Origin of the sequence: Pseudomonas sp. G166, from assembly GCF_037027455.2 — a bacterium.
Taxonomy (GTDB): Bacteria; Pseudomonadota; Gammaproteobacteria; order Pseudomonadales; family Pseudomonadaceae; genus Aquipseudomonas.
On record NZ_CP146985.1, the window covers coordinates 5096545 to 5327230 of the forward strand.

Below are 230686 nucleotides of genomic sequence, written 5' to 3' on the forward strand. Positions count from 1 at the left end.
CTGCAGCGGGATACGCTGGCGCTCGCCACCCTCACGGATGCGCTCGACCACCAACTCTTCCGACACCGCACCGGCCAGTTCCGCGCCATGATCGCGCGCCAACACCGCCAGCAACAGGTCAAGCACCGACATGCCGCCGCAAGCGCTCAGGCGATCACGGTCCCAGTCGAACAGATGGCTGGTGGCGATGACCTTGGGGAAGCGTTCGGAGAAGTCGTCCTGCCAGCGCCAATGCACGGCGGCCCGGTAACCATCGAGCAAACCCAGCTGGGCCAAGGGATAGACCCCGGCGGACAAACCACCGATCACACAACCGGCACGCACCAGCTGCTTGAGGGCACTGCTCAGAGACGAGGCCAGCGCGGTCGGTGGCTCATCGGCCAGCAGGAACAGCTTCTGGAAACCCTCGAGCTTGCCGGCCCAAGGCTCGCCCGGCAGTTGCCAGGCGCCGTCGACCGGCGGCTCGGCCTGCAAGAACGACAGTTCGTAGACCACGTCCGGATGCACCCGCTGAGCGACACGCAAGGCCTCCTCGGCCAGCGCCAGCGTCAAGGCTTTAGTGCTGGGCCAAATCAGGAAACCAATTCGATGGGCAGTCATGGCGGGCAATCCGAAGCGAAAACAGTGTTAAAGCCAAAAGCGGCTGCAACCAAATTAGACCATCTGGCGCGCGGTGCGCAGCATGACCCAAATCAGGTGCGTAACGGGAGCGATTACTTGAGGCTGCCCGAAAGAAATTGTTGCAGACGCTCCGATTGCGGATTGACCAGCACTTCGCGCGGGTTGCCGCTTTCTTCGACGAGGCCTTTGTGCAGGAACACCAACTGGTTCGACACTTCCCGGGCAAAGCCCATTTCGTGGGTCACCACCACCATGGTCCGGCCTTCCAGGGCCAGGGCCTGCATCACTTTGAGCACGTCACCCACCAGCTCCGGGTCAAGGGCCGAGGTCGGTTCGTCGAACAGCATCACCTCTGGCTCCACCGCCAGCGCCCGGGCAATCGCCACGCGCTGCTGTTCGCCGCCGGACATATGGCCCGGATAAGCGTCCTTGCGATGCGCCACGCCAACCTTGTTCAAGTAATACTCGGCCTTTTCGCGAGCCTCGGCCTTGGCCACGCCCAACACATGCACCGGCGCTTCCATGATGTTTTCCAGCGCGGTCATGTGGGACCACAGGTTGAAATGCTGGAACACCATCGACAGCCGCGAACGCATGCGCTGCAGCTGCTTGGCGTCCGCAGCCTTCAAGGCGCCATCCTTGCCGGCCACCAGCTTCAGCTCTTCATTGTTGAGCAGAATCTTGCCGGCGTGGGGTTGCTCAAGCAGGTTGATGCAACGCAGAAAGGTACTTTTGCCGGAGCCACTGGAGCCGATGATGCTGATCACATCGCCGGCGGCGGCTTTCAGGGACACGCCCTTGAGCACTTCGTGACTGCCATAGCGTTTATGCAGGTCTTGGACTTCAAGCTTGTACATGCGGTCGGTTCTCACAAAACGTCAGTCGTTGAGCAGTCGATCGGATCGATGCGTTATCAGTGCTTGCGCGGGGCCAGGTAACCCAGCCAGCGGCGTTCGGCCAGTTTGAACAGGCGCACCAGGATGAAGGTCAGGCACAGGTAGAAAACGCCGGCCGTGATGTAAGCCTCGAACGGCAAGTAGTACTGCGCATTCACCGTGCGCGCGGCACCGGTGATGTCGATCAGGGTCACGATGGACGCCAGGCTGGTGGTCTGCAGCATCATGATCACTTCGTTGCTGTATTGTGGCAGCGCCCGGCGCAAGGCCGACGGCAGCAGGATCCGGCGATACAACTTATAGCGCGACATACCCATGGCCTTGGCCGCTTCGATCTCACCGTTAGGCGTGGCCCGCAGGCTGCCGGCGATGATTTCGGCGGTGTAGGCACTGGTGTTGATAGCGAACGCCAGGCATGCACAGAAGGTCGCACTGGACAGCCACGGCCAGAGGAAACTCTCGCGCACGAACTCGAACTGCGCCAACCCGTAATAGATCAAGAACAGCTGCACCAGCATCGGCGTGCCGCGAATCACGTAGGTGTAGAGCCACGCCGTCATGTTGACGAGCGGCTGCTTCGAGACGCGCATCAGCCCCAGGGGCAACGCCGCCAGCAGACCGAAGAACAGCGACAGTGCCAGCAGCTTCAAAGTGGTCAGCAGGCCACTGAAGTACAGCGGCAAGGCTTCATAGATGACGTTGTAGTCGAAGATCATAGATCAGCCGCCCTTACGCCTACCGAATAGCGCTTCTCAAGGTGACGCAATGCCAGCAACGAGACACTGGTGATCACCAGGTACATCGCCGCCACTGCCAGGAAGAAGGTGAAAGGCTCGCGCGTGGCATCCGCCGCCTGCTTGGCCTTGAACATCATGTCTTGCAGGCCCACCACCGAAATCAGCGCGGTGGCCTTGGTCAACACCAGCCAATTGTTGGTGAAGCCCGGGATGGCCAAGCGAATCATCTGCGGCACCAACACCCGGAAAAACACCTGGAAGCCATTCATGCCGTACGCCATGCCCGCCTCGGCCTGCCCCTTGGGGATCGCCATGAACGCGCCGCGAAAGGTTTCCGACAGATACGCACCGAAGATAAAGCCCAGGGTACCGATACCGGCCGCCAGCGGGTTCAGGTCGATGTAATCGTCATAACCGAGCATTGGTGCCACGCGATTGAGCAGGTCCTGGCCGCCGTAGAAAATCAGCAGGATCAGCACCAGGTCGGGAATGCCGCGAATGACCGTGGCATACAGGTCGCCCAGCCACGCCAGCCAACGCACCGGCGAGAGGCGCAAGGCAACACCGATCAGCCCCAGGACGATGGCCAGGGCCATGGACGACAAGGCGAGCTGAAGCGTCAACCATGCGCCATCGAGGATGACAGCCCCGTAGCCTTTCAACATGATTCAGGTCCTCGAAAGTGGGATGAAAAAATGGCGCAAACCGCAGAGACCCTGTTGCTTGCGCCATTTCGCACGAGTGGCGGGACGTTGTTACTGGCCGTAGATATCGAAGGCGAAGTACTTGTCCTGGATTTGCTTGTATTTGCCGTTCTGGCGAATAGCGGCGATCGCGCTGTTGATCTTGTCTTTCAGCGCATCACCCTTGCGAACCGCGATCCCTACGCCATCACCGAAGTATTTGACGTCGGTGAAGGCCGGGCCCACGAAGGCAAAACCCTTGCCGGCGTCGGTCTTGAGGAAGCCGTCATCCAGCAGGGTGGCGTCGGCCACGGTGCCGTCGAGACGGCCGGCGGACACGTCCAGGTAGATCTCGTTCTGCGAACCGTATGGCTTGATCTCGGCACCCAGCGGGGCCAGGACTTCACGGGCGAAACGCTCGTGGATCGAACCGCGCTGCACGCCGATGTTCTTGCCCTTGAGCTCGGTCAGGCCGTCGCTGACCTGGGTACCCGCCTTCATGACCAGGCGGGCCGGAGTGTTGTAATACTTGTTGGTGAAATCAACAGACTTCTTGCGATCTTCAGTGATCGACATGGACGACAGGATCGCGTCGATCTTGCGCACCTTGAGTGCCGGGATCAGGCCGTCGAACTCCTGCTCGACCCACACGCACTTGACCTTCATCTCTTCACACAGCGCATTGCCGATGTCGTAGTCGAAACCGACGATGCTGCCATCCGGAGCTTTCGAGGCAAACGGAGGGTAGGCCGCTTCGATACCGATCTTCAGAGGCTTTTCATCGGCGAAGGTCGGCAGGGACAGCACGGACAGTGCCAGGGCGCCAAGCAGCACAAGTTTCTTCATCTTGGAACTCCATCGGTATAGGGCGAAAACGGCAGAGTGAGCAACAGCCCAATATGCGAATGGGTGAAACGAACTTTGGTGCTGCGTCCTAGGAAGCTCACGCTTTATTCAACGCGAGCCACGACGAGCGAGTGATCGGCATTCTAACGACAGGCCCGAAGCCGATATTTCTTCAATGCGACAACAAATTACAGAAGCACCGAGAAAGCGGCTCGAGCTCATTGACAGCTTCGCAAATTCATGCAAGAGCAAAAGAAGGGAAACCGATCTATGCTGCAAATAGCGGGCCCATTATTCGCAAACCCTTCTAATCCGGCAAGCACAGCGTGTCGGCTTATTTTATGAGGGGTGCGCAAAGGCCCTGAAACGGGGCTTTGCGTTTCCCGTTGCCCCGTTGTGGCGCCTTTGGTTACACATTTCGAAACATGGGTAACGTTCGGAAGCGTCCGACTTTGAAGATCGATATTTATTCGTAGATGATGTCAGCCATGCACAAAACCTGTGGCGAGGGGATACCCCCCCCTCGCCACAAAGGTCTGCGCCGGATACAAAAAAGCCCCGCCTGGAAAATTCCCGGCGGGGCTTTCGGTGTTACTGGCTACCGTCAGGCGACGTTCATGGTCTTGTGCGTCTCGATCAGATGCGCCACCACACTCGGATCGGCCAGGGTGGAGATATCACCCAACCCGTCGTACTCCGCCGTGGCGATCTTACGCAGGATGCGGCGCATGATCTTGCCGGAACGGGTTTTCGGCAAGCCTGGCGCCCACTGGATAACATCCGGTGAAGCAATCGGACCGATTTCCTTGCGCACCCAGTTCTTCAGTTCCAGGCGCAAGGCCTCGCTGGTTTCTTCGCCGGCATTGAGAGTGACATAGACATAAATGCCCTGCCCCTTGATGTCGTGCGGCACACCTACCACCGCCGCTTCGGCGACTTTCGGGTGGGCGACCATGGCGCTTTCGATCTCGGCGGTGCCCATGCGGTGACCGGACACGTTGAGCACGTCATCCACCCGACCGGTGATCCAGTAGTAGCCGTCCTCGTCACGACGCGCACCGTCACCGGTGAAATACATGCCGCTGAAGGTCTTGAAGTAGGTGTCGACGAAACGGTCGTGGTCGCCGTACAGGGTACGCGCCTGGCCTGGCCACGAATCGAGGATCACCAGGTTGCCTTCGGCCGGGCCTTCGATCAGGTTGCCAAGGTTATCCACCAGCGCCGGCACCACACCGAAGAATGGACGGGTGGCCGAGCCTGGTTTCAACGCCGTGGCGCCCGGCAGTGGGCTGATCAGCACGCCACCGGTTTCGGTCTGCCACCAGGTGTCGACGATCGGGCAACGTTCCTTGCCGACGTTCTTGTAGTACCAGTCCCAGGCTTCCGGATTGATCGGCTCGCCCACCGAACCCAACAGGCGCAGGCTGCTGCCATCGGCGCCTTCGACAGCGGCGGTGCCCGAGGCCATCATCGCGCGGATGGCAGTCGGCGCGGTGTAGAGGATGCTGACCTTATGCTTGTCGACGACCTTGGCCACCCGAGTGATATCCGGGTAGTTCGGCACGCCTTCAAACAGCAGCGTGGTCGCGCCGTTGGCCAGCGGGCCGTAGACGATGTAGCTGTGGCCGGTGACCCAACCCACGTCAGCGGTGCACCAATAGACCTCGCCCGGCTTGTAGTCGAACACCCGCTCATGGGTCAGCGCCGCATACAGCAAATAGCCGGCCGTGGTGTGCTGCACGCCCTTGGGCTTGCCGGTGGAACCGGAGGTGTAGAGGATGAACAGCGCTTCTTCGGCGCCCATTTCCTTCGGCGCGCAAACGGTGCCGGCCACCTTCATCAGGTCTTCGTACCAGATGTCGCGGTGCTGGTTCCACTTGATGTTGCCAGCGGTGCGCTTGCACACGATGACTTTCTGGATGCTGCTGGTTTCCGGGTTGGTCAACGCGTCATCGACGTTGGCCTTGAGCGGAATCTTCTTGCCGGCGCGAACCCCTTCGTCGGCAGTGATCACCACTTTGGATTTGCAGTCGATGATCCGACCAGCCAGCGCTTCAGGCGAGAAACCGCCGAACACCACCGAGTGGATCGCACCGATCCGGGCACAGGCCAGCATCGCGACCACGGCTTCGGGGATCATCGGCATGTAGATCGTCACCACGTCGCCGCGATGCACGTCCTGGCCACGCAAGGCGTTGGCGAACTTGCAGACTTCCTCATGCAGTTCACGATAGGTGATGTTGCGGCTCTCGGCAGGGTCGTCGCCTTCCCAGATGATCGCAACCTGATCACCGCGCTCGGCCAGATGGCGGTCGAGGCAGTTGTAGGAAACGTTCAAGGTGCCATCGGCAAACCACTTGATATCGACATGGTGATCGTCGAAGGACGTTTGCTTCACCGTGGTGAAAGGCTTGATCCAGTCCAGGCGCTTGGCCTGCTCGCGCCAGAAGCCGTCCGGGTTGACCACCGACTGCTGGTACATCGCCTTGTAGGTCGCCTCGTCAGTCAGCGTATTGGCCGCAACCTCGGGACGAACGGGATACACAGAAGCCGCACTCATCTTTCTTACCTCGGTGACAATAGTTGTTTTTGTATGGTCCCGTTGTAGCCCGGGGCGGGCCTATAGAACCATTCGACGATGGTAGTAACAAGTCCCTACAAAATGTCGGTACTAACGTGCAAGGCCCTGCCTGCGGGCATTCTCCTGCGGGAGCGAGCTCGCTCGCGATGGCGGCGGCAAATCCAACATAGATGCAACAGACAACCCCCGCCACCTGCAGCGATTATTACCAGATCAACCAACAGTGTTTATCAAAACCCGGTCTTTTTGCGATTAACGCCACCTCCTAGAATTCACCTCGCCAACCGGCAAACACGATTAACGCAACACAGCCCCCACGAAGGCCGTTAATCCAACCTCCAAAACCAAGCTCCACACGCAACCCCAAAAGGTTGCGTGACCCCACTCGACCTCAAGAAAGGTGAATTAGATGAAAGCTTTATGGGTTCTGGTCCTCGGCAGCCTCTGCGCCAGCGCGATGGCAGACGAGGCCCCGACCGATGTCGCACAGCAAAAACCGGCCATTGAGGAGTACACCTACTCCACCCACCTGGACATCGCCAAAGTCATCTCCATGAGCGAAATCCCCAATGTCTGCGAAGTGGTCCCGGCGAAGATGGAATACGACGACTCCAAGGGCCAGCGCCACATCCTGCGCTACAGCGTCATGGGCAACGGCTGCTCCAACGGCTGATTGACTACATAAAGGAATTTGGAGCAACCACCATGAAAACCAAACTGATCCTCGCCCTGACCTTGTCCGTACTGGGCACCAATACCTTCGCCGCCGACGGGTTCGATCGCACCGGCTCCGCCGCCGCGATCAGTCGGTACGACGTGGCGGATTCCGCCAGCATCGCCACTGACGACTACAACACCGCGGGACCAACCACCATCGCCTCCGATGGCAGCGATCACACCGGTTCCGCCCATACCGATTGATCATTACTGGCATTTTCCACGGCCCGATTTCGATCGGGCCTGGTTGTGTCTGGAAGCGCTCAAAACCCGCCGAAAACACAACATGTAGTGCAAAACCGCAAAAAACGCTGGTTTTTTGATCAAAAAAAACCGTCAGCCGACCCATGCAAAAAAAATCTTCGGCGGCCAAAGCCTTGTAAATACTCGCTCCCAAGCGGATATGCCCGTCGCTCCCCCTTCTGTGAGCCATTTCGCCGCAGCACGTAGGCAAAAAAGTCCTTATAATGCCGCCTCAAACGGGCCTGCAATATTCCCTTACAGGGGATCACGCCAGCCTGGAGCCCACGCGAGGGCCAATCATCGCCTCGCGTTCACAGCAGCTCCGGAATGACCCGTACATTTTTCTGTTTATTGCCTGCGTCAGCTGCTGCAACAAACGTTTTTTCAAGATCCACCGCGGCCAGTAGGCCTTCATCGGGCATCTGGCCCTCACGCAGGAGACGACACGTCATGCTGAGCTGGGACGAATTCGACAAAGAAGACGGCGAAGTCGCTGTCAAAGGCGCCAACGCCGGCCACGCTTCTGAAGCCAACATGGACCGCCTCGACAGCGCCGGCGGTGCCGCCGCCCTCGAAGCCCGGGCCGTGACGGCCAGCGACTCGGCCGCGATCATTCGCGCCAAGGCCGCCCTCGACAAACTCGACGTCGCCGAAGGCCTCGCTGAACTCGAAGGCGCCTCTGCCCGTGTCGCCGTCGATGAAAAGCGCATGATCAACTGCCGCGCCGACCTCAACCAGCTCGTGCCGTTCAAATACGACTGGGCCTGGCAGAAGTACCTGGACGGCTGCGCGAACCACTGGATGCCGCAAGAAGTCAACATGACCGCCGACATCGCCCTCTGGAAAAACCCGGAAGGCCTGACCGACGACGAACGCCGCATCGTGATGCGCAACCTGGGCTTCTTCTCCACCGCCGACTCCCTGGTTGCCAACAACCTAGTCCTGGCCGTGTACCGCCTGATCACCAACCCGGAGTGCCGCCAGTACATCCTGCGCCAGGCCTTCGAAGAGGCGATCCACACCCACGCCTACCAGTACTGCATCGAATCGCTGGCCATGGATGAAGGCGAGATCTTCAACATGTACCACGAGATCCCATCGGTCGCGAAAAAAGCCGCCTGGGGCCTGAAATACACCCGTTCAATCTCCGATCCGAAGTTCGAAACCGGCACCCCGGACACCGACAAAGAGTTGCTGCGCAACCTGATCGCCTACTACTGCGTTCTGGAAGGCATCTTCTTCTACTGCGGCTTCACCCAGATCCTGTCCATGGGCCGTCGCAACAAGATGACCGGCGTCGCCGAGCAGTTCCAATACATCCTGCGCGACGAATCCATGCACCTGAACTTCGGCATCGACGTGATCAACCAGATCAAAATCGAAAACCCGCACTTGTGGGATGCCGAGATGAAGGAAGAAGCGACCCAGATGATCCTGCAAGGGACCCAGCTAGAGATCGAATACGCCCGCGACACCATGCCTCGCGGCGTGCTGGGCATGAACGCGGCGATGATGGAGGACTACCTCAAGTTCATCGCTAACCGTCGCCTGTCGCAGATTGGTCTGAAGGAAGAGTACCCAGGGACGACTAACCCGTTCCCTTGGATGAGCGAGATCATGGACTTGAAGAAAGAGAAGAACTTCTTTGAGACGCGAGTGATTGAGTATCAAACGGGTGGGGCTTTGAGCTGGGATTGATTCGAAAGAAAAACCCTAGGCTGCACGCTTGACTGAAAACCCCGTGAAAACGGGGTTTTTTGTATCCTACAGAACCAAAGTCGCATTTAACCCAAAGCCAACTCTCAAACATAGACAAGATGTCATCTCAGACTGTTGCCCACTGACCCATGCATTGCTGCGGGTTTTGCGCTGTGGCAAAAACATTCAGTGCAACCCACTCCGCCTCCCGCTATTAATACCCTTCCCCACTCAAGGACCCGAGCCCACCATGAAATTCGACCTCGCCTACTGCCTCAGCCTCGACGATAAGCTGTCGATCTATGACGTGCGCGATTTGAATTTCGACGAGACGATGGCGTTCGACTCCGCGAAAGAACAGTTCCAATGCCCCAACGATGCCTGTCGAACGGCGTTTGACGCGATGAATGTGTTGGGGACGTTCAACGCCAAGAATGTAAATTACGTGCGCACGCCGCACTTCAAGAATATTCCCAGTACGCGGCATATCGAGGGTTGTCCTTATGCCAGCCTGAAAACTCCGGCGTCGGGCCTAGAGGCGGATGGAGGGGAAACGGATGACAGTCGGGAGGAACATTTCCCGTCAGAGTTGTTGCTGACTCGGCGTGAGTATGTGCGTAAGCCGTCCAGCCCGACGGTAGCGGCGGACGTTCTGCGCGACGAGCGAGTGCCCTCGGTCGCCAACCATGTCGAGTACCCGAACCGCGACTCGTCGCCGGACAAGACCAGCGTCTTCGCCCATCCAGTGGAGTGCTTCGTATCGAACTTCGACAACAAGGACCTGCTCAAGCGCATGCCGCTGAAGATTGGCGAGCACACGGCGCCCTATGCCTCGTTCTTCAAGAAGATCGATTACCTGCTGGACAACAAGGGGTTGATTTACTGGGGCAAGATCAAGGAGATCAAGGATTACACGCAAAGCTTTCGAATCGACTTCGAAGCCAAGGTCTGGTTCAAGCAACCGGACGAGGCGAAGAAAAAGCCATACTCGGTCAACGTTTACCTGAGCAAGAAGCTGATCGACAACTACCGCAAGCGCAAAGCGTTTCTGGAAGAGATCAAGCATGCCGTCGACAGTGAGCGGGATTTGTATTGCTTCTTTTATGGCGTGACGCCGGAGTTGAAACAGGTGCCGAGCAAGAAAAAACCCGAGCAGACGTTCGGGGTGTTCAGTGCCAATATCGAGAACCTGGATCACTTCATTATTCGAGAGGCACCGGGGTTGGCTGAGGGCTAGTCCAGGGGCAATTGCAGCTTGACCGCACCGGGGTGTTGTTTTACGACGGCGTACGGCAGCACCGACCAGCCGGGGTCATCACAGACGCGTTGCGCGCGGGCGAAGAACGGTCCCAGGTACAAACCTTTTTCGGTGAAGTACCAATTGGAATAGCCCCAGACGCCTTCATCGGTGTAGTCGCAGCTGTCCTCATCCGTTGGTTTCAGCATCTCGTCGGGGTACAGCGTGGTGAATTGCTTGATCAGCCATGGCGCGAATACTTCGCGTTGGTAAGTGTATCGCGCCCTGCTCTCTTCATCGGTCAACGAGGCATCACCCGCGTCGTCGTGGCCGGCGTGCAGCGGTGGCTTGTCTGTGCCAGCCCAGAGCACGTCTTCCAGCGACAGAGTGTGGCCGGTGTGCGCGTCGAGCGTGAGCGGCGAATTGCCAAAATCCGGGTGGACGCCGCCGCAGTAATAGCTGGTGGAAATGTTCAGGCTGATCACATCGGGCGATAGGTATTTGGGCGCGACGCCTTGGTCGAACTCGGCATTATCGGCACCCTGCAACAGACAACCGTAGTAGCTGATGACTTCGGTCCAGAGGCGCCCCAACAATTGTCGATTGACCCGCTGTAGCTCGTCTTTCGAGTAGCCGGACTCGACGCTGAACATGGAAATACCGGATTGTGGCTCCGTCCACCATTGCAAGTCATGGCCCATGAAAGATTCTTTCTTGCCCGGTTTGAGTTTCAAGCCTTGCAGGCGGAGATACTCATAAGGGTCACTTTTTTGCAGCTCGGCGATAACGGGGAGAAGATCGGCCCCAGGTGCCGGGAGCCTGGCTTCGGTCAACTGCACGGGCAGAACTTTGCCCTTGAGACTTTTCCATTCACCCTGCCAGCCGTTGGCCGTTTTTTGCAGCGTCAGGGTCGGCAGCGATTGGCCGTCGTCGTAACGGGTACCGCCCTCGACCAGCGTCAGGGTCTTTTCTTTCAGCGAGCCACTCAACCCCAAATCACGATGGTATTTCTCATAGAAATAGCGACCGATGACTTCGTCCTCTTGAGCGGTGTTGAGCCCCAGCACAATCGGCATCTTGCCCAAGGTGCCGGTAAAGACGCGACTGCCTCCTTCGGCACTGGCTGTCGAACAGAGCGCGAGCAGGCACGTGACACTGGATGCAAGAAGCAACAGTCCTTTGAACATAGAATCTTCCTGGAAAGCAGCGAGCGTTCGCTCGGGAAAAGAGTGGCGCGAAGTATGGCGAATCTGCATTCGGGAATCGATATGTCACTCTTCATCGTGGGAATTTAAACAACGCCGAGTAGCGAGTTACTGTGCCGATACGCCCAGCATCACGACCACTAGCAAGCCGAGATAAACCCGCGCATGAAGTCGATCCGACATGCGCCCGATCCAAGGCGTAGCAAGGCGAATCCCCACTAACGATCCTATCGTCAAAACCGCGAACGCCTGCAAATCCACATACCCGACAAGCCAGGGCCCCAAATCCCTGGTACCCCCCGCCACGGCCATGTAAGTCAGCGTTCCGGCCACCGCAACCGGCAAACTCAATGGGTTCGCCATAGATGTTGCCTGGGACATACTCAGCCCACGACGGCGCAGCAACGGCACAGTCATGACGCTACCTCCTACGCCCAGAAACGTAGCAATGGCGCCGATGACAACTCCACCTCCCCCTACTTCTGCCCTGCCCAATGGGCGTGGGGCTACAGCGTCAGAGTGTGTAAGAAAACCGCGTCTGAACAGGCAGTCCAGAATCGTGATTCCCAGATAAACGATGAAACCATAGCGAATCACTTCGCCGCTCACCCATATCGCTGCCACGGCTCCTACGACTGCGCCCAGGCCGATATAGCCGGCCAACGGCCAAAGGTAATAGCGAATGAGGTTACCGGCGCGGTGATGCTTTGCGGTGGCAATCAGCCCGTTGACCACCATCACGCAGGTGGAGGTGGCCACAGCAATGTGCATCGCCGATTGGCCGATGGGGTCGTCAACACCGTGGCTGGCTGTGAGCATGCGATACATCAAGGGCACTACGACGAAGCCACCACCGAAACCGAACAGCACCGCCGTCACGCCACTCAGGCAGCCGAAACACGCGAGCAATACATAGAACATCGAGGCGAATCCATGAAAAGGGAGGCGCCCACGATAGGTAAGCGAAGCCTGGCCTGCTGTAGCAAATAGGCCAATAATGTTCGCGTTTACGCCAATCACGAGTGGCTCATCGATGCGCAACACTTCGATCGACTTATTGGATGCGATACCCAGGGAAGTCGTCGCGATTGGCACCGATTACCCCCACGGACATTTATTGCCATTGCACCACCATCGCCGGGCGCAGTTACTGTACGGCGCCACTGGCGTGATGCAGGTGAGCACCGAGGATGGCAATTGGGTGGTGCCACCGCAACGGGCGGTGTGGATTCCGCCAGGAGTGGCCCATGAAGTGCTGATGCTGGGGGTCAGCACCCGCAGTTTGTACATCGAACCGGCAGCGGTAGCGGCCATGGACGCCCGCTGCCAGGTCATCAACGTGTCCCCCCTGATGCGCCAGTTGCTGTTGGAAGCCGTGGAACTTGCGCCTGATTACGACGAGGCTGGGCGGGACGGTGCGCTGATCAATCTGTTGCTGCACGAACTGTTGCGCAGCGCTCATTTGCCGCTGCACCTTCCACTGCCCAAGGACCCGCGCCTGCTTGGCTTGTGTCAGGCGTTTCTGAAATACCCGCACGCCCACGCCTCGCCCGTACAGTGGGCGGCGCAATTACCTGTCAGCTTGCGCTCATTCAATCGCCTGTTCAGCCGGCAAACCGGGTTGAGTTTCAGCCAATGGCGGCAGCAGGCATGTGTGATGTCGGCATTGTCCCGATTGGTCGTAGGAGATTCGATAACCCGTATCGCTCTGGATCTGGGCTACGACAGTCCCGCCGCGTTCTCCACCATGTTCCGCCGGGTACTGGGCCACGCCCCAAGTGCCTGGTTGGCGAATACCACTGGTCATCGATCAAAAAAATGAGATTGATCCGGGTCCAAAACAACTGTACAAAAACACAGTATTTTTTGAATCCACAGCTTTGGAGAACTCCCATGGCCTCTCTCGCAATCAAAACCACTCTGGAACGCATCGCTGTCTATCAGTTCACCCCCGCCCACAGCGCACAGGCCCGAGCCATGCTGGGCTGGAGTGTCGAGGAGCTGTCCCGGCAGTCCGGTGTTTCGGTCCAGGCCATCCGGCGCTTCGAGGCCGGCGGCGAACTGCTCGACGTGACCCGCCTGGCCCTGGCCTTCCGGCTGGAAGCCGAAGGCCTGGTGTTCTTCCCCGGGTTCGCACCGGGACGCGGCATGAATATCAAGGGCGCCACGCCGGATCCGATGGGACGGGCAGACTACTCAATGATCGAATAATCGATAATCAGGCCATGTCGGGCTGATCCTGATAAACCGAAGGCTCCACATCCAACCACCAGGCTCGGCCGCGTTGCGGCTGCGCCAAGGTGAATGCTTCGCCCATTTGCGGCGTGGTGATGCAAATGTTGCGCTCCCAGGCCAGGGCCAGGATGCGGTCGAAGGGTTCGTACCAAGCGTGCATCGCCAGGTCGAACGTACCGTTGTGGATCGGCAGCAGCCAGCGGCCCTTGAGGTCGATATGAGCCTGCAGGGTTTGCTCCGGTTGCATGTGGACATGCGGCCAATCGACGTTATAGGCGCCGGTTTCCATCAGCGTCAGGTCAAAGGGCCCGTATTGTTCGCCGATGCGTTTGAAACCGTCGAAATAACCAGTGTCGCCGCTGAAGAAAATCCGGCTGCCGCCGTCGATCATCACCCACGAGGCCCATAACGTGCCGTTACTGTCGAACAGGCCACGACCGGAAAAGTGCTGGGAGGGCGTGGCAATGAACTCGATTCCGTCCACTTCGGTGCCTTGCCACCAGTCCAACTGACGTACCTTGCTGGCGTCGATGCCCCATTTGACCAGCGTGTCACCCACGCCAAGAGGGGTGAGGAAGTGGCGAGTTTTAGCGGCCAGTTTGAGAATGGCCTGATAATCGAGGTGGTCGTAGTGATCATGAGAAAGGATCACCGCTTCAATCGGCGGCAGCTCTTCCAGGCTGATGGGCGGCTGATGAAAACGCTTGGGGCCGACCCATTGCACGGGGGAGGCGCGATCGGAGAACACCGGGTCGGTCAGCCAGAATTTGTCCCGCAGCTTGAGCAGAACAGTGGAATGGCCCAGGCGCCAGACGCTGTTGTTCGGCGCGGCCAGCAGGGCGGCGCGCGTCAACGGTTGAACCTCGATGGTGCCTGCAGGCCGGGTGGTGCGCGGCTTGTGGAAGGTCATGTTCCAGATGATGCGCAGGGTGGTGCCAAACCCTTGCCGCGGAGTGAAAGCGTGATTGCGATACTTACCCTGTTCCTGCCGGGATGAAGGGTGGGCAGACGGATTGTCGGTGGGAAAAGAAGGGATGGTCATGGTGCGATAACTCCAAGGGCATCGTCGGAACTCCGATTCGCCGTTGTGGGACGCTGGATGGCCGTTGCATGCACGCTCAGCCGCTCGAGGCACAAACTACACCGCTCGGTGTAGTTTCTAGATTGCATGAGTCCCGGGAGCAAGTAAACTGCCGAGTGTAAGTTCCTCTTCCCTGCCGACGAATGCCCATGACCGTACCGCAGCGCCTCACCGAGCGAAAACGCGAAGCCATCCTTCAGGCCGCGATTGCTGAATTTCGTAGCAGCGGTTTCGAGATCACCAGCATGGACAAGATCGCGGCGACGGCCGGCGTATCGAAGCGCACGGTGTACAACCACTTCCCGAGCAAGGAAGAACTGTTTGCCGAAATTCTGAATCGGTTATGGAACAGCATTACCGCAGAACAGGACACTCCCTACAATTCAAAAAAGCCCTTACGGGAGCAACTTCGAACGTTGCTGCAAGCCAAATTACACATGCTGGCGGACGATAACTTCCTCGACCTGGCACGCATCGCCATCGCCGCAACGATTCACTCCCCTGAGCGGGCGCAGGATATGGTCGCGCGCATGGGCCAGCGCGAAGAAGGCTTGACCGCCTGGATTCGTCTGGCTCTGGCTGATGGTCGATTGAAACCCGTAGAACCGGCATTTGCCGCCCAGCAAATGCATGGTCTGCTCAAGACATTCGCCTTCTGGCCGCAGATCTCCATGGGCCAGCCCAGCCTGACCCAGGATGAACAGACACAGGTGATTGAATCGGCCCTCGACATGTTCCTGGCCCGCTACCAGGCCTGAGCATCAGTTGACTGCGAAAAGGACTACTGCAGCGAAGGCTTGCTGACAAATTTCTGGTGCATTTCAGTGGTCAGGCTGTCGATACGCTCGGTCAATGCCTTGGTCATTTCCGTCAGGCGGGTGTTCTGCTCCAACAACTCGAGCAACTGTGCGGTGTTCTGCGCGGCCTGGGCCTGACGCTCACTGTTAGCAATCGCCAAGGCTTCACGATGTTGAGCGTCGGCTTCCGCCTGGGCTTTATCCCGAGCAGCCTGTCGGGTTTGCGCCAGCAGGATCAGTGGGGCGGCATAGGCCGACTGCAGACTGAACGCCAGATTCAGCAAAATGAATGGGTAGGCATCGAAATGAAAGACGCCCATCAGGTTCAGGCTGATCCATAGCAGCACGATCAGGGTTTGCGCACCGAGGAACATCGGCGTCCCGAAAAAACGCGCGAACGCCTCCGCGCGCAGCGCAAAGCGGTCATTGCCAAAGGTCGGCGCCAGATGAGCGTGAGGGCGATGAAAACGCAAGTGGTCAACTGGAGCGGTGGTAGGAGGTTGCGAGGGTTTCGTCATCGTGATGATCTCCGCCTGGGGCTAGGGCTTAAGGCACTATAACCGCTGGGGGATCATCCTCCATTGAGTCAAGCACGCCCTGCTCGTTAAAAATCAGCATCTGCGCAGATTTCGCCCCAGTTCGTCGAACAAGGTCACCACCGAACGCAAGGCTCGGCAGTCCGGGCGGGTCAGGAGCCAAAGTGCCGTGTCATATCCCTCCAACGGTTCGCCAAGAGGCATCAGGCCCTGGCTTTCATCGATCAGAAAGTCCGGCAGCGCCGCAACCCCCAAGCCGGCCCGCACCAGCTCGGTGACCGAAAGCATGCTGTTGCAGCGATAGGCAGGCACCACGCCGGGTAGCGATTGACGGCGCCAGGCCACGGTAGGGTGATCGGGAAGAAAATCGTCCGGCGCGATCCAGGTCATGGAGGCCAGATCATCCGGATTCGCCGAGCGCAGATACGCCGCGCCGGCACATACCCGGTAAGTCACACGGCCCAGATTTCGCCCAACCAAGTGTTCCGGCGGCGTACGGGTCAAGCGCAACGCAATGTCGGCATCACGGCGACTCAGGTTGGCGAAGTCGTTCGAGGTGCTCAGCTCAAGGGTCAATGCCGGGTAGTCGGGCATGAACCGCGCCAATGCGGGCAGCAGCAATGCTTGCAGGACTGAGTCGGTGCACGTCAGTCGTACCGTGCCGCTGACAACCTCGCCCCCCTGCTCCACACCGATCCGCGCTGCTTCCAAGGCCTGCTCGGCACGCTCGGCCTGCTCAGCCAACGCCTGGGCCAGACTCGTAGGCAAGTACCCGGAACGACTTTTTTCGAACAAGGGTTGGCCTAGCGCTGCCTCGAGCCGGCGTACCGAGCGGAATACCGTGGACACGTCCACATGCAGCAGTCGCGCGGCTCGGGCCAACGAGCCGCCACGGACCAACGCCAGGATCAGGGACAGATCGGGGTAGTCCAGACGATAGTGCGCCGATGCATTGAACACTTGGGTAAACGCCAATATTGATTGCGTGAACGCCAATCTATATTGGCCACCAAGAATCAACAAGCGGCGAGTCTCTCATGGAAAACCAGCGTCCTTTACACATTGCTTTGGTCGGCGACTATGACCCACAGATAACGGCTCATCGGGCAATCCCCCTCGCCCTTGAGCTCATTGCCAGGCAGACCGGCCATGACATTCGTTTCCAATGGTTGGCAACCGGCTCCATCGCTGACAAAAGCGTTCTAAATGACTTCAACGGCGTCTGGTGCGTGCCCGGCAGTCCTTACCGAAGTGAAGACGGTGCCGTGCAAGCGATTCGTTTTGCCCGCGAACAGCGTCGCCCTTTCCTCGGCACCTGCGGTGGTTTTCAGCATGCGATGCTGGAATACGCTCGCAATGTGATGGGTTGGGCCGATGCCGCCCACGGTGAAACCGCTCCCGAGGCTGAACGGGCGCTGTTGACACCACTCAGTTGTGCCCTGGTCGAAACCATCGATAGCCTTCAGCTTGATGGGGACTCGTTGATTGCCAGGGCTTATGGTCGGAGGACGATTTTCGAGGGTTATCGTTGCAGCTATGGGGTCAATCCACAGTTTGAAAAGGATCTGTTGAGCGGCGGACGACTGCACGCCGTTGCCCGAGACTCGGCCGGCGACCTGCGGGCCGTGGAACTGCGTGACCATCCTTTCTTTGTCGCGACGCTATTTCAGCCGGAACGTGCTGCGCTGGAGGGTCGCATACCACCGCTGGTCAATGCGTTTGTCGAAGCCTGCGCCAGGACAACGCCATGAGCGCCCATTACTACGCGGTGATTTTCACCTCCCTGCGCACCGAGGGAGATCAAGGCTACGCCGAAGCCGCCGAACGCATGCTGGCCCTTGCGCGAGAGCAGCCGGGGTTCGTCGGCGTCGAGTCGGCCCGTGGCGAAGATGGCTTGGGCATCACCGTGTCCTACTGGAGCAGCGAAGCAGCAATCCTGGCCTGGAAACAACACCCCGAACATAGCGCAATCCGCGAGCGCGGCCGTTCTACCTGGTATGCCCATTGCCACACGCGAGTATGCAAGGTTGAACGCGATTATGCGTTCCAACGCCAAACCTGATGCTTGAATCGGTGCTGAATGTTCCGCCGTCTTAGCGAGCAAGCCCGCTCCCACACTGAATCTCGGGTGTTCACAGAGCCTGCCTTCACCACAATCCACTGTGGGAGCTGAGCTTGCTCCCACAGTGTTTCTTGTTCAACTCAAGATCCCGGCTTCAGCCTGTCACCAACTGCCGCACCGCCACGATCTCCGGCAGGTCGCTGCGCGCCATATACACCCGCAAAGGTTCGGTAAGGTTGATTCGGTCGTCGATGTGCTGGTCCAGCAGCAACTGGATCCGCTCGCGCTTGAGGGCCATGGTGCCGTCCGCCACAGGGGCCCAGACAAATTCGCAGGTGGGGATGATGCCGTCGTCGGCCACGTCCATGCCGAAAGCGTCTTCGCTGAAACGTACGATGTATTGGCCGGTCTTGCGGTTCAGGCCAACAAAACCCTTGAGCTGGTCGGCGGCCTGGCAGATGAATGTCGAAGTGGTGCGCATGGTAAACCTCACGGATGCGTCTCGCAGGACGTCTGATCGATGGTTTACACACAAGGCAAGTGAACGATGGTTTCAGGTTTCCCTCTGCCGGGGAAACTGGTGCGGCTAAGGGTACTGCAAAGCATCCCGAAAATGCGTGAGAAAAATCTGCTTTACACATATTTATGTCGGTATAGCGATAGCGCCGATAGCCTTCAGTTGTTAAAAGATAGGTCTTTGCAAAACCTACGAAAGGATCTCGAGCATGCCAGTCACCTTCACCCGCAGTGCGTTGATGCTGAGCCTGTTGCTCGGCTTCGGCCAGACACAGGCCTCCGAGGCCCCAAGCCCCAAGGCCTTGGCGGCCCTACAGGGCATCCCCCACCCGGCAGTGATCGCCCACCGCGGCGCCTCGTTCGACGCGCCGGAATCCACCGCAGCCTCCTACAAACTGGCCCGAGACCTGGGCGCCGACTACTTGGAACTGGACCTGCAACGCAGCAAGGATGGCGTCTTGTTCGTCCTGCATGACGACAGCTTGCTGCGCACTACAGATGTCGCGACCAAGTTTCCCGAGCGCAAGGACAGCGCCGCCAACCAGTTCACCATGGCGGAGCTCAAAACCCTCGACGCCGGCAGTTGGTTCAACGCGGCCTATCCGGACCGCGCCCGCCCTTCGTTTGTGGGCCTGAAAATCCTGACCCTCGATGAAGTGATCAATATCGCCGAGGGCAACCCTCAGCAAAAACCCGGGCTGTACATCGAAACCAAGGAGCCGAAGCTGTTCCCCGGCATCGAACGCGACCTGAAGGATAAATTGCAAGACCGCGGCTGGCTGAGCCCGGCCGGCTCAAAACTGGCCAAGCGCGCCACCGGAGTGGGCCAGGGCAAGGGCAAAGTGGTCTTGCAGACCTTCGAAAAGAGCAGCCTCGAGTTGCTGCACAAAGAGATGCCGAAAGTGCCGAAGATCCTGCTGCTATGGGTGGGCGAAGGCAACATCGAGCCCAAGTCCAAGGTGCCTTTTGCCGAGTCCGGCGAAACCGACAAGGCAGTTTATTACGCCAAGCAGGAGCCCAAGGACAGGGCTGAATTCGAAAAATGGGTACAGTCCGCCAAGGCTCTGGGCGCCATCGGTACCGGACCATCCGCAGCGTTGACCCATGGCGGCAGCCAGAGCTACTCGGACCTGGTGCAACCGTGGATGAACCAGTACACCCATGACCAGGGCCTGCTGGTGCATGTCTACACCGTGGATGAAGCGGTGGACTTCAAGAAAGTCATGGATGCAGGCGTCGATGGCATCTTCACCAACCGCACCAGTGAACTGCTCAACTACTTCAAGCGCCCCGAGACTGGCAGCGTCGCGCAGTTGCTGGAAAAGAACGGCTACTGACCACCCCAAACATGCCTATGGGGTAAAGACTTTTCCCCATAGGCCCTACTCGGCACTTCAGATGTTTTTTCGAATTAAGGGTGAATTAAGTTGCCAGAGATAATCTGGCCCCACTTGAACGACTCACCCCTTAATGACACCAAGGAAAGAACTTATGAAAACTTTGACTGCCCTGTTCACCGCTGCCGCCCTGACCCTCACCGCTGGCCTGGCCCAAGCGGATGTGCGAGTTGACCAGATCCCACAACTGGTCAAGGAAGGCAAGATCAAGTCGCTTGAGTCGATGAACGAAGAAGCCCTGAAGTTGCACCCGGGCGCGACCATCACCGACACCGACCTGGATAACCACTTCAACGGTTATGAGTATGAAGTCGAACTGAAAACTGCCGATGGCAAAGAGTTCGATGTTGATTTCGATGCCACGACCGGCAAAGTCTTGAGCAACAAGCAAGATACTTGATCCGTCAGAAAAAAAGAGCCGCGCAACTTTAGGGTTGCGCGGCTCTTTTGCATTTTTCGATAACTAACGAAAACGACCGTCAGGCGCTCAACCGAGCCGTCACTTCGTTCAACTGCCCCGACAAGCCGTGCAGATCCCGACTGGCGGCTTCGGTGCGTTGCACATTGTCCAGGTTAGTGCTGGCGATGCAGGTGATTTCAGTCAGGTTGCGCGAAATGTCTTCGGCCACGGAGGTCTGCTCTTCGGCTGCGGTGGCGATCTGGCGGTTCATGTCGCGAATCGCTTCGACAGCCTGGGTAATGCGTTCGAGCATCGCACCGGCCTGGGTCACTTGCTCCACACTTTCTTCGCTGCGGGACTGCCCGCTCTCAATGGCGTGGGCCGCGTCCACCGCACCCGTTTGTACTGTCTGGATGATCTGGTTGATCTCGATGATCGACGAGGCCGTACGCTGGGCCAGGCTGCGTACCTCATCGGCGACCACCGCGAAACCGCGCCCCGCCTCCCCGGCCCGCGCTGCTTCAATGGCAGCATTGAGGGCCAGCAGGTTGGTCTGTTCGGCGATCCCGCGGATCACTTCCAGCACCTTGCCGATACGCCCGCTGTCGGTTTCCAACTGACGGATGACCGTGGCTGTGTTGGCGATTTCGCCACGCATCCGGGTGATGGTGTGGATGGTCCCTTGCATGACCTTCTCGCCCTGTTGCGCCGATTGGTCGGCGTCATCGGCTGCCCGCGCCGCGTCGGCGGCATGACGGGCCACTTCTTGGGCCGTGGCGGACATTTCGTTCATCGCCGTCGCCACCTGATCGGTGCGTTCGAATTGCTCGCTGGTGCCCTGGCTCATCAGGCTGGCGATGGCATTGAGCTCACCGCTGGCACTGTCCAGCTCCGTGGCACTGCGTTGCAGGCGGGTAAAGGTTTCGGCCAGGAAATCACGCAATGTGTTGGCCGCTACCGCCAGATTGCCCAACTCGTCCTGACGGTTGCTCGTCACACGCTCGGCGAAACGCCCATGACTCAGTCGGGTCACGTATTCGATCAGGTTACGGATCGGCTGAACCAGGTTGCGATTGACCAGCCACAAGCTGAACAATCCAATCAGCGCACCCGACACCAGCATGACCACGGTGCCGAGCATAATCGTGCGATCGGCACCGGCGCTGATCAGCATCGATTGCTCGGTGCCCAACTGGCGCAACTGCACCACCAACGCACTCATCTGTTCACTGGCCGCACGGTCCACACCCTTGACCGCCGCATCGCCCGCCGCCGGATCGCCACCGGAGGCGATAAAGGCATCACGGCCCTTTTGGTAGGCCGCGCCCAACTGACGATGCTCATCGCGCAGCGCCTCGATACGCGTCTTGATTGGCGCCGGCACGCCTTCACGCCCGCTCAATTCGCCCAGGATGCCTTGGACATCACGCTGACGCTCCTCGAACTGCTTCCAGTATTTATCCAGGTCCGCTGGCTGCTTGCCGCGCAGCAGGACGTTTTTCCATTCCTGCACCTGCACCTTGAACTGCAGGTTGGCCTCGTCGATCAACTGCGAGGCGCGCAACGGTCCATCGATCAGGTTGCGATAGCTCTGGACACCGTTGGAAAGGAAATGAAAGGACGCCAGGGCGATCAGCAACATCGCCAACAGGCTGCCGCTCAGCAGGGCGAGAATCTGGGCTCTCAGGGATTTTTGTAGAAACATGGAGGGGATCTCTTGAGAAGAAAAAACAAACGAACTCACGGAACGACGCGCCCCGACCTCCATGTCCGTGTCGCAACCGAATGCGCGGGAATATGTACACACCATCGGCCTGTCAGGGGCGTTCTTGAGCCTTCCCGACCATCGGTAGCCAGCGGGAGTGGTCGGTTGTCTGACCTCAAAAAAACGATGCGACAACCAAAGCGCAGCGATCTGCGCCATCCATCATCGATGGACATTGCAACTCCCGGTAACTGCCGGTTTGGCGGCGCTGCACAACTGTCACAAAACCATCAAGAAAGCTTGCGAAGATGGCGCTCAAGTGAACCTGTAGCCGCGACAGGCACTTCCCGCCAGCGAGACTTCATGAACCACAGCATCGATCAAAGCCACCGCGATCCGGACCTGTTCGGCCTGCTCTACGGATTCCGTTTCCAACCCGGCGAGCGCGGGCAGGAGATAGACTCGGCTCAGGCCTTACGGAGCCTGCAACACCCGCAAGAGGCCGATGAGTTCCTCTGGCTGCACCTGAACCTGGCTCATGCCGCGTGCGAGCGCTGGATGAAAAGCCATCTGACCTTGCCAGATGAGTTTTTCGAAGCCCTGCACGAAGGCTCGCGCTCGACCCGCATCGAGCATGTCGACTCGGCATTGCTGGCCGTGGTGAACGATGTCGTGTTCAACCTCAGCAACATGGTGTCCTCGGATGTCTCCACATTGTGGGTTTGCGTGCACAGCCGATTGATCGTCAGCGCGCGCCTGCAACCCCTGCACTCGGTCGACAAGCTGCGCTCGTCGGTCAAGGCCGGCGAGCGTTTTCGCTCGCCAGTGGAATTACTCGTGCACCTGCTGCGCGACCAAGGCGAAGTACTGACCCAGATCGTGCGCAAGACCAGCCTCAGCGTCGATCAGGTCGAAGATCAGTTGCTGTCCTCGCGGCTGTCCACCAACCGCGCCGAGCTGGGCAGCAACCGTCGGGTACTGGTGCGCCTGCAACGCTTGCTGGCCCTGGAGCCAGGTTCATTGCTGCGCCTGCTCAACCGCCCGCCGCAATGGTTGCAGAAAGAAGACGTCAAGGAGCTGCGCAAATCCACCGAGGAATTCGCCCTGATCATCAACGACCTCACCGCGTTGAGCGAACGGATCAAACTGCTGCAGGAAGAAATCGCCGCCAACCTCAACGAACAGAGCAACCGCACCCTGTTCACCCTGACGGTGGTCACGGTGTTGGCGTTGCCCATCAACATCATTGCCGGTTTCTTTGGCATGAACGTCGGTGGCGTGCCGCTTGCTGGTGATCCAGAAGGCTTCTGGATCCTGGTGGCGCTGGTCGCAACCTTCACGCTGATTGCTGGCCGCTGGGCATTTCGCAAGCGCCGCGACTATTGAACATGACCTGTCCAGACAACCCCTTTTGTCGGCACAGCGGGATTTAAAAGTCTTTTTGTCATTTCTCCTGGGGTATCCTGCCCAGGCTTTTTAAAAGCGCGGATCTACCAGATCTATCAACAGACTTTGCGAGGAGCGCGATATGCACGAGATCCCTAATCTCCCCTTCCCAAGCCTGCACGACACTGAGCAGACGACCACGCTACAAGCCGGGGGGCAACCAGACGCCCAGCAACCCGAGCCGAAAGAAGCCACTGAACGCCGCCAGGCTGACAGCGAAGACTGATTGACCCGCACCACCAGACCGTGTGGAAAGCGCTAATATGCGCTTTCCACACTGCCTGAATCCTGAGCCCCGCACCATGACCGATGACTCCCCGACCTTCAGCGAAGCCCAAGCCAGCGTCCTGATCGGCACCGCCGAGAAAATGGTCGATATCTGGACACGCCTTTCTCCCGAGAAGCAAACCGCCCTGCTGGCTCGTTTCGGCACCGAAGAAAACGCCCTTGCGGCACTGGTCACCACGCACCTGGTCGGCGGGCAAAACGACCGCTGAACAACCATTGGGCAAATAGTTTTACTTTTCCACGCGCAGCCATCACGGTCGCCGTTATCATAAGCAGCCTATCTATCCTGCTGCTCCGTGGACCTTTACCCCATGACAGATTCCCAGCGCCCCCTGGCGGTCACGCTGCAAGTCGTTTCCATCGTCCTGTTCACCTTCATTGGCTACTTGAATATCGGCATTCCCCTGGCCGTGCTGCCTGGGTATGTCCACGGCGAGTTGGGTTTCGGCGCGGTGATCGCCGGGCTGGTGATCAGCGTGCAGTACCTGGCCACCCTGCTCAGCCGTCCTTACTCAGGAAAAATCATCGACAACCTGGGCAGCAAGCGTGCGGTCATGTTCGGCCTCGCCGGCTGCGGGCTGAGCGGTGTGTTCATGCTGGTGTCTGCCTGGACGCCCCACCTGCCAACGTTCAGCCTGATCAGCCTGTTGATCGGGCGCCTGGTGCTGGGCAGCGCGGAAAGCCTGGTGGGCTCCGGCTCGATTGGCTGGGGCATCGGCCGGGTCGGCGCGGCGAATACCGCGAAGGTGATTTCCTGGAACGGTATTGCCAGCTACGGCGCGCTGGCCATTGGTGCACCGCTGGGGGTATGGCTGGTCAATCGCCTGGGCCTGTGGAGCATGGGCGTCAGCATTATCATGCTAGGTCTGTTGGGCTTGGCACTGGCCTGGCGCAAGACCGCCGCGCCCATCGTCGCTGGCGAGCGCCTGCCGTTCATGCACGTGCTGGGGCGCGTCCTGCCCCACGGCTGCGGCCTGGCCCTGGGCTCCATCGGGTTTGGCACCATCGCCACGTTCATCACCCTGTATTACGCAACGCAGCACTGGGACAACGCGGTGCTGTGCCTGAGCCTGTTTGGCGCCAGCTTCATCGGCGCGCGCTTGCTCTTTGGCAACCTGATCAACCGCCTGGGCGGCTTTCGCGTGGCGATTGCCTGCCTGTCGGTGGAAACCCTGGGGCTGTTGCTGCTGTGGCTCGCACCGGACGCCCATTGGGCCCTGGCAGGCGCGGCGTTGAGCGGTTTTGGCTTTTCCCTGGTGTTTCCGGCGCTGGGCGTGGAGGCCGTCAATCTGGTGCCGGCCTCCAGCCGTGGTGCGGCGGTGGGCGCTTATTCGCTATTCATCGACTTGTCGTTGGGGATCACCGGGCCACTGGCCGGTGCAGTCGCTGCGGGCTTCGGCTTTGCCTCGATCTTTCTGTTCGCCGCTCTGGCGGCCCTGGGTGGGCTGGCATTGAGCATCTACCTGTACCGGCAGGCGCCGAAGTATCGCGAAAAACGCGAGAAAAACTAGAAGTCCACCTTGCCACGCCCAGCCTTGATCGAGCCGCGCTTGGTCTTGGATTCCAGGCGACGCTTTTTCGAGCCCAGGGTCGGCTTGGTCGGGCGACGCTTCTTTTCGACCTTGGTGGCGCTGAGGATCAACTCCGTCAGGCGCTCCAGGGCATCGGCCCGGTTCTGTTCCTGCGTGCGATATTGCTGGGCCTTGATGATCAGCACGCCGTCGCTGGTAATACGACTGTCGCGCAAGGCCAGCAAGCGCTCCTTGTAGAACTCGGGCAAGGACGAGGCCGGAATGTCGAAGCGCAGGTGCACGGCACTGGACACCTTATTGACGTTCTGCCCCCCGGCACCCTGGGCGCGGATAGCCGTCAGCTCGATCTCGGCGTCCGGGATGTGCACAGCGTTGGAAATCACCAGCATGGAAAGCGTCCGGTATCAGGCCCTACAGGATACCGCGAATCCCCCAGCCAACGATCAACCTTGTGGGAGCGAGCTTGCTCGCGATAGCGGTGTGTCAGTGGTGAAGATATAGGCTGCTGTACCGCTGCCATCGCGAACAAGCTCGCACCCACAAGGGGGATTGTGTCTTGCCTTAAAACAACAAACCCGGCGCCAGGCCGGGTTTGTCATGTTCCCAGGACGTTTTTACTTGGCAGCCGCTGCCACAGCCAGTTCATGCCGGGCACTGCGCTTGTTCTTGATCAAGTAGCACACCCACATGAACACCACCCACACCGGAATCGCATAGACCGATATCTGGATGCCGGGGATCAACAACATCACGCCCAGGATGAACACCACGAACGCCAGGCAGACGTAGTTGCCGTACGGGTACCACAGTGCCTTGAACAGCGGTGTCTGACGGGTCTGGTTCATGTGTTGGCGGAACTTGAAGTGCGAGTAGCTGATCATCGCCCAGTTGATCACCAGGGTCGCGACCACCAGGGACATCAGCAGCTCCAGCGCGTGCTGCGGGATCAGGTAGTTCAGCAACACCGCCACCAGCGTCACGGCCGCCGAAGCGAGGATCGAACGCACCGGCACGCCGCGCTTGTCGATCTTGGCCAGGACCTTGGGCGCATCGCCCTGCTCGGCCATGCCCAACAGCATGCGGCTGTTGCAGTAGGTACCGCTGTTGTACACCGACAACGCGGCGGTCAACACCACGAAGTTGAGGATATGGGCTGCGGTGTTGCTGCCCAGCATCGAGAACACCTGCACGAACGGGCTACCACTGTAGGCATCGCCGGAGGCATTGAGGGTGGTCAGCAGGCTGTCCCAAGGCGTCAGGGACAACAGCACCACCAGGGCACCGATGTAGAAAATCAGGATCCGGTAGATCACCTGGTTAATGGCCTTGGGGATCACCGTTTTCGGTTTGTCCGCCTCGGCGGCGGTGAAACCGAGCATCTCCAGGCCCCCGAAGGAAAACATGATGATCGCCATCGCCATCACCAACCCGCTCACGCCGTTGGGGAAGAATCCACCGTGGGACCACAGGTTGGTCACCGACGCTTGCGGGCCGCCATGGCCGCTGACCAGCAGGTAGCTGCCCAAGGCAATCATGCCGACAATCGCCACGACCTTGATGATCGCGAACCAGAATTCGGCCTCGCCAAAGACTTTGACGTTGGCCAGGTTGATGGCGTTGATCAGCACGAAAAACGCAGCGGCCGACGCCCAGGTCGGAATGTCCGGCGCCCAGTAGTGAATGTACTTGCCGACCGCGGTCAGTTCCGACATACCCACCAGGATGTAGAGAATCCAGCAGTTCCAGCCCGACAGGAAACCGGCAAAACCGCCCCAGTACTTGTGGGCAAAGTGACTGAAGGAACCGGCCACCGGCTCTTCGACAATCATTTCACCCAACTGGCGCATGATCATGAAGGCGATGAAGCCGCAAATGGCGTAGCCGAGGATCATCGACGGGCCGGCTGACTTCAGCACCCCCGCCGAACCGAGGAACAGGCCTGTACCAATCGCGCCGCCGAGGGCGATCAGTTGAATGTGGCGATTTTTCAGGCCGCGCTTCAGCTCGCCTGAATGCGAATTTTGTCCACTCATGAAAGGGTCTCACGCAAGGTTTGATGATGTTCGTTAGACGTTGCCACTCGAATCGGATCTCAAGCAGCGCCGATCAAACCCCAGCGCAGGCACCAGGAGTTCAGCGTTTTTTCAACGGTCATGCGTCACCTGTTTGTTTTTATCTGTGACGAAATCGAACCCGACACGCTTGTGGCGTGGCGGAGTGAACAAGGCGGATAACCTTGAAAGTGCGTGGGTACGCGAAGGGTCACAGTAAAACGCGGCGCATTGTACACCGCCGACCCCCTGCTGCCAGACACCACCAGATCAGCGTGTCATTCGCCGGGATTGCGCGTGTCCGCCTCGAAGGTTTCGGGCGGCTGCAAAAATGCGTCCAGGCTCTTGCGAGCCCTCGATGGGTATGGCGTGAAAAACGCCACGACGGGAGAAATGGAATTGAGCTACGGCGTTCATTGCGCCTCCTTCTTGTTATTCACCTGCACGACAGGCATGGGGCGCATCTCACCCTTCCCGGCGATTTGAAACAAGCGGGCCAGGGCCTTGGAAGGCCCACTACGACGGACGCGGCGGAAGCTTTTTCTTACACCATCTGGAATCGTCATTTGCGGCCAACTCGACAAGGCGAAATCGTCAGTAATTCTTTACAACCTGTAACGCAGAATTTCCAAGTAGGAATTTTCCGTCAACTGCCTGCAAATTGACGGTAGGTAGCTACCTATTAAAAAAAATCGCCAGACAGCTGTTTTTGAATGAGTAAATTCCCCACCCGAAAATGGAATAAAAAATTCAAAAGAAAAAAATAAAATAATTTTTTGCATTCCAAAAAACCCTGGACTAGGTTTCAGCGACTTGCCCACGCATCGTGCCGGCAAGTTCTGCGGCGCCGCTTCTGGCCAGTTTTCACTCGCTGACTCGCGCCGCATTTTCCGTAAAAGTCATCTAGGAGATTCACTATGCAAGCACTGGACAAAGACTTGGAAACCGAACTGCAACTGGACGAATGGTTTGAAGCACCGACCCATGAAGCCGCCGTTAAAATGATGCAAGCCGACGCCGTCGTTCCATTCGGCACGGCCATGTGGCCTCTGTAGGCATTAACCCGCGGAGCTGATCCGGCCGGTCAGCTCCGCCACTGTTACTGATGTGTCAGGGAAGCCAATTACATTTGTCAGGGGAAGAATAAGCATGGACACACAACGAGCCATCTCACATTTCCTTTACTACCTCGAACACCATCCCGCCCTGGCCGGCATCCAGCCCGCCAAGGTGTTGCTCGGCCATACCGTCGACTACGAAGCACTGACCGGGGCCATTGCCGAACAGGCTGGCAGCGCCTCGCCCTTTCGGTTCAGCACCATGCGCCTGGACCTTGAATCCACCGAGCGCCTGTCCAAGGCCATTGCCGAAAGCGATCTGTATATTTTCTTCTACGACTCCTCCACCCTGCCCAACCCGCGCCCCGACGGCCCGGACTTCGTTCGTGCATTGCAAGGCGTGATGGCAGACAACTGGAAGAAATCGCTGCTGTTCAAGGACTACGGCGATTATTTCTACGACACCTTCAGCGTCATTCCCCAACGCATCGCGGGGCTCAACAGCCACCTGATCCGGCGTATGTCCCAGGCAACGACCTTGAGCTTCCAGGATGACCACGGCTCGTATTTCGATACGGCCCTTTCCAGCGTCAAGAAATGGACCGACATCAACGGCCTTGGTAACTACGACCTGGCCCCCGGCGAAATCGCCACCCACAGCGACACCATCAATGGTCGGGTGAATTTCCTCGGCACGTTCCTGGGCACCATCCCGTTCGCGCGCAAATATGGCGTGCTGCAATCGCCGCTGGAGCTGTGGATCGAAGATTCCACCATCCAGAAAATCGCCACCGATGTACCGGGCCTGGAGCACGATTTCAACAAGTACCTGGATGCCAATCCATCCAACCGTCGCATCGAGGAACTGGGGATCGGCACCAACGAAGGGGTCAAGGGCCTGTATGCCCGCAATGCCGGCTTCGAGGAGCGCCATTGCGGCCTGCACCTGGGGCTGGGTGGCGGGGCCAAGGGGAGCCATCACCTGGACCTGATTTTCGAGGGGGGCATGTTGGCCCTGGATAACGAACCGATGTTTGATGGGCGGTTTGTGCTTTAGCTTGGGATTTCTGCAAGGCTGATGCCGCCATCGCGAGCAAGCTCGCTCCTACAGTTGGTTTTCAGTGAATAGAACAACTGCGGTCGGCACCGCACCAGTGTGGGGGCGAGCTTGCTCGCGATGGCGGACTATCTGCACCGCATCACTAAAGCCAAGCCAAAAAAAAACGCCAACCACAAGGGGTTGGCGTTTTTTCTTGCAGCTAGAAACTCACAGCTGCCTCACTCCGGCTTACGACGCCCAAACCCCGGACGTTGTCCCGAACCTGCCGGTGCCCCGCGGCGCTTGCCCGATGGCGTGTCACGGTCGACCAGGACGATGCCCGGGCGCTTTTTCGGCGCTGGCTTGGCCGGGCGCTTGGTGTCGGCCGGGCGATCGGCCACTGGCGTACCACGACCAGCAGGAGCACCGCGACCTTCGCCGCGTTCAGTCCGACCGTTGGCCGGGCGTGGCGTGCGCGGGCCGCGTTCGCCGTCCTGACGTGGCGCCGGCTTGCGGGCCGGGCGTTCGCCTTCGATCTGCGGCTCGCGGGAAGGACGTGGGCCGGTCGGCGCACCTTCAGCAGCCGGACGCAGGGTACGCACGCGCTCGGTCTTGCCCATTGGGCGCGAGGACTTACGCTGCATCCGCTCCAGCTTGTCCTTGCTCTTGGCGGTCATCTGCGGCATCGCCACCGGCTTGAGACCCACTTCGGCCGCCAGGATGTCGACTTCGTACTGGCTCATTTCGCGCCAGCGGCCCATCGGCAGGTCGGAATTGAGGAACACCGGGCCGAAACGCACGCGCTTGAGGCGGCTGACCACCAGCCCTTGGGATTCCCACAAACGCCGCACTTCACGGTTACGGCCTTCCATCACCACGCAGTGGTACCAGTGGTTGAAGCCTTCGCCGCCCGGTGCCTGCTTGATGTCGGTGAAACGCGCCGGGCCGTCTTCCAACACGACACCAGCCTTGAGGCGCTCGATCATCTCGTCGTCGACTTCGCCACGTACGCGCACGGCGTATTCGCGGTCCATCTCATAGGACGGGTGCATCAAGCGGTTGGCCAGCTCACCGTCGGTGGTGAACATCAGCAGACCGGTGGTGTTGATGTCCAGGCGACCGATGTTGATCCAACGGCCTTCTTTAGGACGCGGCATCTTGTCGAACACGGTCGGACGGCCTTCCGGGTCATCACGGGTGCAGATCTCGCCGTCGGGTTTGTTGTACATGATCACGCGGCGCACCGTTTCGGCGGCCTCTTCGCGCTTGATCACCTTGCCATCGATGGTGATGGCGTCGTGCATGTCGACACGCAGGCCCAAGGTGGCATCTTTGCCGTTGACCTTGATCCGGCCCTGGGTGATCCAGGCCTCTACGTCGCGGCGCGAGCCGACGCCGATACGGGCAAGGACTTTCTGCAGTTTCTCGCCTGCTGGGCCGATTTCCTGGCTGTCGTTCTGGTCTAGGTCTTTCATTCTGGGCACCTCCCGGTGTGGTCGGGTCAGGCCTGGCCTGACACTTTGAAAACGGGTCCTTGGCGAAGGGATCGCCAAAGGGTCGCGAATCATACGCTCGTTGCGGCATTTGCGCATCAGAGACTAGTTGATCGATGCGCGCTCAGCGCTTTTTCCGCCGACCGGTGGTGCCCAGTTTGATCAGGCGCAACGCCGCTTCGGCCAGCACCGTGCGTTTGTCATCCTTGTCGAGTTTTTTCCAGGCCTTGATCTCGCGCTTGCTACGCCCGCAACCGATGCAGATGTCGTCGTCGAATTTGCAAAGGCTGATGCAGGGGTCTTTGGTGGAGCTCATGATCATTGGACCGCACTACTTGATGTGGGAGTGGCGGTGTGTCAGACGGGATTAATCGTCGAACTGGCGCCGTTCGTTTTCAATCGCTTCAGCCAAAGCCCGGGCTTCGGCTTCTTCGTCGCTCAGTTCCGGCTCGGGTTCGCGCGGTTCGAGGGCGGCGACGGCGGCCAGGAGTTTCTCCCGAGCTTCGGCAACACCAAGAATGTCTTCTTCAGGCTCAGGCTCAGGTTCGGGTTCAGGCTCGGTCTGGAGTTCAGCTTCACCGTCGGGCTGCAAGGGCTCATCCGTCTCGCCTTCAGGCCCCGGCCCCTCACGCAGCAAGTCGTCGAAGTCGGTCTTCAAGCCTTCTTCCATGGTGTCCAGCTCCAGCAACAACGAGTGGAAACTGGTCTCCTCCTTGGGCTCCTCAGGCTCGGCGCTGGCGTCGGCCAGTTCCTGCAAGCCCTGGGGCACCGGGGCGTCGTCGAACTCCAGCATCGGTTCGGGTTCCAGCTCCCGCAACTCGGCCAGCGGCGGCAAATCATCAAGATTTTTCAGGTTGAAGTGATCGAGAAAGGCCTTGGTGGTGGCGAACATCGCCGGTTTGCCCGGCACATCCCGGTAGCCGACGACCCGGATCCACTCACGCTCCAACAGCGTCTTGACGATATGGCTGTTAACCGCCACGCCCCGCACATCTTCGATCTCGCCCCGGGTGATCGGTTGGCGATAAGCGATCAACGCCATGGTTTCGAGCATGGCGCGCGAGTAGCGCTGCGGCCGTTCCTCCCACAGGCGCCCGACCCAGGGTGCGAACTTCTCGCGGATCTGCAGGCGATAACCGGAAGCCACTTCCTTGAGCTCGAAAGCCCGCCCCTCGCAGGACTTGCCCAGGAGTGTCAGGGCTTTCTTGAACACGGCCGGCTCAGGCCGCTCGCCTTCTTCGAAGAGTTCGAACAGCCGCTCCATCGATTGCGGTTTTCCCGAGGCCAACAGGAAAGCTTCAAGCAAGGGGGCCAGCTCGCGGGGTTCAGTCAGATTCATTGATTTGCTCGTTATTCGGCTCGTGCCCGCACGTGGATCGCTGCGAACGGCTCATTCTGCACCAGCTCGACCAAGGATTCCTTGACCAATTCCAGGACCGCCATAAACGTCACCACCACGCCCAGCCGCCCTTCCTCGGCGGTGAACAGCTCGACGAACGGCACAAAGCCGCCGCCCTTGAGCCGCTCCAGCACATCGCTCATGCGCTCGCGGGTGGACAACGCTTCGCGGCTGACCTGGTGACTTTCAAACATATCGCCGCGGCGCAGGACCTCGGCCATCGACATCAACAACTCTTCCAGGCTGACATCCGGCAACAACTTGCGCGCCCGCGCTTCGGGGGCGTCGAGCTTGGGCACTACCACATCGCGGCCGACCCGGTTCAAGCCATCGAGGCCTTCGGCCGCGACCTTGAAGCGCTCGTATTCCTGCAAGCGGCGGATCAGCTCGGCCCGAGGGTCGTCCTCTTCCGCTTCGACCTCGGCCGAGCGCGGCAACAGCATCCGCGACTTGATCTCGGCGAGCATGGCCGCCATCACCAGGTATTCGGCCGCCAGCTCCAGGCGCACCGACTGCATCAGCTCGACATAGCCCATGTACTGGCGGGTGATTTCCGCCACGGGGATATCAAGGATATTGATGTTCTGTTTGCGGATCAGGTACAGCAGCAGGTCAAGCGGCCCCTCGAAGGCTTCGAGGAACACTTCCAGCGCATCCGGCGGAATGTACAGGTCCAGGGGCATTTCCATGACCGCCTGGCCATAGACCATGGCGAACGGCAGCTCCTGCTGGGCGCCGGCCTGGCTATCTGCGCTGTCCACGGCGGTTTCCACAGCCGACATTCAAGCCTCGACCATGAAGGGCGCCGGATCGCCACACCCGACACGCACCACCTGCGGCTCGCCGTCGGCCAGGTTGATCACGGTAGACGCTTTCATGCCACCAAAACCGCCGTCGATGATCAGGTCGACCTGATGTTCAAGCATCTGGCGCATCTCGTAAGGATCGGTCAGCGGCTCGGTCTCGCCGGGCATGATCAGCGTCACGCTCATCAGCGGCTCACCCAGTTCCGCCAACAGTGCCAGGGCAATGGGATGGCTTGGCACCCGCAGGCCGATGGTGCGTTTTTTCGGGTGCAGCAACAATCGCGGCACTTCCCGGGTGGCGTTGAGGATAAAGGTATACGGCCCAGGCAAATGGGCCTTGAGCAGCCGGAACGTTCCGGTGTCGATCTTGGCGAACAGGCCAAGCTGCGACAGGTCGCTGCAGATCAACGCAAAGTTGTGCTTGTCGTCCAACTGACGCAGGCGTCTTACCCGCTCCACGGCGTTCTTGTCACCGATCTGGCAACCAATGGCGTAGGCGGAATCGGTGGGATAGATCACCACACCACCGCCTCGGATGATTTCCACGGCCTGTTTGATCAGGCGCGCTTGCGGGTTTTCCGGATGAATCTGGAAAAATTGACTCACGTGTTCTACCTGTTCAGACGGCGGCGGTAACGGGATCATGTTTGAATCTACACCATAGTGGTGGCAGATCTTCCGGCAACGGGCGATATTCGCCGATCTCGGACCAGCCCCCAGGGCCATGGAAATCACTGCCGGCGCTAACCAGCAGACCGAACTCGCGGGCCAGGATCGCCAGGCTGCCAACCTGCTCGGCCGGCTGATGGCCGTTGACCACCTCGATGGCATGGCCCCCTGCTTGAATATAGTCGGCAACCAGGCGACGGCGCTTGCTGCGGGTGAAGTCATAGTGCCACGGATGCGCCAGGCTGACCCAGGCGCCGGCGGCCCGCAGGGTTTCGACGGTCTGCTCCAGCGTCGGCCAATGCTGCTTGACGTCCCCCAGCTTGCCGGCCCCCAGCCATTTGCGAAACGCTTCGGCGCGGTCCTTGACGAACCCTTCGCGCACCATCCAGTCGGCAAAGTGCGGCCGGGCCGGTGCGTTGCCACTGTCACCCAGCTCCTGCTGGATCTGCCGGGCGCCTTCCAGCGCTCCGGGCATGCCCTTGAGGGCCAGCTTGCGGCTGATCTCCTCGGAGCGTAGCCAGCGACCATCGCGCAGGTCGGCGATGGCCTGGACCAGCGCCGGCGCATGCACATCAAAACCGTAGCCCAGCACGTGGATGGTTGCCCCACCCCAGGTGCAGGACAATTCGACCCCGTTGACCAGCTGCATGCCCAGCGCCGTGGCGGCGCTGCGGGCCTCGTCGAGGCCTTCGAGGGTGTCGTGATCGGTCAGGGCCAGGACTCGCACGCCGTGCTCGAACGCCCGCGCCACCAGAACCGCAGGCGCCAGGGCGCCATCGGAGGCCGTGCTATGGCAGTGCAAATCAACATTCACGAGAGTTTGTTACCTCAAATCAGCTGGCCCTATCGCGGCCAAGGATGTTTGTTATTATGCCGCCACATCCTGCTTCTGGCTGCCACTGTGAAACAATTCATCGACTTCATCCCGCTCCTGCTGTTTTTCATCGTCTACAAACTTGATCCACGGGCCGTCGACATCGCCGGTCATTCCTTGACTGTAGGCGGTATTTACAGCGCCACCGCGGTGCTGATCATCAGCTCGCTGGTGGTCTACGGCGCGCTGTTCGTGTCCCAGCGCAAGCTGGAGAAGAGCCAGTGGCTGACCCTGATCGCCTGCCTTGTGTTCGGCAGCCTGACCCTGGCCTTCCATAGCGAAACCTTCCTTAAATGGAAAGCTCCGGTGGTCAACTGGCTGTTCGCCCTGGCCTTCATCGGCAGCCACTTCATCGGTGATCGCCTGCTGATCAAGCGCATCATGGGCCACGCCATAAGCCTGCCAGACCTGATCTGGACCCGGCTGAACATCGCCTGGATCGCCTTCTTCCTGTTCTGCGGCGCCGCCAACCTGTTCGTCGCATTCACATTCCAGGACTACTGGGTGGACTTCAAGGTCTTCGGCAGCCTGGGCATGACGCTGCTGTTCCTGATTGGCCAGGGCATTTACCTGTCCCGTCATTTGCATGATGCCGACTCCACCACGCCAAAAACCGAGGACTGACATGCTCTACGCAATCATTGCCACCGACGTCGCCAACTCCCTGGAAAAACGCCTGGCCAACCGCCCGGCGCACCTGGAACGCCTGCAGCAGCTCAAGGCCGAAGGCCGTGTCGTCCTGGCCGGCCCGCACCCGGCGGTAGACAGCAATGACCCGGGCGCCGCTGGCTTTACCGGTAGCCTGATCGTGGCCGAGTTCGACTCGCTGGTCGCCGCCCAAGCCTGGGCCGAGGCAGACCCGTTCGTCGCAGCCGGCGTCTATGCCAATGTCGTGGTCAAACCGTTCAAGCAAGTCCTGCCGTAATCCTCCACGCGCAATGAGCCTTCGCGGCTCATTGCGTTCAGTTGCTCATTTTTCTCGCTCGCCGGCCGACAACCTGTCTAATCTCGATTGGAATTCAGGAGTTGCAATGCGCAAAGGTCCGTTGTGCCTGTTATGGGTCACGTTGGCGATCGGGGCACCCGCCCATGGCGAGGAGAGCACCGAGGGCAGTCATTCGACCCCCTTGTCCCTGAGCGCCGGCAGCCAGATCGCCGAATTGCAGCAACGCTTGAAAGACAGCGAACGCCAGCGCGAAGAACTGAGCAAACAACTGCAAAGCGCCGACAGCGAACGCGAGAGCGCCTTGCTGGCGCGGTTGCGCCAGGAGAATCAGCGCCTGAAACTGCAACTCAAGGAAGCCCAGGCCAACCCCCTGCCACGCCTGTTGACCGATCAACAGCAATGGTTCGTCATTGGCGCCGGGGTAGCGCTATTGGCCCTGCTCTGCGGTATCTTTGCCAGCGGTGGACGTAGACAACGTCGGCAATGGCTAAATTGAGTGAGTCATGAGCGAGCTGTTACTGATTGATGATGACCAGGAGCTGTGTGAGCTCCTTGGCAGTTGGCTGGGCCAGGAAGGTTTCCAGGTCCGCGCCTGCCACGACGGCCAGAGTGCCCGCAAGGCCCTGGCCGAAACCGCCCCGGCGGCGGTGGTGTTGGATGTGATGCTGCCCGACGGCAGCGGTCTGGAACTGCTCAAGCAGCTACGCAACGATCACCCGGAGCTGCCGGTGCTGATGCTCTCGGCCCGTGGCGAACCGCTGGACCGCATCCTTGGCCTCGAACTGGGGGCCGACGATTACCTGGCCAAGCCCTGCGACCCGCGAGAACTGACCGCCCGCCTGCGCGCTGTGTTGCGCCGTAGCCACCCGGCGGCGGTGTCCAGCCAGATCGAACTGGGTGACCTGACCTTCAGCCCGGTGCGTGGCGTGGTCAGCATCGACGAACAGGAACAGACCCTCACCGTATCCGAAAGCCGTCTGCTCGAAGCGCTGCTCAAGCAGCCGGGCGAGCCGCTGGACAAGCAGGAACTGGCGCAGATCGCCCTGGGTCGCAAGCTCACCCTGTACGATCGCAGCCTCGATATGCACGTCAGCAACCTGCGCAAGAAAATCGGCCCCCACCCCGACGGCCGCCCACGCATCGTGGCCCTGCGCAGCCGTGGCTATTACTACAGCCTCTGAACACGGCACCGATTACTTGTGGCGGGGGGATAAATCCCCTCGCCACGGTAATCCTCTCGCCACGCTTTTTGTGTTTGGCCCACACTGTTTTGTCAGGCCTGCACCAAATCGTCTTTACCCAAGCTTTACCCACCCCTGACCGCCGCTGACCTTGATCTCCGTAATCTGCACTCATCCGGAACTGACCGGGAATGAGACAAGGAGATACCCCATGCGCAAGACCCTTATCGCTCTGATGTTCGCTGCCGCCCTGCCCACCGTCGCCATGGCCATGCCTGGAGATGCAGGCCCGATGGGGCCGATGGAGGGCCCGCGCCACGGCGGCATGATGCATGACAAAGGTCCCCTCAGTGACCTGGACCTGAGCCGCGAACAGCGCCAGCAGATCCGCAAGATCATGGGCGAGCAGCGCCATGAACGTCGCGAACTGGTAGAGAAATACCTGGCCAAATTGTCGCCAGCCGATCAGAAAGCCATGAAAGACGAAATGGAAGCCCGTCACCAGAAAGTCGACGCCCAGATCCGCAGTTTGCTCAAGCCTGAACAGCAAAAAGAGTTCGACGCGATCCAGAAGAAGCAAGCCGAGCGCCGCGCCGAGTGGGCCGAGTTCAAGGCCTGGAAAGCGCAGCAACCGCAAAAAGCGCAATAATGCACTGAGATGCCCCCAGCCCAACGGCAACCGCCGTTGGGCTTTCTTTGTTTTCGAGGATTTACCGTGCGTTCATTGTTCTGGCGCATCCTGGCCAGTTTCTGGCTGGCCATCGCCCTGGTAGCAGGGCTTTCGATTCTCATGGGCCACATGCTCAACCAGGACGCCTGGATCCTCAGTCGCCATCCAGGTCTCAACACCCTGCCCGAAGAGTGGACGCAAACCTACGAAAGCCAGGGCGAAGACGCGGCGCAGGAGATCCTGCAACAGCGCAAGCGCCAGTATCACATCGACGTCCAGGTGCTCAACGAGAGCGGCGACCCGGTGGTGCGTGGCACCTTCCCCCGCCGCGCCGCGGCCTTCGAGGCGCGGCAGAACAATGACGACCGACGCCTGCCCTGGCGGCGCCTGACCGATGAATTCACCAGCGCCAAAACCGGCGACACCTACCTGTTCATCTACCGCATCCCCCATCCCGAATTGGACGCCTGGCACCGCGACAGTTTGCTCTGGCCCCTCAGTGCCTTGGGAATCGCCCTGGTGGTGTTGACCTTGTTCAGCCTGTTGGTGACCCTCTCTATCACCCGCCCGCTGAGCCGCCTGCGTGGCGCCGTGCATGACCTGGGTCAAGCCACCTACCAGCAGAACAGCCTCGCCAAACTGGCCAATCGCCGGGATGAGTTCGGCGTACTGGCCACCGACTTCAACCGCATGGGCGCACGCCTGCAGAGCTTGATCGGCAGCCAACGGCAGCTATTGCGAGACGTGTCCCACGAATTGCGCTCGCCCCTGGCCCGACTGCGCATCGCCTTGGCATTGGCTGAACGGGCCAACCCCGAGGAACGGGAAAAGCTTTGGCCGCGCCTGACCCGCGAATGCGATCGCCTGGAAGCGCTGATCAGCGAAATCCTGGTCTTGGCCCGGGTCGATGCCGACAACGCCAGCGCCGAAGAGGTGGACCTCAATGGTTTACTGGTCACAGTGCAAAAAGATGCGCAACTGGCCTCACCGGAACAAAGTGTGCAACTGGAAGCAGAGCCAAACCTGACCCTCAAGGGTTGGCCGACCATGATCGAGCGGGCTGTGGATAACCTTCTGCGCAACGCCCAGCGGTTCAACCCAACCGGGCAATCGATCGAGATGCGCGCGGTGCGCCAGGGCGAACGGATTCTGGTGAGCGTGCGCGACCACGGGCCGGGGGTAGAGGCCGAGCACCTGGGTCAGCTGGGGGAGCCGTTCTATCGTGCGCCCGGCCAGACCGCCGCCGGCCATGGCCTGGGCCTTGCCATTGCGCGCCGTGCCGCCGAGCGTCATGGCGGCACGCTGGTGCTGGCCAATCACCCAGGCGGCGGATTCATCGCGACCTTGGAGTTGCCGTTGGTGCCGGGAGCTGTTGTCCAGCCTTAACCCCGCGGCGGAAGAAAACCAAACAGTGGCAGAGGATTTATCTGTGGCGAGGGGATTTATCCCCGCTAGGGTGCGCAGCGCCTCCAAATGTGTCTGTCACCGCGGTGTAGCAGATAAACCAGGGGGTCGCTGCGCGGCCCCACGGGGATAAATTCCCTCGCCACAATGGGATCAAACCACCCTTGAGTGAGCCACATTTTCCTCTCTCATATCAAAGCAGCCTTCATCAAACTAAACGATAATTCCTCTTATTCAAACTGCCCCGTCCTGTTAGACTTTGCGCCCTCGTTTCACTCATCTTCCAGGATGCCCGATGCCGTCGTTGCCTCTTCGTTTATGCGCTCTGTTCATGGCCCTGGGCCTGAGTGCCTGCGATGATGCCCCGCGTTTTACCCAGGCCGAACCCGGCGAAGCCCGGTCCGGTGGCGCCGCGACGGTACGCAAGACCGATCAGAACGCCTTCTCCCTGCCTTCGGCCAACCTGCCACCGTCGCGGCGCGTGGACTTCAGTGTCGGCAACAGTTTCTTCCGCAGCCCCTGGGTGATCGCTCCCTCGACTACCACGGCCCGGGACGGCCTCGGCCCCTTGTTCAACACCAATGCCTGCCAGAACTGTCACATCAAGGATGGTCGCGGTCATCCGCCGGCCCCAGACGCAAGCAGCGCAGTGTCGATGCTGGTGCGCCTGTCGATCCCCGATGCGCCGCCCTATGCCAAGGTCATCGAACAACTGGGGGTCGTGCCGGAACCGGTTTACGGCGGGCAATTGCAGGATATGTCCATCCCGGGCGTAGCCCCCGAAGGCAAGGTGCGGGTCGACTACAGCCCCGTCCCCGTGCGTTTCAAGGACGGGACTGTCGTGGAACTGCGCAAGCCGAACCTGCAGATCAGCCAACTGGCCTATGGGCCGATGCACCCCGACACGCGCTTTTCCGCCCGCGTCGCCCCGCCAATGATCGGCCTCGGGCTGCTGGAGGCCATCCCTGACGAGGCCATCCTGGCGAACGCCGAGGCCCAGGCGCGGGAGAAAAACGGCATCGCCGGCCGCCCCAATCAGGTCTGGGACGATGCCCAGCAAAAAACCGTCCTGGGACGGTTCGGCTGGAAGGCCGGGCAACCCAATCTTAATCAGCAGAACGTCCACGCCTTCTCCGGCGACATGGGCCTGACCACCAGCCTGCGGCCGTTCGACGACTGCACCGAGACCCAAGTCGACTGCAAGCGCGCGCCCAGCGGCAACGGCCCGGACGGTGAGCCGGAAGTCAGCGACAACATCCTGCGTCTGGTGCTGTTCTACAGCCGCAATCTCGCGGTGCCGGCCCGTCGCGAAGTGAACTCGCCCCAGGTGCTGGCCGGCAAGAATCTGTTTTTCCAGGCCGGTTGCCAGTCCTGCCACACACCGAAATACACCACCTCCGCCAACGCTGCCGAACCGGAGCTGGCGAACCAGGTCATCCGCCCTTACACCGATCTGCTGTTGCACGACATGGGTGAAGGCCTGGCCGACAACCGCAGCGAATTCAAGGCCAGCGGCCGTGACTGGCGAACCCCGCCGCTGTGGGGCATCGGCCTGACCGAAACCGTCAATGGCCACACCCAGTTCCTGCATGACGGTCGCGCCCGCAACCTGCTCGAAGCCGTGCTGTGGCATGGCGGTGAAGCGCAAGCGGCGCAGCGCCAGGTTTTATCGTTCAATGCCCAGCAGCGTGCCGCGCTACTGGCGTTCCTCAATTCCCTTTAAACGCACTTTCCAGAACCGGGAGCCCGACATGTTCCGTCCCAAGCTGTTGTTCACCAGCCTCGCCGCCCTCGCCCTCGGAGCCTGTTCGCCCCAAGACCCGCAAGCGATCACCTCCGCGGCTATCGCCAAGCAAGTGATCCTGCCGACCTACAGCCGCTGGGTCGATGCCGACCGGCAACTGGCGAGCAGCGCCCTGGCATTCTGCCAAGGCAAGGAAAACCTGGAGACCGCCCGCGCCGATTTCCTCAAGGCACAAAAAGCCTGGGCCGAGTTGCAACCGCTGCTGATCGGTCCACTGGCCGAGGGCAACCGTGCCTGGCAGGTGCAGTTCTGGCCGGACAAGAAAAACCTCGTGGGCCGTCAGGTCGAACAACTGGTCAACAGTGAGCCGCAGATCGACGCCGCCGGCCTGGCCAAGTCCAGCGTCGTGGTCCAAGGTCTTTCTGCCTACGAGTACCTGCTGTTCGACGCCAAGATCGACATGGCCGACAGTGCGCAAAAAGCCAAATACTGCCCGCTGCTGACCGCCATCGGTGAACGCCAGAAGCAACTGGCCGAAGAGATCCTGTCGCGCTGGAACACCAACGACGGCATGCTCGCCCAGATGAGCAAGTTCCCGAACCAGCGCTACGCTGACTCTCACGAAGCCATCGCCGATCTGCTGCGGGTCCAGGTCACCGCCCTCGACACCTTGAAGAAAAAACTTGGTACGCCGATGGGCCGCCAGAGCAAGGGCGTGCCGCAACCGTTCCAGGCCGATGCCTGGCGCAGCCAGTCGTCGCTGCAAGGCCTGGAGGCCAGCCTGAGCGCGGCCAGGACCGTCTGGGTGGGCGTGGACAACAAAGGCCTGCGCGGCCTGTTGCCCAACGACCAGAAACCATTGGCTGACAAAATCGATGCAGCCTACGAGGCATCCTTGAAGTTGTTCGCCAGCAGCCAGCGCACGCTGACCGAAATGCTCAACGACGACGCCGGGCGCCAGCAACTCAACGATCTGTATGACAGCCTCAACGTCGTCCATCGCCTGCACGAAGGCGAACTGGCCAAGGCGCTGGGCATTCAACTGGGCTTCAACGCCAACGACGGTGACTGATCATGTTTCGACGTCAGGCCCTGGCATTGGGCAGCTTGCTGCTCGGCGCCATTACCCTGGGCGGCTGGACGCTGTTCAAGCAAAAGGACAAGAGTCCGCTCCTGCTTTCGGCACGGGACGATGGCGACGGCAAGCACTACGCCGTGGGCTATCGGCTGGACGGTAGCCGGGTGTTCGCCACCCAGGTCGGCCAGCGTTGCCATGACATCATCAACCACCCGACGTTGCCGGTTGCGCTGTTCGTCGCTCGTCGTCCAGGTACCGAAAGCTACCTGATCGACCTGCGCGACGGTGCGCTGCTGCAAACCATCAGCTCGTTACCGAACCGGCATTTCTACGGCCACGCGGTCATCCATAAAGGTGGCGAATGGCTGTACGCCACCGAGAATGACACCACCGACCCAGGCCGCGGCCTGTTGGGTGTGTACCGTTTCGAAGGCGAGCGGCTGGTGCACAGCGGTGAGATTTCCACCCACGGCATCGGCCCGCACCAGGTGTCCTGGATGCCTGACGGCGAGACGCTGGTGGTGGCCAATGGCGGCATTCGCACCGAGGCCGAAAGCCGGGTCGAAATGAACCTCGACGCCATGGAGCCGAGCCTGGTGCTGATGCAACGCGATGGCACCTTGCTGAGCAAGGAAACCCTCGCCCAGTCAATGAACAGCGTGCGTCACCTGGGTATCGCCAGCGACGGTACCATCGTTTCGGGCCAGCAGTTCATGGGCCCTGCCCACGAGCCCTCGGAGCTGCTGGCGATCAAGCGGCCAGGCCAACCGTTCCAAGCGTTTGCGGTGCCCGAGCAGCAATTGCAAGCCATGGGGCACTACACAGCCAGCGTTGCCGTGCACAGCGACCTGCGCCTGGTGGCCCTGACCGCTCCGCGCGGCAACCGCTTCTTCATCTGGGACCTGGACAGCGGCGAAGTGCGCCTGGATGCGCCTCTGCCAGATTGTGCCGGCGTGGGCGCGGTGGCCGACGGTTTCGTCGTGACGTCGGGCCAAGGGCGGTGCCGCTATTACGATTGTCGGCAGACACAACTGGTTGCAAAGCCGCTGGATCTACCAGCAGGGCTCTGGGACAACCATTTGCATCTGGCCTGAGCAAGGGAGCGAAGCCTCTCGGCGCCGAGCTCCCTGGTTTTTCGGAAAAGTCCCACACTCCACCGGCCCTGCAGGATCTGGAATAGCCCGCACACTCGGAGTAATGTGCCCGCCTATCTGTATTTTCTCTCAGCTCTTTTCCAAGGAAGTGGAACATGCTGCGACGCCGCATGCTGATCATGTTGGGTGTTGTCCTGCTGGTGGTGCTGTTGCTCGCCGGCTACAAGGCCTTCTCCATTTACCAGCAGATCCAGATGTTTTCCGTACCGAAACCACCCGTCAGCGTCGCCGTGGCCACAGCCGTCGAGCAGCCCTGGCAAGCACGCCTGCCCACTGTTGGCAGCCTCAAGGCATTGCAAGGCGTGGACCTGAGCCTGGAAATTGCCGGGACGGTGCAAAAGGTGCAGTTCCAGTCCGGACAGAAGGTCAAGGCTGGCCAGCCGCTCCTGCAACTGGACAGTGACGTCGAAAGAGCTCTGCTGGAAACCGCCGAGGCCGACCTTGACCTGTCACAACTGGACTTCGGTCGCGGCCGACAACTGGTGGGCAGCCAGGCGATCTCCAAGGGCGAGTTCGACCGGCTCTCGGCGCAACTGAAAAAGAACCAGGCCACGGTCAATCAGCTCAAGGCTTCCCTGGCCAAGAAACAGATCCTGGCACCGTTCAGCGGCACCATCGGCATTCGCCAGGTGGACGTCGGCGACTACCTGGCCAGCGGCACGGTGATCGCCACCCTGCAGGACCTCAGCAGCCTTTATGTGGACTTCTACGTTCCCGAGCAAACCGTGCCCAGGCTCGCGGTTGCCCAGCCGGTCGACGTCAGCGTCTCGGCCTATCCCGGGCAGAACTTCGTCGGCACCATCAGTGCGATCAACCCCAAGGTCGAGGACAGCACTCGCAACGTGCTGGTGCGCGCCACCCTGGCCAACCCCGACGGCAAACTGTTGCCCGGCATGTTCGCCAACCTGCAGGTGATCCTGCCGGACGTGACTGCCGCCATTGTCGTGCCGGAAAGCGCGGTGACCTACACCCTCTATGGCAACTCCATGTACGTGGTGACGCAGAAAAAAGCCGCCGACGGCAGTGTCGAGAAAGACGACAAGGGCCAGCCGATCCTGATCGCCGAACGGCGCTCCGTCGAAACCGGCGAGCGACGCGACGGGCAGGTACTGGTTTCCAAGGGGGTGAAGAGCGGCGAACAGGTGGTGATCGCCGGCCAGATCAAGCTCGACAACGGTACGCCCATCGCCATCAGCGACGACAAGACCCTGACCGAACAGAACAGCCCGCCGCGCGCGGACTGATCAAGGAACCCCCATGGCTTTTACCGATCCGTTCATCCGCCGTCCGGTGCTCGCCACCGTGGTCAGCCTGCTGATCGTGCTCCTGGGCTTCCAGGCCTGGAGCAAGCTGCCCCTGCGACAGTATCCGCAGATGGAAAACGCCCTGATCACGGTGACCACCGCTTACCCCGGGGCCAACGCCGAGACCATCCAGGGCTACATCACCCAACCGATGCAACAGAGCCTGGCCAGCGCCGAGGGCATCGACTACATGACCTCGGTCAGTCGCCAGAATTTCTCGGTGATATCGGTTTATGCCCGTATCGGCTCCAACAGCGACCGACTCTTTACCGAACTGCTGGCCAAGGCCAACGAGGTCAAGAACCAACTGCCCCAGGACGCCGAGGACCCGGTCCTCAGCCGCGAGGCCGCCGATGCTTCGGCGCTGATGTACATCAGTTTTTTCAGCAAGGAACTGAACAACCCGCAGATCACCGACTACCTGTCACGGGTGATCCAGCCCAAACTGGCGACGTTGCCGGGCATGGCCGAAGCGGAAATCCTCGGCAACCAGGTCTTCGCCATGCGCCTGTGGCTGGACCCGGTCAAGCTCGCCGGTTTCGGCCTGACTGCCGCTGACGTGACCAATGCCGTGCGCCATTACAACTTCCTCTCGGCGGCCGGCGAGGTGAAAGGCGAGTACGTGGTCACCAGCATCAACGCCAACACCGAACTCAAGTCTGCCGAGGCCTTTGCCGCGATTCCGCTCAAGACCGACGGTGACAGCCGCGTGTTGCTGCGGGATGTGGCCCGGGTGGAAATGGGCGCCGAGAACTACGACACCATCAGTTCCTTCGGCGGCACGCCCTCGGTGTACATCGGGATCAAGGCCACACCCGGCGCGAACCCGCTGGATGTGATCAAGGAAGTGCGCAAGATCATGCCGGAGCTGGAGGCCCAACTGCCCACCAATCTCAAGGCCGAGATCGCCTACGACGCCACCCTGTTCATCCAGGCGTCCATCGACGAAGTAGTAAAAACCCTGTTCGAGGCAGTGCTGATCGTCATCGTCGTGGTGTTCCTGTTCCTCGGTGCCCTGCGTTCGGTGGTCATCCCCGTGGTGACCATCCCCCTGTCGATGATCGGCGTGATGTTCTTCATGCAGTTGATGGGTTACTCGATGAACCTCCTGACACTGCTGGCCATGGTATTGGCCATCGGCCTGGTGGTGGACGATGCCATCGTGGTGGTGGAAAACATTCACCGGCACATCGAGGAAGGCAAAAACCCGTTCGACGCCGCGATAGAAGGTGCTCGGGAAATCGCCATGCCGGTGGTCTCGATGACCATCACACTGGCGGCAGTCTACGCGCCGATTGGCCTGCTCGAAGGGTTGACCGGGGCGTTGTTCAAGGAGTTCGCCTTGACCCTGGCCGGCGCGGTGGTGATTTCCGGAATCGTCGCCCTGACCCTATCCCCCATGATGTGCGCCCTGCTGCTGCGTCATGATGAGAACCCTTCGGGGCTGGCCCATCGGCTGGATACGGTCTTCGAACGCTTGAAGAGTCGCTATCAGCGCCTGCTTCACGGCACGCTCAATGCCCGGCCGGTGGTGCTGGTATTCGCCGCAATCGTACTGCTGCTGATTCCGGTGCTGATCATGTTCACCAAGTCCGAACTGGCGCCCGACGAGGACCAAGGCATCATTTTCATGATGGCCAATGCGCCGAAGACGACCAACCTTGACTACCTGAACGCCTACACCGATCACTTCATCACGATCTTCAAGGAATTCCCCGAGTACTATTCCTCGTTCCAGATCAACGGCTACAACGGTGTGCAATCGGGCATCGGCGGCTTCCTGCTCAAGCCCTGGAACGAACGCAGCCGCACCCAGATGGAAATCCTGCCTGAAGTCCAGGCCAAGCTGGAGAGCATTCCCGGCTTGCAGATTTTCGGCTTCAACCTGCCCTCCCTGCCGGGCACTGGCGAGGGCCTGCCATTCGCCTTCGTCATCAACTCGCCGAAGGACTACACCACACTGCTGCAGATTGCCGAACGCGTAAAAAAACGCGCCATGGAATCCGGCAAGTTCGCCTTCATGGACATAGACCTGGCGTTCGACAAACCCGAGGTGGTGGTCGACATCGATCGCGCCAAGGCAGCCCAGATGGGGGTTTCGATGCAGGACCTGGGCGGCACCCTGGCAACCCTGCTGGGTGAGGCCGAAATCAATCGCTTCACCATCGAGGGGCGCAGCTACAAGGTCATCGCCCAGGTCGAACGACCATTTCGGGATAGCCCGGGCTGGTTGAATAATTACTACGTGAAAAATACCCAGGGCGAACTGCTACCGCTTTCGACCCTGGTCAAGGTCAGCGACCGGGCGCGACCACGACAACTGAACCAGTTCCAGCAGCTCAACGCAGTCACGATTTCGGGCTTTCCCATCGTGAGCATGGGCGAGGCGATCGAGACGGTTCGCCAGATCGCCCGGGAAGAAGCGCCAACCGGGTTCGCCTTCGATTACGCGGGGGCTTCGCGGCAGTTCGTACAGGAAGGCAGTGCACTATGGGTGACCTTTGCCCTGGCCCTGGCGATTATCTTCCTGGTACTGGCAGCCCAGTTCGAAAGCTTCCGGGATCCGCTGGTGATTCTGGTGACAGTACCGCTATCCATCTGCGGAGCGTTGATTCCGCTGTTCCTCGGCTGGTCGAGCATGAACATCTATACCCAGGTGGGGCTGGTGACGTTGATCGGCCTGATCAGCAAGCATGGGATCCTGATAGTCGAATTCGCCAACCAGTTGCGCAAGGAACAGGGACTGACGCCAAGGGACGCAGTGGAGCAAGCGGCCTCGATTCGCCTGCGGCCGGTGCTGATGACCACCGCGGCGATGGTGTTTGGCATGGTGCCGTTGATCCTGGCCACCGGTGCCGGCGCGGTGAGCCGTTTCGACATCGGTACGGTAATCGCCACCGGGATGTCGATTGGGACCTTGTTCACGCTGTTCGTGCTGCCCTGCGTCTATACCCTGCTGGCCAAGCCGGACCAACCCTGAGGCTGTTGGAGAGATTGTGGGGCTTCTGTGGCGAGGGGATTTCTGTCGTTAAAAAACAAAGGCCTCGCATATGCGAGGCCTTTATCCAGGTTTCGTGATGCTCAACTCTGCGGCCTCATCCCCTGGGAAAGACTGAACATGAACAGCAGCAGATCGTTGTCCGGTCGGATCGCCTCGCTGGCCTTGGCCACCCTTGGCAAAGGGCAATGAGCGTCAACGGTGGAAGCGCTGAGGATCTGCGAACGTGGCTGCTCCCATACAGCCACCGCCATCGATGCAACTGCCAGGGCCCCTACTAAAAACAAACCTCTAGCAATTTCTAATTTCATCGCTATAAACCTTTGATAGCGCTGCCAAACGCCGCCTCGTAAAGGTAGACGAGTTTTTTCCAGTCAGCGTCGCTGAACGACGAATGGCGCCGCAACTGCTTCATGTCATGGGAGGCCGCACGCCGGGCGGTCAGGCGCTGGCGGCACTTCTCAAAATCGAGCAAAGCCACTTCGGCCTTGGCCGCCTCACCTTCTCCGGTCACGCGCACAAAGACGTGCTTGATGTAGATACAGCCATGTTGCCAACGGCCCTTGTGCATGCGGGCCAGGTTTTCCGCCAGCGCCAGGAGGATTTGATCATGCACTGCTTCGCCATGGCGCTCACGGCCACCTGCGGCATACCAGTGCTCGATCTCTTCAAAACCTTCCAGCGCCTGGGTCACCAGCAGCGCGCGCCACTTGTGAACCGGGTCCCGCTGGGCGCCACAGAAAATGAGTTGGGGGACGCGGACACCCAGTCGGGTCAACGCCAGGAGTGCGTCTTGCTCCCGCAGCACGGTGGGTCTACCAAACGGGTGCAGCCAACTGCGATAGATATGGCCGGTCTGACGCTTGGCATAAAGCAGCTTGCCGTCCTTGCCCTTGATTCGTTGCACACCGCTTTCACCGCCGCGACGCACATTGGGCTCTTCCACCCACTCCCCCTGCTGACTCCAGAAATGTTCGAAGTCGTCGAGGAGAATCGTTGATGTCCCTGCTGCCTGTACACCCATGCCTTTACCTCTTGCGTAATACGTAAACTCGCCACATGGCATAGAGCGGTAGAAAGTCCAGTCGTTCCTGAATACGAAACCCTGCCTGCCGAAACTCTTCCTCTACTGTAGCAACCGGTAACACAAAGCGATTCTGGTAGCCTTTTTGCCCACGAGTACGTTCTTGGCGTTTGCGTTTCCAGGCCTTGAAATTGCCATCGACCCACAATGAAACGATCACGCTATCACGGGTAACGCGTTCGAACTCCCTAAGAATCGCCAGTCGATGCTCGGGTTCACCAATGTGGTGCAACAGGCGCATGCAAAAAATGCTGTCGACGGCGCTATCAGGTAAGGCAATGTCGAACGCGGAAGTGTGCAAGGGTTGTACCCGTTTCACGACATCGGCCGGCTGAGACTCCATTGCGGTCTTGAGCATGGCTTCGGAATTGTCCGCGCCGATGATGACCCGATTCGGCTTTTCGGCCAACAAGGGCCAGAATCGCCCCGCACCGCATGGCAGGTCCAACACTAGGCCGGGGTCGCCCACAAGGGCTAATGCGCGGCGGGCCAGTTGCTGGTCTCGTTGATTGGAAAGGCGGCGACTCAAGCTGCCTCGATGCTTACGAAAATATCTTTGGGCATGCTGCTCGTCGTACTTCTCGGAAAAATCGAGCTTGATGGGATCGGGCATTGATGGGGGCCTCCATGTCTGAATAGCCCCCACCTTATGAATTGATACGTCAGAGTCAGGTCATCACTTTGTGAAAACTTTGTCATGTAAATGACCGAATCTTTACAAGATTTTTCCAACCCTGGCGATCACGTCTTCGGATTCAACTCCACCTCGAAATGGCAACCGTTGGGTTCCATCGTGCTGAGACTCACCGTCCAGCCCTGGTTCTCGCAAATCCGTTGCACCAGTGACAGCCCCAATCCCAGGCCCTCACCGCGCTTTTCGTTGCCGCGCACGAATGGCTCGAACATCGCTTCGCGCTTCTCCTCCGGGATGCCCACACCGCTGTCCTCGACCACGAACCCGGTGGCAGTCAACGAAAGACGGATGAAGCCCTGGTCGGTGTAGTGCAAGGCATTTCGCAGCAGGTTGCCCATGACGGCAGTCAGGAAGGTGGCGTTATACAGGGTATCGAGGGTTTGTCCCGGTTCGAAGATCAGCGTCAAGCCTTTGGATTCGATGGGACTGCGCCACACTCCGAGGAGGTTCTCGGCCACCTGTTCCAGGGTCAGTCGAGGCGACATGCCGTTGTCTTCGCGCTGGGCCCTGGCGAGCATCAGGAAGGTTTGCACCAGCTCGCGCATCTCTTCACTGGCCCGGTTAATGCGCTCGACCTGGGTGCGGCCACGCTGATCCAGGGCTGAGTTTTCCAGCAGCAGCTCGCAAGAGGTCGCCAGGACCATCAACGGCGTGCGCAATTCGTGGCTCACGTCGCTGGTAAACAAGCGTTCGCGGGTCAGGGCCTGGCGCAACCGCCCCAGTGTCGCGTCGAACGCCACGGCCAGTTCACCCACTTCATCGGCGGCGTAATCCGGAGCCAGCGGAGGGGCAAGCCCGAGGAGTTGGTCGCGATGTCGTACTTGCCGGGCCAGGCGAACCACGGGGGCCATCACCCGGCGTGCCAGGATCCACCCCAGAAATACCGCCAGTGCCAGGCTGAGCACGAAGCCCACCAGCACCACGGCAAACAGCACCCGCTCACGCTCCTCGAAGTCGCTCTGGTCTTGCAACAGCACGTAGTGCCGACCGTCCACGATCTCGACCATGGCGTGATACGACAGTTGTTCGCGAAACACCTCGTGGAAGCCACGCTCCAGATGCCGTAGATCCTTGGGTAACTCGAAGTCTCCCGGGCCGCCACTGAAATAAAACAACTGGTCGGGCTCCGGACGATGGTTCCAGTCCGAGACGCTGTCCATCAATAGCAAGCGTTGAAGGTCGCCCCCAAGCCCGGCGGAAATCAGTTTTTCTTCCACCAGGTGGACTGTCGCCACGATGCCCATGGCAAATGCCCCGGCCACCAACGCGCTCATTAGCGCAAAGGCGATGATGATCCGTTGGGCAAGGCTCTGCTTAAACTCCATCACGGCCCTCGGCCAGGCGATAACCCACGCCGTGCACGGTATGCAACAACGGCTTGTCGAACGGTTTGTCGATCACCTGACGCAGTTGATGGACGTGGCTGCGCAGGCTGTCGCTGTCCGGGCAATCGTCGCCCCATAACGCTTCTTCAAGGATTTCCCGGCGCAACACGTGGGGGCTTTTCTGCATCAATACCGCCAGCAGCTTCAGGCCTACGGGGTTGAGCTTGAGCAGCTTGCCTTCACGGGTCACCTCCAGGGTGTCGAGGTCGTAACTCAGGTCGCCAACCTGCAAGGCCCGCCGGCCACCACCTTGGGCCCGGCGCATGACGGCTTCGATCCGCGCCGCCAATTCCGACAACGCAAAGGGTTTGATCAGATAATCATCGGCCCCGGACTTGAAGCCCTGCAGACGATCGTCCAACTGATCCCGGGCGGTGAGCATGATCACCGGCGTATCACGTCGAGCATCTTCGCGCAGGCGCTTGCACAGGGTGTAGCCGTCGATGCCCGGTAGCATGATGTCGAGCACGATCAGGTCGTAGTGTTCGGTAGCGGCCAGGTGCAACCCCGACAAACCATCCTGGGCGCAATCGACGGTATAGCCCTTGAGCCCCAGGTAATCGGCCAGATTGGCCAGGATGTCACGGTTGTCTTCAACCAATAGAATTCGCATGGGCATCTCCTCTGCGCACGTAGACAGTCATCGTGGCCCGCGCAGCTTAAGGCCAAGTGTGGCTCACGGCTAGAGTTGTATCGGCGCCCCTGGCGAGCTAGCCCGCGTCCACAAAGATCGAATGCCCAAGGAACGGGACTGCGTGGGGATTGACGAGTTTTTCACCCAACATTCACACCTCTCCAACGCAATGCCGAGCACACTGCGGGCAACGCGCCGCTTACGAAAATTCCCAGCCAAGGTAATGTCATGCTTTCCACCACCATCCGCCCCGCTTCCAGGCCCCTGAATTTCCGGATCGCCCTGGGTTTGCCCGCCGCTGTCGCGGTGATTCTGGTGCTGTTGGAGCTGACCACACTGGACATGGACCTGGCCAAGTTGTTCTACGACCCGGTAGGCGGGGAATTCATCGGCCGGCACAGTTTTTTTCTGGAAGACATTCTGCACGACCGAGCCAAAGAGGTGGTCATCGCCTTTTCCGTACTGGCGGTCCTCGGGTTCATCAGTTCGTTGTTCGTCGCCCGGCTCAAGCCATTCAAACGCGAGCTGGGCTGCCTGGTGCTGTCCCTGGCCCTGGCGACATCCTTCGTCACGCCGATGAAAGCGGTGACGGCGGTGCAATGCCCCTGGAGTTTGAAGGAATTCGGCGGCAAGGAAACCTACAGTGAGTTGCTGAGCCCGCGTCCGGCCACTGACAAACCTGGCCGCTGCTGGCCCGGTGGGCATGCCGCCACCGGCTTCACGCTGTTTGCGCTGTTCTTCGCGCTGCGTGACCGCCGCCCGCGCCTGGCCCGCCAGACCCTGGTATTCGCCTTTGCCCTGGGCACGGTCTTCTCCGTGGGCCGAATGATGCAAGGGGCGCACTTCTTTTCCCACAACGTGTGGACCGCGGTGTTCTGTTGGCTGATTTGCCTGGGATGTTACTACTACGTGCTGTATCGGCCGGCCTCCGTCACTGAAGGTGTCGCTGCAACCAGCCCCGCCAGTGCCTGAACTGAAATATCCGGGAGCGATCTCACACCGGGGAAAACCAAGGCAATAAAAAACCCCGCCTGCTTTCGCAGGCGGGGTTTTTCGCTACAGGGGTAAGGCTGGCTTACATCATGCCGCCCATGCCACCCATGCCGCCCATGTCTGGCATGCCGCCGCCAGCTGGAGCGTCTTCCTTGATTTCAGCGATCATCGCCTCGGTGGTGATCATCAGGCTAGCAATCGACGAAGCCGCTTGCAGGGCCGAACGAGTCACTTTGGCTGGGTCCAGGATACCCATTTCAATCATGTCGCCGTATTCGCCGGTAGCAGCGTTGTAACCGTAGTTACCCGAACCCTGCTTGACCTTGTCGACCACAACGCTTGGCTCGTCGCCGGAGTTGGCAACGATCTGGCGCAGAGGGGCTTCTACAGCGCGACGCAGCAACTGGATGCCGACGTTCTGGTCATCGTTGTCGCCTTTGAGTTCGCTGATGGCTTGCAGGGCACGAACCAGTGCCACGCCGCCGCCAGGCACCACGCCTTCTTCGACGGCTGCGCGGGTAGCGTGCAGGGCGTCTTCAACGCGGGCTTTCTTCTCTTTCATTTCAACTTCGGAACCGGCGCCAACCTTGATCACTGCAACGCCGCCGGACAGCTTGGCCAGGCGCTCTTGCAGTTTTTCACGGTCGTAGTCGGACGAAGTCTCGGCCACTTGGGCGCGGATCTGAGTAACGCGGGCCTGGATATCAGCCTCGACGCCAGCACCGTCGATCACGGTGGTGTTTTCCTTGGACAGGATCACGCGCTTGGCGTTACCCAGGTGCTCCAGGGTGGTGCTTTCCAGGCTCAGGCCGATCTCTTCGGAGATAACGGTACCGCCGGTCAGTACGGCGATGTCCTGCAGCATGGCCTTGCGACGGTCGCCGAAGCCAGGAGCCTTGACGGCTGCGACTTTAACGATGCCGCGCATGTTGTTCACAACCAGGGTCGCCAGGGCTTCGCCTTCAACGTCTTCGGCCACGATCAGCAGTGGGCGGCCGGCTTTGGCAACGGCTTCCAGCACTGGCAGCATTTCGCGGATGTTCGAGATCTTTTTGTCGACCAGCAGGATCAGCGGGCCGTCGAGCTCGGCGGTCATGGTGTCTGGCTTGTTGACGAAGTACGGGGACAGGTAGCCACGGTCGAACTGCATGCCTTCTACAACCGACAGTTCGTTTTCCAGGCCCGAGCCTTCTTCAACGGTGATCACGCCTTCTTTACCGACTTTTTCCATGGCTTCGGCAATGATGTCGCCGATGGAGCTGTCGGAGTTGGCCGAAATGGTGCCGACCTGAGCGATTGCCTTGGTGTCAGCGCAAGGCTTGGACAGACCTTTGAGTTCCTTGACGATGGCGATGGTCGCCTTGTCGATGCCGCGCTTAAGGTCCATCGGGTTCATGCCGGCAGCGACGGCTTTGAGGCCTTCGTTGACGATCGATTGAGCCAGGACGGTAGCAGTGGTGGTGCCGTCGCCAGCGTCGTCGTTGGCACGGGAGGCAACGTCTTTGACCAGTTGCGCGCCCATGTTTTCGAAGCGGTCTTTGAGCTCGATTTCTTTGGCTACGGAAACGCCGTCCTTGGTGATGGTCGGAGCGCCGAAGCTCTTCTCGATGATCACGTTACGGCCTTTCGGGCCCAGGGTCGCTTTTACTGCGTCAGCCAGGACGTTGACACCGGCGAGCATTTTCTTGCGGGCGGAATCGCCGAATTTAACTTCTTTAGCAGCCATGATCGATATTCCTTAAATACTTTGTAGTCGCGGAAAAATGAGCGGGGAATCAGCCTTCGACAACAGCGAGGATTTCGCTCTCGCCGATAACCAGCAGGTCTTCGCCATCAACTTTCACAGTGTTGCTACCGGAGTAAGGGCCGAAAACAACCTTGTCACCCACTTTCACGGACAGCGCACGTACTTCACCGTTTTCCAGTGCTTTGCCTGGGCCTACAGCGAGGACTTCACCCTGGTTTGGCTTCTCAGCAGCCGAACCTGGCAGGACGATACCGCCAGCGGTTTTCTTTTCTTCTTCGCTGCGACGGACGACGACGCGGTCATGCAGAGGACGAAGCTTCATTGTCGATCTCTCCTAATTGTGGTTTTCATCGGCCGGTGTAGTCCCGGCGGGTTTAACGAATCCGGCGGTGCCGGGTGCGGTTCGTCAAGCGAACCGCAGAAGTCTGTCCGGTGTTGCCACCGGAAACCTTGCGGTGACCCATACATAAGGGCGGACAAGCCGATTACAAGGGCCGGGTATGAAATTTTTTACTTCACGCAGCCAAAAACGTACACGGCACCTGAAGGTGCCGTGTCGCTGGTTTTTACCGAGGGTCGCGGTGTTCGAATTCGCCTTCGATCACGTTGGGCTCGCGGCCCAGAGGTTCGCGCGGAGCTGGCCCGCCACGGGGCTGCAGGTCGTCGGCAAAGGCCCGCTGGCGCATCGCCTGCTCTTCGGCGCGCTGGCGCATTTTATTGGCCAGCACCCGACGGGTGAATGGCAACAGCATGACCAGGCCCAGCACGTCGCTGATGAAGCCAGGCAGGATCAACAGACCGCCACCCAGGGCCAGCATCAGGCCTTCAAGCATGGTCTGGGCAGGCAGCTCGCCTCGGTTCAAGCTTTCACGGGCACGCAATGCCGTGGCGAGGCCGGCGATACGCAGCACGAACACGCCGAGCATCGAGCCGAGAATGACCAGCAACAGCGCCGGGAAAAACCCGATCGCACCGCTGACCTTGACGAATACGAACAGCTCCAACACCGGGAACAGCAGAAAGAGCAACAAAAAAGGGCGCATCAAATGGTTCCTCAACGCAAGAATGCCTTGCTAGTAGGCCTTAAATGACGTCGCCCTTTCGTGAATTCAAGCGTCGGCCACTGTATTTTTCGGCCATTGCTCGGCGTGAGCCAGATAAACCAAGGCTTCGCGAACTTGTGTCGGCGTGTTGCAAGTCTCTTGAAACGCCAGCCAATGCAGGCCCTGGCCGATGCGCAGGTGCATGCCTTCACTGTCGATGCCCACCAGTTGCGCCGCTTCGGTTTTCGGCAGCCCGGCCAACTCCACGTAATGGGCGATGGCCTTGGCATGATCGGCGTTCATGTGCTCGATCATGCTCGCCTCGGCCTTGCCAGCGAAGGGGTTGGCCAGGGTGATCTGGTCGATCCAGTGAATGGCGCCGAAGCCGCCGATGTAACGATGGCGCACCGGATCGAGCACCCAGAAATCGAAATCATGGGCCTTGTGATAGTTCTGCGAATCAGGGAAATAGCGGTAGTAACGCTCAGCGGCAGCGTCGATAGCGGCGCTGTCGTCCAGTTTCCGGGCCTCGGCCAAATAGGTCAGGCGCCCGACGGCCTGCACGTCTTCAGCGCCCCGCTCACCCACCAACATCGAGCACTTGGGGTCTTTTTGCAGATTGTGGGTGTGCTGGGCAATGCGGCTGATCAGGATCAAAGGCCGGCCCTGGGCGTCCAAGCAATATGGCACTACGGAACCGAACGGGAACCCGGGCATGGACTTGGAATGGGTGGAGAGCATTCCACGGTATTCCTTGAGCAGTAATTCTCGGGCATGCTTGGCAGCTTCAACGCTCAATTTATGACTCCTTTGATGAAAGCCGTCTAAAAAACGGTCAGGCAGCTGGGCTGTGTTCCAGTACGCCTTGGGCAAGTCTCGTGCAGCCGGGCTATACCGTCAGATCGAGAAGCCTTCCAAAAGGACATCCTTCACCGCTCTGCACCGGGACATGAGAATGCAACTCACCGACAAAGTAATCATTATCACCGGCGGTTGCCAGGGTTTGGGGCGCTCCATGGCCGAGTATTTTGCCGGCAAAGGCGCCAAGCTGGCCTTGGTGGATCTCAACCAGGAAAAACTCGATCAAACGGTTGCCGCGTGCACGGCCAAGGGCGTCGAGGCCCGGGCATACCTGTGCAACGTGGCCAACGAAGAGCAGGTGAGCGACATGGTCGCCCGGGTCGCCGAGGACTTTGGCGCGATCCATGGGTTGGTCAACAATGCCGGGATCCTGCGCGACGGCCTGCTGCTCAAGGTCAAGGATGGCGAAATGACCAAGATGAGCCTGGCCCAGTGGCAGGCGGTGATCGACGTCAACCTTACCGGGGTGTTCCTGTGCACCCGTGAAGTGGCGGCGAAAATGGTCGAGCTGAACAATAGCGGCGTGATCATCAACATTTCGTCGATCTCCCGCGCCGGCAATGTCGGCCAGACCAACTACTCGGCCGCCAAGGCCGGCGTGGCCGCTGCCACCGTCACCTGGGCCAAGGAACTGGCACGCTATGGCATCCGTGTCGCCGGCATCGCCCCGGGCTTCATCGAAACCGAGATGACCCTGGGCATGAAACCCGAAGCCCTGGAAAAGATGACTTCGGGGATTCCGCTCAAGCGCATGGGCAAGCCGGAGGAGATTGCTCACTCGGCGGCGTATATCTTCGAGAACGACTATTACACCGGTCGGATCTTGGAGATGGATGGCGGGTTGCGGATCTAAAGTCGCCGCAAACCAAATGTGGGAGCGAGCTTGCTCGCGATGGCGTCGGATCAGTCAGTCTTGATGTGACTGATACACCGCTATCGCGAGCAAGCTCGCTCCCACATTGGATGGTGTTTCAAGCATCAATCGTCGCTGACAGTGATATTCGGCATCGCCGGTGATGCTGCCTCTTGCAACACGATCCGTGCGCCCACATGGCGGGCCAGTTCCTGATAGACCATGGCGATCTGGCTGTCCGGCTCGGCGATGACCGTTGGTTTGCCGCCGTCGGCCTGTTCGCGGATCAACATCGACAACGGCAGCGAGGCCAGCAGTTCGACGCCGTACTGGCTCGCCAGTTTCTCCCCGCCCCCTTCGCCAAACAGATGCTCGGCATGCCCGCAGTTCGAGCAAATGTGTACGGCCATGTTTTCCACCACGCCCAGCACCGGGATGTTGACCTTGCGGAACATCTCGACGCCCTTGCGCGCGTCCAACAGGGCCAGGTCCTGAGGCGTGGTGACGATCACCGCACCGGCCACCGGGACTTTTTGCGCCAGGGTCAGCTGGATATCGCCAGTGCCTGGCGGCATGTCGATTACCAGGTAATCCAGGTCGCCCCAGGCGGTTTGCGTCACCAGTTGCAGCAGGGCACCGGAGACCATCGGCCCGCGCCAGACCATCGGCGTGTTGTCATCGGTCAGGAAGGCCATGGACATGACTTCCACACCATGGGACTGGATCGGCACGAACCACTTCTGGTCCTTGACTTGCGGCCGGGTGCCCTCGGCCACGCCGAACATGATGCCCTGGCTCGGACCGTAGATGTCCGCGTCGAGAATCCCGACCTTCGCCCCTTCACGGGCCAGGGCCAGGGCCAGGTTGGCGGCGGTAGTGGACTTGCCCACGCCGCCCTTGCCCGAGGCCACGGCGATGACATTCTTCACATTCGCCAGCCCCGGTACCTGCGCCTGGGCCTTGTGGGCCGCAATCACGCTGGTGACTTCAACCTTGGCGCTGGCGACACCGTCCAGGGACTCGATCGCCATTTGCAGCATCTGCGCCCAACCGTTCTTGAACAGATCGGCGGCGTAGCCGATCTCCAGCTGGACGCTGACACGCTCGCCCTGGATGTCGATGGCGCGCACGCATCCGGCGCTGACCGGGTCCTGGTTCAGATAAGGGTCGGTGTACTGGCGAAGGACGGCTTCCACCGCTGCGCGATTGACGGCGCTCATGGGCAACTCCGATAGCAAGACTTGAAAAACAGGCCGCTATCCTACGCCCCACGCTCCCGCGTGGCGACCCGATTACAGCAGGGCGAACACCTTTTGTGGCGACGCCGTTCACAGACGATGCATCCCGAAACAGCCCCGAAAGGTGAAAAAAAGCCGCCAGCGCTTTATAGTGGCCGACCTCCGTTTCATCAAGTAGCCGAGCCCCATGTCCGAGCCACGCAAGATCCTCGTCACCAGCGCCCTGCCCTATGCCAATGGTTCGATTCACCTCGGCCATATGCTGGAATACATCCAGACCGATATGTGGGTGCGCTTCCAGAAGCATCGCGGCAACCAATGCATTTATGTCTGCGCCGACGACGCCCACGGTTCGGCCATCATGCTGCGCGCGGAAAAGGAAGGCATCACCCCGGAACAACTGATCGCCAACGTCCAGGCTGAACACAGCGCCGACTTTGCCGAGTTCCTGGTGGACTTCGACAACTTCCACTCTACCCACGCCGAAGAAAACCGTGAGCTGTCGAGCCAGATCTACCTGAAGCTGCGTGACGCCGGACACATCGCGACCCGTTCGATCACCCAGTATTTCGACCCGGAAAAGAAAATGTTCCTGGCCGACCGTTTCATCAAGGGCACCTGCCCGAAATGCGGGACCGAGGACCAGTACGGCGACAACTGCGAAAAATGCGGCGCCACCTACGCACCGACCGACCTGAAAGACCCGAAATCGGCGATTTCCGGGGCCACTCCAGTGCTCAAGGATTCCCAGCACTTCTTCTTCAAGCTGCCGGATTTCCAGCAAATGCTGCAAACCTGGACCCGCAGCGGCACCCTGCAGGACGCCGTGGCCAACAAGATCGCCGAATGGCTCGACGCCGGCCTGCAACAGTGGGACATCTCCCGCGATGCGCCGTACTTCGGCTTCGAGATCCCCGACGAACCGGGCAAGTATTTCTACGTGTGGCTGGATGCGCCCATCGGCTACATGGCCAGCTTCAAGAACCTTTGCAACCGCACGCCGGAGCTGGACTTCGACGCGTTCTGGGGCAAGGACTCCACCGCCGAGCTGTACCACTTTATCGGCAAGGACATCGTCAACTTCCACGCGCTGTTCTGGCCCGCCATGCTTGAAGGCGCCGGTTTCCGTAAACCGACCGGCATCAACGTCCATGGCTACCTGACCGTCAACGGCCAGAAGATGTCCAAGTCCCGCGGCACTTTCATCAAGGCCCGGACCTACCTGGACCACCTGTCGCCGGAGTACCTGCGCTACTACTACGCAGCCAAGCTCAGCCGCGGCGTCGACGACCTGGACCTGAACCTCGAAGACTTCGTGCAGAAAGTCAACTCCGACCTGGTGGGCAAGGTGGTCAACATCGCCAGCCGTTGCGCCGGTTTTATCCACAAGGGCAACGCCGGTGTCCTGGTCGCCGGCAACGCCGCGCCAGAGCTGACCGACGCCTTCCTGGCCGCTGCTCCCAGCATCGCCGAAGCCTATGAAACCCGCGACTTTGCCCGCGCCATGCGCGAAATCATGGCCCTGGCCGACCGCGCCAATGCCTGGATCGCCGACAAGGCCCCTTGGTCGTTGAACAAACAGGAAGGCAAGCAGGACGAAGTCCAGGCGATCTGCGCCCTGGGCATCAACCTGTTCCGCCAGTTGGTGATTTTCCTCAAGCCGGTGCTGCCGCTGCTGGCTGCCGATGCCGAGGCGTTCCTCAACGTCGCGCCGCTGACCTGGAACGATCACCAGACGTTGCTGAGCAACCATCAGCTGAACGAGTTCAAGCCGTTGATGACCCGTATCGACGCCACCAAGGTGCAAGCCATGAGCGACGCCTCCAAGGAAGACTTGGCCGCCAGCCAGACCGACACCGGCGCGCCGGCCGGTAACGGCGAACTGGCCAAGGACCCGCTGTCGCCGGAAATCGACTTCGACGCCTTCGCCGCCGTAGACCTGCGCGTGGCATTGATCGTCAAGGCTGAAGCCGTGGAAGGTGCCGACAAACTGCTGCGCCTGACCCTGGACATTGGCGACGAGCAACGCAACGTGTTCTCCGGCATCAAGAGCGCTTACCCGGACCCAGCCAAGCTCGAAGGCCGGCTGACGATGATGATCGCCAACCTCAAGCCACGCAAAATGCGCTTCGGCATCTCTGAAGGCATGGTGATGGCAGCGGGCCCTGGCGGCGAGGAAATCTACCTGCTGAGCCCCGACAGCGGCGCCAAGCCAGGTCAGCGGATCAAGTAACACGACCACACGCTGCACCGATCCCACAGTCGCCTCACAGGCGGCTGTGGGATTTTCATATCTGGCCCGCCCTCCCGGCGTGCCGGATAATGCCTAATCTTGTAACAGGCTCTTTGTCGCCGGCACGCCCATGACCGAAATTGTCCTTACACTGTTCAGCGCCGCCCTGATCAACAACCTCGTGTTGCATTGGCCGCTGGGCGTCGATCCGCTGCTGGCGGCGAACGGTAGAAGACAAATACACGCCCTGGGCCTGGCCACCGCGTGCCTGATGCCGATTGTCGGCACCTTGGGCTATCTGCTGGATCATTGGTTGCTGGTCCCGGCAAACCTGACATCCATGCGTCTGTTTGCTTGGCTGCCGCTGAGCGTGCTGTTGATCGGGCCATTGCTGCGCTTGCTCGCGCGCTGGCTGCCGGCGTTGCCGTTCGAGGGGTTGTGGCCGCTGTTGCTCGGCAATGCCGGCATCCTCGGCGTCACGCTGCTCAACGGTCAGGAGGACCAGGGCCTGGGCCACGCCCTCGCCGCGAGCCTGGGCGCCGGGCTGGGATTCTGGCTGGTACTGAGCCTGTTCGATGATTTGCGCCAGCGCACCTTCAATAACGATATTCCCTTGCCCTTTCGGGGCCTGCCGATTCAGTTGATCAGCGCCGGGCTGATGGCGGTGGCATTTCTCGGATTGCGCGGGTTGGTCAAAACATGAGTCTGATTCAACGTATCGATGCCCTGCTGCCGCAGACCCAATGCGGCAAATGCGGCCATCCCGGGTGCAAGCCCTACGCCGAAGGCATCGCCCAGGGCGAACCGATCAACAAATGCCCGCCTGGCGGGCGCGAAACCATCGCCGCCCTGGCCGAGCTGATGAAAGTGCCGGTAGTGGAGCTGGACACCAGCCGCGGCAGTGCCCCGGCGCAGATTGCCTTTATCCGTGAAGACGAATGCATCGGTTGCACCAAGTGCATCCAGGCCTGCCCGGTGGACGCGATTGTCGGCGCGGCGAAGCTGATGCACACCGTTCTCATCGACGAATGCACAGGCTGCGATCTTTGCGTGGCGCCCTGCCCGGTCGACTGCATCGAGATGCGGCCATTGCCGCTGGCCACGGTGCTGCCGATTGTCGGCGGCCTGGCCTTCAGCACCGAGGAACAGCAGGCACGAACCGCCAAGCGTAATCACGCCCGGCAGCGTTTCGAACGGCGCAATGCGCGTTTGCGGCACGAGGAAGAACAGCGTCTGGCCGAGCGCCTGGCGCGTAGCCAACGCGCGGCCCAGGTCCAGCCCCAAGCCCTCGACCCCGTACAAGCCGCACTGGAACGTGTGCGTGCGCAGAAAGCCGCCAACGCCGATGCGGCCCTGAAGAAAGCCAAAATCGACCTGGCCATGAGCCGGGCGCAGTTGAACAAATCCTTGAAAGCGTTCGGTCACCCACCGACCTTTGAGCAGCAGTCGCAATTGATCCTGTTGCAGCGCCAGTTCGAAGCCGCGGAGCAGGCCCTGGCGCAACTGGAAAACACCGCACCGCCGGCCATTGAAGCCCCCGCACCGGCGCAAAACGCCGAACTGAAGCGGGCCAAGATCCAATTGGCGATGCGCCGCGCCGAACTCAGCAAAGCACGGACAGGCGGGGCATCGGATGAGCACATGCAGTTGCTGGAACAAGCGGTGAAAGAGGCCGAACGTCAGGTGGACGCCCATGCCAGCCCCTGAGCCCGTGGACGAACGGCTGCGCCAAGCGATGAAGCGAGTGTTGCTGGCGACGCTGCCCGGCGCGCTGGCGTTGCTGTGGTTCCATGGCTGGGGCGTAGCGCTCAACGTGCTGTTGTCCGGCCTCACCGCCCTGGCGGTCGAAGCGCTGGTGTTGCGTGTGCGGCGTCGACCTCTGATGCCCGACCTGAACGATGGCAGTGCGCTGGTCACCGCCACTCTGCTGGCCCTGGCGTTGCCGGCCTATTGCCCCTGGTGGTTGACCGTCACTGCGGCCGCCTGCGCCTTGTTGTTCGGCAAGCACCTATGGGGTGGTGTCGGTACTAACCCGTTCAACCCGGCAATGCTCGGATATGCCTTGGTGCTGGTGGCGTTCCCTTCACAGATGAGTCAATGGCCAAGCCTTCATGGCATGGGCTTGCTCGAAGGCCTGCAACAGGTGTTTGGCGCTCACCCGTCCCCCGATGCCTGGGCCGGCGCGACCGCACTGGATAGCCTGCGCATCAACAGAAGCCTGACGATCGATGAACTGTTCGCCAACGACCCGGCGTTCGGGCGTTTCGGTGGCCGCGGTGTCGAATGGGTCAATCTGGGGTTCCTGGCGGGCGGCCTGTTTCTGCTGCAACAACGCGTGTTCAGTTGGCATGCGCCAGTGGGCATGCTGACCAGCCTGTTCATCGTCAGCTTGCTGTGCTGGAACGGCTCGGGCTCCGACTCTCATGGCTCGCCACTGTTTCATCTGCTCACCGGGGCGACCATGCTCGGCGCATTTTTCATCGTGACCGAACCCGTCTCTGGCGCCAAAGCCGCGCTTGCCCGGCTGCTGTTTGGCGCAGGCGTGGGGCTGCTGGTCTACCTGATCCGCACCTGGGGTGGTTATCCTGATGGCGTGGCATTTGCGGTGCTGCTGATGAACCTCGGTGTGCCGGCGCTGGATCGGTTTGCCGAGGCACGACAACGGCGGCAACTGACATGAACAACCCCGGCGGCGTTGCGATCCTGATCATTCTGGCAGCCCTCGGCGTAGGAGCCACTTACGTCACGCAAATCAGCACTGCCGGTCACATCGAGGCCCAGCGACAGGCCATCGCCAGCAGAAGCTTGCTCGACGTACTGCCAGCCGACCACTATGACAACCAGCCGTTGACGCAGCCTGTCGTGACGACTCCGCAGACCTTGGCCCATAGCACGCTGCTGAGCGCTTACCTGGCGACCCGCAACGGCCAGCCCAGCGCCGTGTTGTTACGCAGTCAGGGGCTGGGTTATGAAGGCAGTATCGAGTTGCTGATCGCCATCGACCCTCAGGGCCGGTTGCTGGGCGTGAAAACCCTGCGCCAGTCCGAAACACCCGGGCTAGGCGCGGCGATTGCCGGTTGGCCAAACGCCTGGTTGCAGACGTTCAATGGGAAATCGCGCCAAGCCCCGGACGACAACGGTTGGGCCTTGAAAAAGGATCAAGGGCAGTTCGATCAACTGGCCGGCGCAACGGTCACCTCCCGGGCGGTGCTCCAGGCGGTTCACGATGCGCTGCGTTATTTCGACGAGCACAAGGCTCAACTGACCAGAGTGGCCGCAAATGAATAAGCCATGGGTACTGACTCGCGGCCTGCTGCTGGTGCCCTTGGTCGGCGCAAGCGACTCGCTGGTAAACGCACTGGGACTGTGGCTGGCCTGGGCTTTGATCAGTCTTGCCCATGGCTTGGCAATGGCTGCTCTACGGTCCCGCCTGACAGCACCTCAGCGCTTGCTCGCCTCGATTGTGCTGGCCGCGACCCTGACCGCCTGCGCAGGCTTTGCCTTCCAGGCCTGGGCGCTGGAACTGTATCGAGCGCTGAGCCTTTACATTGGCTGGGTCGCCTTGAGCTGCGTGGCGCTGGAACACGAAGATCACTGCATCGACTCCCGTTTGCCTGGACACCTCAGGCTCGCGGGGCTGTTTGGCCTCTGGATGATCGGCCTGGGCACCCTGCGCGAGCTGATCGGCAGCGGCATCCCCCTGGCCAGGCTCGCCCCCGGCGGGTTCATCCTGCTCGGTCTGCTGTTGGCGGCTTACCAGGCTTGGACGGCCGCCAAACCCCATTCATCCGTTGAGGAAACGCCGCGCCCATGAACGCCGCAAAACGCCTGGAAATATTTCGTCGCTTTCACGAAGACAACCCGGAACCGAAAACAGAACTGGCCTATACCTCGCCGTTCGAGTTGTTGATCGCGGTGATCCTGTCGGCCCAGTCCACCGATGTCGGCGTCAACAAAGCCACGGCCAAGCTGTTCCCGGTGGCCAATACGCCAGAGGCGATCCATGCCCTGGGCGTCGAAGGACTCTCCGAGTACATCAAGACCATCGGCCTGTTCAATAGCAAGGCCAAGAACGTGATCGAAACCTGCCGCTTGCTGATCGAGCGTCACGCAGGTGAGGTCCCGCAGACTCGCGAAGCACTGGAAGCTCTTCCAGGTGTGGGCCGCAAAACCGCCAACGTCGTACTCAATACCGCATTTCGTCAGTTGACCATGGCGGTCGACACCCACATCTTCCGCGTGAGCAACCGCACCGGGCTGGCGCCTGGGAAAAACGTCGTGGAAGTGGAAAAGAAACTGATGAAGTTCGTGCCCAAGGAATTTCTCCTGGATTCCCATCACTGGCTCATCCTTCACGGGCGCTACGTTTGCCTGGCGCGCAAGCCCCGCTGTGGCAGCTGCCGAATCGAAGATTTATGCGAATACAAGCACAAGACGTCTGACGATTGAGACACTATTGATTTTATTGATCCATCGATTGAAAAAATCTTTTTTACCCGCCCGTGGTTTATCGATATAAGGAGCGCCAATGGCAGTCTTAGCCTGGAGTCGAACCCATGAGTACTGGCAAAGAACAACTGGATGTAGAAGACGATTTCATCGCCGTTGAGGCCGACGACGCGGAACCTGTGGTAGTGGAAGTGGCGAAAACCAATCTGAGCAAACGCCGCACCATCGATAACCTGCTGGAAGAGCGCCGCCTGCAGAAGCAACTGGCCGATTACGATTTTGACCTCTGACACGTAAAAGCCTCCCTAACGGAGGCTTTTTACTGAGTACGCGTGACCGAACAACTCACACCAACCCATTGCGCTGTGCCAGCTCGATCAGATCGACCAGCGAACGGGCATTGAGTTTCAACAACAAGCGCGTCTTGTAAGTACTGACCGTCTTGTTGCTCAAGAACATCCCATCGGCAATTTCCTTGTTGGTTTTTCCACGCGCCAGTTGCTGCAGGACCATCATTTCTCGCCCGGATAAACGATCCACCATATCGGACTCGCTGGCGTTTCCAAGGCTCGAACGTACCGTATGCAGTGCCTGGTTGGGAAAGTAGCTGTAACCTGACAATACCGCCTTTATCGCACTCAACAGTTCCGTGAGGTCCTGTTGTTTGCACACATAACCAGCGGCCCCCGTCTGCATACAACGCATCGAGAAATGCCCAGGAGCCTGAGAAGTAAGTACCAGTACTTTCAGGGGCGAAGAATTGGCGGTCAGGCGCGCGATAACCTCCAACCCGTCCAGTTTCGGAATGCCGATATCGAGAATGACAATGTCAGGCGCAAGTTCACGAGCAAGTTGCAAGGCATCGACACCATTATCTGTTTCGGCAACAACTTCATAGCCATGACGCTCCATTAGTAGACGTACAGCAAGACGAATGACGGGATGATCATCCACGATCAGCACTTTATTCATGGGCAAATCCAACTTCGCTGTTCGAATTTTTAGAGCACGCACAATAGCCTAGTCATTTCTACCTTGGCATGCTGCCCCCCCCTGAGTGCTCGCACCGAGAGACGCAACCTACAAGCAATACAGAAAAATCCTACAAATTCCCCTGGAAATAATGTGCCATGAATTTTCTCACAGGGATCAGCCTCCCCTTCCTAACGACCCGCCCCCCCTTCGGATATTGTGACTTTCCCCTCCAGGCTGTCGCGCGGGAAGGAAATAGAAGTGACTGCACTCATAAAAAGTAACTGAATTATCTATCGATAAAACAGCAACAACCTCATTAATCCAGCTAAAACCTATATAAAACCAACGTGCTTAATGCAGGGCATACCCGTCTTCAATTAGCAAACCCGAACGACTAACACTCAGCCAATCCATTCAGTCATCGAGCTTACATAACCATGAGTTTTCACCATGAACAAACCTTTGAAAACCATCACCAACCCAATGACCCTTATCGCTATATTTGCCACGTTATCTGAAACGTCCGCGGCGATTTCCCTGCCGTTCCTAGATGATCAGGATCGTGAATATTATCTGTGGTTCCTGATCAGCTTTCCGTTCTATCTACTGCTGCTTTTTTTTATCACCCTAAACTTCAACTATCGCTCGTTATATTCACCGTCCGACTTTCACAAGAGCAAGCACTTCATAAAGACCATGGATGACTCGACCTGCCGACGTAGACGAGTGTTACGTCGGGCCGACAAAGTCAGAAAGTCAGTCATGCGCTGTCATCGACGCAAACACGATCCACAACGGGTCATTCTTCTGGTGTGCAGCCCATCGGGAGAGCTGATTGCTGCCTATCGGGCCAAACTCTTGAAGCGCGCCACGGGACACACCGAAATTGTCCTGTACGTCATTTACAGCCGCGACGACGCAGACGTGGTACCGGACAGGCAGGAGGGTGGGCGCTCAGGGGAATAGCGCCGCATAACAGGGCGATCGCAAAAAAAAACGGCCTGCTCATGGCAGGCCGTTTTCACGTCGCCAGGGTCAGAACAGCTTGCGACCCTTGTTCGCCGCGATACGCATGCGCAGGGCGTTGAGCTTGATGAAACCGGCTGCGTCGGCCTGGTTGTAGGCGCCGCCGTCTTCTTCGAAGGTCGCGATGTTGGCATCGAACAGCGACTCATCGGACTTACGCCCGGTGACGATCACGTTGCCCTTGTACAGCTTCAGGCGCACCACGCCATTCACGTGGGCCTGGGATGCGTCGATCATCTGCTGCAGCATCAGCCGCTCTGGGCTCCACCAGTAACCGGTGTAGATCAGGCTGGCGTACTTGGGCATCAGCTCGTCCTTGAGGTGAGCCACTTCGCGGTCCAGGGTGATCGATTCGATCGCCCGGTGAGCGCGCAGCATGATAGTGCCGCCCGGGGTTTCGTAGCAGCCGCGGGACTTCATGCCCACATAGCGGTTCTCGACGATGTCCAGACGACCGATGCCGTGCTCGCCACCGATACGGTTCAGGGTCGCCAGCACGGTGGCCGGGCTCATTTCCACGCCGTCCAGGGCAACGATATCGCCATTGCGATAGGTCAGCTCCAGGTATTGCGGGGTATCGGGAGCCTTCTCCGGGGACACGGTCCAGCGCCACATGTCTTCTTCGTGCTCGGTCCAGGTGTCTTCCAGCACGCCGCCTTCATAGGAGATGTGCAGCAGGTTGGCGTCCATCGAGTACGGGGATTTTTTCTTGCCGTGGCGCTCGATCGGGATCGCGTGTTTCTCGGCGTAGTCCATCAGTTTTTCACGGGACAGCAAGTCCCACTCACGCCATGGGGCAATGACTTTCACGCCAGGCTTGAGGGCATAGGCACCCAGTTCAAAACGCACCTGGTCGTTGCCTTTGCCGGTAGCGCCGTGGGAAATGGCGTCGGCACCGGTTTCATTGGCGATTTCGATCAGGCGCTTGGCGATCAACGGACGGGCAATGGAAGTACCCAGCAGGTACTCGCCTTCGTAAACAGTGTTGGCGCGGAACATCGGGAACACGAAGTCGCGGACGAACTCTTCGCGCAGGTCATCGATGTAGATCTCTTTGACGCCCATGGCCTGAGCCTTGGCGCGTGCAGGCTCGACTTCTTCGCCCTGCCCCAGGTCAGCGGTGAAGGTCACCACTTCGCAGTTATAAGTGTCCTGCAGCCACTTGAGGATCACCGAAGTGTCCAGGCCGCCGGAATACGCCAGAACGACCTTGTTTACGTCCGCCATGCCATCACTCCACGGGTTGTACGGAAAGCCGGGAAGTTTAACGTCCAATGCGGATAATTTACAGGGGCGCGACAGCTTATGACGACGAAGCGACAGATTATGTCGAGCGAGCGACGGGTATCGCGGATCAGGATGTCCGCGCAGCGGTGGCAGCGGGCGCCTTGACCGGAGCCGCGACCGGTGCCGGGACCTTGCCAGGGGCTGCCGCAGGTGCCGGCGCTGTTGTCGGTTGCGGTGCCGGTGCCTCGGTTGGCGCCACCCGCTCCAGGCGCACGACCACCCGACGGTTCTTGGCCCGGTTGGCGGCATTGGTATTGGGTACCAGCGGATAACGCTCGCCGTGGAAACGCACCGTGATCTGCGACTCCTGGAAACCATTGGCCTTGAAGAAGTCCTGGACCGCCAGGGCCCGGCGCCGTGACAACTCACGGTTGGTCAAGCGGTTGCCACTGTTGTCGGAGTGACCATCGAGCTCGACATGATTGACGCTAGGATCAGCCTTGATGAAGTCGAGCATCACCTGCAACTGAGCCTTGGCCTGCGCATCCAGCTCGACTTCTTCGCCGGGGAAACCGATCTGGGTTTGCTTCACCTGTTCGAAATTCTTCGGCAGCAACTTGGCCACGCAGCTCTGATAGTCGCTGAAGGCCTTGTTGAAGCGCACCGGCAGCAGGCGGACTTCCGATACCCGCCCGTCCTCGGTGTTGCGTCGTACGACCGGGCTGCGACCGTCCATCAGCCCGCTGATCAAGCGACCGGCCTGGACCTGGGAGCTGTTGAACAAGACATCGCCACTGCCAATGTTGACCGAGCCCAGGTTGATGTCACCCCTCCCCGGTTGCCAGGGCGCCGCGGCCGCCAGCAAAGTCGCCGAACCGCCTCCGAGCATCGGGTTGTAGGCCTTGAGCCGAAATGTGGCCTGCTCGCCCGCCCGACGCACGAATTCGCCACTGCCAAAGTCGGTAATCGGCTGGCTCAGCCGACACTCGAACTTATCGCCTTCGACCGTCCACTCAATGCTCTCCAGACGGGTCTGGAAAGTGAGCGCCATGGCGGGAAAGCTGGCAAACACACTGAGCAAGGCTAGATAACGCTGGCGCACGGGAGGCTCCACTGACTTTTATACAAAGATCGACGCATGCCGAGGGCATGACGCTTGTCCGGGGCACTGCACGGATTCGTGGCACACCTGTAGGGGCTATCGGTAAGTTGCGGCAGAACTTGATAGCGGGTGCCTGAATCGGTCTTTTCCGGTAGCATTCCCCAGAGTTTGACCCGCCTGGAAGCCCCCCCATGTCCGACCGCCTGACCCTGCTGCGTCCCGACGACTGGCATATTCATCTTCGCGATGGTGCTGTGTTGACCCATACCGTCGCCGATGTCGCGCGCACCTTCGGGCGCGCAATCATCATGCCTAACCTGGTTCCGCCCGTGCGCAACGCCGCCGAGGCCGATGGCTATCGCCAGCGCATCCTCGCCGCACGCCCGGCTGGCAGCCGCTTCGAACCGCTGATGGTGCTTTACCTCACCGACCGCACCCAGCCCGAAGAAATCCGCGAGGCCAAGGCCAGCGGCTTCGTCCATGCCGCCAAGCTGTACCCGGCCGGTGCCACCACCAACTCCGATTCCGGTGTCACCAGCATCGACAAGATCTTTGCGGCGCTGGAGGCGATGGCCGAAGTCGGCATGCCGTTGTTGATCCACGGTGAGGTCACCCGGGGCGACGTCGACGTGTTCGACCGCGAGAAAATCTTCATCGACGAGCACATGCGCCGCGTCGTGGAACGGTTCCCGACGCTCAAGGTGGTGTTCGAACACATCACCACCGGCGATGCCGTGCAGTTCGTCAACGAGGCCCCGGCCAACGTCGGCGCGACCATTACCGCCCATCACCTGCTGTACAACCGCAACCATATGCTGGTGGGCGGGATCCGTCCGCACTTCTATTGCCTGCCGATCCTCAAGCGCAATACCCATCAGGAAGCTCTGCTCGACGCCGCCACCAGCGGCAGCGCCAAGTTTTTCCTCGGCACGGACTCGGCGCCCCACGCCCGCCACGCCAAGGAAGCCGCCTGCGGTTGCGCCGGTTGCTACACCGCCTACGCGGCCATCGAGCTGTACGCCGAGGCGTTCGAACAGCGTAACGCGCTGGACAAACTCGAAGGTTTCGCCAGCCTGCACGGCCCAAGCTTCTATGGTCTGCCAGCGAACATCGATCGTATTACCCTGGTCCGCGACGAGTGGACCGCCCCCGCCAGCCTGCCTTTCGGCGAGCTGACTGTCATCCCGCTGCGCGCCGGTGAAAAACTGCGCTGGCGCCTGCTGGAGGAAAACGCGTGAGTGAAGATCATTTCGACGACGAACAGGACGGCAACGGTGGTTCGGGCGGCGCCCGTCACCCCATGGCTGCCCGGTTCCGGGGCTATCTGCCGGTCGTCGTCGACGTAGAAACCGGCGGCTTCAACTCCGCCACCGATGCGTTGCTGGAAATCGCCGCGACCACCATCGGCATGGATGAAAAAGGTTTTGTGTTCCCTGACCACACCTATTTCTTTCGTGTCGAACCGTTCGAAGGCGCCAACATCGAAGCGGCGGCCCTGGAGTTCACCGGGATCAAGCTCGATCACCCTTTGCGCATGGCAGTGAGTGAAGAGACCGCCCTGACCGACATTTTCCGCGGTGTGCGCAAGGCCCTGAAGGCCAACGGTTGCAAGCGAGCGATCCTGGTCGGCCACAACAGCAGCTTCGACCTGGGCTTCCTCAACGCCGCTGTCGCGCGCCTGGACATGAAGCGCAATCCGTTTCACCCGTTCTCCAGCTTCGACACAGCGACCCTGGCCGGCCTGGCGTATGGCCAGACCGTCCTGGCCAAGGCCTGCCAGGCGGCCGACATCGATTTTGATGGCCGTGAAGCCCACTCGGCCCGCTACGACACCGAGAAGACGGCCGAGCTGTTCTGCGGCATCGTCAACCGCTGGAAGCAGATGGGGGGCTGGCAGGATTTCGACGACTGACATCGGACCAGCTTTGGCTCTTGTGGCGAGGGGATTTATCCCCGTGGGACTGCGCAGCAGTCCCACGAAAGGTGAGCCAGGCCAAATCAATTGGCGGGTTTTGGGTCGCTTCGCGGCCCAGCGGGGATAAATCCCCTCGCCACAAAGCTTCGTGTTCCAGCAGATGATCCGGTTTGAAACACCCATAAAAAAACCGGCCCTATCGAGGGCCGGTTTTTTTATGCCTTGTGCGATTACAGCTTGTCGCTGTGCTCACCCAGGTAGGCGGCAACGCCTTCAGGCGATGCAGTCATGCCCTTGTCGCCTTTCTTCCAGTTGGCCGGGCACACTTCGCCGTGCTCTTCGTGGAATTGCAGGGCGTCGACCAGACGGATCAGCTCTTCCATGTTACGGCCCAGTGGCAGGTCGTTGATGATCTGCGAACGGACAACGCCTTTGTCGTCGATCAGGAACGCGCCACGGAAAGCCACGCCGCCTTCGGACTCAACGTCGTAGGCCTTGGCGATTTCGTGCTTCATGTCGGCAGCCATGGTGTATTTCACCTGACCGATACCGCCATTGTTGATCGGGGTGTTGCGCCAGGCGTTGTGGGTGAAGTGCGAGTCGATCGAAACAGCGACCACTTCAACGTTGCGGGCCTTGAAGTCGTCCATGCGGTGATCCAGTGCGATCAGCTCGGACGGGCAGACGAAGGTGAAGTCCAGCGGATAGAAGAACACCAGGCCGTATTTGCCTTTGATGGCCGAGGACAGGGTGAAGCTGTCGACGATTTCGCCGTTGCCGAGCACGGCCGGGACGGTGAAGTCAGGGGCTTGTTTGCCTACGAGTACGCTCATTGGATATCTCCTGGTGTAGTAACGTGAAAACAAGGTCCGGGCCAGCCTGCCACCCTCAGGCGACAGCCCTGTGACACGAACCCGCTTGCAAGGGCCGATCATCATACACCGCGAATTTAGACTGTCTTCAACGGTTTTTCGGCGGTATTGAAAAATCGCTGTGGCATTTCATGACACCTCACGGGCCAAGGGCAGAAACCGTTCGTCAGCCAGGCGCCGCTCTGGCGCAAGGGTTTCAGAAACCACTTTGACAATCATTCTCGTTAACATTAAGATCCGTCTCAATTGAGTCACAACCAGCGACGGTTCTCACTTATGTATGTATGCCTCTGCACTGGCGTCACCGACGGGCAAATCCGCGAAGCGATCTATGAAGGTTGCTGCAGCTACCGCGAAGTCCGCCAGGCCACCGGCGTAGCCAGCCAATGCGGCAAATGTGCCTGCCTGGCCAAGGACGTGGTCCGCGAAACCCTCGCCAAAGTACAAACCGCCCAGGCCTCGATCCCCTACCCGGTAGAATTTACCGCCGCGTAATAAACAGCTTTCAAAGGAACCGGACTCAATGTCCGGTTTTTTTATGCCTGTAAATCAATTGCTTAGCGTTCAGACGCGGAACACAAACATTCTTATTCCGATTAATTTTCATTTATTATTCAACAACTTAGGTTTGACACTCGCAAGTACGCGGCTCAAACTCCGCCTTATATACAGCTATTACAGGGCAGGTCTCATCATGAAAGGCGACGTCACAGTCATCCAGCATCTCAATAAGATCCTCGGCAATGAGCTGGTCGCGATCAATCAATACTTCCTGCATGCGCGCATGTACGAGGATTGGGGCCTGAACAAGTTGGGCAAGCACGAGTACCACGAGTCCATCGACGAGATGAAACACGCGGACAAGCTGATCAAGCGCATCCTGTTCCTCGAAGGCCTGCCGAACGTCCAGGACTTGGGCAAGCTGCACATCGGCGAACACACCCGGGAAATGCTTGAGTGCGACCTGCGCATCGAGCGCACTGGCCACGCCGACCTGAAGGCGGCCATCGCCCATTGCGAGACCGTTGGCGACTTCGGCAGCCGTGAACTGCTTGAGGACATTCTCGAGTCCGAAGAAGAGCACATCGACTGGCTGGAAACCCAATTGGGCCTGATCGACAAAGTCGGCCTTGAGAACTACCTGCAATCGCAGATGGGTGAAGAGTAATTCTTCGCGGCTAACCCATTAAAAAGCCCCGCCCTCTTTCGAGAGGCGGGGCTTTTTAATGCCTGAGTTTCAGACCATACCGAAATCCACTGTGGGAGCGAGCAAGCTCGCTCCCACAAGGTTCTTGTCCACCACAACTTGTGTGGTGAACAGAACCATCACACATCAGGCTTCAGTCTTGTTCGCCGCAGCTTTTTCTACCGCTTCCTTGATCGTGGCCTGCAGAGAGCCGTCAGCGGCCATCTCGGTCATGATGTCGCTACCACCGACCAGCTCACCACCCACCCACAGCTGTGGGAACGTTGGCCAGTTGGCGTACTTGGGCAGGTTGGCGCGGATTTCCGGGTTCTGCAGGATGTCCACGTAGGCAAACTTCTCGCCACACGCCATCACAGCCTGAGCAGCCTTGGCCGAGAAACCGCACTGTGGCGCGTTCGGCGAGCCTTTCATGTAAAGCAGGATGGTGTTGTTGGCAATCTGGTCTTTAATCGTTTCGATGATATCCATGGAGCACCTCGGCTTAAAACTTTTGCGACTTAAGTTGTCGACACGGTGATGCATTGTAACGGAAAGCCGAACGTGCTCCAGAGACAATTTTACGCAGCCGCCACCTTCACCGGTACGCCGTTGAGCGCCGCATTACCGGACAACTCATCGAGCTGACAATCATCGGTCAGGTCATTGGCGCTGGAACCCGGCTGGCCGCAGGCGATGGTCATCTGCACGCCCGGCCGGGCATGGCCCCAGCCGTGGGGCAAGCTGACCACACCCTTCATCATGTCCAGGCTGCCCTGCACCTCGACTTCGATCATACCCACCCGCGAACTGACCTTCACCCGCTGCCCGTCGACAAGACCGCGACTGGCGAGGTCATCCGGATGCATCAGTAGCTGATGACGCGGCTTGCCCTTCACCAGCCGATGGAAATTGTGCATCCAGGAATTATTGCTGCGCACATGGCGACGACCAATCATCAGCAACTCATCCGCCGCTGGAGCCCGCAACGCGGCAAAACGCTCCAGGTCGGCAAGTATCACCGCCGGCGCGGCTTGCACCCGTTGGTTTTCGGTTTTCAACCGTGGGGCCAGGTTGGGCTTCAGAGCTCCGAGGTCAATGCCATGGGGATGGTCGAACAAGGTCGCCAGGGACAGTTTGTGTGGCGAAGCATCGCCATAAGCCCCGGCCCGCAGACCGAAATCGATCATTTGCGCTGGCGGCATGGTCGGTTTGAGTTCCTTGCCGGTTCTGGCGGCAAAGGCCTTGGCCAGCCCGACAAAAATCTCCCAGTCATGCAGCGCCCCTTCTGGCTTGGGCAGAATAGCCCGGTTGAAGCGGGTCACGTTGCGCACCGCGAACAGGTTGAACGTGGTGTCGTAATGATCGTTTTCCAGCGCCGAGGTCGAGGGCAGGATCAGGTCGGCATAGCGCGTGGTTTCGTTGATGTACAAGTCGATGCTGACCATGAACTCCAGCCCGTCCAGCGCCTGCTCCAGTTGTCGCCCGTTGGGCGTGGACAGTACCGGATTGCCGGCCACGGTAACCAGCGCACGAATCTGGCCTTCGCCTTCGGTGAGCATTTCCTCGGCCAGGGTCGACACCGGCAACTCCCCGGCGTACTCGGGACGCCCGGACACCCGGCTCTGCCAACGGTTGAAATGCCCTCCCGAGGTGGTGGCCACCAGATCCACTGCCGGCTCGGTGCACAGCGCCCCGCCCACCCGATCGAGGTTGCCGGTGACCAGATTGATCAGTTGAATCAGCCAGTGGCACAGCGTGCCAAATGCCTGGGTCGAAACCCCCATCCGCCCGTAACACACCGCGGACGGCGCTGCGGCAAAGTCCCGGGCCAATCGGCGGATCTGTTCCGCAGGCACTGCGCAAAGCGGACTCATCGCCTCAGCCGTGAAGGTGGCAACAGCTTGGCGCACCTCTTCCAGGCCATCCACCGGCAGGTGGCTGTCACGGGTCAGGCCCTCGCTGAACAACGTATTGAGCAAACCAAACAGCAACGCGGCATCACCACCAGGGCGCACGAACACATGCTGGTTGGCGATGGCCGCCGTTTCGCTGCGGCGCGGATCGACCACCACCACTTTACCGCCACGGGCCTGGATAGCCTTGAGGCGCTTCTCCACGTCCGGCACGGTCATGATGCTGCCGTTGGACGCCAGCGGGTTGCCGCCCAGGATCAGCATGAAGTCGGTGTGATCGATGTCTGGAATCGGCAGCAGCAGGCCGTGGCCATACATTAGATGACTGGTCAGGTGATGAGGCAGTTGATCCACCGAGGTCGCCGAGAAACGGCTGCGGGTTTTCAACAGGCCCAGGAAATAGTTGCTGTGGGTCATCAGCCCATAGTTGTGCACGCTGGGGTTGCCCTGGTAGACCGCCACCGCATTCTGGCCATGGCGCGCCTGGATACCCGCCAGGCGCTCGGCTACCAGCGCAAAGGCATCGTCCCAGGCAATGGGCTGCCACTCGCTGCCAATCCGCTGCATGGGCTGGCGCAGGCGGTCGGGGTCATTCTGGATATCTTGCAGGGCCACTGCCTTGGGACAGATATGCCCTCGGCTGAAGCTGTCCAGCGCATCGCCCTTGATCGAGGTGATCGCCAGGCCCTGGCCGTCGGTTTCGGTGGTTTCGAGGGTCAAGCCGCAGATGGCTTCACACAGATGGCACGCACGGTGGTGGAGAGTCTTGGTCATGGCCAGTCTCTGTTTTATTCGTGGCGGGCGCTTTCGGCCGCGGGAACAAAACTATGGCGCGCGATCCCCGGCAGCGCCAGCGACGTTCGTCCTGTGAATTGCCGGGCATCAGGCCCGCCGATGAAGTGGCATCAAGGGCGCTCGGGAGGCGGCGCCAGCAACTGGATTTCTTCGACGGTTTCCACCTGCTCCTGGGCGATGGGCACGCCCGTCAGCTCGCCGATCAGCCGCCAATGCTCGTCGAGCCCGTTGCTGATAGTGGCCATGCGATCGATCATTCTGCGGCCTGCGGCCTTGGTCACTTCGTCGTCGCTGCGCAACAATTCGAATGACATGGACGTCACCGAAGCGGTCAAATGAGTCAGGGAACGTGCCGTCAGCCCCAGTAGTTCCATCAATTGTTGCTCTTTCGAATCCATTTCGGGGGCTCCTGCGTCTAGAGGCTCATTTATAACCCAGCCCCTTGCATTAGGAAATGTTTCACACCTGACAACAAGCAGGCAAACCCCGGCAATGACGGGCCAAAGGCCGACTATCAACCACGCCATGCCCGCCCGGCTTGATTGCCAAGCTGCGCAACGCCAGTGTACAAATGGGGCACTGCTATCAGGAAACCGGCTTCATACATGTCATCGCAGACCTGTGATGACCTCGCTGAAATCCCCTAAAACTGTAGCCCTATTGGTAAGACGCGACATTTCCTTATAAGATCGCGCCTTCCTCTATTTCGTCGCCCCGTGCGGCTTTTGCCGCAGGTCTCGCCCGTTTTTTGAATAAACAAGGCTTTGAGCATCTGCGGTCAGTTACAAAAAGGTAGTCAATCATGAGCGCAAGGCACTTTCTCTCCCTGATGGATTTCACGCCCGATGAGTTGCTCGGCGTGATCCGTCGAGGCGTGGAGCTCAAGGACCTGCGTAACCGCGGCGTACTGTTCGAGCCCTTGAAAAACCGCGTGCTGGGGATGATCTTCGAGAAGTCATCGACCCGCACCCGCATCTCTTTCGAAGCCGGCATGATCCAGCTGGGCGGCCAGGCGATCTTCCTGTCGCCGCGCGACACCCAGTTGGGCCGCGGCGAACCCATCAGCGATTGCGCCATCGTCATGTCGAGCATGCTGGATGCCGTGATGATCCGTACCTTTGCCCACAGCACCCTGACCGAATTCGCGGCCCACTCCCGCGTGCCGGTGATCAACGGTCTGTCCGACGACCTGCATCCCTGCCAATTGCTGGCCGACATGCAGACGTTCCTCGAGCACCGTGGCCCAATCCAGGGCAAGACCGTGACCTGGATCGGCGATGGCAACAACATGTGCAACAGCTATATAGAAGCGGCGATACAATTCGACTTCCAGCTACGCATCGCCTGCCCTGAAGGCTACGACCCGAATGCCGAACTGGTCGCCAGGGCCGGGGATCGGGTGACCATCGTTCGTGATCCGAAACAGGCCGTGGCCGACGCACACCTGGTGAGCACCGACGTCTGGACCTCCATGGGCCAGGAAGAAGAAACCGCCAAGCGCCTCAAATTGTTCGCGCCGTTCCAGGTCAACCGGGCCCTGCTCGACCTGGCGGATGCCGAAGTGCTGTTCATGCACTGCCTGCCAGCCCACCGTGGCGAGGAGATCAGCTTCGATTTGCTGGACGACCCGCGCTCGGTGGCCTGGGACCAGGCAGAAAATCGCCTTCACGCGCAAAAGGCCCTGCTCGAGTTTCTTGTCGAGCCGGCGTACCACCACGCATGAGCCATTCGCTGCTACTGAATTTGCATAACCTGGCTTGCGGCTACCAAAACCAGCGGGTCGTGCAGAATCTCAACCTGCATCTCAATGCCGGCGACATCGGCTGCCTGCTCGGTTCGTCCGGGTGTGGCAAGACCACGACGTTGCGCGCCATCGCCGGTTTCGAACCGGTGCACGAGGGCGAGATCCAACTGGCCGGGGAAACCATCTCCCGCGCCGGCTTCACCCTCGCCCCGGAAAAACGCCGAATCGGCATGGTGTTCCAGGACTACGCGCTGTTCCCTCACCTGAGCGTGGCCGAGAACATTGCCTTTGGTATTCGCAAGCATCCAAACAAGGACCGCGTCGTCGAAGAACTGCTGGAACTGGTCAACCTCAAGAGCCTGGGCAAGCGTTTTCCCCATGAGCTCTCTGGTGGCCAGCAACAGCGCGTGGCATTGGCCCGAGCCCTGGCACCGGAGCCACAGTTGCTGTTGCTCGACGAACCGTTCTCCAACCTCGATGGCGAGCTGCGACGCAAGCTCAGCCATGAGGTGCGGGATATCCTCAAGGCCCGCGGCACCAGCGCGATCCTGGTCACCCACGACCAGGAAGAAGCCTTCGCCGTGAGTGACCATGTCGGGGTGTTCAAGGAAGGTCGGCTGGAGCAGTGGGACACGCCTTACAATCTCTACCACGAACCGCTGACGCCTTTCGTCGCCAGTTTCATTGGCCAGGGCTATTTCATTCGTGGCCGGCTCGAAAGCCCGGAATCGGTGCAGACCGAGCTGGGCATCCTGCGCGGCAACCGGGCCTATACCTGGCCCATTGGCGGCGCGGTGGACCTGCTGCTGCGCCCGGACGATATCGTCTACGCACCGGACAGCCCGCTCACGGCTCAAATCGTCGGCAAGACGTTCCTGGGGGCTTCCACGCTGTATCGCCTGCAATTGCCGACGGGGGCGCAGCTGGAATCGATCTTCCCAAGCCACGCCGACCATCAGGTCGGGGACCATGTCGGCATCCGCGTGGCGGCTGAACACCTGGTACTGTTCCAGGCCTCGGGCAGTACCGCGGCGCATATACCACCGGTGGAGAGTGGAGTGCGGCGCTACAGCACCGCCAGCTGACCATTGTGGGAGCGAGCTTGCTCGCGATGGCGTAGGCACATTCAGCATCGATGCAAGCTGAACCACCGCTATCGCGAGCAAGCTCGCTCCCACAAGTAACCTCATTGGCTTGAGGTTACCCCAGCATCAACGTCCCACTGGCCACCAACGTCGCATTCCCGCCGATCTTCACCCGCTCACCCTCCAATCGGCAGAACAACGCCCCGCCCCTGGCCGAGCACTGGTAAGCCGTCAGCCCATGCTTACCCAAGCGCTTGGACCAGTACGGAATCAGGCTGCAATGGGTCGAACCCGTCACCGGATCCTCATTGATACCAATGGCCGGGGCAAAATAGCGGGAGACAAAATCATGCTTGCTGCCCGGGGCGGTCACGATAGCGCCCGGCCACGGCAGTTTCGCCAAGGCCGCCATGTCCGGCTTGCAATCGAGCACCGCTTGCTCCGACTCCAGCACCACGAACAGTTCGCGGGAGCTCAGCACATCCACCGCTTCGACACCCAGGGCACTCTGCACGGCCAGGGACGCTCCCAACTCGCTAGGCATCACGGCTGGAAAATCCAGCCACAACCGATCGCCTTCGCGAGTGACGCTCAGCGGCCCGGATTTGCAGATGAAATCCAGCTGCCCAACCGTTTCGTCATAGACCTCGAACAGCACATAGGCACTGGCCAAAGTGGCATGCCCACAGAGCGGGACTTCGGTGGTGGGGGTGAACCAGCGGATATGCCAATACTGGCCTTCGCGAACCAGGAAAGCGGTCTCAGCCAGGTTATGTTCGGCGGCGATCTTTTGCATCAAGTCATCGGCAAGCCAGGCGTCGAGCCGATAGACCATCGCCGAATTACCGCCAAACGGCCGATCACTGAACGCATCGACTTGATGAAACGCAAGCTGCATGGCACTTCTCCTTTTTATTGATGCGCCAGCATGAGGGCCCGAGCTGCCGAATTTCCAGTGACAGATCAGCGCAATTTTCACCCTACAGCTTAGCGTGAGAATCCTGCCAGGCTTGAGCCCTGCACTCTTGTGGCGAGGGAGCTTGCTCGCGCTGGGGGGCGAAGCGGCCCCCTGGATTCAGACCCGCCCGATATCCGCAAACGTCGCCCCGGTATGCTCCGCCAGGACCGCAGGAGCTAGCTCCACCTCCAATCCCCGGCGTCCGGCGCTGACAAAAATGCTCGCAAGTGGCTGGGCCGAACTGTCGATAAACGTGCGCAGACGCTTCTTCTGCCCCAGCGGGCTGATGCCGCCGAGCAAATAACCCGTGGAGCGCTGCGCGGCGGACGGGTCGGCCATTTCGACTTTTTTCACCCCGGCGGCATGGGCCAGGCCTTTCAAATCCAAGGTCCCTGCCACCGGCACCACCGCCACCAACAACTCACCTTTTTCGCTGGCCGCCAACAACGTCTTGAACACCTGCGCCGGGTCCAGTCCGAGCTTTTGCGCCGCCTCCAGCCCATAGGACGCGGCCTTGGGGTCGTGTTCGTAACTGTGAATGCGATGCTCGGCACGTACTTTCTTCAACAGATCCAACGCGGGGGTCATGACCGCTCCTGGCAAGGAAATCAAAAAGAATGGGCGGATTCTAAGCCATCGCCAGCAAAAAAAGCGCGGGGCAGCACGGCCAGTCATGGTGAGGCCGTGTCGAAGAGGCGTCATTCACGCTACGAATAGTTGAAATGTGACCGACGGTTCACTTTCGACCTTTGACACCAGCGTTTCTTGTCTATATTTTTTCGAAACTGAAAGCAATAACGCATGTCTCAAGCAACACCCCGAAATCAGGACCGCCCTCCTGCTTCGGTAAAATCGCGCTATCGAGCTGTATATCGAACGCGCCAGACAACAACAAAAACTGAGGTTTGAATGACAATTGCTTTACAACAACCATCCCTTTCCAGCCAATGCCTGGCTGAATTCCTTGGAACTGCCCTGCTGATTTTCTTCGGTACCGGTTGCGTCGCGGCGCTCAAGGTCGCGGGTGCGAGTTTCGGCCTGTGGGAAATCAGTATCATCTGGGGCGTGGGCGTCAGCATGGCGATTTACCTCAGCGCGGGTGTTTCCGGCGCACACCTCAACCCCGCCGTCAGCATTGCCCTGTGCCTGTTCACCGACTTCCAGAAGCGCAAATTGCCGTTTTATATCATCTGCCAAGTGGCCGGCGCCTTCTGCGGTGCACTGCTGGTCTACACGCTGTATAGCAATCTATTCTTCGATTTCGAACAATCCCGGCACATGATCCGGGGGACTGAAGCCAGCCTCGAACTGGCCTCGGTGTTCTCGACCTATCCGCACCCGGCACTGTCCACCGGCCAGGCCTTTGTGGTGGAGATGATCATCACCGCCATCCTGATGGGCGTGATCATGTCGTTGACCGACGACAACAATGGCCTGCCCCGCGGCCCACTGGCGCCGCTGCTGATCGGCCTGCTGATTGCAGTGATAGGCAGCTCGATGGGCCCGCTGACCGGTTTCGCGATGAACCCGGCACGAGACTTCGGCCCTAAACTGATGACTTTCTTCGCTGGCTGGGGTGAAATTTCCTTCACGGGTGGACGCGACATCCCGTACTTCCTGGTTCCGATTTTTGCACCGATTGTGGGTGCGTGCCTGGGTGCTGCCGCCTATCGCGGGCTGATTGCCCGTCATCTGCCCAGCGCCACAACTGCTACAAAGGATGCAACACCCGCCATTGACGGCAAGCCCAGAACGTCCTGAAACGTGGGCGCATGCTCCTGCCCTTCGGGCGTGCGCCATGGCCTCCCCTCTTTTTACGTCCCAAGGCAATCGACATGACCGACATACAGAACAAGAACTACATCATTGCCCTCGACCAGGGTACGACCAGCTCGCGCGCGATCATTTTCGACCGTGACGCCAACGTGGTCTGCACCGCCCAGCGCGAATTCGTCCAGCATTATCCGCAGGCCGGCTGGGTCGAACACGACCCGATGGAGATCTTCGCCACCCAGAGCGCGGTCATGGTCGAAGCCCTGGCCCAGGCCGGCCTGCACCACGACCAGGTCGCCGCCATTGGCATCACCAACCAGCGTGAAACCACCGTAGTCTGGGACAAGACCACCGGTCGGCCAATCTACAACGCCATCGTCTGGCAATGCCGCCGCAGCACCGAGATCTGCCAGCAGCTCAAGCGCGATGGCCACGAGCAGTACATCAGCGAAACCACCGGCCTGGTCACCGATCCGTACTTTTCCGGCACCAAGCTCAAGTGGATCCTGGATAACGTCGAAGGCAGCCGCGAGCGTGCACGCAACGGTGAATTGCTGTTCGGCACCGTCGACAGCTGGCTGATCTGGAAATTCACCGGCGGCAAGGTCCACGTCACCGACTACACCAACGCCTCGCGCACCATGCTCTTCAATATTCACTCGCTGGAGTGGGACGCGAAGATGCTCGACATCCTCGACATCCCCCGCGAAATGCTCCCGGAAGTGAAATCGTCCTCGGAAATCTACGGCCGCACCAAAAGCGGCATTGCCATCGGTGGCATCGCCGGCGACCAACAGGCTGCCCTTTTCGGCCAGATGTGCGTGGAGCCAGGCCAGGCGAAAAATACCTATGGCACCGGTTGCTTCCTGCTGATGAACACTGGCGCCAAGGCCGTCAAATCCAATCACGGCATGCTCACCACGATTGCCTGCGGCCCTCGCGGCGAAGTGGCCTACGCCCTGGAAGGCGCGGTGTTCAATGGGGGCTCTACGGTTCAGTGGCTGCGCGATGAATTGAAAGTCATCAACGATGCCCACGACACCGAATACTTTGCCAACAAGGTCAAGGACAGCAACGGCGTGTACCTGGTGCCCGCCTTCACCGGCCTGGGTGCGCCGTACTGGGACCCCTACGCCCGTGGTGCGCTGTTCGGCCTGACCCGTGGCGTACGGGTCGATCACATCATCCGTGCGGCGCTGGAGTCGATTGCCTACCAGACCCGCGACGTGCTCGACGCCATGCAGCAGGACTCAGGCGAACGCCTCAAGGCCCTGCGGGTGGACGGCGGCGCGGTGGCGAACAACTTCCTGATGCAATTCCAGGCCGACATCCTGGGCACCCAGGTCGAACGTCCGAAAATGCGTGAAACCACCGCCCTGGGTGCGGCCTACCTGGCCGGCCTGGCCTGCGGCTTCTGGGGTAGCCTGGAAGAGCTGCGCGGTAAAGCGGTGATCGAGCGCGAATTCGAACCGCAACTGGACGAACAGGCGAAGGAAAAACTCTACGCTGGCTGGAAAAAAGCGGTCAGCCGCACCCGTGACTGGGAGCCTCACGAAGACGCCGAATAAACCGAAGCTGGAGACGAGAACGGTCAGAAACTGGTCGGGAGTGGATTCCTGCGGCATCATGGGCAAATTTTGTACGGCAGCCCAAAGGAAGCCCCATGAATCTGCCTCCCCGTCAGCAGCAAATCCTCGAACTGGTTCGCGAACGCGGCTATGTCAGCATCGAGGAAATGGCGCAGCTCTTCGTCGTCACCCCGCAAACCATCCGCCGCGACATCAATCAACTGGCGGAAGTGAATCTGCTGCGCCGCTACCATGGCGGCGCCGCCTACGATTCAAGCGTGGAAAACACCGCCTACGCCATGCGCGCCGACCAGATGCGCGACGAGAAACAACGCATCGCCGAAGCCATCGCCGCGCAGATCCCCGATCACGCCTCGCTGTTCATCAACATTGGCACCACCACCGAATCCATCGCCCGAGCGCTGCTCAATCACAACCATCTCAAGGTCATCACCAACAACCTGCACGTGGCTTCGATCCTCAGCGCCAAGGACGACTTCGAAGTCCTGATAGCCGGCGGTAACGTACGACGCGACGGGGGCGTGGTGGGCCAGGCCAGCGTAGACTTCATCAACCAGTTCAAGGTCGATTTTGCCCTGGTAGGCATCAGCGGTATCGATGAAGACGGCAGCCTGCTGGACTTCGACTACCAGGAAGTACGGGTTTCCCAGGCGATCATCGCCAACGCCCGGCAGGTATTGCTGGCGGCGGACTCCAGTAAATTCGGGCGCAACGCCATGGTTCGACTGGGGCCTATCAGCCTGATCGATTGCCTGGTGACGGACCAGCAACCGGTGCCGGCTTTGGCGCAATTGCTGAGCCAGCACAAGATTCGCCTGGAAGTGGTCTGACTTCACCCCCGGTCCCGTGTGGCGAGGGGATTTAGCGAAGCGTCGCACCGCCCCGCTGGGTTGCACAGCAACCCAATGCAGTCACTCAATTTGCCTGATGCGCCGCCTCGCCCGGGATTTAGGGCTGCTTCGCAGCCCAGCGGGGCGGTGCGACGCTTCGCTAGCCTCCTTGCCACAACTGCCTCCCTGTAGGCCTCAATATCTCTTTATGTTCGAAAATTTTCCTTTCAGCTTCCTTTGATCAGTATTTTCAATCGAAGCCGACTGGCTGTTGCCGAGTTTATGGGCTAGTATTTTCGCAAATGAACATTAATGTTCGAATTCAAATATTGCAAAAAGAGCCCGAGGCCAGCCGATGCCCACTTCTACCTTGCCTACGCCCCCTCTCGCCGAGGTTTACGACATCGCCGTCATTGGTGGCGGTATTAACGGCGTGGGGATTGCCGCGGACGCTGCCGGTCGCGGTCTTTCGGTGTTCCTTTGCGAAAAGGACGATCTGGCCAGCCACACATCGTCGGCCAGCAGCAAGCTGATCCACGGCGGCCTGCGCTACCTCGAACATTACGAATTCCGCCTGGTGCGCGAAGCGCTGGCAGAGCGCGAAGTGCTGCTGACCAAGGCCCCGCACATCGTCAAGCAAATGCGCTTCGTGCTGCCCCATCGCCCACACCTGCGTCCGGCCTGGATGATTCGCGCCGGCCTGTTTCTCTACGATCACCTTGGTAAACGTGAGCAACTCGCCGGTTCCAAGAGCCTGAAATTCGGTGCCGATAGCGTATTGAAAAGCGAGATCACCAAGGGCTTCGAATACTCCGACTGCTGGGTCGATGACGCACGACTGGTAGTGCTCAACGCCATGGCCGCCCGGGAAAAAGGCGCGCATGTCCACACCCGCACCCGCTGCGTGAACGCCCGCCGCAGCAAAGGCCTGTGGCACTTGCATCTGGAACGTGCCGACGGCAGTCTGTTTTCGATTCGCGCCAAGGCACTGGTGAACGCCGCTGGCCCATGGGTCGCCAAGTTCATTCGCGATGACCTGAAGATGGAATCGCCTTACGGCATCCGCCTGATCCAGGGCAGCCACCTGATCGTGCCGAAACTCTATGAGGGCGAGCATGCGCACATTCTTCAAAACGAAGATCAGCGCATTGTGTTCACCATTCCATACCTGAACCAGTTCACCCTGATCGGCACCACCGACCGCGAATACACCGGCGACCCGGCCAAAGTGGCCATTACCGAAGGTGAAACCGATTACCTGTTGAAGGTGGTCAACGCTCACTTCAAAAAGCAGCTCAGCCGCGACGATATCCGGCACAGCTATTCCGGCGTGCGCCCACTGTGCAACGACGAATCCGACAATCCATCAGCCGTCACCCGGGATTACACCCTGGCACTCTCCGGTAATGGTGAAGAAGCGCCGTTGCTGTCGGTGTTCGGTGGCAAGCTGACCACTTATCGCAAACTGGCCGAATCGGCCATGGCGCAGCTAGCCCCATTTTTTACGCAGATGCGCTCGAGCTGGACCGCCGTAGAGGCCCTCCCCGGAGGCGAAAACATGACCACCCCGCAGGCGCTGTGCTCGGCCCTGCGCGACAAATTCGACTGGTTGCCGACCGACATCGCCCGCCGCTGGGCTACCACGTATGGCAGCCGCACCTGGCGCATGCTCGAAGGCGTACACAACCTCGGCGACCTGGGCGAACACATTGGCGCAGGCCTCTACACCCGGGAAGTCGACTACCTGTGCAGCGACGAATGGGCCGTCGATGCCCAGGACATCCTGTGGCGCCGCAGCAAGCTGGGGCTGTTCACCACTCAGGGCGAACAGGAAAAGCTGCAGCAATACCTGAGTAAAGTTGAGCAAAACCGCCGCAAGATCGAAGCGGCCTGATCGATAGCCTGCTAAACCCAAAGCCCCTGAATCCTGCGATTCAGGGGCTTTTTGCTATCTGAAGTCCACCGATGCCCCTGTGAGAGCGAGCTTGCTCGCGATGAGGTCAGCCCATTCAACATCCATGTGACTGACACACCGCTATCGCAAGCAAGCTCGCTCCCACAATGGATCGAGGCAGGCTCAAGCCATTCGGTTTTCCGAACACGACCTGCCAGTCAGTTCGGCTAACCGGATAAAGCAGCCCGCATCAAACCTGAAACAAAACATTAATTACCAAGTAAAACAACAGGTTATACGGACAGCCCTGGCCTGGCACGAGTCATGCTCTACACTCCTGGAGACGAATACCTGCATGCCAACACAACAGGAGCTGCCAGGCATTCGAAGCACTCAGGGCCGACGAACCGGCTAAATAAGAAAAACAATGTCGAGGAAATATAGATGCGCATCGTTCCCCATCTCCTGGGCGCAGCCATTGCTGCCGCTCTGATCAGCACTCCGGTTTTTGCAGCCGAACTGACCGGCACGCTGAAAAAGATCAAAGAGTCCGGCGTTATCACGCTTGGGCATCGCGACGCTTCCATTCCGTTTTCCTATATTGCAGACGCGTCCGGCAAACCGGTCGGCTACTCCCACGACATCCAGCTGAAAGTCGTCGAAGCGATCAAAAAAGACCTGGACCTGCCTAACCTGCAGGTCAAGTACAACCTGGTGACTTCGCAAACCCGTATCCCGCTGGTGCAGAACGGCACCGTGGACCTGGAATGCGGCTCCACCACCAACAACGTCGAGCGTCAGCAGCAGGTTGACTTCTCCGTTGGCATCTTCGAGATCGGCACCCGACTGCTGACCAAGAAAGATTCCAAGTACAAGGATTTCGACGACCTCAAGGGCAAGAACGTCGTGACCACCGCCGGCACCACGTCCGAGCGCCTGCTCAAGTCCATGAACGCCGACAAGCAAATGGGCATGAACGTCATCTCCGCCAAGGACCATGGCGAGTCCTTCCAGATGCTCGAAGGCGGTCGTGCCGTTGCCTTCATGATGGACGACGCCCTGCTGGCCGGCGAAGCGGCCAAGGCCAAGAAAGCCGATGACTGGACCGTGACGGGTACCCCGCAGTCCTACGAAATCTACGGCTGCATGATGCGCAAGGGCGACGAGCCGTTCAAAAAGGCTGTCGATGACGCCATCGTGGCCACTTACAAGTCGGGCGAGATCAACAAGATCTACGAAAAATGGTTCATGCAGCCCATCCCACCAAAAGGCCTGAACCTGAACTTCCCAATGAGCGACGAACTCAAGGCACTGATCGCCAAGCCGACCGACAAAGCGGCTGACGACAAGAAATCCTGATTTCTGACTAACCTTATCTCCTGAAGGGGCCTGGCCCTTTCAGGGGATGGTCATTCCCTGCTGGCATATTCTGGAAACACTCGAACCGGTGGCTGTCGAGCCGATCGCGTGTGCCCGACCATCAAGTCGGGATGGGAACGGAGTTTCCCCAGGCGGGCACTTGTACATCGAACGATCTGAGGGGAGACCCTAATGAATTACAACTGGGACTGGGGCGTGTTCTTCAAGTCCACCGGGATCGGCAGCGAGATTTATCTCGACTGGTATGTAGCCGGCCTGGGCTGGACCATCGCCATCGCCGTCGTGGCCTGGATCATCGCCCTGCTGCTGGGCTCGGTGCTGGGCGTGATGCGCACCGTGCCGAACCGACTGGTGTCGGGCATCGCCACCTGCTACGTGGAACTCTTCCGTAATGTGCCGCTGCTGGTCCAGCTGTTCATCTGGTACTTCCTGGTGCCGGACCTGCTGCCCGCCGATATGCAGGAGTGGTACAAACAGGACCTGAACCCGACCACCTCGGCCTACCTGAGCGTCGTCGTGTGCCTGGGCCTGTTCACCGCCGCCCGGGTCTGCGAGCAGGTGCGCACCGGTATCCAGGCGCTACCGCGCGGCCAGGAATCCGCAGCCCGCGCCATGGGTTTCAAGCTGCCGCAGATCTACTGGAACGTGCTGCTGCCCCAGGCCTACCGGATCATCATTCCGCCGCTGACCTCGGAATTTCTCAACGTTTTCAAGAACTCCTCCGTGGCCTCGCTGATCGGCCTGATGGAGCTGCTCGCGCAGACCAAGCAGACCGCCGAGTTCTCCGCCAACCTGTTCGAAGCCTTCACCCTGGCGACGCTGATCTACTTCACCCTGAACATGAGCCTGATGCTGCTCATGCGCATGGTTGAGAAGAAAGTCGCGGTGCCCGGCCTGATTTCCGTGGGGGGTAAATAATGGAATTCGATTTCAGTGGCGTCATCCCGGCCATTCCCGGCTTGTGGAACGGCATGCTGATGACCCTCAAGCTGATGGCCATGGGTGTCGTCGGCGGGATCATCCTGGGGACGATCCTGGCGCTGATGCGCCTGTCCCATAACAAGCTGGTCTCCAACATCGCCGGCGCCTACGTCAATTACTTCCGCTCGATCCCGTTGCTGCTGGTAATCACCTGGTTCTACCTGGCAGTGCCGTTCGTACTGCGCTGGATCACCGGCGAGGACACCCCCATCGGCGCGTTCGGCTCCTGCGTCGTGGCGTTCATGATGTTCGAGGCGGCGTACTTCTGCGAAATCGTCCGGGCCGGCGTGCAGTCGATCCCCAAAGGCCAGATGGGTGCCGCCCAGGCACTGGGGATGAATTATGGCCAGACCATGCGCCTGATCATCCTGCCCCAGGCGTTTCGCAAGATGACCCCGTTGCTGCTGCAACAAAGCATCATCCTGTTTCAGGACACCTCGCTGGTCTACACGGTCGGCCTGGTGGACTTCCTCAATGCTTCGCGGGCCAATGGCGACATCATCGGCCGCTCCAATGAGTTCCTGATCATCGCAGGTCTCGTGTACTTCACAATCAGCTTTGCCGCCTCGCTGCTGGTCAAGCGTCTGCAAAAAAGGTTCGCCGTATGATCTCTATCAAGAACATCAACAAGTGGTATGGGGACTTCCAGGTACTGACCAATTGCAGCACCGAGGTCAGCAAGGGTGAGGTTGTGGTGGTGTGCGGCCCTTCGGGGTCGGGCAAGTCCACGCTGATCAAGTGCGTGAACGCCCTGGAGCCGTTCCAGAAAGGCGACATCGTGGTCGACGGCACCTCCATCGCCGATCCGAAGACCAACCTGCCGAAACTGCGTTCGCGCGTGGGCATGGTGTTCCAGCATTTCGAGCTGTTCCCGCACCTGACCATCACCGAAAACCTGACCATCGCGCAAATCAAGGTCCTGGGCCGCAGCAAGGAAGAGGCCACCAAGAAAGGCCTGCAATTGCTTGAGCGGGTCGGTCTCTCGGCCCATGCCCACAAGCACCCGGGCCAGCTCTCCGGTGGTCAGCAGCAACGCGTGGCGATCGCCCGCGCCCTGGCGATGGACCCGGTGGTGATGCTGTTCGACGAACCGACCTCGGCCCTTGACCCGGAAATGGTCAACGAAGTGCTCGACGTCATGGTGCAACTGGCCCACGAAGGCATGACCATGATGTGCGTGACCCACGAAATGGGCTTCGCCCGCAAAGTGGCGAACCGAGTGATCTTCATGGACCAGGGCCAGATCATCGAAGACTGCGAGAAGGAAGAGTTCTTCGGCGACATCAGCGCCCGCTCCGAACGTGCGCAGCACTTCCTTGAGAAAATCCTGCAGCACTAAACAACCCACACCGCTCCTGTCGGAGCGAGCTTGCTCACGATAGCGGACTGCCAGTCAACATCATTGTCGTCTGGTCAGCAGTCATCGCCAGCAAGCTCGCTCCCACAAGGGGCCAGTGTTGGTTTGTCGATTTGTGTTGTGGTTGACCCAAGGCTTCTGTGATGAAATGCGACCCCACCCTCTATCGCGCCGCGCCGCCATCACTTGCCGTGAAACCCCGCCTGGTCCGCCATCTGTTTTTGCCGCCCCTGATCATCGCGTTGATGGTCGGCCTGGGTTATCTCGGCTTCTGGATCAGCGAGCACTACGGCGTTCGCAGCCTCGCCGAGAACGGCGAGCGCCAGTTGGAGCTGCACGCCCGTGCGGTGGAGAGCGAGATCAGCAAGTACACCTACCTGCCCAGCCTGCTGGAGCTGGAGTCCAGTGTCTCGCAATTGCTCGACGACCCGACGCCCGAGCACCGCAAGACTGTCAACGAATACCTCGAAGGCCTGAACCGGCGCAGCCGCAGCCGGGCCATTTATGTGATGGACACCACTGGCCGGGTCATGGCCACCAGCAACTGGCGCGACGTCGACAGTTACCTGGGTGAAGACCTGTCCTTCCGCGCCTATTTCCAGAATGCCGTACGCGGCCAGCCGGGGCGCTTCTACGGCATCGGCAGCACCAACGGTGAGCCCGGTTACTACCTGGCCCACGGCCTGGAACAACAGGGCAAAATCATCGGCGTCGCCGTGGTGAAGGTGCGCCTCGAAGCGCTGGAGGAGCGCTGGCAGCGCGCGCGCCTGGAAGCGTTCGTCAGTGACGAGAACGGCATCATCATCTTGTCCAGTGACCCGGCGCGCCGGCTCAAGTCGGTACGCCCGCTCAGTGATGAAACCAAGGAGCGCCTGGCCCGCAGCCTGCAATATTACTGGTTCCCGCTGAACGAACTGGTACCCCTGGCCCGGGAACGCCTGGCCGAAGGCATGGAGAAGCTGACCTTCCCGGCCAACAGCGAATTGGTGGCCGACGAACGTGCCATCAGCTACCTGTCGCAGACCCGGCCCCTGAGCGACACACCGTGGAATTTCACCCTGCTGACTCCCCTTGAAGACCTGCGTCGCCAAGCAATCAACCAGGGCATCCTGGTGGCCGTGGCGTTCGCCCTGGTGGCGTTCCTGCTGATCGCCTGGAACGAGCGACGCAAAGTCATCGCCACCCGCCTCGCCGCCCGGGAAGCCTTGCAGCAAGCCAACAACCAGCTCGAGCGTCGGATTACCGAACGCACTACCGACCTGCGCGCCAGCAACGAACGACTCAAGGGCCAGATCCGCGAACGGCGCCAGGCCGAAGAGACCTTGCGCCGGGCCCAGGACGAACTGGTGCAAGCCGGAAAACTGGCGGCCATCGGGCAGATGTCCACCAGCATCGCCCACGAACTCAACCAGCCGCTGGCGGCACTGCGCACCTTGTCCGGCAATACTGTGCGTTTCATGGAGCGTGGCCAACTGGATATCGCCAGCGCCAACCTCAAGACCATCAACGATTTGATCGACCGCATGGGCCGGATCACCGCCAGCCTGCGCTCCTTTGCCCGGCGCGGGGACGACCAGGGCCAGGCCAGCCTCGGCAAGGGCGTCGAGGCCGCGCTGCAACTGCTGGGCGCTCGCCTGGAAAGCTTGAACATCCAGATTCATTCCAGTTTCGACGACGTCCAGGTGCAAATCGACCAGACGCGCCTGGAACAGATCCTGGTGAACCTGATCGGCAATGCCCTGGATGCCATGCAGACCCAACCCGAGCCGCAACTGTGGCTCGAAGGCCAGGCCGGCGACGGCAAATATCGCCTGCGCGTGCGCGATAACGGCCACGGCATCGATCCAGAAGCACGCAAGCATCTGTTCGAACCCTTCTTCACCACCAAACCCGGCGAACAGGGCTTGGGCCTGGGCCTGACGCTCTCCGCCAGCCTGGCCGCCGCCACGGGTGGATACCTGGGCGTCGAGCACCCGGTCGAGGGCAGTGGAACCACGTTTGTCCTCAGTTTACCGTTGGTAAGCCTTTTACCTGCCGAGCCACTATGAACAACGACCTGAGCGTACTGATCGTCGAAGACGACCCCCATGTCCTGCTGGGCTGCCAGCAGGCGCTGACCCTGGAAGACATTCCCAGCATCGGCGTGGGCAGCGCCGAAGAAGCCCTGGAGCGGGTCGGCGATGACTTTGCCGGCATCGTCATCAGTGACATTCGCCTGCCGGGCATCGATGGCCTGGAACTGCTGACGCGCCTCAAGGCACGGGACCGCAGCCTGCCGGTAGTGTTGATCACCGGGCATGGCGACATCTCCATGGCGGTCGGTGCCATGCAAAAAGGCGCCTATGACTTCATGGAGAAACCCTTCTCCCCGGAACGCCTGGTGGATGTGGCCCGCCGCGCCCTGGAACAGCGCAGCCTGGCGCGCGAGGTTTCCTCCTTGCGCCGGCAACTGGCCGAACGCGACACCCTGGAAGGCCGGATCATTGGCCGCTCACCGGCCATGCAACACCTGCGAGCGCTGATCGCCAACGTCGCCGACACCTCGGCCAACGTGCTGATCGAGGGCGAAACCGGCACCGGCAAGGAACTGGTCGCCCGCTGCCTGCATGACTTCAGCCGTCGCCACGACAAACAATTCGTCGCGCTGAACTGCGGCGGCCTGCCGGAAAACCTGTTCGAAAGCGAGATTTTCGGCCACGAAGCCAACGCCTTTACCGGTGCCGGCAAACGCCGGATCGGCAAGATCGAGCACGCCGACGGTGGCACGCTGTTTCTCGATGAAGTGGAAAGCATGCCCCTGCCCTTGCAGATCAAACTGCTGCGGGTGTTGCAGGAGCGCACCCTCGAGCGCCTGGGCTCGAACCAGAGCGTGGCCGTGGATTGCCGGGTGATCGCCGCCACCAAGTCCGACCTGGACGAGATGGGGCGGGCCGGGCAGTTTCGCAGCGACTTGTATTACCGCCTCAACGTGGTGACCCTGGAACTGCCGCCACTGCGCGAGCGGCGCGAAGACATCCTGCAATTGTTCAAGCACTTCCTTCAGCAGTCGTCGCTGCGCTTCGACCGTACGGTGCCGGAGCTGGACAACCAGACCCTGTCGAACCTGATGAGCCACGACTGGCCGGGCAACGTGCGCGAACTGCGCAACGTCGCCGAGCGCTATGCCCTTGGCCTGCCGGCCTTCAAGAAGTCCGGTGCCAACAGCGGCAGCCAGGGCCTGGCCTTCGCCGAAGCGGTGGAAGCCTTCGAGCGCAACCTGCTGGTGGATGCCCTGCAACGCAGCGGTGGCAACCTGACCCAGGCCAGCCTGGAACTGGGCATGGCCAAGACCACGCTGTTCGACAAAGTCAAAAAATATGGCCTGAGCCATTAACCGGGGCGTAAACCTGTGGATCTGATTTTCAAGGCGGCCCTCGGTGCGGCCGTGGTGGTCATCCTGGCGATGCTGGCCAAGACCAAAAACTATTACATCGCCGGGCTGGTGCCACTGTTCCCGACCTTCGCCCTGATCGCCCATTACATTGTTGGCAAAGGCCGCTCGCTGGACGATTTGAAAACCACCATCGTGTTTGGCATGTGGTCGATCATTCCGTACTTCGTCTATCTGGCGACGCTTTATGTGATGGTCGATCGCATGCGCCTGGAGGCTTCCCTGGCCGTGGCGGCGGTGGCATGGCTGATGGCCGCGACGGTGTTGGTCAGCGTCTGGGTGAGGGTCCACGGCTGATGCCGCCCGGCAGGAGCCGTCGCGGGCTCCTGCACGGTGAAGGGTGGATCAGTAACCGACGGTGAACCGCGCCCGCGAAAACTGTGGCGTTTCCACTTCATCGATCATCGCGATGGCGAAATCGGCAAAGCTGATCCAACTGCGTCCGGCGTCGTCGAACAGCAGGTGATCCTTGCCGAGACGGAACTGGCCGGTACGCTCGGTTTCGACGAACTCCGCCGAAGGCGAGAGGAAGGTCCAGTCCAGGTCCTGCTCCTTGCGCAGCACGTCCAGGAACAACGCGCCGGCGCTGGCTTCTGCCAGGTATTCCTCCGGGAAGCCATCGCTGTCGATCACCCGAGTGCCGTCCGGCAGCAGCAACGAACCGGCCCCGCCGACCACCAGCAAACGCTTGACCCCGGCGGCTTTTACCGGCGCGATGAGCTTGTCGGCCGGTACGGTGGCAAAGTGAGCGGCACTGATCACCACATCATGGCCGGTGATGGCTGCGATCAGCGCCTCGCTGTCCAATACGTCCAACTGCTGACTGACCACCCCGGCCCTTTTACCGATTTTCGCGGTGTTGCGGGCAATGGCCGTCACGCTGTGACCACGACGCAAGGCTTCTTCCAACAGTTGGCTGCCGGCCCGACCGGTGGCGCCGATGATTGCGATTTTGCTCATGATGTTCTCCATTGGTTAGCGATGTTTGAAATGCATGCTCTTGTGGCGAGGGGATTTAGCCCCGCTGGGTTATGCAGCAACCCCCTGCGTCCTGTCTGACACATCGCCGCGGTTGATGAATCATGGGACTGCTTTGCAGCCCAGCGGGGACAAATCCCCTCAGCACAACGGTGCTCCGATCACAGATCGGGGTTCACCACTTCATCTCGCCCTTGGCCACCTTGGCACTGAGCTCCAGGGAACTGTCCTCACCCAGGCTCGGGTAGCGTTGCTTCATGGCGGCAATCAGAGCGGCGGAATCCTTGGCCTTGGCGGTTTCTTTGTCGAAAGCCTTGATGTAGCCGGCAGTGAATGTCACCGGGGCCAGGGACCTGGCACTTTTACCCAGGTAATGGCCGGGAATCACGGTGTTCGGTTGCAGCTTTTCAATGCCAGCGAGCGTCGCCAGCCAATCCTTATGAGACTGCGGCGTCTGGGTATCGGCCATCCAGACATGGATGTTCTCGGCCACCACCACGCCGCCGACGACCGCCTTGATCGATGGAATCCACACGAAACTGCGGTCCGGCTGCGGGCCTTCAAGGCCGACGATCTGCAAGCGTTTGCCCTCCAGGGTCAGGCTGTCGCCCTTGAGTACCTGTGGCACGACAGCCTTGGCCGGTGCATCAGCCTTCAAGATCGGCCCCCAATATTTCAGCTTGCCATCGACGGTTTGCTTGATGTGCTCGACGGTCGGCGCGGACGCCAGGACCTTGGCCTCGGGGAACGCGGCAGTCAGGGTTTCCAGACCAAAATAGTAGTCCGGATCACCGTGGCTGATGTAGATCGTGGTCAATCGTTTGCCGCTGGCGCGGATTTTTTCCACGACCTGCTCGGCCTGGGTCTTGCCGAACTGGGCATCCACCAGGATCGCGTCCTTTTCGCCGCTGACCAATACCGATGTCACCGGGAAAACCGCAGCCGCGCCCGGGTTGTAGACGTCCAGCGTCAGGTCGGCGGCCCAGGTGTGAGCAGCGAACGCCATCGAGGCGGTCGCCAGCAGCAGGCGCTTGAGTGGGGTGAATGCAGTCATGCAGTGCTCCGTTGTCCAAAAAGCCCGAAAGGGAATGAGACGGAGCTTAGTGGCCTGACTCGCTTCAAAAAATGCGATGATCAAACATAGTTTGTTTCTGAAATCGGGCAAATCATGGATCGTCTACAAGCAATGCGGGTGTTCGTCACGGTGGTCGACCTGGGCAGCCAGTCGGCGGCGGCCGAGCACCTGGACCTGTCACGCCCGGTGGTGTCACGGTATCTGGCGGAGCTGGAAGACTGGGTCGGTGCCCGGTTGATGCACCGCACCACCCGCAAGCTGAGCCTGACGGCCGCAGGTTCGGAGATCCTGCCGCGGTGCCGACAGATGCTGGAGCTGTCTGGCGACATGCAAGCAGCGGTCACCACCCAGGGCGACGCGCCACGGGGCATGCTGCGCATCAGCGCCAGCACCTCGTTCGGCCAGGCCCAATTGGCGGCGGCCATGACCGAGTTCGTCATCCGCTACCCTGGGGTGAGCGTCGACCTGCAAATGCTCGACCGCACCGTGAACCTGGTGGATGAGCGCATCGACCTGGCGATCCGCATGAGCAACGACCTGGACCCGAACCTGATCGCCCGCCGCCTCACGGTCTGTCGCTCGGTGATCTGCGCCTCGCCCGGTTACCTGCGTGAACACCCAACGCCCCAACGGGTCGAGGATTTGAGCCGGCACAACTGCCTGACCCACTCTTACGTGGGCAAGAGCCTGTGGCATTTCGAGCAGGACGGCGAACAGGTCTCGGTGCCGGTGCAGGGCAACATCAGCGCCAACGAGGCCAGCACGCTGCTGCGGGCCACCATGGCCGGCGCCGGGGTGGCGATGCTGCCCAGCTATCAGGCCGGCGCCCACATCAAGAACGGTGAACTGATCCGTCTCCTGCCTCACGCCGAACCCCGTCGGATGAACATGTACGCGGTGTATGCATCTCGCAAGCACATGCCGTCGGCGCTGCGCAGCCTGCTGGATTTCCTGGTGCTCAAGTTTCCCGAGAGACCGGAGTGGGATGTGGGGTTGTAGCTGTCGCCTGCAGGCCTTTGTGGAAGCGAGCTTGCTCGCGATGGCCGAGTGTCGGTCACCCTTTTATTGACTGGCTCACAGCTATCGCGAGCAAGCTCGCTCCCACAGGGGATCTCTGTACGACCTCAAGCTTTTCGCCAGGATTTCACCAATAGCCCGCCCCAAGGCATACTTGCCACCCTCCGCCGTCCAGAACCCAGAACCGCCCCATGCGTATCCATGTCAGTTTCATCGACCGCGTCGGCATCACCCAGGAAGTCCTGGCTTTGCTCGGTGGGCGCAATCTCAATCTGGATGCCGTGGAGATGGTGCCGCCCAACGTCTACATCGACGCCCCGACTCTCAGCCCGCAGGTGCTGGACGAGTTGCGCGAGGCGCTGTTCAGTGTCCGCGGCGTGCAAGCGGTCACCGTGGTGGACATCCTGCCGGGCCAACGTCGGCACTTGCAGCTCGATGCCCTGCTGGCGGCGATGACCGACCCGGTACTGGCCCTGGACAGTGCCGGCAAGGTGTTGCTGGCCAACCCGGCGCTGATCGCCCTGTACGGTCGTGAACCGGCCGGGGAAAGCGTCGCCGAGCTGTTCGGTGACGAAGCCCTGTTGGGTGCCTTGCTGGAAAACGGTTTTCGCCTGCCGCTGCGGGAAATCACCCTCAACGGCCAGACTTTGCTGCTGGACGCCACGCCTATTACGGACGCCGGGGCGCTGTTGACGCTCTATCAGCCGAACCGCATCGGCGAACGCCTGTCGGCGCTGCACCACGACCACGCCGAGGGCTTCGATGCGCTGCTCGGCGAATCCCCGGCGATCCGCACCCTCAAGGCCCGTGCCCAGAGGGTCGCGGCCCTGGATGCACCGCTGCTGATCCAGGGTGAAACCGGCACTGGCAAGGAATTGGTGGCCCGGGCCTGCCACGCCATCAGCGCCCGTCATAGCGCACCGTTTCTGGCCCTCAACTGCGCCGCGCTGCCAGAGAACCTGGCCGAAAGCGAACTGTTCGGCTACGCCCCCGGCGCCTTCACCGGCGCGCAACGGGGCGGCAAGCCAGGGCTGATGGAGCTGGCGAACCAAGGCACGGTGTTTCTCGATGAAATCGGCGAGATGTCGCCGTACCTGCAAGCCAAACTGCTGCGCTTCTTGAACGATGGCAGCTTTCGGCGGGTCGGTGGCGACCGGGAAATCAAGGTCAATGTGCGGATCCTCAGTGCCACCCACCGCAACCTGGAAAAAATGGTCAGCGAAGGCTCATTCCGCGAAGACCTGTTCTATCGCCTGAACGTACTCAATGTCGAAGTCCCGCCGTTACGTGAGCGCGGCCAGGACATCCTGCTGCTGGCGCGCTACTTCATGCAGCAGGCCTGCGCACAGATCCAGCGCCCGGTCTGTCGCCTGGCCCCAGGCACCTACCCGGCGCTACTGGGCAATCGCTGGCCGGGTAATGTGCGGCAATTGCAGAACGTGATCTTCCGCGCCGCCGCCATCTGCGAAAGCAGCCTGGTGGACATCGGCGACCTGGACATCGCCGGCACCTCCGTGGCGCGCCAGGGCGATGTCGAAGTCGAAAGCCTGGAACAGGCCGTGGAAACCTTCGAGAAACACCTGCTCGAAAGCCTGTACGTCAACTACCCCTCCACCCGCCAACTCGCCAGCCGCCTGCAGACCTCCCACACCGCGATCGCCCATCGGTTGCGCAAGTATGGGATTTCCGGGAAGCCATAAGCCCGCCGCAGTTCCCCTGTGGGAGCGAGCTTGCTCGCGATGGCTGTCCAACAGTGACAGAAATGTTGACTGACACTCCGCTATCGCGAGCACGCTTCCACAAGGACCTGTGGTGTATTTGAGACCGAGCCAAAACCGACCTCCATCTGTACTGAAAGCGCTACAGTGGAACGATATCGATACAGTTGCCGCTAAGCAGCGCCAAGTAAGGCTTTGATCCCACAACGATTTTATCCGGGCCTTCATCTGTAGCGATTTCGCTACAGATGAATTGATTCGCGTCGAGAGGAAATCGCACAACTCGTTGATTTATAAACATTTATCAACATTGGCCGTATTCTTGCTATGGGTATAGCCATTCGGCCGGGCCAAGCCCCGTGCCTTTCTTCGCGTCCACCAGACGAATCTGGCCCCAGGAGTTTCCATGAGCGAGTTGCGTTTCACTGAAGATCACGAATGGCTGCGCACCGAAGCCGACGGCAGCGTTACCGTCGGTATTACTGCGTTTGCGCAGAACGCCTTGGGCGATGTGGTCTATGTTCAGTTACCGGAACTGCAAAGCTATGACAAGGGTGCCGAAGCCTCCACCGTGGAGTCGGTGAAAGCGGCCAGCGGTGTCTACATGCCACTGGACGGTGAAGTGCTCGAAGTGAACCCGGCCCTGGAAAGCAGTCCGGAACTGGTCAACGAAGATCCGCTGGGCGAAGGCTGGTTTTTCCGCTTCAAGCCTGCCGACGCAGCCCAAGTTGACCAACTGCTGGATCAGGACGCCTACGACCGCCTGATCAAAGCCAACGCCGAAGCCTGAGGAGCGCAACATGACCGTTAATCTCGGCACCGCCAACGAATTCATCGCCCGCCACATCGGCCCGCGTTCCAGCGACGAGCAAGCCATGCTCGAGCGTCTGGGCTACGACTCCCTGGAAGCATTGAGCGCCAGCGTCATCCCGGAAAGCATCAAGGGCACCAGCGTGCTGGACATGGGTGACGGCCAGAGCGAAGCCGATGCGCTGGCCTCGATCAAGGCCATTGCCGCCAAGAACCAACTGTTCAAGACCTACATCGGCCAGGGCTACTACAGCTGCCATACCCCGGCGCCGATCCTGCGCAACCTGCTGGAGAACCCGGCCTGGTACACCGCCTACACACCGTACCAGCCTGAAATTTCCCAGGGCCGTCTCGAAGCGTTGTTGAACTTCCAGACCCTGATCAGCGACCTCACCGGCCTGCCAATCGCCAACGCCTCTTTGCTGGACGAAGCCACCGCCGCCGCCGAAGCCATGACCTTCTGCAAGCGTCTGAGCAAGAACAAGGGCAGCAATGCCTTCTTCGCCTCCCGCCACTGCCACCCACAAACCCTCGATGTACTGCGCACCCGTGCCGAGCCCCTGGGCATCGACGTGGTGGTCGGCGATGAACGCGAACTGACCGACGTCAACAGCTTTTTCGGCGCCCTGCTGCAATACCCGGCCAGCAACGGTGACCTGTTCGACTACCGCGAACTGACTGAACGCTTTCACGCCGCCAACGCCCTGGTGGCCGTGGCCGCTGACTTGCTGGCCCTGACCCTGCTGACCCCACCGGGTGAGTTCGGTGCCGACGTGGCCATTGGCAGCGCCCAGCGCTTCGGCGTGCCGTTGGGCTTCGGTGGCCCGCACGCGGCGTACTTTTCCACCAAGGACGCCTTCAAGCGCGACATGCCGGGTCGCCTGGTGGGTGTTTCCGTGGACCGTTTCGGCAAGCCGGCCTTGCGCCTGGCGATGCAGACCCGCGAGCAACACATCCGCCGCGAGAAAGCCACGAGCAACATCTGCACCGCCCAGGTGCTGCTGGCCAACATCGCCAGCATGTACGCCGTGTACCACGGCCCCAAGGGCCTGGTGCAAATTGCCAACCGCATCCATCACCTGACCGCGATTCTCGCCAAGGGCCTGGGCACGTTGGGCTTGAGCGTCGAGCAAGACAGTTTCTTCGACACCCTGACCCTGCACACTGGCCCGCAAACCGCAGCCCTGCACGACAAGGCTCGCACCCAGCGCATCAACCTGCGCGTGGTGGACGTTGAACGCCTGGGCCTGTCCCTGGACGAGACCACCAGCCAGGCTGACGTCCAGGCACTGTGGAGCCTGTTGGCCGACGGCAAGGCCCTGCCGGACTTCGCCGCGCTGGCCGCTACCGTGCAAAGCCGCATACCGGCCGAACTGGTGCGCCAGTCGGCCATTCTCAGTCACCCGGTGTTCAACCGCTATCACTCCGAAACCGAGCTGATGCGCTACCTGCGCAAGCTCGCCGACAAGGACCTGGCCCTGGATCGCACCATGATCCCGCTGGGTTCCTGCACCATGAAACTCAACGCCGCCAGTGAAATGATCCCGGTGACCTGGGCCGAGTTTGGTGCCCTGCACCCGTTCGCCCCCGCCGAGCAAAGCGCCGGCTACCAGCAACTGACCGACGAGCTGGAAGCGATGCTCTGCGCCGCCACCGGCTATGACGCGGTGTCGCTGCAGCCCAACGCCGGTTCCCAGGGCGAATACGCCGGCCTGCTGGCGATCCGCGCGTATCACCAGAGCCGTGGCGAAGAGCGCCGCGACATCTGCCTGATCCCGTCCTCGGCCCACGGCACCAACCCGGCCACCGCCAACATGGCCGGCATGCGCGTGGTCGTGACCGCCTGCGATGCCCGCGGCAACGTCGACATCGAAGACCTGCGGGCCAAGGCCATCGAGCACCGCGAACACCTCGCGGCGCTGATGATCACCTACCCGTCGACCCATGGCGTGTTCGAAGAAGGCATCCGCGAGATCTGCGGCATCATTCATGACAATGGCGGCCAGGTGTACATCGACGGCGCCAACATGAACGCCATGGTCGGCCTCTGCGCCCCGGGCAAGTTCGGCGGCGACGTGTCGCACCTGAACCTGCACAAGACCTTCTGCATCCCCCACGGTGGTGGCGGCCCGGGCGTTGGCCCGATTGGCGTCAAATCGCACCTGGCACCGTTCCTGCCCGGCCATGCCAACATGGAACGCAAGGAAGGCGCGGTGTGCGCGGCGCCATTTGGCAGCGCCAGCATCCTGCCGATCACCTGGATGTACATCCGCATGATGGGTGGCGCAGGCCTCAAGCGTGCCTCGCAACTGGCGATCCTCAACGCCAACTACATCGCCCGGCGCCTGGAAGAGCATTACCCGGTGCTCTACTCCGGCAGCAATGGCCTGGTGGCCCACGAATGCATCCTCGATCTGCGCCCGCTCAAGGACAGCAGCGGCATCAGCGTCGATGACGTGGCCAAGCGCCTGATCGACTTCGGTTTCCACGCCCCGACGATGTCGTTCCCGGTCGCCGGCACGCTGATGATCGAGCCGACCGAAAGCGAATCCAAGGAAGAACTGGATCGTTTCTGCGACGCCATGATCTGCATCCGCGAAGAAATCCGCGCGGTGGAAAACGGCAGCCTGGACAAAGACGACAACCCGCTGAAAAACGCCCCGCACACTGCGGCGGAAATCGTCGGCGAGTGGGCTCACCCTTACAGCCGCGAACAGGCCGTATACCCGGTGGCGTCGTTGATCGACGGCAAATACTGGCCGCCGGTGGGCCGGGTCGACAACGTGTTCGGCGACCGCAACCTGGTCTGCGCCTGCCCGTCGATCGAAAGCTACGCTTGACCTGTGAGGGGGCGGGCTTGCTCGCCTCCTCTCTCAACACCGCAAACCTTGTGGAAGATCACTGCCTCAAGGAAATCCAATCCCCCTGTGGGAGCGAGCTTGCTCGCGATAGCGGTGTGACAGCTGACAGAGATGTTGACTGACACTCCGCCATCGCGAGCAAGCTCGCTCCCACAAGGGACCAGTACCCGACTTCATAATCGTCGATCCTCATAAAAAGAAACCGGAGAAACACCATGTCGTTAAGCGTGTTCGACCTGTTCAAGATCGGCATCGGCCCTTCCAGCTCCCATACGGTCGGCCCGATGCGTGCCGCTGCCCGTTTCGCCGAAGGGTTGCGTCGTGATGACCTGCTCAATGTCACCACCAGCGTCAAAGTCGAGCTCTACGGCTCGCTCGGCGCCACCGGCAAAGGTCACGGCAGCGACAAGGCCGTGCTGCTGGGCCTGGAAGGTGAACACCCCGATACCGTGGACACCGAAACCGTCGATGCCCGCCTGCAAGCGATCCGCAGCAACGGTCGACTGAACCTGCTCGGCGAGCACACCATCGAATTCAACGAAAAACTGCACCTGGCCATGATCCGCAAACCATTGGCCTTCCACCCCAACGGCATGATCTTCCGTGCCTTCGATGCCGCGGGCCTGCAAGTGCGCAGCCGCGAGTACTACTCGGTGGGTGGAGGTTTTGTCGTCGACGAAGGCGCGGCCGGTGCCGACCGTATTGTCGAAGACACCACGCCCCTGACCTTCCCGTTCAAAAGCGCCAAGGATCTGCTGGGCCATTGCACCACTTATGGCTTGTCCATCAGCCAGGTCATGCTGACCAACGAAAGCGCCTGGCGCCCCGAGTCCGAAACCCGCGCCGGCCTGCTGAAGATCTGGCAGGTCATGCAAGATTGCGTGGCGGCCGGTTGTCGCAACGAAGGGATTTTGCCGGGCGGGCTGAAGGTCAAGCGCCGAGCGGCGGCGCTGCATCGCCAGCTGTGCAAGAACCCCGAAGCCGCGTTGCGTGATCCACTGTCAGTGCTGGACTGGGTCAACCTGTACGCCCTGGCGGTCAACGAAGAAAACGCCTACGGCGGGCGCGTCGTCACTGCGCCTACCAACGGCGCGGCAGGGATCATCCCGGCGGTGTTGCATTACTACATGCGCTTCATCCCCGGGGCCAACGAAGACGGGGTGGTGCGTTTCCTGCTGACCGCCGCAGCCATCGGCATCCTGTACAAGGAAAACGCCTCCATCTCCGGGGCCGAGGTCGGCTGCCAGGGCGAAGTCGGCGTGGCCTGCTCCATGGCCGCCGGCGCCTTGTGCGAAGTGCTGGGCGGTACGGTGCAACAAGTGGAAAACGCTGCCGAGATCGGCATGGAACACAACCTCGGCCTGACCTGCGACCCCATCGGCGGCCTGGTCCAAGTGCCGTGCATCGAACGCAATGCCATGGGCTCGGTGAAAGCCATCAATGCGGTGCGCATGGCCATGCGCGGCGACGGGCATCACTTCGTCTCCCTCGACAAAGTCATCCGCACCATGCGCCAGACCGGCGCCGACATGAAAAGCAAATACAAGGAGACCGCCCGCGGCGGTCTGGCGGTCAACATCATCGAATGCTGATGCGCTTGCCTCACTTCTACATTTTTTCCAGGAGCTGATATGTCCACCGAACCATTGTTGAAGACCCCACTGCACGCCCTGCACCTCGAACTCGGCGCGCGCATGGTGCCGTTCGCTGGCTACGACATGCCAGTGCAGTACCCACTGGGCGTGATGAAAGAACACCAGCACACCCGCGACCAGGCCGGGCTGTTCGACGTGTCCCACATGGGCCAGATCCGCCTGACCGGCGCAGGCGCCGCCAAGGCCCTGGAAACCCTGGTACCGGTGGACATCATCGACCTGCCAGTGGGCATGCAGCGCTACGCCATGTTCACCAACGACAACGGCGGCATCCTCGACGACCTGATGGTCGCCAACCTGGGCCACGATGAGCTGTTCCTGGTGGTCAACGCGGCGTGCAAGGAGCAAGACCTGGCCCACCTGCGTGCGCACATTGGCGAGCAGTGCAGCATCGAGCCACTGTTCGAGGCCCGCGCCCTGCTCGCCCTGCAAGGCCCGGCGGCCGTCACCGTGCTCGCGCGCCTGGCCCCGGACGTGACGAAGATGACGTTTATGCAGTTCCAACGCGTCACGCTGCTGGGCGTGGACTGCTTTGTCAGCCGTTCGGGCTACACCGGTGAAGACGGTTTCGAAATCTCCGTGCCCGCCGCCGACGCGGAAAAACTCGCCCGCGCCCTGCTGGCCGAACCGGAAGTCGCCGCCATCGGCCTTGGCGCCCGGGACTCCCTGCGCCTGGAAGCCGGCCTGTGCCTCTACGGCCATGACATGAACAGCGAGACGACACCAATCGAAGCCAGCCTGTTGTGGGCCATTTCCAAAGTGCGCCGTGCCGATGGCGCCCGCGCCGGTGGTTTCCCCGGGGCGGATATCGTGTTCACCCAGCAGCAGAGCGGGGTGAAGCGCAAACGTGTCGGCCTGCTGCCCCAAGAACGCACACCAGTGCGCGAAGGCGCGGAGATCGTCAACGAAGCGGGCGAGATTATTGGAGCAGTGTGCAGCGGCGGTTTCGGCCCGACCTTGGGCGGTCCGCTGGCAATGGGTTATCTGGACAGTGCTTATGTCGCACTGGATACGCCAGTTTGGGCCATTGTTCGTGGGAAGAAGGTGCCTTTGCTTGTAAGCAAAACGCCATTTGTTCCACAACGCTACTACCGTGGCTGATTGACTGTTTCTATAAGTAACGCGGTTTCGTTATACGTGCACTAATGTGTAACGCAACCGCCATAAAAAGGTGCATCTTTCAGACATTCAATTGCGCTTATAACGATCGATAACAATTGAACTAGCCTGTCGAATAAGCCTTGGCCGGCGTAGTGTGTAAAATGCCAGCAACCTGAGGAAATACGGGCTCCCCAGGGGGGTTGTTTTTTCGTTCGGAGTTGGCGTAGAGTTTGGTCACTGTGTTTGCATGGGTCGCTTGGAATCGTGACCTGGGCAGTAGCTTATGAAGTGCGCTACATCCCGTTCGACGTCTCTTACTTTCCTGCAACCCAGCCCCAGTACTCTTTCATGTGAAAGAGGCTGTCATCAATTTTAGCGTCAAAGGAAATAAGAAAATGTCTCAACGTCAGAGCGGTACCGTCAAGTGGTTCAACGACGAGAAGGGTTTTGGTTTTATCACGCCTGAAAGCGGTCCGGATCTGTTCGTCCATTTCCGCGCCATCCAGGGCAATGGCTTCAAGAGCCTGAAAGAAGGCCAGAAAGTCACCTTCGTTGCCGTGCAAGGCCAGAAAGGCATGCAAGCTGACGAAGTACAAGCTGAAGCCTGAGGCTTTCGCGAACTAAAAAGCCCCTGATTGATATCAGGGGCTTTTTTATGGGCGTAAATCCGTAAAATGGCTTCTTTTTTCGTCCGAGGCCGTCATGCCGAAACACCTGCTCACTCCCCAGGGCGACTTCCCCCCCGTAGGCCTTGGCCGTCGCCTGGCCGCGATGTTCTATGACTTTTTGCTGTGCACAGCGCTGCTGATCGTCACCAGCGGCGTTTACAAGATGATCCAGATGGCGATCATCGGCGAAGAAAAAATGCGCGCCCTCACGGAAGCTGGCGCCCTGGATGGCGACCCGTTGCTGTCCACCGTGCTGCTTTTCGTGCTGTTCGGCTTCTTCGCCAAGTTCTGGACCCACAACGGCCAGACCCTGGGCATGCAGGTGTGGTGCATCCGGGTGCAGAACGCCGATGGCACGGCCATCAGCCTGTGGCAGGCGCTGTTGCGCTTTGTGGTGTCGATCGCGTCATTGCTGCTGGTGGGGCTGGGCTTTATCTGGGCACTGTTCGACAAGCGCAAGCGCAGCTGGCATGACATCTACTCGGATACGCAGTTGGTGCGGATTCCCAAGAAGACCAAGTGAAACTAGCAAAGCAGGTAAGTGTTGATCGTTCCCACGCTCCGCGTGGGAATGTAGCCTGGGACGCTCTGCGTCCCAAAGAGCCGAACGCGGAGCATCCGCAGAGGCGTTCCCACGCAGAGCGTGGAAACGATCAAGCCTCAAGACCTTCGAAAGTCTCAAGCCTCCTAACAATCAAGCATTCCCCGCCAACTTCATCCGCGCGGCCTGGGTAAAATCCAGCATGCGCTTGAGTGGGCGAATGGCCTGGGGGATCAACGCCGGGTCGACGAAGATCTCGTTGGTGCCCTCCTGCAAGCTCTTGAGGGTACGCTCCAGGGTGTTCATCGCCATCCACGGGCAGTGTGCACAACTGCGGCACGCCGCGCCGTTACCGGCGGTAGGAGCTTCGATGAAGACCTTGTCCGGGCACAGCTGCTGCATCTTGTAGAAAATGCCGCGGTCGGTGGCAACGATCAGCGTCTTGTTCGGCAGGCTCTGGGCCGCGGCGATCAACTGGCTGGTGGAGCCCACCGCGTCCGCCAGTTCAATCACCGCGGTCGGCGATTCCGGGTGCACCAGGATCGCGGCGTCCGGGTACAACGCCTTCATGTCCTCCAACTGCTTGGACTTGAACTCTTCGTGGACGATACAGGCGCCGTCCCAGAGCAGCATATCGGCACCGGTCTTGCGCTGGATGTAGGTGCCCAAATGCTTGTCCGGGCCCCAGATGATGGTCTCGCCGTTGTCCATCAGGCTCTCGACGATTTCCAGCGCACAGCTGGACGTCACCACCCAGTCGGCCCGGGCTTTGACCGCCGCGGAGGTGTTGGCATACACCACCACGGTGCGCTCAGGATGCTGGTCGCAGAACGCCGAGAACTCGTCCACCGGGCACCCCAGGTCCAGGGAGCAGGTGGCTTCCAGGGTCGGCATCAGTACGCGTTTTTCAGGGTTGAGGATCTTGGCGGTCTCGCCCATGAACTTGACCCCGGCCACCACCACGGTCTTGGCCGGGTGGGCGTTGCCGAAGCGGGCCATTTCCAGGGAGTCGGACACGCAGCCCCCGGTCTCTTCGGCCAGGGCCTGGATGATCGGGTCGCAGTAGAAGTGCGCGACCAGCACCGCGTCCTGAGCCTTGAGCTCGGCAGCGATGGCGGCGCGGTACCAGGCCTCTTGCTCGGCGCTCAGCGGTTTGGGCTGTTTGGCGTCGAGGTGGGCCTGGACCAGAAGGCGTTCGGAAATTTGCGTCATGTTCGCAAGACCTGCAAGCGCGTTTGCGCGAAAGTCGAGTATACACCCGGCTCCGGACCACTCGGGTACCGCCGGGAAAGTGGGTATCAATCAGGCACGGGACAGCGTGAAGCCGGCAAGGCTACAGAATATCCCGCCGTTGCAAAAGATCATTCTGACCTGCGCCCGGCCACAGAACCGGACGGGGTCCACTGTGGGCTCCCTCCCCCCCGCCAAGCTGACTGAAATGTAATCACTCGCCGCGCCGGCTTATGTCATCTTCTTTTCAAACCTGCACAGGGAGCAGTCCCTGTACTCGCTGCGAATCGACTGACGGACTTCCATCGATGCAAACAAAAACTTCCCGGCGAACCTTCGTCAAAGGCCTGACCGCCGGCGGCATCCTGGGTGGCCTGGGGCTATGGCGCTCGCCCGTCTGGGCAGTCACCAGCCCCGGCCAGCCCACCATGCTGACGGGCACTGAATTCGACCTGTTCATCGGCGAAAGCCCGGTCAACTTCACTGGGCATCCACGCACGGCCCAGACCATCAACGGTGGCATTCCCGGCCCGCTGCTGCGCTGGCGTGAAGGCGACACCGTGACCCTGCGGGTGCGCAACCGTTTGAAGGACAGCACCTCCATTCACTGGCACGGCATTTTGCTGCCAGCCAACATGGACGGTGTACCGGGCTTGAGCTTCAAGGGCATCGCGCCGGATGGCATGTACGTCTATCAGTTCAAGGTCCGGCAGAACGGCACTTACTGGTACCACAGCCACTCTGGCTTCCAGGAGCAATCCGGGGTCTACGGCCCGCTGGTGATCGACGCCAAGGAACCCGAGCCGTTCCACTACGAGCGGGACTACGTGGTGATGCTCACCGACTGGACCGACGAAGCCCCTGGCGACATCATCCGCAAGCTCAAGAAACAGTCCGATTACTACAACTACCACAAACGCACCGTCGGCGACTTTATCGACGATGTGAGCAAGAACGGCTGGGCCGCCACCGTGGCGGATCGCAAGATGTGGGCTGAAATGAAGATGAACCCCACGGACCTGGCCGACGTCAGCGGCGCCACCTACACCTACCTGATGAACGGCCAGGCACCGGACATGAACTGGACCGGCCTGTTCAAACCCGGCGAGCGCCTGCGCCTGCGCTTGATCAACGGTTCGTCCATGACCTACTTCGACGTGCGCATCCCTGGTTTGAAAATGACCGTCGTGGCGGCGGATGGGCAATACGTCAATCCCGTAAGTGTCGATGAATTGCGCATTGCCGTGGCCGAAACCTACGACGTCATCATCGAGCCCAGCGCAGAAGCCTACACCTTGTTCGCTCAATCGATGGACCGCAGCGGATACGCCCGCGGCACCCTCGCGACACGGGCCGGCCTTTCGGCGCCGGTGCCACCGCTGGACCCACGGCCACTGGTGACCATGGATGACATGGGCATGGGCGGCATGGACCATGGGGCGATGCAGGGCATGTCGGAGATGGACGACGGCCAGATGCAAGGCATGGACCACAGCCAGATGCAGGGCATGGATCACAGCCAGATGCAGGGCATGGACCACAGCCAGATGCAGGGCATGGGCGACATGGCCGGCATGGACCACGGTGCCATGCAAGGCATGGGCGACATGCAGTCCCATCCAGACACCGAGAAGGACAACCCGCTGGTGGACATGCAGGCCATGAGCGTCAAGCCCAAGCTCGACGACCCGGGCATGGGCCTGCGCAACAATGGGCGCAAGGTGCTGACCTACGCCGACCTGCGCAGCACCTTCTCCGACCCTGACGGCCGCGAGCCGGGGCGCACCCTCGAACTGCACCTGACCGGGCACATGGAGAAATTCGCCTGGTCGTTCAACGGCGTGAAATTCTCCGACGCCGCGCCGCTGCTGCTCAAGTACGGCGAACGCCTGCGCATCGTACTGATCAACGACACCATGATGACCCACCCTATTCATCTGCACGGCATGTGGAGCGACCTGGAGGACGAAAACGGCCAGTTCATGGTGCGCAAACACACCATCGATGTGCCACCGGGTTCCAGGCGCAGCTACCGGGTCACCGCCGATGCCCTGGGGCGCTGGGCGTACCACTGCCATCTGCTGTTTCACATGGAGATGGGGATGTTCCGTGAAGTTCGGGTGCAGGAATGAGGAGTCGAGCATGACCACTGTTTTTCAATACCCCATGGCACTCATTGCCAGCCTTACCCTCGGCGCCACCACCTCGGCCTGGGCGGCAAGTAATGACATGCAAGGCATGGATCACAGCCAGATGCCGGGGATGGACCACAGCCAGATGCAAGGCATGGATTCGATGCAAGGCATGGACTCAATGCAGGGCATGGAACCCATGCAATCGGCGCCGACCACCAGCCGCACGCCGATCCCGGAACTGACCGCCGCCGACCGCGCCGCCGTCTACGAGGATCACGGCGGACATGCGGTGCATGACAGCGCCATCAATTCGTTTTTTCTCATCGACCAACTGGAGTGGCAAGACGCCGACGACGGTAGCGCCCTGAGCTGGGACGCCTCCGGCTGGATCGGCGGCGATATCGACCGTTTATGGCTGCGCTCTGAAGGTGAGCGCCTCAACGGCAAGACCGAAGAAGCCGAACTGCAGGCCCTGTGGGGGCACGCCATCAGCCCTTGGTGGGACGTCGTGGCCGGCGTGCGCCAGGACTTCAAGCCCGGCGATGCGCAGACCTGGGCCGCCTTCGGCCTGCAAGGCATGGCGCTGTACAACTTCGAAACCCAGGCCACGGCGTTCATCGGTGAAGGCGGCCAGGGCGCGGCGCGCCTGGAAGGCGACTACGACATCCTGCTGACCAACCGGTTGATCCTGCAGCCCAGCGCCGAAGCCAACTTCTACACAAAGAACGATCCGGCCCGCAGTGTCGGCTCGGGGCTGTCAGACACCGAACTCGGCGTGCGGCTGCGTTATGAAATACGCCGTGAATTCGCCCCGTACATTGGCGTCACCTGGAACCGGGTCTACGGCAACACCGCCGACTACGCCCGCGAAGAAGGCGACGACCGCAGTGAAGCGCGCCTGGTGTTGGGCTTGCGCATGTGGTTCTGAGCCACTGACCTGTTTCACTAAAAAACTAAAACCAAGCTGTAGGAGTCCTTGCATGTCATTTATCAAAACCGCTGTTGTCGCTGTTGCCTTGTCCACCGGCCTGTTGGTCAGTGGCTTGGCCCAGGCCCATCCGAAACTGCTGTCCTCTACCCCCGCCGAAGGGGCAGTTGGGGCGGCACCGGAAAAAATCGAACTGCATTTTTCCGAAAACCTGATGACCAAATTCTCCGGCGCCAAGCTGATGATGACCGAGATGCCCGGTATGTCGGCCCATTCGCCGATGCCCATGCCAGCCAAGGTGTCCGGCAGCGACGATCCCAAGACCATGGTCATCATGCCCAATGCCCCGCTTGCCGCCGGCACTTACCAGGTCCAGTGGCGCGCCGTGTCGTCCGATACCCACCCGATCACCGGCAACGTCACGTTCAAGGTGAAGTGATTCGATGAGCGACTCCTTCAACATCGCCCTGCGCTTTGCCCTCTACCTGGATTTGATGTTGCTGTTCGGCCTGGCCGCTTTTGGTTTGTATAGCCTGCGTGGCGAGGAGCGGCATTCCGGTTCGGTGTTGCACTTCAAGTCGTTGCTGCTGACCACGGCGGTGCTCGGCGGGCTGCTGTCCGTCGCCGCCCTGCTGTGCATGGCTCGCGCCATGAGTGGCGTTTCGGACTGGGCCGAGCTCTGGCCGCACATTGAAATGATGGTGTTCGAGACCGATGTGGGGTTGAGCTGGAACCTGCGGATCGCGGCGCTCGTGCTGGCCGGTTTCGCCGTGACGCTCAATACACGTTGGCCGACCGCCAGCTTGTGGCTGGTCATGCTGGGCGGCGCCGTGGCGTTGGCAACGCTGGCTTGGGCCGGGCATGGCGCCATGGACGAAGGTGAGCGCCGCAATTGGCACTTCATCACCGACTTTTTGCATTTGTGGGCCGCAGGAAGCTGGGTCGGCGCCTTGGCAGCGTTTGCCCTACTGCTGCGCCAGGCCGAGCCTCGGCTGCCAGTACTGGCGCGAACCCTGACCGGGTTTGAAACGGCCGGTGCAGTGATTGTGCTGGTGGTCGGGGTGACGGGGGTGGTGAATTATCTGTTCATCGTCGGGCCGAATGTCGAAGGGCTGCTGGACAGTACCTATGGTCAGCTGCTGGCGCTCAAACTGGTGTTGTTCGCGGCCATGCTGGTGTTCGCCGCGCTGAATCGCTTTCACCTCAGCCCGCTGCTGGAACGATCCCGACAGACCGGTGAGCACAGCGTTGCGGTGAATGCCCTGCGGCGCAGCATGGTGCTGGAGCTCTGCGTGGCAGTGATCATCCTGGGGTTGGTGGCATGGCTGGGGACGTTGAGTCCGGCGATGGAATAACCGGGGGGCAAACCACCCTTATGCCCCCTACCAGCGCCGTGGTGAGCGCACGGCATTTAATTATTCAATACGCTGCGCCAGTTTTCAGTTTGCCCATAGCATGGCGCCACAGCCTAAATAGCGCTTTGTTAAGCCAAGGCTCTGTTATGGAAAACGTTCGAACCTCAAGCACCCACGCCGTCTGGCTGATGGTCAGCATCGTGTTGGTGGCGCTGAACCTGCGGCCCTCCATGGCTGCGATCGGGCCGTTGTTATCGGCCATTCGTGGCGAGGTGCCGTTGAGCTTCAGCACCGCCTCGCTGCTGACCATGCTGCCGGTCATGGCGATGGGCCTGGCGATGTTCCTGGGTATGCGCATTGCCCTGCGCATCGGCGAACACCGCACCATTGTGTTGTCGCTGTTGATCATCGGCATCGCCACGGCTTCGCGCTTGTACCTGGACAGCGCCGTCGAGTTGATCGTCAGTGCAGTGTTGGCCGGGCTTGGCATCGCGCTGATCCAGGCGGTGATGCCGGCGCTGATCAAGTCGCGCTATGCCGACAACGTGTCACTGTTCATGGGCTTGTATGTCACGTCGATCATGGGCGGGGCAGCGATTGCCGCATCGTTTTCGCCTTTTGTCCTGTCGCAGACCGGCAGCTGGCGCATCGGCCTGGCGATCTGGGCACTGCTGGCGTTGGTTGCCCTGGGTTGCTGGTACGCCCAGCGCTCAAGCGTGACACCGTTACCCGAAGCCCCTGCCCGGCAGCAAGAGTCATTCTTCAGCAACTCCCGGGCTTGGTTGCTGGCGATTTTCTTCGGCCTGGGCACCGCATCCTATACCTGCGTGCTGGCCTGGCTGGCGCCGTACTACGTGGAAAAGGGCTGGAGCGAACAACACGCGGGCCTGCTGCTGGGGTTCCTCACCGCGATGGAAGTGTTATCCGGCCTCGTCACCCCGGCGATTGCCAACCGCAGCCAGGATAAACGCCTGGTCCTCGCTGTATTGCTGGCCCTGATCATGGGCGGCTTCTGCGGCCTGATCCTCAGCCCGGAACGCTTCAGCCTGTTGTGGCCCTGCCTGTTGGGGCTGGGCATCGGCGGTCTGTTTCCGATGAGCCTGATCGTGTCCCTCGATCACTTGGACAACCCACGCCGGGCCGGTGGCCTGACGGCATTCGTGCAAGGCATCGGCTACCTGATCGCCGGGCTCTCGCCGTTGATTGCCGGGATGATTCGCGACCAGTTGGGCAGCTTCGAATGGGCCTGGTGGTCGCTCACCGCCGTCATGGCTTTGATGATCCTGATGGTCCTGCGCTTCAATCCCAAGCACTACGCACGGCATATCAGTTGATGGCCGAGGACAGCCCCGCAAACAGGCTTCGAGGGCTGCATGCATTGCAGCCCGTTTTTTTTATCACTCACCCATGACGGCAGCCGATACGTCCATCACGACGCTTCGGTCTGCAACGCAGGAATAATATCTTGATGAAACACGTCGGTTTTGCAGCCGCTCACTGGGGCATGCTCATCTGGGCGATGCTGATCACCTCATCGTTCTTCGCAGCAGCACAGGTCAGCCAGACGATCGACCCGATCCTGCTCACCGGCCTGCGGCTGCTGTTTTCCGCGCTGATGTTCCTGCCACTGCTGCTCCTGAAAAACACGTCGCCCATTTCCATCAGAGGCCTGCTGGCCCATGCCGTGCTTGGCCTGCTGTTGGCGACTTACTTTGGCTCGTTGTTCGAAGCGCTGCGCTACACCTCGGCGGTCAATACCGCGACGCTCTACACGCTAGTGCCCTTGATGACGTTGTTTTTCGAGGTATTCCTGCTGCCCAGCCCGAGCCTCAAGACCCGCTTACTGCCTATGCTGGTGGCGGCAATCGGCGCGATATTACTGACCCTCAAAGGCTCGGCCCCGGGTCAGTTGCCGGCGCTCTATCCGACGCTGGTCTTCGGTGCTGGTTGCCTGGCAATGGCGTTGTATTCGCCCCTGAGCCAGCGTTTCAAAGCTTCGGTGTTGAAGGGGCGGGAACCGGTGGCGATGACGTTCTGGAACATGTTGTTCGGTTCGCTGTTCCTGCTGGTGTTCTGCCTGTTCAGCGGCGGCTGGCGCAGCGGCCTGCAGCTGTCGATGCTGGACATCGGCTGGCTGGTGTACCTGGCATTGTTCGGCACCCTCGCCACGTTCTGGCTGTTGCACCGGGCAATTGGGGTGATCACGCCATCCACGGTGATTTCCTATGTTTACCTCAACACCCTGTTCGTGACGTTGCTGCATTGGTTCTGGCTCAGGGAGCAGCCCATGCTGATCGAAATCATCGGTGCCACTCTGGTGGGCGGCGGCATGCTGGCCCTGGTGGTCAGCAGCCGTAACGCCAAGACTGCTACGGCTTGAAACCCGTCAGTACGTCGAGGCCTCGCCAGGCGCCACCGCGCTCCAACGCTCCAGCTCCCGTTCAAGGAAACCGGCCACCGCCAGCAACCGCTCCTCTTGCCAGTGAGGGCCGACAATCTGGATACCAATGGGCAGCCCGGTGGCCGGGTCTGATCCGGCACGGATCACCACCGCGGGGGAGCCGCTGAGACTGAACGGGAACACGAAGGCATAGCGGTCGCGATCTTGCAGGGACTCCCCATGCCGAAACGCAACGTCAGGGAATACCGGGCAGATGAACAGATCGTGCTGCTTGAAGAACTTGGCCAATTGATAGCGGAATGTATCGATCATGATCCAGTCGCGCTTGACGTCATCCACGGTCAATGTCACGGCTTCGCTCATGTCCAACAACTGGGCGATGGGCGCCGTGAAGTCGCGCTTGTTCATGGTATCGAACAATTGCCGCCAGCCGCGCCCGGCATCAGCGCCGGTGATGAATACCCGCCAAAGCACATCGCAGGCTTCGCCGAGCATCGGCGGTGCCACCGCATCCACCTGTGCCACCACCGGTTCCAGACACCGTTCGACCTGCTGCAACACCTGGCTCACCGCTGCGCTGACGGGGGTCCGGCTCGACGCCGAAAATAGCGCGACACGCAGATGGGCCAGCGGCTCGCTGGTGGCGAACGGCACGTCGACGGTATCCGGGTCATGGCCGTCGGCGCCACTGATCAATTGGCCGAGCAGCGCCAGGTCATCGACATAGCGCCCCATCACGCCAAAGGCCGACGTCATATGAAACAGGCCGGACCGGTCATTGGGAAACTGGCCGGTCAACGGCACCCGGCCCTGGGTCAGTTTCAAGCCGCAAATGCCATTGAAGTGCGCCGGAATCCGCACACTGCCACAGGCATCGGACGCCAACCCGGCCGGCGAACACCCGGCGGCGATCGCTGCCGCTTCCCCACCACTGCTGCCCCCAGCGGAGCGCCGCAGATCGTGAGGGTTGAGGGTACGGCCGTAGACCAGGTTCTCGGTCTCGAAGGCCATGCACAGCTCAGACACATTGCTGATGCCCATGATGATCGCGCCGGCCTGCCGCAGCCGCGCGACCGCCGTCGCGTCCTCCTGGCTGGTATCGCCCATTAATTCCCCGACGCCGCGGGACATCTTGAAGCCGCGAACATGGAGGACGTCCTTGACGGTGATGGGAATGCCATGCAGTGGACCGCTGATCTGCCCGACGCGCGCCATCTCGTCGGCCTCACGGGCCTGGCGCCGCAGCTCCTCGACCGGCGCCAATTGGATCAATGCGTTGATCTGATGGTTACGCTCGGCGATGCGTTGCAGGTAGAACTCCAGCAGCGTAACGCTGGTCAGCGCGCCACGGCGCAGCAGACCGGCCATTTCCCGCAGGGTCAGCGTGTCAGGATTGAACATGCTCATGACGCCCCCTGGCTGCGCAGCCATTTGTTGGGCAACTGGTACATATTGCGCACTACCAGGGAAAACGCCTTCACCGCCAGCGTTGGACGCCGGTCGATGGCTTCCAGGGCCTCTTCGATCATCGCCAGGACATGGTGCAAGGCTTCAGGCGTGATGGTCAGCGGCGGATAAAACCGCAGCACCGGGCGCTCGGCCTTTTCGTTCATCGAATGCCCGGCATGCACGCCGCGCTTGCTCAGCTCCATGCTCATCAAGGCCTCATAGACCGAGCCGCGCAAGCGCAGGCCCGTCATCAAGCCGACGCCCGGCACGTCCTCGACAATGTGCGGATAGCGCAGGGCCAGCCGTTGCAGGCCATGACGCAACAAGCCGCCATTGACCCGGGACTGCTCCACCAGGTTGTGTTGCTCGATGTAGTCGATGGCTGCCAGCGCCGAAGCGCACGCCACCGGGTGCCCGCCGTTGGTTCGCGTGTCAGGCTCGATTTCACCGAGCGGGTACTGGCTGGCGAGGCGCTGGCTGTACATGGCGCAGGCAAACGAGGTGTAGCCGCCGGTCAAGCCCTTGGAAAGGATCATGATGTCGGGGACCACTTCGTCATATTGCACGGCGAACCATTTGCCACAGCGTCCAAAACCGGTCTGGATCTCATCGGCCACCAACAGTGTACCGGTGGCATCGCACAAGGCCCGGAGATTGGCCATATAGCCCACCGGCGGCACTTGCAAATGAGCGCCGCCCAGAATCGGTTCGACGTACACCGCGCACACGCCCTCGCCCACGGCCTTTTGCAGAGCGGCGAAATCGCCGTAGGGCACGCAGGTCACTTCGGGAGGATCGATACCGTAGCTAGCATGGTTCTGTTGCTGGCCCAGAATGCTCATCGCCGCCAGGGTCTTGCCATGGTAGGAACCGCTCATCACCACGATCCGACGCCGCTGAGGCTGGATTCGCAGCACATAGCGCAGGCTCTGCTCGACGGCTTCGGCACCCGATACCATGAACTGCACATCGCCCCACTCCCCCGGCACCAACTGGCACAGCCGCTCGCGCAGGGTGTCTTGAAGCGGGTGGCGCCGACCTTCCGGCACCCAGGCCATCTGATTCAATTGCGCCTGCACCCGCTCACGCACCGTCGGATTGCGATGCCCGACGATAAACACCCCATAACTGCACGCACAATCGATAAAGCGCTTGCCGGCGTGGTCGGTGACATGGATGCCTTCGGCCTGTTGCTCGACACTGGTCTTGCCCAGGCGATACAGCTTGGCCGCCGACGCGCTCCAGTGTCGCTGGCAGTCATCCAACAGTTGTTCATGCGGCCTGAGTAAGGACATGGCTTAACGTCTCCTTGATGATGTGCGCAGCACGTTGAATGTGCTCAGGGCGAGCGCTGATCGGGCAGCGCAAAACCAATTCGCGGCCACGAGGCGCACTGACATAGACGCCTTGCTGGTAAAGCGCTTCGCAAACCACGGCCGGTTGCAGGTCATCGGCCAGCGGCAGGCTGACCCAGGCGCCCACAGCCACCGCCCCCAATGAAGCCAGGGTTTGCGCCAGGTACTGGCCGTTTTCCTGGCATTGCCGGGGCGAGTCGTGGGCTTGCACATAATCCAATGCGGCCAGGGCCGCCACGCAGGCCATTGGATTACCGGCGGTGGTGCTGCCATGCTTGGCTGGGCTGCTGCGCCCATAGACCTGCCAGGCCATATGCTCGCTGCAGGTATAGGTGCCGATGGGAATCGCGCTGCCGCCCAGGGGCCCGCCGAGCACGACAATGTCCGGAACCGGACGATAGCGCTGGAAACCGAACAGCGAACCCAGGCTGCCAAGGCAACTGTGGGTATCGACCGCGATGACCGGTACCGACGCCCGCGCAGCGCGTGCATGCAACTGCTCGATCAAGGCCGGTTCGAGCAGTTGCAGTCGACCGTTTGCATCCGTACGGGTGCTGCTGTGGCACACCGCAAAGCAATCGCTCCAGTCCACCGAGTCCAGGTCAGCGACATGACGAATCGCCGCTCGCTTGAATCCCAGGAAACTCTGTAGGCCAAGATCGCCCTGCGCTGCGTTGAGGCAACGCCCGTAAGTCAGCGAGCCATAATCGCCGCCCTGGATAAACACAATGGTGTTGCCCTTGGGCTTGAGCCCCTTGCACAACTTCAAGGCCCCCTCAAAAGCCTCGTCGCCGGAGCTGCACACATAAGAGCTCTCCAGCGGCGCGGGCAGCAGCTCGGCCAGGCGCCGACACAAGGCAAGCAACGGTTCGGAGATCAGCACCCGATTGGACAGGCCCATGATCTGGGCCTGACGGCTGACCGCCTCGATCACGGACGGCACCTGAAAGCCAAACCCGCCGGTCAGGTCGATGATCGAGCGACCATCACCGTCGAGATAGGTCTCGTACCGTCCTCCGATAATGTATTTGTCGTGTTTCATGAGATCTCTCAGCGATAGCTCAAGGCGTTGAAAATGCGCCGACGCTCGTCGACGATGGTTTCCCGACCGTGCATGACCCGACGGTTGTCGATCATCACTACGTCATGGTCACGCCAGCCCACCGGGTAGGTGTAATGGGCGGACACCTCGGCGATCTCAGCCAGGTACTCGGCGGGAATCGGCTGCCCGGCCAGCGTATCGATCACCGGCGCTTCGTAGTTGAAGGACGGCCCCAGGATGCTGTTGGCAAAAGCCGGACGCCCGCTGAAGGCCGATGTCAGGATCGCCGAGGTGCTGAAGGCGTAGTGGATCGAATCATCGGCCGGGTTGAAGGAAATCAGGGTTTGCGGATCGTCACCGATGATTTGCAACAGGTCCTCGATAGCGACGGCCGCCGGGTCCGACAGCGTTGGCGAGTAGTGACAAACCAGCCGGCGCCATTTCTCCCCGGCCACGGTCCGGCTGTAGCGAATGGGATTTTCTTCAAAGAAGGTGCGACAGCCTGGGGACAGTTTCGCCAGCACCCTCTCACCGTCGCACAAGGTGGTTTGCGAACCCTTGCGCGGCGCTTCCTGGCAATAGAACCAGGTCATGTCCGGCCAGAACGGGGAGTTGCCGTTCTCGCAATGCAAACCGACGGCCTGATGCCCGGCATCCACCAACTGCGCCGCGCCACCGACCATGATCCGGGCCGGATCCAGGCTCAGCCGCGAACTGTTTTGCTTCACGTAGGCACTGAAATCCTCGGCGTTGTGAATACAGTTGCGAAACAGCACGACGCCGTAATGCCCCAGCAACTCATACAACTCGCCCTTGCCCAAGTTGGCGAAGTGATGCGACTCGACGATGGATACGTCCGGGTTTTCAAAGTGAAAGGCAGGTGTGCTCATTGGATGCATTCCTTTGCAGAGTGGAAAAAACAGTGGCGATATCGGCGCGTTTCGGCCGGCCAGTGACGGTATAGAGCTGCTCGAGCAACGGGTCATCCTTGGTCAACAACCAGAGTCGATTCGGTCGCTCGATGTCGGAGAAGCGCCCCGCCGACCAGGCGAGCAGTTCATCGCGCGCCGGTGTCGCCTCGACGCACAACAACGCCACGAGACCATGGAGCTCATCGAAAAACACCGCGGCATCGTTGACGCCCGGGTATTTGCGGTACTCAAGCTCAACCTGCTCGGGGCTGACGTTGCGGCCATTGGGCAGGCAGATCACGTTCTTCTTGCGCCCGTGCACGTACAGGTAACCATCATCATCCAGCATCCCCAGGTCGCCGGTGTCCATCCAGCCGTCGCTGGACATGGAACAGGCGCTGGGGTCAGTGCCGGAATAGCCACTGAACAACGAGCTGCTCTTGACCTCGATGGTCTGGTCGGCGCCGATACGTACCTGGACGTGGGGCAGCGGCTTGCCGACGCTGCCAAGGCGTTGCTGCTCGAAGGTGTTCACGCTGACGACCGAGGCGTTCTCCGAAAGCCCGTAGCCCTGGTACACCTCGATGCCTTGTTCAGCCAGGCCGCGCAAGACATCGATACTCACTGCCGCGCCGCCGCAGGTGATGTGCGCGCCCGATTTCAGGTACCGTGCCAGCCGTTCGCCCGCCTCGCCTCCTTCGTTCATCTGCTCCAGGAAACGATTGACCATGACCGGCGGAACCGTCAGGGCCGTTGGCTGGACTTGCAGGATCCAGTCGACCAGGCGCTGCGGTGACGCGCCAGGCTCGCCGAGCAAGGGCTCGTTTGGCGGTAAAAAATGCACAGTCCCGCCTGCCAGCAGCGGCAGATACGCGGCGGTCACCTGTTCCAGCAACAGACTCAAGGGCACCATCGACAGGTAACGACGATGGGCATTGGCTGGCATGCGTTGGCGCAGCGACGCCAGCACCGCGCCGACCGCCTGGGCACTCAGGCGTACCCCCTTTGGCCGGCTGGTGGTGCCCGAGGTGTGAATGATTTTGCAGATCCAATCACCCTCACTTTCCGGCGTATAGAGCAATGGTTGCTCGGGTACCGGCTCGTTGATGCGTTGCAAGCGGCTATCGGGGAAATTCAGCTTCCAGCGTTGCGCCAGGGTTTGCTGCCCGGCGGCATCCACCAGAAACCCATCGCAACCGCCGGCCAGGTGCTCTGCCTGGGATTGGCTGAACGCCAGCGGCAGCGGCAGCGCAGTGATACCGGCGAACAGGCAGGCCAGGTCGGCCACCAGCCAGTCACTGCTGTTGCGCGTCGCAATCCCCAATACCACATGATCACCATGGGCTCGGCTTGCGAAACGCCGCTGCAGGGTTGCCGCCAGATTGAGCGAGCGCTGTTCCAGCTCGCCATAGGTCAACTGCGTCGGTTCATTGCCCACTTGCGGCCAGTCAACCGCACAGACGGCCTCGCGGTTTTCCAGCAACGCACGTTGCAATTGGCTGATAAACCCACCGCTCATGGCTGCGCCCTCGCCAGAGAGTCACCCGGCAATTGAGTGAATGAGGTATTGAGAGTCATGGCAGCGAAGCGTGAACGTTGCGGGTCCACCCGGATGAAACCGGTGACTGGCAACTTGGCGTAATAGCTCCCCCATTTCTTGCCGCCGTCGTCGGCCAGGCGCGTGGGGTCCGCGGTCAACAGTGGCTCGAAATCGATCTGGCAACTCTCCATCATTTGCCGGACTCGAGGAGTCACCGTGCACAACAGGTAGTGCCCACCCATGCACCAGGCCAACAACGGAATCATGTTGACCAGAATCATTCCGGCCGTCAGGTGATGGGAGATCAGGTTACCGATCTCGACAATGTTCGAGCGATCAATGGTTTTTTCGAAACGCTGGGACAATATCTCGTTTATCGGTTGTGTCAGGTATTGCTCGGAAAACAACGTGCGGTGGTCCGCAAACGTAATACCGGCGCAAGCAAGAATACGATCCGCCGGATCCTGAGTAACCGCAAAGTATTGCGGATTCGGTTCAACCGAAGCGGAATAAGAACTGCGAAATTTCTCCTTCACTACTTCTGTGGCTTGCACCCATAACGGCGTCTTAGTTTCAGCGACACGTATTTGCATTTCGTCCTCCTCCGTCCTTGTGCAGGATTCCTGTAAAAAGCGAGGCGAGCATATTGGGGAAAAGTCCTACAGACCATTTAAAAAATAAATTGCTTCCGCTAATATGTAAATAAACGTCTTTGTCATAAAAACATAGGACGCTAGTCCATGGATTGCGCCAAGAAGGATCTTATGCTCAATAGTAATTTGCTTAGAAAGCTGGACATGCAGGACTTGATGGTGTTTGTCGCGGTGTACGAGCAGAGCAGCGTCACCGAGGTGTCCGAGGCCCTGTGTGTCAGCCAGTCAACCGTGAGCTACTGCCTGAAGAAGCTGCGCACAAGCTTCGAAGATGAACTTTTCGTTAATACCCGCAGTGGCATGCGTCCCACCAGCAAAGCCACCGCCATGTACAGCCATATACTGAAGATTCTCAAAACAATAAACATATGCCATTCCGGCATTCAGACATTCGACCCCACCCAGAAAGAGATAACATTCAATGTCTGCGCACCCGAGTACTTTGAACTTCTAATCCTGCCAAAATTGGTCAAGTGTTTTATTGGCAGTCGCTTTCCGGTCATCATTAACATAACCAAGTTTCACAGGGATATTCCCGCCGAGGAATTGATGGACGGCCGCTTCGACCTGGTCATTTGTTTTGGCCCGAACTTTCATCGCGGCGTCAAAGGTTTGCGCTCGCAGGTCTTGTTGGAAGATGAATTGGTCTGCGTGGTCGATAAAAACTTCACACTGACGCAAGAGGACTTCAGCCTGGAGACGTTCGTCGCGTGCCAGCACGTTTTCCCGACACCCTGGACATCCGACACCAACATGATAGATGGATGGCTCACTCGCCAAGGCTACAGCCGACAGATTGTCGCTCGGGCCAACAGCTACGTAGCGGCACTCAATATGATCAGCGGGACCGACTTCATCCTGACCCTGCCTAAGCGTATTCAGGCATTGACCTGCGACGAACACAGGTTCGGTCATCGCCGAGCACCGGCAGGTCTACCGAGCTTCACGCTGGAAATGATGTGGAGCGAGAAACCGACCCAGGACAGCGCCAACAGCTGGTTTCGCGAACAAATCGTAAAAGTCTGCGCTGAAGACGGCTTGCTTTAATCAGCCTGGGAACCGCTCGAATCGTCGAGTGGTTCCCGGCTTTTCGGCTGCCGACTTTTCATCAGGCAAAAAAAAATCCGGAAATCCTCACTTTCGTGGGCCTTCCAGACTTTTAAAACTGCTAAAAATGGTGGGTCGTGTGGGATTCGAACCTACGACCAATTGGTTAAAAGCCAACTGCTCTACCAACTGAGCTAACGACCCGCTGTGTGGTGGCGCGTATAATACTGATTTCTAAGGACTATTCAACACTTAATTTGAAATAAATCAAAAATAAGGGGTTGGATCGCTCACACCCGCGGCTGCAAAGCCTTCTGCACGCAGGCGGCAGCTGTCGCATTTGCCGCAAGCGCGGCCTTGATCGTCGGCCTGATAGCAGGAAACGGTCAGTCCGTAGTCCACGCCAAGCTTCACCCCAGCCTTGACGATATCGGCCTTGCTGAGATTCTGCAGCGGCGCCTGGATACGGAAGCCCTGCCCCTCTACACCGGCCTTGGTCGCCAGATTGGCCATGCGCTCGAAGGCTTCGACAAACTCCGGGCGGCAGTCTGGATAGCCGGAATAATCCACGGCATTCACGCCAATGAAAATATCACGGGCGCCCAACACCTCGGCCCAACCCAGCGCCAACGACAGGAATACGGTGTTACGCGCTGGTACATAGGTCACCGGAATGCCTTCGCTCGGCGCCTCGGGGACATCGATGGAACTGTCAGTCAGAGCCGAACCGCCAATGCCGTTGAGGTTCAGGCCAATTACCTTGTGCTCCACCACGCCCAAATCCCGGGCAACCCGTTCAGCGGCTTGCAGCTCGACACGGTGACGCTGACCGTAATCGAAACTCATGGTGTAGCAGCGGTAGCCTTCGGCGCGCGCCATGGCCACGACAGTCGCCGAATCCAGGCCACCGGACAGCAGGATAACCGCACGTTTTTCTGCAGTGTTCGATTGTTCAGTCATATCAGCGCCCCGGCTCGTCGTTCCAAAGATATTTATGCAACTGCAATTGCAGGCGCACCGGCAAATTGTCCGCCACCACCCAGTCCGCCAGCTCCCGCGCACTCAAATCGTGATGACTCGGCGACAACAACACTTCGCCGGCCCGCTGGTCGAGACCGTATTGAATCAGCTTGGAGACGGCCCAGTCATAGTCTTCCCGCGAACAAATGACGAACTTGACCTGATCGTTAGGTGTCAGCAGTTCAATGTTCTCATAACGATTGCGATGCGCTTCCTTGGAGCCTGGGGTTTTCAGGTCCACGACGCGACTGACGCGCGGGTCGACGGCCGAGATGTCCAGAGCACCGCTGGTTTCCAGCGAAACCTCATAACCGGCATCACACAACTGCTTGAGCAGGGGGATGGCGTTGGGTTGCGCCAGTGGCTCACCACCGGTGACGCAGACGTAGCGCGGGCGGTAACCAGCCACTTGCTCGAGGATATCGTCGAGGGTCCGCAGAGTGCCGCCGCTGAATGCGTAGGCACTGTCACAGTATTGGCAACGCAGCGGGCAACCGGTGAGGCGCACAAAAACCGTGGGCAGCCCAGCCGTTCGCGTTTCACCCTGCAACGAGTAAAAAACTTCGGTGATTCTCAATGTGTCTTGCATAGTCGCCACGGGCGTAACAGCTAAACAGGCTGTCCGCCTCCGTCAGGCACTTCAAGGAACCCCGCCAACGCGCAGATCCCAAAAAGCGTGTTTCATAAAAGGGCGTGAATTCTAACGAAAAAACCCGCGACAGGCGCGGGTTTCTTCAAAACAGGTCAAGCCGGCTTATTACATGCGTTGCAGATCACGCTGGGCCAATTGAGCAGCGGATGTGCCCGGATACTGGGCCACCACCTGCTGCAGAATGCCTTTCACCTTGTCGGTATGACCGAGGCGGCGCTCTACATCAGCAAGCTTGTACAGCGAATCCGGCACCTTGGCGTGCTTGGGATACAACTGTGACACCTTGGCGAACGCCTGGCCGGCACCTTGCAGGTCACCCTTGGCCAGGTTCACTTCGCCCAACCAGTATTGGGCGTTGCCCGCGTACTGGCTGTTTGGGTATTTGCGCAGGAAAGCGGCAAAAGCCTGGCTGGCCTTGTCGAAGTCCTTGGCCTTGATCAAGTCGAAGGCAGCGTCGTAATAGAGCTTTTCCTTCGCCGGATCAGCCGGCTCACCATTGGCGGCAGGTGCTGGAGCCGTTGCCCCAGCGCCCGCGGCTGCACCGGGGGCGTTCAAATCGCCACCGGCAGGAGAATTCTCAGGAGACGCGGCAGGTGCAGGTGCAACGCCGGATCCTATGCGCCGATCAAGATCCTGGTATCGCTCCAGGTTTTCCTGCTTCATGCGCGCAATATCATTTTGCAGAACTTCGATCACGCCTTGCTGGCGCGAAAGCTGATCCTGCATTTGCTGGAGCTGGTTGAACAGCTCGCCCTGTGCCGAGACAGGGGCCGAAACCCCTCCCCCGGCATAGGCGCCGTTCGTACCGTAACCCGCAGGCGGATAGCTGCTCCCGCTATTGTTATAGCCGGCATCGTTATCGACCACAGGAACCGCAGCCCACGCCGCAAGCGGCGCGAGGCTGAGAGCCAGAACAGTTACAGCACGACGGCACGTTCGCATGACGAATTACTTACGCAGTTCGACGCGACGGTTTTGAGCCCAGGACTGCTCGTCGTTGCCGGTAGCAACTGGACGCTCTTCGCCGTAGGAAACCAGTTCCAGCTGAGCTGGGGAAACACCTTGCAGTACCAGGTAGCGTTGAACGGCTTTCGCACGACGCTCGCCCAGTGCCATGTTGTACTCACGAGTACCACGTTCGTCGGTGTTGCCTTCCAGAACGATGCGAGCGCCGTTGGCTTTCAGGTCCTTGGCGTGAACGTCCAGAGCGCGCATGGCTTCTGGCTTCAGGTCCGAGCTGTCGTATTCGAAGTAGAAGGTGGTGATTGCGCGCAGAGCAGCTTCTTCGCTCAGGGAGCCATCGACTGCACCAGTGTTAGCGCCGTAACCAGCGTTTGGATCAACAGCGCCTTCACCGGCATTGTCGCCGCCTTTGGACGAGCAACCTACAGCTACAGCCATGGCCAGAGCCAGCGCAGCAAATTTACCAAACTTCAGCATTTCCATCGTGAAACTCCTAATGAACCCCAGTGTGTTAAGTAAAACGTATAGCGCCGCGTCAGTTCAGGTAAGGGGACCAGGACGGTTCTCTGACTTCGCCTTGTGCGGTAGGAAGCGGGAGCCTCACGCGTCCATTGATGGACACGAGCATCAAGACTCCCCGGCCCTGCTGGCGGGTGGCGTAGATTACCATGGTGCCGTTGGGCGCAACAGTAGGTGACTCGTCCAGAGTGCTATCAGTGAGGATTTTTACGCTTCCGCGCTGCAAATCCTGGGCCGCCACCTTGAAATTAGTGAAACCGTCCTGACGATGGATCATCACCAGGGTCTTTTCGTCCGCCGACAGCTTAGGGTTGGCGTTGTAGTTACCGATGAACGTCACGCGTTCGGCACCGCCACCACCCGCACTGGTCTTGTAGATCTGCGGCTTGCCGCCACGGTCGGAGGTGAAGTAGATGGTCGAGCCATCCTTGCCCCAGAACGGTTCAGTGTTGATGCCCGGGCCGTTGGTGACGCGGGAGATCGAACGCGAAGCCAGGTTCATCACGTAGATGTCCGGGTTACCGTCCTTGGACAGCACGAACGCCAGGCGGGTACCGTCCGGCGACCAGGCTGGTGCGCCGTTGAGGCCTTCGAAGTTGGTGATCTGCTCACGGCGACCGGTATCGATGTGCTGCATGAAAATACGTGGACGCTTCTGTTCGAACGAGACATAAGCGATACGCTTGCCATCAGGGGCGAAACGCGGCGACAGGATCGGCTCGCGCGATTGCAACAAGGTCACTGCACGAGCGCCGTCATAGTCGGAGCGCTGCAGGGTGTAGCGGGTGTTGTTCTCGGAGAAGCGTTCAGCCGTCACGTAGAGCATGCGGGTAGAGAATGCTCCCTTGATGCCGGTGAGTTTCTCGAACGACTGGTCGGAGATGTAGTGCGCCATGTCGCGCAACTGATCAACGCTGCCCGACACACTGCCGGTCAGTACTTGCTGCTCGGTAGCGACGTTGAACAGGGCGTACTGCACCTGCAAACGACCGCCGGCCGGAACGATGCTACCGACCATGATGTACTGGGCGCCCAGGGCCTTCCAGTCACGGTAGATGACTTCGCTGGCCTGGGTCGGCAGGCTGATCATGTTCTGCTTCGGGATCGGCGCGTAGTAACCCGAGTTGCGCAGGTCGTTGCCGATGATTTCCGCCATGTCGTCCGGCAGGACGCTACCGCCCTGCCAGCCGAACGGTACGACGGCGATCGGGGTAGCCCGATCACTGCCGCTGGTGACCAGAATGTTCTTTTCCTCTGCTACCGCTATCCCTGCCAGGCAGCAGATAACGACAAGCATTCCTCGAAGAAGGTTTCTCACAAGGCTAGATCCTCAGGTGTGAATGTCATCTTGAATGAACGATAGGGAGCAAAGTCGCTCGGTTTCATTCCTTGCATTTCCGTCAATCGCCCAATGTTCTTGACCGCTGCGACCGCCGAAGCGTCGAACGGACCGTCACCGCTGGACTTGGCGACGCTGACCGAGGTAACCGTACCGTCGGGCAACATGCCGATTTGCAATACTACCGTCATGCCTTTGCGCGCCGAAGGTGGACGAGCCCAACCTTCTGCCGCTCGGGCGCGAATCAAATCATCGTAACTGCCGGCGACTTCATCGCCCTGCTCATCGGCCAATGCCTGCTGGCGCTCCGGCGTATCGGAAAGCAAATCTGCCAGGGCCTGGGCCTTTTTGTCTTCGGCGGATTTACGCGCTGCGTCCTGGGCCTTTTTCTTGGCGGCGTCGGCGGCGGCTTTCTTCTTCGCGTCTTCGGCGACTTTCTTTTTCGCCTCTTCAGCTTCAGCTTTCTTCTTGGCGTCTTCGGCCGCTTTTTTCTTCGCGTCCTCGACGATCTTTTTCTTCGCTTCTTCAGCGGCCGCTTTCTTGGCCTCTTCTTCAGCGGCTTTCTTGGCTTCTTCTTCGGCTTTCTTCTTGGCTATATCAGCCAATTGTTTCTCTTCTGCCTTTTTGGCCTCGGCGGTCTTCTTCGCTTCATCGGCTTTCTTGGCTTCGTCAGCCTTTTTCGCCTCGTCAGCTTTCTTCGCCTCATCGGCCTTCTTGGCTTCCTCGGCCTTTTGAGCCGCTTCCTCTTTCTTTTGTTCCGCTGCCTTTATCGCTTCCTGCTCGACCTTCTTCTGTTCCATCTGCTCGACTTCAGTCTGGCGCGCGGCGGATTTCTTCGCCTCGCCCGCCAGCTTCTGGTTGGTCTGCGTGGTGGCCTGGCTTTTCGACTTGAGCTGGTACAACGTCGCCTGCACGATCGGCTTGGCCGGCGGCAGCTCCGGGGTCATGGCAAAACTGACGAACAGCATGCCGAACACCAGCACATGCAGGCCGATTGCCAGAACACTAGGCCAGAAGTAGCTTTCCGAGGCGGACGGCTCTCGCTGTTGCTGCATCAGGGCGCCTCAGTGATCAAGCCAACGTTACCGACCCCGGCTTTCTGCAAACCGCCCATGGCGCCCATCACGGCACCGTAGTCGACGGTCTTGTCGCCGCGAATGAAGACCTGGGTGCGCTTGCCGGCATCGTTGCCGACACGAATGATCTTGGTCACCGCGTCGGTCATCTGCGGCAAGGTCATGGCCCGGTCCTGCTGCTTCTCGGTATCGACTTCGCTGCCAAGGTTCCAGTAGTAGGTCTTGTCAGCCTTGATCGAAATGGTCAGTACCTGGGTGTTGTTGTCCTGCGGCAAGGCTTCGCTGGAAACCTTGGGCAGATCGACCTTCACGCCCTGATTGAGCATCGGCGCGGTCACCATGAAGATGACCAGCAACACCAACATCACGTCGATGTAGGGCACCACGTTCATCTCGGCAACCGGCTTGCGCTTGTTTCGGGCTCGAGCGATTAAAGCCATGGGGAAATACCTGCTTATTCTTCGCTGGTGTGCACTTTGCGGTGCAGGATCGCCTGGAATTCATCGGCGAAGGTGTAGTAGCGGCTGGTCAGCGTTTCGCTGCGAGCAGCGAAGCGGTTGTAGGCGATAACAGCCGGAATGGCAGCGAACAGGCCGATGGCAGTGGCGACCAGTGCCTCGGCGATACCCGGGGCCACGGTGGCCAGGGTCGCTTGTTGGGCAGAGGCCAGGCCACGGAAGGAGTTCATGATCCCCCACACGGTACCGAACAGACCGATGTACGGGCTGACCGAGCCGACGGTGGCCAGGAACGACAGACCTTGTTCGAGTTTTTCTTCCTCACGGGAGATGGCGACGCGCATGGCACGGGCCACGCCTTCCATCACCGCTTCCGGGTCAACGCCTGGCTGCTGGCGCAGACGGGAGAATTCCTTGAAGCCGGCACGGAAGATCTGCTCCACGCCCGAATCCGGGTCCGGGTTGCTCCCGGCCTGACGGTAGAGTTTGGACAGGTCGATGCCGGACCAGAAGCGCTCTTCGAAGCTCTCCAGGGCACGGCGACCGGCGCGCAGCATATTGCTGCGCTGAAAAATCATGATCCATGAGGTCACCGATGCGGCTACCAGGATCAGCATTACCAACTGCACCACGACGCTGGCATTGCTGACCAGGCTCCACATGGAGGTATGGTCGACGACGTTAGCTTCCACGCTTTATCTCCTGCTCTGAGTGTGTACCCGCGCCGCTCACGCCGGCAAAGGCCGCACGTAGAGCTTCGGGAATGGCCCGGGGTTTCAAACTATGGGTGCGCACACAGGCCACCAAAAACTGCCCTTCACAGAGCAGCACATTATCCGTAGCCCGCCTGACCTGCTGCTTGAAACGCAGGCTGACACGGTTTAATTCGATGACATCGGCACTTACCAGAAGCTCGTCGTCCAGTCGCGCCGGCGCGTGGTAACGCGCTTCGCTGGAATGCACGACGAATAACAGGTCCTCCCCTGCCAGCGCGGATTGGGCAAAACCCAGTTCCCGCAGCCGTTCGGTTCGAGCCCGTTCCATAAACTTGAGGTAATTGACGTAGTAAACGATGCCGCCGGCATCAGTGTCCTCGTAATAAACGCGACAGCGATGTGCGAACGACTCCAGCCCGTTTTGCGCGCGCATACTCTAGTGCTTACTCCTCAGGTTGCCAATCGGCCAGGCAACTGTTTTTTCATTCTCGAAGGCATTGACGCTCCGAGTGTCGTCTGGGACAGCACGAACTCGAAAAAAGTCGTTGCACAGAGCTCGTTCAATCGTCCACGGCATCGAGGAATTCGTCTACCACCGGCATCTCCCCCATTCGTGTCGGGATGTTTAAGCCGAAATGCAAATAAGCATGGCGGGTCACCACCCGGCCACGCGGAGTGCGCATGATGTAGCCCTGCTGGATCAGGTACGGCTCCAGCACATCTTCGATGGTGTGACGCTCTTCGCTGATGGCCGCGGCCAGGCTGTCCACGCCGACCGGGCCACCGTCGAACTTCTCGATCATGGTCAGCAGCAAGCGTCGGTCCTGATGGTCGAAGCCGCGCTCGTCGATGTCCAGCAGGTTCAACGCCAGGTCGGCAATCGGCTTGGTGATGTGACCCTTGGCCCGAACTTCGGCGAAATCCCGGACCCGGCGCAGCAGGCGGTTGGCGATCCGCGGCGTACCCCGGGCTCGCCGGGCGATCTCATAAGCGCCATCCGGGTCCAGCGGCAGCCCGAGAATGCCCGCCGAACGGCTGACAATCGTCGCCAGGTCCGCGTTGTTGTAGAACTCCAGGCGCTGGACGATACCGAAACGGTCGCGCAGCGGGTTGGTCAGCATGCCGGCGCGGGTGGTAGCGCCCACCAGGGTGAAGGGCGGCAGATCCAACTTGATCGAGCGCGCCGCCGGCCCTTCGCCAATCATGATGTCGAGCTGGAAATCTTCCATGGCCGGGTACAGCACTTCCTCGACGATTGGCGACAGCCGATGGATTTCGTCGATGAACAGCACGTCATGGGGCTCAAGATTGGTCAGCAGCGCCGCCAGGTCACCCGGCCGCTCAAGGACCGGCCCGGACGTGCTCTTGATCGACACGCCCATTTCCTGGGCAATGATGTTGGCCAGGGTGGTCTTGCCCAGGCCTGGCGGACCGAAGATCAAGGTGTGATCCAACGACTCACTGCGCCCACGGGCCGCCTGGATGAACAGCTCCATCTGCTCACGCACGGTCGGTTGACCGATGTAGTCGGCCAGGCTGACGGGGCGAATTGCGCGGTCCTGGATTTCCTCGCGGTCACGGGGCGCGCCCGTGGCGGCGATCAGACGGTCAGCTTCAATCACTTAAATCATTCCCTTCAGGGCACGACGAATCATGTCTTCGGTGCTCAGGCCTTTTTCCTTGATAGCGGAAATCGCCTTGCTGGCTTCCTGTGGCTTGTAGCCCAGGGAGATCAGCGCGGTGACCGCATCGTTTTCGGCACTGACCGCAGGTGCCGGTGCGTCGGGCTGGTTCGGCACCAGCGCGAACATGGCCGGCACCGCTTCCCAAGCCTTGAAACGGTCCTTGAGCTCGACCAACAGACGCTCGGCGGTTTTCTTGCCCACACCCGGCACCTTGGTCAGCGCCGAGGTGTCCTGGGACTGCACGCAACGCACCAGTTCGTCGACTTCAAGGCTCGACATCAAGGCCAGGGCCAGCTTCGGGCCGACGCCATTGAGACGGATCAGCTCGCGGAAGAAATCCCGCTCGCGCTTGCCGACGAAGCCATAGAGTAACTGCGCATCCTCGCGCACGACCAAATGGGTGTGCAGCGTCAGCGGCTCACCGACCGACGGCAAGCGATACAGCGTGGTCATGGGCACTTCCAGCTCATAACCCAAGCCGTTTACATCCAGAATCAGGTGCGGCGGCTGTTTCTCAGCCAGGGTGCCGCGCAAGCGTCCAATCACGTTTCAGATCCTTGGGCGTAGGCCAGCCGCTGGCTGGCGAGTAACGGCCGGAGCAGCAACGCCGACAACACAGGCGCAAAATGCTCAGGCTCATGAAAGATTGCGCTGATGCTATCAGAGACGCAGGCGCCCGCCACGACTGCGTGCGGCTCCCAGGCCGTGAGGCAACAGACTGGAACGGGTATGAGCATGGCAAATGGCGATGGCCAGGGCATCGGAGGCGTCGATTTGCGGCTTGCTGACCAGCTTCAGCAGATGCATGACCATCATTTGCACCTGCTCCTTGTTCGCTGCCCCCGTTCCGACAACCGCCTGCTTGACCTGGGTCGCGGTGTATTCGGCGATCTCCAGGCTTTCCTCGGCACCGGCCACGATCGCCGCGCCCCGAGCCTGCCCCAGTTTCAAGGCCGAGTCAGCGTTACGCGCCATGAAGACCTTTTCGATGCCCATGGTGACCGGGCCGTAGGTCTGGATGACTTCGCGCACGCCGCGGTAAACAATCTGCAAACGTTCGTGCAACTCGCCAGCACCGGTGCGGATACAGCCAGACGCCACGTACACGCAGCCGCGCCCGGTGTCGCGAACCACGCCGTAGCCGGTGATGCGCGAACCGGGGTCGATGCCAAGGATTAAAGTCATAGCGCCTGCGGTTTGAAGGGGAGTTATCCAGATCTGTGGGAGCGAGCTTGCTCGCGATGGCGTCGAATCAGCAAGCAGAGCTTTGACTGAAGTACCGCTATCGCGAGCCAGCTCGCTCCCACATCTGGGTCATTCGCAATCGTCAATATTTGAACAGGCCTTCTCAGCCGAGCTGTTCAGCCACCGACTCCGGAATGTCGGCGTTAGAGTAGACGTTCTGCACATCGTCCAGGTCTTCAAGCATGTCGATCAGCTTGAGCACCTTCTCGGCACCTTCCAGGTCCAGTTCGGCGCTGGTGGTCGGCTGCATGACGATTTCCGCATCGGCAGGCTTGAAACCGGCCGCTTCCAGGGCATTACGCACGGCATAGAAGCTGGCGAAGGACGTGAACACGTCAAACGAGCCGTCTTCATGGCTGACCACGTCATCGGCATCGGCTTCCAGGGCCGCTTCCGTCAGAGCATCTTCATCGAGGCCTGGCGCGAAGCTGATCTGCCCCTTGCGCTCGAACAGATAAGCCACCGAGCCATCGGTACCCAGGTTGCCACCGCACTTGCTGAAGGCATGACGCACGGCTGCCGCGGTACGGTTGCGATTATCGGTCATGCATTCGACCATCACCGCCACGCCGCCCGGACCGTAACCTTCGTAGGTCAGCTCTTCAACGTTGTCGGCCTCGGTCGCACCCGCGCCACGGGCAATGGCCCGGTCGATGATGTCGCGGCTCATGTTCGCACCCAGCGCCTTGTCCAGGGCCAGGCGCAAACGCGGGTTGGACCCCGGATCACCTCCCCCCTGGCGAGCCGCGACCGTCAGCTCACGGATCCACTTGGTGAAGATCTTGCCCCTCTTGGCATCCTGACGTTCTTTGCGGTGCTTGATGTTCGCCCACTTGGAATGACCTGCCATAACTCGCTCCGGTTTTTCTTTGAAACATTGCCCGCCCTGCGCTCACGCAGCAGCCGGCAAGCAGAAATATCGATCCCAATGAAAAGGCGCATCCGAAGATGCGCCCTTAAGGGTCAGCCTTACTCAGCCTTTGGCTGTTCACGCAGACGGATGTGCAACTCGCGCAGTGCCTTGGCATCCACCACGCCCGGGGCCTGGGTCATGACATCGGCCGCGCTCTGGGTTTTCGGGAACGCGATCACTTCACGGATCGACTGGGCGCCAGTCATCAGCATCACCAGGCGGTCCAGGCCGAAGGCCAGGCCACCGTGGGGCGGGGCACCGTACTTCAGCGCATCGAGCAGGAAGCCGAATTTCTCTTCCTGCTCCGCTTCGTTGATGCCCAGCAGACGGAAGACCGCCTGTTGCATTTCCTTGCGATGGATACGGATCGAACCGCCACCCAGCTCGGTGCCGTTCAAGACCATGTCGTAAGCGCGCGACAGGGCGGTGGCCGGGTTGGCCTCCAACTCTTGCGGCGAGCACTTCGGCGCGGTGAACGGGTGGTGCAGCGCAGAGAAGCTGCCATCGTCGTTCTCTTCGAACATCGGGAAGTCAACGACCCACATCGGCGCCCACTCGCAGGTCAGCAGCTTCAGGTCGTGACCCAGCTTGATGCGCAGTGCGCCCAAGGCTTCGCTGACTATCTTGGCCTTGTCGGCGCCGAAAAACACGATGTCGCCATCAACCGCACCCACGCGATCGAGGATCACGTTCAGGTTGGCTTCAGGGATATTTTTCACGATCGGCGATTGCAGGCCGTCAACACCCGCGGCGCGCTCGTTGACCTTGATGTACGCCAGGCCCTTGGCACCGTAGATGCCGACGAACTTGGTGTAGTCGTCGATCTGCTTGCGCGGCATGCTTGCCCCGCCTGGCACACGCAGCGCCGCGATACGGCATTTCGGGTCGTTGGCCGGGCCGCTGAATACCTTGAAATCGACTTCCTTGAGCTGGTCGGCCACGTCCACCAGTTCCAACGGGTTACGCAGGTCCGGCTTGTCGGAACCGTAGCGACGCATGGCTTCTTCGAAGGTCATGTGCGGGAATTCGCCGAACTCCAGACCCAGCACTTCCTTGAACAGATTGCGGATCATGCCTTCGGTCAGGCCCATGATGTCTTTTTCATCGAGGAAGCTGGTCTCGATGTCGATCTGAGTGAACTCAGGCTGACGATCGGCACGCAGATCTTCGTCGCGGAAGCATTTGGCGATCTGGTAGTAGCGGTCGAAGCCGGCCACCATCAGCAGTTGCTTGAACAGCTGCGGCGATTGCGGCAAGGCGAAGAAACTGCCGGGGTGTGTACGACTCGGCACCAGGTAGTCGCGAGCGCCTTCCGGCGTGGCGCGGGTCAGGATCGGCGTCTCGACGTCGAGGAACCCGTTCTCGTCCAGGTAGCGACGAATGCTGGTGGTCATGCGCGAACGCAGACGCAGCTTCTCGGCCATTTCCGGGCGACGCAGGTCGATGAAGCGGTAGCGCAGGCGGGTTTCTTCGCCCACATCGGAATATTCGTTGAGCGGAAACGGAGGGGTTTCCGACTCGTTCAACACTTCCAGCTCGTAGCCCAGCACCTCGATCATGCCGGACGCCATGTTGGCGTTGCTGGCACCGGCCGGACGCAAGCGGACCTTACCGGTGACCTTGACCACATATTCGCTGCGCACGCGGTCGGCGGAGGCGAAGGTTTCAGCGCGGTCCGGATCGAACACCACCTGCGCCAGGCCTTCACGATCACGGATATCGAGGAAAATCACCCCGCCATGGTCACGGCGACGATGGACCCATCCGCAAAGAGTAACTTCCTGACCTTCCAGGCTTTCGTTCAGTTGGCCGCAATAATGGCTGCGCATCATGGTAGTGGTTTCACTTCTCGTAATTCGAAATTCGGTTGGAGGACCTGCCCGTGCAAGCACTCGCGCGTGTTCAACTCAATCAGCTTTGTCGCCACCGGCCAGGTTCTTCTTGGCGCCGGTCTTGAAGTCGGTTTCATACCAGCCGGTGCCGCCGAGGCGAAAACCTGGCATGGACAGCATCTTTTTCAGTTCCGGCGCCTGGCAGGCAGGGCAGTCGACCAGCGGTGCCGCGCTGATCTTTTGAATGGCTTCCATCTGATGACCACAGGAAGCACATTGATAGTCGTACATCGGCATGGGGGTTGTCTCGGCGATCAGGTTACTCGCGCAAAGGTTGGGCTTTGCGGCAAAGAGCGGGATTATATCCATTAAATGCAGCCTGTGCAGCCGTAAGACCGCACAGGCCATCACCATCTTCGATGGGGCTATGCGCTCACCCAGCCAATGTGGGTTGCACGACCTCCATCCCGGTTTCCTTCAAACTGTGCACCACGCAGACCACGCGCACCAAGCCACTGAAATTGCGCACCCCACCGTGACGCAGGTGCACTTCCCGGTCCACATGGGACAGCAACGTGCTGACAGAACAGCTGTTGAGCCGGGCCATGGCACCGAGAATATCCCAATAGATCTGCTCCAGCCGCAGACAGGTAGCGAACCCGTTCAGGCGGATGGATCGGGCCGAGGGACAGGCCAGTTGCATATCGAACCCACTGACGAACGGGTCGATGTCGATGGATCGAAAACGCCCCTGCCGCCCCTCCCTGGTTGCTTTTCCTTGAATCATACCGTTGACACTCCTTTGCCATACGAACCTCTCAGTTGGAACAACCAATCTGTGGCTCTATGGAAGCTCAACGGCATCGCCAGATCCAGATGACTTTATGACCATCGACGTAGGACAAGCCAACGGCACGCAGGCGACGAATTACGCTGTCCTACACGCGGCGCGCAGGCAACGATACCTACGCCCCGTTCATCGCCCGCGCGATGTTTACCGCTCGTCCAGCAATGAACGCAACATCCACGCGGTTTTTTCATGGACCTGCATACGCTGGGTCAGCAGATCGGCAGTGGGTTCATCACTGACCTTGTCCAACAGGGGAAAGATGCTGCGGGCCGTACGCGTCACCGCCTCCTGGCCCTCGACCAGTTGCCTGATCATGTCCTCGGCCCCAGGCACGCCCTCCTCTTCCTTAATAGAGGACAAGCGCGCATACACCGAGTAGGCGCCCGGTGCCGGGAAGCCCAGCGCGCGGATTCGCTCGGCAATCAGGTCCACCGCCAGCGCCAGCTCGTTATATTGCTCTTCGAACATCAGGTGCAGGGTCCGAAACATCGGCCCCGTGACGTTCCAGTGGAAGTTGTGGGTCTTGAGATACAGCACATAGGTGTCCGACAGCAGGCGTGACAGCCCGTCGACGATGGACTTGCGATCTTCTTCACTGATACCGATATCAATTGCCATGTGGGTTGATCTCCTGATGGTGATGAATTTGACAATGACTCTAGTGGATGTCGCCGTCTGTAGCCTGCGACAAATTGCCAACGTTCCTGAACCGACAAGCCGGGACACCGAACGGTTCCGGCAAGCCGGGGAAATTCAACGCCCTTTACCAGGGACCTTCAAGCGCCGGCGGGATTTTCCTGGCCGACGAACAGCGCGGCACGCGTCGGTAACGAGTTTGAGAAGGCCAGGGCTTTGCTGTTAAATAGGCAGTGTGTCGCTACGCCTATTTTTCCAGGTGTGGCGCATAGGCTGATTCGGGTACGTGTCCAACGCCTCTTAATTTTTCCGAAGCGAACCGCCCCGACCAGCTCTTCCTTGTGATCCGTCTTAACCGTGAGCCAATCAAAATGTTGAAAATCGTCCACTTGCTAATGGGCGCAGCTGCCCTGCTGCTGTCCTTCATCCCTAGCCTGGGTTCCGAAGCCACACCTTACCTGCAACACCCCGACGCGCTGTACCTGGCCTTTTTCGGCCTGCTCAACCTGACCCTCGCACCTGTTATCCCTTACTGGAACAAAGGTCCACGTCATCAACTGCAAAACCTTGTCAGCGCCTTGCTGGTATTGGCCGTTGCCCTGCAAACCCTGGCCCTGCTGGCACCTATGCCGGAAATCGGCGGTCAACCGGCCATTGTGTTCAGCCTGGCCGCGGCACTGCTGGCGGTGGCACTGCACTTGGCTGTCAGCTTCTACAAAAAGTCGTCACCCGCCGCCGCACCTCAGAACTACGACATGTCCAACCGCGATACCGGCACCGTGAAGTGGTTCAACACATCCAAGGGGTTCGGCTTCATTTCCCGCGACTCCGGCGATGATATTTTCGTGCATTTCCGGGCCATTCGTGGCGAAGGCCACCGCGTCCTGGTAGAAGGCCAGCGCGTGGAATTCTCCGTGATGAACCGTGACAAAGGCCTGCAGGCCGAAGATGTGATCGCCGCGCTCCCGCGCCGCTGATCCAAGCGTAAAAAAAACCGCGATGCAGCCTGGCTGCTCGCGGTTTTTTATTGCCTGCCGTTCGGGGCCTGCTCAGTAATGAGGCGGTGGCGCCTCTTCTTCGAAGGATTCGAATTGCCCAACCATTTCTTCCTGGCGCTTGAGCAGCGCCGCCATCTGCAGTTGCAGGCGTTCGACGACTCGCTGTTGTTCCACCAGCACGTCGTTCAATGCCTGGATGGTGTCATCCTGAAACGCCAGGCGGCTTTCCAGATCGGTTACACGCGCTTCAAGGTTCATGGTTTCAGCCCTCCAGAAACTTGAAATCATTGGTCAGGGCCACCCGCAACCGTTCGCGAATGGCCGTCACCTGCTCCTCATTATACGGCTTGGCCGGATGCTTGCCCCAGACTGGCGCCGGCCAAGCAGCATCATCACGCTTGCGGACGATGACATGCATGTGCAATTGACTGACAACGTTACCTAAGGTTGCAACGTTCAACTTGTCGGCATCGAACGAGTCCTTGAGGGTTTCGGCCAGCGCTGTGGTTTCTTTCCACAACTGTTGTTGATCGGCGTCATCCAATTGAAACAATTCGCTGATATCTTCCCGCCGCGGTACGAGGATGAACCACGGGTAATTTGAATCGTTGGACAAGAGCAGCCGGCACAACGGGAAATCACCGATGGGCAATGTGTCTTGTTGCAATCGTGGATCTAAGGCAAACACCGCGCGTACTCCTCGCTCGTTATCGGTTCTGCCCGGTCTGGCGGCCCGCTGGCCTGCGCCGGGCACAGACTGGCAGCATACCCGCGAATGCCGACTCGTTCACTGTGTACCGCCCGGGCCCTGGCCTGAGGCCAATATTCGAGCCGTCTTTTTCGGCGCCTGGCATTAACAAGTGCAGCCCCGCGCACCAACACAGCGCAAAGATACCGTGAACACCTGAAACGACCGCCCCAAGGGTTATGCAAAACGCCGGACCTGTATGATTTTCGTACAGCTTGAAAATTTTTTGCACCAAAACAGCACAGTGCGTCTACGCTCAGTGCACGAAGCATCCGGGATTTACTCACCTGGCAGGGTGAACCGGTAACGTTTTTGGTTGTCTCGCGACATTTGTCGGTGCCAAACACGATAGCTGCACGGCAGTCAACCCTATTTAAAACAAGGCCTTTGGAGCCCGGTTTCATGAGGTTTCACCGCGACAGCAGCTAAAATGTGAAAAAAATGTAAACGAAACTCGGGTTTGTGCATGCTTGTTGCATTCATCCCCACATCGTCCAAAGGGCCCTACCGGAAGCGGGGCCCTGCAGACATACAAATTAAAGTGGCAAGGCTGCCCTCAGGAGCTTCAAGCGCGGTAATGACGGACTCTTTACACCGATGCCGGAAAAGAAAAACAACATTAAAGTTGTGAATCCGATTGCGTCGGGCCAGCTGAAATGCGACATGGATCGAGCCATTGGCGACACGGTCGTAAAGAAGCTGAAAGGTTACATGGGCAAGTATCGCCAATAGGGTCGGCGTGATATAAGTTTGCGCCGACACAAAAAGAAAGAGCCGCCCAGATAATAAAACAGGTGGGACGGCAGTACTCTTCTAAAACCAAAGGAGCAAATCACGATGCGCGTGATGAAGTGGAGCATGATCGCACTGGCAGTTGCAGCAGCCGCCAGTACTCAAATGGCCTCGGCCGCACCTTTCGTAAGTGACCAGGCTGAAGCCAAAGGTTTTGTTGAAGATGCCAGCGCTAAACTGCTGCTGCGCAACTACTACTTCAACCGTGACCGCAAAGATGGTTCAACCGATCAGAAAGACTGGACCCAAGGTATCTGGGGTAACTTCAACTCCGGTTACACCCAAGGCACCGTAGGCGTAGGCGTCGATGCCTTCGGTTACCTGGCAGTCAAACTGGACGGTGGCGACGGTACCGGCGGCACTGGCAACATGAGCCGCGATGCCGATGGCGACGTCAACGACAGCCAAGGCAAGGCCGGCGCAGCTATCAAATTCCGCGTATCCAAGACCGAGCTGAAAATTGGTGACCAGCAGCCAAGCACTGCCCCAGTGTTCGCTGTAGGTGGTTCCCGCGTTCTGCCTCAAACTGCCAGCGGTTTCCAACTGCAAAGCAGCGAAGTCAAAGATCTTGACCTCGAAGCCGGTCACTTCTACTCGGGTACCAGCCAGGACCGCAACGCTCGCAACGGCGGCCTGTTTGCAACCTACGCTGGCGTAGAAGCCAACACCATCGACTACGCTGGTGGTAAATATGCCTTCAGCGACAACCTGAGCGCATCGATCTACGGCGCCCAGCTGGAAGATATCTGGAACCAGTACTACGGCAACCTGAACTACACCATCCCAATGGGTGGCGATCAGTCGCTGAACCTGGACGGTAACATCTACCGCACCACCGACACCGGCAGCTCCAAGGCTGGTGACATCAGCAACACCGCGTTCTCCCTGGCAGCTGCCTTCTCGTTCCTGAAAGCGCACACCATCACCGTTGGCTTCCAGAAAATCAACGGCGACACACCATTCGACTACATCGGTGTGGGCACCAACAACCGCGGCGGCGACTCGATCTTCCTCGCCAACTCCATCCAGTACTCTGACTTCAACGGTCCTAACGAGAAGTCCGCCCAGGTTCGTTACGACCTGAAAATGGCCGAGTACGGCGTTCCAGGTCTGAGCTTCATGACCCGTTACGTTAAAGGTTGGGACATCGACGGCACCAACACTCCTGCAGGCAGCCCTTACGCTGGTCTGTACGGTGCAGACGGCAAGCACAACGAAACCAACTTCGAAGCCAAGTACGTTGTTCAGTCTGGCCCGGCAAAAGATCTTTCCTTCCGTGTTCGTCAAGCCTGGCACTACGCTAACGCTGACGAAGGTGAAGGCGATATCAAAGAGTTCCGCCTGATCGTCGACTACCCGATTTCGGTTCTGTAATTGCCGAAAGTTAGTTCGCGGTAATCAAAAAAGGCCCATCCTCGGATGGGCCTTTTTTATTGACATTGCAGCATCGGTTAACCGATCCACTCTTTCGAAAAGTTTGACCAATAGGTCAAATCTGAGCCGAAAGACTGTTCATTACACCGATGTCGATTCCTGAACTACCCGAATCACCCGCTGTGGAAACGGAATATCAATACCGGCGTCCTTCAAACGATCGCGCGCCTGTTCATTGAGCATGAATATTACGCTCCAGTAGTCCGCCGTTTTCACCCACGCCCGCAACGACACAGTGATCGAACTGTCGCCCAAGGTGGAAATCACCGCTTCCGGTGCCGGATCTGTCAGCACGCGCTCATCTTTGGCCAGCGCCAGCAACACTTCCCGGGCTTTTTGCAAGTCGGCCTGATAATCCACGCCTACGTCGAACACGACCTTACGGGTCGGCTGGCGATTGGTATTGGTGATGATCCCGTTCGACAGGTTGCCGTTGGGCACGATGACCGTCTTGTTGTCGCCGGTGCGAATCACCGTGTGGAAAATCTGGATGCTGTCGACCGTACCGGCCACACCCTGGGCTTCGATCCAGTCGCCGATGCGGAATGGACGGAACAGCAGGATCAGCACGCCGCCGGCGAAGTTCGCCAGGCTGCCCTGCAACGCCAGGCCGATGGCCAGGCCTGCCGCACCGATAGCGGCGACGAATGAGGTGGTTTCCACGCCGATCATCGACGCGACACTGACGATCAGCAGTATTTTCAGGATGATATTGGCCAGGGTACTGATAAACCCCTGCAGCGCCAGATCGGCATTACGCAGGGCCAGCAAAGCCCCCAGTTTCTGCGTCACCTTGTTGATCAGCCACCAGCCGATGGCCAAGGTAATGACTGCCAGCAGCACCCGGCTGCCGTATTCCATGATCATCGGGATCCAGGTCTGGGAAGCCTTGACCAGGTTGTCCACTTCAGCGTTCAAGTCCATCTTTCTCTCCTATTCCTGTCGCACGCGGCATTGTGGCGAGGGAGCTTGCTCCCGCTGGGCTGCGTAGCGGCCCCTTTGATGGGTGCTGCGCCCCAAGCGGGAGCAAGCTCCCTCGCCACAGTGTTTCCCTATAACCGAAGGGATCAGTCGCGGAAGTTGTTGAATTGCAGTGGCATGCCGAATTCCTTGCCCCGCAGTGCCGCGATGGCTTCCTGCAAGTCGTCACGTTTCTTGCCGGTGACGCGCACCTGCTCGCCCTGGATGGCGGCTTGTACCTTGAGCTTGGCGTCCTTGATATGAGCGACGATTTTCTTCGCCAGCTCCTTGTCGATACCTTCCTTGAGCACGGCTTCCTGCTTCATCAGCTTGCCCGAGGCGTAGGCGTCCTTGACCTCAAGGCACTGCACGTCGATCTTGCGCTTGACCAGCGCCAGCTTGAGGATCTCGATCATCGCCTCGAGTTGGAAGTCGGCCTCGGCGGTCAGGTTGACGGTCAGGTCCTTTTCCTTGAACTCGAAACTGCCCTTGCCCTTGAGGTCATAACGACGGTCGAGTTCCTTGACGGCGTTTTCAACGGCGTTGGTGACTTCGTGCTTGTCCAGTTCGGATACCACGTCGAATGACGGCATGTAGTGTTCTCCAAATAAAAAGGCGCGCTGGAACAAAGGCGCGCGCTTGGCTTGTGGTTAAAATCGGGCTCATTATAACGGGTCTTTTCTTGCCGATACCGCGAGCCCCGCAGATGCCTGCGCCAAACCGAGTAAAAAACTGATGTCCACGACCTGGCATGTCCTCGGGGCTGGCAGCCTCGGCACCCTGTGGGCCACTCGCCTGGCCCGGGCCGACCTGCCGGTGCGGCTGGTGCTGCGCGATGAAGCCCGCTTGCAAGCTTATCGGGCGGCCGGTGGCCTGACACTGGTGGAACAGGGTCAAGCGCAGTGTTACCCGGTGCCAGGCGAAACCGCGCAAAGCCCCGAGCCCATCAAACGCTTGCTGTTGGCCTGCAAGGCCTATGATGCCGAAGCGGCCGTGGCCTCGGTGGCCCATCGCCTGAGCGCCGAATCGGAGCTGATCCTGTTGCAGAACGGCCTCGGTAGCCAGGACGCAGTGGCCAATCGCGTCCCCCAGGCTCGCTGCATCAGCGCATCCAGCACCGAAGGCGCGTTCCGCGACGGGGACTGGCGCGTGGTGTTCGCCGGCCACGGCTACACCTGGCTGGGCGACCCCGCGCATCCAGTGGCACCGTTCTGGCTGGATGACCTGAGCGCCGCTGGCATCCCCCACGAATGGAGCGCCGACATCCTCACCCGGCTCTGGCGCAAACTGGCGCTCAACTGCGCAATCAACCCGCTGACCGTGCTGCATCACTGCAAGAATGGAGGCTTGCAGGCGCATCACTGCGAAGTGGCGACCCTGTGCGCCGAACTCACCGATCTGCTGGAGCGCTGCGGTCAACCCGCGGCAGCCGAAAATTTGCCGAGCGAAGTGGAACGGGTAATCCAGGCCACGGCCGCCAACTACTCTTCGATGTACCAGGACGTCGTCAATGGCCGCCGTACCGAAATCAGCTACCTGCTCGGCCACGCCTGCAAGGTTGCCCAGCGCCATGAGCTGGTCGTGCCGCACCTGGAACAGCTGCGCCAGCGACTGATTGTCCACTTGGACAACCTCGGATTGCCCAGCGACTGAGCAGCGGCTACGCTGGCCTCGTGTTCCCTTTTAGCGACGAGTCTGATGCCATTGCGCCAGCGCCTTGAAAACCTCCCGGTCGGCCAGAAACTGCTGGCCGCCCTGTTGGTGTTGTTGACCACTGTCTTGCTGGTGGCCAACCTGACCTTTATCAGCGCCGCCTATTACATTTCCCAGGAAAGCATGGCGCCCCAGGCCCTGCAGACCATCGGCCGGCTGGTGGCCAACCCAAGCCTGATCTCCGAGGCTTTGCAATCGCCACAAAGTGCCAAACGCCTGCTCGATGAACTCAACAGCTATGCACCGCTACGGGCGGCGGCGCTGTACGACGGCCAGGGCGAACGCCTGGCGCAGTTGCAACATGCCGAAAAACTCAAACTACCGGACCATTATCGCCATATGCAGGCTTGGCAGGCTGGCGAGTTCCGCAGCAACCAGGTCATCACCCTGCCCCGCCCCGGTACGGAGCCGGGCCATCTGTTGCTGGTGGCCAGCAGCGAACTGCCCACGGCGTTCTACACCGGTACCCTGACCGCCAGCCTGGGTATCCTGATTTTCAGCGTGTTGCTGTGGCTGATCATTGCCCAACAGATCAAACGCCTGATCACCCAACCGATACATCAGCTCGAGGAGCTGTCGCGCCAGGTCACTCGCGAGGAGAACTACTCTCTGCGTGCCGCGCGTGGCAATCACGATGAAATCGGTAGCCTGGCCGAGGCGTTCAATACCATGCTCTCGCGCATCGAAGCCCGGGAACAGCAACTCAAGCGCGCCAGGGATGATTCCCAGGCCGCCTATGACCAGGCCCAGGGTCTGGCGGAAGAAACCCGTCACACCAACCGCAAGCTGGAGCTGGAAGTCCAGGTGCGCAGCAAGATCGAGAAAAAACTCACGGGTTTCCAGAACTACCTCAACAGCATCATCGATTCCATGCCGTCGGCCCTGATCGCGCTCGACGAGCAGCTCTACGTCACCCAATGGAACCAGGAGGCCAGCGCCCTCTCCGGCACACGGCTGGACGAAGCGCTGAACCAGCCGATCTTCCTCGCCTTCGAACCGCTCAAACCCTACCTGCCGCAGCTCAAGCAGACGGTCGAACAGCACACGGTGGCCAAGATCGAACGCGTCACCTGGACCAAGGACGACGAAGCCCGCCACTATGCCCTGACCTTCTACCCGCTGATGGGTGGCGCCGGGCGCGGGGTGGTGATTCGAATCGATGACATCACCCAGCGCCTGTCGCTGGAGGAAATGATGGTGCAATCGGAAAAGATGCTCTCGGTCGGCGGCCTCGCGGCGGGCATGGCCCACGAGATCAACAACCCGCTGGGGGCGATCCTGCACAACGTGCAGAACATCCGCCGACGCCTGTCGCCGGAATTGCCCAAGAACCTCGAACAGGCCGAGCAACTGGGCATCGAGCTACCGGTGGTCAATCGTTACCTGCAGAGCCGGGAGATTCCACAGCTGCTCGACGGCATTCAGCAGGCCGGCGCCCGGGCGGCGAAAATCGTCACCCACATGCTCAGCTTCAGCCGGCGCAGTACCCGGCAAATGGCGCCGTGCGACCTGCCGGCACTGATCGACCAAGCGGTGGAAATCGCCGGCAATGACTTCGACCTGGCGATTGGTTTCGACTTCAAGGGCCAGGCGATCATCCGTCAGTTCGACCCGAACCTGGGCCCGGTGCCCGGCACGGCCAACGAGCTGGAGCAGGTACTGCTCAACCTGCTGAAAAACGCCGCCCAGGCGATCCACCAACGCCAGGACGACAGCGAGCCCGGGCGCATTATCCTGCGCACGCGGTTGAATCCACCGTGGGCGGAAATCCAGGTCGAGGACAACGGCATCGGCATGAGCGAAAACGTGCGCAAACGCACCTTCGAACCGTTCTTCACCACCAAGGAAATCGGCCAAGGCACGGGCCTGGGGCTGTCGGTTTCGTATTTCATCATCACCAACAACCACAAGGGCCAGATGGAAGTGCAGTCAGCGCCGGGCCAAGGCACCTGCTTCACCTTGCGCCTGCCCCTGACGGGCACTTCGATGGTGGCGCAGGAAAACAAGCAACTGGAGCGCTGAGCATGGGTTTTCGCCTGTCGAAGATTTACACCCGCACCGGCGACAAAGGTGAAACCGGGTTGGGCGATGGTCGCCGCGTGGCGAAGGATCACCCGCGGGTCGAGGCCATTGGCGAAGTGGACACGCTGAATAGTCAGCTGGGGTTGCTGCTGGCCGGCCTTGCCGCTGAAATGGCTCAATACCCGGCACTCAAGGAGGTCATCGAAGTGCTGACGCCTTGTCAGCACCGGCTGTTCGATCTCGGCGGTGAACTGGCGATGCCGGCCTATCAGGCACTGAGCACGACGGAAGTCGAGCGGCTGGAAACGGCGATTGATGTGTGGAACGAGGAATTGGGGCCGCTGGAGAATTTCATCCTGCCCGGCGGCTCGACCCTGGTAGCCCAGGCCCATGTCTGCCGTAGCCTGGCCCGCAGCGCCGAGCGCCGTTGCCAGCAGTTGAACGCCATGGAGCCGCTGGCCGGGCCAGGGTTGGCCTATATCAATCGGTTGTCGGACTTGTTGTTCGTGGCCGCGCGGGTCATCGCACGGCGGCAGGGGGTGGCGGAGGTGCTTTGGGTGGCGGCGGCCAAGCCTGGGGAGTGATCACAGAGGTGTATCGTTTGTGAGGTCCTCATCGTGAGCAAGCTCGCTCCCACAGTAATCTGCGGTGTACATGTTATCTATGTCACCCGGTAGATCCCTGTGGGAGCGAGCTTGCTCGCGATAGCGTCAGCAGCACACCACAAAATCAAGCCCCAGGCCAAAACGCCCGAATCCCCGCCACACCCTGCGCCCCGGCCTCCCAGGCCTTTTGCCGTTCGCCAGGCCCGACCCCACCCAACAGGTAGACCGGCTTGTTGAAACCCTCGATCAACCGCGCCGCCTCTGCCCACCCCAACGGCTGGGCGTCTGGATGGGTCTGGGTCGGTTGCACCGGCGAAAGGGTGACGAAGTCCACATCCATCTGCTGCGCCAGGGACAGTTCCTCGGCGTTATGACAGGAAGCAGCCAACCAGCGGTCCTTGCCGAAGGGGCGCCCTGCCGCCGCATGCTTGCGCAGTTGTGCGGCGGTGATGTGCCAGCCAGCGGAAGGAAAATCCCCCAGCCATTCGAACGGTCCCTTGAGCATCAGTTGGGCCTTGCCGGCACACAGCCCCGCCGCATCCACCGCCAGGTCGCGGTATTGCGGGTCGTAGCCGTTGGGTGCGCGTAGCTGGAGCAGTCTGATCCCACCAGCGATAGCCTTCTGCATGCCGCGCAACAAGCTGGGCGTTTCGAGGCCTTCAGGCGTGATCAGGTATTCGCCCGGCAAGCGGGCCGCCGCGACAATCGGTTGATTGGCCGCCGGAAACTCGTAGTTCGGCAGATCACGGGCCGTCACCCAAGCCAACGGTTGCCCTTCGGCGCCATGGGGCTCGCCGCTGAACGCCGAGACTTCCCAGACATCCAGCAATACCTGTTTGTCCGGGTAATCGTGGCGCACCTTGATCAGCGGCCGAGCGGTGCCGACCACGATGCCCAGCTCTTCATGAAGCTCCCGGGCCAGGGCGGTTTCGACGGACTCATCGGCCTCGACCTTACCGCCAGGAAACTCCCATAGACCGCCCTGGTGCTGGGTGTCGGCACGGCGGGCGATCAGGATCTTGCCAGCGGCGTCACGAATGACCGCCGCCGCTACGTGTACTCGTTTCACCGCGCAGTTTCCTCCAGGCCGGCCTGTTGCCACGCCTTGAACGCCGGCCATTGATAAAGGGTTTCGACATAGGCCGCATCGACCTCGGGCAATTCCACCTGATAGGTGCGCAGGCGCACGGCAATTGGCGCAAAAAACGCGTCGGCCAGGCTCAAGGTACCAAACAGGTAAGGGCCGGCCTCGGTGGCAGCAGCACGGCATTCAGCCCACAGCGCCAGCATCCGCTGGATCTCCGCCTGGACCTCAGGTGGCATCGGCGACAGCGGTGCATTGCGGGTCAACGCAAAGGGCATGTTGCTGCGAATGGCAAAGAAGCCGCTGTGCATTTGCGCACAGGCCGAGCGCGCCTGGGCCCGGGCAGCCACATCCTTGGGCCAGAGGCCGGCGGCGGGGAATTGCTCAGCCAGGTATTCGGCAATCGCCAGGGAATCGGCGATCACACCGAATTCGGTCTTGAGCAACGGGACTTTGGCGGTGGCTGAATACTTGAGCAGTTTCTCGCGGGTGTCGGGTTGGTCGAGCCTGACCAACTCTTCGGTGTACTTCGCGCCGGTCAGCGCCAGGGCCAAAGCGCCGCGCAGAGACCAGGAAGAAAGGTTTTTGTCGCCGATGATCAGGTGCAGGCTCATGTGGATTCCTTTCTTTTGGTTTTGTGGAGTCTGTACTGGCGCCATCGCGAGCAAGCTCGCTCCCACAGGGGATCGGCGGTGTAGACACTTTCTAAGTCACCCAGCAAATCCCTGTGGGAGCGAGCCTGCTCGCGATGGCAGCAACTCGGTCCCGAACCGGTTAAGTCCGGTACTCAGCGTTGATCTTCACATACTCGTGGGACAGGTCGGTAGTCCAGATCGTTTCGCTGCAAGCACCACGCCCCAGCTCGATACGGATGGTGATTTCTTCCTGTTGCATCACCGCCGCCCCCTGCGCCTCGGTGTAGGTCGCTGCACGGGCGCCTTGGCTGGCGATGCACACTTCACCGAGGAACACGTCGATCTTGCTCACGTCCAGCTCCGGCACACCGGCACGGCCAACAGCGGCAAGGATCCGGCCCCAGTTCGGGTCGGAGGCGAACAGCGCGGTCTTGATCAGCGGCGAGTGCGCCACGGTGTAGCCGACATCCAGGCATTCCTGGTGATTGCCACCGCCGTTGACCTGCACGGTCACGAACTTGGTAGCGCCTTCGCCGTCACGCACGATGGCCTGGGCCACTTCCATGCACACCTCGAACACCGCCTGCTTCAGGGCGGCGAACAGCGGACCACTGGCCTCGGTAATTTCCGGCAAGTTGGCCTTGCCGGTGGCGATCAGCATGCAGCAGTCGTTGGTGGAGGTGTCGCCGTCGATGGTGATGCGGTTGAACGACTTGTTGGCGCCGTCGAGCATCAGGTCTTGCAGCACCTGCCGGGAAACTTTGGCGTCGGTGGCGATGTAGCCGAGCATGGTCGCCATGTTCGGACGGATCATGCCGGCGCCTTTGCTGATGCCAGTGACGGTGACGGTCACGCCGTCGTGCTGGAACTGGCGGCTCGCGCCCTTGGGCAGGGTGTCGGTGGTCATGATGCCGGTGGCGGCGGCGGCCCAGTTGTTTTCCGACAGATCATCGAGAGCGGCCTGCAGCGCGCCTTCGATCTTCTCGACCGGCAACGGCTCGCCGATCACCCCGGTGGAATACGGCAGCACCTGGCTGGCATCGACACCAGTCAGCTCGGCCAGTTTGGCGCAAGTGCGCTCGGCGGCGGCCAGGCCTGGCGCGCCGGTACCGGCGTTGGCGTTACCGGTGTTGGTCAGCAGATAACGCACCGGCCCCTGAACGCGTTGCTTGGCCAGGATGACTGGAGCTGCGCAAAAAGCGTTGAGGGTGAACACCCCGGCAACCGTCGAGCCTTCGGCACAACGCATCACCACGACATCCTTGCGTCCGGGGCGCTTGATGCCCGCCGAGGCGATACCGAGTTCAAAACCGGCAACCGGGTGCAACGTTGGCAACGGACCAAGACCAACAGCCATGAATGCGCTCCTTAATAAATAAATCAACACCGCCTGCAGCGAGACGGCGAATCAAAATGGCAAAACGCCGCGACGGCTAGGTGGCCTGTCGCGGCGCGGGTAGTTCAGCGTTGAAACGGGGTTACTGGATCTGCCCGTGGCAATGCTTGTATTTCTTGCCCGAACCGCAGTAGCACAGTTCGTTACGGCCCAGCTTCTGCTCGTTACGCACCGGTGCGGTTGCCAGGGCGACATCGACGTCGACGCCCTCCTCGGCGACCACTTCAAGCCCCGGGGCTTCGGCGTGTTCGAATTGCATGCGCGCGGCCAGGGCTTCGGCTTCCTGACGCAGGCGAGCTTCTTCTTCGGCCGGGTCTTCGCGACGAACCTGAACGTGGGACAGGACCCGGATCGAGTCGCGCTTGATCGAATCCAGCAGTTCGGAGAACAGCGTGTAGGACTCGCGCTTGTACTCCTGCTTCGGGTTCTTCTGGGCGTAACCGCGCAAATGGATACCGTGACGCAGGTGGTCCATGGTCGACAGGTGGTCTTTCCACAGATCGTCCAGTACCCGCAGCACAATCTGCTTCTCGAAGGAGCGCAGCGCTTCGGCGCCGGCCTGGTCTTCTTTCTCGTTGTAGGCAGCGATCAACTCGGCCAGCAGCTTCTCACGCAGGGTTTCTTCATACAGGTGATCGTCTTCGTCGAGCCATTGCTGGATCGGCAGCGCCACGCCGAAGTCGCTCTGCAGGGCCGCTTCCAGGCCGGCAACATCCCATTGCTCCGGCAGCGACTGCGGCGGAATGTGGGCGCTGACGGTGGCGTTGAGCACGTCCTGGCGGAAATCTGCGATGGTTTCACCGATGTTGTCGGCGGCCAACAAACTGTTACGCATGTGATAGATCACTTTACGCTGTTCGTTGTTGACGTCGTCGAACTCGAGCAGTTGCTTGCGAATATCGAAGTTACGACCTTCGACCTTGCGCTGGGCCTTCTCGATGGCGTTGGTCACCATGCGGTGCTCGATCGCCTCGCCCGGCTGCATGCCCAGGGCCTTCATGAAATTCTTCACCCGGTCAGAGGCAAAGATGCGCATCAGGCTGTCTTCCAGAGACAGGTAGAAGCGGCTGGAACCGGCGTCACCCTGGCGACCGGCACGGCCACGCAACTGGTTGTCGATACGGCGCGATTCATGACGCTCGGAAGCGATGACCTGCAAACCGCCGGACTCCAGTACCTGCTGGTGACGCTTCTGCCAGTCGGCCTTGATCTGCGCGATCTGCTCGGGGGTCGGGTCTTCCAGGGTAGCGACTTCCACTTCCCAGTTGCCGCCCAGCAGGATGTCGGTACCACGGCCGGCCATGTTGGTGGCGATGGTCAGCGCACCCGGGCGACCGGCCTGGGCGATGATCTCGGCTTCCTTCTCGTGGAACTTGGCGTTGAGTACCTTGTGCTCGATGCCTTCCTTGTTGAGCAAGGCGGACATGTGCTCGGAGGTTTCGATGGTGGCGGTACCCACCAGGATCGGACGACCCTGGGCCATGCCTTCCTTGATGTCGTTGATGATCGCCGCGTACTTCTCTTCGGCGGTCAGGAACACCAGGTCGTTGTAGTCTTTACGGGCCAGTGGCTTGTTCGGCGGAATCACCACCACTTGCAGACCATAGATCTGGTGGAATTCGAACGCTTCGGTGTCGGCGGTACCGGTCATGCCGGACAGTTTGTTGTACAGGCGGAAGTAGTTCTGGAAGGTGGTCGAGGCCAGGGTCTGGCTCTCGGCCTGGATGTTCAGGCCTTCCTTGGCTTCGATGGCCTGGTGCAGGCCTTCGGACAGGCGACGACCCGGCATGGTACGACCGGTGTGTTCGTCAACCAGCACGACCTGGCCGTCCTGCACGATGTATTCGACGTTGCGATGGAACAGCTTGTGGGCACGCAGGCCTGCATAAACGTGGGTCAGCAGGCCCAGGTTGTGGGCCGAGTACAGGCTCTCGCCTTCGGCCAGCAAGCCGACGCGGGTAAGCATTTCCTCGACGAACTGGTGACCGGCTTCGTTGAGCTCGACCTGGCGGGTCTTCTCGTCAACGGTGTAGTGCCCGGGCTTGGTGACTTCGCCTTCGACTTCCTCGACGTGCAAGGTGAGCTGCGGGATCAGTTTGTTGATCTCGATGTACAGCTTGGAGCTGTCCTCGGCCTGACCGGAAATGATCAGCGGGGTACGGGCCTCGTCGATAAGGATGGAGTCGACTTCGTCGATCACGGCAAAGTTGAGTTCACGCTGGAATTTCTCTTCCATGCTGAACGCCATGTTGTCGCGCAGGTAGTCGAAACCGAATTCGTTGTTGGTACCGTAGGTGATGTCGGCGGCGTAGGCGGCGCGCTTCTCTTCCGGCGGCTGGAACGGCGTGACGACGCCGACGGTCAGGCCGAGGAATTCATAGAGCGGACGCATCCAGTTGGCGTCGCGGCGAGCCAGGTAGTCGTTGACCGTCACCACGTGCACGCCCTTGCCGGACAGCGCGTTGAGGTACACGCCCAGGGTTGCCACGAGGGTCTTGCCCTCACCGGTACGCATTTCGGCGATCTTGCCTTCGTGCAAGGTCATGCCGCCGATCAACTGGACGTCGAAGTGGCGCATACCCATGATCCGCTTGCCGGCTTCGCGAGCGACCGCAAAGGCTTCGGGCAGGATCTGGTCAAGGGTTTCCCCCTTGGCGATGCGGTCCTTGAATTCGGCAGTCTTGGCGCGTAACTGATCGTCCGAAAGGGCCACCATTTGCTCTTCGAAGGCATTGACAGTCTGTACCGTCTTGAGCATGCGTTTGATTTCACGCTCGTTCTTGCTTCCAAAAAGTTTCTTTAACAAAGGCGCAAACATATCGGCAGGATCTTCCACACTAAAGGGATGGAGGGCGGCCCCATGAGTCGCCCGTGCAGCCCTCATGGCCGCATGCGAACGAGCATTCTACCCGGAAACGATGGAGAGGAAAGTGGCGTTATTCCACGATGCTGGCACAGCGCTGTGACGGGGCCTCCCTAAAATAAGGGCTTTTGCACGAACTTCAACCCACAAAGCGCAGAAGTTACGCTTTGATTGTGCGGGTAAAAAGGCGCTGGGCGACAGGGTTCAGGCGCTCCCTGCGCTTTCTGCTACCATGGCGCCTCTGTCACTTGCGGTATTAGTTCATGGCCTTCCGCCCTCTTCCAGCCAAGGCGCCCGCCGTTCTGCTGCGCGAAGCCAAGCCGCTGAAAGCCATCTTCGGCCACGCCAAACGCCTGGGCCACTTGCAGCGCTTGCTCGACAGTCAGCTGCAGCCAGCCGCCCGCGAGCATTGTCACGTGGCGTCCTGGCGCGAAGGCAGTTTGTTGCTGATCGTCACCGACGGCCACTGGGCCACGCGTTTGCGCTACCAGCAAAAGCGCCTGCTGCGTCAATTGCAGGCGTTCGAAGAGTTCGCCAACCTGACGCGGATTCTGTTCAAGGTCCAGCCGCCCACCGTCCAGGTCGGCGCCAAGGGGCATACGCTGGATTTGTCCAGCGATGCCGCCGCGACCATCCAGGCCACGGCGGACGGCATCACCGATCCCAAGCTGCGGGCGGCACTGGAGCGGTTGGCGGCGCATGCGCGGCCCAAGGACTGAGATTTTCATTGCCTGTTGAATCGCCATCGCGAGCAAGCTCGCTCCCACCATAGGTCTTCAGCGCACACAACTCTTGTGTACAGCACAGATCCACTGTGGGAGCGAGCTTGCTCGCGATGACGGCCGATCAGCCGGCACATTCTTCGCCTGCTAAACCGCCATCGCGAGCCAGCTCGCTCCCACAGGTTGAGTCCAGACCTACCGGCGCTTGCTGCCCCCCAGCAACGACCCCATCAACCCGCGCACCAGTTGGCGCCCCAACTGATTGGCCGCCTGGCGCATCGCCGATTTAAGCGCCTGGCCGGCCGCCGTGCCAAGGAATTCCCCGGCCTGTTCGGTGAAACTCGGTTCTTCGGCCGTCGGTTTGCCTGGGGCCACTTCAGCCTGCGGCTCCAGCCCCTTGCGCCCCATCAGCACTTCATAGGCCGATTCGCGATCGATCGGTTTGTCGTAGCGCCCTTGCAACGGCGAACTGGCGATCAGCCCGGCGCGCTCGGCCTCGCTCAGCGGCCCGATACGCGACTGCGGTGGCGCCACCAGCACACGCTGGACCATTTCCGGCGTGCCTTTTTCCTGCAAGGTGCCCACCAGGGCCTCACCGATACCCAGCTCAGTGAGCACCGCCAGGGCATCGAATTGCGGGTTCGGCCGGAAACCGTCCGCCACCGCCCGCAACGACTTCTGCTCCTTGGCGGTAAAGGCCCGCAGGCCATGCTGGATGCGCAAACCCAACTGCGCCAGCACGTCGTCTGGCAAATCCCCTGGCGACTGGGTCACGAAATACACCCCGACACCTTTGGAGCGGATCAGCCGTACGACTTGCTCCAGGCGGTCCTGCAAAGCCTTGGGCGTGCCGGCGAACAGCAAGTGTGCCTCATCGAAGAACAGCGCCAGCAGCGGTTTGTCCGCATCGCCGCGCTCGGGCAACTGCTCGAACAACTCAGCCAGCAGCCATAGCAGGAACGTCGCGTAGACCTTCGGCGCTTCATGGACCAGACGGCTGGCGTCCAGCAAGTGGATGCGACCGCGACCATCGCTGGCCGGTTGCAGGATGTCTTCCAGTTGCAGGGCCGGCTCGCCGAACAACGCGTCCGCGCCCTGCTGCTCCAGAGTGGACAAGCGTCGCAACAAGGCCTGGCTGGAACCGGTGGTCATCAGGGCCGCATCGTCGCCCAGCAACTCGGGGTTGTCCCTGAGGTGATTGAGCAATGCCTTCAAATCCTTGAGGTCCAGCAGCAACAGGCCTTCGCGGTCAGCGACCTTGAAGGCGGCGTACAACGCCGATTGCTGGCTGTCCGTCAGCTCGAGCAGGCTGCCGATCAGCAGGGGGCCCATTTCACTCAGCGTGGTGCGCAATGGATGACCGGATTGACCATGGATGTCCCACAACGTTACGGGATAAGCCTGAGGCTTGTGGCCAAGCCAGGGCATACCGGCAATGCGCTCGGCGACCTTGCCCTGGGGGTTTCCAGCAGCACCGAGGCCACACAAGTCGCCCTTGATGTCCGCGGCGAACACCGCCACGCCGGCGTCGCTGAACGCTTCGGCCAGGCGCTGCAAGGTGACGGTCTTGCCGGTGCCGGTGGCCCCTGCCACCAGACCATGACGGTTCGCCAGGCGCATGGCCTGGGCGATGGGCTGGCCAGCAAGGTCGGCCCCGATAACGAGTTGCGATGAGTCAGGCATGTGGTCACCTGTGATATTTACGATATGACGCCATTTTGCACGCTTATATAAAAGCACGCCCGGAACAATAAGGCCTTGGCGCAGTTCCGAGCCATGAATAAAAACTTGCGGTTGGCCTGGAACAGCAGGCGGCGCCTGGGCTGGCCTCATCGCGAGCAAGCTCGCTCCCACAGGGGCGGTTGTGGACAACATAGATCCAATGTGGGAGCGAGCTTGCTCGCGATGAGGCCCTGCCAAACAAAGCATGACTGCCCTGACACCCCACCGCCACAACCCCAACCGAACATCTATTCTTACTAAGGGTCAACACAGGAGAACACTGACCGGAGGGATGTTCATCGTGCATATAGCGGACATAACCATGTTCTACGCCCCCGCCAGCGGAGGCGTGCGCACTTATCTGGATGCCAAGCACCGGCGCCTGGGTGATCGGCCCGGAATTCGCCACAGCCTGTTGATCCCCGGCGCGCATTTGAGCGAGCACGATGGGATCTACAAGGTTCCGGCCCCCGCCCTGCCCTTCGGCAAGGGCTATCGTTTCCCACTTCGCCTGGCACCCTGGCGCAATGTCCTGCGTGATTTACAGCCGGATCTGATTGAAGTCGGCGATCCCTACCTTACCGCGTGGGCTGCCCTGGATGCCCGGCGCCAGCTTGACGTGCCCGTTATCGGTTTCTATCACTCCGACCTGCCGCTGCTGGTGAGCAACCGCATGGGCAACTGGTTCACGCCCAATATCGAAGCCTATGTCAGCAAGTTGTATGGCAATTTCGATCGGGTCCTGGCGCCGAGCCAGGTCATGGCCGACAAACTGATCGGGTTGGGCGTCAAGAACGTCTACGTGCAACCGTTGGGCGTAGACCTGCAGACCTTCAACCCCGCCGCCCGCGACCCGGAGTTGCGTGCCGAGCTGGGCATTGCCGAGGACACGCGCCTGCTGATTTTTGCCGGTCGCGGTTCCAAGGAAAAAAACCTGCCGGTGTTGCTCAAGTGCATGAAACGCCTGGGCGAGCGCTACCACCTGCTGCTGGTGGGCTCGTCAATGCCCGCCGTGGTGCCGGACAACGTCACGGTGGTCGATGAATTCTGCCCGGCACCGCAGGTCGCCCGGCTCATGGCCAGCGCCGATGCCCTGCTCCATGCCGGTGACCAGGAGACATTCGGCCTGGTGATCCTCGAAGCCATGGCCAGCGGTATCCCGGTGGTGGCAGTGGCGGCCGGGGCCTTTACCGAAATCGTCCACGAGAACTGCGGCTTGCTGTGCACCCCCAACAATCCACAGGCCATGGCCAACGCTGTGCGGCAACTTTTCTCCGAAGGCTGTCAGCAGCGCGGGGTGCTGGCGCGCCAGCATGTGGAGCGCCATTACGCATGGGACTCCGTGGTCAACAGCTTGTTGGGGCATTATTACGCTGTGCTCGGCGAACAGATGCCGTTGCTGGCCAATGGTTGAGGCGAGGGGTTTATCGATGAATCACTCGCCCAGCGTGTTACTGGTGCTGCACGACGTGGCGCCGCAAACCTGGCCCGACTACCAGCCCTTCGTCGAAGCCGTCGACGCCCTCGGCCATGTGCCGATGACCTGGCTGGTGGTGCCGGACTTCCACCGCACCAATGCGCTGGAGGATCACCCCGGCTTTCGGCGCTTGCTCGACAGTCGGGTCGAGCGCGGCGACGAACTGGTGCTGCATGGTTATTACCATTGCGACGAGGGGCCGCTGGCCCTGCACCCCAAGGACTGGTTCATGCGCCGGGTCTATACCCACGAAGGCGAGTTTTACAACTTGTCCGAGCAAGCCGCCCTCGCCCGCCTGCGTGCCGGTATCGAAACCTTCCAGCGTTACCAGTGGCCACTGGAAGGTTTCGTTGCCCCGGCCTGGCTGATGAGCGCAGGCACACGCCAGGCCTTGCGCCAGTTGCCCCTGAGTTACACCAGCGACAGCCAACATCTTTATCGCCTGCCGGACTTCACCGTCATCGACGCCCCCGGGTTGGTCTGGAGCGCCCGCAGTGCCTGGCGTCGTGGCCTGTCGAAAGTCATCAGCGACCAACGTGAACAGCGCTGGCGCCAGGCCCCGGTGATTCGCCTGGGCCTGCACCCGGTGGACATGCGCCACGGTTTTTCCCGCGACTACTGGCTCCGAACCCTCGAGCGCCTGCTCAATGACGGCCGAGTGCCGCTGACCAAGGCCGGCTGGCTGGCGACCCAGGGGCTGCCGGTCAGCAGCGCGGCATGAAACGGCTGATCTGGCTGGCCGCCGCCCTGCTCACGGCGCTGCTGGTTCCGTTGCTGATGGGCGGCGCAGACATGTGGGCTCGCGTGCAGCGCTTTCCCTTATCGCTGCTGCTGACCATGCTCGGCATGATCGTGCTGTGCTGGGGCTTGAATTCGGTGCGCCTGCGCCTGTTGCTGGGCGAACATCGCGGGCGCATCGGTGGGCTGAAAAGCATGGGCGTGGTGATGTCCACCGAGTTCGCCATGTGCGCGACGCCTGGCGGCAGCGGCGGGCCACTGACGTTGATGGCCCTGCTGGCGCGCAACGGCGTGCGTCCGGCCCATGGCAGCGCGGTGTTCGCCATGGATCAGTTGAGTGACCTGCTGTTCTTCCTCTGCGCCTTGGTCGCCATCCTGTTTTACGCGCTGTTTCAGAACCTCAGCCAGCGCCTGGAATGGATGCTGACGTTGAGCGCGGTTTCATTGTTTGGCGGGCTGTTCGCCTGCGCGCTGGCGGCCCGCTACCACCGCCGGCTGATTCTTCTGGGCGCTCGGCTACTGTGCCATTTGCGTGTAAAGAGCAGCACCCGCCGACGCTGGGCGCGCAAGATCCTGCATTTTCTCGCGGCGTTCACCGACACTTTGAAGTTGCCACGCCAGACCCTGTTCCAGGTCTTCGGCCTGACGTGCCTGCATTGGGCACTGCGCTACAGCGTGCTGTACCTGGCGTTGAAAGGGCTGGGGGCGGATGTGCAGTGGGCTTGGAGTTTCCTGATCCAGATGCTGTCCTTGAGCGCCGGGCAGTTCAGCCTGCTACCGGGCGGTGCCGGGGCGGCAGAGCTGACATCGGCGGCGCTGCTCGCGCCCATGGTGGGCAAATCCACCGCGGCGGCGGCGATCCTGATCTGGCGAGCGGTGACCTACTACTTTTATCTGGTGGCCGGCGGGCCGGTGTTCTTTTTGATGGTCGGGCGACCGTTGATCAAGAAGCTGATCAAGCTCAGGCAAGCTTGAGAGGTCAGGACTTCTGTTCGGGATCATCCTGGGGATGCGGTTGTTTTTGCATCTGCTCCCAAAGCTCGGCGGCATCGGGAAACTCGGTGCCATTTTCCGGGCTCAACGCATCAGGATCATAGCGGCTCAGGCAGCCCTCGCCCAGGGTGGCCGGCGCCTTGGAGGTGGCTTTGTCCAGTGGATCGGTCATGGCGAGCCTCATGAAAAAAGGGCCTGGCGATCGCTCGTCCAGGCCCTTTGTAGTGTAAGTCAGAACACCACGGTCTTGTTGCCGTGCACCAACACTCGGTCTTCCAAGTGATAACGCAAGCCCCGCGCCAGCACCATCTTCTCCACGTCGCGACCGAAACGGACCATGTCTTCGATACTGTCGCTGTGGCTGACACGCACCACGTCCTGCTCGATGATCGGGCCGGCGTCCAACTCTTCGGTCACGTAGTGGCAGGTGGCGCCAATCAGCTTCACACCGCGCATCGAGGCCTGGTGGTACGGCTTGGCACCGACGAACGACGGCAGGAAGCTGTGGTGGATGTTGATGACCTTATGGGCGTATTCGCTGCACAAGGCTGGGGGCAGGATCTGCATGTAGCGCGCCAGCACCACCACCTCGGCCTCGTGCTGCTTGACCAGCCGCGAGACTTCGGCGAACGCCGGCTGCTTGTCCTGCGGGTTGACCGGTACGTGGTAGTACGGGATGCCGTGCCACTCCACCATGCTGCGCAAGTCGTCATGGTTGGAAATCACACAGGCGATATCGCAATCGAGTTCATCGCTGTGCCAGCGGTGCAACAAGTCAGCCAGGCAGTGAGACTCGCGGCTGGCCATCAGCACAACACGTTTTTTCTGCGCGGTGTCGGTGATGCGCCAGTCCATCGAGAACTCTTCGGCAATCGGTGCGAACGCCTCACGAAAAGCTTCGATACCGAAGGGCAGCGAGTCGGCACGTATCTCGTGACGCATGAAAAACCAGCCACTGTGATTGTCCGAGTGATGGCTTGCTTCAGTGATCCAGCCGTTATGGGACGCCAGAAAGTTACTGACTTTAGCAACGATACCGACGCGGTCCGGGCAAGCAATCACCAGCCGAAAAGTGCGCATTAGGGGAACTCCAGAACTTCGCAAAGGCGGCCATTCTAGCCATTGCGCAGAAAAACTGCAGTATCGATGACACGCCGTCTTCCTCGAGACAACCCAAGGCCGCGAACGGCATGGCCTGTGGTGACACGCTATATTTGTGAACAGATGTGAGACTGCGCGGTATTTAACTGTACCGCCCGTTTTTTGTGGCATTGCACTAATTAATTAAATAAAACGCGGCTTAAATGTTTACTTGATGAAACTGTCTGATTACTATTGTCGCACTGTCACCCTGCGTCCTACATAAGGTAGTCCCCATGTCCTTGATCAACGAATACAACGCCACAAAGCAAGCCATTGAAGATCTGCAACAGCGCCTGGCAGACCTGTCCAAAGACGACAAACTGCAAAAAGAACTGGAATTCGAAGGCAAACTGCGCACCCTGATGGGCGAGTACTCCAAGTCCCTGCGCGACATCATTGCCCTGCTGGACCCAGAAGCCAAATCGAGCAAAGCACCACGTGGCGCCGTAAAAACTACTGGCACCAAACGCGCTCGCAAAGTTAAGCAATACAAAAACCCGCACAACGGCGAAGTCATCGAAACCAAAGGTGGCAACCACAAGACCTTGAAAGAGTGGAAGGCCAAGTGGGGCGGTGACGTGGTTGAAGGCTGGGCAACACTGCTGGGCTAAGCAGCACCGGTTCGCAGCGTTCTTTGCGAACACAATAACGCCAGCGATTGCTGGCGTTTTTTATGCCTGTCTCTTTACTTCTCGGCACCGGCTCAAAGGCTTAAACGTTTGCGCAATTGCTGGCTGTAGCCCTGCCATTCAATGAGTACCTCTCGCTGCAATGGCGTAGAAAGGCTCATCCACTCGCCCATTGCCTCGTCAAAACTTTTCAAGGTATTAGGCGCCCCCCATTCCGGGGATGACAGACGTTGTTGACAGAAAAGTCTCCAGCGCCCCTGCTCTTCGGCACTCAACGTCTCTGGAAAGTTGCGCGCGCGATATCGAAACAATAATTCCGGCAAACGCTCGTCGTCGAACGGCCAGCGTTCTCGAGCCAACTGAGCCGGGTCCGCAGTGCGAACTTGTTCACATAAACGACGATCGCGATCTCCGATAAATCCTGCGTATAACTGTTGCTCCGGATCTTCGCTGGCGGTGAAGTCCTCGCGCCCATAAATAGCCTGAAGTTTATCCTGCCAAACTTTCTGTGCGTCAGTTAGCCGCAATGCCCGCTGCTGATAGCCGTCCATGTCCAATTGCAATCGCTGCTGATCCTCGGCGCGCAGCACCGACAACGGCGCGACCACCGGGCACTTGTTGATATGAATGAGCTTGAGGGGCACCGGCAATTCACCGTCGAGCAGTTCTTCACGGCGGGTATATAAACGCTGGCGCAGCGTATCGGCATCGTGGTCCAGCAGGCCCTGGGGGTCCAGGTGCAGATCGCAGACAATCAGAGCGTTACGGTTTTTCGGGTGCCAGGCCAACGGCAGGACCACGCCGACGTAGTTTCGCGCCGCCGAGAAACGTCCGGAAATATGCACCATCGGCTGCAACAGGCGGATCTGGTCCATCACTTTCTGTTTGCTGCGCAACTGAAACAGCCAGTCGTAGAGTCGCGGCTGCTTCTGGCGAATCAGGCGGGCCAGGGCGATCGTCGCGCGCACGTCTGACAACGCATCGTGCGCCTGGCCATGGTCGATGCCATTGGCGGCGGTCAGGCGCTCGAGCTTGAGGGTGACGCGGCCCTCCTCCTGCGGCCAGACAATGCCGTCGGGGCGCAACGCATAGGCGGCACGTACCAGGTCGATCAGATCCCAGCGGCTGTTGCCACCCTGCCATTCCCGCGCATAGGGGTCGAAAAAATTCCGATACAGGCTGTAGCGGGTCATTTCATCGTCAAAGCGCAGGGTGTTGTAGCCGGCGCCACACGTACCGGGGGCGGCCAGTTGCGCGTGGACACGGGTCATGAAGTCGGCCTCGCTCAAGCCTTTTTCGGCCAGGCATGCCGGGGTGATGCCGGTGATCGCACAAGCAGCCGGATGAGGCAGAATGTCTTCGCTGGGCTGGCAGTACAGATTCACCGGCGCATCGATTTCATTGAGTTCGAAATCGGTACGGATACCTGCCACCTGCAAGGGCCTATCGCAACGCGGGTTGATGCCGGTGGTTTCGTAGTCGTACCAGAAGATGGAAGTCACGGGCTGTTCCTGAGCTAAAGACTGGCGAAGTCTAGGCGCTCGCACCTGCCCCAGGCCAGCGGTCCTGTCACTTTTGAAAAATCCAGCGTGATATCTGTGGCAGGCACTGGTTCTGTAAACATTGGGGACCCCATGTGGGAGCGAGCTTGCTCGCGATAGCGGTGGGTCAGTTTGCGTCGATGTTGAATGTGCCGCCGTCATCGCGAGCAAGCTCGCCCACAAGGGATCTGTGGTGGCTGTAGGATCTGCGGACACCTGAGCATCAGGAAGGCCGCTGGACACGACAAACCGTGTTCGCCCCCTCAATCCTGACGCGATCCATAAAATGACATACACAGTTATATCGTTTGCCCGCACGAAGGCTGCTAGCATCGAAGCGACATTGAACGTTCGAACCGGCCCATCACTCAGGTTGCCCATGCTCGAGACACCAGCACTGCAAAGGAACGCGACGCTGCCTGCGCCTCTGGACACGCGCTATCAGGTTGAAACGCCCGAAGGCATCGACCTTCCCTTGCGTCCGGCGGGCTTGATGCCCCGCTCACTGGCCTTTGCCATCGACCTGGGCATACGCGGGCTGGTCCTGGGCCTGCTCTTTCTCAGCCTGGCGTTTTTCGGCGAGCTGGGCATCGGCCTGGGCTCCATCCTGCTGTTTGTTATCAGTTGGTGGTACATGGTGCTGTTCGAGGTGCTGAACCAGGGACGCTCCCCCGGCAAGCAAATAATGGGGCTGCGCGTGGTGCAGGACGACGGCCGCCCCATCGGCTGGTCTGCCTCATTGATCCGCAACCTGCTGCGCTTCGTCGACATGCTGCCTTTCGCCTATGCCTTCGGCGCAATCAGTTGCCTGCAACATCCGACCTTCAAACGCCTGGGCGATCTCGCCGCCGGCACGCTGGTGGTGTACCGCGAGCAGCCGGTCAAGCGCCCCGCCTTGCCATCGGTACAACCGATACGGCCGCCATTTGCCCTGAGCCTTAACGAACAGCGCGCGGTACTGAGCTTCGCCGAGCGACAGGCCGAACTTTCCCCAGCCCGGGTCAACGAACTGGCTGCCATCCTGGCCGCGCCTTTGAAGGTCCAGGCGCCCAACGCCGTGGTCGAACTCAATGGCATTGCCCGCGGCCTGCTGGGGCCAACATGAAGCAAAGCCAGTTCGAAAGCCGCCACCAGGGGGAATGGGAAGATTTGTCGCGCTTGCTCGACCAACTGGAACGCAGCCGCAACGTTCCCCAGAGCAGCGATTTTCCTCCTGCCTATCGACGGCTTTGCCACCATCTCGCGCTGGCCCAGGCCCGGGGCTACAGCAGTTTGCTGATCGACACCCTGCAGCAACTGGCGCTGCGGGGCCATCAGCAACTCTACCGGGATCGCAGCCGACCATCGGCCAGTCTTTCCACCTTTATCCTCGCCGGCTTTCCCCGCCTGGTCCGTGAACAATGGCGCTTTGTGCTCGCCGCCAGCCTGATGTTCCTGGGCAGCCTGGTGGGCATCGGGCTGTTGGTCTACCTGTTTCCCGACCTGGTCTACAGCTTGCTGAGCGTCGAAGAAATCAGCCAGATACGCGGCATGTACGACCCGGTCGCCGGGCACCTGGGGCGCTCGATCGAGCGTGCCTCCAGCGAAGATTGGGCCATGTTCGGCTACTACATCATGCACAACATCGGCATTGCCTTTCAGACGTTTGCCAGCGGCTTGATGTTTGGCCTGGGCAGTGCGTTCTTCCTGTTCTTCAATGGCCTGACCATTGGCGCGGTGGCCGGGCATCTGACCCAGATCGGTTCGGGTGCAACGTTCTGGTCGTTCGTGATCGGCCACGGCGCCTTCGAACTCACCGCCATCGCCCTGGCCGGCGCCGCGGGCCTGCAACTGGGCTGGGCCTTGATCGCACCCGGGCGACTGACCCGCGGCGAGGCCTTGCGGCTCGCCGCGGGCAAAAGCGTGCTGATGATCGGCGGGGTGATACTATTGCTGCTCATTGCCGCATTCATCGAGGCCTACTGGTCCTCCAGCGCCGTGACTCCCGCCACCAAATACACAGTCGGCGGGTTGTTGTGGCTACTGGTGATCAGTTACCTGCTGTTTGCCGGACGGGTTCGCCATGCGCCTGAGTGACGCCACCGTAGTCATCCGCCCGCGTACCACCTGGGAAGCCATGGACCTCGGCGTGCTGATGAGCCAGCAACACCGAAGGTTGCTGATGACCAGTTGGGCCATCGTCACGTTGCCGGTGTATATGTTGCTGACCCTGTTGCTGTGGGATTCGCCATCCCTGGTCGTGGTGGTGTTCTGGTGGTTGAAACCGGCCTTTGACCGTCTGCCACTGTACATTCTCTCCAAGGCATTGTTTGGCGAAACCCCCACCTTGAAGCAGGCCTTGCGTCAGTGGCCGGCGCTACTCAAGCCCCAGTTGCTGGCGAGCCTGACCTGGCGACGACTAAGCTTGAGCCGCAGTTTCCTGATGCCCGTGGTGCAACTGGAAGGGCTCGCCGGGGAGGCGCGGGAGCAGCGCTTGCGGGTCCTGCTGCAACGCAATGGCGGTGCGGCGCAATGGCTGACCATCATCGGCGTGCACCTGGAGACCGCCCTGTGGTTTGGCCTGATGGCGCTGTTCTATCTGTTCGTACCGCAACAGGTCGAACTGGAGTGGGACTGGCAGGCACTGTTCGACACCACCGAATACGGCTGGTTGTGGTTCGAACACCTGGTGAACTTCCTGTACCCCCTGGTGCTGATCGTCTGGGAACCGATCTACGTCGCCTGCGGCTTCAGCCTGTACCTGAACCGACGCACGATCCTCGAAGGCTGGGACATCGAACTGGCGTTCCGCCGTCTGCGCCAACGCCTGGGCGGTGTAGCCCCGGTACTGATGCTGCTGGCCTTGATGCTGCTACCGCTGCCCCCCCCGGCGTGGGCCGATGAGGACAGCATCGGCCCCGACAGCCCGCGGCTGCTCAACCAGCCCCTCACCAGCGAAGCCGCCCGGGACAGCATCAAGACGATCCTCGATGCGCCGCCGTTCAAGAACTCGGAAACGGTCACTCGCTATCGTTTCGGCGAAGAAACCGTCGACACCAACGAAAAGGGCCAAACCCCGGGCTGGCTCAAGACACTGTTCAAATGGATGGGCAGCCAGCGCTTCGAACTCGCTGCGGCACTGATCCAGATCGTGCTCTGGGCCTGCCTGGTGGCTGCGATTGTCTGGCTGGCCTGGCGCTACCGGGAACGGCTCAAGGCCCTGGCCAATCGCCGGCTAACCCGACGCCAGCCCGTGGAACGCCCGGGACCTGCGCAGATGTTCGGCCTGGATATCCGCGAAGAAAGCCTGCCGGTCGACGTGGCCGCCAGCGTCGAGCAGTTGTGGTCGAGCAACCCCCGCGAGGCCCTGGGCCTGCTGTATCGAGCCCTGCTCAGTCGCTTGCACCATGACTTCAAGGTCCCCTTGAAACCGGCCGACACCGAAGGCCAGGTGCTGCAACGCGTCGAACAGCTGCAACAGGAAAACCTGCTGGGGTTCAGCAAAAGCCTGACCCTGCACTGGCAGAACATTGCCTATGGGCACCGGGCACCACCGCCGCAGCTGCGACAGGAACTGTGTGACGGCTGGCGTGGGCTGTTCGGTCCGGGAGTGTCTCGATGAGCCGGCGCGCAGGGCTGTTGACCAGCGTATTGCTGACCACGCTGGTGGGTGCATTGCTGGTTTACCTATCCGTGAAGGCGGTGCCGTACCAGGAAACCGTCGACCACGGCCCCTCCCCCGAAGCCCAGGCCAATCCTTACCTGGCCGCCGAACACTTCCTGCGCCAGCAGGGTATCAACGTCGAGCACGCCAATGGCCTGAGCGTGCTGCCCACCCTAGAACCCCGTCGGCGCATCCTGCTGTTGCTGGGTGAGCGAACCAACATGACGCCACGGGAGGCCGACCAGTTGCTGAACTGGACGCGCGCCGGTGGGCGATTGCTGTTTGTCGCCGAGGCCTTGTGGGATGACAACACCGGCAGCAGCGGCGATTTGCTGCTGGACCGCGTGCACCTGCACCAACTGCTGAGCAAGGACCTCAAGGAGCCGGCCCCCGAGCTCATCAAGGACCGTTACCCCGAGCTGACCAAGTTGTACCTGGAGGACGAGGAGGCACCGGCGTATATCGGCTTCGACACCGACTTCCACCTCGAAGACCCGCAGAACCTCGCCCAGGCCTGGGCCAACAGCGCCCGGGCGACCCACATGATGCAACTGCCCCTCGGCCAGGGCTCGGTCACGGTGATCACCGACGCCGAGCTGTGGAAGAACGAGCATATCGACCAGTACGACAACGCCTGGCTGCTCTGGTATTTGAGCGCCGACACAGACGTCACGCTGCTGTTCAACACCGACCACGACAACCTGCTGACCCTGCTACTGCGCTATTTCCCCCAGGCACTGGTGGCGCTGCTGGCGCTGATTGCCCTGTGGCTCTGGCGCTCGGCGGTGCGCCATGGCCCGCTGCAACAACCGGCCCCCAAGGCGCGGCGTCAGTTGGAGGAACACTTGCAGGCCAGCGCCGGTTTCCATCTGCGCCACAACGGCCAGCAGCAACTGTTGCAGACCTTGCAGCAGGACGTGCTGCGCCGGGCCCGCCATCTTCATCCCGGCTTCGAACAACTGGTCGTCGCCGAACAATGGCAGGTGCTCGCCCGCCTGACCCGCCAGCCCACGCGAGCCATCAGCCAGACTTTAAGCCCGCGGCCGAAACAGCGTATGTCCAGCGCTGAGTTCTGCCGCCAGGTCGCCCATTTGCAAACCCTTAGGAATGCCTTATGAACTGGTACTGGTGAACCGTTAGATATCTGCCATATTGAAATCAAACCTTTAGAAGCTTATAGATCTTGGTACTGAGCAACTTAAATTTAAGTGGGCACCAGTTCTAGCCTTTTAAGCGGGTATTTCACGCAGCCAACACGCCGTTCCTATTCCAAGTCCTTCAAAGCCCAGGTCATTCAAGAGGGTGCTCTGCCCGGTGCTTCGACTACGAGTATGACGCTCAGCCATAGCCCAAGCGGCTAACAACTGCCTCTAGTGTCACCCTCAATTCCTAATCAGCTATCAGTCCTACGAACGGCATGGCCTACCAATCTGTCACTGGATTTCCGAGGGTAGCTGATATCACCAAGGCGCGGGGAAATGTAGACGGGAGTCCTGGGCACGAGAGCCTGAAATCGAAGAAGCTAGTTCCACCTAAGGTAATTGGGGCTGTCCCCGAGGGGGGGGGTCTTTACCCAGCCTATAAGTGGGTCAGTACAAAGCTGGCGTCGATACCAGAAACTTTAGAATGCTTCTGGTGATGCACGTTACCCCTATCAGATGCAGCTTAACCGCAGCGGTTGTAACCTCCGACGAGCAGGTCTGCGTATGGCAAGCACGCTACTTCTGTTGGCTGTATTTGCGAAACACTGCGGAGGCCTTGCCTGCCCGATCCGTGCAAAGTATGCACGCCATTTTCTTACGACGTTTCGCTACACCCAAGAGACTGAAGTCCTCACGAAATTTTCGGGCTAATAGCGCATTGTCCAGACTCAGCTATCCTTGCTCATACCTACGAGCCTGCCAGCGAAAAAACCACATAATGACAAGGGGCTAATTCATGCACAAAACTATTATGCTATCGATTTTGTGTTCTGGTTTATACGGATGTTCAACCGCTCTAAGTACCCAAACGGCAGGAGAGGAAAACTCCGGATTTACGTACATTCCACTTGATCCATTCCCAGTTGTCACAGTCCCTGGAGACAGCTGTCGAAAAACATCATCGAGCGAAATAGCTGCCGACCCTGGATATATTCCCTCGGCACTCATCCCGCAAGGTCTTGATACTCCAGCTTATGAAGACATACTATCTTCCCTGCCCGACAATGCGGTGCGGATGGTGGTAGAAAACATAACAATCAAGGGATCCATCAGTTATGGTGCCGGGAAAATAGGAGGAAACCAGGAAAGGTATAGGATCACAGCCGACTATATTTCTGCAGACACAATAAATATGCCTGTATGGATTAAGAGGCAAGTACTGTATTCATTTGCACCACCAAACTATCAAGGATCTACCGGGACAAGACCGGACAATCTGACTCTCGCAGAGACTGCGCGAGAAACATACTCAACCAATGTAGACAACCGCCCCCTTAACTTTAAAAAGCTCGGTGAGAAATTTTTTGTGAAACGAGCGAAACCTGGGGAGGAACCACCCTTTGATTACTACGCCTACAATATCCCCGTATACGTCGGCATAGGAATAAGAATCATATCTAACGTTGAGATAACAGGAAAAAGCGCGAACATTTCCGGCATCGGGGCTATTGGCCTTGAGTCTCAAGCGAATAATCTCAAAGGAAGCCTGGTAGTACAAACTCTAGGGGTGAATGGAAAAGCCGTCTCTAGCGCGCTTCCAATGCAAAGTGAGTTGAATGCCACTACAGCTCAGAACGCCTTGATAGCAACAGCCTCAATAAAAACGCTATTATATTCTGATGATACCCATGTCTATCCGCGAGTAGTAGGGCTGTATCTCCCATTCCCTAGCAATAAGGCGCTTGTGAATGCCATAATTTCAGAGCTTTCATCTAGCCAAGTAGAATGGAAAAGGCCTTGCAAATGGATCAGTAGTAAAATCACGTCGTAGATCTAGCGCTGTGATTTGTTTTAAGTGTTTCCCCGCCTTATTTATAGGCTACCAACTTGGAGCGTTGGCCTCTTCTACGTCTACTCGGTGCTTGGGCTTAGCGAGGTATCGAGATCAAACTATATTCATCGAGTATTTTTGAACCGCTGAACAGCAGCTCTCTCAAAAACCGTATCCGAGGTCCTAATGCGCTTTCAAGCAAAACGTACGAGGTGGCGGTAAACTAAAAGAACATGGCTCCCGTCGTCAGCGTTTGATTGAAGGAGTCAAAAGTGTTGTCTCGGTGCAGCGTTCTCACTTGCCAAAGATAGAACGAGCGCACCGAACCTTCCGTCGAAACAGCTCCTTCCCGATAACCCGTGCCCCGTGAAATGAGGGCGGTACCGCAGTTACCACTAAACTGAATGGGTCGCGCAGCCCCCCAACCTGCATTCCAATAACAGAGGTCCGCGACTACCTGCTCGTCTACCTTAACCTCCAACCGCTCGTCAGAAGGGGTGAGTTCGGCTAGGTCGGTGCTAGGTAGCGTTGGAAGGAAGAGCCGTCCAGGATATAAGTCGTGCTGGAGATAACCTAAACGGTCGAAACCAAGCGGCGCAGCAAGTGGCCACGCCTTACATTGCTCCTCCATTAGCCCGCCTAGCTGGGGCGGCGCGAAAATAGTTGTCGTGCTTAAGGGTTCAGAAGACGCACTGCGAAGCATCCGACCATTGGCCCAGAAATCCTCCAGATGTGCTGCTAAGTCAGTGTCAGCGATGCTGCTCCCCTCCGCTTGCGACCACCGGACCAGTGAAACCTCCACACACCGCACCATCGATACAAATATAGGTGAACTGAACGCGATCAATTCGTCATCGGGCCGGAGTTTTTTAACGTGGGCTACCAAGCCTCGTACAGACGATTCGGTAGCCTCTATATCGCCGTCGAAGTCAGTCGTCGCGGGGAACCAAACTGGGCGCTGAGGCCTGAGCAAGGCCAAGGTTGGATGAACAGGCAAAGCCAAGAGAGCCTTAGCTTCCGCTCGATCCGTTGGCATGCCCCAGAACTCTTCGGCCACCGCTAATGTGCGAAGGTATGCCGAGATAACGCGAAGGGCTGTCCGCGAGGAGAGCTGTCCGATGAAACCATTGCCTAGTGGGCGCGAGAAGTGCCAAGGATCTCCTTGGAACGGGGCGTCCGGGTAGGCGGATCGATTCGCCGCCCATTCAAAAGCCATCTGCCGGACGAATGGAAGCCCTGTGCGGCTTTCGAGCTCGCCCATAGAAGTCCGGAACATCCGAGGTAGATCTGAGCCTTGCACACCGTCAAAGTCTTGGGGAATCTCGAAGTCGTCGGGCGCTTCCTCCAATTCTTCGTCGTCTTCGGCAAACATACCAAAGCTTTCCAGCAGCAGATCCGAAAGTACTGATGACATCGAGATGCTTTCAACCAGCTTGAGGGTGGGTGAGTAGCCGTACGCTTGCGTGGCCATCCAGAAGATAAACAGTACCTCGACCACTTCGGCCTCAAGCTTGCGCGAACTCAGCAGTTGAAGCAGCGCGCACTCGGTCTCATCCCTCATAGCCGCCTCACCTAGCCGAGCTGCCAGCTCCTGCATGCTCCACCACCTTGCAGATGTCGACGGCCAACCAAGCCTGGCAATGAGGATGCGAAGCTCGTCCATCAGTTTTCCGCTCCTTCATGTTGAACTAGCTCGCCAGCCCAGCGTGGTTTTTCCAATGGCAGAGTACGTGTGTCTTCAATGACGCAGTCAACCATCGTCTCGGCAAATTTCACGGCTTCTGCGATGCGCCCTTGTTGTGCATAGAAGTAGACCATCACTTCGTTAGGTGCCACTCGTGGAGGTTCGGGGTCACCGAACATGCTGTAGGTCGTCGCAGTGACGAACTCGTCGCAGCGCTGCGGATAGTGCTTGACGACTAAGTCGAGTCTGCTGCGGGTCTTTTCTTCCTTCTCCATAAATCCGATCCAAGCACCGCTATGGATGTGCGCCTGAACGAGATACTTCCATGCCGCCTTTACGCCACTTAGCTTGCGTCTAGTCTGAAATGCCAAGTCAGACAGTTCCAAAACGCCACGGAGCCTGCCCTCTCCCGACAGAAGCAAACCGTCGAGAGCCGTAAGAAGTCGCTTTCCTTGCCCAGCCTTTTCCCAATGCTGATACCAGGTACGAAGAAGCGTCAGTTGCTCTTTGTAGCTGGCTGATGAGCTGTCGAGCAGCTCACCGAGTTGTTCCGGCGCAAAAGTCGTGACATCTCCGGTGTATGGTTTGTTTTCGCTATCGCTGCCAGTACTCTCCGTTCGCTGCAGCAGTCCGATGTCCCAACCGACATGTTCCCGCAGTACTCGAAGTCGCTCCCCAGCGCTTTCGCTGCCTTCTCGTGCAATTCTACTCAGAGCGTCATGGGTCTCCGGATGCAGTCCGGTTCGCATCAACGCGTCAAGCGGCCAACCATCCCTGACACCTTGCTCCACGTATTCCCGCAAACTGTCTTCTGCCTGCGACCAGTCACCTGCGTGGGTATGCTCCTCGTACTTAGTCACCAAAGCTGACGGTTTCAGCTTCGCAAGTAGTCGATCGGCGGCCGCCAAAACATGCCTGGTGCCCTTCCCATCGGTGTAATCCAAGACATGGTGGATCTGAGGCGCGATAACGCTGAGCAAGCGGCGAGCGTCGTTCGGGGCGACATCGACCAAGTAGCCGATGGCGTCGACCGTATTGTTCAGCGTAGGATCTTTGCGATGTGCATAGCCGGTTGTCAGCTCCCAAGTCTGCTTACACAACTCCCGAGCGCTGGAGTTCAAGCCATGAGCTAACGCAATGGCACATAGCTGGAGCGGCATCTGAAGATGAACGCTGGTTTCCTGGCGAATCTCTGCATCAAGCAAGACACGTTGGGACTGAACGAACGCAGCCGCCGCATCGTCGCTCATCCTCATCAACAATCCGGAAGCGTACTGGGTGCGGAAGGAAGCGCAGTCAAACCAAGTCTGCTGCCCCGCCGCCTTCATGGTTTCATCGGTCAGGGCCACGTCGTCGAAGTGGTCGAGCAGGATACTGCCCAGACGGATGTCGCAGGCAATGCGATGCAGCGCGCTTCGGAAGTCCTCGGCTGCAGAGCTCGCGTCATGGCTTTGCCTGAAGCACCTGAACTCCACCGACTTGAGCAACTCGAACAGCTCATGGAAGTCCACGAACTCCCCCCGCCACCAATGGTGTGCAACCTGTGCCGCCGCCACAGACAACGCGTTGAGGAAGTCGGTGATGTTCTTCCGGTCTTCGTAGACGGGAGCCCGCACGAACTCAAAGGCAGTTTGACCTTCCGCAGCCATGCACAGGCTCAGTTGAACGGCGCTGAAAAACCAGTGATGCGCAAGTGTCGCCAGATCTTCCTTGCGCTCGTAATAGTTGCCCTTGAGCCACTCAATGGGGATAGGCCCATTCAACGGCTTGGAGGCCCGCGTAAGAGCCGCCTCTACGGCAGCGACGAAGGGGGTTCGGCCAAGCTCGTTGAAGTCATCGCGCTCTGCGATGCTGACTCCAATGCTCGCCGCCGCGCGGATGCACGCATCGCTGATGATGTTCTTGCTTTCACCTGGGGCGAGCGACGCAGCGGCTGCCATCAACTCATCCAAATTACCTTCCTCAACAAGCATTTGGACTCGCGGCAGCCAAACGACCGGACCGTTTTCGGAAACTAGCCGGGCCAGCGATGTCGGGGTCGCACCGATCGCACCAAGCCGCGCAAATGCGTCGACCAGGAACTGGAACTCATCAGAGCCAGCGCTCGACGAATACCTGCTGGAAAAACGGCTAAGGCCTCTAAATCGACGAAGTGCCTCTTCACCGCACGCTTTGGCAACAGTCTCATCACCCCGAGCATGCAAGGCCAATCCGAGCGCGGCAAGCCGCAAGATGTCTGCCTCATGCCTGGAGGCCACGGCCTCTCGCACGACGCCCTCCTCTTCGGTCAGGATCAACGTAAACGAGATCAGCCTGGCCATGTCGTCGTTCTGCATCTGGTACTGGCTACCACCGACCATTCGCGCCTTGAGGTGCTCTAATCGATAGGCTTCAGCGAACTCGTTGGTGTCCAGCGCTGCGACCAAAGCATCGGACAGCAGCGTATCAAAGAGCGACTCTGGATATCCCTCCTCCAGGCGGAGCATGATCCAATCACGGGTGAGGCCCCTGATGAGATTCTTTGGGTCGCCTAACCTTGCCTGAACCGTCCAGAGCCAGTTCACGCGTAGCGAGGTGGGCGCAGTGCTCTCCAACCAGCTTGCCACAGCAGGCATCAGTTCGTTGACGCGGTCAACGTAGTCTGCGGTTCCACGCACGAAAACCGCCAAACTCTCGTGAAAAACCTTTAGGCCAGCCGCTGAAGAGTGAAGCAGATGCTCCACTTTCGCTACGTCCGGCTCCGCAGCGCCAACTTTCGCGGCGATCTCTCCAAATGCAGCACTAGGCCAGAAGAACGAGAAGGCACATACAAGCCGCAGCGTGTCCTTGAGACTTGGAGGTAGACCTTCCCAGAGCGATGCGTAGTAGAACTTGGCATCTTTGCTCAAGTCTCCCTTCAGTTGCTCGACATCCCACTTCGACAAGCTGCGACCGGAATACTCAAGCTCCGCGGCAGCATAGATGACGTGCAAAGGATGGCCATTGGTCTTCGTGCGAAGCACGGTTGCGGCCTCCTGCAGTTGCGTTTCCGCACCATCTTTGCCATCGAAGCCAGCGGTGAGCCTGCCCTCCTGAAGCGCCTTGCGCAAATAGGATAGGACTGCGTTCTCAGACATCGCCGGCAGCGTGCGCCACTCGGCCTTGGGCGCGAAGGCGAGCAGATCCCTCGGCAACTGGACGTCGTCCACAGGCTGGGTTCCAACGAGTAGCACCATGTTGTCTGGGCATGGGATCACCTGGGAGAACACATCGTCCAGCGGCCGCTTGTCCTCAGCGTTAATGCGCCAGACATGGTCCAATCCGTCCAGGACAAAAACGAATGGCTTGGCTAGTTTCTTGTAGTGGGAAGCACACGCTTCGAGGAGCGAGCGCAGGTCGCCCGCTGGTGCCTGAACATCGGGATGAAACCGTTTGACCTGCGCCTCGATGGACTGTTCGACAACGTAGCTGTTCACCCGGTCGCGCCCCCGCTCCGTCGTCGAGAGGAAGTAGTGGTGTCGGACCGTGGGGATTTCATGCTCGGCGAGCGTGTCGCACAGCGCGCTCAGGTATGTGCTCTTTCCACGGCCTGGCGGCCCTGTGAGCACGATCGCGCGCCCTGTAGCCCCGACGGCGTCACGGACGAACTCCCGATGAAATGTTTCGTCGGGAACCTCGTAACCTGGGGGGACAACGAAGTCCTCAGGCAAAGGTGCCGGCGGCGTCGACCTCAGGATGGTGCGGACCTGCTCCAGCGTGATCCAACCGTCCGGAGGTGGGAAATTCTTACGCGTTGCCCAGTTCAACGCAATGTTCTTGAGGGTAGCAATCCCCTCAAGAGTGCCGTGCTTGCGAAGTCTTGCGTCGATCTCTTGCTCCAGCGTGTCGAAACCCTTATCGCTGTGACAAATTTGCAGCTGGCTGAAGAACGTCTCGCAGTCTTGCTCCCCCCCAAGTTCGGCGATGACCTCAGAACGCCTGGGTTCGGGGATCTTGGCGAAGGAGATCTTGCCGCCGTCTAGGCACGCTTCGATATCGGCTTCCGGCCGGCGGTTGGTCGTCAACGAGAGCACGCCCGTACGCGCCGGATCTAGCGCCTTGAAGGCATCGAACCACTTACGCAACATCGACCTCGATCGCGCCGTCTTGCCAGTTTTCTCGAGCATCCAATTCCAGCAGAGGGTATGCACGTCAGGGGCTGGGGTGAACTTGACCTGCTGGAGGTCGACCAGGCCATCTGCACGCTCGACAACGATGTCATCCAGACCCATCGGCGCGACAGCCTCGTCATCGCACTCAAACCTGACCCGGATGTAGCGAGCCGGCGCGTCAAGCCAATCGCAGAGTATTCGGAGACCTTGCCGATTCTGGTAGATGTAACCTGCGGCGGTGATGGCGGTGTTCTTGATGTCTTCAGACATAGGTGGACTCACCTTCAGAGGTCGCCACGGTACGGCCAGCCCGTACCGCGAACTCGGTGATGCGACTATGGGCGGGCTACCTTTGGGCTCGCATAGGCGTGCTGCTGCGTCCAATCAATGCTGGAAGGCGACCTACCAGCACGCAGCGGATATAGCCAGGACGCCTGACTGCAATGCTTGAAATCAAGATAGTAGTTGGGGTGGTGGTCCCACATCGCAGAATCGTCAATCGGCGCGGTACAGTTGTATTCGCTGAATTGCAAGTTTTGATTCTCATTGAGAAATTTGACGAAACTTTCCAGGCAGCTATGGCCACCACCCCCCATACGACCATTTAGATAAAAGCGACCGCTATATCCCGCAGCAATGTTTGGGTTGTCGTCCTTGCATCTGAACATCAGCAAGGTACCGTCATGTGCGCCTGGGTTGCCTTCGTCATCCTCAGCGGTGCAGATCCGCACCAGCTTGATATTGATACCACTGCCACTGATAGCTGGCTCGAAAAACTCGCGATAGTCCCCTCCAATTTCTGGGTATGGAAACATAGAGCTGGAGCCGCTGATTAGCCACTCCAGACTGCAACTGTAGCGGTCAGCAATACGCCTGGCCAAATCAAAGGGCAGCGCTTCACGACCGTCGATGCAGTTCATCAGCATTGCCGGCGAAGGTTCCCCCAAGGCCAAGGCCAAGTGAGGCAAATCGCTGCGCTCGCTCCAGGCAAAAACGTTGTCTTTGCGCAAGCGCGAAAATAGCTTTTGCAGGCGCTGGCCAGTAGAACGTTGCCAGGACTCACACAATGAAGCCGCCTCAGGTTTGGGCGCTTTGAGGGATTCAAGGTAGCACGCTAGGCCAAACCGGGTTTCTCCCTCTAGCGAGCGTTCGTTCCTGGCAGCTGACTGGAGCAGCAGCTGATGCAAGTCATCGGGAAAGTCGCGAACGCTTAATCTGGCCATGGAATTTACTCGCTGTCATTTTGAGGTCATTATGCCGCACAAGAGGCATAATAGCGACAAAATGGCAGTATGCGCTACCTATCACGATTTGGTCTGGATAATAATCTTGCTAGGGCCGAAATTGCAGACTGAGTAGGAGGCGGACTTGCATTAGAACCCTGCAGCTTTGCTTTTTCTAAAAGGTAGGCGATAAATGCGTACCGTAATGTGTAGTCGTCAGAGTCTGTGCACGCTTGCCAAACGCGACCTACTGATACCATGCGGTAATAAGCGCGAACTGCAATCGGGTTCACATCCCGAGCGGCTTCATGGACGCCGCGAGCGATCTTGCGGAACGCAGTGTTCGGGAAGCGCTTGGCTTTCATCGGACACGTAGCGCAGTCGGTCTGCCGGGATCAGAAGGTGATGGAGTTGGCTTTGGTGAGGTGTGAACGCTCATTCTTGAAGGCTCGCCATTCGCTTCGCAATCGGTTGCTGGCCAGGCCGCGGTATTCCTCAGTCTCTTCATTCAAGTGGAAATCGTTGCTCGTAAAAACTGTCGTTCTTGCGCTCGGTTTTGTCCCACACCGGCACATGCGGCTTGATGTCTTTTTCCTCCATCATCCAGGCCAGCGTCGGCTCGGTACCGTAGCCATTGTAGCTGCAACTTTCTGCCGGATTTCGCCTAAGACACCACGTTCCATACCTGAAGTCCTTGAGACGCAGGGGATACCCAAGTAACACGGGGCTCGTCGAGACTGTAGTCATGAGACAGGGGGCCGAAGTGCAACGGCTAGCTACATTTCGATCCTTTGCCAGCGACGTTAAAAGGCAGTGTATTCAGTGGATTTTGCGATTGTTAGATCAGCCGAGGCTAAGATTCACAGCTCAGCAGATCATGCTGGGTCGTCAACACGCCAAGCCTCCGAGTTTCTAGATCAATACAAGGAAAAATAACAGTGGATGTTCGTCAGGTTGAATATGCAAGAACCAAAGCTTTCTACAACCTGCTGGTGGATAGACTAGGGGCTAACGTCTGGGCCAAGAGAAGGGCCGCTTTACTGGATCGTATCCGAGATAAAGAGTCGGATATTGATCTGACGATGCCAATAGAGCTCCAACTTTTCGTACCGCCAGAGGACGATATTGACTGGTATATTTTGGTGGCTGAGTTGGCTTATGACTCCCCCTACAGCGACTGTGCCTACAGCAGCGATCGAATCTATCCGTACGCCAAGTCCATCGGTGCCTTTTCAGAACGGCTTAGGAAAGTCCCAAATGTGAACGGGGTTCTGAACAAGATGCTGGCTAATAACACGAAGCCTGAGACGCAGATTTTCGAGCTGCTGACCGCCTCGTTTTATCTGAAAAATGGTTATGAGGTTTCCTTCATTCCGGAGAGCAGTCTCATTTGGCCGGACGGGAAAACGAAAAAGTCACCGGATCTGCTTGTCAAAGTCGATGACGTTGAGATCTACGTTGAGTGCAAGCGAGCGGACAAGCAGACTCAATATTCCCAGATTGAAGAGGAGGCCTGGGTCAGCATATGGAGTCAGTTGAGCCAGCATATGCTTGAGGTCGCACCGTGGAGCATCGTCGACCTGACCTTCCATGATCAGGTATCTGATGCGACTGCGGATGATGTGATCAAGGTGGTGAATCGCGCTATCGAAATTGGCTCTGGCGGGGTTCGGGAGGGAGCGATCAGTGCGCAAATTCGTAGGATTGATAGGGCTCACCTCAAACGCCATTATCGCAGTAACTCTGTCAGGGCCAACAGCCCTCAACATGAGTTACTGGTATTCGGCGACGTGGATAGCAATGAAAAGCGCAGCATTGCGACGATAGCAGCTAGTATCGTTCGGCCAGGTGAATCGAACACCATTCTCAATATTTTTGTTCAGGACGTTGCCAACTGCGTGGCGGCTCAATGGCGGTGTGACCATGCGATATCGCATGAGCGACGCTCACGTCATTTTAAGGGGCTCGCCAAAAATGGGATTGCCCAGATACCTCCTGATAAATCGGGTGTCGTCCATATTTGGTACGAGACGGTTGAGGGGATCGATATCGAGGAGATGCGCCGGGTTAAAAATATCGACAGCGTTTCAACGATTGACGCTTCCGGCTCATTGGTGATGGGTGTTCTGATTCACGGCGTGAATTATTACCCGTACGAAAACCGCTACGAATGGGCTGAGACGCTGCAGTTCTTCGCTCGCATGCCGCAGCTGATGGAACTCTACCCGAGCTCCTTGATGCTGTCCGCAGACGACACACAGGAAATCGAGGATGTAACCCATTGGGAGCAGGACAGGGCTGCCAAATCTACCCAGTGAGTCCCGACTTAGCAGGTTAGCGCTGGGGAGCCATGCCCTGTCAGAGTCCATGCCTCAATTTTCAGGCCCTGATGCATTCTGAATTGCTGAGGCCATACTAACTCGAAGATGGAGCCGCCCTTTCAGTAACAATCAGGCCAAGAAATCAGATCTGGTTGTACTCATGCGTATGCGTCGGGCCGAGTCAAGTCCATGCAATTACGCATGTCACTCCCATTTGCAATTGTCCGTTTCGATGGCGACCAGCTTACGCTCAGCTAACTAGTTCTTACCCGCGAACGCGCGTGGAATAAGTATCATCTCGAAGCACGTCGCATTAATTTCAAAAAAATCGCATCTACTTCCAAAGCCTAAATCTGGGCAATGCACCATACGTCGCTACATGCCCGCTTGAGATATGATGCCTAGTAGATCAACAACACAGCAGCTTGGGAACGGATCTTAAGGCCGGGGCTGTCTGGCTTCCACTTCACAACACAGGATCGTGTTCTATGCCAGTCGATGCCCCGCCACTTGTCCCTCTAGCACCACTACCTGTAATCCCTCTCTCAGCCCAACATCAAGGGCAGCAGGCATATCTACCCCCAGGTGCGAATGAGTGGATGCCACTGACATCTGACGCATATCGAGTACTGAAAGGGGCCGAACCTGATGATGCGCAACTGATCAGTTCGAACAGGAATACTCTGAGCGAGATGTTCTCGTCAGCTCTTCAGGTACCAAATCTAGGTTTTTTTGCGGGAAGCGGTACGTCTCTTGGTAACCCCGGAGGCCCTAGCATGTGGAAGCTATGGCAAGACTCGATGTGCGACCCGCAAACCCATGCGCTGACAGCTGCCGGTCAGCAAGTTACTGAGCGTGTCCGTTACACCGAACGCGAGAATCCGAACATCGAGCATTTTTTGTCACAGTGCGACGCCTATCTAGCGTTCACTGATGACCCAGCGGTTGAAGAGTTCGTTGCACGCGTGAAAGAGCAAATTTTGCACGCTTGCTCAGCGTTCATCACCCTGCCCACGTCGGACATATCTGCCTATCGTGAGCTCCTTCAGAAGCTGGCTAGGAGGCGAGTGCGTGACCCGCGACTGAAGGTGTTCACGACAAATTATGACATGTGCTTTGAAACAGCAGCGTCGGAACTGGGGATGGTCATAATTGATGGATTCTCCTACACGCGCAGACGTCGGTTTGACGGCAAACATTTCACATACGACATCGTGCGCCGTGAAGCTGATAGCCATGAATTTGCCGAAGGCATTTTTCAACTACTGAAGCTCCATGGATCCGTAAGCTGGAGCCGAGAGGGTAATGAGGTCTACGAGGACAGCCGACCGACGCCGGAAAATGCCTGTTTGATATACCCCGCGAAAGGAAAGTACCAGCAAGCGTTTCTCCAACCTCACTTAGAGCTGCTTTCAAGGTTTTTAGAGTTTTTGCGTCAACCGAACAGCTGCCTGGTTGTGTCAGGATTCGGGTTCAACGATGACCACCTTTCCGAACCAATCTATTCAGCCCTGCAATCCAACCCCAGCCTGAAGCTGATTCTTTGCGACTTCCAGTGCATCAGTCATGTTCACAACCGGGGCTTTAATGGGTCGAGCTCCTATTGGGGAAAATTTCGCGATCTCGCTCAACGCGGTTTCGACGTCCATTTTGTCAGCGGCTCATTTGGCGATTTGGCGGCTCATATCCCCCACTTGCGCACCGCTTCGCCAGCTGAACAGTTGGCAAATGCTGTCAAACGGATCGGGAGGTAACCATGTCTCCGGAAGGAATACTTCTTAGCACGCTGAAAATTGGAGTGGTCACCAGCGTGGCTGCGCAACTGATCAAAATTAACCTGGCACATGCTGGAGAGAACAGCGGTCGATATCTAGGTCAAAATCGCTACGGCAAGGGTGAGGTGGGGGAACTGGTGCTAATAGAGGGTCAGCAGGCGGTGCTCCTGGGACGTATCACCGAGGTGAACCTACCTGATCGTGAGCGTACGGAAATTTCTCAGGACTTTGCTGGCACGCAGGCTATTGACGCAATCGGCTTGATCCGCCTCTTAGGATCAGTTCATCCCCACACATTGAAAGTCACTGCTGGCGTGAGTTCCTACCCACGGCTGGGAGACCGGGTTTACTCAGCACCTGGCTCGTTTATCTCCAAAATTCCGACACTGATTTCGAGCGGGATAAATGGAGAGCCCCCTCGCGTAGCGCTCGACCTCGGACATGTCTCTGGGGACGGCGGTTTCGCGATTGCTGTAACGCCAGAAAAACTCTTTGGTCGGCACTGCGCGATCTTGGGCTCAACTGGCGGTGGGAAAAGTTGGACGACGTCAAAGCTTATCCAGGAGTGTCGTCGATATGCCTGCAAGATCGTGCTTGTGGACGCTACCGGGGAGTACCGGTCACTTGAAGGGGAAGACTCGACACATCACCATCTTGGAAACCCGCTGCATCGGGCTCCTGCCTCACTTGAAGTGGCCATTCCGCCTACATGCTTTAACGAGACGGATTTCATCGCACTCTTTCAGCCGTCAGGAAAAACTCAGGGCCCGAAACTCCGAGAGGCCATTAAAAGCCTACGGCTTGCGGCGTTGGCTCCAGATATCTTCACAGGTGGTTACGTTCCGAAAGTGGGTCAACTCAAAGCTGATTTTCGAAGAGCGATGAATAGGGATGACAACGCCAATCGGGTAGGTAATCCCAACCTACCCTTCGATCCAGGTATGTTGGTTAGGCAAATCGTCGAGGAATGCTGCTTCCCGACTGGACAGAACAACGACATGGCTAGATGGGGAGCAGCAAGCACCGAGCTGTCTTATTGTTCCTCGCTCATGACAAGAATTATGAGCGTAATGGATTCCCCTTCGTTGAGTAGTGTATTTCGTCCTACAGAGGGCCTTCCAAGCTTAGTCGAACATCTCGATGAATTCATCGCCGGAGAAAAGCGATTATTCAGAATATGTCTCAGCTCAGTTGGCTATGAGTTCAACGCTAGAGAGGTCATCGCCAATGCCATCGGCAGACTGCTATTACTACGAGCACGTAACGAGGCTTTTAGACAGCGTCCGTTGATCGTCATCTTGGACGAAGCTCACAATTTCCTAGGAAAAACCTTAGGAAGTGAAGACGATGTTCAGAACTTGGATGCGTTCGAACTCATAGCGAAAGAAGGACGAAAGTACGGACTCAACATTTGCCTGGTGACCCAACGACCGCGAGACATCACGGAAGGAGTGCTGAGTCAGATGGGCACGTTGCTGGTACATCGGCTGACCAATGACCGTGACCGAGAAGTGGTCGAACGTGCATGTGGAGAACTGGATCGTTCAGCCGCCGCTTTCTTGCCCAATCTGAAGCAAGGTGAGGTGGCATTAGTAGGTGTAGATTTTCCAATCCCTGTGACTATTCAGATGGGACGTCCCATCCAACCTCCAAAGTCGGACGGGCCAAGCTTTCAAGAGCTGTGGTGAAATCGTGATTCTTGTCACCGCATCGGCGTTATGAGGCCTCATCAAGTGCTCAAGGATTCAAACAATGAAGTGGCGTCGCCTGATCTGGTTTTGCCATGGCATTGCCGAGCTATGTAAGAACCCACACCTGTAGAAGACCTTATTAATCGCTCTGTTCAGCACCTCAAAAAAGATTAAATTAGGTAAATGGTTGATTTATGGAAGATAAATCGATTTTAACAGTTAGTAAGGCTCCGAAAATCATGACTGAACAGAACGAACCTGCCGACGGCCAGACCCACGCCGTCCAACAGCGCCAGCGCGCCAGTCAGTTGGCCCAGGCCATCCGCAACGAGCTGCATAAGGCGGTGGTCGGCCAGAGCGCGGTGATCGACGATGTGCTCACGGCGCTGATCGCCGGCGGTCATGTCCTGCTCGAAGGAGTTCCCGGGTTGGGCAAGACCTTGCTGGTGCGTGCCCTGGCCCGCTGTTTCGGTGGCGAGTTCGCCCGTATCCAGTTCACCCCCGACCTGATGCCCAGCGACGTTACCGGGCACGCGGTGTACGACTTGCAGACCGAGCAGTTCAAGTTGCGCAAGGGGCCGGTGTTCACCAACCTGCTGCTGGCCGACGAGATCAACCGCGCGCCGGCCAAGACCCAGGCCGCGCTGCTCGAAGCCATGCAGGAACGTCAGGTCACCCTCGAAGGCCGCGCCCTGCCCATCACCCAACCGTTCATGGTGCTCGCCACCCAGAACCCCATCGAACAGGAAGGCACCTATCCGCTGCCGGAGGCCGAGCTCGACCGTTTCATGCTCAAGGTGCGCATGGACTACCCCGATGCTGACCAGGAATTGAACATGGTGCGTCAGGTCAGCCGCTCGACCCGTGCCGACATGCTTGACGTGCAGCCGTTGCGCACGGTGTTGCAGGCCAAGGACGTGCAAGCACTGCAACGCATCGCCAGCGATCTGCCGATGGACGAGCAGGTGCTCGACTACGCCGTGCGCCTGGCCCGCACCACCCGCAGTTGGCCGGGGCTGACCCTCGGCGCCGGGCCTCGCGCCTCGATTGCCCTGGTGCGTTGCGCCCGGGCGCGGGCGTTGTTGCGCGGCGGCGAGTTCGTGGTGCCGGATGACATCAAGGGCTGCGCCCTGGCCGTGCTGCGCCATCGGGTGCGACTGGCGCCAGAGCTGGACATCGAAGGGCTGACGGTGGATCAGGTGTTGGGACAGTTGCTCGATCAAGTGCCGGCGCCGCGGTTGTGATGAGGCCATGAAACCCTCCCGCCTGCTGCTAACCTGGCTCGCCATCCTCCTGGCCCTCGGCATCGCGCTGGGCACGCTGCGGGCGTTGGGCGTTGCGCTGCCCTCGACGCTGCTGTCGATCAACTGGGGGTTGCTGCTGGCCTTGCTCGCCCTGGCGCTGCTCGACACCGTGCGGCTCAGGCGCTTGCCTTCGCCCCGTGTGCAACGGCAGATGCCCGGTAGCCTGGCGCTGGGTCGTTGGAGTGAAGTCCGCCTGGAGATCAGCCACGACTTTGCGCAACCGCTGGACATTCAGGTCTTCGATCACGTACCCGACGGCCTGGACTTCGAAAACCTGCCCCTATCGGTCGAGCTTCAACCCGGCCAGCACAACCAGGTTGGCTACCGCCTGCGCCCGCTCAAGCGTGGTCATTTCACCTTCGAACAGTGCGAAATCAACCTGCCGAGCCCGTTAGGCCTATGGACCGACAAGCGCCTGCTGGACGCGACCGATGGGACCCGCGTCTATCCAGATTTCGCCAGGCTCTACGAAGGCCAGTTATTGGCGGTGGACAACTGGCTGAGCCAGCTTGGCATCCGCCAGCGGCAACGGCGCGGCCAGGGCCAGGAATTCCATCAACTGCGCGAATTTCGCGAAGGTGACAGCCTGCGCCAGATCGACTGGAAGGCCACCGCACGCCACCGCACGCCGATTGCCCGGGAGTACGAAGACGAGCGCGACCAGCAGATCATCTTCATGCTCGATTGCGGCCGGCGCATGCGCAGCCAGGACGGCGAGCTGTCGCATTTCGACCACGCCCTCAACGCCTGTCTGTTGCTCAGCTACACCGCCCTGCGCCAGGGCGACGCCGTGGGCCTGAGCACGTTTGCCGGCGAGCAAACCCGCTACCTCGCGCCGGTCAAAGGCACCGGCCAGCTCAACGTCTTGCTCAACACGGTGTACGACCTCGACAGCAGCCAACGCCCCGCCGACTACCAGGCGGCCGTGACCCAACTGCTGGCCCGGCAAAAACGCCGCGCGCTGGTGGTACTGGTGACCAATCTGCGGGATGAGGACGACGAGGAACTGCTGGCCGCCGTGAAACGGCTGGGCCAACACCACCGGGTACTGGTGGCCAGCCTGCGGGAAGAGGCGCTCGACCGCTTGCGCCAAGTGCCGGTGCAAACACTGCCTGAGGCCTTGGCTTACTGCGGCACGGTGGACTATGTGAATGCGCGGGCCGAACTGCATCAGCAACTGGGCGCCCATGGCATCCCGACCCTGGATGCGCGCCCCAGTGAATTGGGGGCGCAATTGGTGACGCAATATCTGGCCTGGAAAAAGGCGGGGACCGCCTAGGTCCTACAGCGAGCAAGCAGAGGTCCGGGTGACTACAGCGCCTTGCGCAACGGACTACAGATCCGCCAGAATCCGCCGGCTTGTGCGCCTTGGTCTTGCCCCGTAACTTGATTCGCGTCGCTGATATCCAGCGATCGGGTTTAGTCGCCCGGCGGTTTGACACGATGTGCACAAGCGTCATCCAGTGGGGTTCCCCTATCCCCTACTTGATGGTGGCTGTACGCAGGGCGCCCCCGGGCGCGCCGGACTTCGTGTCTCCGCCGGTCGACTAACCTGCGTCCAGCCGCCACCCTACATTCGTTTAGTCGCGAACCGGGTGGAGGCCCCATCAAGGAGACCTATCATGTTCAAGGCTACACCCAACCCACCACACACCGACCCACTATCCCCCCACGAAACCCTCGACCCCGAAAAACTCGAACAGGCCGCCCAAAGGGCCCTGGACTACTACCTCAAGCCGGACAACGGCCAAGCCAACAAGAAAACCGACAAGCAACTGGACTACTTCATCGTCGCCCCCGACGCCGACCCCGAAGGCATGCTCGCCCACAGTTACGAAACCTTCTGCTCGGTGAGCACGCTGATCCTGGATTTATCCGAAGACCTCGAAGGCGCCCCGCGCAACCTGGCCCTGGCGATTCACCAGATGGGCGAGATGGGGGTGTTGTTGCTGGAGAGGCTGCTGGATAACGAGGCGAAGATTCAGCGCTGATCGGATCAGTGGGAGCACAACTGCTGCGATGGTGTGGTTGAGATCGTCATCGCGAGCAAGCTCGCTCCCACATTGGATCGCGGGTAATCACAATTCCAACGACACCGCTGATTCACCCTGTGGGAGCGAGCTTGCTCGCGATAGCGGTGGATCAGCTTGCATCAATGCTGAATGTGTCGCCGCCTTCGCGAGCAAGCTCGCTCCCACAGTTGGATTGAGTACACCCGCGGTTTAAGCCGATTCCGGCAACGGATAAAAACTGAAATATTGCTGCAACGCGCTGATCAATTGCACGTACTCCGGTGGCGCCCATTGCAGGCTGAAACCGGCATCGAAATGCATCGGCGTCACGTCTTCATGGCACCACAGGCAATTGGCCTTCAGCTTGATGTTTTGCTGCGGCCCCTCGTCGGAAGGAATTTTCAAATGCAGTTCAAAGTCTGCCCCGACCATCAAGGGCAGATGGCTGATCAGCATCAGGCCGTTTTCAGAGACGTTGCCCAGAAAGCCGATGGGCCTGTCATTGACGCCGTTAAACACACGCAGGAAACACGGCAACTGGTGCCGCTCGATTCGCCTTTTTTTGTACATGTCTTGTATCGCTTTTTGAACGACCCCGAACAGGGGTAAACGAATACTTCGGAACGAACCCAAGCCAGCCCGCTCTCCCCGATCCCGGTGCCAGACACTTGTAAAGCGCCCAGGCTGTACCTCTGCCGGTCACAGGTGCTCCTTGATATTAGAGATTTAGCTCTAATACGACTTGTACAAATATAGCTCATGGTGGAAGAGAGGCCAGTCCATGCCGACACATTTCATCAACAAAAAATATACAAGGTGGTAGTGGCCAGGAAGCGCTCCTGGCCACTACCCAGAATGCCCTGTCAGGACGCCGAGGGGCGCATCGCGGAGGCGCTGCGGGTCGGGTAATGCCCCAGGCTCTGCAAGGTTTCGAGTCGCGCGCGGGCACGGAAGGCGTATTCGCTGTTAGGGTATTGGGTGATGATGAACTGGTAGGTCTGCGCCGCATCGACGAACAGTTTCTGCCGTTCCAGGCATTGGCCGCGCAGCATCGAGACTTCCGGTTGCATATAGCGACGGGCCCGGCTGGCGCGGTCAACCTGGGACAACTCGAGCATCACTTGCTCGCAATTGCCACGGTCATAGGCCTTGTAGGCCAGGTTCATGTGATGGTTCATCGACCAACGGGTGCAGCCCGTGACACTCAGGGCCAGGGCAACAAAAAGCACGAATCGCATGGGAGGTTCTCCTGTCTTGAGCTCTGTATCGACCTGGCTGAAGAAATCTTCAGCCTGAAAATGGTGCCTTGTGGCGAGGGAATTTATCCCCGCTGGGCTGCGCAGCAGACCTCAAGCCTGCCACCTGGGTGTGCCAGGTTAATGTGCATCGGCCTTTTTGGGGCTGCTTCGCAGCACAGCGGGAATAAATCTCCTCGCCACAGATGTGAAAGCCATAGAGGCGCAAAAATTTTCAGGAATGTTCATTTCGAAAAACAAACGAAAAAGTAGTGCATATGAACAATGACTACACCCAAAGAGCATAGTAGCCTTCGCTGGCGCTTGAACTTGAGGAGTCTTGCATGTCCGTCCGTCGCACCAAAATCGTCGCTACCCTTGGCCCGGCCAGTAATTCGCCGGAAGTTCTCGAACAGCTGATTCTGGCTGGCCTGGACGTTGCCCGCCTGAATTTCTCCCACGGCACCCCCGAAGAGCACAAGGCTCGTGCCAAGTTGGTGCGCGACCTCGCCGCCAAGCACGGCCGCTTCGTCGCCCTGCTGGGTGACCTGCAAGGCCCGAAGATCCGCATCGCCAAATTCGCCAACAAGCGCATCGAGCTGAAGATCGGTGACAAATTCACTTTCTCCACCAGCCATCCGCTGACCGAAGGCAACCAGCAAGTGGTCGGCATCGACTACCCGGACCTGGTCAAGGACTGCGGCGTGGGCGACGAGTTGCTGCTCGACGACGGCCGCGTGGTGATGCGCGTCGAGACCGCCACCGCCACCGAACTGAACTGCGTCGTGACCATCGGCGGCCCGCTGTCGGACCACAAAGGCATCAACCGTCGTGGCGGTGGCCTGACGGCGCCGGCCCTGACCGAAAAAGACAAGGCCGACATCAAGCTGGCCGCGGAAATGGAAGTCGATTACCTGGCCGTGTCTTTCCCGCGTGACGCTGCCGATATGGAATACGCCCGTCAACTGCGCGACGAAGCCGGCGGTACTGCCTGGCTGGTGGCCAAGATCGAACGCGCCGAAGCCGTGGCCGACGATGAAACCCTCGACGGCCTGATCAAGGCGTCCGACGCCGTGATGGTGGCCCGTGGCGACCTGGGCGTGGAAATCGGCGACGCCGAGCTGGTGGGCATCCAGAAGAAGATCATTCTGCATGCACGCCGCCACAATAAAGCGGTGATCGTTGCGACCCAGATGATGGAGTCGATGATCCAGAACCCGATGCCGACCCGCGCCGAAGTGTCCGACGTAGCCAACGCCGTGCTGGACTACACCGACGCTGTGATGCTCTCGGCCGAAAGCGCCGCCGGCCTCTACCCGCTCGAAGCGGTGCAAGCCATGGCGCGCATCTGCATCGGTGCGGAGAAGCATCCGACCAGCAAGACCTCCAGCCACCGCATCGGCAAGACCTTCGAGCGCTGCGACGAGAGTATCGCCCTGGCGACGATGTACACCGCCAACCACTTCCCGGGCGTGAAAGCGATCATCGCCCTGACCGAAAGTGGCTACACACCGCTGATCATGTCGCGCATCCGCTCCTCGGTGCCGATCTACGCGTTCTCCCCGCACCGCGAAACCCAGGCCCGTGCCGCCATGTTCCGTGGCGTCTACACCGTGCCATTCGACCCGGCCGCCCTGCAACCGGGCGAAGTCAGCCAGGCGGCGGTGGATGAACTGGTCAAGCGCGGCGTGGTGCAAACCGGCGACTGGGTAATCCTGACCAAAGGCGACAGCTATCACACCATCGGCGGTACCAATGGGATGAAAATCCTGCACGTTGGCGACCCGATGGTCTGAGTGACCTGCTGCTCGAAAAACAAAAGCCCTGCCATGTGAATGGCGGGGCTTTTTGGTTTTTATCTTCTGATAAATGCGTTGCCTGGACTGGCCTCATCGCGAGCAGGCTCGCTCCTACAGTGGGTCTGCGGTGGTTATTCAATTTATCGACCACTGCCAAACCCTGCGGGGGCTGCAAGGTTTTCCATCATGGTTGGTCTCGCGCCTGAAAATCAGCGCTCAACCACGGGGCAGGAAAACGTCGGCCAGCAATTGATTGCGCGGCAGGCCGGCCAGGTACAGGCGCTTGGCAAACGCCTCGACCCGGTCGGGATGGCCGCAGAGCAAGGCTTGGGTTTGCCGGGAAACAAGCCGCAGTTGCGCCAACGCAGGCGGCGCCTCGGCCGCGGTCAGCAGCTCGACACTGAGGTTTTCATGCTTGGCCGCCAACGCCGCCAGCGGTTTGGCCAGGTAATGCCCGGCGGCATCATGGGCCACGTGAATCAGGCGAATCGTGCCTTGGTGACGCTGGCGCAGGGCTTCACGCAAGAGACCGAACAGCGGTGCCAGGCCGGTACCGGCAGCAAGCAGCCACAGGGGTCTGGTGTGCCAGTCGGGGTCGTAATGCAGAGCTCCGCCGCGCAGTTCGCCGAGGCGGATCGGATCGCCGCCTTTCATTTTCCGAGCCGCATCGACGAATCGGCCGGGCTCGCGGCAATCGAGGTGGAACTCCAGGAAGCGGTCTTCTTCCGGCAAGCTCGCCAGGGAATACGGCCGGGCCACGTCACCGGCCCATAGCACCAGATGCTGGCCAGCCTGGTAACGCAACGCCCGCTCAGGCGTAATCCGCAAGCGCAACACATCCGGGCCCAACCAATCCACCGCCACCACTTGGGCAGCCTGGCCGTCGCGCTGCGGGTCGAAGGTATGGATCTGCACGTCCTCGACCACCTGGCATTGGCAGGCCAGCCGCCAACCTTGATCGCGCTGCGCCGGGCTCAGGGCATCGGGCCGACTGTCGCGCACATCGCCCTCCACGCATTGCACCAGGCACGCGTGGCAACTGCCGGCGCGACAACTATAGGGCACCGGCACACCGGACTGATTCAACGCATCCAGCAGATTGCTGCCTGCGGCCACCGTCCATTGCCGACCGGCGACTGTCAGTTCAGGCATCGACATTCTCCCAGGCGGCGGCACACCGATTGCGGCCGTCTCGTTTGGCTCGGTACAGGGCCTGGTCGGCCCGTTGCAAGGCATTATCCAGGTCGTCCCCCACTTCCAGCATGGTCAAACCCGCCGACAGGCTCAGGGAACCCAACTGCAGCCCGACCAGCTCGACCTCAGTAAACGCCAGGCGCAATCGCTCGCAACAGGCGGTCAAGCGCAAAGGATCGCAGGCAGGCAACAACATGACAAACTCTTCGCCACCATAACGGGCCAGCACATCACCTTCACGCAGACAGGCCGTGGCAACGCCGGCAAAGGCCTGAAGTACCTGATCGCCGGCGGCGTGGCCGTGCAGGTCGTTGATACGCTTGAAATGGTCGAGGTCGATCAAGGCCAGGCCATGGGCGATGCCAGGCCTGAGGGTGTTGAGCTCACGGGACGCCAGGCGCAGGAAATGCCGGCGGTTGAACAGGCCGGTCAATTCGTCGGTGGCCACCAGGTCTTCGAGCTGACGCATCATGCCGCGCAAGGTGTCCTGGTGCGCCTGCAAGGCAAATCGTCGCTGACGCATGCGTTGGCGCGAGGTCTGGACGTAGCGGGCGTAGAACACCAGCCACACCAGAACGATAAACAGCACGCACACCTGCAAACCGGCCAACGTGGGGTCAGACAGCCGAAAGAAGTAGCCGTCCCACAGGGTAATGCCGGTGAAGCTGATGAACACCAACATCGCGCAGCGCACAAAAGCCCGGCGCGACAGATGGAACAGCCCGAACAGCAGGATCAGCACATAGAACACCAGAAACACACCCCGTGCCTGGTCCAGGTGCGCCATCATCCAGGTCTGCCAGCCCAGGCCGATCAATACCTGTATTTCAGTGAGACTGGGGTCGGCGAAGCGCAGGTTGCGGTCGGTGATAAACAGCGCGAACAGCCCTGCCTGGCACAGCACCACCAACACGCTGCCGATGATCACATCGCGCAACGAATCGAGGTAATGACCACTGAAAAATGCCAGCCACAACAACACCAGTGCCAGCGCGTAAGTCGCGGCCGCCAAAGCGAAGCGTTTCAGCAAAAGACGTTGGATGGCGTTATGGGTCAATCGTTGACTCACCATGGGAAAGGAAACTGACAGGAGGCGTCCTACGCTACAGGCCAGACGCCACTTTAGTGGCGTGTAGGGCAAATGACCATTCAATTCTGGAGCAGAAAAATGGCGTCAAAGCAATGGCCCAAAATGACGCAGTTGTCTGATGTCTGTGGTGAACGCTTACCTGTGGCGAGGGGGTACATGTGGGAGCAAGGCTTGCCCGCGAAACAGGCGCCGCGATACCTCAAAGACCGCATCGCCTTCATCGCGGGCAAGCCCTGTTCCCATACAAATCCCTTCGCCATCCAGACAGCTCGCTCCCACAGGGTGCCCGCCTGCGATATACTGCCGCGCCTTTTTAGCGTCGCGCCAGCATGCCCGGCGTGCCTTAAAAGGTGCCGCCCGTCGACCGATGCACCCAAACGGCCGGCACCTTATTGAATGTTCCCGTCTTTAGAGAGGAGCGCGACTCATGACCGTGATCAAGCAAGATGACCTGATTCAGAGCGTTGCCGACGCCTTGCAGTTCATTTCCTACTACCACCCCGTGGATTTCATCCAGGCGATGCACGAGGCCTACCTGCGCGAAGAATCGCCGGCGGCTCGCGACTCCATGGCGCAGATCCTGATCAACTCGCGCATGTGCGCCACCGGCCACCGGCCGATCTGCCAGGACACCGGCATCGTGACCGTGTTCGTGCGCGTGGGCATGGACGTGCGTTGGGATGGCGCGACCATGAGCCTGGACGACATGATCAACGAGGGCGTGCGCCGCGCCTACAACCTGCCGGAAAACGTCCTGCGCGCATCCATCCTCGCCGACCCGGCGGGCGCGCGTAAAAACACCAAGGACAACACCCCGGCGGTCATCCACTACTCCATCGTCCCGGGTAACACCGTGGAAGTGGACGTGGCGGCCAAGGGCGGCGGTTCCGAGAACAAATCGAAGATGGCCATGCTCAACCCGTCCGACTCCATCGTTGACTGGGTGCTGAAAACCGTTCCGACCATGGGCGCCGGCTGGTGCCCACCGGGCATGCTGGGTATCGGCATCGGTGGTACCGCCGAGAAAGCCGCGGTGATGGCCAAGGAAGTGTTGATGGAGTCCATCGACATCCACGAGCTCAAGGCTCGCGGCCCGCAGAACCGTATCGAAGAGATGCGCCTGGAACTGTTCGAGAAGGTCAACCAACTGGGCATCGGCGCCCAGGGCCTGGGTGGCCTGACCACCGTGCTTGACGTGAAGATCATGGACTACCCGACCCACGCCGCCTCCCTGCCGGTGTGCATGATCCCCAACTGCGCCGCCACCCGTCACGCCCACTTCGTACTGGACGGCACTGGCCCGGCATCGCTGGAAGCGCCACCCTTGGACGCCTACCCGGAAATCGTCTGGGAAGCCGGCCCGTCGGCTCGTCGTGTCAACCTCGACACCCTGACCCCGGAAGAAGTGCAGAGCTGGAAACCGGGTGAAACCGTGCTGCTCAACGGCAAGATGCTCACCGGTCGCGACGCGGCGCACAAGCGTATGGTCGAGATGCTGAACAAGGGCGAAACCTTACCGGTGGACCTCAAGGGCCGCTTCATCTATTACGTCGGCCCAGTCGACCCGGTGGGTGACGAAGTCGTCGGCCCGGCCGGCCCGACCACAGCCACGCGGATGGACAAGTTCACTCGCCAGATCCTCGAGCAAACCGGTCTGTTGGGCATGATCGGCAAATCCGAGCGCGGCCCGACCGCCATCGAAGCGATCAAGGACAACAAGGCTGTCTACCTGATGGCCGTTGGCGGTGCCGCTTACCTGGTGGCCCAGGCCATCAAGAAATCCAAGGTATTGGCCTTCGCCGAACTGGGGATGGAAGCGATCTACGAGTTCGAGGTCAAGGACATGCCGGTGACCGTCGCGGTCGATAGCAAAGGCGAGTCGGTGCACATCACCGGTCCAGCCATCTGGCAGAAGAAGATCAGTGAAAGCCTGGCGGTAGAAGTGCAGTAACACGCACTTTGCCGCTGTGAAAAAGGCCGGTGGGCGACAAGCTCACCGGCCTTTTTTTGTGCTCACAACATTTGATGTCCACCACAGATCCCTGTGGGAGCGGGCTTGCTCACAAAAATTGCTGATCACCACAGATCCCCTGTGGGAGCGAGCTTGCTCACAAAAATTGCTGATCACCACAGATCCCCTGTGGGAGCGGGCTTGCTCACAAAAATTGCTGATCACCACAGATCCCCTGTGGGAGCGAGCTTGCTCGCGATAGCGGCGGGTCAGCTTGCATCCATGTTGGATGGGCAGCCGTCTTCGCGAGCGCCATGCTATCGTGCCCGCCCGACTTTTCACTGGTTTACGCCAGCATGCTGCCGACTACCCGTACCTTGCGTCTGTCGTTGTACACCTTGCTGATCCTTGCCGGCGCGGCGGTTGCCGCCACCCTGGCGGTGCGTCACGCCGAACGCCAGGCCCTGGAGGAAGACGCCAGCCGGGCGAACCAGCAGTTGGCGTTGTATGCCAATTCGTTGCACACCCTGATCGAACGCTACCGCGCCCTGCCCGCCGTGCTGGCGCTGGACCCGCAGTTGCGCTCAGCCCTCACGGGCCCGGTCAGTGCGGCGCAGCAGGACGCCTTGAACCGCAAACTGGAACAGATCAACGGTGCCGCGCAATCCTCGACATTGGAACTGCTCGACCACACCGGCCTGGCCGTCGCAGCCAGCAACTGGCGCCTGCCCAGCAGCTATGTGGGGCACAACTATGGCTTTCGCCCCTATTTCCTCCAGACCCGCACCCAAGGTACCGGGAGGTTTTATGCGGTGGGCGTGACCAGCGGCATCCCCGGGTATTTCCTCTCCAGCGCGGTGACCGGCGATAACGGCGAGTTCCTCGGCGCGATGGTGGTGAAGCTCGAGTTTCCGGAGCTTGAGCGCGAATGGCGCCAGGGCAGTGACACCCTGTTGGTCAGCGATGCCCGGAGCATCGTCTTCATCGCCAATCGCCCGGGATGGCGTTATCGGCACCTGCAGCCGCTGACCGACAGCGACCGCGCTGAACTCAAGGCCACCCGCCAATACGACAAGCAGCCGTTGCAGCCGCTGGCCTTTGAGCCCTTGCGGCACTTTGGCGACAACAGCCGTCTGGCCCGGGTCGAAGCCCCCGATGGCCCGGCTGACTATCTGTGGGAATCCCTGCCGCTGAGTGCCGAAGGCTGGACACTGCACTTGCTGCGTCGCCCGCAAATCGCCTTCGAAGACCGCCGCAATGCCGGTTTGGCAGCCGCTGGGTTGTGGCTGGCGCTGGTGTTCCTGCTGCTGTTCCTCAACCAGCGCTGGCGCCTGGCCAAACTGCGACAGCGCAGCCGCGAAGAACTCGAACGCTTGGTAGAGGAACGCACTCGGGATCTGCGCACGGCCCAGGACGGCTTGGTGCAATCGGCCAAGCTGGCAGCGCTGGGACAAATGTCGGCAGCCCTGGCCCATGAAATCAACCAGCCGCTGACCGCCCAGCGCATGCAACTGGCAACCCTGCGCCTGCTGTTGGATCACGGACGGGTCGACGATGCCTACAAGGCCCTCAAGCCGGTGGATGACATGCTGACCCGCATGGCAGCCCTTACCGGCCACCTGAAAACGTTCGCCCGCAAAAGCCCCAGCGGCCTGCGCGAACGCCTGGACTTGGCGGCGGTGGTGGATCAGGCGCTGCAACTACTGGACACACGCCTGCGCGACGAACAGGTCAGCACCGTGTTGCACCTGACTCGCCCGGCGTGGGTGCGCGGCGATGCGATCCGCCTCGAGCAGGTATTGATCAACCTGCTGCGCAACGCCCTCGACGCCATGGCCGGCCAACCTATCAAGCGCCTGGAAGTGCGCCTGGAGGCCGATGACCAATTGTGGCGCCTGAGCGTCAATGACAGCGGCACCGGCATCGCCGAGGAACACCTGGCCCAGGTGTTCGATCCGTTTTTCACTACCAAGGCCGTGGGTGATGGCCTGGGCTTGGGCCTGGCGGTTTCGTTTGCGATCATTCACGAGTCCGGTGGGCGGCTGACGGCGGACAACCATGAGCACGGCGCAGTGTTCTGCGTGACCTTGCCCATCGATCAGGAGGCGCAGTTACATGCTTGATTCAGTCATGGTCGTGGATGACGAAGGCAGCATTCGCAGTGCCGTCGAGCAATGGTTGAGCCTGTCGGGGTTCCAGGTGCAGCTGTTCAGCCGCGCCGACGAATGCCTGGCAAAGTTGCCGGAACATTTTCCTGGGGTGATCCTCAGCGATGTGCGCATGCCCGGGCTCAGCGGCCTCGACCTGCTGGCCGAAGTGCGGCGGCGCGATCCGGACCTGCCGGTGATTTTGCTGACCGGCCATGGCGATGTACCGATGGCCGTGGAGGCCATGCGCGACGGCGCCTACGATTTCCTGGAAAAACCCTTCAGCCCCGAAGCCTTGCTCGGCAGCCTGCGCCGGGCCCTGGACAAGCGCACGCTGGTGCTGGAGAACCGTCGCTTGCATGAACAGGCCGATGCCAGGGCCCGCCTCGACGGGACGCTGCTGGGGGTTTCCCGAGCGCTGCAGAACCTGCGACGCCAAGTACTGGACCTGGCGACACTGCCGGTCAATGTGTTGATCCGTGGCGAAACCGGCAGCGGCAAGGAGCTGGTCGCCCGTTGCCTGCACGACTTCGGCCCGAGGGCGAGCAAACCCTTCGTCGCGTTGAATTGCGCGGCCATTCCCGAAGCGCTGTTCGAGGCGGAGCTGTTTGGCCACGAAAGCGGCGCCTTCACTGGCGCCCAGGGCAAGCGCATCGGCAAGCTCGAATACGCCGACGGCGGCACGCTGTTTCTCGATGAAATCGAGAGCATGCCCCTGGCGCAACAGGTCAAGCTGCTACGGGTGTTGCAGGAACAGAAACTCGAACGCCTGGGTTCGAACCAGAGCATCCCCGTGGACCTGCGCATCATCGCCGCCACCAAGCCCGACCTGCTGGACGAAGCCCGGGCCGGACGGTTCCGCGAAGACCTGGCCTATCGCCTGAACGTCGCCGAGCTACGCCTGCCGCCGCTGCGTGAACGCCGCGAGGACATTCCCCTGCTGTTCGAACACTTCACCCACAGTGCCGCCGAACGCCTGGGCCGCGCCGCCGCACCTCTGAGTGGCCCGCAGTTGAGCCACCTGCTCAGCCACGACTGGCCGGGCAACGTGCGCGAACTGGCCAACGTCGCCGAGCGTCAGGTATTGGGGCTCGATCAACCGCACGCCTTGGAGACCGAGCCCGGCCAGTCCCTCGCCGCCCAACAGGAGGCCTTCGAAGCCCAATGCCTGCGCGCCGCCCTGACGCGGCACAAAGGTGATGTGAAAGCGGTGCTCGAAGAGCTGCAACTGCCACGCCGCACCTTCAATGAAAAGATGCAGCGGCATGGGTTGAGTCGGGAGATGTTTTTGTAGAGCCGCTGAATTTTCTGTGCCTGGACTGACGCCATCGCGAGCAAGCTCGCTCCCACAGGGGTTATGCGTGCAGGTCAACAAATGTGGGAGCGAGCTTGCTCGCGATGAGGCCTGCACAGACGACAAACCTCCCCCTGCATAAGCGGATTCCCGCCCACACTCCAGCCATAATGAGCGGATTTCCGCTCACCCAGCGCCGCAAACCCCTCTAGCCCGGCCCTCCAGCCGCTGGCACAGCTCCTGCTATAGCCCTGTCAGGCTGCGTTCCCACGCGCTCCACAAAAACAATTAAACGAAGGATCCTTCAATGGATAACTCCAACGCCCTGCCCCTTGGGTCGGCCGCCGTGCCCGCCCGTGAAAGAACCACCACCAGCCGGATCAAATCGATCTTCAGCGGTTCGGTCGGCAACATGGTCGAGTGGTATGACTGGTACGTCTACGCCGCTTTCTCGTTGTACTTCGCCAAAGTCTTTTTCCCCAAGGGCGACACTACCGCCCAGTTGCTCAATACCGCCGCGATTTTCGCCGTAGGCTTCCTGATGCGCCCGATCGGCGGCTGGTTGATGGGCCTGTACGCCGACCGCGCCGGTCGTAAACGCGCCTTGATGGCCTCGGTGTACCTGATGTGCTTCGGCTCGCTGATCATCGCCCTGAGCCCGAGCTACGAAACCATCGGCGTCGGTGCGCCGATCCTGCTGGTGTTTGCCCGTTTGCTCCAGGGCCTGTCGGTGGGTGGCGAGTACGGCACCTCGGCGACTTACCTGAGCGAGATGGCCACCAAGGAACGTCGCGGCTTCTTCTCCAGCTTCCAGTACGTGACCCTGATCTCCGGCCAGCTCATCGCCCTTGGCGTGCTGATCGTGCTGCAACAGTTCCTCACCACCGAGCAACTGTATGCCTGGGGCTGGCGCATTCCGTTCGCCATCGGCGCGCTGTGTGCGATCGTGGCGCTGTATCTGCGACGCGGCATGGAAGAAACCGAGTCGTTCACCAAGAAAGAGAAGTCCAAGGAAAGCGCCATGCGCACCTTGCTGCGCCATCCCAAGGAACTGATGACCGTGGTCGGCCTGACCATGGGTGGCACCCTGGCGTTCTACACCTACACCACCTACATGCAGAAATACCTGGTGAACACCGTCGGCATGAGCATCTCCGACTCCACCACCATTTCCGCCGCCACGCTGTTCCTGTTCATGTGCCTGCAACCGGTGATCGGCGGGCTGTCGGACAAGATCGGTCGCCGGCCGATCCTGATTGCCTTCGGCATCCTCGGGACGCTGTGCACCGTGCCGATCCTCACCGCCCTGCACACTATCCAGAGCTGGTGGGGCGCGTTTTTCCTGATCATGGCCGCGCTGATCATCGTCAGCGGCTACACCTCGATCAACGCCGTGGTGAAAGCCGAACTGTTCCCCACCGAAATCCGCGCCCTGGGTGTCGGCCTGCCGTACGCACTGACTGTGTCGATCTTCGGCGGCACCGCTGAATACATCGCGCTGTGGTTCAAAAGCATCGGAATGGAAACCGGCTACTACTGGTACGTGACGGCGTGCATCGCCGTGTCGCTGCTGGTATACATCACCATGAAAGACACCCGTAAGCACTCGCGGATCGTCACCGACTGACAGGGTTCCACAGTCACTGCAACGGTGACTGTGGTGGCCCCATCGCGAGCAGGCTCGCTCCCACAGGATTTGCGCTGGACCTGTGGGCGCGGCGGCGCGGTAATCAGGTCAACTCAGCGGCACGCTGCCCGTTGCCGTAACGGTTCTGCGCATAGGTCGCGCCAGCGATCATCACAATCAGTATCCCTGCCAACACCGCCGATGAGCCGATGGTGCCGAAGTCCAGACCACCCTGGTCATGGGGCTTGGTCATCAAGTCACCCAGCGTCGCGCCAAGGGGACGCGTCAGCACGAACGCTATCCAGAACAACACCACCGACGAAATCCTGGTGAAGTACTTGAGTAGCACGACTGCGGCAATGGCCGAGCTGATCAACAATGCGCCGCCGGCAAATCCCAGCCCCGAATCGTCGGCCAAGTAATCGCCAAGCGCGGTGCCCAGGGTGTTGGAAAACAGAATCGCCATCCAGTAGAACATCTCGCCGCGAAAGGTCTGCACCTTGGTGACGTTGAGCGAATCACCACTCAGGCGCCAGGCGGCGAAGATCGCCAACAAAATCGCAATCAGGATCATCGACCCGGTGGCGTACCCCAACTCAAGGGTGCGGTCCATGAAATCGGACATTGTGGTGCCCGCCGTGCTGGTGGACAGGATCACTATCCAATACAGCAGCGGCTTGTAGGTCTTGGCCATCAGTTGCGTAACCAGCGTCAGGACAAACACGCTGATCAGAATCAGCGAGCTGATGGCGTAACCGACATTGAGGGTCATCGATAACAAATCCCCTGCGGTTTCGCCAAGGGTCGTCGCGCAGATTTTCATGACCCAGAAGGCCAGGGTAATTTGGGGCAATTTATTCATCGCAGGGCAAGCTCCAGTGTGTGATGGCGGGCTCTTGGTGGCCATGGGGGGCAGACTACGGCGGTGAAAAACAGGTCGGGAATGTATGAAAAATCTGTCACACGGAGCGATTAATCACCCGTTAATGCTGGCGCTGCACCCTGGGCTCATCTGATCGATCATCTGCGCGACGTTCGCTGCAACTCTGAAGCGATGATATGCGTCGCCCTTAACATCGATTTAATCGATTAGTTTTAGCATTATTTTGAGATTTTCAATCAATTTAATTGGCGTAGCATTCACCCCATGCAAGACACATCGCCAACGAACCTGGAGTGACAACCATGAAAACCAAACTGATCCTCGCCCTGACCTTGTCCGTATTGACCGCCAACACCTTCGCCGCCGACGGTTTCGACAAAACCGGTACCGCCTCCTTTGGCTCGGGTGCCAGCGCTGCCATCGAACGCAGCCACACCGGTAGCTACGCTGCCGACGGCTTCGACAAGACCGGCACCGCCGATGCCATTGCCGCTGACGGCTTCGACAAGACCGGCACTGCCGACGCCATTGCCGCCGACGGCTTCGACAAGACCGGCACCGCCGATGCCATCGCCGCTGACGGTTTCGACAAGACCGGCACCGCCGACGCCATCGCCGCTGACGGCTTCGACAAGACCGGCACCGCCGACGCCATCGCCGCTGACGGTTTCGACAAGACCGGCACTGCCGACGCCATCGCCGCTGACGGCTTCGACAAGACCGGTACCGCTGAAGCTATTAGTTGATTGTTGAAGCAAAAAAGATCGCAGCCTTCAGCAGCGCTTACGGATTGAATACGGTCCTGTAGGCGCTGCCGAAGGCTGCGATCTTTTGCATCAACCAAATATGGAAATAAAAGGCCCAGCCTTGCACTATTGGCCGCCTACGAACGGCCCTCCAGGATCCCCCGCCATGCCCGATGACATCCATTTCTACGAACCGGCCAACGGCCACGGCCTGCCCCACGACCCGTTCAACGCCATCGTCGGCCCGCGCCCCATCGGCTGGATTTCTTCGCAAGATGCCGAAGGCCGCCTGAACCTGGCGCCCTATAGTTTCTTCAACGCCTTCAACTACATCCCACCGATCATTGGTTTCTCCAGCGTCGGGCGCAAAGACAGCCTGAACAACATCGAACAGACCGGCGAATTCGCCTGGAACCTGGCCACGCGACCGCTGGCCGAGCAGATGAACCAGAGCTGCGCGATGGTCGCGCCTGAGGTCAACGAATTCGAACTGGCGGGTTTGACGCCGGTGGCGTCACGGCTGATCCAGGTGCCACGCGTGGCCGAAAGCCCGGTGTCCTTCGAATGCAAGGTTACCCAGATCATTCAGTTGCAACGGGCGGATAAAGGCCTGGTGCCAAGCTGGCTGATCCTCGGCGAAGTGGTCGCCGTGCATATCGCCAAGTGGCTGTTGAAGGACGGGGTGTACGACACCGCCGCCGCCGAGCCAATCCTGCGCGGCGGCGGGCCGGCGGATTATTTCCAGTTGGGGCCTGAGGCGCTGTTCAAGATGTATCGCCCCCAGTAGAAGGTTGCCTTGTGGCAAGGGGATTTATCCTCTCGCCACAAGGCCATTCCCATCGATGCGGGTTTACCAGACCAACCCGCCCTCGGCGTCGACACCCTGAAGACGGGTCAACTCCTTTGCAGCAGCATCATCGGCCTCGTGAGCGGTCTTGAAGCTCTGCAGTTCAAGCACCTTGGTAAAACGCGGCGCACCCGAGCCGCCGATGGCCTTGGTGGCAATGGCGGCATGGTAGCCGCCGCCTTCTCTGGGGATCACAGCGGAAACAGCTTCAAAGGTTTCAAAGGCTTTACGTGCCATGTCTTGTGCATCCTGGCAGTGGAAAATGATGCTCATTAAACCTTCAACCGGCCAGTTTGTGTACCTGCGCCAGGCATCCTTCAGTCGCCTGGGCGGCGGAGACTTCGCGGAACGTGTGGAAATCCAGGCTGCTCACCACCAGGTCCTGCACCAGCTCGGCGAAAATCGCCATGGCCGGTGAATTGAAGTAGGCATCCATCGCCAGTTGATTGACCCAGAGCCCGGACACCAGCCACAAATCCGCATCACACTGGGAATGTTGCAAGGCAAAGTGCAGACAACCGGGCGCCTGGCGCGAAGGCGCGATCAGGGTACTCAGGCGTGCCCCCAATTGCTTCGAACAACCGGCACGGGCGCGGACAAAAGCCATGTGACTGACGGGGATCTGTGTAGTCATGTTCAACCCTCCCAGGTGATCCGTTGTGCAGCCGGGGACAGGCTGCGACAGGATCAAAGGTTAAGCGCCGCGATGCCAGCTTCGTTAGTCGATTCCTGCCGACCCATTGCACAATCCTGCGCACGTGCAGGGCAAAATCCGACATTGATCCGGTTGGAAGCCGGGAAGTTGAAACAAATGGTTTCAAGCAAGTTTCCACCGCCTTGTACCGTCCCGTCCCGCAGCGCCGTGCAGGATCAGGCAAGCTTTCGACAGGATGTGGCTACCGCAGCGCCTTGCACAAACATAAGCTTTGCCCATCGCCCCTATCTCCTGAGGATTCCGGCATGTCGCCGCTCGACCACGCCCACGTCCCGCTGGACACGCACCTGGAACAACAGCGCGCCGAATTGGCGTCGATCATCGACCGCAACACCAGCGAAGACGGCAGCTACGCCACGGCCATCGGCTCGCTGAACCTGTCGCGTCACAGCAAACCCCAAAAGTTCGCCCCGGTGCTGGCCCAACCCGCGCTGTGCATCATGGCCCAGGGCAGTAAACAGGTGCGCCTGGCCGACGAATTGTTCAATTACGATCCGCTCCATTACCTGGTGGTCTCGGTGTCGATGCCGTTGAGTGGTTGCATCGCCGACGTTTCGCCCGAGGAACCGATCCTGGCCCTGCGCCTGGACATTGACCCGGCGGAAATCACCGCACTGATCGCCGACGCCGGCCCCCTGGGTGTGCCGACCCGACCCGCCGGGCGTGGGTTGTATGTCGAACGCCTGGACACGCCGACGCTCGACGCCGTGCTGCGCCTGGCCAGGTTGCTGGACAGCCCGAAAGACATCGCCATGCTCGCGCCGCTGGTACGCCGGGAGATTCTGTACCGCCTGCTGCGCAGTCCCCAGGGCTACCGGCTGTACGAAATCGCCATCGCCAACAGTCAGAGCCATCGCATCAGCCAGGCGATCAAATGGCTCAACGGCCATTTCGAACAGCCATTGCGCATCGATGACCTGGCCCGGGAAGTGAACCTCAGCGTCTCGACCCTGCATCACCGCTTCAAGGCCATGACCGCCATGAGCCCGCTGCAATACCAGAAGCAACTGCGCCTGCAGGAAGCCCGGCGACTGATGCTGGCCGAAGGGCTGGAAGCTTCGGCGGCGGGGTATCGGGTGGGTTATGAAAGCCCTTCGCAGTTCAGCCGCGAGTACAGCCGGTTGTTCGGCGCCCCGCCGCTGCGAGATCTGGCGCGGTTGCGGTTGAGCGTTTGATCCGTTTTTTTTGTTGACTGGGCCGGCCTCATCGCGAGCAAGCTCGCTCCCACATTGGGTCTGTTGTAAACAGAGAATCTGTGTTCACTGAAGATCCCCTGTGGGAGCGAGCTTGCTCGCGATAGGGCCAGTAGAAGCGCCTCATCTCTCCCACATTGGGTCTGTTGTGAACAGAGAATCTGTGTTCACTGAAGATCCCCTGTGGGAGCGAGCTTGCTCGCGATGGGGCCAGTAGAAGCGCCTCATCTCTTGAACTCAGGCACCAAGCAACCGACACGCCTGCGCCGGTATGGTCACCGACACCGCATGCCCGATCCCCAGGTCCATGCCCTGGCAAGGCGTACTCAGCGCGGTGAAGGAGATTCCGGAACACTCCACCGTGGTCTCCACGGTCGCGCCGATGTCCCGCACGAACGTCACCTTGCCCAACAAGCGATTGCTCGCCGTGGCCTGGGGCGCGGACAGTTGCAGGTCTTCGGGGCGCACCAGCAACTTGATCTTCTCGCCAACGACGATGCTATGGCTGGCCGGCACTTGCAGCGTGTCCCCGCCCGGCAGCCCGACCTGCCCGTTGCCCAGTGTGGTCGCGGGGAAGATGTTGCCTGAGCCGATGAAGTCGGCGACGAATTCATTGGCCGGGTGCCGGTAGATCTCGATCGGCGTACCGACCTGCTGCACCCGATGCTCACCCAGCACCACCACGATGTCGGCCATGGTCATGGCTTCGCGCTGATCATGAGTCACCAAAATAGTGGTGATGTTCAGCCGCTGTTGCAGTTGGCGGATTTCCACTTGCATCGACTCGCGCAACTTGGCGTCCAGGGCCGACAACGGCTCGTCCAGCAGCAGGATTTTCGGCCGGGCGGCAATGGCCCGGGCAATCGCCACGCGCTGGCGCTGGCCGCCGGACAGCTTCGCCACGGGTCGATCGATCATCGCCTGGAGCTGGATCAGTTCCAGCAACTCCACCACCCGTGCCTGTTGCTCGGCCTTGCTCACGCCGCGCAGTTTCAGCGGATAGGCAATGTTCTCGCCGACGGTCATGTGGGGAAACAACGCCAGCGATTGAAACACCATGCCGAAGTTGCGCAGGTGCGCCGGGGTCTGGCCGATGTCTTGGCCATCCAGGCGGATTTCACCGCCGCTGAGGCTTTCCAGGCCGGCGATCATACGCAGCAGCGTGGTCTTGCCACAGCCTGAAGGCCCGAGGAAACACACCAGCTTACCCTCGGGCAAATGCAGGTTCACATCCGTTACCGCACAGGCCGAGCCGTAATGTTTCTCGACGTTTTCCAGTATCAGTCCAGTCATGTCTTCACCTCGAAATCAAAAGGAAACGCCGCCCTCGCCCACCAGTTTCTCCAACGCCCAGATCAGCACGAAGTCGATCAGCACGATGAGCACGGCAAACGAAAAAACGGTGGGGTCCAGCGACGACACGGTGCGGCTGTACATCCAGATCGGCACGGTCATGACATCGATGGTGTAGAGGAAATAGGTCACGGTGAATTCGTTGAACGAGACAATGAACGCCAGCAGCATCCCGGCGAGAATCCCCGATTTCATCAACGGCACCACCACATCGACGATGGCTCGCTGCGGTGTGGCCCCCAACATTCGCGCGGCCTCTTCCACTTCACTGCCGATGCCGAGCATGGCGGCGGTGCAGTTCTTCACCACGAACGGCAAGGCCAAAATGACGTGGGCAATGACCAGCCGCGATGTGGTCATCTGGAACGGCAGGCTGTCGAACACCAGCAGCAGCGCCAACCCCAACACCACCATGGGAAACACCAGTGGCAGCGACATCAGTTGCAGCGCCACAGCCTTGCCACGGAACTCGCAACGGGTCAGCGCATAGGCCGCCGGCACCGCGATCAGCGTGGCGAACAGCATGGTCAGGCAGGCCACCAGCAGGCTGGTTCCCATCGCCTGGCCGAGGCTCAACACGTCGCTGGCATCCGGCGATACGAAAGTGTGCCAGGCGGCCCGATACCATTGCAGGCTGTAGCTGCTCGGCGGAAAGTCCAGGTTCGCGGCGCCGCTGAAGGACATGACGATCATGGTCAGGATCGGCAATACCGCCAGCAACAGGATGAAACCCGATAGCAGCCCCACTGCACGCCCGGTTTCACCCGGCAACAGCGACTGGTGTTTTTTACCCGACACGCTCATTGAGAGGCCTCCAGCATCCGCCGACGACGGCCGGTGAAATATTCGGACAGGGTCATGATCATCAACGTGGTGACAATCAGCACCACCCCGGCGGCGGACGCGGCGGGCCAGTTCATCAACGGGGCGATCTGGTCGTGAACCATCACCGCCAGCATCGGCACCCGTCGACCGCCCAGCAGCAGCGGCACGACGAAGCTGCTGGCGTTGTAGGCAAACACCAGCGTCGCGCCGGTGATAATCCCCGGCAAGCTCATGGGCAGCACCACTTGGCGAAACACTTGGAAGCGGCTGGCGCCGAGGGTGGCGGCGGCCTCTTCATAACTACGGGTAACGCCACGCATGGCGCTGGCGATGGGCAGCACGGCCAGCGGAAAAGCCGTCTGAACCAGGCCCATCAACACACCATTCTGGTTGTACAGCAACATGATCGGCCGCTTGATCAGGCCCAGGCCCATGAGTGCCTGGTTGAGCATGCCGGCCGGGCCGAGGATCACCAGCCAGCCATAGCTTTGCAGCAGCAGGTTGACCAACAACGGCAGCAGCACCGCCGCCAGGAACACCCGCCGCAACAACGGCGAAGCCAAGCGCGACATGGTGTAGGCCACGGGGATCGCCAACAGTACGGCGATCACCGCGCTAATCAATGCCAGGCGCAAGGTCAGCAGCAGGGACTTGAGGTAATAGGGCTCCAGCAACTGCCCGTAACTGGCGAGGCTGAAACCACTCCACTCCGCGCCTTTGGTGCCGACGCTCATGCGCAGCACCAACAGGCTGGCAGCGATCAGCACACCGAGAAACAACATCGACGGCGACAGGAAAAGCCAGGCTCGGCTGGTGGGTGAAATGCCCCGGGTTGGACGCATGGGCGCAACACTCTGGGGATGGGTTAACGGTTGGTGTTCCATGGCAAGGTCTCGTCAGTGGAAAACGACAGAACAAACACACATCTCAATTCCCTGTGGGAGCAAGCACAGTCAATATCTCCATCAGTTGAACCACCGCTATCGCGAGCAGGCTCGCGATGGATTCGGCCAGGCAATATCTCCATCACTGACCCACCGCTATCGCGAGCAAGCTCGCTCCCACAGTGGATCGGCGGTGGAGACAGAGTCCATGCACATACCCAGTGGTGCTCGAATCAGGAAGAGAAGATTTCCGTGTACCGGCGAATCCACTGGTCATGCACCGTCGCCAGGAAGGCGTTGTCGTGCATGATCGCCTTGTCGGCAATTTGCTCCGGGGTGAGGATGTACGGGCTCTTGCGCGCTTCGGCGGAGATGATGGCCTTGGCGTTGACCGGGCCGTTGAAGATGTCTTCGGCCATCTTGCCCTGCACCAGCGGGTCGAGGGAGTGGTCGATGAAGGCGTAGGCCAGGTCAGTGTCACCCGGGCGGTTTTTCGGCATGACCGAGAGCATCAGGTCGGTGTAGAACCCCTCCTTCATGCCAAACGTCGCCCCCAGGCCGTAGGCCGGGTCGCGGATCTGCTTGGGGAAAAACGCCGGCGCGTACAAGCCCCCCATGTCCAGGGAACCGGTACGGAACAGCTCGGCGATCTGGTTCGGGTTTTCCCCCAGGGTCACCACCCGGTCCTTGAGCTCGGCGAGTTTCTTGAAGCCGGGTTCGATATTGTGTTCGTCACCACCGGCCAGCTTGGCGGCGATGATGATCAGGTCCATGGCCTCGGTCCAGTTCGGCGGCGGCAGGAAAATGTTCGGGGCCAGGTCCGCGTCCCACAGTGCGGCGTAGCTGTCCGGCGCCTGTTTCAAGGTTCGGGTGCTGTAGACCAGACTGTTGCACCACAGCAGGTAACCGATGCCATGGCCACCAGCGCCCGTGCGATATTGCGCCGGCACATCGGCCAGGTTGGGAATACGGTTGAGGTCAGGCTTTTCCAGCAACCCGGCGACGGCCAGGCCCTCGGCGCCGACGCCAGCCAGGGTGATGATGTCGTACTGCGGCCGGTCGCCACCGGCCTTGAGCTTGGCCACCATTTCCGAAGTACTGCCGGTGCGGTCGGCTATGACCTTGGCCCCGGTCTTGGCCTCGAAGGTTGCCGCGATGTTGCGCAACGCCGCCAGCCCGGTGTCGTCGGACCACGTGAGCAGGCGTAGGGTCTTGCCGACGAACCGCGTGTCACTGGCCCGGGCGCTGATGAAGGGCACGCTCATGGCGGCCGCCGCTACCGAAACCACACTTGCAGTCTTGATGAATTGACGTCTGTTCAGATCATGCTCGCCCATGGAGGACTCCCTTTATTCTTTTAAGTATGAGGTGGGTAAAAACCGCTGCGCCCGCACCGTTCGACATCGAGCAAAGCCCCGTACTGCTTGGGCTCTGCCGCCGCCTGCGGCCATCCTGGGGTTGTGCAAAATCCCTGACTATCGAAAAAAACTCATTGAAGCCATGTTCCTGGCGCATGCCTTTTTTCGAGGCATGCGTGACCTGATAACGTGCCGTCAGACCGCCCGGATCACATGCTTGATTTCCTGAAACGCCGCCAATCCCCAAGGCCCCAATTCGCGGCCAAGGCTGCTCTGCTTGTAACCACCCCAAGCTGCCTGGGGGAAAATCACCTGGGGGGCGTTGATCCACACCAACCCTGCCTGTAAGGCGTTGGCCACCTGTTCGGCAGCCGTCGTATCACGGCTGACCACACTGGCCACCAGGCCGAAACGGCTGTCGTTGGCCAGGGCGATGGCCTGCGCCTGGGTGCTGAAACGGCGTACGCACAGCACGGGTCCGAAGATCTCCTCGCACCACAACGCACTGTCCAGGGGCACATCGGTGAAGACGGTCGGCTGTAAAAAAAAGCCGCGCGGCAGATGCGCGGGCCGCTGTCCACCACACACCAGCGTCGCCCCGGCGCTCAAGCCACGGTCGATATGCCCCAGCACGCGCTGGTATTGCGCCTGGTTGACCAACGCACCCATCTCCACGTCCGCGTCGAACGGGTCGGCCACGCGGATCGCCTCGGCGCGGGTCTTGAGCCGCTGCAGGAACTCATCGGCCAGTTCATCGGCGACCAGTACGCGGCTGGTGGCCGAACACATCTGCCCGGCATTGAAAAAACCGCCGCCGCAGGCCAGTTCCACCGCCAGGTCCAAGTCGGCATCGGCCAGCACCAGCAAAGACGATTTACCGCCCAATTCCAGGCTTACGCCCTTGACGGTTTCCGCCGCCCGCTGCATAACCTGCACACCCACCGCATTGCTGCCGGTGAAGGAAATCTTCGCTACACGCGGGTCCGCCGCCAGCGGCGCTCCGACAGCCAGGCCGGTGCCACAGACCAGATTGAACACCCCGTGGGGCAAGCCGCATTCGGCGATGATCGACGCCAGCGCAAGCTCCGGCAGCGGCGTGACTTCCGAGGGCTTGAGCACCACACAGCAGCCGGCAGCCAGGGCCGGGGCGAGTTTCCAGGCGGTGGTGACCATCGGGAAATTCCACGGCACGATCAAGCCGACCACACCGCAGGGCTCGCGGCGCAGACGTGCGCTGAAATCAGCGCTGGGCAATGCCAGCGGACTGTCTTGCCGAACGTCCAAGCCTTCGGCCAGTTCGGCGTAATACTCGAACGTGGCAACCACATCGTCGACATCGATGGCCGCTTCGAACAGCGGTTTGCCGTTGTTGCTCGATTGCAGGTGCATCAACCGCTCACGCGCCTCCCGCACGCCGGCGGCGATACGGCGCAGAAGCGCACCGCGCTCGCGGCCAGAAGTGTTCGACCACGGGCCGAAAGCCTGGGTAGCGGCCTCCAAGGCCTGATCGACGGCGTGTTCATCGCCGCCATAAACAGTGGTCAGCAGTGCCTCGGTCGCCGGATTGATCACCCGTAGCGGTTGCTCACCTGCGGACCATTGGCCGTTGATGTACAGCCCGTCTTGCGTTGTGAGCACACTCATTTCGACACCTCAGCCATCCAGCGTGCCTGATCGATTTCGATCAGCGTCGGCCCCTGCCGGTCGCAAGCGGCGAGCAACGCGGCGTACAGTTGCGCCACGCCGTCGATGGTTTCAGCCGCGCAGCCCAAGGCCTTGGCGACACCAATGAAATCCGGGGTGTAGATGTCCACACCCACCGGTTCGATGGCGCGATTGACCATGTATTTCTTGATCTCTTCGTAACCCTGGTTATTCCACAGCAGCACGATCACCGGGGTCCGCGCTTCCACCGCGCAGGCCAACTCCGGCAGGGTGAACTGCAAGCCGCCGTCGCCGATCAGGCACACCACCGGCGGGCGACCGTGCCCCAGGTCCTTGCCCCCGAGCCAGGCGCCGATGGCCGCCGGCAACGCATAGCCGAGGGTGCCGTAGCCGGTCGACGAGTTGAACCAGCGACGTGGCTGTTCCGGGTTGAAGGTCAGGTTGCCGGTGTACACCGGTTGGGTGGAGTCGCCGACGAATACCGCGTCGGGCAGCGCCTGCAAAACGGTGTCGAGAAATAGCGTCTGAGCGCGAGCCGCAGCGTCCCAGCTCCCTGCCAGATCGGCCCGCAACCGCGCAGCGCGCGCCGGCCCCCAATCGCCGCAGCGCTCGGCCAAGGGGTGCGCGTTCAACCCGTCGAGCAGGGCCCGGGCAGCCGTACGTGCATCGGCCACCAGGGCCAAGCGCGGTGAATAGTTGCGCACGGTCTGGTCCGGGTCGATGTCGATACGCAGCAACGCACCGGGGATCTCGAAGCCGCCGGCAAAGGTAATGTCATAGTCGGTTTCGGCCAGTTCGGTGCCGATGGCCAGCACCACATCCGCCTCGGCCACCAACGCCCGGGTGGCGACCAGGCTCTGGGTCGAGCCGATCAGCAAAGGATGTCGGGATGGCAACAGCCCCTTGGCATTGATGGTCAACGCTACCGGCGCGCCGAGGCGTTCGGCCAGTTCGCTCAATTCGACCGCCGCGTCAAGGGCGCCGCCACCGGCCAGGATCAAGGGCCGCTTGGCCGATGCCAGCATGGCCGTCATTTGCTCCACGGCATTGGGTGCAGCGCCAGCGCGGCTGATGTTCACCGGCACGCTGGCGAGCAAGGCATCGGCGTCCTCGACCAAAACGTCCAACGGAATTTCGATGTGTACTGGCCGCGCACGCCCAGCCTGGAACAAGGCAAAAGCCCGGGCCAGCACGGCGGGTAATTCAGCGGCGGACATCAGCGTGTGGGAAAACGCCGCCACCCCGCTTACCAATGCACTCTGGTTCGGCAGTTCATGCAACTTGCCGCGTCCTCCACCCAACTGGCTGCGCGACTGCACACTGGAGATCACCAGCATCGGGATCGAATCGGCATAGGCCTGGCCCATGGCGGTGGTGATATTGGTCATGCCGGGGCCGGTGATGATGAAACACACGCCGGGCTTGCCGCTGACCCGGGCATAACCGTCGGCCATGAAGCCTGCGCCCTGTTCATGACGCGGGGTCACATGGCGGATACTGGAACGGGCCAGCCCGCGGTACAACTCGACGGTGTGCACGCCAGGGATGCCGAACACCTGCTCCACGCCATAGCCTTCGAGTAACTTGACCAATACTTCGCCGCACGTTGCCATTGCCACTGCCCTTTTTCTTGTCTTGGACGGGGCCCCGCGCAATGCGCTGCGAGCCCTTTTTATCTTTGGTAATGGCGTTATTGGAACGGTCCGACCATAGCGGCAACAATGGATAAAAAGTCATACTAGCCATGTCTTCACGTCATGGCTTGGATCCGAAATGAAACGACTTCCCCCACTGCCGGCGTTGCACACGTTTCTGATCACGGCCCAATGCTGCAACTTCACCCGGGCCGCCGAACAGCTGCACATTACCCAGGGCGCGGTGAGCCGGCAGATCGCCGGGCTGGAAGATCACTTGGGTTATGCACTGTTCCAGCGCCAGGCCCGCGGACTGAGCCTGACCGCCGAGGGCCAGGCGTGGCTGCCTCGGGTGCAGCAGGTGTTCAGCCTGATCGGCGAGGCGGTGGAGCAGATCGGCGAAAAACGTCAGAGCCTGCAACTCAAGGCCCCGACCTGCGTGATGCGCTGGTTGCTGCCACGCCTGCTGCAATGGCAGAAGGAACGCCCGGACGTGCCGGTGGAACTGACTACCACGGCCAGGCACGGCGTGGACTTCCAGCGCGAAGCCTTCGACGCCGCAGTGATCTATGGCCCGCCACCCGACGCCTCACTGGGGTGCCTGCACCTGTTCGACGAACAACTGACGCCCGTGTGTTCCCGCCCGGTCCTGGAGGGCGCCGTGCCGCTGCGTGAACCCGCCGACCTGCAACAACACCTGCTGTTGCACCCCACCCGTGACGAGCGCGACTGGAACGCCTGGCTGGAGGTTGCCGACGTGCACTTGAGCAATCTCAACAAAGGCCAGCATTTCGAAACCCTGGACCTGGCAATGTCCATGGCGTCCCAGGGCACGGGCGTGGCGATTGGCGACTGGTCGCTGATCGGCGACGACCTGAGCGCAGGGCGGCTGGTGATGCCGTTCGAGCTGAAGGTCAAGACCGGCTTGGGCTATCACCTGGTGTACCCGCGCAAACCCCAGGCCTCGGCGCAATTGCAGGAATTGATGGAGTGGTTGGTGGAGCAGGCTCAGGCGCGGTAGAGGCAGGAATCTCGATCGTTCCTACGCCCCGCGTGTGAATGCTGCCAGGGACGCTCCGCGTTCCGCTTCTGGAAGGTGACGCAGCGCGTCAAGGGATGCGTTCCCACGCAGAGCGTGGGAACGATCAAATCAGAGCAAATTCGGCGCCTGCACCGGTTCGATCTGCGCCCAATGCGAGGTGTCTTCGCGGTGCTGCTTCAGATAGGGCAACACCGCCCCCAGCAACGGCGCCTTGAACGCATCCTGGAAACGATGGGCCAGGCCCGGGATCAACTTCAACTGGCTGCCTTGGATATGCGCCGCCAGATGCACCCCATGCATCACCGGCAGCAGCGGGTCAGCAGTGCCGTGAACGACCAGGGTCGGTACCCGCAGCTGGTTGAGCAACGCCACCCGGCTCGGCTCAGCCATGATTGCCATGATCTGGCGCTTCACGCCCTCAGGGTTGAAAGCCCGGTCATAGGCCAGTGCCGCCTGATGCAGCAGCGCCTGACGGTCGTCGACCACCATCGGGCTGCCCAGGGCGGCCAGCAGGTCGGCCTGCTGTTCAAGGGCCATCTCGCGATTCGGCGCACCGCGCCGGGACAACAGTTGCACCAGTCTTTCGCTGGGTGCGGGCAGGCCGGCGGCGCTGGAGCTGGTCATGATCAAGGTCAGGCTTTCGACCCGCTCGGGCGCCATGGCCGCCATGTGCTGGGCGATCATCCCGCCCATGCTGGCCCCCAATATATGGAAGCTTTGCACGTGCAAGGCGTCCATCAGCCCCAACCCGTCGTCAGCCATGTCGGTCAAGGTATAAGGCGCGGCCACGGGTAAGCCGAGCTTGTAGCGCAAGGCTTCGAAGGTCAGGTTGGCGCTGCCGGGCGCCTGGCGCCAGGTGGACAAGCCGACATCGCGGTTGTCGTAGCGGATCACCCGGAAACCTTGCTCGCACAGGGCAACCACCACCTCATCCGGCCAATGGATCAATTGCCCGCCAAGCCCCATCACCAACAGCAACGCCGGATCCGAGGCACGACCAATGCTCTGGTACGCCAGGCTAACCTGATCCAGATCGACCCGTTGGGTCGCAACGTTGACGTCACACCGAGAAGCCGCCATCGACGGCAGGCCGAACAACAACGCGGCCAGGAAAATGAATACACGCATGAAGAAACACCGAAACGCAGAACCCCAGTAGAGCGCGAGTCTGATGAAGTTTGTTCAAGCGCGCTGCCACAGTTACGTGACAGTTTGATGAAGATTGCCGAGCGGTTGCCTTCCTCCGGACGAATGAAGCAGCGAGCCGGGCATTGCTGCTGTGGCGAGGGGATTTAGCGAAACGTCACAGCGCCCCGCCGGACGGCGCGGCAGGCCCACACCAGCAACTCAATCGTCATGCATGTTTTTTAGTGATACCTGCCAGCAGAAACACCGATTGGTTTGCCAGGCAACGTTGGCCTTATCTTTTATTTCTAAAAAACCTAAGGTGGAGCCAACCTCTAGAAAACCACACGCCTCGGTGTTTAGAACGACAAGAACAATTCAATTAAACCCTCCCAGACGCGAGAGTCATCATGATTAAAATGCTAGCCGCCGTACGCCGGAAGCCCGGAATGACACATGCTGAGTTTTTGGATTATATAGAGCACCAGCATGGAAAAATCGCCCGAGCCAAACCTTTAGGTGTCAAACGATACGTGCAAAATCATGTCATCGACTCTGCTTTCGGCGTTGACGCCGACATGACCTACGCAACAGGCTTTCACAGAGACTCCATCACCGAGTTATTTTTTGACGACATGTCAGGTTTGATCCAAACCTTCAGTGATCCCTATACCCAACAAACCGTTGGACCTGACGCAAAAAATTTCGCTGACCTGGCCAACCAGGCCGCTCAGTTGATGGATGAAGTAGAGACCTCCAGCACAGGTACCACGCCCCTCCAATGGAAGGCGATGATCTTTCTGAAAAAGAACCCCGCGGTGAACCTGGATAGCTTTTTCACCGCATGGGATGTGGCGCACGATGCGATCGCCAATCAATACCCAAACTTTCAAAATGTCCTACGCCGGCATGTTCGTTCCAGGTACCTGCCCGAAGGTGACAGAGTGACCTCCTATTTCGGGCCAAACATCGCGGTATACGAAGGGGCTAGCAGCATGTGGTTTGAACATGAAGCCGACTTCTCTATCTTTCGCCAGTATCAGCGAGCACTGTTCCAACAACTTTCTGACGAAGGGGTCGCGCTGGCATCAGAGTCCTTTTTTGTGTATGTCAAAGAAGTGGTCATTATGGACCTGAGCCAGTAACAACTTGATCGATGGGGCGGCTGTTCTACATCACTTCAACGCGGGTTTTGCGCAGCGGATGTAGAACAGCGACTCATTTGACTCAGATAGGCTCAGCCAACGTAGCCGTGGAATCTCGCATGATCTGAGCATGCTCTTCCTTGTCACCGGCACTTTTTTCTATCTCGCACAGCCGTGCGGAATTCTCGACCACCAGTTGGCAACGTTCCCAACGCCGCGCTTCGAACCGGCTCAGGGCGGCCTGTAGATCGCTATCGGCGAACAGTTCTTCGGCAAGCACGATGGCACTCTCGATTCCAATCCCAGCCCCGGAAGCCAGATGTGGCGTGGTGGCATGCACCGTGTCCCCGATCATCACGATGCGGCCTTTATGCCAGGGCAGCGGAACCAACAGATTGGCCAGTGGACGGTAGTCGATATTGGCGCCCGGCTCGTACAGTTGCGGCACGAGCGTTTGCAGGATCGGTGCGGGGAACTCAGCCAGAAGACGCGCCATTTCGCTTGCCCAATTGACCGGATCAATCCACTCGGAAAACTCGCGGTTTTCCATGAGGAACATGTACATGTGCGTTTCGGATATCGGATTGACGCCGACCTTGGTGCGTCCCAACCAATGACTGGGGCGTACGATTTCCGGCGGACGCTTGAGCACCGCACGCCAGACACTCTGGTGAATGGGTTTTGGCGAGGGTGCTTCTGGAAAAAAGTCCTTTCGCATATGCGAATGCACGCCATCGGCGGCAATGACCAGGTCATAGCGACCGCAGGTGCCGTCGGTGAAAGACACGTCAACGCCATCACCACGCTCGACGACGCTGGCGAACGTAATGCCCAGGCGCACGTTGGTGCCGACTTCCCGGGTCTTATCGGCAAAGATTCGCGCCAGCACCGGGCGCAGGATGCCGCCACCACAGGGAATCGGTTTATGGCTGACCGGAGGTCGCAGCGCCAACTGTACGATCAGGTCGCCTGCGGGTGAAAACACATCGAAATCGGTCGACAGATACCCTTCGCTGGCCACCCTTTCAAGGATTCCGACTGTATCGAGCGCTCTCAACGTCGGCCCACTGAGCGTAATACCTGCCCCCAGGGGACACCACAAAGGATCTATTTCGACCAGGTCGACTTCGACGCCCTGACGGGCAAGCTGGATCGCCGCGGTCATGCCGGAAAAACCGCCTCCGACGATCAGGACCTTATTGACTGCTGCACTCATCACGCTCTCCTAATTATTCTTATTTCAATCGGGCTGACATTGCATGGCGCACCGACGAGCTCTGCAGCGCTATCGACTCACTGCCGCAAGTTCATAAAATTCCGACTGACAAAGCCGGAGCAACAACGAGACTATCGAATCGGCTATCCGCGCTGAAATCGCTTTCCACAATCCGAGGTATCGCTGGAGAAGATGGGTATCGCGGGGGCATCGGAGAATCAGGTGGCGGTGGTGTTGGATATGCCTACGCCTTCGCGAGCAAGCTCGCTCCCACAGGTTTTTGTGTCGTGTGCAAATGCTGTGAACATCCGTGAACCCAATGTGGGAGCGGGCTTGCTCGCGAAAGCAGAGGGTCAGTTTGCGGTGATGCTGGATGTGCCTACGCCTTCGCGAGCAAGCTCGCTCCCACAGGTTTTGTGTCGTGTGCAGCTGTTGTGAACACCCGTGAACCCAATGTGGGAGCGAGCCTCCAGGGGCTTTAACTGCGTTGGCTCAAACGCTTTCCAAGCCATCCCAGCAGAGGTATTTCACCTCAAGGAACTCGTCGATACCCAGATGAGATCCTTCCCGCCCAAGACCGCTCTGCTTCACGCCACCGAAGGGGGCGACCTCATTCGAGATCAACCCGCAGTTGATCCCGACCATGCCTGATTCAATGCGTGCAGCGTTACGCCAGATTCGCGCCGCATCACGACTGAACAAGTAGGCAGCAAGGCCATACTCGCTGTCGTTGGCCATGGTGATCGCCTCGTCATCCGTCTCGAAACGCAACAGCGGCATGACCGGGCCGAAGATCTCCTCCCGGGCAACCTTCATCGTATGCGTCACATCCGCAAGCACCGTGGGTTGGAAGAACCCGCCACCGATTGCATGACGGCTACCGCCGGCCAACAGCCGCGCCCCCTGCGCCAGCGCATCGTCGACCAGCGCTTGGGATTTCTGTACCGCGGCTTCGTCGATCAACGGCCCCACCTGCACACCGGGTTCCAGACCGTTGCCTACTGTAAGCCGTGCCACGCGCTCGACAATGCGCTCGGCCAGTGCGTCATAAACCCCAGCCTGCACCAACACCCGATTCGCGCCGATGCACGACTGGCCGCTGTTGCGAAACTTGGCCAACATCACTCCGTCGGCAGCCGCATCAAGGTCTGCATCGTCAAAGACGATGAAGGGTGCATTGCCGCCCAACTCCATCGAACATTTCTTGACGGTCTGCGCCGCTTGCGCCAACAGCAGCCGGCCCACTTCAGTGGAACCGGTAAACGTAAGCTTGCGCACCAGTGGGTTGGCGGTGAGTTCGCCGGCGATATCCCGGGTGTCATTACCGGTGATCACGCTGAAGACACCCGCCGGCACTCCGGCACGTTGGGCAAGCTCGGCGAGGGCTAGCGCCGTCATCGGCGTCTGGCTTGCCGGTTTCACCACCATCGTGCAGCCCGCGGCGAGCGCCGGAGCGGCCTTGCGGGTGATCATGGCGGCCGGGAAGTTCCACGGCGTTATGGCGGCGCAGACCCCGATGGGCTCGCGCAATGAGACGATACGCTGGGTGTCTTTCACACCGGGGATCATGTCACCACGCACACGCGTGGCCTCTTCCGAAAACCAGCGGACGAAAGAGGCGGCATAATCGACTTCACCACGGGCCTCCTCCAGTGGCTTACCCTCCTCCAGGGTAATCAGCGTGGCGATGTCCTCACGGTGTTCGACCATCAACTCATACCAGCGGCGCAACACCTCGCCACGGCGTTTGGCCGTCAAGCGTCGCCACGGACCAAAGGCCTCATGCGCTGCATCGATTGCCCGGCGGACCTCGGGCACGCGGCAGCGCGGCAGCTCGGCGAGCACCGTTTGATCCACCGGATTACGCAGCGTGTACTGACCGTGCGGCGTCTCGTTCAACCACTCACCCGCGATGTAGGCACCAGTACGCCACAGCGTGGGATCTTTCAATAAATGCTTCATTTGGCAATCCTCATCATCAGCAAGGGTGACGCCCGATCATGAAGGCGCTATCGGGATCGGATGTCACCGGCAGGCCCGCGGCAACCAGCCCTTGACGCAGGGATTTCATCAAGCGATCCGGCACACGCATCGCCGGGGCACGCAGGGGGCCGCCGTTGAAACCGGCGAGCCAGTCCTGGTATTTCCACATCGTGCGGTTGAGCACCCCGGTACCGCCGGCATAGGTTTGAGCGGCGGCGCCGTTGGCGCTGCGTGCCGGATTGACCTTCCAATACAACTCCATCGCCTCCTCGAATCGCCCGGTGCGCGCCAGTTCGAAAGCCTTCGGGTAGTAATCGCTCATCCAGGCGGTGTTGCTGGTGCCGGAAAACTGCAGCTTCATCAGGCTCATCAAGGGAATGGCATCACCTTCGATCGGGCAACTGATCACGACCTGATCACGGAAGTGGTAATACATCTCGCAAATGCCCGCCGGCAGCGGAAACCCTTGCTCCGATTTGATAGCCGCGATATTCGGACAATCGGCCAACAGACGACGGACCAACTCCAACGACATCCCCGCTGGATGCACGCGCTCAAAGCCCCATAGCGGAATCGGGAACAGCATGACGGCAAGCTCCGTCGCGTCGCACAATGACTTGGTGTAGTCGTAGATTTCCTGCTCGTTGGTCGGCCAGAACTGCGGTGGATAAGAGAGCAGGACGATGTCGGCACCGGCATTCTCGGCGAGCTTCACTGCCTCGATGTTCTCCGCCAGCGTGCCAAACGCCGCGTGGAAAAACAGGATCAGGTCTTTCCCCGACTCACGGGCCCAAGCGGTGAATTGCGCGTTTTCCTGGGCAGAGATCGCCAGCTCGCTGCACAGCAATGTGCTGCTGTAGCCCAGCCCAACCGTGTGTTCTACGTCGTGGCGTATGCCGCGCTCATTGAGCCGCTTGAGATCAGCACTGAAGCTTGGAATGGTGACTGCCGAGCAGCCCACCAGGTTTTCACGCGCCCAGGCACGGGCATCAGCTTTCTTGTAAGTGGCCATGATGATTTCCTTCGTTCAGTGGAGGGGTTATTTCGAGACAGGGACAATGCTGGCGGGTAGCTCGATGCCAAGGCCTTGTTGCCTGGCGCGCTCGTACAGCGCCTGCGCAATGACGACGTCCTGCAAAGCCGAGCCAACCGACTTGTAGAGGACGATGTCGCTTTCGTTTTGGCGCGCAGTGACATGACCCGCCACCAGATCCGCCAGCGCGACTAATTTGTCGGCGACATAGACACCGGCATTGATCGCAGCAATGGCGTCGCCGGTGTCGTGAAGCACCTCCTGCGGCATATCCGCGACGATGCAGACGGCTCGATCCATCGTGGCCGGGTCAACCTCCCTTTGCTCAGGCAGGGTGGAACCCAATGACACGACCGTGGTACCCGCAGAAAGCCATGCCCCTTGCAGTACGGGAGACTCGTCACGACTGCGTGCGGCACAAATCACCACATCACAGCCCTGCACGGCCTCTTGCGCAGTGTTCACTGCGTGGATATCCAGCCCCGGCCTGAAGCTTTCGGCAAACCGCTCACGGCTCGCGGGCGTTGGGCTGAACACCCGGACAAGGGCCACATCGCGTACGGACTTGAGGCAGTCCAGCGCGCCACGTGCTTCAAACCCCGCGCCAATCACTCCCACCCGCAGCGCGCGTTGAGGCGCCAGCAAATCGACCGCCAGCGCAGCGGTTGCAGCGGTGCGCAAACCCGTCACCCGATTGCCGTCGATTAGCGCACTGAGGGCCATGGTTTGCTGATCGAACAAGGCGATCAGGTAGCTGGCGCAACGGGCCCGCATGGAGGCTGCGATCAACTTGCATCCCATATGGCCGCCAGTGGGGGGGACGGCAGTCAAACTGCGCAGCCAGATGCCGTCGCCGCGCGCCATGGACCGCGGCGGCACCATGGCATCCGAGGTGGGGCAGGCATACGCCTGCGCGAGTGCGGCAACGGCTGTGCTCCAGTCGGCGAGCGCGGCCACATCGGCGTCGCTGAGAAAAAGCGTCGGGGCAATTACAGGGGGCACTGGGGAGTCATGCATGTCGCTAACCTCGCAATCGGGTATCAGCCATTGATTGACTGACACCCTACGAGCCGCGCACCACGCCGAATACTGCTGGGAATCGAAAGCAGCTATCGCTCAAGTCGATGGCATGGACAGATTGCAGATCAACCGTCGCACTTCACGGGAGGCACGCGTTACAGGACGACGGGGAGACTCGACAAGCACGACAAAACGCTCGAGAACGGGCTCGACGATGCGCGATGAAATCAATCGTTGATCCAGCGAGCCCGGTAGCACAGAGGCAATCGCATAGCCTCCGCCTGCCGCAACGACTTCGTACTGGAGCTGGACGGAGTCTGCTTCCACGGCAACGCTCAGTTCCATGAAATGCTCGAGCGCCAGGTGATCGAGCCTGGCTCGCAACAAATGGGGACGCCCTGGGACCACCAATGGCAATCCAGATAGCTGCTTCAATGCAATGTCCCGGTCAGCGAGGACTGGATCACTGGCCGGCCCGATCAAATGCAGAGGCAACCTGGCCAGCAGATACGCCTCGCCGATGCTTGCTTCACTCTCGCGCAGGACCAGCGCCATATCGAGACGACCATCGTGCAGCTGCTCTTCAAGTTGCGCACTCGCGCCCTCGATCAGGTGCAACCTTACGCCCGGCATCTGTGCTTGCACCGCCGCAAAAAGCGTACCGGCAAACCGCCGTACCGCAGACGGCAGCATCCCTACGACCACCTCCCCCACCGGTTTGCCACGCCGGGTACGAATATCGTCGGCCAGGCCTTCAGCGTCTGCGAGCAGATTCGATACGCAAGGCAGCAACTGCTCGCCAAACTCGGTCAGGACCACCCCACGTCCGGTACGCTGGAACAGCCGCTCGCCACACTGCGATTCGAGCTGAGCGATATTTCGACTCACCATCGACTGCGGCATATCCAGTAAAACCGCCGCTTTGCTCAGGCTGCCGGCCGCCGCGACCCGCACGAACAATATCCATCGAGGATCGACAATCGTCAGCGCAGTGGCCGCAGGCACGCTCATGCTTCGAAAATCGCCACGGCGCGGACGAAACCGGCCGAAGCGTGCCTGATCTTGTAGGGGAAACAGGACACCTGGAAACCATGGGCCGGCAAACATTCCAGGTTGGCCAGTTTCTCCATCTGACCGTAACCGATATCGCGCCCGGCCTTGTGCCCTTCCCAAATGATCGAGGCATCGCCACTGGCGGCGAAGCGTTCGCGCGTGTACTTGAAGGGCGCATCCCAACTCCAGGCATCGGTGCCGACCACGCGCACACCGCGCTCCAGCAGAAACAACGTGGCCTCGCGACCGATGCCAACCCCGGCATCCAGATAGCCCGGCTGGCCAAACAGCGCCCCGGCGCGGGTGTTGACCAGGACAATATCCAGCGGCTGGAGCACGTGGCCGATGCGCTCCAACTCTGCTTGCACTTCGGCGGCGCTGACCACATGGCCATCCGGCAAGTGACGAAAGTCCAGCTTCACGCCCGGTTGCAGGCACCAGTCCAACGGCAGCTCATCGATGCCGAAAGCCGGCTTGCCGCCGTCGGTCGTCGAGGCGTAATGCCAGGGGGCATCCATATGCGTACCGCTGTGCGTCGTGATCTGCAGGCGCTCGGCGGCCCAGGACTCATTGCCCGGCAGTTGTTCCTTGGACAGCCCGGGAAACATCGCGGCCATCTCCGGCCAACCTTGCTGGTGGTCCATGTAGTCGATTTTCGGCAGCAATGGCGGAGGATCAGTGTATGGGTTGTTGTCCAGGGTCACGGACAGGTCCACCAGACGACGTTTAGTCGATTGCATTTTCGCTCACTCCAAGCCCCACCCGCCCACGCGCACGGCGCGCAGGGGTAGCAGCGTTCAAACTGTTACGTATCAAGGCACCGGCAGAGCCGTCATGACGAAAGCCAAGGGCACGGGACTGGGGCGTTTTCATCGCTGGGAAATTGCCGAACAACGCTTGCAGACCAGCATCCGGTGCGAAGCTGATCAACGCGCGGCGCTCCTGGCCATAGGCAGCGGCCAGGGCATCGATGACCTGGGCAATGGACAAGTGCAACAGCGGTAACTGCCAGACCCGTGACTCGCCGAGTTCGGCGGCCGGCAGTTCGGCGGCCCGCAACAGGTTATCCACGCAACACCGCACGGACATCCACCACGCCTGCGCCTGCGGCGAAACCGGGCAACAATATGGCTGGCCTTCAGCGAAGGCGTGCAGCAGATCGCTCATGAACGCCGAACGCAGTCCATTGGGTTCACGTGGCCGCGCGACAATGCCGGGCAAGCGCACCGCTCGACCGTCCACCTCGCCCCGGCGGGCCAGGTCGTTGAGCGCCATTTCCACCATCACCTTGTGCGTACCGTAGCTCAACTGCGGGCTGGGCACGGCACGCTCATTCATGCGTGCCGGCAGGTCGCCGCCGTACACCGCCACGCTGCTGGCATACACCAGCACCGGCCGGCCGGGCTGCACTCGAAGTTGGTCAAGCAACTCCAGGCTGGCCAGCAGGTTGACTTGGTAGCCCAATGAATAGTGCTGCTCGGCCGCCCCACCGGGGATACTGACCAAATGAAAAACCACATCGATGCCATCGGCCAGGGCGCGACGCAACAACGCAGCGTCGGTCACACTGCCGCAATGCCGGCGCAGACGCTTATCCTCCGCAAACCCCACCAACTCTTTATCCAGCAGTATCAACGCGCTGATCGGCCGGCCTTGTAATTCATTGGTTTCGAGCAATCGTTTCACCAGCGCCCGCCCGACAAAACCATTGGCCCCGGTAATCATCACGCGCATGGGAGGTCTCCGCGCACGACACGCTGGTCTATCGCGCCGAATACCGACTGCCCTTGCAGATCGAAGACTTCCATGCGCACGCGATCACCAAAGCGCATGAATGACGTCTGTGGCGCACCATGCTCAATCATCTCAACCGCACGACGCTCAGCGATGCAGGCGGCGCCCACGCTGGGGTCGGCATTGGAAACGGTGCCGGAACCGATCAGGCAGCCGGCCCTGAGGCGCCGGGTCAGTGCCGCATGAGCAATCAACTGATGAAAGCCGAAATGCATGGCACCGCCATTGGCGTGGCCAAACCACTGACCGTTCCAGTCCACCCGCAGCGGCAGATGCACACGCCCATCACGCCAGGCTTCGCCCAGCTCGTCAGGGGTTACCGCCACCGGGGCAAAACTTGATGAGGACTTGGCCTGGATAAAACCAAAGCCGGTCTTCATTTCACGGGGTGCGAGCGCTCGCAGGCTGACATCGTTGACTTGCACAATGAGCCGGATATGGCTTGCGGCCTGTTCAGCCGAGCAGCCCATGGGCACGTCATCGACCAACACCGCGTACTCCCCTTCGAAGTCGATGCCATGGGTTTCACTCGGTAGAACGATGTCGTCGTGGGGGCCCAGGAAATCATCGCCGCAGCCCTGGTACATCAGCGGGGTGTGTTCAACGCCTTCGATCGGATCGAGCCCGAAAGCCTTCTGCATCCGCTCCCCATGGCTGAGGAAAGACGAGGCATCCAACCATTGCCAGGCACGCGGCAACGGCGCAGCGGCCTGCTGCGGATCGAAAGCGAAGGCACCGGCCTGGGAGCCCGCATTCAAGGCGGCATAGCGAGCGCGCAAAGCGCTCTCGACGTCGGACCAACGATCGACGGCATCCTGCAGCGTCGCGGCAATATCGCTGGCATCCACCGCCCAGGCCAAGTCGCGCGACACCACCAGCAGGCGACCGTCGCGGCTGTGATTCTTGAGGGTACCGAGCTTCATGCGTGTTCTCCTTGCAGCTCGGGGGCGAAGCGCCCATCGAGCAGGACAAACAGCATGCGTGCCATCTGCTCGGTGCGGTTGCTCCAGGCGTGGTTGGTGCCTCGCTGCACGACGATGTCACCGCGCTTGAGATGCACCTCCTCGCCATCGAGCACCAGCCAGACCTCGCCCTCGGTGACCACGCCGTAATCGAGCGTTTCGGTGCGGTGCATCAGCTTGTGCTTGGAATCCGCCTGTCCCGTACCGGCATGGGCTTGGCCTATTTCGGCGAAAGCCGCAGCGGCATCCTCGGCGCTGACCTGGTTCTGTACGCTGTCAGGCGGAATATCCACCACGCGAATGACACTGCCCAGCGGTGCCGGGCTCAATTGAAGCGGCTTGCTGGTGGGGTCGTCACCGTTATCCAGCACGGCCGGGCTGGCGCCACTGTTCCAGATCTCATGGAAGACCGTGCCGGGTACCGCCTTGAGCGGGAAGCTATTGGGCGTCGGCCCGCTGAGCGCGACCACCGCCAGGCCCTGGGCATCGTGCCCAGTGACCACGCGTTTGAAACCAGGAAGTTGTTGCATATTCGACTCCTCAATCAGTTTGCCAACGGGCTTGGCGAAAGAATGACGCGACAGCGGGTAGAGATGGATTCATGGAAAAACCTTAAAGATCGAGCACCAGTCGAGCGCTCCTGGCACGCGAGCAGCAAGGCGTGAACTGGTCGTTGCGGGCTCGCTCGGCATCGGTCAAGAACATGTCGCGATGGTCCGGCACGCCCTCCAACACGCGCGTGATGCAGGTGCCGCAGATGCCCTGCTCGCAAGACAACGGGATGTCGATACCGGCCTCCAGCAGTACCTGGGCAACGCTAAGCGCGGCGGGTACCTGGAAACACTGGCCGGTGCTAGCCAGCTGCACCTCGAAGCCGCCCGCCTCACCCGCCGGGACGGCGGCGGCGGTAAAGTACTCACGGTGCAGTTGCGCCTCGGCCCAACCCTGCTCACGCGCAGTGCCGAGCACGTGCTCCATGAAGCCATTGGGGCCACAGACATACAGATGACGGTCACTGGCTGGCGCGGATAAAACCCAAGCGCTGTCGAGGCGTTGGGATTCCTCGCCATCGTCCACATGAACGTGCACGCAATCGGCGAACGCCGAATGGCGGATGTGCTCGATAAAAGCCATGCGCCCGGCCGAACGACCACAGTAGTGCAGCTCAAAAGGTGCGCCGATCCGCGCCAGGCGCTCGGCCATGCAGAGGATCGGCGTAATACCGATACCGCCAGCGAACAGCACGCTGTACCCCGCCGCATGCTCCAACGGGAACAGGTTGCGTGGCTCGCTGATACGCAGCCGGCTGCCTTCGTGCACGTGCTCGTGCATGGCCTGCGAACCGCCGCGAGACGCCGGGTCGAGCAATACGCCCAACAGGTAGCGGTGGCGTTCTTCCGGGTGATTGCACAGTGAGTACTGGCGCACCAGGCCATTGGGCAGGTGCACGTCGATATGCGAGCCGGCACTGAAAGCAGGCAGCATGGAACTCTCGACCGGAGCCAGTTCAAAACTGTAGATGCCTTCGGCTTCGCGACGCTTGCGGGTCACAACGACATCGATCATCACCGGGTACCCACTGACTGTTGTGCGGCCACCCGCTCCGACTCGATCAACCGACGCAGGACACGCCGGCAACGCACGGCCCCTGCATCGACTGGCAGCAGCACAGGGTTGAGGCCCAGCAATTCAACCTCGCCAATCTGACGCTGCTGAGCCTCGACCATGGGTTTATCTTCACCGGCGAAAATACCGATCAACATGTTCTGGACGAAGGCATTCAACTGCTCATTGTGCTGCTCGAAATTGCGCGTATTGGCAAAGAAGTAATGGGTGTTCGCCGCGTCCTGCGGGGTCATCAGATGCAGGTTCCATGTCACGGCCCCCTCCTCCCTCGGGCGCCCTGGCGCAGTGGCACCGCTGCCCAGCAGCATCAGGCCAGGTGCGTGCCAGATGACCTCGGCCCAGACGTCCGCTCGAGTCGGGTCTTCAAGATGAGCGCCGAAAGCCGGTGGAGGGACGTCATCAGGCGCCCACCAACTGATGCGCACGCGATCGTTGGGCAACTCCTCGATGCTGGCGCGCGTGCGTGACAACGCTCCACCACCCAGCGTATCGGGGTGCAGGAAGTCAACGTGGCTCAAGTCCATGATGTTGTCGGCCAATAGCTCGTAGTGCGCTCGGGTTGGCAAATATCCATGCCCTTTGGCATGGGGTAGCGCCTGTTCAAAAAAGGAAAAGTCGGGGATCAGCACATCGCTGGCCAGGGTTGGCTCGCCAGGCCAGACCCAGATTGCCCCATGGCGCTCAACGGCGGGGAAGGAGCGAACACAGGCGGCCTTGGGGATATTCCCATCGCCATGGGGGTTGTGAGTGCATTGGCCACTGCCATCGAAACGCAAGCCGTGGTACGGACACTGAACGCTGTCGCCGACAATCTTGCCCATGTGCAGCGGGGCAAAACGGTGAGGGCAGCGATCAGCCAGAGCCTGGATGGCGCCCTGGCTATCGCGAAAGAACACAATGGGGCGCTCGACAATGGTTCTGCCAAGCATCTCGCCTTGCGCCAGCTCGTCCGCCCACCCAGCGATGTACCAGGTGTTGAGCAAATAACTCATGATGTTCTCCTCGTTTTCTTATTTTGATAAACGTCGAATGGGCCGGATCAGCTATCAGGGTCCACGGCGACAGTGGCGGGAAAAGCTACCCCGCGGCCACGCAGCCGAATGCACGCCAAGGCCACCAATAGTTGAAGGCCCGCAACGATCCCCAGCGCGGTTGGCAAAGCGCTGCTCACCCCACCGGTAATCGCCAGCACCACCAGCGGGCTGGAGAACTCACCGGCAAAGAACATCGCCGTGAAGCCGCCGACGGCGCGACCGCGCTGCTGGAAGTCGATCTGGGCCATGATCCAGGTGAGCAGGGTCGGCATCATTAAGCCGATGCCCAGGCCGTTGATCAGCACGGCGATCACCACCAGTCCATGACTGTCGGCCACCGCCAGCAGCCCGCCACCGATACCGGCCGCGACGAAGGCCAGGAACACCTGTCGGTACGCCGCTACCCCCCTGAACAAACGGAAACTCAGGGCGCCGATCAGTACGCCGAACTGACTGGCGCCCATGGTCATGCCGATCTGCTGCGACCCTTCGACATGCAGCAGGTTGAGCAGGTAACCGACTTGTACCGGCACGATAAACAGGCTCAAGCCAGCCAGGAATGACAGGGCATACAACGGAGCCAGGGGGCGCCAGGAGAATGCGCTCTTCACCGCCGCTGTCGCCGTGACGACCTGGGCGCGCGGTTCCCACAGCAACCAGACCATCAGCGGCAGAAACACCAGCCCTAGCCCATACAGGGCAAACGGGGTGCGCCAGCCGTGCTCGCCGAGCACGCCGCCCACAGCAATGAAAATCGCCGCCGACAACGAGGTCGCAACCATTTGCAGGGCGAACATGCGTTCACGCCGCGCGCCGCTGTAGTAGTCGCCCATCATCGTGGTGCAGCAGGTCATGATCGCCGCCTCCGCCACGCCGATGCCGGCCCGGCTGATAACGATGACCTGCAGCGAGTCCAGCCATAGCGGCAGCACGCCACAAAGGGTGTAGAGAAACATCGCACCGATCAGCAACGGCTTGCGCCCGAGCCGGTCGGCGATGATCCCGGCCACAGGTGCCAACAGTGCAATCATCAACGCCGGTAGCGTCAGGGCAATGGGCACCAGCACGGCCACACCCGCAGAATCGACGAAGTGCTCCTGCATACGCGGCAGTATGGGGGCCAGCAGCACCGCGCCGAGCACCGGCAGGCAACTGCCAAGCAACAGCAACAACGACTGTGGCAAACCTGCCTGGCGTTCAACGCTCATCGTGCACCTCCGATGGTTGGGCCGCGCAGAACGCCATGCCAAAGGCGCTCAAGCCGGCGATAAGGTCAAGCCATAGAGGCTGCTGGAACAGATACATACGAGGCATGGCAACGTCCTTTCTTGTTGTTATGGCGCGACCGGATTAGCCGCCGCAGAAACTGTCTTCTTGCACGATGAGTGCTGCCCACTGGTGGGTTCCTCGGCGGTGGCGGGCGTCAGCACCGCACTCACCAGGCAACGGGGCTCCTCCGAGGATTTGTGCCCAACCGGCCCCTTGCTCATACGCTTGCTCGGCAACAGGAAGTGGGCCAGGGCCGGCAACAGCACCAGCGCACCGACCATGTTCCAGACGAACATGAAGGCCAGCAGCACGCCCATGTCGGCCTGGAACTTGATCGGCGAAAACATCCAGGTGGCCACGCCGATCGCCAGGGTCACACCGGTCAGCATCACCACCTTGCCGGTGGACAGCAGTGCCCGGTAATACGCCTGCGACAGGCTTGTGCCCTGGCGCATATGACCGAGCAGGATGCTCATCACGTACAACGCATAGTCGACGCCGATGCCCACGCCGAGGGCGATCACCGGCAGGGTCGCGACCTTGACGCCGATGTTCAGCCAGACCATCAGCGCCTCACAGAGGATCGATGTGAGCATCAGCGGAATCACCGCACAAATCGTGGCGCGCCAGGAACGGAAGGTGATCAGGCAGAGCAGGATCACTGCGCCGTAGACCCAGAACAGCATTTCGCGATTGGCCTGCTTGACGACAATGTTGGTCGCCGCCTCGATCCCGGCATTGCCAGCGGCCAGGAGGAACTGGACCTCGTCGGTATTGTTCGCCGCAGCGAACTGTTCGACGTGATCCACCAGGCGGTTGAGGGTTTGCGCCTTGTGGTCGGAGAGGTAGACGTACAGTGTCAGCAGGCTGCAGTCTTCGTTGTAGAGCCCGCGCGGCGCACCGGCGGTGACCATGTTGAGCATCGCCTGGTTGTTCTGTAGCTCATACCACTTCGGGCTGCCTTCGCTGAGGCCGACCAGCATCCGGCGGTTAAGCAGCGCCAGCGAGTTGGTCGAATCGACCCCTGGCAAGGTGCGCAACTGCCAGTCGAGGGCGTCGACCTTGCGCAGGATGTCGTAGCGCGAACAAGCGCTGGCTGGCGTCTTGACCATGACTGCGAACAGATCGCTGCTGGCACCGTAGTGATGGGTCAGAAACGCATCATCCTGGTTGTAGCGCGAGTCGGCCCGCAACTCGGGCGCGCCGGCATCGAGATCACCGATATTCAATTGCAGGCTGACCACGAAGCCGACCGTCGCCAGTGCCAGGCTCAGGGCAATGCACAACGCCGCCCAGCGCCGCTGGGTGAACAGGTCGAGAAAGCGCCAGAAGCCGTGGCGACTCAGGCCGGCCTGTTCAGCATGCTCGCTTTTGAGACTCAGACGCGCGGCGCGGCGGCTGACACCAACATAGGAGAGCAATACCGGCAGCAGGATCAAATTGGTGAAGATCAGCACCGCCACGCCGATACTGGCGATCATCGCCAGGTCCTGGATCACCTGGATCTTGATGATCATCAGCACCGCAAAGCCGACCGCATCGCAGAGCAGCGCGGTGAGGCCGGCGAGAAACAGGCGGCGGAAGGTGAAGCGCGCGGCGACCACGCGGTGCATGCCACGACCGATGTCCTGCATGATGCCGTTCATCTTCTGGGCGCCATGGCTCATGCCAATGGCAAACACCAGGAACGGCACCAGCACCGAATAGGGATCCAGTTGATAGCCCAGCAGCGGCAGCAGGCCAAGCTGCCAGACCACCGCCACCAGTGAGCAGAACACCACCAGCAAGGTGCTGCGGATGCAGCGGGTATACCAGTAGAGCACCACGGCGGTGATCAGAATGGCCACGGCAAAGAACATCAGGATCTGCCGCAGACCGGCGATCAAGTCACCGACTTTCTTGGCGAAACCGGTGATACGAATGTCGATGCTGTCGCTCTGGTATTGGCTGCGTAGCGACTCCAGTTGTTGCGACAGCCTGGTGTAGTCCAACGGTTGGCCGTCGGGGGTGCGCTGCAGCAGGGGCACATGGATGATGCTCGATGCCTGATCGAACGCCACCAACTGGCCGATCTCGTTGGACAGTTGCACATTGCGCCGCAATGCCGCGAGGCTGGCGGCGCCGCCATCGTAGTTGTCCGGAATGACCGGCCCACCGTCCAGGCCCGCTTCGGTCACCGCCACCCAGCGCGTGGCCGGCGTCCACAGCGACTTCATGTACGCACGGTCGACACCGGGCAACAGATAGATCTTGTCGCTCAACGCCTGCAGGGTCTTGAGGTAGGCGCTGTCGTAGATGTCGCCCCGCTTGTTGACCACCGCGATGCGCACCGCGTTGCCCAGCCCACTCAGCTCCTGCTGGTGCTCAAGGTAGTTGGCGATATAGGGATGATGGGTGGGGATCATTTTTTCGAAACTGGCATTGAGCTCGACACGACTGGACTGCCAACCCAGTACCAGCGTGGTCGCCAGGCACAGCAGCAACACCCACAGGCGATGGTTGAACAGTGCTCGTTCGAGCACCGAGCCGGAACGCGGATCAAAGTCTTCGAACGCATTCGCAGGGGGCTGGGGGAAATTGCTAGGGGACGTCATAACCTCACTCCGCAACGGCAATCGATGGCTGCGCAATACGCTGCAGCCCGGTGAAACCGGCAACGATCAGGCTGCCATCGGCGGCCTCGACCAGACTTGAAACGGGCCTCCCCAGGGGCTTGCCCAGTGGCAGCAGCGCCGCCCCGGTCTGCTCGCCATTGAGAAACAGCGCACCACTCTGGTTGACCAGCAGCACCTGGCCGTCGGCCAGGCGCGTGGCGTCATTGAAGGAAATCGGCAGAGGGACGGACAGGTGCTGGAAGCTTTCGCCCCCATCATTGGAGATAAAGGCGTTGCCCCTCAGGCCGCCAACCAGCAGGGCGCCATCGGCGCGGCTCTGCAAGGTGAAGAAACTGCCTTCATAGGGACTTTCCAATGGGCTGAACGAAACTGCGTCGTCGTCCGAGCGTGCCAGGTAACCCTGCTCGCCAGCCAGGAACCAGCGCGTTCCCTGGTGACTGATGGCGTACAAGTGCATCCCGTTCGGGTTGGCGATATGCCCCATCAGCGACTGCCACGTGGCACCGCCATCGGTGGTCCACAGTGCCAGGCCGTAGGCGCCGACGATCAGCCCGTGTTGGGCATCGATGAATTCGAGTGCCAGGAAGGGTTTGTCCGCCCCATCGGCGACGAGACGCTCGGCATTTTGTACTCGTACCGATGCGTCATCCGGGTTGGCTGCCGTGGCCTGGTCGGCCTTGGCCGCGTCCAGCTCGAGCTGTGCCGCACGCGCGCCGTCGAGTTGCAGCGTCCAGTGCTCGCCACCATCGTGCGTGGCCAATACCACGCCCGCGTGACCGACTGCCCAGCCATTGCGTGCATCGACGAACTGCACTGCCGTCAGGCTCACCGATACCGGCACCGAGGCCTGATGCCAGCTTTGCCCGTTGTCATCGGAGAGCAGCACCAGGCCGCGCTCGCCCACGGCCACCAGACGTGTGCCGGCCCGCGCCAGATCGATCAATACGCTTTTCTGCGCGGCCGGCACCGGCATGGCCGGGGTGCTCAGTGGCGCGCCCACGGCAGTCGGCCCTGCCAGGCACTCACTCGTGGCGAAGGGCAAATACAGGGCCAAGAGCACAGCGCCCGCCTGACGAATTCTGTTCATAACCTACCTCGGAAAAACACTCGCATCCCAAGGACAGGCCGACAGGCCTGCCCTTCACTCTGCGCTCAGACTTAACGCACGCCGCGCCCGGCCATCGCCGCTGGCGAGAACTCCGAGGCCTTGTAGCGATCGACCTCGTGATACTGCTCCGGCAATCCGGCGTAGACGTTCTGGATAAACCAGGCCCCCGAAGTCAGGTCATAAAAACCGGCAGACAGTTGCACCACGGCTGGCAAGTCGGGCAGTACGGAAGGCAGGGACCAGAGGGTCTTGGCCAGTTGGCCGCTGGCGTCCCAACGGTCGCCGAGCAGGGCTTGCCAGCTGTCTTCGTCGAGGTAGTAGCGACCTTTGGGCAACTGGTGACGCTTGCCGGCAGCCAACGTCGACTCGACGACCCAGACGCGGTGCAACTCCCAGCGCACGTAGTCAGGATTCAGATGGTGCTTGGCGAACAGGTCTTGCGGCTGGGCGGCGGCCTGCATCTTGTTGGTGTTGTACGGAACATACATTTCCTGCTTGCCCACCAGTTTCCAGTCGAACCGGTCCGTACGTCCCTGCCACACGAACAGTTCGTCGAAGGACATGACCCCGGCAGTGGAAGGCGTAGGGGTATCGCAGCAGGCGTTGGGCAGCGTGCGCACCCGGCGTTGACCGGCCAGATAGACATGGGCCTGGGATTTGTCGCCGTTGATGTTCTCACGCCCCAGGATCTGCTCACCGGCACGAATCGCCGGGCCGAGATTGACAAAGCGCACCTGCCAATAATCACCCGAGTAGTTTTCAGGGCCGCCTTCCTGGAAGTAGTAGGGCATTTCCTGGGTCAACAGGCCGTCGCTGGTCATCACCTGGTTGCCGTCGGCCGTCATCAGATAGTGGCGAAAATGTCCCGCCACCGAGGTGCCGCGCCAGTTCAACAAGTGATTCCAAATGGCTTCGGTACCGTTCTGTGGAATCGGAAACGGAATCCCGCCAAAGGCACCGTCGGGGATCAGGCCAGCGCTGCTGTCGACCAGTTTGGCGCGGGTCGCATTCTTGAGCGTGTTGTCATAGACCCACTGCGGCGCGGCCGCCGTGCGCCGGGTTGGATAGACGTCGATGCGATAGGTGTCCGGGAAGCGCTTGAACAACTCCTTGGTGCCGTCGCTGAGCTTGTCGGCGTACTTCGCCACGTTTTGCGCGGTGATGCTGAACAAGGGTTTGTCCGCGGCAAACGGATCGCCGCGCTTCCCCCCCGGAACGTAGCCCGGATCGACCTTGGTGTAGCCACCGTCCCAGGCCGGGATGCTGCCATCGGCATTACCGACTTTCTCGGCACCGAAAGGCGTCAGGGTCTTGCCCAGCGCGGCAGCCTGTTCGGCGCTGGCGGCCAAGACCATCGGCGCGGCCGCGGCCAGCAGGGTTAAGCACAAGGCCTTTAGAGTGAACTGAATGGTCATGCGCAAATCCTCTTAGAACGTGGTCTTGACGGAGAAAGCCAGGTAATCCCGGTCCTTCAACGACTGCTTGTAATTGAACTGGCTGGCGGCGTTGAGGCTGGTGTCCTCGGGCCCGTAAAAGTGGGTGTAGGTCAGCCCCACGGTCACTTGGTCCAGGTAGGTGGCGGAGACGCCGATGTTCATATCCCCTCCTCTATCCGGGCCAAACCCGCTGATCACAGCCGACTTGCCCATGGGGAAATAACTGATGCCCAGCGGCACGCTGATATCCACGCCCGGGAAGAACTGGCGATAGGTGGGCGTGTAAACCAGCTTCAGACCCAGGCCGTCATCGGTGGCGTTAGGGTCCAGGGCTGCGCGGTTCCTGGTCACGGCCAGCAGGCGGTTCCAGGCCACTTCCCCTGTCAGGCTGGCTTCATTGGCGACGAAGGAAGGGCCCAGCGATGCCAGGACGTTGAGGTTGACGTGAGCCGTACGGCCGACGGCATAGAGGGCGTCATCGTTGTTGTCCGCCGCGACGCCCGGCAGGACGGTCTGGGCGTTGGACACCAGCGGCATGTTCCAGCGCATCGATGCCTCGCCGGCAAAGCTGTACTCGTCCACGGAGGTCGCGAAGCTGGCGCCCAGGACACGGATATCTTCCGGGTAGACCCAGGAATACTCGCCGACTTGCCCGGTACTGAAATTCGGCCCGGTGGCATTCGGTTTCAAATACAACGTGGGCGTTTTCTCGTGATACTGCAGCGCGTAGAGACCGTAATCCGTCGTCCCGGTGTTGTACTTGAGCTGCAGGCCACCTTGGCCGGAGCTCCTGGCCTTCTTGTCCTTGCCATGGAAAAACGCGGCCGGGCTGTTGGCATTCCCGCCCAGGAAATCCGGGAATGGCCCGCCAGTGATCAGCCGTTCATTGCCGTCGCCGATGGTATCGCTGGTGGAGAAGTAGCTGCCGGCGCCCGGCAAGCGGGTGGCTTCCCACTCCAACTGGTAGAAGGCGCCCAATGAAACATCATCGGTCAGTTGGTAGGCGGTCGAGAGCTGGTTGACCGGGCGAGTGATTTCCTTGAATTGGGTGTTGGGCACCGATTGCGCCTTGACCACGTCCACCGGCGCCATGGCTCCGGCGATGCCGTTGCCGCCGAAGAACAGGCTCTCGCCCCAGATCAGGCCGTGGCGCCCCGCGCGAACCGATAAGGCTCGCTCGGCCAGTTCACCGTTCCAGTAGACAAAGGCATCCAGCAGTTCACCGTCACCACCGTGCAGTTGACGGGTGTCGCTGGTGAATTCGTCAAAACCCACCGAACGTTGGTTGGCACTGGCCGCGTCGTTATTGTCGTTGCGGTCCTGGTAGACGGTGTCGTACCAGGCCGCACCGCTCAGACGGGCACCGAAGTTGTGAAAACCGATGTCCAGTTCGGAAAGAATATCCAGGCGATTGGAGATCAGCCCCTTCTTGAAGTTGTGATCGCCGTCATTCTGGTTCAGCGCCGTCTGGCCCTCGCTGAGTTTGCTACTGGGGTCCTTCAGGCGCCAGGCCGCGCTGTACTTGAGCGTATTGTCCCAGCGCAAGCTGAGGTCGGGATTGCCGGTATCGATCTGAAATGCCTGGGCAGTTGAAGCGCCAAGCCCCAGGCTGGCCGCAAGGGTCAGAGTGAAGGGGACGCGCCGTGACGCAGCGATCTTGCGAGTAGCCATCGAAGTAACCCTCTTTATTGTTGTTGTATGTCAGCTCTTCTGATGAACAGCGCCCGCCGTCGAGCCAGGCCAAGCCTGCACGGGCATGAAACATCCATGGGAGAGCGAAATCAGTCCTGGCGGTGCCTCAAATGGGCTCGGCCGTGACCTCGAGCATCCGCCGGACCAGGCCGATCCGGTCGAAGCCGCTGTCGTGGGCCATTTCCTTTTCACCGGCCAGCACCGAGGCTTCGCTGATGAATTTGCAGCGCTGATAACGGCGCGCCATGAAGCGTTCGAGCTGCTGCTCAACGCTGCCACCGGCAACCAGCTCTTCGCCGAGCACGACAGCATCTTCAATGGCCATGCCGGCACCCTGGCCCAGATGTGGCGTCGTGGCGTGCACCGCATCGCCAATCAGCACGACACGGCCGCGGTACCAGGGCTCGCTGACGAACACCACCTCCAACGGCTTGTAGATCACCTGCTCGCTGTCGCGGATCTGCTCGCGCAACTCGCCGATCAGGCCGGTGAAACCATCCAGGCGCTGGCGCATCTGGGTCGCCAGCGTGGCGGGATCCATCCTGGGGTTGGCGGGTTCATGGGAGGTGACGAACATGTACATCTGATCGCGCCCCAGCGGCACCAGCCCGGCATTGCCGGCGGGCCCCTGGAAGGTGGCCAGATGATCGATTCCAGCTGGACGCGGCAAGTTGTAGCGCCACACCGCTTGACCGGTGAAACGCGGCTGGTACTGCTCGCCGAACAGCAAACCGCGTACCTGGGAGTACAGGCCATCGGCTCCCACGACCAGGTCGTAACGGCCGCGACTGCCATCGGTGAACAGCACATCAACAGCCTCGTCCACCTGCTCCAGGGTTTGCACGCTCAAGCCCAGGCGAATCGAGGCGCCCAGGGCAATGGTGGTTTGGCTGAGGACTTGATGCAGGGCCAGGCGCGAGATGCCAACGTTGGCCGGATATTCCGGGCCAGCCAGGCGCTGGCCGGGAATTCGCGCCCGCTGTTCACCGGCAGTGCTATAGATGGTCACATCTTCGAACGCGTAGGCGGCATCCAGATAGCCGTCCAACACACCCAACTTGGCCATCTCGCGCACGACATTGCTCTGCTGGATGATGCCGACGCCGTAGACAGTCCACTGTGTCTTGAGCTCGACAAGATTGACTTCGATGCCCTGGCGACGCAAAGCGATTGCG

215 protein-coding genes, 1 tRNA gene and 1 pseudogene (2 of these 217 running past the window's edge) are annotated in these 230686 nt (G+C 60.2%); 103 read left to right on the forward strand and 114 right to left on the reverse strand.

The window, feature by feature from the left end; genetic code table 11:
* The 6 genes from SGN16_RS22465 to acs form a co-directional block, all read right to left on the reverse strand.
* Window positions 1-600, reverse strand: partial view of a GlxA family transcriptional regulator gene (locus tag SGN16_RS22465; RefSeq protein ID WP_335943897.1) — the 5' portion only. It extends 381 nt beyond the left edge of the window; 600 of the gene's 981 nt are visible here — the first part of the coding sequence; it begins with the start codon at window positions 598-600; its stop codon lies beyond the left edge, outside the window.
* A gap of 113 nt (window positions 601-713) precedes the next feature.
* Window positions 714-1478: an ATP-binding cassette domain-containing protein gene (locus SGN16_RS22470; RefSeq protein ID WP_109753908.1), complete on the reverse strand. Its 765-nt coding sequence runs from the start codon at window positions 1476-1478 to the stop codon at window positions 714-716.
* A 56-nt stretch (window positions 1479-1534) separates the two neighbouring features.
* On the reverse strand, window positions 1535-2233 hold the full coding sequence (locus SGN16_RS22475) for an ABC transporter permease (RefSeq protein WP_134925475.1): 699 nt from the start codon (window positions 2231-2233) through the stop codon (window positions 1535-1537).
* A complete protein-coding gene (locus SGN16_RS22480) occupies window positions 2230-2919 on the reverse strand; it encodes an ABC transporter permease (protein ID WP_134925476.1) in 690 nt (229 codons plus the stop codon). Before SGN16_RS22480 ends, SGN16_RS22475 begins: the two co-directional genes overlap by 4 nt.
* A 90-nt stretch (window positions 2920-3009) precedes the next feature.
* Window positions 3010-3783 carry an ABC transporter substrate-binding protein gene (locus tag SGN16_RS22485; protein WP_335943896.1) on the reverse strand — a complete coding sequence of 258 codons (774 nt, stop codon included), beginning with the start codon at window positions 3781-3783 and terminating at the stop codon, window positions 3010-3012.
* A gap of 604 nt (window positions 3784-4387) precedes the next feature.
* Entirely contained in the window at window positions 4388-6343 is a 1956-nt protein-coding gene (gene acs, locus SGN16_RS22490; RefSeq protein ID WP_210640197.1) for an acetate--CoA ligase, read from the reverse strand.
* A gap of 430 nt (window positions 6344-6773) precedes the next feature.
* Between acs and SGN16_RS22495 the strand changes: the two genes are divergently transcribed.
* The 4 genes from SGN16_RS22495 to SGN16_RS22510 all read left to right on the forward strand — a co-directional run bounded on the left by SGN16_RS22495 (window position 6774) and on the right by SGN16_RS22510 (window position 10259).
* On the forward strand, window positions 6774-7037 hold the full coding sequence (locus SGN16_RS22495; RefSeq protein WP_210640199.1) for a DUF2790 domain-containing protein: 264 nt from the start codon (window positions 6774-6776) through the stop codon (window positions 7035-7037).
* Window positions 7038-7069: 32 nt separating this feature from the next.
* On the forward strand, window positions 7070-7285 hold the full coding sequence (locus tag SGN16_RS22500) for a hypothetical protein (protein WP_210640201.1): 216 nt from the start codon (window positions 7070-7072) through the stop codon (window positions 7283-7285).
* Window positions 7286-7774: 489 nt separating this feature from the next.
* On the forward strand, window positions 7775-9022 hold the full coding sequence (locus tag SGN16_RS22505) for a ribonucleotide-diphosphate reductase subunit beta (protein WP_003204812.1): 1248 nt from the start codon (window positions 7775-7777) through the stop codon (window positions 9020-9022).
* Between the two features lie 250 nt (window positions 9023-9272).
* On the forward strand, window positions 9273-10259 hold the full coding sequence (locus SGN16_RS22510; protein WP_335943895.1) for a hypothetical protein: 987 nt from the start codon (window positions 9273-9275) through the stop codon (window positions 10257-10259).
* On the opposite strand, the gene SGN16_RS22515 is transcribed toward SGN16_RS22510, so the two are convergent.
* Together SGN16_RS22515 and SGN16_RS22520 are read right to left on the reverse strand one after the other, a co-directional pair.
* On the reverse strand, window positions 10256-11446 hold the full coding sequence (locus SGN16_RS22515; RefSeq protein WP_210640204.1) for a DUF3298 domain-containing protein: 1191 nt from the start codon (window positions 11444-11446) through the stop codon (window positions 10256-10258). The genes SGN16_RS22510 and SGN16_RS22515 overlap by 4 nt on opposite strands.
* 126 nt (window positions 11447-11572) lie before the next feature.
* Complete coding sequence (locus tag SGN16_RS22520; RefSeq protein WP_335943934.1) at window positions 11573-12385, reverse strand: sulfite exporter TauE/SafE family protein; 813 nt, start codon at window positions 12383-12385, stop codon at window positions 11573-11575.
* Window positions 12386-12497: 112 nt separating this feature from the next.
* On the opposite strand from SGN16_RS22520, the gene SGN16_RS22525 reads away from it, so the two are divergent.
* Both SGN16_RS22525 and SGN16_RS22530 read left to right on the forward strand, forming a co-directional pair.
* Window positions 12498-13286 (forward strand): helix-turn-helix transcriptional regulator, encoded by a 789-nt coding sequence (locus SGN16_RS22525; protein ID WP_335943894.1) that lies wholly within the window; start codon window positions 12498-12500, stop codon window positions 13284-13286.
* 71 nt (window positions 13287-13357) lie between these two features.
* On the forward strand, window positions 13358-13675 hold the full coding sequence (locus SGN16_RS22530; protein ID WP_210640207.1) for a helix-turn-helix transcriptional regulator: 318 nt from the start codon (window positions 13358-13360) through the stop codon (window positions 13673-13675).
* A 7-nt stretch (window positions 13676-13682) separates the two neighbouring features.
* Here the strand turns inward: SGN16_RS22530 and SGN16_RS22535 are convergent, their stop codons facing one another.
* Window positions 13683-14741, reverse strand: a complete 1059-nt coding sequence (locus SGN16_RS22535; RefSeq protein WP_210640208.1) for an MBL fold metallo-hydrolase — start codon at window positions 14739-14741, stop codon at window positions 13683-13685.
* Between the two features lie 188 nt (window positions 14742-14929).
* On the opposite strand from SGN16_RS22535, the gene SGN16_RS22540 reads away from it, so the two are divergent.
* Window positions 14930-15538 carry a TetR/AcrR family transcriptional regulator gene (locus tag SGN16_RS22540; protein WP_210640210.1) on the forward strand — a complete coding sequence of 203 codons (609 nt, stop codon included), beginning with the start codon at window positions 14930-14932 and terminating at the stop codon, window positions 15536-15538.
* Window positions 15539-15561: 23 nt separating this feature from the next.
* Here the strand turns inward: SGN16_RS22540 and SGN16_RS22545 are convergent, their stop codons facing one another.
* Together SGN16_RS22545 and SGN16_RS22550 are read right to left on the reverse strand one after the other, a co-directional pair.
* On the reverse strand, window positions 15562-16095 hold the full coding sequence (locus tag SGN16_RS22545) for a DUF1003 domain-containing protein (protein WP_210640212.1): 534 nt from the start codon (window positions 16093-16095) through the stop codon (window positions 15562-15564).
* 93 nt (window positions 16096-16188) lie between these two features.
* Window positions 16189-17136 (reverse strand): LysR family transcriptional regulator, encoded by a 948-nt coding sequence (locus SGN16_RS22550; protein WP_335943893.1) that lies wholly within the window; start codon window positions 17134-17136, stop codon window positions 16189-16191.
* Between the two features lie 14 nt (window positions 17137-17150).
* Between SGN16_RS22550 and SGN16_RS22555 the strand changes: the two genes are divergently transcribed.
* Together SGN16_RS22555 and SGN16_RS22560 are read left to right on the forward strand one after the other, a co-directional pair.
* Window positions 17151-17864 (forward strand): CTP synthase, encoded by a 714-nt coding sequence (locus tag SGN16_RS22555; RefSeq protein ID WP_335943892.1) that lies wholly within the window; start codon window positions 17151-17153, stop codon window positions 17862-17864.
* Window positions 17861-18175 (forward strand): antibiotic biosynthesis monooxygenase, encoded by a 315-nt coding sequence (locus tag SGN16_RS22560; protein ID WP_335943891.1) that lies wholly within the window; start codon window positions 17861-17863, stop codon window positions 18173-18175. Before SGN16_RS22555 ends, SGN16_RS22560 begins: the two co-directional genes overlap by 4 nt.
* 154 nt (window positions 18176-18329) lie before the next feature.
* Here SGN16_RS22560 and SGN16_RS22565 read toward each other — a convergent pair whose 3' ends face one another.
* Entirely contained in the window at window positions 18330-18656 is a 327-nt protein-coding gene (locus tag SGN16_RS22565; protein ID WP_210640220.1) for a DUF2025 family protein, read from the reverse strand.
* A 244-nt stretch (window positions 18657-18900) separates the two neighbouring features.
* Between SGN16_RS22565 and SGN16_RS22570 the strand changes: the two genes are divergently transcribed.
* Together SGN16_RS22570 and SGN16_RS22575 are read left to right on the forward strand one after the other, a co-directional pair.
* Window positions 18901-20028, forward strand: a complete 1128-nt coding sequence (locus SGN16_RS22570; RefSeq protein ID WP_210640229.1) for a glycerophosphodiester phosphodiesterase — start codon at window positions 18901-18903, stop codon at window positions 20026-20028.
* A gap of 154 nt (window positions 20029-20182) precedes the next feature.
* Window positions 20183-20488, forward strand: a complete 306-nt coding sequence (locus SGN16_RS22575; RefSeq protein WP_018604552.1) for a PepSY domain-containing protein — start codon at window positions 20183-20185, stop codon at window positions 20486-20488.
* A 79-nt stretch (window positions 20489-20567) separates the two neighbouring features.
* Here SGN16_RS22575 and SGN16_RS22580 read toward each other — a convergent pair whose 3' ends face one another.
* A complete protein-coding gene (locus SGN16_RS22580; protein ID WP_335943890.1) occupies window positions 20568-22193 on the reverse strand; it encodes a methyl-accepting chemotaxis protein in 1626 nt (541 codons plus the stop codon).
* 363 nt (window positions 22194-22556) lie between these two features.
* Here SGN16_RS22580 and SGN16_RS22585 point away from each other — a divergent pair, with 363 nt between their 5' ends.
* From SGN16_RS22585 to SGN16_RS22600, 4 genes are all read left to right on the forward strand, one after another.
* Window positions 22557-23579 (forward strand): transporter, encoded by a 1023-nt coding sequence (locus SGN16_RS22585; RefSeq protein WP_210640232.1) that lies wholly within the window; start codon window positions 22557-22559, stop codon window positions 23577-23579.
* 142 nt (window positions 23580-23721) lie between these two features.
* A complete protein-coding gene (locus tag SGN16_RS22590; protein WP_162893862.1) occupies window positions 23722-23865 on the forward strand; it encodes a hypothetical protein in 144 nt (47 codons plus the stop codon).
* A gap of 37 nt (window positions 23866-23902) precedes the next feature.
* Entirely contained in the window at window positions 23903-24136 is a 234-nt protein-coding gene (locus SGN16_RS22595) for a hypothetical protein (protein ID WP_210640234.1), read from the forward strand.
* A gap of 102 nt (window positions 24137-24238) precedes the next feature.
* The gene (locus SGN16_RS22600; protein ID WP_210640236.1) at window positions 24239-25438 is read left to right on the forward strand and encodes an MFS transporter; all 1200 of its coding nucleotides are present in this window, start codon (window positions 24239-24241) and stop codon (window positions 25436-25438) included.
* On the opposite strand, the gene arfB is transcribed toward SGN16_RS22600, so the two are convergent.
* On the reverse strand, window positions 25435-25848 hold the full coding sequence (arfB, locus tag SGN16_RS22605) for an alternative ribosome rescue aminoacyl-tRNA hydrolase ArfB (RefSeq protein WP_210640238.1): 414 nt from the start codon (window positions 25846-25848) through the stop codon (window positions 25435-25437). The genes SGN16_RS22600 and arfB overlap by 4 nt on opposite strands.
* Window positions 25849-26073: 225 nt before the next feature.
* The gene (locus SGN16_RS22610) at window positions 26074-27492 is read right to left on the reverse strand and encodes an amino acid permease (protein WP_335943889.1); all 1419 of its coding nucleotides are present in this window, start codon (window positions 27490-27492) and stop codon (window positions 26074-26076) included.
* Window positions 27493-28427: 935 nt separating this feature from the next.
* Here SGN16_RS22610 and SGN16_RS22615 point away from each other — a divergent pair.
* Window positions 28428-28565 carry a hypothetical protein gene (locus SGN16_RS22615; protein ID WP_055135836.1) on the forward strand — a complete coding sequence of 46 codons (138 nt, stop codon included), beginning with the start codon at window positions 28428-28430 and terminating at the stop codon, window positions 28563-28565.
* A 94-nt stretch (window positions 28566-28659) separates the two neighbouring features.
* The gene (locus tag SGN16_RS22620) at window positions 28660-29625 is read left to right on the forward strand and encodes a leucyl aminopeptidase (protein ID WP_210640241.1); all 966 of its coding nucleotides are present in this window, start codon (window positions 28660-28662) and stop codon (window positions 29623-29625) included.
* A 221-nt stretch (window positions 29626-29846) separates the two neighbouring features.
* Here SGN16_RS22620 and rluB read toward each other — a convergent pair whose 3' ends face one another.
* The 6 genes from rluB to SGN16_RS22650 form a co-directional block, all read right to left on the reverse strand.
* Window positions 29847-31082 carry a 23S rRNA pseudouridine(2605) synthase RluB gene (gene rluB, locus SGN16_RS22625; RefSeq protein WP_123346413.1) on the reverse strand — a complete coding sequence of 412 codons (1236 nt, stop codon included), beginning with the start codon at window positions 31080-31082 and terminating at the stop codon, window positions 29847-29849.
* A 142-nt stretch (window positions 31083-31224) separates the two neighbouring features.
* Entirely contained in the window at window positions 31225-31416 is a 192-nt protein-coding gene (locus SGN16_RS22630; protein ID WP_210640246.1) for a DUF1289 domain-containing protein, read from the reverse strand.
* A gap of 51 nt (window positions 31417-31467) precedes the next feature.
* On the reverse strand, window positions 31468-32439 hold the full coding sequence (gene scpB, locus SGN16_RS22635; RefSeq protein WP_335943888.1) for an SMC-Scp complex subunit ScpB: 972 nt from the start codon (window positions 32437-32439) through the stop codon (window positions 31468-31470).
* 11 nt (window positions 32440-32450) lie between these two features.
* Window positions 32451-33149: a ScpA family protein gene (locus SGN16_RS22640; RefSeq protein ID WP_165826070.1), complete on the reverse strand. Its 699-nt coding sequence runs from the start codon at window positions 33147-33149 to the stop codon at window positions 32451-32453.
* Between the two features lie 132 nt (window positions 33150-33281).
* On the reverse strand, window positions 33282-33911 hold the full coding sequence (locus SGN16_RS22645) for an L-threonylcarbamoyladenylate synthase (protein WP_210640250.1): 630 nt from the start codon (window positions 33909-33911) through the stop codon (window positions 33282-33284).
* A gap of 13 nt (window positions 33912-33924) precedes the next feature.
* Complete coding sequence (locus SGN16_RS22650; protein WP_210640252.1) at window positions 33925-34788, reverse strand: PHP domain-containing protein; 864 nt, start codon at window positions 34786-34788, stop codon at window positions 33925-33927.
* Window positions 34789-34875: 87 nt separating this feature from the next.
* Here SGN16_RS22650 and SGN16_RS22655 point away from each other — a divergent pair, with 87 nt between their 5' ends.
* The 11 genes from SGN16_RS22655 (at window position 34876) to SGN16_RS22705 (ending at window position 47309) form a co-directional block, all read left to right on the forward strand.
* A complete protein-coding gene (locus SGN16_RS22655; RefSeq protein ID WP_210640253.1) occupies window positions 34876-35472 on the forward strand; it encodes a septation protein A in 597 nt (198 codons plus the stop codon).
* A 1-nt stretch (window position 35473) separates the two neighbouring features.
* Window positions 35474-35773, forward strand: a complete 300-nt coding sequence (locus SGN16_RS22660) for a YciI family protein (protein ID WP_210640255.1) — start codon at window positions 35474-35476, stop codon at window positions 35771-35773.
* 106 nt (window positions 35774-35879) lie between these two features.
* Window positions 35880-36290, forward strand: coding sequence for a translation initiation factor 2 (locus tag SGN16_RS22665; protein WP_210640257.1), 411 nt, complete (start codon window positions 35880-35882; stop codon window positions 36288-36290).
* Window positions 36291-36297: 7 nt separating this feature from the next.
* The gene (locus SGN16_RS22670) at window positions 36298-36975 is read left to right on the forward strand and encodes a response regulator transcription factor (protein ID WP_025215146.1); all 678 of its coding nucleotides are present in this window, start codon (window positions 36298-36300) and stop codon (window positions 36973-36975) included.
* A 211-nt stretch (window positions 36976-37186) separates the two neighbouring features.
* Complete coding sequence (locus SGN16_RS22675) at window positions 37187-37624, forward strand: Spy/CpxP family protein refolding chaperone (RefSeq protein ID WP_335943887.1); 438 nt, start codon at window positions 37187-37189, stop codon at window positions 37622-37624.
* Between the two features lie 66 nt (window positions 37625-37690).
* A complete protein-coding gene (locus SGN16_RS22680; protein WP_335943886.1) occupies window positions 37691-39031 on the forward strand; it encodes a HAMP domain-containing sensor histidine kinase in 1341 nt (446 codons plus the stop codon).
* Between the two features lie 349 nt (window positions 39032-39380).
* On the forward strand, window positions 39381-40772 hold the full coding sequence (locus SGN16_RS22685) for a di-heme oxidoredictase family protein (protein ID WP_335943933.1): 1392 nt from the start codon (window positions 39381-39383) through the stop codon (window positions 40770-40772).
* 28 nt (window positions 40773-40800) lie between these two features.
* The gene (locus SGN16_RS22690) at window positions 40801-41865 is read left to right on the forward strand and encodes an imelysin family protein (protein WP_210640264.1); all 1065 of its coding nucleotides are present in this window, start codon (window positions 40801-40803) and stop codon (window positions 41863-41865) included.
* Window positions 41866-41867: 2 nt separating this feature from the next.
* Window positions 41868-42965 carry a DUF1513 domain-containing protein gene (locus SGN16_RS22695; protein WP_335943885.1) on the forward strand — a complete coding sequence of 366 codons (1098 nt, stop codon included), beginning with the start codon at window positions 41868-41870 and terminating at the stop codon, window positions 42963-42965.
* 155 nt (window positions 42966-43120) lie between these two features.
* Window positions 43121-44269: an efflux RND transporter periplasmic adaptor subunit gene (locus tag SGN16_RS22700; protein ID WP_335943884.1), complete on the forward strand. Its 1149-nt coding sequence runs from the start codon at window positions 43121-43123 to the stop codon at window positions 44267-44269.
* A 13-nt stretch (window positions 44270-44282) separates the two neighbouring features.
* Window positions 44283-47309 carry a multidrug efflux RND transporter permease subunit gene (locus SGN16_RS22705; protein WP_335943883.1) on the forward strand — a complete coding sequence of 1009 codons (3027 nt, stop codon included), beginning with the start codon at window positions 44283-44285 and terminating at the stop codon, window positions 47307-47309.
* Window positions 47310-47410: 101 nt separating this feature from the next.
* Here SGN16_RS22705 and SGN16_RS22710 read toward each other — a convergent pair whose 3' ends face one another.
* From SGN16_RS22710 to colR, 5 genes are all read right to left on the reverse strand, one after another.
* On the reverse strand, window positions 47411-47638 hold the full coding sequence (locus SGN16_RS22710; RefSeq protein ID WP_210640272.1) for a hypothetical protein: 228 nt from the start codon (window positions 47636-47638) through the stop codon (window positions 47411-47413).
* 2 nt (window positions 47639-47640) lie between these two features.
* Window positions 47641-48351, reverse strand: coding sequence for a lipopolysaccharide kinase InaA family protein (locus SGN16_RS22715; protein ID WP_335943882.1), 711 nt, complete (start codon window positions 48349-48351; stop codon window positions 47641-47643).
* A gap of 4 nt (window positions 48352-48355) precedes the next feature.
* The gene (locus tag SGN16_RS22720) at window positions 48356-49024 is read right to left on the reverse strand and encodes a class I SAM-dependent methyltransferase (protein ID WP_335943881.1); all 669 of its coding nucleotides are present in this window, start codon (window positions 49022-49024) and stop codon (window positions 48356-48358) included.
* Window positions 49025-49152: 128 nt separating this feature from the next.
* On the reverse strand, window positions 49153-50430 hold the full coding sequence (locus SGN16_RS22725) for a HAMP domain-containing sensor histidine kinase (protein WP_335943880.1): 1278 nt from the start codon (window positions 50428-50430) through the stop codon (window positions 49153-49155).
* Window positions 50420-51103 (reverse strand): two-component system response regulator ColR, encoded by a 684-nt coding sequence (gene colR / locus SGN16_RS22730; protein ID WP_025215158.1) that lies wholly within the window; start codon window positions 51101-51103, stop codon window positions 50420-50422. The genes SGN16_RS22725 and colR overlap by 11 nt, the downstream gene beginning before the upstream one ends.
* A gap of 249 nt (window positions 51104-51352) precedes the next feature.
* Between colR and SGN16_RS22735 the strand changes: the two genes are divergently transcribed.
* Window positions 51353-52096: a phosphatase PAP2 family protein gene (locus SGN16_RS22735; protein ID WP_335943879.1), complete on the forward strand. Its 744-nt coding sequence runs from the start codon at window positions 51353-51355 to the stop codon at window positions 52094-52096.
* Window positions 52097-52199: 103 nt separating this feature from the next.
* Here the strand turns inward: SGN16_RS22735 and groL are convergent, their stop codons facing one another.
* From groL to SGN16_RS22755, 4 genes are all read right to left on the reverse strand, one after another.
* On the reverse strand, window positions 52200-53843 hold the full coding sequence (gene groL / locus SGN16_RS22740) for a chaperonin GroEL (protein WP_109753861.1): 1644 nt from the start codon (window positions 53841-53843) through the stop codon (window positions 52200-52202).
* A 49-nt stretch (window positions 53844-53892) separates the two neighbouring features.
* On the reverse strand, window positions 53893-54186 hold the full coding sequence (locus SGN16_RS22745; RefSeq protein ID WP_024619193.1) for a co-chaperone GroES: 294 nt from the start codon (window positions 54184-54186) through the stop codon (window positions 53893-53895).
* Between the two features lie 244 nt (window positions 54187-54430).
* On the reverse strand, window positions 54431-54907 hold the full coding sequence (locus SGN16_RS22750; protein ID WP_335943878.1) for an FxsA family protein: 477 nt from the start codon (window positions 54905-54907) through the stop codon (window positions 54431-54433).
* Window positions 54908-54973: 66 nt separating this feature from the next.
* Window positions 54974-55705 carry a HugZ family protein gene (locus SGN16_RS22755; protein ID WP_335943877.1) on the reverse strand — a complete coding sequence of 244 codons (732 nt, stop codon included), beginning with the start codon at window positions 55703-55705 and terminating at the stop codon, window positions 54974-54976.
* A gap of 157 nt (window positions 55706-55862) precedes the next feature.
* Here SGN16_RS22755 and SGN16_RS22760 point away from each other — a divergent pair, with 157 nt between their 5' ends.
* Window positions 55863-56621 (forward strand): SDR family oxidoreductase, encoded by a 759-nt coding sequence (locus SGN16_RS22760; RefSeq protein ID WP_210640294.1) that lies wholly within the window; start codon window positions 55863-55865, stop codon window positions 56619-56621.
* A 125-nt stretch (window positions 56622-56746) separates the two neighbouring features.
* On the opposite strand, the gene apbC is transcribed toward SGN16_RS22760, so the two are convergent.
* A complete protein-coding gene (apbC, locus tag SGN16_RS22765) occupies window positions 56747-57841 on the reverse strand; it encodes an iron-sulfur cluster carrier protein ApbC (RefSeq protein ID WP_135846857.1) in 1095 nt (364 codons plus the stop codon).
* A 205-nt stretch (window positions 57842-58046) separates the two neighbouring features.
* On the opposite strand from apbC, the gene metG reads away from it, so the two are divergent.
* The 8 genes from metG (at window position 58047) to SGN16_RS22805 (ending at window position 64831) form a co-directional block, all read left to right on the forward strand.
* Window positions 58047-60092: a methionine--tRNA ligase gene (metG, locus tag SGN16_RS22770; protein WP_210640302.1), complete on the forward strand. Its 2046-nt coding sequence runs from the start codon at window positions 58047-58049 to the stop codon at window positions 60090-60092.
* A gap of 130 nt (window positions 60093-60222) precedes the next feature.
* Window positions 60223-60795, forward strand: coding sequence for an Rnf-Nqr domain containing protein (locus SGN16_RS22775; RefSeq protein ID WP_210640303.1), 573 nt, complete (start codon window positions 60223-60225; stop codon window positions 60793-60795).
* On the forward strand, window positions 60792-61799 hold the full coding sequence (gene rsxB, locus SGN16_RS22780; protein WP_335945061.1) for an electron transport complex subunit RsxB: 1008 nt from the start codon (window positions 60792-60794) through the stop codon (window positions 61797-61799). The genes SGN16_RS22775 and rsxB overlap by 4 nt, the downstream gene beginning before the upstream one ends.
* A complete protein-coding gene (locus tag SGN16_RS22785; protein ID WP_335945062.1) occupies window positions 61786-62772 on the forward strand; it encodes an RnfABCDGE type electron transport complex subunit D in 987 nt (328 codons plus the stop codon). Before rsxB ends, SGN16_RS22785 begins: the two co-directional genes overlap by 14 nt.
* Window positions 62769-63380, forward strand: coding sequence for an RnfABCDGE type electron transport complex subunit G (locus SGN16_RS22790; protein ID WP_210640309.1), 612 nt, complete (start codon window positions 62769-62771; stop codon window positions 63378-63380). The genes SGN16_RS22785 and SGN16_RS22790 overlap by 4 nt, the downstream gene beginning before the upstream one ends.
* On the forward strand, window positions 63373-63906 hold the full coding sequence (locus SGN16_RS22795) for an Rnf-Nqr domain containing protein (protein ID WP_335945063.1): 534 nt from the start codon (window positions 63373-63375) through the stop codon (window positions 63904-63906). The genes SGN16_RS22790 and SGN16_RS22795 overlap by 8 nt, the downstream gene beginning before the upstream one ends.
* Window positions 63903-64541, forward strand: coding sequence for an endonuclease III (gene nth / locus SGN16_RS22800; RefSeq protein WP_210640312.1), 639 nt, complete (start codon window positions 63903-63905; stop codon window positions 64539-64541). The genes SGN16_RS22795 and nth overlap by 4 nt, the downstream gene beginning before the upstream one ends.
* 107 nt (window positions 64542-64648) lie before the next feature.
* Window positions 64649-64831 (forward strand): hypothetical protein, encoded by a 183-nt coding sequence (locus SGN16_RS22805; protein WP_030142527.1) that lies wholly within the window; start codon window positions 64649-64651, stop codon window positions 64829-64831.
* Between the two features lie 55 nt (window positions 64832-64886).
* Here SGN16_RS22805 and SGN16_RS22810 read toward each other — a convergent pair whose 3' ends face one another.
* On the reverse strand, window positions 64887-65513 hold the full coding sequence (locus SGN16_RS22810; RefSeq protein ID WP_210640314.1) for a response regulator transcription factor: 627 nt from the start codon (window positions 65511-65513) through the stop codon (window positions 64887-64889).
* Window positions 65514-65966: 453 nt separating this feature from the next.
* Here SGN16_RS22810 and SGN16_RS22815 point away from each other — a divergent pair, with 453 nt between their 5' ends.
* Window positions 65967-66482 carry a hypothetical protein gene (locus SGN16_RS22815; protein ID WP_246883042.1) on the forward strand — a complete coding sequence of 172 codons (516 nt, stop codon included), beginning with the start codon at window positions 65967-65969 and terminating at the stop codon, window positions 66480-66482.
* A gap of 69 nt (window positions 66483-66551) precedes the next feature.
* Here SGN16_RS22815 and SGN16_RS22820 read toward each other — a convergent pair whose 3' ends face one another.
* Both SGN16_RS22820 and SGN16_RS22825 read right to left on the reverse strand, forming a co-directional pair.
* A complete protein-coding gene (locus SGN16_RS22820) occupies window positions 66552-67769 on the reverse strand; it encodes an argininosuccinate synthase (protein ID WP_003204943.1) in 1218 nt (405 codons plus the stop codon).
* 127 nt (window positions 67770-67896) lie between these two features.
* Window positions 67897-68871: an OmpA family protein gene (locus SGN16_RS22825; protein WP_335945064.1), complete on the reverse strand. Its 975-nt coding sequence runs from the start codon at window positions 68869-68871 to the stop codon at window positions 67897-67899.
* Window positions 68872-69062: 191 nt separating this feature from the next.
* Here SGN16_RS22825 and pyrC point away from each other — a divergent pair, with 191 nt between their 5' ends.
* Together pyrC and rnt are read left to right on the forward strand one after the other, a co-directional pair.
* Entirely contained in the window at window positions 69063-70109 is a 1047-nt protein-coding gene (gene pyrC, locus SGN16_RS22830; RefSeq protein ID WP_335945065.1) for a dihydroorotase, read from the forward strand.
* Window positions 70106-70783 carry a ribonuclease T gene (gene rnt / locus SGN16_RS22835; RefSeq protein WP_025215178.1) on the forward strand — a complete coding sequence of 226 codons (678 nt, stop codon included), beginning with the start codon at window positions 70106-70108 and terminating at the stop codon, window positions 70781-70783. Before pyrC ends, rnt begins: the two co-directional genes overlap by 4 nt.
* A 233-nt stretch (window positions 70784-71016) precedes the next feature.
* On the opposite strand, the gene SGN16_RS22840 is transcribed toward rnt, so the two are convergent.
* Entirely contained in the window at window positions 71017-71619 is a 603-nt protein-coding gene (locus SGN16_RS22840) for a peroxiredoxin (protein WP_003204949.1), read from the reverse strand.
* A 315-nt stretch (window positions 71620-71934) separates the two neighbouring features.
* Between SGN16_RS22840 and SGN16_RS22845 the strand changes: the two genes are divergently transcribed.
* Together SGN16_RS22845 and bfr are read left to right on the forward strand one after the other, a co-directional pair.
* Window positions 71935-72153: a bacterioferritin-associated ferredoxin gene (locus tag SGN16_RS22845; protein ID WP_092201551.1), complete on the forward strand. Its 219-nt coding sequence runs from the start codon at window positions 71935-71937 to the stop codon at window positions 72151-72153.
* Between the two features lie 199 nt (window positions 72154-72352).
* Window positions 72353-72826, forward strand: a complete 474-nt coding sequence (bfr, locus tag SGN16_RS22850; protein ID WP_210640319.1) for a bacterioferritin — start codon at window positions 72353-72355, stop codon at window positions 72824-72826.
* A gap of 165 nt (window positions 72827-72991) precedes the next feature.
* Here bfr and grxD read toward each other — a convergent pair whose 3' ends face one another.
* The 3 genes from grxD to SGN16_RS22865 form a co-directional block, all read right to left on the reverse strand.
* Window positions 72992-73333 carry a Grx4 family monothiol glutaredoxin gene (gene grxD, locus SGN16_RS22855; protein ID WP_135846871.1) on the reverse strand — a complete coding sequence of 114 codons (342 nt, stop codon included), beginning with the start codon at window positions 73331-73333 and terminating at the stop codon, window positions 72992-72994.
* An 89-nt stretch (window positions 73334-73422) separates the two neighbouring features.
* Window positions 73423-75531: a molybdopterin oxidoreductase family protein gene (locus SGN16_RS22860; protein WP_335945066.1), complete on the reverse strand. Its 2109-nt coding sequence runs from the start codon at window positions 75529-75531 to the stop codon at window positions 73423-73425.
* Between the two features lie 131 nt (window positions 75532-75662).
* A complete protein-coding gene (locus SGN16_RS22865) occupies window positions 75663-75950 on the reverse strand; it encodes a hypothetical protein (protein ID WP_135846873.1) in 288 nt (95 codons plus the stop codon).
* Between the two features lie 404 nt (window positions 75951-76354).
* On the opposite strand from SGN16_RS22865, the gene argF reads away from it, so the two are divergent.
* Together argF and SGN16_RS22875 are read left to right on the forward strand one after the other, a co-directional pair.
* Window positions 76355-77275 carry an ornithine carbamoyltransferase gene (gene argF / locus SGN16_RS22870; protein WP_335945067.1) on the forward strand — a complete coding sequence of 307 codons (921 nt, stop codon included), beginning with the start codon at window positions 76355-76357 and terminating at the stop codon, window positions 77273-77275.
* On the forward strand, window positions 77272-78381 hold the full coding sequence (locus tag SGN16_RS22875) for an ABC transporter ATP-binding protein (protein ID WP_210640325.1): 1110 nt from the start codon (window positions 77272-77274) through the stop codon (window positions 78379-78381). Before argF ends, SGN16_RS22875 begins: the two co-directional genes overlap by 4 nt.
* A 115-nt stretch (window positions 78382-78496) precedes the next feature.
* On the opposite strand, the gene SGN16_RS22880 is transcribed toward SGN16_RS22875, so the two are convergent.
* Entirely contained in the window at window positions 78497-79279 is a 783-nt protein-coding gene (locus tag SGN16_RS22880; protein WP_210640327.1) for a PhzF family phenazine biosynthesis protein, read from the reverse strand.
* 177 nt (window positions 79280-79456) lie between these two features.
* Window positions 79457-79927, reverse strand: coding sequence for a Cys-tRNA(Pro) deacylase (gene ybaK / locus SGN16_RS22885; RefSeq protein WP_210640328.1), 471 nt, complete (start codon window positions 79925-79927; stop codon window positions 79457-79459).
* Between the two features lie 321 nt (window positions 79928-80248).
* Between ybaK and SGN16_RS22890 the strand changes: the two genes are divergently transcribed.
* The 11 genes from SGN16_RS22890 (at window position 80249) to SGN16_RS22940 (ending at window position 92870) form a co-directional block, all read left to right on the forward strand.
* Window positions 80249-81100 (forward strand): MIP/aquaporin family protein, encoded by an 852-nt coding sequence (locus tag SGN16_RS22890; RefSeq protein ID WP_210640330.1) that lies wholly within the window; start codon window positions 80249-80251, stop codon window positions 81098-81100.
* Between the two features lie 74 nt (window positions 81101-81174).
* Window positions 81175-82680: a glycerol kinase GlpK gene (gene glpK / locus SGN16_RS22895; protein WP_210640332.1), complete on the forward strand. Its 1506-nt coding sequence runs from the start codon at window positions 81175-81177 to the stop codon at window positions 82678-82680.
* 95 nt (window positions 82681-82775) lie between these two features.
* The gene (locus tag SGN16_RS22900; protein ID WP_003204973.1) at window positions 82776-83531 is read left to right on the forward strand and encodes a DeoR/GlpR family transcriptional regulator; all 756 of its coding nucleotides are present in this window, start codon (window positions 82776-82778) and stop codon (window positions 83529-83531) included.
* A gap of 355 nt (window positions 83532-83886) precedes the next feature.
* Window positions 83887-85425 carry a glycerol-3-phosphate dehydrogenase gene (gene glpD / locus SGN16_RS22905; protein ID WP_210640339.1) on the forward strand — a complete coding sequence of 513 codons (1539 nt, stop codon included), beginning with the start codon at window positions 83887-83889 and terminating at the stop codon, window positions 85423-85425.
* Window positions 85426-85869: 444 nt separating this feature from the next.
* Window positions 85870-86784, forward strand: coding sequence for a glutamate/aspartate ABC transporter substrate-binding protein (locus SGN16_RS22910; RefSeq protein WP_210640341.1), 915 nt, complete (start codon window positions 85870-85872; stop codon window positions 86782-86784).
* 192 nt (window positions 86785-86976) lie between these two features.
* A complete protein-coding gene (locus SGN16_RS22915) occupies window positions 86977-87723 on the forward strand; it encodes an amino acid ABC transporter permease (RefSeq protein ID WP_210640342.1) in 747 nt (248 codons plus the stop codon).
* Window positions 87723-88394 (forward strand): ABC transporter permease subunit, encoded by a 672-nt coding sequence (locus SGN16_RS22920; protein ID WP_210640344.1) that lies wholly within the window; start codon window positions 87723-87725, stop codon window positions 88392-88394. Before SGN16_RS22915 ends, SGN16_RS22920 begins: the two co-directional genes overlap by 1 nt.
* Entirely contained in the window at window positions 88391-89125 is a 735-nt protein-coding gene (locus SGN16_RS22925; RefSeq protein ID WP_014339893.1) for an amino acid ABC transporter ATP-binding protein, read from the forward strand. Before SGN16_RS22920 ends, SGN16_RS22925 begins: the two co-directional genes overlap by 4 nt.
* 161 nt (window positions 89126-89286) lie before the next feature.
* Window positions 89287-91191 (forward strand): ATP-binding protein, encoded by a 1905-nt coding sequence (locus SGN16_RS22930; protein ID WP_210640346.1) that lies wholly within the window; start codon window positions 89287-89289, stop codon window positions 91189-91191.
* Window positions 91188-92516, forward strand: coding sequence for a sigma-54 dependent transcriptional regulator (locus SGN16_RS22935; protein WP_335945068.1), 1329 nt, complete (start codon window positions 91188-91190; stop codon window positions 92514-92516). Before SGN16_RS22930 ends, SGN16_RS22935 begins: the two co-directional genes overlap by 4 nt.
* A gap of 24 nt (window positions 92517-92540) precedes the next feature.
* Window positions 92541-92870, forward strand: a complete 330-nt coding sequence (locus tag SGN16_RS22940; protein WP_210645385.1) for a GlpM family protein — start codon at window positions 92541-92543, stop codon at window positions 92868-92870.
* 48 nt (window positions 92871-92918) lie between these two features.
* On the opposite strand, the gene SGN16_RS22945 is transcribed toward SGN16_RS22940, so the two are convergent.
* Window positions 92919-93533 carry an NAD(P)-dependent oxidoreductase gene (locus SGN16_RS22945; RefSeq protein ID WP_335945069.1) on the reverse strand — a complete coding sequence of 205 codons (615 nt, stop codon included), beginning with the start codon at window positions 93531-93533 and terminating at the stop codon, window positions 92919-92921.
* Between the two features lie 193 nt (window positions 93534-93726).
* Complete coding sequence (locus SGN16_RS22950) at window positions 93727-94605, reverse strand: MBL fold metallo-hydrolase (RefSeq protein ID WP_210640352.1); 879 nt, start codon at window positions 94603-94605, stop codon at window positions 93727-93729.
* A gap of 114 nt (window positions 94606-94719) precedes the next feature.
* Between SGN16_RS22950 and SGN16_RS22955 the strand changes: the two genes are divergently transcribed.
* From SGN16_RS22955 to SGN16_RS22990, 8 genes are all read left to right on the forward strand, one after another.
* Window positions 94720-95625, forward strand: a complete 906-nt coding sequence (locus tag SGN16_RS22955; protein ID WP_210640354.1) for a LysR family transcriptional regulator — start codon at window positions 94720-94722, stop codon at window positions 95623-95625.
* A 209-nt stretch (window positions 95626-95834) separates the two neighbouring features.
* A complete protein-coding gene (locus SGN16_RS22960) occupies window positions 95835-97343 on the forward strand; it encodes a sigma-54-dependent transcriptional regulator (RefSeq protein ID WP_335945070.1) in 1509 nt (502 codons plus the stop codon).
* Between the two features lie 424 nt (window positions 97344-97767).
* Complete coding sequence (gene gcvH, locus SGN16_RS22965) at window positions 97768-98151, forward strand: glycine cleavage system protein GcvH (protein WP_210640357.1); 384 nt, start codon at window positions 97768-97770, stop codon at window positions 98149-98151.
* Window positions 98152-98161: 10 nt separating this feature from the next.
* Window positions 98162-101011, forward strand: a complete 2850-nt coding sequence (gcvP, locus tag SGN16_RS22970; protein ID WP_335945071.1) for an aminomethyl-transferring glycine dehydrogenase — start codon at window positions 98162-98164, stop codon at window positions 101009-101011.
* A 236-nt stretch (window positions 101012-101247) separates the two neighbouring features.
* Window positions 101248-102624, forward strand: coding sequence for an L-serine ammonia-lyase (locus SGN16_RS22975; protein WP_210640368.1), 1377 nt, complete (start codon window positions 101248-101250; stop codon window positions 102622-102624).
* A gap of 39 nt (window positions 102625-102663) precedes the next feature.
* Complete coding sequence (gene gcvT / locus SGN16_RS22980) at window positions 102664-103788, forward strand: glycine cleavage system aminomethyltransferase GcvT (RefSeq protein ID WP_335945072.1); 1125 nt, start codon at window positions 102664-102666, stop codon at window positions 103786-103788.
* A gap of 395 nt (window positions 103789-104183) precedes the next feature.
* On the forward strand, window positions 104184-104396 hold the full coding sequence (locus SGN16_RS22985) for a cold shock domain-containing protein (RefSeq protein ID WP_003175786.1): 213 nt from the start codon (window positions 104184-104186) through the stop codon (window positions 104394-104396).
* Between the two features lie 94 nt (window positions 104397-104490).
* The gene (locus SGN16_RS22990; RefSeq protein WP_210640373.1) at window positions 104491-104979 is read left to right on the forward strand and encodes an RDD family protein; all 489 of its coding nucleotides are present in this window, start codon (window positions 104491-104493) and stop codon (window positions 104977-104979) included.
* A 171-nt stretch (window positions 104980-105150) separates the two neighbouring features.
* On the opposite strand, the gene nadA is transcribed toward SGN16_RS22990, so the two are convergent.
* A complete protein-coding gene (gene nadA, locus SGN16_RS22995; protein ID WP_135846898.1) occupies window positions 105151-106209 on the reverse strand; it encodes a quinolinate synthase NadA in 1059 nt (352 codons plus the stop codon).
* A gap of 326 nt (window positions 106210-106535) precedes the next feature.
* Between nadA and SGN16_RS23000 the strand changes: the two genes are divergently transcribed.
* From SGN16_RS23000 to SGN16_RS23025, 6 genes are all read left to right on the forward strand, one after another.
* Window positions 106536-108359, forward strand: a complete 1824-nt coding sequence (locus tag SGN16_RS23000) for a copper resistance system multicopper oxidase (RefSeq protein ID WP_335945073.1) — start codon at window positions 106536-106538, stop codon at window positions 108357-108359.
* 10 nt (window positions 108360-108369) lie between these two features.
* Entirely contained in the window at window positions 108370-109290 is a 921-nt protein-coding gene (locus tag SGN16_RS23005; RefSeq protein WP_335945074.1) for a copper resistance protein B, read from the forward strand.
* Between the two features lie 52 nt (window positions 109291-109342).
* The gene (gene copC, locus SGN16_RS23010) at window positions 109343-109729 is read left to right on the forward strand and encodes a copper homeostasis periplasmic binding protein CopC (protein ID WP_210640378.1); all 387 of its coding nucleotides are present in this window, start codon (window positions 109343-109345) and stop codon (window positions 109727-109729) included.
* Between the two features lie 4 nt (window positions 109730-109733).
* Window positions 109734-110645 carry a copper homeostasis membrane protein CopD gene (copD, locus tag SGN16_RS23015; protein WP_210640380.1) on the forward strand — a complete coding sequence of 304 codons (912 nt, stop codon included), beginning with the start codon at window positions 109734-109736 and terminating at the stop codon, window positions 110643-110645.
* 146 nt (window positions 110646-110791) lie between these two features.
* A complete protein-coding gene (locus SGN16_RS23020; protein ID WP_210640382.1) occupies window positions 110792-111979 on the forward strand; it encodes a cyanate transporter in 1188 nt (395 codons plus the stop codon).
* A gap of 134 nt (window positions 111980-112113) precedes the next feature.
* Complete coding sequence (locus SGN16_RS23025; protein ID WP_210640384.1) at window positions 112114-113025, forward strand: DMT family transporter; 912 nt, start codon at window positions 112114-112116, stop codon at window positions 113023-113025.
* A 6-nt stretch (window positions 113026-113031) separates the two neighbouring features.
* On the opposite strand, the gene SGN16_RS23030 is transcribed toward SGN16_RS23025, so the two are convergent.
* From SGN16_RS23030 to SGN16_RS23055, 6 genes are read right to left on the reverse strand one after another with little or no spacing between them, the layout of a single operon-like run.
* A complete protein-coding gene (locus SGN16_RS23030) occupies window positions 113032-114447 on the reverse strand; it encodes an amidase (protein ID WP_335945155.1) in 1416 nt (471 codons plus the stop codon).
* Between the two features lie 2 nt (window positions 114448-114449).
* Window positions 114450-115790, reverse strand: coding sequence for an aminotransferase class III-fold pyridoxal phosphate-dependent enzyme (locus SGN16_RS23035; protein ID WP_210640386.1), 1341 nt, complete (start codon window positions 115788-115790; stop codon window positions 114450-114452).
* On the reverse strand, window positions 115768-116892 hold the full coding sequence (locus SGN16_RS23040; RefSeq protein ID WP_335945075.1) for an aminotransferase class III-fold pyridoxal phosphate-dependent enzyme: 1125 nt from the start codon (window positions 116890-116892) through the stop codon (window positions 115768-115770). Before SGN16_RS23040 ends, SGN16_RS23035 begins: the two co-directional genes overlap by 23 nt.
* 8 nt (window positions 116893-116900) lie before the next feature.
* Window positions 116901-117782: a TauD/TfdA family dioxygenase gene (locus SGN16_RS23045; RefSeq protein WP_210640390.1), complete on the reverse strand. Its 882-nt coding sequence runs from the start codon at window positions 117780-117782 to the stop codon at window positions 116901-116903.
* On the reverse strand, window positions 117757-119322 hold the full coding sequence (locus SGN16_RS23050) for an AMP-binding protein (RefSeq protein ID WP_210640392.1): 1566 nt from the start codon (window positions 119320-119322) through the stop codon (window positions 117757-117759). The genes SGN16_RS23045 and SGN16_RS23050 overlap by 26 nt, the downstream gene beginning before the upstream one ends.
* Window positions 119319-119936, reverse strand: coding sequence for a thermostable hemolysin (locus tag SGN16_RS23055; RefSeq protein WP_210640393.1), 618 nt, complete (start codon window positions 119934-119936; stop codon window positions 119319-119321). Before SGN16_RS23055 ends, SGN16_RS23050 begins: the two co-directional genes overlap by 4 nt.
* A gap of 171 nt (window positions 119937-120107) precedes the next feature.
* Here SGN16_RS23055 and SGN16_RS23060 point away from each other — a divergent pair, with 171 nt between their 5' ends.
* Window positions 120108-121043 carry a LysR family transcriptional regulator gene (locus tag SGN16_RS23060; protein WP_210645389.1) on the forward strand — a complete coding sequence of 312 codons (936 nt, stop codon included), beginning with the start codon at window positions 120108-120110 and terminating at the stop codon, window positions 121041-121043.
* A gap of 128 nt (window positions 121044-121171) precedes the next feature.
* On the opposite strand, the gene SGN16_RS23065 is transcribed toward SGN16_RS23060, so the two are convergent.
* The 18 genes from SGN16_RS23065 to SGN16_RS23150 form a co-directional block, all read right to left on the reverse strand.
* A tRNA-Lys gene (locus SGN16_RS23065) sits at window positions 121172-121247 on the reverse strand.
* 63 nt (window positions 121248-121310) lie between these two features.
* Window positions 121311-122003 (reverse strand): 7-cyano-7-deazaguanine synthase QueC, encoded by a 693-nt coding sequence (gene queC / locus SGN16_RS23070; protein WP_210640394.1) that lies wholly within the window; start codon window positions 122001-122003, stop codon window positions 121311-121313.
* Between the two features lies 1 nt (window position 122004).
* Window positions 122005-122652: a 7-carboxy-7-deazaguanine synthase QueE gene (gene queE / locus SGN16_RS23075; RefSeq protein WP_335945076.1), complete on the reverse strand. Its 648-nt coding sequence runs from the start codon at window positions 122650-122652 to the stop codon at window positions 122005-122007.
* A 168-nt stretch (window positions 122653-122820) separates the two neighbouring features.
* Entirely contained in the window at window positions 122821-123657 is an 837-nt protein-coding gene (gene ybgF, locus SGN16_RS23080) for a tol-pal system protein YbgF (protein ID WP_210640398.1), read from the reverse strand.
* Between the two features lie 6 nt (window positions 123658-123663).
* Window positions 123664-124161, reverse strand: coding sequence for a peptidoglycan-associated lipoprotein Pal (gene pal / locus SGN16_RS23085; protein WP_210640400.1), 498 nt, complete (start codon window positions 124159-124161; stop codon window positions 123664-123666).
* Between the two features lie 52 nt (window positions 124162-124213).
* Window positions 124214-125494, reverse strand: coding sequence for a Tol-Pal system beta propeller repeat protein TolB (tolB, locus tag SGN16_RS23090; RefSeq protein WP_210640402.1), 1281 nt, complete (start codon window positions 125492-125494; stop codon window positions 124214-124216).
* A 17-nt stretch (window positions 125495-125511) separates the two neighbouring features.
* The gene (gene tolA, locus SGN16_RS23095) at window positions 125512-126591 is read right to left on the reverse strand and encodes a cell envelope integrity protein TolA (RefSeq protein ID WP_003205033.1); all 1080 of its coding nucleotides are present in this window, start codon (window positions 126589-126591) and stop codon (window positions 125512-125514) included.
* Entirely contained in the window at window positions 126591-127043 is a 453-nt protein-coding gene (tolR, locus tag SGN16_RS23100) for a protein TolR (RefSeq protein WP_161796096.1), read from the reverse strand. The genes tolA and tolR overlap by 1 nt, the downstream gene beginning before the upstream one ends.
* Before the next feature lie 23 nt (window positions 127044-127066).
* Window positions 127067-127762, reverse strand: coding sequence for a protein TolQ (gene tolQ, locus SGN16_RS23105; RefSeq protein ID WP_135846912.1), 696 nt, complete (start codon window positions 127760-127762; stop codon window positions 127067-127069).
* A complete protein-coding gene (ybgC, locus tag SGN16_RS23110) occupies window positions 127752-128219 on the reverse strand; it encodes a tol-pal system-associated acyl-CoA thioesterase (RefSeq protein ID WP_025215227.1) in 468 nt (155 codons plus the stop codon). Before ybgC ends, tolQ begins: the two co-directional genes overlap by 11 nt.
* 127 nt (window positions 128220-128346) lie before the next feature.
* Complete coding sequence (gene ruvB / locus SGN16_RS23115; RefSeq protein WP_003178599.1) at window positions 128347-129408, reverse strand: Holliday junction branch migration DNA helicase RuvB; 1062 nt, start codon at window positions 129406-129408, stop codon at window positions 128347-128349.
* Window positions 129409-130017: a Holliday junction branch migration protein RuvA gene (gene ruvA, locus SGN16_RS23120; protein ID WP_058542614.1), complete on the reverse strand. Its 609-nt coding sequence runs from the start codon at window positions 130015-130017 to the stop codon at window positions 129409-129411.
* Window positions 130018-130131: 114 nt separating this feature from the next.
* On the reverse strand, window positions 130132-130656 hold the full coding sequence (ruvC, locus tag SGN16_RS23125; RefSeq protein WP_025215229.1) for a crossover junction endodeoxyribonuclease RuvC: 525 nt from the start codon (window positions 130654-130656) through the stop codon (window positions 130132-130134).
* 163 nt (window positions 130657-130819) lie between these two features.
* The gene (locus tag SGN16_RS23130) at window positions 130820-131566 is read right to left on the reverse strand and encodes a YebC/PmpR family DNA-binding transcriptional regulator (protein ID WP_018614256.1); all 747 of its coding nucleotides are present in this window, start codon (window positions 131564-131566) and stop codon (window positions 130820-130822) included.
* Window positions 131567-131685: 119 nt separating this feature from the next.
* The gene (aspS, locus tag SGN16_RS23135) at window positions 131686-133461 is read right to left on the reverse strand and encodes an aspartate--tRNA ligase (RefSeq protein WP_210640405.1); all 1776 of its coding nucleotides are present in this window, start codon (window positions 133459-133461) and stop codon (window positions 131686-131688) included.
* 75 nt (window positions 133462-133536) lie between these two features.
* Window positions 133537-133758 carry a zinc ribbon domain-containing protein gene (locus SGN16_RS23140; RefSeq protein WP_003178589.1) on the reverse strand — a complete coding sequence of 74 codons (222 nt, stop codon included), beginning with the start codon at window positions 133756-133758 and terminating at the stop codon, window positions 133537-133539.
* Window positions 133759-133894: 136 nt separating this feature from the next.
* Window positions 133895-134248: a ribbon-helix-helix domain-containing protein gene (locus tag SGN16_RS23145; RefSeq protein WP_335945077.1), complete on the reverse strand. Its 354-nt coding sequence runs from the start codon at window positions 134246-134248 to the stop codon at window positions 133895-133897.
* A gap of 207 nt (window positions 134249-134455) precedes the next feature.
* Window positions 134456-134929 carry a Dps family protein gene (locus SGN16_RS23150; RefSeq protein WP_210640415.1) on the reverse strand — a complete coding sequence of 158 codons (474 nt, stop codon included), beginning with the start codon at window positions 134927-134929 and terminating at the stop codon, window positions 134456-134458.
* 47 nt (window positions 134930-134976) lie between these two features.
* On the opposite strand from SGN16_RS23150, the gene SGN16_RS23155 reads away from it, so the two are divergent.
* On the forward strand, window positions 134977-135141 hold the full coding sequence (locus SGN16_RS23155) for a hypothetical protein (RefSeq protein ID WP_210640417.1): 165 nt from the start codon (window positions 134977-134979) through the stop codon (window positions 135139-135141).
* 177 nt (window positions 135142-135318) lie between these two features.
* Window positions 135319-135924: a cold-shock protein gene (locus SGN16_RS23160; RefSeq protein WP_210640419.1), complete on the forward strand. Its 606-nt coding sequence runs from the start codon at window positions 135319-135321 to the stop codon at window positions 135922-135924.
* Window positions 135925-135996: 72 nt separating this feature from the next.
* Here SGN16_RS23160 and SGN16_RS23165 read toward each other — a convergent pair whose 3' ends face one another.
* A complete protein-coding gene (locus SGN16_RS23165; protein WP_210640421.1) occupies window positions 135997-136203 on the reverse strand; it encodes a SlyX family protein in 207 nt (68 codons plus the stop codon).
* 4 nt (window positions 136204-136207) lie between these two features.
* Complete coding sequence (locus SGN16_RS23170; protein WP_335945078.1) at window positions 136208-136633, reverse strand: HIT domain-containing protein; 426 nt, start codon at window positions 136631-136633, stop codon at window positions 136208-136210.
* An 897-nt stretch (window positions 136634-137530) separates the two neighbouring features.
* On the opposite strand from SGN16_RS23170, the gene SGN16_RS23175 reads away from it, so the two are divergent.
* Window positions 137531-138859, forward strand: coding sequence for an OprD family porin (locus SGN16_RS23175; RefSeq protein WP_335945079.1), 1329 nt, complete (start codon window positions 137531-137533; stop codon window positions 138857-138859).
* A gap of 141 nt (window positions 138860-139000) precedes the next feature.
* On the opposite strand, the gene SGN16_RS23180 is transcribed toward SGN16_RS23175, so the two are convergent.
* Both SGN16_RS23180 and SGN16_RS23185 read right to left on the reverse strand, forming a co-directional pair.
* Window positions 139001-139843 carry a mechanosensitive ion channel family protein gene (locus SGN16_RS23180; RefSeq protein WP_335945080.1) on the reverse strand — a complete coding sequence of 281 codons (843 nt, stop codon included), beginning with the start codon at window positions 139841-139843 and terminating at the stop codon, window positions 139001-139003.
* 143 nt (window positions 139844-139986) lie between these two features.
* The gene (locus SGN16_RS23185; RefSeq protein ID WP_003205057.1) at window positions 139987-140472 is read right to left on the reverse strand and encodes a YajQ family cyclic di-GMP-binding protein; all 486 of its coding nucleotides are present in this window, start codon (window positions 140470-140472) and stop codon (window positions 139987-139989) included.
* A gap of 142 nt (window positions 140473-140614) precedes the next feature.
* Here SGN16_RS23185 and SGN16_RS23190 point away from each other — a divergent pair, with 142 nt between their 5' ends.
* From SGN16_RS23190 to SGN16_RS23200, 3 genes are read left to right on the forward strand one after another with little or no spacing between them, the layout of a single operon-like run.
* The gene (locus tag SGN16_RS23190) at window positions 140615-141532 is read left to right on the forward strand and encodes a putative 2-dehydropantoate 2-reductase (protein WP_335945081.1); all 918 of its coding nucleotides are present in this window, start codon (window positions 140615-140617) and stop codon (window positions 141530-141532) included.
* Window positions 141533-141577: 45 nt separating this feature from the next.
* Window positions 141578-143614, forward strand: a complete 2037-nt coding sequence (locus SGN16_RS23195; RefSeq protein WP_335945082.1) for an ATP-binding protein — start codon at window positions 141578-141580, stop codon at window positions 143612-143614.
* 2 nt (window positions 143615-143616) lie between these two features.
* Entirely contained in the window at window positions 143617-144198 is a 582-nt protein-coding gene (locus SGN16_RS23200; protein WP_335945083.1) for a cob(I)yrinic acid a,c-diamide adenosyltransferase, read from the forward strand.
* 145 nt (window positions 144199-144343) lie between these two features.
* On the opposite strand, the gene SGN16_RS23205 is transcribed toward SGN16_RS23200, so the two are convergent.
* The 4 genes from SGN16_RS23205 to secA form a co-directional block, all read right to left on the reverse strand.
* Window positions 144344-145288 carry a Nudix family hydrolase gene (locus SGN16_RS23205; RefSeq protein WP_210640435.1) on the reverse strand — a complete coding sequence of 315 codons (945 nt, stop codon included), beginning with the start codon at window positions 145286-145288 and terminating at the stop codon, window positions 144344-144346.
* Window positions 145285-145917 (reverse strand): glutathione S-transferase family protein, encoded by a 633-nt coding sequence (locus SGN16_RS23210; RefSeq protein ID WP_210640437.1) that lies wholly within the window; start codon window positions 145915-145917, stop codon window positions 145285-145287. Before SGN16_RS23210 ends, SGN16_RS23205 begins: the two co-directional genes overlap by 4 nt.
* Window positions 145918-146077: 160 nt before the next feature.
* On the reverse strand, window positions 146078-147295 hold the full coding sequence (gene argJ / locus SGN16_RS23215; protein ID WP_109753795.1) for a bifunctional glutamate N-acetyltransferase/amino-acid acetyltransferase ArgJ: 1218 nt from the start codon (window positions 147293-147295) through the stop codon (window positions 146078-146080).
* A 121-nt stretch (window positions 147296-147416) separates the two neighbouring features.
* The gene (gene secA / locus SGN16_RS23220; protein WP_210640439.1) at window positions 147417-150152 is read right to left on the reverse strand and encodes a preprotein translocase subunit SecA; all 2736 of its coding nucleotides are present in this window, start codon (window positions 150150-150152) and stop codon (window positions 147417-147419) included.
* 308 nt (window positions 150153-150460) lie between these two features.
* On the opposite strand from secA, the gene SGN16_RS23225 reads away from it, so the two are divergent.
* Entirely contained in the window at window positions 150461-150916 is a 456-nt protein-coding gene (locus tag SGN16_RS23225; RefSeq protein WP_210640441.1) for a DciA family protein, read from the forward strand.
* Between the two features lie 198 nt (window positions 150917-151114).
* Here the strand turns inward: SGN16_RS23225 and SGN16_RS23230 are convergent, their stop codons facing one another.
* Window positions 151115-152602, reverse strand: a complete 1488-nt coding sequence (locus tag SGN16_RS23230) for a helicase HerA-like domain-containing protein (RefSeq protein ID WP_335945084.1) — start codon at window positions 152600-152602, stop codon at window positions 151115-151117.
* Window positions 152603-152933: 331 nt separating this feature from the next.
* Between SGN16_RS23230 and SGN16_RS23235 the strand changes: the two genes are divergently transcribed.
* From SGN16_RS23235 to SGN16_RS23245, 3 genes are read left to right on the forward strand one after another with little or no spacing between them, the layout of a single operon-like run.
* Window positions 152934-154055 carry a glycosyltransferase family 1 protein gene (locus SGN16_RS23235; RefSeq protein ID WP_210640444.1) on the forward strand — a complete coding sequence of 374 codons (1122 nt, stop codon included), beginning with the start codon at window positions 152934-152936 and terminating at the stop codon, window positions 154053-154055.
* Window positions 154056-154071: 16 nt separating this feature from the next.
* Window positions 154072-154839, forward strand: coding sequence for a DUF2334 domain-containing protein (locus SGN16_RS23240; protein ID WP_335945085.1), 768 nt, complete (start codon window positions 154072-154074; stop codon window positions 154837-154839).
* On the forward strand, window positions 154836-155831 hold the full coding sequence (locus SGN16_RS23245; RefSeq protein ID WP_335945086.1) for a lysylphosphatidylglycerol synthase transmembrane domain-containing protein: 996 nt from the start codon (window positions 154836-154838) through the stop codon (window positions 155829-155831). Before SGN16_RS23240 ends, SGN16_RS23245 begins: the two co-directional genes overlap by 4 nt.
* 4 nt (window positions 155832-155835) lie before the next feature.
* Here the strand turns inward: SGN16_RS23245 and SGN16_RS23250 are convergent, their stop codons facing one another.
* Window positions 155836-156021, reverse strand: a complete 186-nt coding sequence (locus SGN16_RS23250) for a hypothetical protein (RefSeq protein ID WP_210640450.1) — start codon at window positions 156019-156021, stop codon at window positions 155836-155838.
* A 59-nt stretch (window positions 156022-156080) separates the two neighbouring features.
* Entirely contained in the window at window positions 156081-156929 is an 849-nt protein-coding gene (gene purU, locus SGN16_RS23255) for a formyltetrahydrofolate deformylase (protein WP_135846935.1), read from the reverse strand.
* A gap of 296 nt (window positions 156930-157225) precedes the next feature.
* Here purU and mvaT point away from each other — a divergent pair, with 296 nt between their 5' ends.
* The gene (gene mvaT, locus SGN16_RS23260; protein WP_003178543.1) at window positions 157226-157603 is read left to right on the forward strand and encodes a histone-like nucleoid-structuring protein MvaT; all 378 of its coding nucleotides are present in this window, start codon (window positions 157226-157228) and stop codon (window positions 157601-157603) included.
* Between the two features lie 92 nt (window positions 157604-157695).
* Here the strand turns inward: mvaT and sbcB are convergent, their stop codons facing one another.
* Window positions 157696-159123: an exodeoxyribonuclease I gene (gene sbcB, locus SGN16_RS23265; RefSeq protein ID WP_210640451.1), complete on the reverse strand. Its 1428-nt coding sequence runs from the start codon at window positions 159121-159123 to the stop codon at window positions 157696-157698.
* A gap of 418 nt (window positions 159124-159541) precedes the next feature.
* Between sbcB and SGN16_RS23270 the strand changes: the two genes are divergently transcribed.
* The 5 genes from SGN16_RS23270 (at window position 159542) to SGN16_RS23290 (ending at window position 165778) form a co-directional block, all read left to right on the forward strand.
* Window positions 159542-160267, forward strand: a complete 726-nt coding sequence (locus tag SGN16_RS23270) for an RDD family protein (RefSeq protein ID WP_335945087.1) — start codon at window positions 159542-159544, stop codon at window positions 160265-160267.
* On the forward strand, window positions 160264-161238 hold the full coding sequence (locus SGN16_RS23275) for a stage II sporulation protein M (protein WP_335945088.1): 975 nt from the start codon (window positions 160264-160266) through the stop codon (window positions 161236-161238). The genes SGN16_RS23270 and SGN16_RS23275 overlap by 4 nt, the downstream gene beginning before the upstream one ends.
* Entirely contained in the window at window positions 161225-162763 is a 1539-nt protein-coding gene (locus tag SGN16_RS23280; protein ID WP_335945089.1) for a DUF4129 domain-containing protein, read from the forward strand. The genes SGN16_RS23275 and SGN16_RS23280 overlap by 14 nt, the downstream gene beginning before the upstream one ends.
* Complete coding sequence (locus SGN16_RS23285; RefSeq protein WP_335945090.1) at window positions 162760-163923, forward strand: DUF4350 domain-containing protein; 1164 nt, start codon at window positions 162760-162762, stop codon at window positions 163921-163923. The genes SGN16_RS23280 and SGN16_RS23285 overlap by 4 nt, the downstream gene beginning before the upstream one ends.
* A gap of 820 nt (window positions 163924-164743) precedes the next feature.
* Window positions 164744-165778 (forward strand): hypothetical protein, encoded by a 1035-nt coding sequence (locus SGN16_RS23290; RefSeq protein ID WP_335945091.1) that lies wholly within the window; start codon window positions 164744-164746, stop codon window positions 165776-165778.
* Between the two features lie 223 nt (window positions 165779-166001).
* On the opposite strand, the gene SGN16_RS23295 is transcribed toward SGN16_RS23290, so the two are convergent.
* The 4 genes and pseudogenes from SGN16_RS23295 to SGN16_RS23310 all read right to left on the reverse strand — a co-directional run.
* The gene (locus tag SGN16_RS23295; protein ID WP_335945092.1) at window positions 166002-167441 is read right to left on the reverse strand and encodes a multidrug DMT transporter permease; all 1440 of its coding nucleotides are present in this window, start codon (window positions 167439-167441) and stop codon (window positions 166002-166004) included.
* Window positions 167441-171862, reverse strand: a complete 4422-nt coding sequence (locus tag SGN16_RS23300) for an ATP-binding protein (RefSeq protein ID WP_335945093.1) — start codon at window positions 171860-171862, stop codon at window positions 167441-167443. Before SGN16_RS23300 ends, SGN16_RS23295 begins: the two co-directional genes overlap by 1 nt.
* A gap of 65 nt (window positions 171863-171927) precedes the next feature.
* A complete protein-coding gene (locus SGN16_RS23305; RefSeq protein ID WP_335945094.1) occupies window positions 171928-172815 on the reverse strand; it encodes a hypothetical protein in 888 nt (295 codons plus the stop codon).
* 290 nt (window positions 172816-173105) lie between these two features.
* A pseudogene (locus tag SGN16_RS23310) lies at window positions 173106-173445 on the reverse strand (IS5/IS1182 family transposase); the annotation flags it as partial.
* Window positions 173446-173753: 308 nt separating this feature from the next.
* Here SGN16_RS23310 and SGN16_RS23315 point away from each other — a divergent pair.
* The 6 genes from SGN16_RS23315 to SGN16_RS23340 all read left to right on the forward strand — a co-directional run bounded on the left by SGN16_RS23315 (window position 173754) and on the right by SGN16_RS23340 (window position 181897).
* Window positions 173754-175133, forward strand: coding sequence for a hypothetical protein (locus SGN16_RS23315; protein ID WP_335945095.1), 1380 nt, complete (start codon window positions 173754-173756; stop codon window positions 175131-175133).
* 779 nt (window positions 175134-175912) lie between these two features.
* Window positions 175913-176890, forward strand: a complete 978-nt coding sequence (locus tag SGN16_RS23320) for an SIR2 family protein (RefSeq protein WP_335945096.1) — start codon at window positions 175913-175915, stop codon at window positions 176888-176890.
* 2 nt (window positions 176891-176892) lie between these two features.
* Window positions 176893-178599: an ATP-binding protein gene (locus tag SGN16_RS23325; RefSeq protein WP_335945097.1), complete on the forward strand. Its 1707-nt coding sequence runs from the start codon at window positions 176893-176895 to the stop codon at window positions 178597-178599.
* A 242-nt stretch (window positions 178600-178841) separates the two neighbouring features.
* Window positions 178842-179846: a MoxR family ATPase gene (locus SGN16_RS23330; RefSeq protein WP_210640460.1), complete on the forward strand. Its 1005-nt coding sequence runs from the start codon at window positions 178842-178844 to the stop codon at window positions 179844-179846.
* Between the two features lie 7 nt (window positions 179847-179853).
* Window positions 179854-181185, forward strand: a complete 1332-nt coding sequence (locus SGN16_RS23335) for a DUF58 domain-containing protein (protein ID WP_335945098.1) — start codon at window positions 179854-179856, stop codon at window positions 181183-181185.
* A gap of 343 nt (window positions 181186-181528) precedes the next feature.
* Window positions 181529-181897, forward strand: coding sequence for a DUF6124 family protein (locus SGN16_RS23340; protein ID WP_335945099.1), 369 nt, complete (start codon window positions 181529-181531; stop codon window positions 181895-181897).
* A 231-nt stretch (window positions 181898-182128) separates the two neighbouring features.
* On the opposite strand, the gene SGN16_RS23345 is transcribed toward SGN16_RS23340, so the two are convergent.
* Window positions 182129-182488, reverse strand: a complete 360-nt coding sequence (locus tag SGN16_RS23345) for a PilZ domain-containing protein (protein ID WP_210640464.1) — start codon at window positions 182486-182488, stop codon at window positions 182129-182131.
* A gap of 293 nt (window positions 182489-182781) precedes the next feature.
* Window positions 182782-183156, reverse strand: coding sequence for a tetratricopeptide repeat protein (locus SGN16_RS23350; protein WP_210640466.1), 375 nt, complete (start codon window positions 183154-183156; stop codon window positions 182782-182784).
* A 341-nt stretch (window positions 183157-183497) separates the two neighbouring features.
* On the opposite strand from SGN16_RS23350, the gene pyk reads away from it, so the two are divergent.
* Entirely contained in the window at window positions 183498-184949 is a 1452-nt protein-coding gene (gene pyk, locus SGN16_RS23355; RefSeq protein WP_210640468.1) for a pyruvate kinase, read from the forward strand.
* 219 nt (window positions 184950-185168) lie between these two features.
* Here pyk and SGN16_RS23360 read toward each other — a convergent pair whose 3' ends face one another.
* Both SGN16_RS23360 and SGN16_RS23365 read right to left on the reverse strand, forming a co-directional pair.
* Window positions 185169-186104, reverse strand: a complete 936-nt coding sequence (locus SGN16_RS23360) for an iron-sulfur-binding ferredoxin reductase (RefSeq protein WP_335945100.1) — start codon at window positions 186102-186104, stop codon at window positions 185169-185171.
* Window positions 186097-187203, reverse strand: a complete 1107-nt coding sequence (locus SGN16_RS23365) for a GGDEF domain-containing protein (RefSeq protein ID WP_210640472.1) — start codon at window positions 187201-187203, stop codon at window positions 186097-186099. Before SGN16_RS23365 ends, SGN16_RS23360 begins: the two co-directional genes overlap by 8 nt.
* A 460-nt stretch (window positions 187204-187663) precedes the next feature.
* Here SGN16_RS23365 and SGN16_RS23370 point away from each other — a divergent pair, with 460 nt between their 5' ends.
* The 4 genes from SGN16_RS23370 to SGN16_RS23385 all read left to right on the forward strand — a co-directional run bounded on the left by SGN16_RS23370 (window position 187664) and on the right by SGN16_RS23385 (window position 194255).
* Window positions 187664-189187: a fumarate hydratase gene (locus tag SGN16_RS23370; protein WP_210640474.1), complete on the forward strand. Its 1524-nt coding sequence runs from the start codon at window positions 187664-187666 to the stop codon at window positions 189185-189187.
* A 356-nt stretch (window positions 189188-189543) separates the two neighbouring features.
* The gene (locus SGN16_RS23375; protein WP_210640476.1) at window positions 189544-191310 is read left to right on the forward strand and encodes an ATP-binding protein; all 1767 of its coding nucleotides are present in this window, start codon (window positions 189544-189546) and stop codon (window positions 191308-191310) included.
* A complete protein-coding gene (locus SGN16_RS23380; protein ID WP_210640484.1) occupies window positions 191303-192628 on the forward strand; it encodes a sigma-54 dependent transcriptional regulator in 1326 nt (441 codons plus the stop codon). Before SGN16_RS23375 ends, SGN16_RS23380 begins: the two co-directional genes overlap by 8 nt.
* 307 nt (window positions 192629-192935) lie before the next feature.
* A complete protein-coding gene (locus tag SGN16_RS23385) occupies window positions 192936-194255 on the forward strand; it encodes an MFS transporter (protein WP_210640486.1) in 1320 nt (439 codons plus the stop codon).
* A 103-nt stretch (window positions 194256-194358) separates the two neighbouring features.
* Here the strand turns inward: SGN16_RS23385 and SGN16_RS23390 are convergent, their stop codons facing one another.
* Entirely contained in the window at window positions 194359-195117 is a 759-nt protein-coding gene (locus SGN16_RS23390; RefSeq protein ID WP_335945101.1) for a hypothetical protein, read from the reverse strand.
* Window positions 195118-195440: 323 nt separating this feature from the next.
* On the opposite strand from SGN16_RS23390, the gene SGN16_RS23395 reads away from it, so the two are divergent.
* Window positions 195441-195884, forward strand: coding sequence for a hypothetical protein (locus tag SGN16_RS23395; protein WP_335945102.1), 444 nt, complete (start codon window positions 195441-195443; stop codon window positions 195882-195884).
* Window positions 195885-196050: 166 nt separating this feature from the next.
* Entirely contained in the window at window positions 196051-196671 is a 621-nt protein-coding gene (locus tag SGN16_RS23400; protein ID WP_210640488.1) for a flavin reductase family protein, read from the forward strand.
* Window positions 196672-196734: 63 nt separating this feature from the next.
* Here SGN16_RS23400 and SGN16_RS23405 read toward each other — a convergent pair whose 3' ends face one another.
* On the reverse strand, window positions 196735-196968 hold the full coding sequence (locus SGN16_RS23405) for a hypothetical protein (RefSeq protein WP_335945103.1): 234 nt from the start codon (window positions 196966-196968) through the stop codon (window positions 196735-196737).
* A gap of 43 nt (window positions 196969-197011) precedes the next feature.
* The gene (locus SGN16_RS23410) at window positions 197012-197365 is read right to left on the reverse strand and encodes an antibiotic biosynthesis monooxygenase (protein ID WP_335945104.1); all 354 of its coding nucleotides are present in this window, start codon (window positions 197363-197365) and stop codon (window positions 197012-197014) included.
* 326 nt (window positions 197366-197691) lie between these two features.
* Between SGN16_RS23410 and SGN16_RS23415 the strand changes: the two genes are divergently transcribed.
* Complete coding sequence (locus SGN16_RS23415) at window positions 197692-198621, forward strand: AraC family transcriptional regulator (protein ID WP_210640494.1); 930 nt, start codon at window positions 197692-197694, stop codon at window positions 198619-198621.
* A gap of 255 nt (window positions 198622-198876) precedes the next feature.
* Here the strand turns inward: SGN16_RS23415 and SGN16_RS23420 are convergent, their stop codons facing one another.
* The 6 genes from SGN16_RS23420 to SGN16_RS23445 all read right to left on the reverse strand — a co-directional run bounded on the left by SGN16_RS23420 (window position 198877) and on the right by SGN16_RS23445 (window position 206337).
* Window positions 198877-199932 carry an ABC transporter ATP-binding protein gene (locus tag SGN16_RS23420; RefSeq protein ID WP_335945105.1) on the reverse strand — a complete coding sequence of 352 codons (1056 nt, stop codon included), beginning with the start codon at window positions 199930-199932 and terminating at the stop codon, window positions 198877-198879.
* Between the two features lie 15 nt (window positions 199933-199947).
* Window positions 199948-200796 (reverse strand): ABC transporter permease, encoded by an 849-nt coding sequence (locus tag SGN16_RS23425; protein ID WP_335945106.1) that lies wholly within the window; start codon window positions 200794-200796, stop codon window positions 199948-199950.
* On the reverse strand, window positions 200793-201701 hold the full coding sequence (locus SGN16_RS23430; protein WP_335945107.1) for an ABC transporter permease: 909 nt from the start codon (window positions 201699-201701) through the stop codon (window positions 200793-200795). The genes SGN16_RS23425 and SGN16_RS23430 overlap by 4 nt, the downstream gene beginning before the upstream one ends.
* A 233-nt stretch (window positions 201702-201934) precedes the next feature.
* Window positions 201935-203038, reverse strand: coding sequence for an extracellular solute-binding protein (locus SGN16_RS23435; protein ID WP_210640501.1), 1104 nt, complete (start codon window positions 203036-203038; stop codon window positions 201935-201937).
* Window positions 203039-203254: 216 nt separating this feature from the next.
* Window positions 203255-204703: an aldehyde dehydrogenase family protein gene (locus tag SGN16_RS23440; protein WP_335945108.1), complete on the reverse strand. Its 1449-nt coding sequence runs from the start codon at window positions 204701-204703 to the stop codon at window positions 203255-203257.
* Window positions 204700-206337, reverse strand: a complete 1638-nt coding sequence (locus tag SGN16_RS23445; protein ID WP_335945156.1) for a 5-guanidino-2-oxopentanoate decarboxylase — start codon at window positions 206335-206337, stop codon at window positions 204700-204702. The genes SGN16_RS23440 and SGN16_RS23445 overlap by 4 nt, the downstream gene beginning before the upstream one ends.
* Window positions 206338-206497: 160 nt before the next feature.
* On the opposite strand from SGN16_RS23445, the gene SGN16_RS23450 reads away from it, so the two are divergent.
* Window positions 206498-207379 (forward strand): LysR substrate-binding domain-containing protein, encoded by an 882-nt coding sequence (locus SGN16_RS23450; RefSeq protein ID WP_210640505.1) that lies wholly within the window; start codon window positions 206498-206500, stop codon window positions 207377-207379.
* 129 nt (window positions 207380-207508) lie between these two features.
* Here SGN16_RS23450 and SGN16_RS23455 read toward each other — a convergent pair whose 3' ends face one another.
* The gene (locus tag SGN16_RS23455) at window positions 207509-208528 is read right to left on the reverse strand and encodes an alpha/beta hydrolase (protein WP_210640512.1); all 1020 of its coding nucleotides are present in this window, start codon (window positions 208526-208528) and stop codon (window positions 207509-207511) included.
* A 407-nt stretch (window positions 208529-208935) separates the two neighbouring features.
* Between SGN16_RS23455 and SGN16_RS23460 the strand changes: the two genes are divergently transcribed.
* Entirely contained in the window at window positions 208936-209670 is a 735-nt protein-coding gene (locus SGN16_RS23460; RefSeq protein WP_210640513.1) for an EthD domain-containing protein, read from the forward strand.
* An 82-nt stretch (window positions 209671-209752) separates the two neighbouring features.
* Here SGN16_RS23460 and SGN16_RS23465 read toward each other — a convergent pair whose 3' ends face one another.
* From SGN16_RS23465 to SGN16_RS23545, 17 genes are all read right to left on the reverse strand, one after another.
* Window positions 209753-210886 carry an FAD-dependent oxidoreductase gene (locus SGN16_RS23465; RefSeq protein ID WP_335945109.1) on the reverse strand — a complete coding sequence of 378 codons (1134 nt, stop codon included), beginning with the start codon at window positions 210884-210886 and terminating at the stop codon, window positions 209753-209755.
* Between the two features lie 492 nt (window positions 210887-211378).
* Entirely contained in the window at window positions 211379-212848 is a 1470-nt protein-coding gene (locus SGN16_RS23470; RefSeq protein ID WP_335945110.1) for an NAD-dependent succinate-semialdehyde dehydrogenase, read from the reverse strand.
* A 16-nt stretch (window positions 212849-212864) separates the two neighbouring features.
* The gene (locus tag SGN16_RS23475; RefSeq protein ID WP_210640520.1) at window positions 212865-213881 is read right to left on the reverse strand and encodes a dihydrodipicolinate synthase family protein; all 1017 of its coding nucleotides are present in this window, start codon (window positions 213879-213881) and stop codon (window positions 212865-212867) included.
* Window positions 213882-213908: 27 nt separating this feature from the next.
* On the reverse strand, window positions 213909-214919 hold the full coding sequence (locus SGN16_RS23480; RefSeq protein ID WP_335945111.1) for an NAD(P)-binding domain-containing protein: 1011 nt from the start codon (window positions 214917-214919) through the stop codon (window positions 213909-213911).
* 99 nt (window positions 214920-215018) lie between these two features.
* Window positions 215019-215933 carry a LysR family transcriptional regulator gene (locus tag SGN16_RS23485; RefSeq protein ID WP_246883046.1) on the reverse strand — a complete coding sequence of 305 codons (915 nt, stop codon included), beginning with the start codon at window positions 215931-215933 and terminating at the stop codon, window positions 215019-215021.
* Window positions 215930-216715, reverse strand: a complete 786-nt coding sequence (locus tag SGN16_RS23490; RefSeq protein ID WP_335945112.1) for a cyclase family protein — start codon at window positions 216713-216715, stop codon at window positions 215930-215932. Before SGN16_RS23490 ends, SGN16_RS23485 begins: the two co-directional genes overlap by 4 nt.
* Window positions 216702-217709, reverse strand: a complete 1008-nt coding sequence (locus SGN16_RS23495; protein ID WP_335945113.1) for an NAD-dependent epimerase/dehydratase family protein — start codon at window positions 217707-217709, stop codon at window positions 216702-216704. Before SGN16_RS23495 ends, SGN16_RS23490 begins: the two co-directional genes overlap by 14 nt.
* On the reverse strand, window positions 217700-218692 hold the full coding sequence (locus tag SGN16_RS23500; protein ID WP_335945114.1) for a fumarylacetoacetate hydrolase family protein: 993 nt from the start codon (window positions 218690-218692) through the stop codon (window positions 217700-217702). The genes SGN16_RS23495 and SGN16_RS23500 overlap by 10 nt, the downstream gene beginning before the upstream one ends.
* Window positions 218689-219261, reverse strand: coding sequence for a cupin domain-containing protein (locus SGN16_RS23505; RefSeq protein WP_335945115.1), 573 nt, complete (start codon window positions 219259-219261; stop codon window positions 218689-218691). Before SGN16_RS23505 ends, SGN16_RS23500 begins: the two co-directional genes overlap by 4 nt.
* 82 nt (window positions 219262-219343) lie before the next feature.
* Entirely contained in the window at window positions 219344-220297 is a 954-nt protein-coding gene (locus SGN16_RS23510; protein WP_335945116.1) for a PDR/VanB family oxidoreductase, read from the reverse strand.
* Entirely contained in the window at window positions 220297-221349 is a 1053-nt protein-coding gene (locus tag SGN16_RS23515) for an aromatic ring-hydroxylating dioxygenase subunit alpha (protein ID WP_335945117.1), read from the reverse strand. The genes SGN16_RS23510 and SGN16_RS23515 overlap by 1 nt, the downstream gene beginning before the upstream one ends.
* Before the next feature lie 47 nt (window positions 221350-221396).
* Window positions 221397-222599, reverse strand: a complete 1203-nt coding sequence (locus SGN16_RS23520; protein WP_210640532.1) for an MFS transporter — start codon at window positions 222597-222599, stop codon at window positions 221397-221399.
* 126 nt (window positions 222600-222725) lie between these two features.
* Window positions 222726-225254 (reverse strand): MMPL family transporter, encoded by a 2529-nt coding sequence (locus tag SGN16_RS23525; RefSeq protein WP_335945118.1) that lies wholly within the window; start codon window positions 225252-225254, stop codon window positions 222726-222728.
* Between the two features lie 4 nt (window positions 225255-225258).
* Window positions 225259-226362, reverse strand: a complete 1104-nt coding sequence (locus SGN16_RS23530) for a YCF48-related protein (protein ID WP_335945119.1) — start codon at window positions 226360-226362, stop codon at window positions 225259-225261.
* A 71-nt stretch (window positions 226363-226433) separates the two neighbouring features.
* The gene (locus tag SGN16_RS23535) at window positions 226434-227798 is read right to left on the reverse strand and encodes a DUF1329 domain-containing protein (protein WP_335945120.1); all 1365 of its coding nucleotides are present in this window, start codon (window positions 227796-227798) and stop codon (window positions 226434-226436) included.
* 12 nt (window positions 227799-227810) lie between these two features.
* Entirely contained in the window at window positions 227811-229490 is a 1680-nt protein-coding gene (locus SGN16_RS23540) for a DUF1302 domain-containing protein (RefSeq protein WP_210640536.1), read from the reverse strand.
* A 127-nt stretch (window positions 229491-229617) separates the two neighbouring features.
* Window positions 229618-230686: the 3' portion of an FAD-dependent oxidoreductase gene (locus tag SGN16_RS23545; RefSeq protein ID WP_210640538.1), read on the reverse strand. Its footprint extends 56 nt past the window's final position; the window shows 1069 of its 1125 coding nt (coding positions 57-1125); its start codon lies off the right edge, out of view; the stop codon is at window positions 229618-229620.

Coding starts and splice junctions, on each gene's coding strand:
- aspS (WP_210640405.1), bottom strand. CDS start 133,461: ATGATGCGCAGCCATTATTGCGGCCAACTGAACGAAAGCCTGGAAGGT.
- SGN16_RS22810 (WP_210640314.1), bottom strand. CDS start 65,513: ATGAATAAAGTGCTGATCGTGGATGATCATCCCGTCATTCGTCTTGCT.
- mvaT (WP_003178543.1), top strand. CDS start 157,226: ATGTCCTTGATCAACGAATACAACGCCACAAAGCAAGCCATTGAAGAT.
- SGN16_RS22570 (WP_210640229.1), top strand. CDS start 18,901: ATGCCAGTCACCTTCACCCGCAGTGCGTTGATGCTGAGCCTGTTGCTC.
- SGN16_RS23345 (WP_210640464.1), bottom strand. CDS start 182,488: ATGTACAAAAAAAGGCGAATCGAGCGGCACCAGTTGCCGTGTTTCCTG.
- SGN16_RS23045 (WP_210640390.1), bottom strand. CDS start 117,782: ATGAGCACACCTGCCTTTCACTTTGAAAACCCGGACGTATCCATCGTC.
- SGN16_RS23530 (WP_335945119.1), bottom strand. CDS start 226,362: ATGAACAGAATTCGTCAGGCGGGCGCTGTGCTCTTGGCCCTGTATTTG.
- SGN16_RS23425 (WP_335945106.1), bottom strand. CDS start 200,796: ATGAGCGTGTCGGGTAAAAAACACCAGTCGCTGTTGCCGGGTGAAACC.
- SGN16_RS22610 (WP_335943889.1), bottom strand. CDS start 27,492: ATGAGTGGACAAAATTCGCATTCAGGCGAGCTGAAGCGCGGCCTGAAA.
- grxD (WP_135846871.1), bottom strand. CDS start 73,333: ATGGATATCATCGAAACGATTAAAGACCAGATTGCCAACAACACCATC.
- SGN16_RS22745 (WP_024619193.1), bottom strand. CDS start 54,186: ATGAAGCTTCGTCCTCTGCATGACCGCGTCGTCGTCCGTCGCAGCGAA.
- rluB (WP_123346413.1), bottom strand. CDS start 31,082: ATGAAAGACCTAGACCAGAACGACAGCCAGGAAATCGGCCCAGCAGGC.
- SGN16_RS23005 (WP_335945074.1), top strand. CDS start 108,370: ATGACCACTGTTTTTCAATACCCCATGGCACTCATTGCCAGCCTTACC.
- SGN16_RS23270 (WP_335945087.1), top strand. CDS start 159,542: ATGCTCGAGACACCAGCACTGCAAAGGAACGCGACGCTGCCTGCGCCT.
- SGN16_RS23050 (WP_210640392.1), bottom strand. CDS start 119,322: ATGAGCGGTGGGTTTATCAGCCAATTGCAACGTGCGTTGCTGGAAAAC.
- SGN16_RS22660 (WP_210640255.1), top strand. CDS start 35,474: ATGCTCTACGCAATCATTGCCACCGACGTCGCCAACTCCCTGGAAAAA.
- SGN16_RS22515 (WP_210640204.1), bottom strand. CDS start 11,446: ATGTTCAAAGGACTGTTGCTTCTTGCATCCAGTGTCACGTGCCTGCTC.
- SGN16_RS23435 (WP_210640501.1), bottom strand. CDS start 203,038: ATGGGCGAGCATGATCTGAACAGACGTCAATTCATCAAGACTGCAAGT.
- pyrC (WP_335945065.1), top strand. CDS start 69,063: ATGTCCGACCGCCTGACCCTGCTGCGTCCCGACGACTGGCATATTCAT.
- SGN16_RS22935 (WP_335945068.1), top strand. CDS start 91,188: ATGAACAACGACCTGAGCGTACTGATCGTCGAAGACGACCCCCATGTC.
- apbC (WP_135846857.1), bottom strand. CDS start 57,841: ATGAGCGCCGTCAATCGCGCAGCGGTGGAAGCCGTCCTTCGCCAGTAC.
- SGN16_RS23465 (WP_335945109.1), bottom strand. CDS start 210,886: ATGAGTGCAGCAGTCAATAAGGTCCTGATCGTCGGAGGCGGTTTTTCC.
- SGN16_RS23305 (WP_335945094.1), bottom strand. CDS start 172,815: ATGGCCAGATTAAGCGTTCGCGACTTTCCCGATGACTTGCATCAGCTG.
- SGN16_RS23335 (WP_335945098.1), top strand. CDS start 179,854: ATGAAACCCTCCCGCCTGCTGCTAACCTGGCTCGCCATCCTCCTGGCC.
- SGN16_RS23300 (WP_335945093.1), bottom strand. CDS start 171,862: ATGTCTGAAGACATCAAGAACACCGCCATCACCGCCGCAGGTTACATC.
- SGN16_RS23000 (WP_335945073.1), top strand. CDS start 106,536: ATGCAAACAAAAACTTCCCGGCGAACCTTCGTCAAAGGCCTGACCGCC.
- SGN16_RS22685 (WP_335943933.1), top strand. CDS start 39,381: ATGGCCCTGGGCCTGAGTGCCTGCGATGATGCCCCGCGTTTTACCCAG.
- argF (WP_335945067.1), top strand. CDS start 76,355: ATGAGCGCAAGGCACTTTCTCTCCCTGATGGATTTCACGCCCGATGAG.
- acs (WP_210640197.1), bottom strand. CDS start 6,343: ATGAGTGCGGCTTCTGTGTATCCCGTTCGTCCCGAGGTTGCGGCCAAT.
- SGN16_RS23020 (WP_210640382.1), top strand. CDS start 110,792: ATGGAAAACGTTCGAACCTCAAGCACCCACGCCGTCTGGCTGATGGTC.
- glpD (WP_210640339.1), top strand. CDS start 83,887: ATGCCCACTTCTACCTTGCCTACGCCCCCTCTCGCCGAGGTTTACGAC.
- SGN16_RS23480 (WP_335945111.1), bottom strand. CDS start 214,919: ATGCATGACTCCCCAGTGCCCCCTGTAATTGCCCCGACGCTTTTTCTC.
- SGN16_RS23485 (WP_246883046.1), bottom strand. CDS start 215,933: ATGAGCGTGCCTGCGGCCACTGCGCTGACGATTGTCGATCCTCGATGG.
- SGN16_RS22585 (WP_210640232.1), top strand. CDS start 22,557: ATGAACCACAGCATCGATCAAAGCCACCGCGATCCGGACCTGTTCGGC.
- SGN16_RS22890 (WP_210640330.1), top strand. CDS start 80,249: ATGACAATTGCTTTACAACAACCATCCCTTTCCAGCCAATGCCTGGCT.
- SGN16_RS22785 (WP_335945062.1), top strand. CDS start 61,786: ATGCCAGCCCCTGAGCCCGTGGACGAACGGCTGCGCCAAGCGATGAAG.
- SGN16_RS22985 (WP_003175786.1), top strand. CDS start 104,184: ATGTCTCAACGTCAGAGCGGTACCGTCAAGTGGTTCAACGACGAGAAG.
- copC (WP_210640378.1), top strand. CDS start 109,343: ATGTCATTTATCAAAACCGCTGTTGTCGCTGTTGCCTTGTCCACCGGC.
- SGN16_RS22975 (WP_210640368.1), top strand. CDS start 101,248: ATGTCGTTAAGCGTGTTCGACCTGTTCAAGATCGGCATCGGCCCTTCC.
- colR (WP_025215158.1), bottom strand. CDS start 51,103: ATGCGAATTCTATTGGTTGAAGACAACCGTGACATCCTGGCCAATCTG.
- SGN16_RS22565 (WP_210640220.1), bottom strand. CDS start 18,656: ATGCGCACCACTTCGACATTCATCTGCCAGGCCGCCGACCAGCTCAAG.
- SGN16_RS22575 (WP_018604552.1), top strand. CDS start 20,183: ATGAAAACTTTGACTGCCCTGTTCACCGCTGCCGCCCTGACCCTCACC.
- SGN16_RS22720 (WP_335943881.1), bottom strand. CDS start 49,024: ATGCCCGATCCCATCAAGCTCGATTTTTCCGAGAAGTACGACGAGCAG.
- SGN16_RS23385 (WP_210640486.1), top strand. CDS start 192,936: ATGGATAACTCCAACGCCCTGCCCCTTGGGTCGGCCGCCGTGCCCGCC.
- SGN16_RS23055 (WP_210640393.1), bottom strand. CDS start 119,936: ATGCAAATACGTGTCGCTGAAACTAAGACGCCGTTATGGGTGCAAGCC.
- SGN16_RS23165 (WP_210640421.1), bottom strand. CDS start 136,203: ATGAACCTTGAAGCGCGTGTAACCGATCTGGAAAGCCGCCTGGCGTTT.
- SGN16_RS22910 (WP_210640341.1), top strand. CDS start 85,870: ATGCGCATCGTTCCCCATCTCCTGGGCGCAGCCATTGCTGCCGCTCTG.
- SGN16_RS23130 (WP_018614256.1), bottom strand. CDS start 131,566: ATGGCAGGTCATTCCAAGTGGGCGAACATCAAGCACCGCAAAGAACGT.
- SGN16_RS23420 (WP_335945105.1), bottom strand. CDS start 199,932: ATGACTGGACTGATACTGGAAAACGTCGAGAAACATTACGGCTCGGCC.
- SGN16_RS23400 (WP_210640488.1), top strand. CDS start 196,051: ATGCCCGATGACATCCATTTCTACGAACCGGCCAACGGCCACGGCCTG.
- SGN16_RS22525 (WP_335943894.1), top strand. CDS start 12,498: ATGCGCAACACTTCGATCGACTTATTGGATGCGATACCCAGGGAAGTC.
- SGN16_RS22920 (WP_210640344.1), top strand. CDS start 87,723: ATGGAATTCGATTTCAGTGGCGTCATCCCGGCCATTCCCGGCTTGTGG.
- SGN16_RS23140 (WP_003178589.1), bottom strand. CDS start 133,758: ATGCCGATGTACGACTATCAATGTGCTTCCTGTGGTCATCAGATGGAA.
- SGN16_RS23030 (WP_335945155.1), bottom strand. CDS start 114,447: ATGTTCAATCCTGACACGCTGACCCTGCGGGAAATGGCCGGTCTGCTG.
- SGN16_RS22840 (WP_003204949.1), bottom strand. CDS start 71,619: ATGAGCGTACTCGTAGGCAAACAAGCCCCTGACTTCACCGTCCCGGCC.
- SGN16_RS23210 (WP_210640437.1), bottom strand. CDS start 145,917: ATGAGCCTGCACCTGATCATCGGCGACAAAAACCTTTCTTCCTGGTCT.
- arfB (WP_210640238.1), bottom strand. CDS start 25,848: ATGCTGGTGATTTCCAACGCTGTGCACATCCCGGACGCCGAGATCGAG.
- argJ (WP_109753795.1), bottom strand. CDS start 147,295: ATGGCTGTTGGTCTTGGTCCGTTGCCAACGTTGCACCCGGTTGCCGGT.
- SGN16_RS23295 (WP_335945092.1), bottom strand. CDS start 167,441: ATGGACGAGCTTCGCATCCTCATTGCCAGGCTTGGTTGGCCGTCGACA.
- SGN16_RS22630 (WP_210640246.1), bottom strand. CDS start 31,416: ATGAGCTCCACCAAAGACCCCTGCATCAGCCTTTGCAAATTCGACGAC.
- ybaK (WP_210640328.1), bottom strand. CDS start 79,927: ATGACCCCCGCGTTGGATCTGTTGAAGAAAGTACGTGCCGAGCATCGC.
- SGN16_RS22725 (WP_335943880.1), bottom strand. CDS start 50,430: ATGGAGTTTAAGCAGAGCCTTGCCCAACGGATCATCATCGCCTTTGCG.
- SGN16_RS22750 (WP_335943878.1), bottom strand. CDS start 54,907: ATGCGCCCTTTTTTGTTGCTCTTTCTGCTGTTCCCGGTGTTGGAGCTG.
- pal (WP_210640400.1), bottom strand. CDS start 124,161: ATGGAAATGCTGAAGTTTGGTAAATTTGCTGCGCTGGCTCTGGCCATG.
- SGN16_RS23330 (WP_210640460.1), top strand. CDS start 178,842: ATGACTGAACAGAACGAACCTGCCGACGGCCAGACCCACGCCGTCCAA.
- SGN16_RS22930 (WP_210640346.1), top strand. CDS start 89,287: ATGAAATGCGACCCCACCCTCTATCGCGCCGCGCCGCCATCACTTGCC.
- SGN16_RS22590 (WP_162893862.1), top strand. CDS start 23,722: ATGCACGAGATCCCTAATCTCCCCTTCCCAAGCCTGCACGACACTGAG.
- SGN16_RS22615 (WP_055135836.1), top strand. CDS start 28,428: ATGCAAGCACTGGACAAAGACTTGGAAACCGAACTGCAACTGGACGAA.
- SGN16_RS22815 (WP_246883042.1), top strand. CDS start 65,967: ATGAACAAACCTTTGAAAACCATCACCAACCCAATGACCCTTATCGCT.
- SGN16_RS23490 (WP_335945112.1), bottom strand. CDS start 216,715: ATGCAATCGACTAAACGTCGTCTGGTGGACCTGTCCGTGACCCTGGAC.
- SGN16_RS22540 (WP_210640210.1), top strand. CDS start 14,930: ATGACCGTACCGCAGCGCCTCACCGAGCGAAAACGCGAAGCCATCCTT.
- glpK (WP_210640332.1), top strand. CDS start 81,175: ATGACCGACATACAGAACAAGAACTACATCATTGCCCTCGACCAGGGT.
- SGN16_RS22925 (WP_014339893.1), top strand. CDS start 88,391: ATGATCTCTATCAAGAACATCAACAAGTGGTATGGGGACTTCCAGGTA.
- SGN16_RS23455 (WP_210640512.1), bottom strand. CDS start 208,528: ATGCGTGTATTCATTTTCCTGGCCGCGTTGTTGTTCGGCCTGCCGTCG.
- bfr (WP_210640319.1), top strand. CDS start 72,353: ATGAAAGGCGACGTCACAGTCATCCAGCATCTCAATAAGATCCTCGGC.
- metG (WP_210640302.1), top strand. CDS start 58,047: ATGTCCGAGCCACGCAAGATCCTCGTCACCAGCGCCCTGCCCTATGCC.
- SGN16_RS23200 (WP_335945083.1), top strand. CDS start 143,617: ATGGGTTTTCGCCTGTCGAAGATTTACACCCGCACCGGCGACAAAGGT.
- SGN16_RS22865 (WP_135846873.1), bottom strand. CDS start 75,950: ATGGATTCGAAAGAGCAACAATTGATGGAACTACTGGGGCTGACGGCA.
- SGN16_RS22945 (WP_335945069.1), bottom strand. CDS start 93,533: ATGAGCAAAATCGCAATCATCGGCGCCACCGGTCGGGCCGGCAGCCAA.
- SGN16_RS22955 (WP_210640354.1), top strand. CDS start 94,720: ATGGATCGTCTACAAGCAATGCGGGTGTTCGTCACGGTGGTCGACCTG.
- ruvC (WP_025215229.1), bottom strand. CDS start 130,656: ATGACTTTAATCCTTGGCATCGACCCCGGTTCGCGCATCACCGGCTAC.
- SGN16_RS22960 (WP_335945070.1), top strand. CDS start 95,835: ATGCGTATCCATGTCAGTTTCATCGACCGCGTCGGCATCACCCAGGAA.
- tolA (WP_003205033.1), bottom strand. CDS start 126,591: ATGCAGCAACAGCGAGAGCCGTCCGCCTCGGAAAGCTACTTCTGGCCT.
- purU (WP_135846935.1), bottom strand. CDS start 156,929: ATGCGCACTTTTCGGCTGGTGATTGCTTGCCCGGACCGCGTCGGTATC.
- SGN16_RS22560 (WP_335943891.1), top strand. CDS start 17,861: ATGAGCGCCCATTACTACGCGGTGATTTTCACCTCCCTGCGCACCGAG.
- gcvT (WP_335945072.1), top strand. CDS start 102,664: ATGTCCACCGAACCATTGTTGAAGACCCCACTGCACGCCCTGCACCTC.
- SGN16_RS22510 (WP_335943895.1), top strand. CDS start 9,273: ATGAAATTCGACCTCGCCTACTGCCTCAGCCTCGACGATAAGCTGTCG.
- pyk (WP_210640468.1), top strand. CDS start 183,498: ATGTCCGTCCGTCGCACCAAAATCGTCGCTACCCTTGGCCCGGCCAGT.
- SGN16_RS23405 (WP_335945103.1), bottom strand. CDS start 196,968: ATGGCACGTAAAGCCTTTGAAACCTTTGAAGCTGTTTCCGCTGTGATC.
- SGN16_RS22735 (WP_335943879.1), top strand. CDS start 51,353: ATGCTTTCCACCACCATCCGCCCCGCTTCCAGGCCCCTGAATTTCCGG.
- SGN16_RS23475 (WP_210640520.1), bottom strand. CDS start 213,881: ATGGCCACTTACAAGAAAGCTGATGCCCGTGCCTGGGCGCGTGAAAAC.
- SGN16_RS23240 (WP_335945085.1), top strand. CDS start 154,072: ATGAATCACTCGCCCAGCGTGTTACTGGTGCTGCACGACGTGGCGCCG.
- SGN16_RS23160 (WP_210640419.1), top strand. CDS start 135,319: ATGTTGAAAATCGTCCACTTGCTAATGGGCGCAGCTGCCCTGCTGCTG.
- SGN16_RS23180 (WP_335945080.1), bottom strand. CDS start 139,843: ATGGACTTGAACGCTGAAGTGGACAACCTGGTCAAGGCTTCCCAGACC.
- SGN16_RS23430 (WP_335945107.1), bottom strand. CDS start 201,701: ATGGAACACCAACCGTTAACCCATCCCCAGAGTGTTGCGCCCATGCGT.
- SGN16_RS22700 (WP_335943884.1), top strand. CDS start 43,121: ATGCTGCGACGCCGCATGCTGATCATGTTGGGTGTTGTCCTGCTGGTG.
- SGN16_RS22595 (WP_210640234.1), top strand. CDS start 23,903: ATGCGCTTTCCACACTGCCTGAATCCTGAGCCCCGCACCATGACCGAT.
- SGN16_RS23500 (WP_335945114.1), bottom strand. CDS start 218,692: ATGAAGCTCGGTACCCTCAAGAATCACAGCCGCGACGGTCGCCTGCTG.
- nadA (WP_135846898.1), bottom strand. CDS start 106,209: ATGACGCAAATTTCCGAACGCCTTCTGGTCCAGGCCCACCTCGACGCC.
- ybgC (WP_025215227.1), bottom strand. CDS start 128,219: ATGCGCGCGCAAAACGGGCTGGAGTCGTTCGCACATCGCTGTCGCGTT.
- SGN16_RS22900 (WP_003204973.1), top strand. CDS start 82,776: ATGAATCTGCCTCCCCGTCAGCAGCAAATCCTCGAACTGGTTCGCGAA.
- SGN16_RS22795 (WP_335945063.1), top strand. CDS start 63,373: ATGAATAAGCCATGGGTACTGACTCGCGGCCTGCTGCTGGTGCCCTTG.
- SGN16_RS22805 (WP_030142527.1), top strand. CDS start 64,649: ATGAGTACTGGCAAAGAACAACTGGATGTAGAAGACGATTTCATCGCC.
- SGN16_RS23535 (WP_335945120.1), bottom strand. CDS start 227,798: ATGACCATTCAGTTCACTCTAAAGGCCTTGTGCTTAACCCTGCTGGCC.
- SGN16_RS22530 (WP_210640207.1), top strand. CDS start 13,358: ATGGCCTCTCTCGCAATCAAAACCACTCTGGAACGCATCGCTGTCTAT.
- gcvH (WP_210640357.1), top strand. CDS start 97,768: ATGAGCGAGTTGCGTTTCACTGAAGATCACGAATGGCTGCGCACCGAA.
- SGN16_RS22715 (WP_335943882.1), bottom strand. CDS start 48,351: ATGGGTGTACAGGCAGCAGGGACATCAACGATTCTCCTCGACGACTTC.
- SGN16_RS22675 (WP_335943887.1), top strand. CDS start 37,187: ATGCGCAAGACCCTTATCGCTCTGATGTTCGCTGCCGCCCTGCCCACC.
- SGN16_RS23460 (WP_210640513.1), top strand. CDS start 208,936: ATGATTAAAATGCTAGCCGCCGTACGCCGGAAGCCCGGAATGACACAT.
- SGN16_RS22875 (WP_210640325.1), top strand. CDS start 77,272: ATGAGCCATTCGCTGCTACTGAATTTGCATAACCTGGCTTGCGGCTAC.
- SGN16_RS22915 (WP_210640342.1), top strand. CDS start 86,977: ATGAATTACAACTGGGACTGGGGCGTGTTCTTCAAGTCCACCGGGATC.
- SGN16_RS23040 (WP_335945075.1), bottom strand. CDS start 116,892: ATGAAACACGACAAATACATTATCGGAGGACGGTACGAGACCTATCTC.
- SGN16_RS22545 (WP_210640212.1), bottom strand. CDS start 16,095: ATGACGAAACCCTCGCAACCTCCTACCACCGCTCCAGTTGACCACTTG.
- SGN16_RS23495 (WP_335945113.1), bottom strand. CDS start 217,709: ATGCGCGTGATGATTACCGGGGCCAATGGTTTTGTCGGGCGGGCGCTG.
- SGN16_RS23380 (WP_210640484.1), top strand. CDS start 191,303: ATGCTTGATTCAGTCATGGTCGTGGATGACGAAGGCAGCATTCGCAGT.
- SGN16_RS23155 (WP_210640417.1), top strand. CDS start 134,977: ATGTCGCCGTCTGTAGCCTGCGACAAATTGCCAACGTTCCTGAACCGA.
- SGN16_RS23250 (WP_210640450.1), bottom strand. CDS start 156,021: ATGACCGATCCACTGGACAAAGCCACCTCCAAGGCGCCGGCCACCCTG.
- SGN16_RS23525 (WP_335945118.1), bottom strand. CDS start 225,254: ATGACGTCCCCTAGCAATTTCCCCCAGCCCCCTGCGAATGCGTTCGAA.
- SGN16_RS22480 (WP_134925476.1), bottom strand. CDS start 2,919: ATGTTGAAAGGCTACGGGGCTGTCATCCTCGATGGCGCATGGTTGACG.
- SGN16_RS23340 (WP_335945099.1), top strand. CDS start 181,529: ATGTTCAAGGCTACACCCAACCCACCACACACCGACCCACTATCCCCC.
- SGN16_RS23395 (WP_335945102.1), top strand. CDS start 195,441: ATGAAAACCAAACTGATCCTCGCCCTGACCTTGTCCGTATTGACCGCC.
- SGN16_RS23360 (WP_335945100.1), bottom strand. CDS start 186,104: ATGCCTGAACTGACAGTCGCCGGTCGGCAATGGACGGTGGCCGCAGGC.
- SGN16_RS23445 (WP_335945156.1), bottom strand. CDS start 206,337: ATGGCAACGTGCGGCGAAGTATTGGTCAAGTTACTCGAAGGCTATGGC.
- rsxB (WP_335945061.1), top strand. CDS start 60,792: ATGAGTCTGATTCAACGTATCGATGCCCTGCTGCCGCAGACCCAATGC.
- SGN16_RS23285 (WP_335945090.1), top strand. CDS start 162,760: ATGAGCCGGCGCGCAGGGCTGTTGACCAGCGTATTGCTGACCACGCTG.
- SGN16_RS22690 (WP_210640264.1), top strand. CDS start 40,801: ATGTTCCGTCCCAAGCTGTTGTTCACCAGCCTCGCCGCCCTCGCCCTC.
- queC (WP_210640394.1), bottom strand. CDS start 122,003: ATGACTGAACAATCGAACACTGCAGAAAAACGTGCGGTTATCCTGCTG.
- SGN16_RS22495 (WP_210640199.1), top strand. CDS start 6,774: ATGAAAGCTTTATGGGTTCTGGTCCTCGGCAGCCTCTGCGCCAGCGCG.
- SGN16_RS22470 (WP_109753908.1), bottom strand. CDS start 1,478: ATGTACAAGCTTGAAGTCCAAGACCTGCATAAACGCTATGGCAGTCAC.
- SGN16_RS23225 (WP_210640441.1), top strand. CDS start 150,461: ATGGCCTTCCGCCCTCTTCCAGCCAAGGCGCCCGCCGTTCTGCTGCGC.
- gcvP (WP_335945071.1), top strand. CDS start 98,162: ATGACCGTTAATCTCGGCACCGCCAACGAATTCATCGCCCGCCACATC.
- queE (WP_335945076.1), bottom strand. CDS start 122,652: ATGCAAGACACATTGAGAATCACCGAAGTTTTTTACTCGTTGCAGGGT.
- SGN16_RS22790 (WP_210640309.1), top strand. CDS start 62,769: ATGAACAACCCCGGCGGCGTTGCGATCCTGATCATTCTGGCAGCCCTC.
- SGN16_RS22600 (WP_210640236.1), top strand. CDS start 24,239: ATGACAGATTCCCAGCGCCCCCTGGCGGTCACGCTGCAAGTCGTTTCC.
- SGN16_RS22665 (WP_210640257.1), top strand. CDS start 35,880: ATGCGCAAAGGTCCGTTGTGCCTGTTATGGGTCACGTTGGCGATCGGG.
- ybgF (WP_210640398.1), bottom strand. CDS start 123,657: ATGCGAACGTGCCGTCGTGCTGTAACTGTTCTGGCTCTCAGCCTCGCG.
- SGN16_RS23245 (WP_335945086.1), top strand. CDS start 154,836: ATGAAACGGCTGATCTGGCTGGCCGCCGCCCTGCTCACGGCGCTGCTG.
- SGN16_RS23350 (WP_210640466.1), bottom strand. CDS start 183,156: ATGCGATTCGTGCTTTTTGTTGCCCTGGCCCTGAGTGTCACGGGCTGC.
- SGN16_RS22695 (WP_335943885.1), top strand. CDS start 41,868: ATGTTTCGACGTCAGGCCCTGGCATTGGGCAGCTTGCTGCTCGGCGCC.
- nth (WP_210640312.1), top strand. CDS start 63,903: ATGAACGCCGCAAAACGCCTGGAAATATTTCGTCGCTTTCACGAAGAC.
- SGN16_RS23440 (WP_335945108.1), bottom strand. CDS start 204,703: ATGAGTGTGCTCACAACGCAAGACGGGCTGTACATCAACGGCCAATGG.
- SGN16_RS23190 (WP_335945081.1), top strand. CDS start 140,615: ATGTCCACGACCTGGCATGTCCTCGGGGCTGGCAGCCTCGGCACCCTG.
- SGN16_RS23185 (WP_003205057.1), bottom strand. CDS start 140,472: ATGCCGTCATTCGACGTGGTATCCGAACTGGACAAGCACGAAGTCACC.
- SGN16_RS22670 (WP_025215146.1), top strand. CDS start 36,298: ATGAGCGAGCTGTTACTGATTGATGATGACCAGGAGCTGTGTGAGCTC.
- SGN16_RS22760 (WP_210640294.1), top strand. CDS start 55,863: ATGCAACTCACCGACAAAGTAATCATTATCACCGGCGGTTGCCAGGGT.
- SGN16_RS23415 (WP_210640494.1), top strand. CDS start 197,692: ATGTCGCCGCTCGACCACGCCCACGTCCCGCTGGACACGCACCTGGAA.
- SGN16_RS23280 (WP_335945089.1), top strand. CDS start 161,225: ATGCGCCTGAGTGACGCCACCGTAGTCATCCGCCCGCGTACCACCTGG.
- SGN16_RS23540 (WP_210640536.1), bottom strand. CDS start 229,490: ATGGCTACTCGCAAGATCGCTGCGTCACGGCGCGTCCCCTTCACTCTG.
- SGN16_RS22555 (WP_335943892.1), top strand. CDS start 17,151: ATGGAAAACCAGCGTCCTTTACACATTGCTTTGGTCGGCGACTATGAC.
- copD (WP_210640380.1), top strand. CDS start 109,734: ATGAGCGACTCCTTCAACATCGCCCTGCGCTTTGCCCTCTACCTGGAT.
- SGN16_RS23060 (WP_210645389.1), top strand. CDS start 120,108: ATGCTCAATAGTAATTTGCTTAGAAAGCTGGACATGCAGGACTTGATG.
- SGN16_RS23035 (WP_210640386.1), bottom strand. CDS start 115,790: ATGTCCTTACTCAGGCCGCATGAACAACTGTTGGATGACTGCCAGCGA.
- SGN16_RS22505 (WP_003204812.1), top strand. CDS start 7,775: ATGCTGAGCTGGGACGAATTCGACAAAGAAGACGGCGAAGTCGCTGTC.
- tolB (WP_210640402.1), bottom strand. CDS start 125,494: ATGCTTGTCGTTATCTGCTGCCTGGCAGGGATAGCGGTAGCAGAGGAA.
- SGN16_RS23230 (WP_335945084.1), bottom strand. CDS start 152,602: ATGCCTGACTCATCGCAACTCGTTATCGGGGCCGACCTTGCTGGCCAG.
- SGN16_RS22705 (WP_335943883.1), top strand. CDS start 44,283: ATGGCTTTTACCGATCCGTTCATCCGCCGTCCGGTGCTCGCCACCGTG.
- groL (WP_109753861.1), bottom strand. CDS start 53,843: ATGGCTGCTAAAGAAGTTAAATTCGGCGATTCCGCCCGCAAGAAAATG.
- SGN16_RS23410 (WP_335945104.1), bottom strand. CDS start 197,365: ATGACTACACAGATCCCCGTCAGTCACATGGCTTTTGTCCGCGCCCGT.
- SGN16_RS22990 (WP_210640373.1), top strand. CDS start 104,491: ATGCCGAAACACCTGCTCACTCCCCAGGGCGACTTCCCCCCCGTAGGC.
- SGN16_RS23390 (WP_335945101.1), bottom strand. CDS start 195,117: ATGAATAAATTGCCCCAAATTACCCTGGCCTTCTGGGTCATGAAAATC.
- SGN16_RS23025 (WP_210640384.1), top strand. CDS start 112,114: ATGAAACACGTCGGTTTTGCAGCCGCTCACTGGGGCATGCTCATCTGG.
- secA (WP_210640439.1), bottom strand. CDS start 150,152: ATGTTTGCGCCTTTGTTAAAGAAACTTTTTGGAAGCAAGAACGAGCGT.
- SGN16_RS22950 (WP_210640352.1), bottom strand. CDS start 94,605: ATGACTGCATTCACCCCACTCAAGCGCCTGCTGCTGGCGACCGCCTCG.
- SGN16_RS23320 (WP_335945096.1), top strand. CDS start 175,913: ATGTGGAAGCTATGGCAAGACTCGATGTGCGACCCGCAAACCCATGCG.
- SGN16_RS22580 (WP_335943890.1), bottom strand. CDS start 22,193: ATGTTTCTACAAAAATCCCTGAGAGCCCAGATTCTCGCCCTGCTGAGC.
- SGN16_RS23375 (WP_210640476.1), top strand. CDS start 189,544: ATGCTGCCGACTACCCGTACCTTGCGTCTGTCGTTGTACACCTTGCTG.
- scpB (WP_335943888.1), bottom strand. CDS start 32,439: ATGAATCTGACTGAACCCCGCGAGCTGGCCCCCTTGCTTGAAGCTTTC.
- SGN16_RS23290 (WP_335945091.1), top strand. CDS start 164,744: ATGCACAAAACTATTATGCTATCGATTTTGTGTTCTGGTTTATACGGA.
- SGN16_RS22485 (WP_335943896.1), bottom strand. CDS start 3,783: ATGAAGAAACTTGTGCTGCTTGGCGCCCTGGCACTGTCCGTGCTGTCC.
- SGN16_RS22710 (WP_210640272.1), bottom strand. CDS start 47,638: ATGAAATTAGAAATTGCTAGAGGTTTGTTTTTAGTAGGGGCCCTGGCA.
- SGN16_RS23175 (WP_335945079.1), top strand. CDS start 137,531: ATGCGCGTGATGAAGTGGAGCATGATCGCACTGGCAGTTGCAGCAGCC.
- SGN16_RS23235 (WP_210640444.1), top strand. CDS start 152,934: ATGTTCATCGTGCATATAGCGGACATAACCATGTTCTACGCCCCCGCC.
- SGN16_RS22880 (WP_210640327.1), bottom strand. CDS start 79,279: ATGCAGCTTGCGTTTCATCAAGTCGATGCGTTCAGTGATCGGCCGTTT.
- SGN16_RS23470 (WP_335945110.1), bottom strand. CDS start 212,848: ATGAAGCATTTATTGAAAGATCCCACGCTGTGGCGTACTGGTGCCTAC.
- SGN16_RS23275 (WP_335945088.1), top strand. CDS start 160,264: ATGAAGCAAAGCCAGTTCGAAAGCCGCCACCAGGGGGAATGGGAAGAT.
- SGN16_RS22860 (WP_335945066.1), bottom strand. CDS start 75,531: ATGACCAAGACTCTCCACCACCGTGCGTGCCATCTGTGTGAAGCCATC.
- SGN16_RS22845 (WP_092201551.1), top strand. CDS start 71,935: ATGTATGTATGCCTCTGCACTGGCGTCACCGACGGGCAAATCCGCGAA.
- SGN16_RS23515 (WP_335945117.1), bottom strand. CDS start 221,349: ATGAGTTATTTGCTCAACACCTGGTACATCGCTGGGTGGGCGGACGAG.
- SGN16_RS22500 (WP_210640201.1), top strand. CDS start 7,070: ATGAAAACCAAACTGATCCTCGCCCTGACCTTGTCCGTACTGGGCACC.
- SGN16_RS23505 (WP_335945115.1), bottom strand. CDS start 219,261: ATGCAACAACTTCCTGGTTTCAAACGCGTGGTCACTGGGCACGATGCC.
- SGN16_RS23450 (WP_210640505.1), top strand. CDS start 206,498: ATGAAACGACTTCCCCCACTGCCGGCGTTGCACACGTTTCTGATCACG.
- SGN16_RS22820 (WP_003204943.1), bottom strand. CDS start 67,769: ATGGCGGACGTAAACAAGGTCGTTCTGGCGTATTCCGGCGGCCTGGAC.
- SGN16_RS23520 (WP_210640532.1), bottom strand. CDS start 222,599: ATGAGCGTTGAACGCCAGGCAGGTTTGCCACAGTCGTTGTTGCTGTTG.
- SGN16_RS22475 (WP_134925475.1), bottom strand. CDS start 2,233: ATGATCTTCGACTACAACGTCATCTATGAAGCCTTGCCGCTGTACTTC.
- SGN16_RS23370 (WP_210640474.1), top strand. CDS start 187,664: ATGACCGTGATCAAGCAAGATGACCTGATTCAGAGCGTTGCCGACGCC.
- SGN16_RS22620 (WP_210640241.1), top strand. CDS start 28,660: ATGGACACACAACGAGCCATCTCACATTTCCTTTACTACCTCGAACAC.
- SGN16_RS23510 (WP_335945116.1), bottom strand. CDS start 220,297: ATGATCGATGTCGTTGTGACCCGCAAGCGTCGCGAAGCCGAAGGCATC.
- SGN16_RS23145 (WP_335945077.1), bottom strand. CDS start 134,248: ATGATTCAAGGAAAAGCAACCAGGGAGGGGCGGCAGGGGCGTTTTCGA.
- SGN16_RS22520 (WP_335943934.1), bottom strand. CDS start 12,385: ATGTTCTATGTATTGCTCGCGTGTTTCGGCTGCCTGAGTGGCGTGACG.
- SGN16_RS23325 (WP_335945097.1), top strand. CDS start 176,893: ATGTCTCCGGAAGGAATACTTCTTAGCACGCTGAAAATTGGAGTGGTC.
- SGN16_RS23150 (WP_210640415.1), bottom strand. CDS start 134,929: ATGGCAATTGATATCGGTATCAGTGAAGAAGATCGCAAGTCCATCGTC.
- SGN16_RS23195 (WP_335945082.1), top strand. CDS start 141,578: ATGCCATTGCGCCAGCGCCTTGAAAACCTCCCGGTCGGCCAGAAACTG.
- SGN16_RS22535 (WP_210640208.1), bottom strand. CDS start 14,741: ATGACCATCCCTTCTTTTCCCACCGACAATCCGTCTGCCCACCCTTCA.
- SGN16_RS22775 (WP_210640303.1), top strand. CDS start 60,223: ATGACCGAAATTGTCCTTACACTGTTCAGCGCCGCCCTGATCAACAAC.